The sequence below is a fragment of the Microbulbifer variabilis genome, from assembly GCF_052467165.1.
In genome coordinates this window covers 3298369-3529054 of sequence record NZ_CP174301.1, presented here as the reverse complement: position 1 = coordinate 3529054, position 230686 = coordinate 3298369, and the positions used below count along the sequence as shown (strand labels likewise).

The following is a 230686-nucleotide window of genomic DNA, read 5'->3' as shown; positions in this document are numbered from 1 at the left end:
TAGGTACCGCGGCGTGCCCGCTTGTATTTTTCCTGATACTCACGGCGCTGCTTAGTAATTTCATACAGTACAATTCCGGAAGTTGTGCCTAGATTCAGGCTTTCAATCATTCCAAACATTGGAATGGATACGCAGAAATCACTGTTTTCTACTGCCAAATCGCTTATACCTCGAGATTCGTTACCAAACCATACGGCTAATTTCGGCTGCGTATAATCAGCCTCATGTAGTATAAAGTTGTCTTTTCCTTTTACATGAGGAGAGGTGACGATGGAGGTGAATCTATTATTGGCCAAGTGGGCTAAGCACTCCTCTGTACTGTCAAATCGCTTTACAAAACTCCATTTTATTGCAGACACAGACGGTTTTGAAAGTGATTTTCTCTCTCTCATTTCCTGCCAATCATCAGGCAGTGAGTTACGCGGATCAACGATATATGTTTTCTCTACACCTAAAGCATTGACGTTTCTAATAACTGTGCCAATATTTTTCATATCTATTGGACATTCGAGAACAGCAATTAGATTCTTACAACGGTATGGCTTAATTTCATCAGCTCTCTTTCGAGCTTCACTTTTCTCTAGTTCCATATTCTCGAAAATCTCAGATAGTTTGCTTGACGCCTGACGCTTAAAGCACCAGCAGCAAAACCAAAGCGGCGGTGGGGTGCCTTTATTTGGTACGCCCAGCATGGGCGTGAATTAATGGGGTGAAAGTCCCGTGTAGGTGGATCACCATTTAATGGGCTCCATTAAATGCTAACTACTAGCGAATGGCAACTGTAACATCGTGAGGTCTTGTGGGGAGGAGGCCGTTAGCAAAACTACAAGCTGACGAACAGAAATATCCTAAAGGCTTAGCCTGGAGGCGAGGAGGCCAAGGACACCGAAGCCATGTGGTCTAGCGGGCAGAGTAAATGGTGCAGTTGGGTAGTGAAAGTTCACGTACTTATCTGGGGAGATCAGTTTAGCTTGCGGTTGTGAAGTTGTCGGCGTGGCCGATGATTCGGAAGTAGCGCACTGCCATGATACTCTACTCAAGTGAAGAGCTACTCGACACTATCGCTGGGTAGAGATTCATAACGGATAGGGAGCCGCCCATTGCGGACCCACACGATGGGTAATGTAGGGGCCGGTAGCTAGAACTACCGGCTACCCGATTTATGCATTTTTACCCATTTACTTGAGCATTATATTTTTTAAGCGTTGACATTATATCCTTGTCGGGGTTTTCCATCCCCTTGTAAATCAGCAACGCCTTTTCACAATGCTTCTTTGCCTTGGCAAGGTTATAGGTTGATTGCTCTTTGTCCGCATAAGCATGACATAAATGATACTCAGATTCATAATGGCCCAGAGACACAGCTTTTACCCAATACGAAACCGCTAGTTTTTGATTTTGTTTAATTCCGAAACCAAAGAACGTTAAGTACCCTAGATTATTTAGCACATCGACTTGTAAGCCCTGAAACTCTGGATCAACTTTTTTTAGATTAGATAGCTCCTCCCAAGACCTAGCTGATAGTTCATAGTCTTTATTTCGATAATGACATGTACCTGTGTAATACAGTTTTTCGGCAACATTTGAAGACTTCTCTAAGCCGATAGATTCTGGCCCACAATCTTCCTTTGATAACACGGGTGCCGAGAATAGAGCCAAAATTAATAATATTGAATTTCGCATGATTTTTCCGAAAATTACACAAAGTAAATTGTCTGGTGGAGGCCCGCTGGGCTGGAAAGAACTGCCTCGTCTTGGTACGTCAAGCATGAGCGCGGCCTAATGGGGTGAAAGTCCCCTGTAGGAAGATCACCGTTTAATGGGCGCCATTAAATGCTAACTACCAGCGAATGGCAACTGCAACACCGATGGGGAGGAAGCCGCTAGCAAATACGAACTGACGAATAGAAACATTCTATGCGGCTTAGCTGGGTGATTTATCGGGTAGGGTCAATAATGTAGTTGTGTAGTGAAAGTTCACGTTCTTATCTGGGGAGATCTGTTTAGCTTGCTGCTGTGAGGCTGTCAGCGTGGTCACTGGCTCGGAAGTAGCGCACTGCCATGATACCCAACTCAAATGAAGACCTGCTCGACACTATCGTTGGATGGAGATTCTTTACGGGTAGGGAACTGTCCATTGCTGGCTCGCACAATGGGTGGTGTGGGGATCGGTAGCTAGAAACTACTGACTACCCGATTTAGGGCTTTCACAAATCATCCTCTGTTAGTTTGGCCATAAAGTCATTAAAGGAATTTGCCACTGGGACAAATTCATTTCTCAACAGTTCGAACTTGCAATCTTCAGGCAAACTTTCAAAATTGTTTATGACTTGAATTGGTTCAAATTGAGCTAATTCATTTGTTTTCTTTACTTGGCCTCGATCAAAGCCATATTTTTCTAGAGTATTTAATAGTTTCTGGTCGTAGTAACAGTAGCCATACTTCTCTAGCATAAATTTACGTCCAACTATCGAATACATATAGTTGTCATAATAGTAATAGACCTGACCAAAATCTCTTTGGTCAGTGGATATTGCAAAGAGGCTACCAAATGATTCTTCCTCGCATGCAAAAGACATCATATTGTCAGGAAGAACATCAAAGTTTTCTTTAGAGTTTTCATTAGAGGCAAACAGTTCTGGCCAGTTTAAATTTGAAGGTTCATTACTGTCAAAGCGGTCATACCAAACGCCAAAAATGCCAGCCACATTTGCCTTTTGTATGAATGGCAAATCAGTTTTAATCTGGATTCCAATTTCCAAGTCTTCATCATTAGGCGAAAACAAACAGCCGTTTGTTTCTTGTAGAAAATCGCCATATTCCCTTGGAAATTTTTTGTATCCAAATCTTTCTTTAAGACGATTACTAACGTCCAAAATATCATCTGGAGTTAACGAAGGAAATTGAGGTATAACATCTATATTTTTAAACATATTTAGATTTCTTTAAAGTGTCCTAACAGGGCTAGCAGGGGTAGACAAAGCACGTAGCGGTTTGGCTGCCGCTCTGGCTGGCTTTGTTATGCTAACCACTAATTAAACTCCCTTGGGCAAGGCTCAGACGCACCTGGCAACATTGTAATAGTGGCGTTTCTATTAAAATCTTTCGAACTACTATTCTTGGTAAGATATGTGAAATACCCCTCTTTATATACACACTAATTCCAGAAATATACCTCTGCACCATGAATCATTCGTGCTTCAACTCTCCATTCCTTGATTTTGGGAAATACTGCCTCTCCTCTATAGTTAGTATCTATACTCATTCTTGTTTTTTACGAACCAGTAAGGATATGCATTTGAGACAAGCGTAACAGTCGCATCCTGTAGCGGCTCACCTGATTCGTTTTGAACTGTAATCATTGATGCTGGCTGTAATGTTTGTTAATGGGATAACAGCCCGACAACAAAAACATAGCTACCACGATAATTAAATTTTTGATACTAAGAGCCATAACGCCCCTCGAAAGCCCTGCTCCGTCGAACGGTATGGCGAAAAACGAGGTACGCGATAGCGTAGAACACTGCGATACACAAGCCAGTGTCGCTGGACACCATATCCCACAGCTTTGAGCGCGAACCCGGTTCCGTTAAAAGCAGTACAGGAGCCGCGAACTGGAAGAAGAAGTTGTGAGCAGCGTGGGCGATGGCGGCAACCCAGACTGATCCGGAGCGCATTCTGAGCTCGCTGAATACAAAACTCATGGCGATAACACCGAGGCTATAGATCAACGCCATGAGCAACGTATAATCTGTCTGGTAGAAACCTCCGTAAGCAATGAGTGGAAGATGCCAGGACGCCCATACAAGTCCGCTGACGAGATAGGGGTTCTTAACACCACCACCTACCAACTTTGGCAACAGGAATCCTCGCCAACCGAGCTCTTCCCCAAATGCGCCGATCAGGCCGAGCACTAGGACGGATATAAGAACAGGGCTGAGTTGGATCAGTTGTTCCAACGACACCAGCGAGAATTGCCGGATATCGAGGGCTGCAGATACCAGACTCGTTAGCAATACTAATAGGAATGGAATTGCGACGGCATAGACGTAGTAGCGTCCCTTTCCGATCCGAAAGCTGACATCTTCATATCCAGATTTCAGGATGAGTCTCAGCACTATGGAAAGAGCGCCAGGGATGCACATCAGGGCGACTATCCAGAGAGGGCCGAAGCTCCTGACACCCCCGCTGGCGATGATGAACGCCTCAAAGCTCCAGCTAATTACAAGCACTGAGACGATGAAGACTAATGCTTGGTTTCTGTCTCTCATCATACCTCCGTGTATTCGACGGCTAACGCTTTGCACGCAGGCGAGCGAAACGTAGTGTAGCGAGTTCAGCCTGCGCTTTTTGCGGGCGATTGTGTCGTAACTTGGTAGGCCCAGCATGGGCGTGAATTAATGGGCTGAAAGTCCCTTGTAGGAAGATTACAGTTTAATGGGTCCATTAAATGCTAACTACTAGCAAATGGCAACTGCAATACCGCGAGGTCTTGTGGAGAGAAAGCCGCAAGTAAAACTACGAGCCGACGAACAGGAAAATCCTATAAGGCTTAGCCTTCTGCTGTGAAGTTGTCAGCGTGGCCTCTGACTCATAAATAGGCTCAATCCGCTAGCGACCATCGCGTGGGTAGAAATCAAGTGGTGGAACACAGCAGCGCCTCAATCAGTAGTGATCAAGTTTATTAAGCAGAAGTCAGCCGACGGCATAGTGGCCAAATGCCAAGATTAATACCTTGGACATGGTGAAGGCCTGAACCTAAAATCCACAAGTTAAAAAGACTGGGCTAGCTTACCGATATGTTTCCAGTCGGATAAAATTGAGGTGGCGCACTGCCATGACACTCAACTCAAACGAAGAGATGTTCGACACTATCGTTGTGTAGAGATTCATTACGGACAGGGAGCCGCCCATTGCGGGCCCGCAAGAGGGGTGGTGTGGGGCCGGTAGCTAGAAACTGACGGCTACCTGATTTAAGTGATGAAACATGCAAAACTAAATAGTATTTATGTTAATCTTCTTAACATAAATTAATTCACAAGCTCCTTTTCCAGTATCTTCACGAGTTTGTGAACTTTCCCAATACCAATTATCGGTGGTAGATTTTACGTTTACCAAACTCCCTGATATTTCTATAATATCTCCCTTACGAATTTCATCAATGAGGCCTTCTATAGCATCGTTACCAGGAATGAGGTGCATATTCGCACTATGGGTTTCAATTTCTCTTCTAGGTATTGGAAATGAGTCTACCCGCCACCAATAAAATCGACGTGATTGTGATATCTTAATTTTTTCTAGGACACTCTCATCAGACATATTTCCCCAACCTAATACTAAATCAGTAGGTGAAAGCTCTGCTTCTCGACCAGTATGATAGTTTTTCTTTGATAGTACTTTTGCTTTAATTCTAAATTCTGCAATTTCCGTAATATTGTATTTACCAAAACTGAAACCAAAAATCGAGTCAATTTTCTCCTGCTGCGGTAGCTCAGGTGCCATTACACCAGGCCCAAACGACACCTCAGCTGAGTGGTTGTAAAATTTCCAAATTCCACCAACTATCAAAACTAAAAAAAGTGCTTTTTTCATATTTATCTAAGGTTCATACAACACTTAAAGCAAGCGCGCATTTATGCGTCGCCTTACCTTTTTTGGTGCGCCCAGCATGGGCGTGGACCAATGGGGTGAAAGTTCACAGTAGGAAGATCACCGTTTAATGGGTTCCATTAAATGCTAACTACCAGCGAATGGCAACTGTAACACCGCGAGGTCTTGTGGGGAGGATGCCGCTAGCAAAACTGCGAGCTGACGGACAGAAACATCATACAAGGTTTAGCCTGGATGCGAGGTGGCCAAGGAAACCGAAGTCGGGTGATCTAACGGGTAGAATCAATGATGCAGTTTTGTAGTGAAAGTTCACGTTCTTATTGTTTAACTTGCCGCTGTGAGGATGTCAGTGTGGCCGTTGACTCATAAACAGGCCCAGCCCGCTAGCGACCATCGCGGGGATAGATGAAAGTGATGAGATCCAGCTGCGGCTCAGTCAGTAATGACCGAGGTGATTAAACAGAAGTCAGCCGACGGTCGGTATAGTAGCCAAATACCAAGATTAATACTTTGGACATGGTAAAGACCTGAACCTAAATCCACGAGTTAAAAGACCGGGCTAGCCTACCGATATGATACCAGTCGGATATAAAATTGAAGTAGCGCGCTGACATGACACTCAGCTCAAATGAAGAGCTGCTTGACACTATCGTTGGGTGGCAATTCATTACGGATGGGGAATCGTTCATTGCGGACCCGTACGATGGGTGGTGTGGGGGCCGGTAGCTAGAAACTACCGGCTACCCGATTTATGTATTGGCTGCATTGTAGGCACAATTTTAATTTTTTATTGAAATCAATGTTTACCCTTAATCTTGGTAACTATCTCATTAATTAATTCAGCAGGTAATAACGATTTAGATAAGTACTGCTGCCCCCCAGATTTAGCTACCAAAATAAGCCCTAAACCGGTTTCAATAATACGCTCGATATCTGCCCACAACAGAGCTGTTATCGTATAAGGATTCTGTGTCTGGATTCCATTCTTATCTATGGTTAATTTAACTTCACTACCGGCACTTTTCCCAAGCATTTGCCGTGCTAACCACCAAGCTCGTCGAAATCGAATGTGAATCAGTTCCAGCAAGCCTAATGCAATTAACGTGCAACCTGCGATCTTAGGTTGCTCAGTAAATAACAGTAATCCCGCACCAGAAGATAATAATAATGTAGGAAGAAGATAATTTGGCTTGACGTTTTTCCCATAGGGGAGAGACTGATCATAACATTCGGCAAGGTAATCTCTAGATAAAGTAAATTGAGTATTAAAAGGCTGCATAAAAACAACTTATTGTGTCTGGTTAATTTGTCGTAGCACTACAGTGAGTGTCAGGATGATTCTTTAAGCTGATGTCAATTACGCCACATCTCTCATAAGGCCTTGACTTAGCCCCAGATAACGCCTTTAACAACGGCAAATTACGGAATCGAAGGCGTAGTAATTTGTCCGCTTGCCTAATTTTGGCACGCCCAGCATGGGCGCGGACTAATGGGGTGAAAGTCCCGTGTAGGAAGATCACCGTTTAATGGGCGCCATTAAATGCTAACTACCAGAGAATGGCAACTGCAATACGGTGAGGTCTTATGGGGGGAAGCAGCAAGACTACGAGCCGGCGAACGGAAACATCCTATAAGGCTTAGCCTGGAGGCGAGATGGCCAAGGATACCGAAGCTGGGTGATCTAACGGGTGGAGTCAATGATGCAGTTGTGTAGTGAAGGTTCACGTTCTTATCTGGGGAGATCGGTTTAACTTGCTGTTGTGAAGCTGTCAGCAGGGCCGCTGACTCATAAGTAGGCCCAGCCCGCTAGCGACTATCGCGAGGATAGACAAAAGTGGTAGGACACAACGGCGCCTCGGTCAGTAATGACCAAGGTGATTAAACAGAAGTCAGCCGATGGCATAGTAGCCTAATGCTAAGATTAATACCTTGGATACCGTGAAGGCCTGAACCTAAATCCATGAGTTAAAAGACAGGGCTAGCCTGCCGATATGTTTTCAGTCGGATAAACTTGAGGTAGCGCACCGCCATGACACTTAACTCAGATGAGGAGCTACTCGACACTATCGTTGGGTAGAGATTTATTACGGATAAGGAGCTGCCCATTGTGGACCTGCACGATGGGTGATGTGGGGGCCGGTAGCTAGAAACTATCGGCTACCCGATTTATGCATTATTTTGACATCAAAACCAAAAGAGTTGCTAAAACTGCAGCCCAAAAAGGTTTTGCCAGTTCTTTACCAGCAGCCAATTATTTGCGATCCACACCTGTCCCTTTAACCCATACGAAATAATACTCGATGAAAAACCAAATCAGAGGGGCGAAAATCCAAACTCCTAAAATAACGTGAATATATTTGTATTTTTTAAAACTTCCAAATAAATAGGACAGTCACCGATCTTATTTGTGAATGACTGTCCATGTTGTTTTGTGAACTTCCCTTAAAGACTTCAAACCATATAATCGTTACTGGGCAGTCCGTAATGAGCTGGTCGATCACAACAAGCCACCCACCGAAAACGGTCAGACCACCAACAGAATGACCAGGAGACGTACTCAAAATTGTGTCCGGCGGTTTCCCAATGGATCAAGACTTGAGGCTCACCAGCATCAGGTACCGAACACCACAGTCCTCCATCGCGTATAAGCTGAGTTTCATCAACGTCGCCACGTTTGATATTCCGGCTCTCAACAGCATTAACATTTCTAACTAGCTTGAATTTAATTATGTATCTTGTGTTCGCGGTAATAGGCGATTCAAACCCACTGGTAGAGAGGTAGAATTGTCCCGCTGGTTCGATACGACCTTCCGCAAAATAACGATCGTTAGTGCCGTGGTAGAACAATTGATCTGAGTGAAATTTTATGCTCATAAGTATTATACCTTTGAACAATAAATAGAAAGTTATGCTATATGGTAGCCAACCATAGATACAAGGTATAAGAACTTTAACCGCTATATTTCCCTACTTCAATGGGGGGCACCAGTTTGAAATTTACTGTAAAATACACACGTTATTTACTTTTGGATCTTTATCTTGACGGGTTTCAAACTCGCCAGATTGATAGTTCAGCGTCGTATATCCCACGCCTGCTTTTTGTATTTAACCATTCAATTCTCCTCTATTTATTTCGAGTACTTAGTGTAATGCATAAGAGTGTTGAAAAATATTATCATTACCACCATGAGGAAATTGGTTTATTTAATGTGTTTTTACATGACTCCTCAATAACCCGCAGCTGTAACATAGCGAAGCGGATTGTAAGCTGTCGGGCGCCGAAGGCACGTAATTCATTGACTGGTACACCCAGTACGGGCGTAGACTAATGGGGTAAATGGGGTAAAAGTCCCTTGTAGGAGTATCACCATTAATGGGTTCCATTAAATGCTAACTATTAGCGAATGGCAACAGCAACACCGTGATGTCTTGTGGGGAGGAGGCCGCTAGCAAAACTATGAGCTGACGGACAGAAACATCATACATGTCTTAGCCTGGAGGCGAGGTGGCTAGGGGCACTGAAGCCGGGTGATCTAAGGGGTAGAGTCAATGGTGCAGTTGTGTAGTGAAAGTTCACGTTCTTATCTGGGGAAAGCTGTTTAGCTTGCTGCTGTGAAGCTGTCAGCGTGGCCGTTGACTCATAAATAGGCCCGGCCCGCTAGCCAGCATCGTGGGGATAGACAAAAGTGGTGGGACACAGCAGCGCTTCGGACAGTAATGGCTGAGGTGATTCAACAGAAGTCAGCCGGCGGCATAGTAGCCTAATGCCAAGATTAATACCTTGAACATGGTGAAGGCCTGAACCTAAATCCTTGAGTTGAAAGACAGGACTAGCCTACCGATATATTTCTAGTCGGATAAAGTTGAGGTGGCGCACTGCGATGACACTCAACTCAAATGAAGAGCTGTTTGACACTGTCGTTGGTTAGAGATTCATTACGGATAGGGAGCCGCTCATTGAGGACCTGCATGATGGGTGGTGTGGGGGCCGGTAGCTAGAAACTACCGGCTACCGGATTTATGAGTTTCGGTATTCACCTATTACCTCGATTTTCCCAACAATATTTCTATTGAGATCTTCCAGATCTTCAGCGGGCACCCACCATTCAGTATGTGACTTAGCACCCACGCATTTTATGGGGTATTTTTCCATGAAGGACTTAACCACTTCAAATTTGGTTACGTAGCCTGCACCGAAATCGGTGATATTCCACTGTGTTAAGGCAATGGCATATTCTTCGTTTGTAACCGGATAAAAAATTGGTTGTTCTGGCAAACGAGGGGGCCATTTTTTATAGCCCGATTCCTTAACCAGTTCTAACTCTTTTTCGCCGGTGGGCCTATAGCAAGTAACAGTTTCCATGCTTTAAATCTCAGTACTCATAAGGTTTGCTAAACGGCAGCCGAAACACAGTGTAGGCTGTCCCGCGGAGGCTACGCTTTTTGCGGCCAGAGTGTACTTGTGCAACTTGTTATACGGCGTTACTCGAAGCACCTCTTTAATAAATAACCACATACCCAGGCCAAACCAAAAAAGATACCTATTATGGCAAGTAGGCCAAAACTGGCACCGACTAGCTCGAAGGTAAACTCTTTATCCGTAGATATAAGTTCAGTAACTAGCGCACCGAATATAGCTATACCGAAAATACTGAATGCAATGAGACCAATTAGCATAGAAAAGAACACCAAAGGCTTTTGTAGTCTCTTAAACTGGATACCTAAAAGTATTGCTTCTATTAATCCCATAGATAAATCTTGGTTGCCTTGTAACGCCTCAAATACCGGCGCAGATTTGACTTGGTACGCCCAGCATGGGCGTGGACTAATGGGGTGAAAGTCCCTTGTAGGAAGATCACCATTTAATGGGTGCCATTAAATGCTAACTACCAGAGAATGGCAACTGCAATACGGTGAGGTCTTATGGGGAGGAAGAAGCTAGCAAGACTACGAGCTGGCGAACGGAAACATCTTATAAGGCTTAGCTTGGAGGTGAGGTGGCTACGGACGCCGAAGCCATGTGATCTAACAGGTAGAGTCAATGATGCAGTTGTGTAGTGAAAGTTCACTCTCCTATCTGGGGAGATCTGTTTAGCTTGCTGCTGTAAAGCTGTCAGCGTGGCCGCTGCCCCAAAAGTAGGCCCAACCCGCTAGCCACCATCGTGGGGATAGAAAAATTGGTGGAACACACCAGCGCCTCGGTTAGTAATGGCCAAGGTGATTAAACAGAAGTCAGCAAATGGCATAGTAGCCCAATGTCAAGATTAATACCTTGGATATGGTGAAGGCCTGAACCTAAATCCACGAGTTTAAAGACAGGGCTAGCCTACCGATATGTTTCCAGTTGGATAAAGTTGAGGTAGCGCAATGCCATGACGCTTAACTTAAGTGAAGAGCTGCTCGAGACTATCGTTGGATAGATATTTATTACGGATAGGGAACCGGCCATTGCGGATCCGCACGATGAGTGGTATGGGGTCGGTAGTTAGATACTATCGGCTACCCGATTTAGGTGATAAGCCCTTGGCGCTTCGCTTCGATATGACTAGTATATGTAAATTGCTGAAATTCAATTTTAAATTTCTCATCATTTCTTTTGCCCTTATAAAATAAAACATCTGGATTTTGCCCTTGTATAATGAGGCATAATATTTCTAAGGACACATTGTCTATATCAGGTCCAAAGTATATTCCACGCAATGATTCCGATGGATAAGTAAAAGCGGTACCAGCGACATGATGCAATGCCCTCCACTCTTTCTCATATTCCCAGCTCTTCGATTTTGTACAATAAAGATCTAAAAACTGATCATAGTCGCTATTAATTAATATTGATGTGGGATCAATTTTTGGCATAGATTCTTTATATTTTACCTTACGAAGCTTGTTGAAAGGCTTACTTCCAGTAGAAAACTCTAGACAAAAGCCTTTATATTTTCCTCCATAGTGAGACCACATCAACAAGTCGTCATTTGTCTCTGAAAAACATGAAACCCCATTCTCATTGATAAATTTTTCCGCGTGCATGTTAGATGCAGATCTAGCACTGCGTTCAATAAGCGCCTTAAAACTTGTGCTATTCATTCTTGTTAGTTCAGTTTTTGCCTGCTCAGAAGTTTCTTTATGTTGTAAATAATAATTTTTCAATGTTGTAACTTGCTCTTCCGTAGGTTCCACTATTTCTGCACGGATTGCGCAATCATAAGGGTCATTAAAATTCTTGGGTGAACCAAAATAGATCGTATGAGATTTCAGATTTTTAATAGATTGAATATTAAAATCTTCAAATTTATATATCCGCTCTGGAATTTTTTCACTCATCTCGCTCACTCAACGCTTTGTTCATCTGTTGCCAAAATGGATCTTCTTTGTGCTAGCGTAGCGTACAGCACAAAGCATGCGGAGTGAAGGTGGTTGGATGCAGTAACTTGGTACACCCAGCATGGGTGTGGACTAATGGGGTGAAAGTCCTCTGTAGGAAGATCACCGTTTAATGAGTTCCATTAAATGCTAACTACTAGCGAATGGCAACTGCAACACCGTGAGGTCTTGTGGGGAGGAAGCGGCTAGTAAAGCTATGAGCTGACGGACCGAAACATCCTATAAGGTCAAGCCTGGAGGCAAGGTGGCCAAGGGCACCGAAGCTGGGTGATCTAGCGGGTAGAGTCGATGGTGCAGCTGTGTAGTGAAAGTTCACGTTCTTATCTGGGGAGACCTGTTTAGCTTGCTGCTGCTAAGCTGTTAGCGTGGCAACTGACTCATAAGTAGGCCCAACCCGCTGGCCACCACCACGGGGATAGATAAAAGTGGTGGAGCACAGCAGCGCCTTGGTCAGTAATGCCAAGGTGATTAAACAGAAGTCAGCCAACGGCATAGCAGCCTAATGCCAAGATTAATACTTTGGATAGGGTGAAGGCCTGAACCCTAAATCCATGAGTTAAAAAAACAGGGCTAGCCTACCGATATATGTCCAGTCGGCTATAGTTGAGGTAGCGCACTGCCATGATACTGAGCTCAAATGAAGAGCTGCTCGACACTATTATTGGATGGAGATTCATTGCGGATAGGGAACCGCCCATTGAGGTCCCGCACGATGGATGGTGTGGGGGCCGCTAGCTAGAAATTACAGGCTACCCAATTTAAGCTATCCACGGTTGTACAGTGGTTGTAATATACCAATAATTTTATGCTCGTATAACATACGAGCTCTATTATCTTTGATAAGCCAAATTGCTACCTTAGACTTCCCATCTAGAAATTGGCATCCTGTAAACTCATATAAATCACTGCTCATACCCTCAAAATCGTTTGATTCCTCATTAAATCTCTCTAAGTTGTTAGTATTGCTTGACCAGTGTGAATACAATCGCTTGCTCAAGTTTTCACTTTTTCCTGCATATATAGGGATGATCTCCTTCTTCTCATTATCTCCGAAACTGTCGAAGAATAAGTAGCAGCCCTTTCTTTTTCCAACAGGGATATTTTTAAATAGATACTCTAAATTCTCCCAATCTCTAGCTGCTGGGTCCAAGCTATTTGTTTCAATAACTAAATCTGGATTGGTAATTAAGCTTTGTTCTTTTATTTTTGGAGATCCGATCCAATCTATAAAGTTCATAGCAATCTCTTTAATGATACCTGTTAACCTGGCGGGCTACTAGCTTGTTCATGCTGCACCATTATTCAAATGGTATGCGGAGTAAAACACCATTCCGCACTGAACAATAAGTCTATCGGGCAAATATCGCAGAGTGAATCAGCAACTTAGAGCATTGCGGTTTTTGAGCAATGCTCTAAGTTTCCCGATTCGCATGATTTATTAGCCATGAATTTTACACCAAGGTGGCTTTACTTTATTTAATGACGGATTTAGTTCTTGATACCACTTGATCTCTGAGCATCGCTGACATTCACAATTTTCTGCCCAACCTAAGTATAGGTTCATTGGGTTAACTTGGTTTTCTATACACCAATAATGGAGAGAACGACCACCAGAGCTATGCCCAGTACTTTTACCGAAGAACCCAAAAGTATCAGCCAATAGATCTCCCACTCTGGTTCTGAATCGTTGTGATTTTCCGGTATTACTACCAACGTAAAGCGGTATACATTTGGAGTCGGGAAAATCATCCCAGTTTTTTCTGGAAACCACGTATACACCGCCAGCTTCCGGTGGCTTGGAATAGCCATCGTCAGTACTTTGATCAAGCAGTTTCTTTATCATGAAGGGCCCGATCCAATTTTCACTGAAATCTTTGCTCATTTTTATTTGCTAACGCCGCCAGCATGAGTGTGGACTAATGGAGTGAAAGTCCCCAGTAGGAGGATCACCATTTAATGGGTTCCATTAAATGCTAACTACTAGCGAATGGCAACTGCAACACTGGGGGGCTTGTGGGGAGGAAGCGGCTAGTAAAGCTATGAGCTGACGGACCGAAACATCCTATAAGGCTCAGTCTGGAGGCGAAGTGGCCAGGGGCACCGAAGCTGGGTGATCTAACGTGCAGAGTCAATGATGCAGCTGTGTAGTGAAAGTTCACGTTCTTATCTAGGGAGGTCCGTTTAGCTTGCTGCTGTGAAGCTGTCAGTGTGGCCTCTAACTCATAAGTAGGCCCAACCCGCTAGCCACCATAGCGAGGATAGACAAAGTGGTGGGGCACAGCAACGCCTCGGTCAGTAATGGCTGAGGTGATTCAACAGAAGTCAGCCGGTGGTGTAGTAGCCAAATGCCAAGATGAATATCTTGGACAGGGTGAAAGCCTGAACACAAAATCCATGATTTAAAAGACAGGGCTAGCCTACCGATATGTTTTTAGTCGGAATAAGTTGAGGTGGAGCACTGCCATGACAGCCAACTCAAATGAAGAACTACTCGACACTACCATTGGGTAGAGGTTCATTGCGGACCTGTACGAAGGGTGGTGTGGGGGCCGGTAGCTAGAAACTACCGGCAAGCCGATTTATAGGGCTTCTTCAGTTTCTTGTACAATATTTTCAGACAGCTCTAATTGTTTGATTTCAGTATATAAAGCAATCAAATGTTCAATAGTAAGATCCAGTATTGGCTCATACATAAATGAGTTTAGGTGAATGTTTGAGCTAACAGTGATACTAACTTTTTCTAAACTTCTGATCGCCTCACCTGTGGGTTGTTCAGCTGAATATTCTTTGATTAGCGCACCAAACTGGCTAAATGACTGACACCAATAGTTGCTGTCAGATTTGATAATTCTTAGTTCATTTGTTATAAATATTTCAGACTTCAAACGAATGGCTATAGATAAGAGAACTTTATCTTCTAGATTAAGACCATCATGTTCATCTCTGTCTGAAATTTCATCAGCTTTTTCAAATAGAAGATCAATAAGCGGCTTGTTGTTATTAGTGGAGTGCTGTGTTCCAAAAACATCATTGTAAATAGTTATATACTCACCGACTGTAATTTGTGCAGTATCACTTTTCCAATGCAAGAGACTTGTTAATTTTAAATAGTCAGCATCCGCTTCGCCTTTCGTATACTCAATAATATTCCTAGTAAAAGGCACTGTGGCGCACAATACAAATTCATTATTTTCTATCTGCCGTTTCCAAATATTCACGAAATAGTTCTTTATGCCTTCGGCCTTTGATAAATCTATAGAGTTACGACTCCTATTTGCCATCATGCAGCGATTTCTATGAACAAAGTTGTTTGCCAGTGTTCTGAAGAAATCGAAGTTGTGGGTAAGAATAATTTGTGAGAAATAGCTCGTATCAGAAATGTCCTCTAAATACTGGACTATTGCATGTTTATTTTTATAGTCAAACGAATCTGCAGCATCATCAATAACAAAGAGAGTTTCCCTTTGATCACGCTTTCTATCCTCTACTTCAAAGACAAAATTTAGAAGATATAGTGCACGTTTTTCACCTTGGCTAAGTGACGTTACTTGGCTTCTTGTGCAGTCTACCTGATCTTCTCCATCTTTAAATGTAAACTTTAGCTTTGCCCTCTCTTTTCCTAATGCGGCTTCAGCCTGATTAAATAGAGATAAAGTGAATGGCATGTCAACAAATCTATCATTAAAGAGCTCGATAGCTCTTGACCAGTTTGGAGCTTCTGTCGCCGCCGCCGATTCTATTTCGTCTATCTCTTCCTTATTTTCGTCGTAAGTAGAAATAAGGCTGTTAGTTTCTTCGCAACTTTGAACATAGGATGCCCAAAGCATAGTTTTAAACTCTTGCTGGTTTTCTTTCTTTAGTTTGGACAATAGATACTCAACATTTTCTGCAGACAGCTTCTCGAAAAGCTCTGCAAGTGATTGAGTTTGTGCGTTCTTTGCTAGGCTATCTCTAATTTTTTTTAATTCCTCATCACCATCAATAGACTCATGAACAACCCTTATTTTTTCCTGAAGTTGATCGTGATCAATTGATTGCTCGTCGCCTAGGAGATGAACTTTATGACCACCCTCGAAAAAGCCATTTTTTTTCAAAGTTGAAAATGAACTGTCTGCTTTTATTGGGTTGAAGACGCCTCTCTTATATATTGATCCAGCTTTATCAAATAGCTCTTGATATCTACTATTAAATTCATCTGCCTTCTGTGTGAATTCTTGGCTTTCTAGAATAGCTGCAGCTTTTGGTTCAAATATCTCACCATACGCAAAGTTGCTTAGATCTCCATCAACAACGAAGTTGCTAGCTAGTTTAATACACTGAATAAAGTCATTATTATCAAAATCTGTTATTAATTTTTTTTCTAGATCGGATTTCTTAACTTTTGATTTCTTTTGCAGAGAAGATATTAGCTTAGATTTAATCCTGGTTAGCTCTGCGACCAATGAATCGTACCTTGACTTACTTTCTTCATTGATCAGGATATTGGTGACTGCATCATTATCTGAAGCAATATCTATTTCAGATTTAAGAACATATATACGCTCCTTCTGCAACTCTGAGTCGTCAGCTTCGACGACACAATTAGATTCTCGATTAAAGCGCTCTTCCTTCGGTAGCTCACCTCTTGATAGAGCTTCAAAAGTCTTAGAGAAAGATGTTTTCATTAGCCCATTTGGCGCATATATAGCATACGCTTTGGCTTGATTACGATCGTTTGTAAAGTCGAAAACTTCGTCAAATGATGAAATGCCATAGCAATTTGACAGTTCTACTTTTAGTTTATCCATTACTGTCCCTTTCCGTTACTGATCTCGCAGACTAGTCAGCCCTATAACGCATCAAACAAGGGCGCAGTTTTGCTGCGTCCCTTGGCTTGACTTGTTAGCTTTTATTTCTATTGCAGTATTTACCAAGAGTAAATATCTTTCTAGTTTATGAACAAAGAATAGAATAGGTAGCATCACTAAATATAGTCCCAGAAGCCCGTAAACCAACCAGTCAATTTGTTCAAAAGCAATCGAACCATCCGTCACATATTTATACGATGCTAAAATCCAAGCAACAAGTACGGGGATGATTCCCACCTTATCTAATGCTCCTACTAAGAGGCTGATACGAGAGCGCATATGTTTTCCCTCTAGAGACAGCCTTTCTTTAGCGTAATAAAGCTGCGATTCTGTAAACCTCGAAAAAGAGTCCGCTAGCTCAAAATCTCTTACTGAAGACTCAGTAATCGGCTCTAAAAAATGCCTAGTGGGTAATTTAAAAATTTTAAACGCTTCAAATACAAATGATAATTGATACGAAAGCCCTGTTATTTGCGCCAACAAAACAAGAATTAGTGCAATTGGTTTTTGCCAATAAAATACTTCTACCTTTGTAGATAAAGCCACTAATATGGCAACGCCAAAGAAGCTAAACATTAACCAAAAAGTCCATTTTTGAAACGGATTAAGATAAGCCTTACCTTTTTCTTTAGGTTTTCCGTCATGCTCCCATATTTCTCTAAATATCGAATCTAATTTAGCTAACTGCACCGATCTCTCCTTGAAAGCTAACAGCGTATTCAAAAGCAGCCGCATTATATCACCAGTCAATATATCCCAAGAGGAGACCCCCCCTAGCCAGCAAAAACATATAAACCAGTATGTTAGCCTGCACCGATGCGGAATTAGTCTAGTAGATATATTACGGCTGCATTATATCCTGATGTTTTGCTGCCTTTGATCACAGACGTAAACCATTCAAAATCAACAAATTAATTTTATTTTTACTGTGAACATGTGCGGTTACTCTTGATCTTCGAAATAGAGAGTACAGAAAAACAACAGGCTGTATACAAAAGCAGCAAAATGAGACTACTAGGGGCAATCTATTGTTTCTGGGTTCCAAAGTGAAAGGCGAGGAAGAATACCAGCCTTAACGGCCATTTTTATACGTAACCGAAACTTTTCAAAGCGTGAACCACCAAAAATATAGGCACAAAAATAATCTTATTGGATTTTATTCAGTTTGTTTTAGTGTCAAAGCTGCGTAAAATCGGTGGATATTTATCGGTATTTGGGTCGTCATTGAACAGCCTACAAAAGGCTGATGACCAAAGAGATTCGAGAGAATCAATAATTTCCTAAAAACCATTCCCTCAAAGGAGAACGGTAGCGTGACGTAAGAGTAAGTAAAAGGCGCTGACCCAAGGTGGTGGAACACCTAGGGCCAGCTAACCAAATTGATAATCGACCTATCAAAATGGCTATATGGATCATACGCTAGAAACCCGCTCGTCTTCAATAAAGTGGAGTTCATTCAGCAGGTTGGGGCATGTACCTTGGCTCTGGAAGCGTTGCGTCTGCCTTTTTTACCTCTATGCCTACCGTTCTCGCGCCCCACCTTGCTTTCCTTAAAAGTTACTTTCAAATCCTTCCATTAAGGGAGGTCTACGTATGGTTTGAGTATTCATAGGAAGCAATTATGTTGATCTTAAAGCGCCGGACGGGTGAAAACTTACGGATTGGAGCTAACGTCTCAATTACGGTATTGGAAGTTAAGGGTAATCAAGTAAAGATAGGCATACGTGCTCCCAAATCTCTACCCGTTCACCGTGAGGAAATCTATAGACGTTTGCAAAAGGAGAGGGTGTTGGGGGATGGAGGTGGTTGAGATTTCGGAACGCGCGAAGCAAGGGCGTGCGTTGCGTGCACAGTCTGTCGGGCGATAGGGTTAAAGTCTTGCTGGAGGCGCGCTAGCGCGTTCTGAGGTGGCCACGCTATTTGTGGTCGGAGGGGACTTGAGCCACTTGTTATAAATACGGTGTGAGATGAGTTTCCTTACCTGTATATAGTTGTTTCCCATCTCGCGCAAAGCGCCTTAATTAGGCCATGTGTTTCAGCGGAAATTTGATCAGAGAAAATGATCGTGAGCACTGTACCCCTACCTTTTACACCCTTGTAACCTGGCATGTTATAGATGCATCGAAAAAAGAGGTCTTCATCCTCCTGACTATAAAATCGTGGGCCTTCCAGATGAATCGAGTTCATAAATTAATACTTATTACACCTTTAGTTTGGGTGCACGTCTAGCACATCCCAAACCTAAACTGATTATACGTTACGATGCCCATGGTAGAACTATTTCACCTTCTTTGTAGTCATTAAGGTACATTAGGTTCCTAGTCCTTGATACAATGCCTTGTAATGAGCTTTTGAACGCATCTGGATTACTTAGGAGGAATACAAACTCACCAGCCCTGCGCTGAACAGCATCTTCCCAAGTGCGATCATACTTGGAGTCGCATATGTTTTGAAAGTAACACTTAGCCTCATCTAGATTACCTGAAAGGGCTTTAAATAAACCGCAATAATAATCATCCCATATAGAGCGACGTTCATCTCTGGAATACCATGAAATAAACTCTTCTACAGATTTATATTTCTCTAAAAGGTGTGAGGCTAAGGTTGCTGCCTCTATAGTTATCTTATCGACTTTATGTTCAAAATCAGAATCATCTTCTGCGTTTGCAAAACCGGGAAGTCTATTAGGTATATGAAAAGCCCAGCCGGCCGACTCATAGAAAAAATGACTAACAGACACATTTACATAAGTGCCTCTTGTGTGAGAGCTGGGTTGAAATTCAACTACTACAGACCACCAACCGTTGTCTTTATACCAGATTCGAGATTTACCGGATTGTACAAATCCTAAAGGCTTAAGGTTTTCTCTAGCTTTTTGCGTAATTAGTTTATTGTGATTCATCTTCTTTTACATATAACATTGAGCACATACTCAGGTTCTGGAGTTGTTGGAAAATCGAAAGGCGCTAGGGCAAGAAGGGGTTGCTTGATTTATATCAAAAAAAGGGGGCAGAGCCCCCTTTTTTAAATCAGATCCGCTCTTCACCAGAGCGGATTATCAGAACCATTAAAGGTTGCTGATTTCCTCAAGCTGCTGCTGCAGACGCTCGTGAGCACCTTTCATTTCCGCGAGCTTGTCCTTCTCCTTGGCAACAACGGCTTCGGGGGCTTTGTCCACAAATTTGGGATTGTTGAGCTTGCCTTCGACTCGTGCGAGTTCTTTGGAAAGTTTATCAATCTCTTTTTGTAGACGGGCGCTCTCGGCTTTAACGTCGATCAGGCCGGCCATGGGTACCAGCAATTCCATATCGCCTACCAGGGCAGTGGCAGAGGCGGGTGCAGCTTCTCCACTTTCCAGCCAGGTAATTTCTTCGAGGCTGGCCAGTTTGATCAGCAGGCTGCGGGCTTGCTCCAGCAGTTCTTGGTCACGGCTGGAACCGCCGCGCAGGATCAGTGGGATTTTCTTCGCTGGGGAAATGTTCATTTCACCGCGAATATTACGCACGCCTTCAATAACCTGCTTCAACCAGGCAACAGCCGCTTCCGCTTCTTCATCAATCTTATTCTTGTTAGGTTCTGGATAACGCTGCAACATAATGGTATCGCCTTCAGCACCGGCGAGGGTTTTTACACGCTGCCAGATTTCTTCGGTGATAAACGGCATCAGCGGGTGGGCCAGACGCAAAATGGTTTCCAGTACGCGGATCAGGGTGCGGCGGGTGCCTTTCTTCACTGCGTCGGAGGCGTTGTCGTCCCACAGTACCGGTTTGGATAGCTCCAGGTACCAGCTGCAGTACTCGCTCCAGACAAAGTCGTACAGGGCCTGGGAGGCGAGGTCGAAGCGGTAGGTATCCATCGCTTCGCGTACAGTGATTTCGGTGCGCTGCAGTTGGGAAATAATCCAGCGGTCAGCGATGGTCAGTTCATAGTCGCTGCTGTTGTCCTGGCCACAGTCCTGTCCTTCGCAGTTTTGCAGCACGTAGCGGGAGGCATTCCAGATCTTGTTACAGAAGTTGCGGAAGCCTTCGATACGGCCTACATCAAACTTGATGTCACGGCCGGTGGATGCCAGTGAGTAGTAGGTGTAGCGCAGGGCATCGGTACCGTAGGCTTCGAGCCCTTCGGGGAAGTCCTTGCGGGTTTGCTTTTCGATCTTCTCGCGCAGGTGCGGCACCATCATGCCGGAGGTGCGCTTCTCTACCAGGCTCTCCAGGTCGATACCGTCGATCAGGTCGATAGGATCGATCACGTTGCCCTTGGATTTGGACATCTTCTGGCCGTGGTTGTCGCGCACCAGGCCGTGCACGTACACGGTGTTAAACGGTACTTCCTTCTTGAAGTAGAGGGTCAGCATCATCATGCGTGCAACCCAGAAGAAAATAATATCGAAGCCGGTGACCAGTACGGAGCTGGGGTGGAAGGCTTTCAGTTCTTCGGTATCTTCTGGCCAGCCCAGGGTACCGAAGGTCCAAAGGCCGGAGGAGAACCAAGTGTCGAGTACGTCGTCGTCCTGGCGCAGGCTGATATCGGTGCCCAGGTTGTGCTTCTCGCGCACTGCCTCTTCGCTACGGCCAACGTAGACATTGCCGTCGTTGTCGTACCAGGCGGGGATGCGGTGACCCCACCACAGCTGGCGGGAAATACACCAGTCCTGGATATCGCGCATCCAGGAGAAATACATGTTTTCGTAGTTTTTCGGTACGAACTCAACGCGGCCATCTTCAACGGCGGCGATGGCTTCATCGGCCAGGGGCTGGGTTTTTACGTACCATTGATCGGTGAGCCAGGGCTCGATCACGGCGCCGGAGCGGTCCCCGTGGGGTACCTTGAGGGTGTGGGGCTCTACTTTTTCCAGCAGGCCGAGGGCGTCCAGGTCGTCGACAATCTGGGTGCGCGCGGCAAAGCGCTCCATGCCCCGGTATTTTTCCGGCACTGCGTCGTTCAGGTGGGCGTCGGCATCGAGGATGTTGATCATCTCGAGGTTGTGGCGCTGGCCCATTTCGTAGTCGTTGAAGTCGTGGGCTGGGGTGATTTTTACACAGCCGGTGCCGAATTCACGGTCGACGTATTCGTCGGCAATAATTGGAATTTCGCGATCCGCGAGGGGCAACTTGATGGTCTTGCCAATCAGGTGCTGGTAGCGCTCGTCTTCCGGGTGTACGGCTACGGCGGTATCGCCGAGCATGGTTTCCGGGCGGGTAGTGGCAACTACCAAGTGGCCGGAGCCGTCGGAGAGCGGGTAGCGGAAGTGCCACAGGTGGCCCTGCTTCTCTTCGTTTAATACTTCCAGGTCTGAGATCGCAGTGTGGAATTTCGGGTCCCAGTTCACCAGGCGCTTGCCGCGATAAATCAGGCCGTCTTCATACAGTTTGATAAAGACTTCCTGCACTGCTTTGTAGAAGCCGTCGTCCATGGTGAAGCGTTCGCGGGACCAGTCGGGACTGGCGCCGAGGCGGCGCAGCTGGCGGGTAATGGTGCCGCCGGACTCTTCCTTCCACTCCCAGACCTTCTCAATAAACTTGTCGCGGCCCAGGTCGTGGCGGGATACGCCTTCGGCGCCCAGCAGGCGCTCTACCACCATCTGGGTGGCGATACCGGCATGGTCGGTGCCCACTTGCCACAGGGTGTTGTCTCCCTGCATGCGATGGTAGCGAATCAGGGCGTCCATGATGGACTCCTGGAAACCGTGGCCCATATGCAGGCTGCCGGTGACGTTCGGCGGCGGGATCATAATGCTGTAGGGCTTGGCCTCAGTATCCCCGGAAGGCTTGAAGTAGCCGTTCTCCTCCCAGGTTTTGTACCACTGCTGTTCGATGGCGTTGGGCTGGTATGTCTTGTCCATGCGGGCGGGAAACCTTGTGTTTAACTGACTGCGTGCACAGCGTTTTGGCTCAGGATAGTCTGGTGCTTGCTCGGGCTGCGCGGAAAAGGCGGGAATTATACCGCTGGGGGTCTGGTGGGCAAAAGGCAGGTTTCGCCTTTAATGATTATTAGTCCCAGACTCCCAGCTCGTCGACGACTTTTTCTATCTGTGCGCGCAACCGCCTCTCCAGTTGTGGCAATTGCTGTGCAACTAACTGTTCGATCAGGGCCTGGCGCTGCCGTTCCTTCTCGGTTGGCTCCAGCTGGTCGGCAGGCTCCCCTTCTTCAGTAATGGCTTGGGCCATTGCCAGGGCCTGAGTGCGTGTACCTGCGCTGGCGGGGTCTACCGGCTCTGGACTTTGGGCATCCTGGTCTACACCGGTGGGAACCTTGCCACCAGTGAGGCGCGCACGAATATGGGCAGGCAAGAAAGGGTTTTCCTGGGCGGGGCTGCTCTCTACCTGAGCTTGCTTCGCAGTTTCAGTTATCCCTCTGCCAGTCGCTTCAGGATCTGTCACCTCGGTTTCAGTCTCAGTTGGGGGCAATTCCTGTAGTGGACGCAGCAATGCCAGGTCGGACTCAGCTAGCTGCATTTCGCACTCTGAAGGGGCAACTTCTTCCACCGGCGAGAATAGAATAGGCAGATCCGCCGTATCCAGGGCATCCTCCTCTATAGTAGGGGCTGATTGCTGCTGAGACATAGAGTCTGTTGATGAAGGGAGATCCGATGGTGGCTCGGCAGTAAGGGTGGGGACCTCTACCTGGGATCGGGGCCCTGGTGTCTGTTGGGGAGTGCCTTGCCCGTGAGGGCCGGCTACCTGATTGAGCAGGGGAATTTCGTCCAGGTCGTCGCTATTCAGGAGGTCGTGCAACGAACTGAGCTCGCTGAGCAATTCGCTGGGCTGCTTGCGTTGTTGTCCGCGCTGCTTGTGTTTGTTCTTTCGACCGGACATAGCGGTAGTGAGTAATTACATGCCTTAGTTGATCTTATGGGATTGTAACGGATATCCACGATCACGGAAGTGACCAAATCGTAATCGTGAACGCTGCAGTGTATCTGGATGTTGTACAACTATCTCCGCAAGGCGCTCAAAGCGGCTGAACCACTTGGGCACTTTGCTACATAAATTAATCAGCAGTCCATGGTGAGTTCCCGGATCTTCCCCGCTATTAATTTCAATGGCTGAGTGCTGCTCTTCGCTTTGAGCAGCATGTGGGAGAAAGCTGTCTTCGCGAAAAGTCCACAATAGCTGGTCGATCTGGCTGGCGTGGTCCCGGTTATCGACGGCAACCAGCACGCGCAACCCACTGCGGTAAGCCTTTTCCGCAAGGCGACAGGCGAAAATATCCGCTTGTTGGGGCTGGTCGGATGAAAGGATATAAAAGTCGATTCGAGTCATCGAGGGCGCCGGTGAAATTCTTGTCCATGCAGAAACGACAGACGGCCCCCACCGGAGCCGTCCTATCAGCTACCCACCGTAAAGTGGGCGGCTATTGTGCGCGTTTAGCGCTTATTTGCCCAGGAGGTATTCAACTAGTAGTGGAACCGGGCGGCCTGTAGCGCCTTTGGCGGCGCCAGACTTCCAGGCACTACCTGCGATGTCCATATGTGCCCAGTTGTAATCCTTGGTGAATCGCGCCAGGAAGCATGCGGCAGTAACAGAGCCCGCCTCGCGGCCGCCAATGTTTTGCATATCGGCAAAGTTGGAGTCCAGCGAGGGTTGATATTCATCCCACAGAGGCATTTGCCAGGCGCGGTCTCCGGTAGTCTCGCCGGCCTTGATCAGCTCTTTAGCGAGCTTTTCGTTATTGGCATACAGGCCTGTTGCATGGTGACCAAGGGCAATAACACAGGCACCAGTCAGGGTAGCGATATCAATAACAGCACGGGGTTTGTACTTGCCGGCATAAGTAAGGGCATCGCAGAGTACCAGGCGGCCTTCGGCATCGGTATTCAGGATCTCGATGGTTTTACCTGACATTGAGGTCACAATGTCACCGGGCTTGCTGGCGCCGCCACTGGGCATATTCTCTGCGGCAGCAACCATACCCACAACATTGATCGATGGCTTCAGCTCTAATAGTGCATTCATCACGCCGAAGACACTGGCAGCACCACCCATGTCGTACTTCATTTCATCCATAGCCAGGCCGGGCTTGATGCTGATGCCGCCGCTATCAAAAGTGATGCCCTTGCCGACCAGTACAATCGGCTTGTCACTGGCTTTACCACCTTTATAGTTCATGGCAATCAAGGCCGGCGGCTGGTCGCTCCCCTTGGCAACACTCAGCAGGGCACCCATGCCCAGGGCTTTCATTTTCTTTTCATCAAGGACCGTGGTAGTGAGCTTTGTGTGTTTTTTGGCCAATGCACGAGCTTCACTTGCCAGGTAATTGGGGGTACAGATGTTGCCTGGCATATCGCCCAGTTCACGGGCTACATTACTACCGATTGCTTGGGCTGCCCCGATATCGATTCCAGATTGAATAGATTTGAGTTGCTTTCGCTCCAGGCCGTGTACCGTGAACTTGCTCAAGGGATAGGGCTTTGCGTCAGTCTGGCACTGGGTGAAGCGGTAGGTGGCAAGTCCGGCTGCCATTGCAATTTGCTGTGCTTGCCAGGACTTGTCTGCACCGTCTACATCCAGTTCACACAGATAAGAAGTGGCGTCCTTGAACTTTTTAGCCGCTGTAGCGCTGGTCGTGGCCAGCTTGCGGAATTCAGCCTGGGTGAGAGCACCCTTGCCGGCACGAACGACCAGTACGCGATCACTGGGACCTTCGATCAAGTCAATCAGTTGGGTGCTGCCTGGCTTGGTGCCGAGGTCACCGCGCTTGAGGATTTTGCCAATCACTCCCCCGGTGAGTTTATCTAGGCTTTTTCCACTGTGGGTAAGGCTGTTTTTGGCATCTGCCGAAATAATGGAGCAGGCTGTGCGCTGTTTGGTGATATCCAAAACCTTGGCGGAGAACTGCATTTTTAGCTTTCCTTAAAATCTGACAAAAGATTGCATGGCTCTGAGCCGAGACATAGCAAGAATTTTTAGTGATAATGCGTCGCACAAGTTTAACCTGCCCGTCTTTGGAATGCTGTAGTCGGTGGGAAACTTGTTCATTTTGAGTCCAGATTTCATCACACCGCTGTCACCAAGGAATACGTTCGCCCTGTGATTATTTTCCGCTACCTCTGCCGTGAGCTGCTGTTTGCCACGCTGGCAGTCAGCGCTGTTTTACTTTTAATGGTGATGAGTGGCCGATTTGTTAAATACCTGGCGGAGGCTGCCGCGGGTGATATCTCGGCTAATATTCTTTTCTCCCTGATGGGGTTCCGTCTGCCGGGGTTCCTTGAACTTGTGCTGCCCCTGGGGCTTTTCGTTGGGATACTGCTCGCCTACGGTCGCTTGTACATTGAGAGTGAAATGACAGTGTTGCATGCCTGTGGTTTCAGCGAGTGGCGGCTGCTGATGTATACCCTGGCTCCAGCATTGATGGTGGCTCTGGTCGTGGCTTCCATGAGCTTGTATTTCTCTCCTGCAGGTGTGGCACGCTCTACTAACTTGCTCAATATTGAGAAAGCCCGCAACGAGTTCGACCACCTGATACCAAAGAAATTTATCTCCACCAGTGGCGGTCGTGCAGTCTATTACGCTGAGTCCCTTAGTGAGGATAAGTCCACAATGCAGGATGTTTTCCTGGCTGAGTTGGGTGCGACTGAGGAGGAGACACAGGCAAACCACCAAGTGGTGACCCGTGCGCGCGAGGGTGTGCAGCAAGTCGACCCTGAGACAGGGTTGCGTTATTTGGTGTTGCGCGATGGTTATCGTTATGCAGGGGTGCCTGGGCAGCGTGAGTACAGGCAGATGGAGTTTGACACTTATGAGGTGCTGCTCGAGGTTCCTCAATTGCGCAATCGTTGGCGTGACCAGATGGAATCAGCACCCACCTTGCAGCTATTAAAGAGTGATGACCCCAAAGAGAAGGCATTCCTCTACTGGCGCTTCAGCCTTCCAGTTTTAGTGCTAGTGGTCGCCGTGTTGGCTGTCCCTTTATCCCGAACAAACCCCCGGCAGGGGCGCTTTGCCAAGATGATCCCTGCGATCCTCCTTTACCTGATATACCTGGTAACTCTGCAGGGCGTTCGTGGTGCCATTGAGGACGGCAAGTTTGCCAACCCCTCTGTGATTTGGCTGGTGCATCCGCCGTTCCTATTGATCGGTTTGTTGTTGCTGGCTATGAGGAACTGGCGGCGCAAACCCAAGTTGCGCCCAGAAGGAGTAGGGGAGGCGACAAATGCTAAGGCTTGATCTGTATATTGGTCGAACCATAGCCCTGGCAGTGGGTGCGGTACTTCTTGTTATCCTCGGGCTGGATATTGTATTTGCCATTGTCGATCAACTGGGAGAATTCAAGGAAGGCTACGGCTTTGCGGAGGCAGTGCAGTATGTTTTGTGGAAGCTTCCCGCACGGATTTATGAGCAGTTAGGTTTTTCCGCACTGGTTGGTTGTATGGTTGGCCTGGGGACTTTAGCCGGAACCAGCGAGTTGACGGTTATGCGCGCTGCTGGAGTATCGATCGGGCGTATTGCCTGGGCTGTGATGAAGCCGATTATCCTGCTGATCCTGATTGGTTTGGCACTGGCCGAATTTGTTATTCCCAAGACAAATGTCATTGCTGAGAACAACCGTGCCCGCGCGCTCGGAGAACTGGAGGCCACCGGCCTGGAGAGTGGTCTTTGGCTGAAAGACAGCGGGGAATTTGTGCATTTCAACGCGGCCCTGCCGGATGGCGAACTATACGGAATAACCCGCTATCACTTTGACAGTGACCAGGAGCTTAACCGCGTAGAGTTTTCTGAGCGTGGGCAGTTCGAAGGGGATAAATGGCAGTTGGAAAACAGTCGTATTACCAGCTTTTCAGCGGAGAATACCCAGAGTGAACTGGTACCGACCAGTAGCTGGAATGCCGAGATTTCCCCAGAGCTTTTTGCGCTCATTGTACCGCTACCCTCAGACCTATCCCCGAGAGATCTCTGGTCCTATGGTACCTTTCTCGATCGCAAGGACGAGGATTCCAGTCGCTACTGGCTGCAGTTCTGGAAAAAGCTTTTGCAACCACTCACCATTGCCAGCCTGGTGATGGTAGCGATCTCCTTTATCTTTGGGCCTTTGCGCGAGGTAACCACGGGGTTACGGGTTTTTACCGGCATTATTGTCGGTATTGTTTTCCAGACAGTGCAGGATATGCTTGGTCCATCTTCATTGGTTTTTGGCTTCCCACCACTACTGGCCGTGGTGGTGCCCATAATTCTGTGCTTCATAGTGGGGTGGTTACTACTTAAGCGCGCCCGCTGAAGCGAATCACTTTTTCTTTTTGGGCAGCAGGCGCACCTGGGACTCAGATATCAGGTCGTGCCAGCTGGCCTTATCAGACCTGGCCCAAGCGGAAAAATAGCCGAGGCCAAGGCATGCCAATGATATTGGTGCCACTACAGCACGCAGGATACATTGACGCCATGAAAGCTGGACGCCATCGGGATTGGCTACGATGAGACGCCAGGCGCGCATACCAACAGTTTGCCCAGCTACACGCCAGGACCAAAAAAAGTATCCTGCGATGACCGCAACTGCACCCAACTGGTAAATCGGGCCGCCCACACAAGGACTGTAATCCATGGCTTCCGGCTGGCAGTTGAGACCTCCAATTGCCGATGCGACAGGTAAGGCGACGAAGCCATAGACCATCATTAGCCCCATCAGGATCAGCAAATCGTACATCAGGGCCGCAAGGCGCCGTCCAACACCGGCTATAGGTAGTTCTGGGAAGGTAGTTGGGGTATTTGAGGTACTCACGGCAATCTCCGCCAAATTCAGATGGCGGAGATTCTAACAAACCTGAAGCTATGCAAGGAAAGGCCGCTTGCCAGTACTAGAATTCGTACTCGAAGGAGACTTTGAATTTGTCGTTTGAGAGGCTAAACCCATAATCGACAGAGTTGCCAATCTTACCGCGGTTGGTGGTATAGCGCAGTAGGCTGTTCCGGGCTGTGCGTTTATTACGTTGCTTATAGGTCTCAAAACCCATTTTCAGGATTTTGACCAGGGCCTTGCCTCCGGTAGTTGGTCGGTGTTCAGAAGGGTAGGTATGCATCTTCAGCCATTGGTAGTTAAGACGCCTCTGCGTACTGTTCATGGAGTTGCTGCGGAGGAAATCTGCTGCTTGGAGAAGGTCTGCATTGCCCATAGCGAAGGCGCTATCGGAGAAGTAAAGATTGCCGGATTGTAAATTGAGGGCCTGTTGGGAGTCGGGGATAAATAAGTCATCAGCGGAGCAGAAGCAGCAGGCGGGAAGCAGGAGCAATCCCACAGTTGTTGGTAAGGTCTTTCCCTGTCTGATTCTGAAGTTGCAGAGTACCATTCGATTTACCCCAGGGTGTTACTTCTCATCGGGACGCCGTAAGCGGTCGTTAAATTTATTATGGGACACCCAAATCAAAGCGTTATCCCTTATAAAATAGGCGGCTCTTACAACTTCACTTACTGGACAGTCGGGGATTGACGGTTAATTTTCTGCAGGCCGCATTAACTGGACACTTTTCCATTTTTGTCCAAGCAGTCGCAGATGTGAGCAGCAGGACGCCAATGTTTTTTTATTATTTTTTTGATATTGCCAGATTAATGCTAATGAAAAATTGATCTTGAGTTATGGGTCAATATCCATGGGTCTACCAAGACCCAGATCGGTTAAAACCGCAGCTTGGCGTAATAATTTTCTATACTGAACTTTTAATGCCACTTTTCCACAGAGAGTAATTGTTGGCTTGTTTGCTCAGGGCACTACAAAGTGGTTGTTCGCCGGCCGCACAAGATAAGTGAGGCTGGAAGTCCGGTTGTGGGATTGAGGGGCTCCTTCAGGGAGAGCAGTATCAGGTTATTTTGGGTAAACAGATCAACCCAGCTTGATATGGTGCGGAAGTACCAGGGTGCGGCCTCTTCGAAATTCCCTTCGATCCCTTCCCAGGTGCCGGGTCTCCAGCCATCTGTGTAATCCTGCTCTCCGCAAGAAATCAAAGGATGTAATGTCTGGACCAGCAAGTGGCCTCCAGGGTTGAGTAGGCTGCCAGCTTTCTGGAAAAAAACCTCCGTTGCCGATTCACCGATCAGCGAGAAGTTACACACCACCAGGTCAAACTTTTGCCCCAAGGCTTTCGTGTCCAGATCTTCATAGCTGGTTGTCAGGAATTGTTGATAATTCCCGCTGCGATGCTGTGCCTCTGTAATGAGTTCGGCTACGGCATCTATACCGTAGACATCAATGTTTTTAGCTGCCAAGTTGCGGGCCAACCAGCCTTCGCCGCAGCCGACATCCAGGACATTTGTAGGGTTGTGCGCCAAAATAGCTTCGATAATGGCGCGGTTGGTGATTAACTCCCGACTGGGAATAGCCGCTCGATCAATAACATTCACCCACTCCCCAGCATTTTTGTGCCAGCTTTGCAGGATTTTATTATCACTGAACTCGTAATCCTTCACCTTTGATCCTTTTCGTCTATGTAATTTCTTTCTGGTTGAGTGTACCGTCATGACAAATCCAGCTGCAAAGGTGCTGAGGTCCCATGTCCACTCAAATGGTGTTTGATTATGTGATCGTAGGTGCCGGCTCCGCCGGCTGTGTATTGGCTAACCGTTTGAGTGCTGATGAGCAACATCGGGTCTGCCTGCTGGAGGCGGGCCCTCCAGATCGCAGCCCACTGATCTCCATGCCCCTGGGGATAGGTATGCTGCTTTCCGGGACCGGTTACAACCTTCATCACTTTACAGAACCCCAGGAACACCTGCACGAACGTCGCCTGTTCTGGCCTCGTGGTCGCACCCTGGGTGGCAGTAGTTCTATTAATGCGATGGTTTATATTCGCGGTAATGGTGAAGATTATGATGCCTGGGAAGCTGCCGGCAACCCGGGCTGGGGTTGGCGTAGTATGCTGCCGTATTTCCTTCTGTCTGAAGGTAATGAGCGTGGTAGCGATGCCCATCACAGTGGCTATGGTCCGCTTTCAGTTAACGATCTGAAATGGAAGACTGAGTCGGGACAGGCATTCCTGCGGGCAGCACAATCTCTCGGACACAGGTTAAATGATGATTTTAACGGCAGCCAGCAGAGTGGAGTCGGCTTTTACCAGGTAACCCAACGTCATGGGCGCCGCTGTTCTGCCGCTGCGGCTTATTTGCATCCAGTCAAGAAACGTCCCAATTTAAGGGTATTGACCCGCAGCCCGGTAGCGCGCCTCATGTTGAAGGGCGATCGGGCAGTGGGGGTGGAGTTGCTCAACGGCAAAAAGATCCTGGCAAATAAGGAGGTTTTACTCTGTGCTGGGGCGATTCAGTCTCCGCACCTACTATTGCTCTCAGGTATTGGCCCCCAGGAGGAACTGCGGAAGTTTGATATTCTGCTGCAGAATCACCTGCCTGGGGTAGGGAAGAACCTCCAGGACCATTTGGATATTTCCCAGGTAGTGAAAACCTCGGCCCCAGTCACTTTTGCAAATGACTTGTGGGCGAAACTGAAGCACGCTACGCGCGCGCCTGAGTGGTTCTTCCTGAACCGCGGGCCATTAACCAGTAATGTTGCTGAAGCTGGGGGCTTCGCCAGTTCAACCTTGGCTAATGGCTGCCCGGATATACAGTTTCACTTCACTGCAGTGCCATCTTTTGATCACGGTCTTACTAAACAGTCTGGGTATGGTTACACGATGCATGCATGTGCATTGCGCCCTAAAAGCCGTGGGGAAATCACCCTCAATACTGAGAACCCCAAGGCGCTGCCGAGTATCCAGCCAAATTACCTAAGCGAACCAGATGATATGCAGGTGATGGTGGAATCCTTCGAGATGTCTCGGGACATCATTAACCAGGAAGATTTGCTGCGCTATCAGAAACGGTTGTTGTTGCCCGATCAAAAGCTCACCAACAAGGCTTCTATCAAGCACTATATTCGTCAGCATGCCGAGACAATTTATCACCCGGTGGGAACCTGTAAGATGGGCAATGATGATCTTGCGGTGGTCGATGCTGAGCTAAAAGTGCATGGTGTAGATGGACTGAGAGTTGTGGACGCCTCCATAATGCCCACCCTGATCAGCGGCAACACCAATGCGCCGGTGATCGCTATTGCAGAAAAGGCGGCGGATCTGATCTTGCAGCGTACGCCGCCATCAATGATGAAGAATACTCAAGTTCAGGAAGTTGAATGATTTGGCAATGTCCTCTCTGTGCAAAGCCGTTGACGCTGGGAAAAGAAACCTGGCACTGCAGTAACCGGCACAGTTTTGATCGAGCACGGGAAGGTTACGTTAATTTGTTACCGGTTTATCGCAAGCGTCGTAAGGAACCGGGAGATTCAGCTGAGATGTTGCGCGCGCGGCGCCGATTTCTCAAGGCGGGTTATTACCGCCCATTAGTAGATGCAATTGCAGCGCTGTTGCCACCGAAATCAGGTCGTAAACTCTTGGATATTGGCTGTGGAGAGGGATATTACTTACGCCAACTGGAATCCGCTGGGTGGCATGGTCATGCCCTGGCTGGTGTGGATATTTCAAAGTCCGGCGTGCGTATGGCAGCTAAATCTGATAGTGGCGCCCAGTTTATTGTGGCCAGTAATGTCAACCTGCCGGTATCCTCGAATAGCGTAGATGACTTGCTACGCATTTTTGCGCCGGCCCCGGATGAAGAAATGCTGCGGGTGTTAAAAGTGGGGGGGCAGCTGTTGGATGTTTCACCTGGACCGGACCACCTCTGGACCCTAAAAGGCCAGCTATATAAAGAGCCACGTAAACACCCTGCGCCAAAATTGGTTGAGGAACTTTACCCTGAGGTGGATATGCGCTGTTGCTTTCCTTTTAAGTTGCAGGGGCACGAAGCGATTACCGATTTTCTCGCCATGACCCCCTTTGCCTGGAAAGGCTGCCGAGAGGCCCGTGCAGAATTGGAGCAACAGGACAGCCTGGTTCTGGAAGCCGACTTTATTGTGCGCCGCTTTATCAAGCGTAAGTAGGTTTTACTTAGGGTAGCGAAATGATTTCTCCCATGGCTGCAGCTCGGGTTGATAGAAGTAACTAGAAGAGATTTATGGCAACACCAAAAGACTATGCATTTATGCGCAGGGCCCTGGAATTGGCGGAACTTGCCGCAGAGAGGGGTGAGGTGCCTGTTGGAGCAGTGCTGGTTCAGGATGGCAAGATTATTGGCGAAGGCAGCAATCGTCCCATCGGGAATTGTGACCCCAGTGCCCATGCGGAAATAGTGGCGCTGCGTCGAGCTGCTGAAGGTAAACAGAACTATCGCCTGCCCAATACAACACTTTATGTAACGATAGAGCCCTGTACCATGTGCTTCGGTGCCCTGGTTCACGCTCGCGTCAACCGGCTAGTGTACGGTGCCACCGAGCCCCGGGCGGGCGTGGTGGAGAGCCAGTTAAAGTTAGGGGAGGCAGGTTTTTTCAATCATAAGATCGCCGTAGAGTCTGGAGTGATGGCGGAGGAAGCTGGAAAACTGGTGCGCGAGTTTTTTCATGGTCGACGCTGAACTGGCTTTTGCATTCCTGGTGAACAGCATCATTGTGGCAATTGTCGTGCTGATTCACCATGAGGTCCTCAACGCTCTGGTCCACTTAGGGCGCTGGTTGCCTGTCCGGCATAATTTCGCCATAGTAATTGGAGTATTTGGAGCCCTCCTGGCTCATGTAGCAGAAATCTGGCTGTTTGCTTACGGTTACTACTTTATGGTGAATTCGCCTTATTTTGGGACTTTAGTGGGCAATTTTAATGGCAGCCTGCTCGACTGTGCTTACTTCTCTTTTACCACATATACCTCTTTAGGCTTTGGGGATATCGAACCCCTGGGGCACTTGCGCTTTACTGCAGGGCTGGAAGCGCTGACAGGGTTGGTTATGATCACATGGACGGCTTCATTTATGTTCCTGAAAATGCAAAGGGTCTGGGATATTTAAACTGATTACAACTTCATTCTCGCAGTGCGACCAGGCCTCTGTTTCGGTTTTTGTGCAGGATAGAAGGCCTGGTAATGCCGCAGTAAATAAATATGTCTCTCGACACTGCGCCACAATTTGCCAAATGGATGTACCCAGTAGAGCCAGCGCGCAACTTTTGCTCGTTCCACATTCGACTTTACGATGCTTGAGGCGTGCGCTGTTTCCCAAAGCAAATGAGGCTCTACACCATACAGTTTCAGATCAAACTGCCAGAAGTGATCAAAGACTTTATCAATCGGCTCGAAAATACGATTGGCATGGCCCAGGATCTTTTCCATACCCTTACGGTTAAGCAAATACCCTTGGGCACCGCACCAGCCGCGTTCAGGGCGAACCAGCTTGTGAATGCCGTCATTCAGTGTCTTGATAATCTTGCGTTTGCGTACTTTAAGCCCCATCAGCCGGATCATTTCAATTTCTTCCGGTAGGCGCTCAAGCTCGGCCAGTATTTTGCCAAAATCCGGCTCCAACTGTACATCATCTTCCAGGATGCAAACCCGGTTGAGACCGGCTTGGTAGGCGAGACGGATAGCGCGCAAGTGGGCTAAGTAGCAGCCAACTTCAGAGTTTTTAAGTGCGCATAGGTGGCGCCAACGGGTTGTACGATTGCAAAGGACTTCATCACCTTCAAACCTGGGAAGGGCAGAGCGTCCATCGACACCGCTGACTAAAGCGGTTCGCAGTCTTTGGGACTTGAGGGTTTCCAGAAGGTTATAGACGGTTCCTCCCTCTGGGTGGAGGCTGATAATCCAGCAGGGAGTTTGGGCTATAAAAAGAGGGATCTTCTGCGGTTTGCGCTGCAGCCTGGGGCGAAGACTAAGCGGAAGGCGCCGTTTTAGGCGGTGTTGGGGGAATAGAGGTTGCCGTAAGCGGACGGGCTTGGTCACAACTACAGTAGGGCTCCCAATTTCGGCGTACACATAGACTCCCAACCCCCAGAGGGAGAAAAGTGACCGTAACTAGAAAGCTTCTGCATAACGTTAACCTCAGTCACTGCAAGCAAACTGGTAGTGTTGGCAAAGCCTTACTTCCATTTAGGCGATCAAGTGGAGAATGGTTTTCTCAATGGATATTAGTGATCGACTAAAAAGTCAGAGTATTACATGCACCGTTACAGCTGGATGGTGCTAGGCCTAAAATAAGTTGCCTTCTAGTCTGAGTGGGTGATTGATTTTCCTCAAAGTGCAAGGGAGGCTTTGGAATGAAAAAAGAGCAACAAAAGTGCTAAAGGGAATATGCAAACCCATTTGATATTGGCCAAAAACTATTGGCAATAATTGTTTGATACCACATAAGAATTTTATAGGTACTACGGAAATTTATATGAAGTCAGATTTAATTAAGATGGCGCTGATCCTTGGGCTATTGAGCTGCGTTGGCCCAGTCGCTATCGATATGTATTTGCCGGCATTGCCGGATATTGCAGCAAGTTTTGGTGCCCCTATTGAGGCAGCACAGTACACCCTGATGTCTTATTTCATTGCTTTTGGAGTTTGCCAGCTTATTTATGGGCCGGCTTCGGATATGTTTGGGCGCAAGCCCCCCCTGTACTTCGGGCTACTTCTTTTTACCCTTGCATCAGTTGGCTGCGCTGTGGCCCCGACCATTGAATCGCTAATAGCTTTGCGCTTTTTGCAGGGAGTAGGTGCTGCTTCAGTAATGTCTATTCCGCGAGCGGTTATACGTGATCATTATACCGGTGCTCGTGCGACCCGCTTGATGACTACAGTAATGCTGGTAATTTCTATCTCCCCGATGCTGGCGCCGCTGATTGGCAGTATCTTAATAGTACCCTTTGGCTGGCGCAGTGTTTTTATCCTGATTGCCCTGTTAACCCTCGCCAGTCTACTTTTGGCTGTAAGCAGTTTACCGGAGACGCTTGAGCGAAAGCATCGTGTTCCATTCCAGTTCAGTGCCATGTTGGGGGCTTTTTCTACACTTTTACGCGATCCGGTTTACATGGGATTGACTTGCATAGGTGGCTTGGGCATTGCCAGTTTCTTTTCCTTTCTTGCCACGGCTTCTTTTTTGTATACAGGGTTTTACGGTCTTACTCCGACAGAGTTCAGCCTGGCGTTTGCTTTAAATGCCCTTGGTTTTTTTGTTTCAAGTCAATTTGCTGCAAATCTTGGAATGCGTTTTGGTTCAGTAGCAGTGGTGAAGTGGGCCACTGCCGGTTTTGCCATAAGTTCTCTTGTGATGTGCGCTGTGACTTTTGCCGGTTTTGATGAGTTTGTTTTATTAGTGGCAATGCTACTGGCGACCAACGTGTTTCTCGGCCTGGTAATCCCCACTTCAATGGTGCTTTCCCTTGAGGAGCATGGGCCTATTGCAGGCACCGCTGCAGCGTTGGGCGGAGCCCTGCAAATGTTACTGGGTGCATTGTCGATTGTGTTAACCAGTCTGGTATTTGATGGAACTCCCCAGCCTCTGACTGCCGCCATCGCAACTTGTGGTGTGGCCGCATTGGTAATATCTCGGTTGACCCTACGCGGTATTGCGCATCTGGCGGTACCCTCAAGCTGAGGAGCTCATTAATCCGATAGGTTTTTTAGTGGCTCAATGGAGTTATGTAACAATGGAAAATGTATTGGTTTACTCTGACAGTGTTTCCTGGGGCGTCATCCCTGATACCAGGAAGCGTATGGCTTTTCACTTGCGTTGGCCTGGAGTACTTGAGCGAAGCTTGAATGAAAAAGGCTGTGACGTGCGGGTGATAGAAAACTGCCTGAATGGTCGTAAAACAGTGTGGGATGATCCGTTCCGGGAGGGGCGGAAGGGGGTTGGTGGCCTGGCGCAAGTGATAGAAATGCACTCACCACTTAAGTGTGTTCTGTTGATGTTGGGAACCAATGATTTCCAGGATACTCATGATAATAAAGCCTGGATGGCCGCTCAGGGGGTGGCAAAGTTGGTGTCAGTAATCAGACAAGCACCCATTGAGCCCGGCATGTCGATTCCTAAAATATTGATTATTGCTCCATTGGCTATCAATAACCCCAAAGGTATTATCGGCCATAAATTTGCGGGGGCTGAGCAGCGCTGTAAGGACTTTCCAGCAGAACTGGAAAAAGTATCCCGGGAGCTAGGCACCCACTACCTGGATGCCAACACTTTAGTCAAGGTTAGTGATATTGATGGTATTCATCTCGATGAAGACCAGCACTCCATTCTTGGCCAGGAAGTTGCTGATTACCTGCGGAAAATAAAAGTCTTAAGTTGGCCCTAGAGGTATACTTCCCAAATAGAAAAGGGCACCGGGAAATCTCTGGTGCCCTTTTCTAACCCAAGCTTTTAAGATGTACAGTATCAGGTGTAGGCACCGCTACTATAGATCAGCTCGTAGCTATGGCTGTAGAGTTCCAGGATGTTTCCGAAGGGGTCTTCCATATAAATCATGCGATAGGGTTTCTCTCCCGGGTAGTAATACCTGGGCTTGGGCATGCGCTTTTTACCACCGGCGGCGACTATCCTTTCAGCCAGCTCTTCAAGGTTTGGGTCCTGCACGCAAAAATGGAATATACCAGTCTTCCAGTATTCAAAATTATCTTTTGGGTTTTCCTGGTTAGGAAACTGGAATAGTTCTACTCCGATACGGTCACCGGTTGACAGGTGGGCAATGCGAAAGCTACCCCATTTGGCCCCAAAGACATCGGTGCACATCTCTCCAATAGCGCTATGATCTTCATTGATTTCCGTTGGCGGCATAATCAGATACCACCCCATGACCTCTGTGTAAAACTTAACAGCCGCCTCGAGGTCTGGCACCGATATGCCGATGTGAGAAAAATTTCTCGGATAAACATTCTTCATTGGTGGTTCTCCAAAAGTTACGTCCGTTTCTAAGTTACTGTGGATAATCCATTACGTATAATTATGATTTGTGATTATTTTGAGTAATTTTTGTAATGATAAATCCTGTGTGGCTGCGCAGTTTCTGTGCATTGGTAGAATTGGGCAGCTTTACCAGAACGGCGCAGCACCTGCACATGACCCAGTCTGGCGTCAGTCAGCACTTGCGTCGGTTAGAGGACTTTCTAGGGCTATCTCTGATCCAGAGGAATGGAAAGCAATTCACCCTTACACAGGCGGGTGAAAAGTTATATATCGAAGCCCAAGATATCGTCGATTCTCTCTCTACACTGGGTCAACGTCTCAGTGAAGATCCGGCTTATGAAGGGCAAGTGAGAATCCAGTCTCCCGGTAGTGTCGGGCTAAAGCTATACCCCAAATTACTGAATTTGCAGAAGACATACCCGAAACTCACCATAGACTATCGCTTCGCCCCTAATAGTGGCGTAGAAGAATCCATACTTGGATACAAGGCGGATATCGGGTTTATGACCACCCCCTCGACGCTGACGGAAATAGCAAGCCAGCCCGTGGGGAGGGAGGAGCTACTTTTGGTGACCCCTGCGTCAGTTAAGAGGTTGAGTTGGCACTCATTGGTACAGCTCGGATACATCGGCCACCCAGATGGCGCCCATCAGGCGGGCTTGTTGCTGGGCGCCAATTATCCCGACTTTCAACATGTGGATATGTTTGCTCTTAAGGGATTTTCGAACCAAATTAGCTTGATTCTAGAACCTGTCAGTATGGGCTTGGGTTTTACTGTACTGCCTGCCCATGCAGTAAATGCCTTTAAGAATTTCGGGCAGATTAAACCCCATCGCTTGGAGCACTCTATTAGTGAGACTTTGTTTCTGGTTACCCGCCGCCACAAAGTGATGCCGGCGCGGATAGAAACTGTGATCGCGCTAACCAAGGAATGGCTTTAATCAATTGGAACGCCTCGGGTATTGTATGTTGCGTTTTATCTCATATTTGTTTTTCGGAATGCTTGCCTTGAGTGCGAAAGCTGAGTTAATACCCAATTCACCTATCCAGCAGGAAAAAGACGAGATATTGATGTTGCTCACCTACTCGGTTGCTTACTTGGATTGGGTGGATCCAAAAGAAAAGCAAAAGCGAGGGTACAATATTGCAGCGGTCCTGTATGACAACAAGCAGGACAAAATTTTAGGAGTGCAGCGCAATGCGGTTGGCTTGTGTCGAGATAAAACCCAACATGCTGAAGTGCGAGTAATGCAGCAGTGTATTGGTAGTAAGTGCAGGGGTAAAGAGACTGATTACCTGGCTGATACTACGATTTATAGCACTCTGGAGCCCTGTATGATGTGTGGAGGTATGATGATTTTTCTTGAAGTTTCCAGAGTTGTTTATGGTCAGTCAGATCCGAATTTTGGGAAAAATATAGAAAGACTAAAGCAGGATTTTAAATCCAACTGTAAATATAAAATTGAGTCGAAGCAGCATGTGGAAAATATTTGTAAGATAGATATTCCCGCAACCTATAGAGCCAGGAATATTTCTTCTGGGCCATCTACTTTGCTACAGAGAGCACAGCTTGAAGGGGCATTTTTCAGTTATCGTTTGTTATTTGGTAGTGTAATGACAGATTTTCTGATGAGTGCAGAAGCGAAGAATATTTATCGCACTGCCCACCAGCGTTTGGTGGAGTTCAAACCTAAATATCAAGCAAATAATATTGTGCTGTCTGAGAGTCAAAAACAGTTGAAGCAATTAAAAAATACTCAGGGAGATATTGATCGATGTATAGTGGGGGAGCTGCGCTAACACTATATAATTTCATCTGAAAAATATTGGAGTGTTTACTCCAGAACAATCAGCTAAACTGTTAAGGGAGCGAGTGATATAAGCCATAGCTATATACTCGCTAATAGTATTTGAACTCACTGTAATATTAACGGCCAGATCTTTAGAGTTTAAATAAGCTCACCTTGGTGGAAAACATATTGATTTACTTATTGCCTGGCTTGTTTGAGCATTGACTTATTTGATCAAGTATTTCTCCAGCGTTTATAGGATTCTTCATATGCAACAACCGTTGAGAATCCCAATGCTTTTGCAATTTGCATTTTATCCATGGATTGGATATCCAGTGAATTCAACTTCTCCCTCCGAGCTAAATCCAGTATACGCCTGAAAGAAGTATTTTGTGCATTTAGACGAATCTGCAAGGAGCGCTTATTAACTTGTAGTATATCTGCCAAAAAATCCAGACTGGCCGCACCCTCAGGTAAGTAATCTTTGATAATATCTTTGCATCGATTAGGTAGAGACTCATCTGATTTCATCTTCTGGAGCTGTTTTTTGGCAGCCAGTTTATTGAAGTCAAGGGAGGGTTTCCCTGGACTGCATAATTGTTTATCAAGTATAGAGTTGTCAAAACTGATGCAGTTTTTGTGATGTCCAAATTCAATGGGAACATTAATCAATGATGCTGCATTGTTCATCAATTCGGAATTATGATGAGTGAAGTGGATGACCGGGTGGCAGCTTTCATAATCGACAACAATATCTGAAATTAGTTTGAAGATGATTCCAATATTCAATTCGACTTGTTGTGTGGTGAATGGTGAAAAGCTGGGAATTAAAATATCAAAGCTGGAGCGCTCAGCCCCCTCACTGAATAATCCCTGATAGCCTTGCGTGCCAAGTTGCTGGAATTGCGTGCCAAGGCTAACAAGATGGCGAACGGTAGGGCAAGCCATTAAGACATGCGCAAATGCCTGAATGCTGGAAATTGATACATCTAGACCGGTACGAAACGCTATGGTGTTATCACTGAAGTAGTTGGATACTTCTTGAAGTGCTTGCCCGGTCAACCTTACTGGTACGCGATGTTGTAGATTCTGTAACTTAGAGTAATGATCATCATATATATTCTTTAACTTATCTCTTGGAAACCCCAAGTTTTGCCAGTATTGCACGTGACGATAAGTGGATGTTGCCAACCCTGTTGGCTCAGAAGCATAAAGTTCCTGGATGTTGGTAGTCATACTGAATTTTTGTACTGCTAATAATCTATTGAACCAGTCATTAAATGATAAATAGATTGTTTTGTGAGTTTCTTAAGCCAATGTATAAAGTAATGCTATTGTAGTATGAATTTAACACTCAAAGTGTGAAATTGAACCATTTTTTTGACCAGCAATTTGGATTTAACAAGACAAGGTTCTTTCTCGGCTTACGAGTGATAACCTTTTGCTGTACTGGTGGGAATGTTCCCAGTTTCAGTGATTATTAGGGAACAATTGATATCTCAATTTGTCTCATCAGCGGAGATGTAACTAACAGAGTGTATTCTTATATTTCCGAAGCATGGGAATAGCTTCTCTATTAGAATATCACTCAAAAGCTTTTAATGATATCCGAAACTCTGAATTATCGATAATATAAGTCTATAGCTAAGTTGTATCTGTTTGAGTTAGTCCTGATGTAAGTGATATCTCAATAACAAAATTAAATTTTCTTATATTAATCTGGTAAGTAAGTATATTCTGAATATCTAAGTGGAAGATTATAGCTTTCGAATATTTATCTGGGGTGCTTTCTGTGTAATAGAGATAACCTAACGGCCTAATAATATTTTTTATCTTTTTTTACTATTTTGGCTTATCGAAACTAGTGGAGTCGTTAGTTCTATTCAGGGTTTTTTGTCGAATTTTTAATCTCTTTAGGGTTTCAGTAAGGGTAATCCGAATATTATTAAAATAGAGGCAGTTCAAAATTTCCTTATCAGAAAACACGAAAAAAATTACTCTTTTTCGTCAATCTATAAGCTGTGGAACTAGTCCTGACTGCATGTGACTGAATTCACGGTCGGTATGTATCTGCGCGATTTAGTATCTGGCCAGTGCTGCATGTTGTAGCCGATTTCTATATGGCCATTTAATTCTGTAATTAGCAAATAATTGTTTGCTTTTAAAGTAGAGAATAGTAGAAATGAATAACAGTAGCTTGCCTCTGGCACTTCTGATTACCGCTGCATTAGCTGGTTGTGGTGGCGGTTCGTCATCTGGTGAATCCGACGATGAGACCACGCCCCCTTCGGCAAATTCTGATATACCGAACCCAGGAAACGGATTAGTAATATCGTCTTTCACCTTGGTCAATTCACAGGGCAACTCGGATATTGTTTCACTAACCGATGGTACAGACATATATCTAAGTCAGGTTGGAAGTCAATTAAATATTAGAGCAAATAGTGATCAGGCAGAGAGTGTGGTATTTGAGTTAACAGGGGCTCAGACACACAATATGATTGAAAACGCCTCACCATATGCTCTATTTGGTGATGATCAGGGTGATTTTAATCATTGGACCCCCGTAGTCGGAACTTACACCCTTACCGCTACACCTTACTCCCAGGATGATGGGGTAGGTTCTGCCGGAACCAGTGCCTCAATTACATTTACTGTAAAACAGAACGATGGAACCGACCCGACAGATCCGGACCCAGATCCGACGGATCCTCCGGGGCCTGTCGACCCGGATGATATCGGCCATAGTGAACATTGTACTGTTTCCGGTACGCTGGAAAAGTGGCACCGAATAACGATTACTTGTGATGATTTGTATGCATCAGAAAATAATGATGCTACGTTTACCGATTATCGATATAACGTGACATTCACACAAGGTGACTTGTCCTACACAGTGCCTGGTCATTTCGCTGCTGATGGTAATTCGGCCAATACGGGTGCTACTGAAGGAACAAAATGGCGTGCCTACTTTTCACCGCCAACTTCAGGTAAATGGTTCTTCGATGTATCTATGAGACAAGGGAGCCAAGTTGCAGTTGATCTAGATACAAATGCAGGCAATGCTGTTTCATTTGATGGTGAAAATGGTTATTTCCCTGTATTGCAATCCACAGCACCTGAGCTTGATATGAGGAGTAAGGGGTTACTTATACATAAAAAAGGAACCCGCTACTTACAGCATTTGGGGGATAAGTCAGTATATATAGAAGGTGGGATGGATAGCCCAGAAAACATTTTTGGTTATTCAGACTTTGATAATACAGAAAAACACTACAACGTAAATTCCTGCAAAGGTATATTACACAATTTTGAGCCCCACCTTGATGATTGGAATAATGGAGATCCCACCTGGAAAGACAGTAAAGGAAAAAGCCTTATTGGTTTAGTTAACTATATAGCTGAAAAAAATGTCAATGCAATTTACATTATGGCAAACACCGAAAGTGGTGATGGTTGTGATGCCCACCCTTGGGCAGTATATGATGGTAACCATCGGGCGTTTGATGTCAGTAAATTAGACCAGTGGGAGGTCGTAATGGATCACATGACCAGTAAAGGTATGTTGATTCACTTTATGACACAGGAAACAGAGAATAATAAAATTCTGAATAACGGTGACTTAGGGCTTGAACGCAAACTATATTATCGGGAGATGATTTCCCGTTTTGGTCATCACCCTGCACTGCAATGGAATATGGGTGAGGAGACTACTCTTAGTCAAGAGCAACACAAGGCAATCGCTCAATACTTAAAAGACGTGGATCCCTACGATCATCCCACTTTACTCCATACTTATGGTGGTCAATGGGATCAGCACTATCGACCATTGTTGGGAAATAGTAATTTTGATGGACCGAGCATTCAGATTGGTAATATTCCTAGTGATGCAAACCATCGTAACGCGCCATATCAGATGAGCAGAAAATGGCTGGCTGAGTCCCAAACTAATAACCATCTTTGGTATGTTACCTTCACTGAAGCTTCCGGCGGGCAAGCGCCTGTACCTTATTCTGAGGTTACCCAAGTTCAGAGGGTCAATTGGATGTGGGGCAGTGTGATGGGAGGCGGAGCAGGATTTGAATGGTACTTAAAGAACCCTGGGGCTGGCCACGCGTATGACCTAGCAGTAGAGAACCTGAGAGAGTTTGATAACCATTGGGAGCAAACTGGCCACTTTGTTAAATTTTTCAACGATATTCTGCAAAACCAACTTGAAGTTAATTTACACAGTTTAAATGTGGATAATGAAGTAACTTCAACCAATAACGATTGGGTACTTTCAGATAGCGGTAATGCCTATTTAATTTACTTGCGCGAAGGTGGTACGACCAATATTGAGATTTCAAATGAGGATACCTATAAGGTTTACTGGTTCAATCCAAGAAGCGGCCAGTTGACTCTGGGTAATCAACTTGACGGAATGGGTACTCATAGTATTGGCACTGCCCCAACAGAAGCTAATCAGGACTGGGCAGTAGTAATCAAAGCGGAAGGTATAAACAGTAATGTTCACCCGGATATTGTAAAAGTTATACCAATTAACCCTGATGATGTTTTACTCGAACCTCAAACTAGTTGGATGGATAGCTACTCTATTGGTGATCAATGTTTTTGTGAGTCAAATTTTGACCACAATGTTGCCGATATTATGGTCTCGACAGACCATGGAACAATGACGGTTAAAGAAGCTTGTGACCTAATTGGCCCGGGTCCAGGATCGGCTGGCCGTCCCAAGTACAATGATATTCAGTGTGGTAACGGCCCGGCAAATGATGCTGGTGATGAAAACTACTGTCCTGGCCGTGTGGATATAGGTAAAGAAGGATGTGGTCATATCGGTCCGATTTGGAATTTTGACAAGTTAAATCCAGATCAACCTAAAGGTGACTACACAGAACAAAATGGTCTGGTAATTATGGAGGCTGAAAATACTGATTCAAATCTAGATGAGTGGGTAAAGAAAAATAATATTGGCGGTCATACAGGCAATGGATATCTTGAATTTAATGGCAATACACCACTAAATGGCCCACCTAAATCACCCCTAGAATATACTTTCAATATTACAAGGAGTGGCCTGTATTATTTGCATCTGCACGCTGCAAAAGAAAACTTAGTGTATGAGGGTGAATTTCGTACAGATCTGGCAAATGATGCTTACTTTCGACTTGAAGGAAATTATGAGGCGGGACCTAATGCCGGTAATAGTCATGGTAAAGATGCCCCTCTGGAACTATTGAAAAAAGATACAAAGTTCTTTGGTGGAGAACACAATAAATTTGTCTGGGAATCTGGCAATCATTTAGATCCTGGTGGTCATAACAATAAACGTGTTGCCGTTTATAAGCTAAACGCAGGCGAAACGTATAAACTGGTGATGTCAGGCCGCTCGCAGAAATTTAAGGTAGATAGAATAGTTTTTCGGCATATTGATGTACCTGAATCTGATGCAGAGAATATAAATAATCCAGAAACCGTTGAGTAGTAACTGTTGCAGTGAGAGCCATGGATGGCTCTTTCGGCTGGATCATTATAGTTGTTCAATTGGGGACTACTTCATTGCTAAAGGTAGTAACTAAGGCTGTATGAGGCTTGGGTCGCCATGGATCATTAGATTATAAAAGTACACTATTGGTGAATAATGAAACTTCAAATAATAAAAAATTTATTTTGGTTGTCGATTGCTTTTAATTCTTTCCAGTCTCAAGCTTTCGAGCCAAAGTCGGATTTTTCGGTGAATTTAGAGCGGGTTCGGTATTGCCAGAATTTTTGGTGCCTCAAACAAGACACTTTATCTGAGTATAGAGCCTGGGAGGTAGAGGGCGTCAGTAATAGCCGTCAGCTTCATACTCAGATTGCTAGAGTACGAAACCCAGCACGCGATAATGTAAGAAACTTGGTATTTATTGCTTCGGGACAACAGCCACCAGGAAATGGTGTCGAAAGCTCTGTGACAGGCCAGAGAGCTGGATTTAAAAAAGACTGTGGTATATTAAAAAAATCTTGCTCTCGCAGCATCGATGGCCGTTCACTTGCTCGGCAGTTGCTAGATTCAGAGCATTTCCCAACAGATGCGACCTTTTTGGCGATTGCTTTTGATACGCAATTTAATCAGATGATTGGTAGTAATGAGAAGTCTCGTATAGAAAGGGCATACCTCAGTTGGCTAAAGTCAAAGGCTTATGCCTCCAATCTTGAGACTATTTACTTGGCGGGTTCTTCTCGTGGTGGTTGTCTCGTTATGAGACTGGCGAAAGCTATGCGAGCTGATCCAGATTTTCGTAATATTCGAACTGTTGTCCACAGTTTTGATGGTGTTTGTAAATGGACTCAAAATGAGTTGGGATTAACTTCTTCATATCATCGTAATCCCATGAATTCTAGCTACTTAAGCTATTATACTGACCTCCATACACAATTTCCTTATAAAGATAATTTATACCTTCGGCAGTTGACTGGTGGGGCTGAGGTCATTGAATTATCTGGGGTTCACTCTTTTGCTTATACAGCTCAAGATACTGACTTAGGGTGGTATTCACAGAGATGGGTAAATTTGGATCATACTACCATCGGTCGGGACATGAGTCAGGACGTGAGGAATCAAACAATAGTACCCTTTTTACAGCACTTAGATGATGTGCTTTAGTTTTAGAATATTTTTTATCCACTTACCTTTAGGCGTTGGTAGCTACTAAGCCACGGCCATGATAACTACATTGAGTAGTTATCATGGTGGCTACACTCTTTTTCTAATCTCCAGCAGTGAATTTTCTTATTTGAAAGTATATTTTGTATGCTTTTCATTCCTATTGCTAAAAAATTTGTACTCACGTATGGAGTGATCTAAGCAGAAAATTAAAGCATTGTTAGCATGAAGATATTGGAAGTAATTGAGTCACTTCTAAATAATGTTTATGTCAATCAGGCCCTTTTTGCTTAGGGCTTGGTAGTTTTCTATTGAGAAAGTGCGCTTATAAATCGGGTTTTCATGCCCTTTAGGGGATGGCGATTGCATCTACTTATGGGTGTACTCTTAGTAGTTCAGTTTCTAAATGAAAATGGATGACACTACTCGATACATACCAAACAATAGGCACAATAGAGATACATTAAATTGAGGTTGAATTAAGTGACTTTTTTCTAATATACATATTACACAATATTGTATGATTGGGTTTTCTCTGTAATATTACACAAAAAGGAAAATAGGGACTATTGTCGTAATATTCACTATGTATCAGTTTACTTATGAGCCCACTCCAAAAAATGTTCTGTTGGATCTAATGGGTGTTAATAAACGACATGAGCTGACGACTAGCCAGCTGGGTTATATATCTGATGCATTTGATATTTCTATCAATAATCTGCGGGTAACATTAAATAGATTGGTCGGTGCCGGTCTGATTACTCAGAATGGGCGAGGCATGTACCGTTTAACGGAAAAGGCTCTGGCCAAACGAGCTTTTATTAACCGTTGGCAGCAAAATGCCTTCCACTATGATAATTGGGATTATCGCTGGCTCGCCTGTCATTTGCCCAAAGGTGTATCGCGTGCGGTCCGCGCAAAATCAATACTGGTACTTGAATGGTATGGCTTTGCTGCTGGTCTAGATCACCTATGGGTGCGCCCGAACAATTTAATCATCAATCATGCGGAATTGACCCTAACCCTGATAAGGCTTGGTCTCGAAGAGAGTGCTCATTGCTTTGTGTTGCAGGACGTACCGGACATATTAGTTAGTCACTGGGCGCACCACTTATGGGATATCGAACGGCTCGATAGTGAATATGATGCTCTTATACATTCGCTTGAAAGCAGCCTTACATCCCTGGCAGCAAAGTCTGTTAGTGCTTCGTTGCATGAAACATGTCGCTTGGGTGGTGAGGCGATCCACCGTTTAGCGGTCGATCCTTTACTACCAAAAGTTATTAGGCCACAAAAGAAGTATCAGCAACTAAAGAAAATTGTACGTAAATATGATCGTGTAGGCCGCAATATTTGGCTGGAGCAACTGCAGAAATTAGGTGTTGACACATAATCAAAAAAGGTACCCCGCGATGAATATTCCTGTGAGTAAAGAAGAGGTAAAGCCATTTCTGGAGCGCAGTGATGCCAAAGCCTGGTGGGTAGTAGTCAGCACTTGGCTCGGAATAATAGGTATTTTCGTCGTGGCAGCACTACTGCCACACTGGTCAACTTACATTATTGCAGTATTCTTACTAGCGGGGCGGCAGCAAGCTTTGGCGGCTATTATGCATGAAGCGGGTCACAAAACACTTTTCGCAACTCGCTCCTATAATAAATTTGTTGCCAAATGGTTGTCTTCACCATTTTTATTGATGGATGGTGAAACTTATATAAAAAGCCACATGCTTCATCACCGGAGAGCAGGGACAGATCAAGATCCAGATCTACAGAACTATAAAGATTACCCCGTGACCAAATTGAGCTTGGTGAGAAAGTTTACCAGGGATTTTTTGGGGATTACTGGTTTAAAGGCTAATTTATACTTATTTCTAAGTGGACGAGATCTATTAAGCAGAAAAAAGCGGATTAATTTTCAGTTAACACGTGGTTTATTTGTTAACGGTGTCATGTTTTCGATGTTATGGGCTTTTGGCTTTCCACAGCTTTATATATTATGGGTTATAGCCTACCTCACCGTATATATGGCTATTATACGGATGCGCCAGATCGCCGAACATGCAGGTGTTAAAGACCTCTACCATCTGGAACCTAAATATAATACACGTTCGGTTCCAAGGGGTATCTTGGGATTACTGTTTGTTAGCCCCACTGATGGTCTGAGTTACCACTGTGAACATCATGCATTTATGGCGGTCCCCACATATAACCTCAAAGCGCTGCATAAATTGCTGAAGGAGCGCGGTTATTACGATGATGTTGAGTTGGCCGATAATTACCTAGGTGTTTTGAAGCAGGTGGTAAGGTAAGGATTAGCGACAGCTAAATTTTCACTTGTACGTTGTTTCTCACCAATTGTATTCCCCCTAGAGCTGACTAAAGGCCATAGTATTGATGATAGTTACCTCGATAAAGCCCGGCACCGGTCTCTCACTGGTGCAGGGCCTTGTGAGCAAACTTTGCAAGGGTATTGGTAATTTGCTTGATCAGAGAGGATTTTAGATTCCATACATGCCAGTACAGCGGAATTTTCAGATGTTGATCTGGGGTGAGCTTTATCAGGGTGCCCCTTTTCAGTAAATCGGCAACTTGAATATCCGGTGCCATTCCCCATCCAAGTCCTAAAGTCAGGAAGTTGAGAAAGCCCTTTGAGGATGGGATTTCGTGTGAGGGATACTGTCCTGCCTCAATTCCCCAAAACTGCTTAAGATAACGGCTCTGTAACTGGTCTTTGTAATTGAACTCGACGGCAGGAGCATAGCGAAATTCATCCACATCTACCGGATCGGAGAAGTACTGCTCCTTGAAGGCCTGAGTGCATACCGGGTAGTAGGCCATATGTCCCAGTAGCAGGGACTGGCATCCCTGCAGATTACTGGTTACAGAACTAACACAGCCGATAACTTCACCGTTCTTCAGTAATTCATGGGTGGCATCCTGGTCATCTACCTTCAGGTCTACGAGCAGGTGCTGTGAGCGGATCAAGGGTGTGATGGCTTTTAAAAACCAGGTATCCAGACTGTCCGAATTGAGGGCAATGCGCACCTTGTTTTGGTTGCTATAGCGGGTCTTGCTACCCTCTGGATCGATATCCTCCAGCAGCTCATGTTGCAGCAGGTTCATCTGTTGGTAGTAGCCCATTACTTTCAGGCCGGCTTCCGTTGGACGTAGGGGGGTAGACCTGATCAGCAGGGCCTGACCAACCTGTCCCTCCAGGGCTTTGATACGCTGGGACACCGCAGATTGGCTTACATGAAGCAGTGATGCGGCCTTGTCAAAGCTCTGCTCCTCCACCACAAAGGCGAACGCCTGTAGTTGCTTTAGATCTAGCATAAGATTTTCTTATGATGGCTCAAAATAATTAAATTTACTTATTCTAGCGCCCCTCTTAATCTCTCGCCACTTCCCAGGTCCGCAGGCCCGCGGACAAGACTCAATAGCTACAGGAGGCACCGTGGTTTCGGGTTTGTTACTGGCCCCTATGACAAAGGGCTTTATCACCACTATCAGTTTGATCATGGCGATTGGCGCGCAGAATGCGTATCTACTAACGCAGAGTATTCGTCGCCAGTATCACTACAGTATCGCCGCGCTGTGCGTCTTGATGGACATTGTTCTGATCACCTGTGGTGTTTACCTCGTATCACACCTGGCCCAAGCGGAAGGCAACTGGATGGTCTGGTTGACCTGGTTGGGAGTGGCCTTCCTGGTTGGCTACGGCGCTATGGCATTTCGCTCCGCTTTAACCAATAAAGGGCTTGAGGATAAGAAGGAATGGGTTAAATCGAGACGCTCGGCTCTGATCACCGCGGTAGCGCTGACCCTGCTAAACCCCCATGCCTATGTGGATACCGTAGTGCTGATCGGGTCGGTTGGTGCCCAGTATGCCGGGGAAGGTACTCTGTTCTTCGTGATTGGTGCCTGCAGTGCCTCGGTACTCTGGTTCGCGCTGTTATCAGTAGGTGGCAGTATGATGCAACCGCTGTTTAAGAATCCGAAGACCTGGCGTGTGCTGGATGTTCTGGTGGGTATTATGATGTGGTCGATTGCGGCAAGCCTGCTTTGGGCTAGCTAATTTTACAAAAAGTTATCAATCGATGTGAAATTGGGGTCTACCGATTTATCTCGTAGGCCCCTATATAGGCCCTTATAGAAGCTAGACCAGTTTCAACTCCAGTGAAGGGGCACAGTTGTATGGGCCTTCACTAAATATACGGTTTTTCAGAGTATTGGTGAATGGGTTACGTTCTTATGGCAACCTTCTCACTTTCTTGTTGTTGAGCACTCTCCGCATCTTGAGCACTGGTACTTAAAGTGCGCCCCAACTTGACAAATGGCCTTTCAATAAGCCAGTAAATCAAGGTTGCCAGCGCTATACTGGCCAATGTTGTTACAGACAGATAAACGGATAAAGGGAAGCCTGAAAAAACTTGGCCCCAAGGCTGGGATATAGACCATTTCATCACGTATATCATGCATAAGTGAAATAAATAAATGGAATAGCTGATTGTTCCCAGGGTGGCGAAATGTCGTATGGAATTTAAAGGTAATGATATTACTGAGAGGAAAATACTCAGAGCAATCAGGTGCGACAGTCCAAAGCGAACAGGCTCACTACTAATGGAATTACCGAAAAGGTGCAAGCTTAGCACCAGTATAGGGATAGAGAACGTTGAAGCTATAGCCAATACAGCATAGCGATGAAACCTCTTGGTCTCAAAACAGTAACGGAGTAAGGCTCCACAGCACATTACGGCTATACCATAAGGGATATAAGTGATTGTTACTGGTAGTTGTAGCTGTAAAGCTGGTGAGTGTTCGAAAAGCTGTAGACAGATAAATAAAGACAGCGTCGCCCAACAAAGCAATAAAAGGTTCTTTGGATTCCCTAGTAGTTTAAGGGCAAACATCATTGCACATAGTAAGTAGAAAATAAGCTCTGCAGTAAGGGTCCAGTATAACTTCTGCAAATTTTCAAAGCCCAGGAGTCCTTGCAGCATAGTGGTATTTGCCAAGATAGCTACTGGCGAGAAAATGTGACCAGCAAATAACCATGTAAAGCCAACTGCGATAATGAGAGAAACCCAGTACGTGGGGTAAAGTCGAAAGAAGCGTCGTATAGCAAAGCACTTTAGAGGACGATTCGCTTCAAGCAGACTATGAGGAATTACATAGCCAGATAACAAAAAGAAGCAGAGAACACCTATTCTGCCAAAATCCAACTGGCTAATAAAATTAGCGAGGTCTGTCCCATGCAGGGCAATATTAGGTACTTGAATGAATACTTCGCTACTATGCTGCCAAACAACCAAAAGAGCTGCCAGTCCACGTAGGGTATCAAGATTAAGTAAGCGCTTACTCATGGTTGACAACCTCTATCCCTGGCCAATCGTAAGAAGTTGAACACTTCTTGTTACTACTCTATTACTATTGCCATAAAATGAATTGACTAAAAGCCAATCAAAAGGCTTATTTTGGTAACTACTTTCCTTTGATACTACCATAAATCAACAAGATGTAGCTCTGTCCAATTTTTTCTTATTGAATGATTATGAGGTTCTCCGATGACTCTTTTTTGCGAAAGAGTTAGTGATAAGAATCAAACTTCTAATCTGATGAATATATTGATAAGTATGTTTCTGACGAATCATAATTTTCCTTTCGAAATTAAAAAATAGAAAGTGATGTATGGAAAGAGATCATTTCTTATAACAATATCTTTTCAGCCAAATTTTTAAAAAATGTGGGTCTTTGTTAATCAAAATCGTAGGGGTACAAACTGATTCGTTATTAGAATTGTAAATAGAAGAAAAATAAGGGTGCAGGCTACCCAAGTGATTGCAATTGAAAGAGGCAGGGTGCGCATTTTCATACCATGTTCTTTATGGTTCTTATCGGTGGGATGGCTTTCAAGCGAGCAGTGTCCTAAATGAGGTGCAGGCCCATCCCGCCCTGGTAAAGTCATACACCCATGTTTCAAGTGGTTTTTAACCAGGTAATAGTTAATAGGGTAAGCGATTATTCCACCGACGATAGTTGCAAGGCTCATTCGGAACCAAAATGTGGCATTTGTGGGTTCTTCTGATCCGGGCCATAGCGAAGCCAGTATTACCATAGTTGGAATCATTCCTCCCATCACCATATTCATAGAAACAGTCTCGGCGAAGAATGTTTTACGTACAGCTTTTAGATAGCTTCCCTGATACATACCACGCATCATCAGTGCTTGGAAAATAAAGAGCCCGCAGATAAAACCGGCAATGTATTCAATAGTGGCATCCCAGCCATTAGTGAGTCCGAAAATAGGAACTATTGATGCTGCAATCACGATTCCAGTTGCATCGCCAGCCAGGCAATGCATCTCACTGTTTACGCTTTGCTTCCATGTTGCCCGAGTAAAAGTATCGTGGGCGCCAGGGAAAGGCCGATGACAAGTAAGAAGATAGAGTATTAATCCGACAACACCGGTATATACCACCACCAATATCCATGCCATACGTTGTACCCAGCTGGTCGGCGCGTTAGTGATGGAATCCCAAACGACAAAGACCACACTTATAGCCGTGAAAATAAACCAGACAAGCATAGCGCCATTTAGCATGCCAGATTCTCTTTAAGGATTAGGCTGATATCTAGTAGTTTAATGGATAGTTACCGGTTTTTGAGAATTTGGATGGGTATTGGCTGTATCCATTCGAAGTTACATATTTATATATCGCACTTACTTTTTCAGGACTATAGTGCAGCAAGATAATCTTGGAAGATATTAGGGTAATACTTGAAGTACTTCATTTGATATAGAGTTATATTTACCTAATTGATCCACCAAATGATTTGGCTTAAGCTTGATCTATTGAAGTTACGTAAGATTAGCTGCTTTTACACTTTGATTTGACCTGGGCTCGTATATTGTTGCTTGGATTATGTTTAGAGAAATTTGATGGTGAGTTATGTGAACAACGCAATAACAGGTCAAAAAAATTGTTTGGACGCTAAGCGGCGATGTAAAAAGCAATCGAAAAACTGCTGTTAATTTCTAAATTAATTGCAGTTTGTAAGTACATAAGTGCTATTTATGTGCTCTACAATTGGTACTAAATGGAGAATAAATGTCTAAAGATCCTAAACTGGTCGCGGAACAGCTAAGGAAGCCATCTGGTGCTTTAGCTTCAGATACTGCACTGCAGATGAACAAGGCTAATAAAGCAACGAACCTGGCTGCACTAGAATTGCTTAATGTGGTAGATCATGACCATATTCTTGAGATTGGGCCCGGCAATGGCAAGTTTGCAGTAGATGTGCTTCGTAAAGGCTCCAGTATTCGCTATACGGGAATCGATTGGTCCAGTGAAATGGTTGCGAGCGCGAAAACTCTCAATTCTAAACACATTGAATCGGGACAGATGGACTTTAAAGTTGGAACCTCGGAGAGGTTGCCGTTTGCCGACAGCCAATTCGAGAAGGCGATTACTGTCCACACCGTCTACTTTTGGGAATCTCTCAAAAAACATTTATCTGAAATACGCAGAGTACTGGTACCTGAAGGAAAATTTTGTTTAGCTTTTGGTGATAAGTCTTTTATGCAGAGTTTGTCATTCACACCGTTTGGGTTTCAGCTTTTTGATGAAAGCGACATTCGAACTCAATTAATTGAAGCTGGCTTTAGGGTTATATGTAGTGAAAAGCATATTGAATATGGAGAGAGCAATACTGGTGATCGAGTAGAAAAATTAATAAATATTATTTTATGTGAGGCTTGAGCCGAAAATTATATAGGGTTACCAAAAAACTTGGTGTTGCTGCTGATTGTTTCTGGTATGATTTCAATGAAAATTTGGCAATGAAGCCTCAAGCACAGAGTTGGTATGTTTTGAGCAGTGGTAAAGTCCATGAAAAGGTTGTTAACGCTTGGTCTCTATTTGATAGAGTACTTGAATGATTACTTATTGGCTTAGCTAATTTTGTGTTGATAGGTATCAGTATCCTTGCTTATATTGATGAATATCTTGTGTGTTCAGCAATGTCCGAGTAATGTCATCCAGTAATTTATCATAGTGCTTTGCATTTCTTTCACCAGACCTCTTCAATTCTTTCAAGTTTTTGGGGGATGCATCATCCAATGCGGGATTAGCATCATATAGATCTGGCTGAATTCGGAAGTACTTTGTATTTTCTACAGTAGATGAAATTTGTTTCAGATAATAATGCGTCATTTGGGCTCCGCCACTCAGTGCGATATCTATCGCTGGTCTCGCCCAGTTAAAAATGCCCCAATTTTTGACTTCTTTGTATTTGTAGCTTATTAGCTGTTTACCAGTGCCAAGAGATACAATAATCATATCCTTAATACCACCCACACCGCTAAACTTAATGGCCTCTGAGTAGGCGCATAATGCAGGGTCACTGGCTACCATACCGCCGTCTACCAGGATATATTTTTTGTTAAGTGGCGGCAGCGAATAAATACGTGCAGGTTCAAAGTAGGTTGGTGCGGCAGTACTGCCTCTTAGTAAATCTCTTACCAAAAAATCTTCATCTCTTATTATGGCGCAGTGTTGCCTAAAGATAACTTGCTCGCGCTTTTTAATATCATAAGAAATGAAACAGGTGGGTTTTAATAGTTTGCTTAGCTTTGTTTTACCAAAATACTTCTTTAATATCTTTTCCAGTTCATGTGTAGAGTATTTTTCTTCCTTAAGTAGTCTCAGCTTGTTCAGGTAAGGCCAGATTCCAGTATCAAACACCTTACCTCCTTCTTTAAGGTAAATATTTACCGCTTCCCGGGCTGAAAATTTGGGCCTTCCCTCCTTGTTTGGACAAATATAGGCCGCGCCTAATATAGCGCCAGTGCTTGTTCCTGCAACCAGATCAAAAAAATCTCCTATTCTGGCGTCGGGATTGCCTGATTTCACTCTCAGCTTATGTTCAAGAGAAACCAATATCTCACCAGGCAGTATGCCTCTTATCCCCCCTCCATCAATAGATAGGATTCTGATCGCCACTGTTCACTCTCCTCGTCTTTACTAATTGTGTGCGATTCTAGAAAGATAGCACTAGGATCAACAGTTAATGCTTTAAATATCAGAGGTGACTACTGCATACCGAAAGAGTTTGTCGGTACAAAAAATCCCCTTTTTAGCAGTATTTCTGTATGAATAAAAGGAATGTATAAATTTTAAAGAAGGTTGGTGCATGCACATTAACGGGTTGGTGGGCAACTATCAGCTTTTTTAAAAGCAAAAAATTTACGCTGACTTTTATAGTTACAGTAAAAATCTTAATAGTTCCTTATTATCCTCATGGAAAGTACAGCCACAGATTTATATACAGAACGTGAGGCTGTTGGATATGATCATTTGTTTATTAAAAGGCAAAACAAAAGACCATTATTCATGGCAGGTTTGGAATAGCGCGTTTTCCTATTTTTTGAGGCTTAAGGTTATCGGTCCGTCGCTTAATTAACCATGCAAGTACAGAAGGGCATTTAGACACACATAGTAACTATCTTGGGTCGGACTACAATGATCAGGGCTAAGAAGCGCCGCAGGTGGAGCTTCCCAGATTAAGGAAGGGTACCCATTATGGCTATGAACCTCGCACAGAAACTGATCAAGAGCCATCTCGTGAGCGGTTCATTGGAACCCGGTAGTCCAATAGAGATAAAGATTGACCAGACGTTGGCTCAAGATGGCACCGGCACTCTGGTAATGTTAGAGCTAGAGGCGCTTGGTTTATCGCAAATCAAGACTGAGCTTTCCGCACAGTATGTAGACCATAACCTCCTACAGACGGACTTCAAAAACGCTGATGATCACCTGTTCCTGCAAAGCGCCTGTCGCAAGTTTGGACTTTGGTTCTCACGTCCCGGTAACGGTGTAAGCCACCCGGTACATATGGCTTGCTTTGATATCCCCGGAAAGACGTTACTTGGCGCCGATAGCCATACATGTGCAGCCGGCTCTATGGGCATGCTGGCCATTGGTGCTGGTGGCCTACAGGTGGCCATGGCTATAGCTGGCGTTCCCTTCGCGCTGAAAATGCCGAAAGTGCTCGGCGTAAAGCTTGAGGGTGAATTACCGCCATGGGTCAGTGCCAAAGACATAATCCTGGAAATGTTACGCCGGCAAACAGTGAAGGGCTGTGTGAATAAGATTGTCGAGTATCACGGCCCAGGCCTCGCCAATCTGACCGCGATGGACCGCCATGTGATCGCCAATATGGGGCAGGAGATGGGTACCACTGCCAGTGTCTTTCCTGCCGATGAAGCTGTGAAAGCCTTTCTCAAACAGCAGCACCGAGAAAGCGATTATGTAGAAATGAAAGCCGATGAGGGTGCGAGCTATGACGAAGAGGATACTATCAATTTATCTGATCTTGAGCCGCTAATCGCCTGCCCATCCAGTCCAGATAAAGTGGTAACCGTACGTGAGGTGGCGGGGCGCCCTATTTACCAGAGCTATATTGGCTCTTCCGCTAACCCGGGGCTGCGGGATTTCGCCATACCAGCGCGTATTGTCGCAGGTCGTCGTTTAGCCGACGATGTCTCTTTTGATATCAACCCAACCTCGCGCCAATTGCTCGAAGAGCTTAGCCGGAGTGGCGATCTCACAAAACTACTTGAAGTTGGTGCGCGCTTGCACCAAACAGGCTGTGGCGGCTGTATTGGTATGGGGCAAGCTCCCGCCACTGGCCGTATCAGCCTACGAACTGTGCCACGTAATTTCCCCGGTCGATCCGGCACAGCAGATGACCAAGTCTATTTATGCAGCCCTGAAACTGCCACTGCCAGTGCACTGAAGGGCGTGATCACCGATCCTCGTGACCTGGACATGGACTATCCCAGCTTTAGTGAGCCGGAATATCTGCCAGATATAAGACCATTACTTCAACCACCCCAAGAAATCCCTGTAGCAGTTGAGCTGATTAAAGGTCCGAATATCAAACCGTTACCAAACTTTGAAAAGCTTCCGAACATCTTAACGGGCCCGCTATTACTGAAAGCGGGTGACAACGTCTCTACGGATGAAATACTGCCTGCCGGAGCGGAGATTTTACCTTTGCGCTCAAACATACCCGCCATTAGTCGCTATACATTTTCCCGTATCGATGAAAACTTTTACCAGCGGGCAATGAAATTGAATGGTGACTGTTTTGTTGTTGGTGGTGAAAATTATGGGCAAGGCTCCAGCCGTGAACATGCAGCGGTATCTTCACGGTTTCTTGGCGTAAGGTGCATAATCGCAAAAAGCATGGCTCGTATCCATCGCCGTAATCTCATTAACTTTGGTGTGCTGCCACTGCTTTTTGAGAACTTTGATGATTACGACCGACTTGAGCAAGATTCAATTCTTGAGATTGACAAGCCAATAGCACAATTGAAGTCAAACAATTCTGTAAAGCTTTTGATTAAGTCATCTGGCGAGACTATTAATCTGCGCAGTGACCTGTCAGCGGATGAAATCGAGGTGCTAGAGGCTGGTGGCATGATTAATCAAGTACGAGAAAAGTATCTGAGTAACGGGAAATAGTAGATTTTACTACATCCATAAATTACTCAGATAATTTCGGAGATATACTTTATATCAAATGGGCTTTTGCGCTAAGTGGCATCCTGTTGTTCTAGCCACTTTAAAATTATCTGATTTGTTTCTTCAGGTTTCTCCTGTTGAATCCAATGACCGCAGTCGAGGCTGATGATATCAACATTGGGAACGAACTCTTTTAGGTTTTGGGCTTTGGGGATCAGGTCTCGATCGCCGTAAATCATGAGTGCTGGCTTTTGAATGATTGGGTCTACATCTGCCAAGATCTGCCAATTGCGGTCAAGATTTCTGTACCAATTTATACTGCTCATGAACCCTGTTTTCTCAAATGCGGAAATAAAAACAGCCAGTTCTTTATCACTCATTAAGGGCTCGCCAAGTGGCGTTTCTGCTCTGGCGAGATCGATCATCATCATTCCAGGCTCTGGTGGTGCTGGAGGTACGTTCTTGCGGAATATATTGCGAAGGAACTGTGAAGTATTTGCGTCTAACACAGTGTCCGCGATGCCTGGCTGTCGGTTAAAGTGAACGATGTAATAGTCGCTTCCTAGAAATTCCTCCATAAACTCGACCCAAGGCTTTTCTGTGCGAGCCTGGTAGGGTAAGGCCATATTTATAACTTTATTTACCCGGGTTGGATGTAATAGCGCAAGCCCCCAAACCACCATTGCCCCCCAATCATGGCCGATAAAGGTAGCATCTTTGTATCCATAGTGGTCAAGCAGTGCGACGAGGTCATCCGACAAGTTTTTAATGTCATAGTCAGTTACGTCGGCAGGACGGGATGAATTGCCATAACCACGCTGGTTTGGAACGATAACGTGGTAGCCGGCTGCGGCAAGTACTGGCACCTGATGGCGCCAAGAATAGGCATGCTCTGGCCAGCCGTGACAAAGCACAATTGGGTTTTCCGTACTCTGCTGGCCTGCTTCAAAGACTTCTAACTCAACGCCGTTGATTGAAATAAGAGTGGGCTTAGGGAAATCGGTTAGATTAAACAATTTATTTCTCCTTTCTTGGATGGCTCAAGTAACGACGCATATACCGGATGGACCCTTTCTTTCCCTTGGGATTACGGGTGTGCGTTGCAATTTCAGAACTCCTTTGCTGAAATGAACGGCCATAGATTAAAATCCAATGGTGCCAAATAATGTCACCATTTAATCATATTCTTACAAAATGAGTGTTCGCCTTCGACAAGACGCCATCGTGCGCAGCCTTCGCCGAAATGGTACTTCTACGATTGCTGACCTAGCAGAAGAGGTTGGTGTATCCAGGCGTACAGTGTTGCGTGATATTAGCGCACTGCGCGATGAGGGCTTTGTTATTCATTCTGAACCCGGTCCTGGGGGCGGCCTGCAACTAGACCCGCAATCGGTTCAAACCACAGCGCGTCTCTCGGTTGCCGAAGTCTTTGCTCTTCTTATCAGTGTTGCATCAATGCGCGCGGCCGGGAATTTACCTTTTTCAGGTCTTGCAGATGCCGGCCTTGCCAAAATAGAGAAAGCTTTGCCGCCGGACAAGGTACGTGACTTACGCCGGTTTTTGGACTGCTTATATATCGGTAAGCTTTCACCGCAGGTAGACATCTCAAATATCCAAGAGATGGAGCCCGCCCTGCTACCCACTTTTGAGGCAGCTTTCCTCCAACGGCTACAACTAAGTTTCCAGTACTGTGATGCAAAGAGGGCTGTAACCAGCAGGGTTGTTGAGCCACAAGCTATGCTCATTTTACCACCAGTATGGTATTTGGTAGCTTGGGATCCCGCACGCAAAGACTTCCGTCATTTTCGAATGGACAGAATCAGTAAGCCGGAATATCTTGAAGGCAAAACATTTCGGCGCCGACATGTTTTATTCGAAGATAGTGTCTCCCCAATTCGCCATTTACCTCGCTAATCTTATTCGTTATGAAAGACAAAATGGTGTCTTAAGCCAGACTCATTTTGCCAGAGCTAAGTGAGATATCGATATAAAATGGGTGTATTAATACTCACCACTTAAAATATATTTCAATATATTTTGTCGATTGAGGTCGCTAGAAAATAATTAGTAGCTGTGATTATACCAGCTCATGATTAAGTTAATCGAGTATCAGTAACGAATTTGCAAGGGCATTTATATTGAGTTATTTACATACACCAATATCTTTATTGGTTGCTTTTTCCTGCTATCTAATTTTGATGATCGGGAAATAATACGAGATTTTTAATAGATGTAACCTGATTAAAGTAGGGGGTTTGTTCAGGGTTCTCTGTATCTATGCTTAATCGGTCAACGACTGCCCAATCACGCGGCTATGGAGCTTGTGCCGGAATCTTATAGATCACATATTGGCGCCCACGGTACTCTATACCTTTTGATAGATAAAGCCATCTAGATACGGCGACTTCCATGGGTTTGTCCCACGCTTTGTTTGAGGAACCTTCGATCTTTATTTTTCTGGGAATGAGTCCTCTACCTTCTGATTTCGGAATCTCTGCTAATTCAAACGAAACCACTATACATGCTGGTAAGTACTTGCCATTACCTTTAGGAAGCACAGGTATGGTCTTTATTGTTGGCTTGGCCTTAGATTCTGGTATATCAAGATCTAAGTTTGGGCAAACATCTACATTCTCAGTTGCTTGAGTAACCATGGAGAAGAGGATTAAACCTGTAATCAGTAAATTCTTCACTTTGTTAGGTCCTTGACTAGAGCGTACTAATCGGTAGTCTGTATGAAGCCAGCTGGAAGTACTTTTTCTTTGTCCTCCAGGATAGAGTTTTATCCTTAAATTACAAAATTGGAAAGGAGGTTGCTTTGAGCGCAATTGTTTCAAATGAGTTGCTAATCATATGTATATTTCACATTGAGCAGTTATCGCTTGATGTAGCGTATTAGCCCTCATTAAGAAGAAAAGAACGCAGTAGATGACCACAGGTGCATATGAGAGCCATCTACTGTTTTAGATAGTAATTAGAGTAACAGCTTATTTTCAATTGGGGTGAATTTACTCGCTGCATTAACCAATGAGGCAGCTGTCAACTCTGGTACGCCATATACTTCAACTTTCTTGCCTCGGTCTAATCTAAGTTTATGAGCAAGAATGTCAAAGTCACCATCTCCCGAGACTAAAACTATAGTATCTACCAGGTTTGAATATTCTATGGCGTCAATAGTTATCCCTACATCCCAATCACCCTTGGCAGAGCCATCGGACCTTTGCGTAAAGGGTTTTAATTTCACTTCAAAACCAATAGATCTCAAGATATTTTGAAATTCATACTGTTTTCTATCGCCACGGTCGATGGCATAAGCCGCCGCCTTAACCACTTCTCTTCCACCCGTCACTTCCGACCAAAACTTATTGTAATCAAAGTTTCGTTTATAGATTTGCCTGCATGTGTAATAAACATTTTGCACATCAACAAGTATGGCAATTTTTTCCATTTGAGAATCCAGTAATATTGAGAGGCCTAATACACAAACAGCGATATGACCTGCGGCCTCTTTTGTACACACTTTATGCTGCTAGCTTTTCATATTCAAGTGACAATTTTTTGCCAAGGCCTGGGTATAGCTACTCTCGGCTACTTGGAATAGGGTGCCTGTCCTGATATTTATGCTGATACCCTTATAAGGTATCCAATCTAAGCGTATGAAATTGCTACTGCCATTAGAGAGTGCAGTATCGAGAAGTGAGATGTCACTTACCCGCTGGTCAGCAACTCTTAGGTAATACACTGGCTAAATTCAATCACCCTATTTGAGTATCCGCGTGAGATTCTATATAGGGAGTGTGAAAGTGCCTCTCAGCGATTTTACTCGTAAAACTGCCGAGTTACCTAAGGTGATTCTGTTGGGTGACTTAACGGGGAGGTGGGTGCATCTGATAATGTAGATAGCCTCAAATGACCGATGCTATTCCGAAGCTAGAGGCCGCGAGTACATCGATTTATGATCTAGTTTGTCAAGCTACTGTCTGGTTAGCACTATTCAACGATTAAGAGCAGCCTCTCATAATCATTTGCAGTTGTATGAACAATCAAAACTCGAGCTTTGCTACATGCATATTGATTCTAATTGTAGCTCCTCTATTTCCAAGGTTATTACCGGATTTATACTTTAGATTTCTAGAATCAGTAACAACTGAAGAGGCCCCACCATCTTTTAACGCTTGGTGTAGATCTTGTTGAGAAATCTTTGGATTAATATTGGCGCTATACACATGGAGATTGATTTCATTATTTATACCGAAGTGTCTGCATGCTTCCATGATAGCTTCAGTTGTTGCTCTATATAAATCTTTATTTAGCTTCACCAAGAGGCTGAGTTCCAGGCTTGCTTCCCCCTCAGCATTCAGATTTTTGACATAGACATTGCTAAGAATATCCCTTGGCTCAATCATATAGAACTGAGAGGCTACGGTTACTGCATCAATAATATGATGCGGGTTAGTACCATCTATACCAAATACCCATATTTCATTATCAATTAAAGCCGCCTCTTTTATGCTCGTTTTAAGGCGCGGATAAAATGGTGAAACATTGACGGCGTACTTAGTTTTCCAGACTGATAATGAATCAAAAGCAGTACGAAGAACATAATGTCACTCTTGTATTCCATTTAAGATTAGTGTTGCATCAGTTTATATTTGCTAGCCTGACTTCCCTCGGCTATTGTCATTGCTCTCTTTGACACAATTAATCCTCCAATGAAAGCTCTGATGCAAAACAGCCGAATACGATCTCCCCAGTCTGCTTGGCTTCCTCATAGGACTCCTTGGTCTCGTAATCTTCATCAGCTTCTGTATCCCACTGCTGGCTATCATATGTAGCTACCCTGGAAACCTCCTCCACTAACATGAAGTCTTTTTCAAGTGCGGCGGTCAATCGAGCTACAGCATTTTCTCTAGATTCGCCCGGAACAATAGAGCGACCAAAATAGAAAGTGCTACCATCTTGGGGTAACGAGCTTTGTGGCAAAACTTTTACTTTAGTATCAATTACCCAGAAAATAGACATATAGATCCCTCTTGATATTGCAGGTGTGGAATTAAAACACCAAATAGTACACAAATTATCTAGTGATATTTCAACCATATCAATAACATCCTCTTGCAGCTTGGGATTTATATAAAGCAAATTTATTCAATTATCCTGGTGGTTCAACTATCCTTGCCGCTAGGCAGTCTCATCGTTTGTAGCATTGGGGTTGAATACCTTAAAAAAGTGTTTAATCAATAGGCCCTGCCTGTAGATAAAAAGCGGAGTATATTTGCCATTGGTTGCCAGAGTGGTAGCAATCCGTGGCCCAATGAAAGTGGCAGAATCAGCAAAAGAGTTCCGTCACCGTTATGAACCGGATATATTTAATTGATCACTGAATATAAACCTGATGATCGCTCGCATGGTAAACTACCCCCTGTGGGTGCCCGCGTTGCGGGCTCCTGAGGGGCGTAGTCTCAAGGCCAATGTTTCCCTTCCTGGGTGTATACTGGTAAGGAATATCCATTGGAATCTAATACAGAGCTATAAAACCGTAGAGCTATTCGCTATGGAGTTTAGGCTCATGGAGTAGCCCAATACAGGGAGAATCTGCCTCTCAACCATCTCCATTACCTGCCTCTCGCTCTTTCTGGATGCGCATATAAATTTCCTCACGGTGAACGGGTAGGGATTTGGGAGCCTCTATCCCCACTCTTACGTGATTACCTTTAATATCCAAAACTATGATTGAGACGTTTGCTCCAATCCTGAGGTTTTGGCCAATCCGACGAGTTAAAATTAACATATCTATTTCCTATTGATACTTAAACCATGGGGAGACCTTCCGCTGTGGGAAAGCTTAGAGAGCGACGTTTTGAGGCAATACGAGGTGGGGCGCGGGAACGATAGGCGTAAAAGTAGAAAAGGCGGATACAACGCTTCCAGAACCTGAAAAAGCCTTTCAAGTTACTGAATGTGCTCCACTTTATTGAAGACGAGCGGGTTTCTAGCGTATCATCCATATAGCCACTTTGATAACTACTCTATCAATTTGGTTAGCTGGCCCCTGGTGTTGGTAGCACCTTGGGTCAGCGCCTTTTACTTACTTTTATGTCACGCTACCGTTCTCCTTTGCGAGATTGGGCCATTTAGAAAGTTTTGAGCCTTTTGATTCCGAGTTGTTCGCTAATTAAAGCTTGCTCAGCTATGGCCAAAAATACCGATAAATATCTATTTACCTTACGCATTTTTGACACTGAAAACAATCTTAATAAATTCCAATAAGATCATTTTGGTGCCTATCTTCCTATACGCATTTGCTATTGCACGGTTTTTAGATTGTTGGTCTGATCCAGGCTTGATTACTACTGTTAGATTTACATTCGGAAGAGATTGGGTGGACCAAGATAACTGGAATCAGTAATCTAAATTTTAAATGCACTCCATGATTTATTGAGTGGATAAGAATTTATAGAATCTATTGCATAGCTTCTTTTCTTCTGGGTCAATTTATGGCCGCTTGCTATGCAACTAGATTGTGGTCTGCATTTAATGAGGTGTTTAGTGGTTAGCTAATTAAAGTATTCTTATTTCAATTCTAAGTTACCGAAGCTAAAAGATCGGAGAAGGCTTATTCAGCTGCTCAGTTTAAAGTGATGATCCAGCCGATGCTTTCACTTATGAACATTTTAAATATGGAAGAGTTGAGTAGTAGAGAGATAGAAAACTGTTTGTTGAAAGTCAAACAACCAATCAGAAAATTGAGTACTTTGGGTAAAGACTGCTCCCTGTTTGGTGCAAAATGTTGGAAATATGATTTCCGTCTTTTTCAGAGTAAGAAATTAATGGTATCGAACAACAGTACAATATTTTTCTACCGCAGTAATTTCGAGACTTTTTACTAGAGATTGGCATTGGGGAAGTCGGCTGCGGTATTGAATTTATGTTGGTAATTCATGGCCCCATCGTAGGGAAGTGTGGAGAACCCGGAGCTACCGTGAACCACAGTCATTCTCTATCAGCTATCTGGGTTAGTATGAAGCTGGCTGGCTAATAGTCTTCAGATGTTAGAGGCACAGCATCCACTTTTAAAGACTGACCGCCAAAGCACCTCCAGATGATTAAAGTCAATCCTTTGAGCCTGATAGTCAACTAGACCCACATCTACGAGTATATCTACTCCACCACACGCCAGGGCGGATTGGACGATCTGATCCATGCACTACTTACCGCTGATTCTTTGGTTAACGCCTATCTGATTATTATTTGAGCAAAAGAGATCGCTGATTAATTTTTGTACTGCGCATAGTGGATAACCTGATAAAGGTAACCAGCGCTATTACCGCTACTGCGGCGGAGTATGCGCACCGAGCTACAGACAGCGACAACCCATTAATGACCAAAATGCCTGGCTAGGCCGGGGCTTCACTGGGTAGAGGGGCACGCTGGCTATCTTGACAGGTCCTGAGCCCTGTATCATATACTGTATAGGTATACAGTATTGTGCTTGGAGGTAGTTATGGGAACCAGAAACATCATTTTCGACGGAGAGCCGATCCGGATATGCCGCTATCGGTCGGACTATGACAACCGACCAATGTACGCCATCTGCATCCTTAACTATACAAAGTACGTACGCAGCTTTTCGGTTTCTGTGGGTGTGAATTTGCGTGAAGAACTGGAGCTGACACTAAGGCAGATGCGGGAAGTTGAGCGCAGTATGGCTTGGTTGGAATCAGAATTTAAGGAGTTGAGTGCTTAATCTGGGTTGCTCTAAGCACTATTGAATGGCTAGCGGATGGCCAGGGAAACTTAACCGGAGAAAGGACATGGGAAGAACGATCAATAGGTTTGCAATCTTTGCCGAGCGTATTCATTTAATGAATGGCGGTGCAAAAAGTTTTAGAGGCTCCGCTCCAACTGATGAGGCGGCAATGGAGCTAGCAGCGGAAATTGCTAAATCCGAGAAAGCGGAGTTTTATTCCTGGCTGCAAATCCTTGATATTGTAACCGGGAACTATACCGAGTACTCAATCAAGAGAGGTGGTGTATTGGAGGAAAGGGAGTGCCAAGAATAACAAGAGCCTGCTAACTAGGGGGTGCTGCCCTCGTGACAGTCTTAGACTCGATGAATAAGGAGAAGGGGTGCGAGCGTATCGGAAAAGGTGATTGGTGGATTATAAGAATGGTGAGAGTCTTTTATAGTTTAAGCTAAGGCAGATCCTGGTTTGAAATAATTCTGGATGAACAGCATTGGTTACCAATGGTTAAGTTAACTGGTTTTGCAGCGATGCGGTTAGATAAATTCAGAGTAGTAATTGATTAAAATCAATTCGATATTGGAAAAGCGCTTTATACATAATGAGAAACATAGTGGTGGTAGGATGTAGACCCTATAGTGTTAGGGTATTTGTGGATATCTACAATTAACACACCTGATCGGGTTTTATGAGCAGGTTGCTGGCTATCAATAACCAATCGACTGCGTGTTTACAGAAAAATAATTTCACTTTCGGCTTGCTCTACTCAGGAAGTTGCCATCTAATAGTTTGCATATCCAGAAGGGGCATAACGCGATAAAGCTATGCTGTTGCCGGTATTTATAGGGAGTATCAAAAATGGCAAACCGTTCTTATCTTTACAGTCTTAGCAACCAACCAAAATCCTACTCAGACCGCCCCGACACTATCTCGGGCTTATCTGAATGGCCATACAATATCCCCTTCACTTATCGTGTGCTCATGTCTGGGAACCCAAAACTGTGTGCATCACTGGTATCAGATGGCTTTGATGATGATTCGCCCGATAATAAAACTCAGCTTTATGCTATCAGTAGTGACTTTGAGACAGGATTCGCGCGGTTAAAAAAATTTATTGAGGTTCTGCGAGTGATCGGGAAAGAGATTGATGGCCTGCAGGAATCAATGCTTAATGAAACATTAGAGTTTCTTGAAGAACATAAGGATAGTTATCTACTACTTGAGACTATCGAGCTGGACTGCATGGATGAAAGTGAAGAAGCAGCCCTGCGTGGCTACGTTGAAGGCGAAATCAGCGCTTGCCGTGAAGCTGGAGCTGCGATTGATGCGCTGCCAGAAGACCCAGAGGTATCTGCCGGTATTGTAATAAATGCAGCGAAAAACAAGTCAGAGGCTGCCCCAAGTGCATTTTACGGCCTCCAGTTCAATGATAAGTTTGACGATATTGAGAGTGAGCCACCTTTAGGTCTGTACTGGAGTGATATTCTTTATTATGAATTAGAAAATAAAGAGGAATTTGAGGAGGCTCTTTGATAAGTGAGTGGGGGGCTTTAACTCCTTGAGTAGAAAACTTTAGAAGGGACCTTCTGCCACTTGTGTAGCTATCAGACCTAGGAGATCTTTAGATTGATGTCCAAATTTCTGTAGAACAATAGCGTCACTTTCGGGGCGATCATAGAGGGGGCGGTTATCTTTCAAGGTACTTACTCAACAAAGGAAATATAGAACCTTCTAAATTTCCTTTACTTTTCCTTGATCATGCACCCAATGATACAAAGGGAAGGTGGCTGTATTTTTGAGTGATTCCATTTTATTGGAGGCGTGGAGGCCTGATAGTGATGTCGAAATGCGCTAAGTGAAGGAAAGAAGGCACTGGCAATCGCACAAACCATATACCCAGCATTTTTTTAGCAGAGAAATACCATACTGCCCCAGCTAAACCTCTAAAGTAGTATTCATAGTTTTGATTTAGATAGGGCCGGTGCTTTGGTAAAATATCCAGCGGCTAAAGGGTAGGAGGAGTATTTCGGGAAACAGTAACTTGCTTCCTAGTATCTAGATATCAACTGCTCCAACCTATTAGCAATAAATAGTGCTCTATATGAAAGGGTAGAATCTTCAGTCCAGTTAGGTGCTCTCCGCCTACAAGCAGTCATAGTTTTTACAGTTTAATGCGTACTTCTCATACCTAACTCTTCAGGGAATGGATTACCTACATCAATAGAGAAGTTAATGCCTGTAAGATTGTTACTTTCAATAATATTTTTCAGTTCGTCATTACAAAAGTAACCATTAAAGTCAATTTCAGCCTTAAAGATTGAAATTTCTTCTATATTATTTTCGTTAAATTCAATTGAAAATCTGTCATTCAGGGGGTCATGAATACTAAGCTTCTCATCTGTTTTTACTGTTGTTAAGCCGTTAAAAATATACCCTTTTTTACCTTCAAATGTTATGGGTAAAAACTCCCCAAATTTTGAAAGCTTATCTTTTAATAGGTTGTATGCTTTTTCGCTAAGAAAAAGTTTGCCCACATTTAAGGAAATATCAGGAATTTCTTTTTTCTTTCCACCAAAAGCATCATCAAAACCAACTTCCATTGGTTGCCATTCATTTTGGTATGGGAATGGCCTTTCATCCATGTAGAAGTCGGTATCTTCCCCAAGGGCTTCGCGGGCTTTGTCACCGTCAAAGGTAACCATTAAATAGTCTTTAATGTTTGGGTGAATACGATAAATCAAGGCTGATACTCCTTTGAGGCTGGAAGCATCACGTAAGGAGGGAAGGAACTTGTTTTTAATGAATTTTCAATCATTGAAAGTTGAAACCTTAAATGGCTTTGATCTTTTGTTATTGACATTTTGATATAGCTGGAAAGCCAGAAGTAATAGTTATTTCTGTGTATTCGGCTGTGCGGAACTGCATCTTTTAAACTCCTTGGCATTAACATCTTAGCAGCGGTGTTTTCCGGTAGCCAACAACCATTATCGGGATCATCAATTCTAAGTTTAAATTTTGCCAATACAGCTCTTAATGTGACCGCTTTGGGGTGTGCCCCAGAAACAATGGCATGAGCATGGCATTTGGGGTGGGGCTTGGAATCATTAGATAAGGCCATCCTTTCGCCAAGGTTTTGCGAGATGTGAGCTTCCTTCTCTAATTCAGAACGGCTCATACCTAAGCCATCCAATATATAGCCAAGCATTTTCGCTATTCCATCCTCAACTTGCCCGACTACCAAAACGGCATTCAAATCTGCCTCTGTAGGGTTTTCCTTATTGGAAAATTTTTCAATGGCTAATTCTGTGCGACTCTTAAAAGCATGAGGCTTTTCAAGAAGGAGTCCGTGTGGAGGTAGCATAATCAATTATTCCGTTAATGATTAAGGTATTGTCAGATTATATCTTACTATTTTGTAGTGCAGTTGATAATTTGAGGCAGATTTGAAATGTCAATCAATTGGGACGATTGTTATATATTCCGGCTGGAAGAACTTCTATTGTCGAGATAATTTTAACGATAATGAGACCACGATTGAGAGCAGTATCACAAAATCAAGGAGCGGTAAGGTCCGCTTTTGTTGGTGGCTGGAGTGGAATTTAAACGCGCACGATGATGCATATCATTGTATTTAGAAGCCATCAGAGTTACCCAAACACTAAACAACTTCTATATAAATCAATATTTTGCCTGAAACTTGAACTCCTCTGTGATCCACCAAGGTTTTTCCGTTGACAATGCTCGGCCCAATTAGGACTTTCCGCTAGTCGCCACCCTGGTAATGGGCAGAAGCCAACCCAAGAGGCGGCAATTAATGGGTACAAGAGCAGTGCGGATGGGTTGTGTGTTAGCCTTGGGATGGTATTGGGATGAAATAGTATCCTTGAAATGGGCACACGCTGGAATGTGCCTATTTTCTATGGTTTTATTAGTATGTATAGATACCATCGATTTTAGGGTAGGTTTTTCCATTATATTCAATACAGTCTCTTACCCATACATCTATTTCTTTGTTAGACATTTTGGAAGCTAGTAATGCACTATATAATTCTGAACGAGAAGGATTCTCCTTTTCTAGAATCAAATAATTAGAAGCAGAACAGTTATCTGGATTGTCCCAGGAACCATTTTCCCTAGCAACTAAAAGTAAGCCATTTGAACTGCCATTAAATAAAAAAGATATTTTTGCTTTACCACTATGGCCTGACGAATAAGCATCTAAGCTAATACTGATAAAATAATTAAACGAATGAACATTAAATAATCCCAATTATGTTTATTGCTAATAATGGGGGCGAAGAGTAGCGAGATCAGGTTTTATCGGTAAGCCTAAATATGTTTACTTGACTAGAGTTTGATAGCATTAGATTTGATCAAATTATTATTTGGTGACGGTTGGGTAGTAATTCAAAGATATTGAGTGATTGTTTCCTGTCCAATAAGGAAACGCGAACGTACCCAATATACAAGTCATTGTCATAGAGGTGGCAAAGGAGTTGGCAGAAAAAATTGCTAAATCCAAAAAAGTGCAGTTTTATTCCTGGCTGCAAATTCTTAACACAACTGCTTTGTTAAGTTGGGAGATTTGAAGTCCAATAGGTAAGAGGGCAGCAGTTATTTCAAGCCTTATGGGGATTGCACTACTTAGCCTATACCTCCCAGTATTTCAGAGGCGTCTACTTTGGCATAAGTTGCAGTGATGTTAATACTGCTGTGTTGCCATGAATAGAGCAGCTGTTATCGGTTGCCCATGCGTTTACAGGGGATTGGGTGCTGTAAGAAACTAGAATCATGGACTTAACAAAATCCATGCCCGCGGCATTTTCTCCAAACCCCAATCTATTGGTTTGGCTACAACCGCAGTCTGTAGCCTTGTCAAAGGTTACTATGATATTCCCGTCTTGATATCGCAGAACAGAGGTTACTTTTGCATCGGTAACCAAACATCCATCTGCATAAACAAGGTTAGAAAGTAGTGCAATGGTGCCAAGTAAGTACTTCATTTTTGGATCTCCTCTTATTAGGACGGTCAACTTAGAAAAAGAGAGTGTCTCTGCTTAGGGGCTCCTTACGTCACCAGAGTATCAATGTGATTTCACGTTGATACTTTGGCGCTAAAACCAACAAAAATATCTTTTACAAAGTTGTCAGCTCAGAAATAAAAAACCCGCGAAAGCTAGGGCTGACGCGGGTTTGAGAGATGGTACCAGAGGCCGGACTCGAACCGGCACGCTTTTAAGGGCGGGGGATTTTGAATCCCCTGTGTCTACCAATTTCACCACTCTGGCACTTTCGCTGCTCGACCTTGGGGTCGGTGCGAAGAGGGCGTGATTATAGCAATGCTTTGGCCGGGGTCAACCAGTGATTTCAATGACTTACGGCATTTTCTGTCGCGCCAGTTAACAGCTCCTAAAATTTCCTATAACCTTCGCGACCTCTCCATAGTTTCTAGATTTCCAGGATTCCATGCAGCGTCAGGACTTTGACTTTCATCTGCCCGATGAGCTGATCGCCCGCGCGCCTACTGAAGAGCGCCGCGGCAGCCGTCTTTTGTGTCTGGATGGGCCCAGCGGGGCCATTACACATCGGCAGTTTCCAGATATTCTCGACCAGGTACAGGCAGGTGACCTGATAGTCTTTAACGATACCCGGGTGATTCCGGCACGTTTGTTCGCGCAGAAGGAAACCGGCGGTAAGCTGGAAATCCTTGTGGAGCGGGTGCTCAATGAGACGGATATCTGGGCCCATGTGCGCTCCAGTAAGTCTCCCAAACCCGGTTCCAGCATCGTTCTTGAAGACGGTACCCGTATAGAGGTTACTGGCAGGAAGGATGCGCTGTTTGAGCTGTCCTTCCCAAAAGAAGAGGGCGTGCTGGCGATTTTGGATCGCCTCGGCCATATGCCGCTGCCTCCTTATATTGATCGCGAAGACGATGCCAGCGATCGCGAGCGCTACCAGACGGTATACGGCCGCAATGCAGGTGCTGTGGCGGCGCCGACGGCGGGGCTGCACTTTGACGATGAAATGATCGGCGCGCTGCGGGATAAAGGTGTCGAGGTTGTGTTCGTTACCCTGCATGTGGGTGCCGGGACTTTCCAGCCGGTGCGCGTGGATAATATTTTTGAGCACCAGATGCACAGCGAAGTGCTGGATGTTTCCCAGGAAGTGGTGGATGCCGTAGCCGCTTGCCGTGCCCGAAATGGCAGTGTGATTGCGGTGGGTACCACCAGTGTGCGGGCACTGGAAAGTGCGGCGCGCGGTGGCGAATTGCAGGCCACGGTGGGGGAGACGGATATCTTTATTTATCCCGGCTATGAATTTCAGGTTGTGGATAAGTTGGTCACCAACTTCCATCTGCCGGAATCCACCCTGTTGATGCTGGTGAGTGCCTTCGCGGGGTACCAGCATACGATGGCCGCATATAAAGCTGCTGTTGAGGAGCGTTACCGTTTCTTTAGTTACGGCGACGCCATGTTTATTACCCGCGATCCCAATGCCAAAAAAGAAGAAGTAGTATCAGCGAAAGGAGATACCCAGTGAGCCGCGAATGTTTTATGCAGTTTGAAGTGGATAACACTGATGGCAAGGCCCGTCGTGGCCGTTTGCGTTTTCCTCGCGGTGTGGTGGAAACCCCGGCGTTTATGCCGGTGGGTACTTACGGCACTGTTAAAGGTATGTTGCCGAGAGATATCGAGGGCATTGGTGCACAAATTATTCTGGGCAATACCTTCCATCTGATGCTGCGCCCGGGTACCGAAGTGGTTAAAGCCCATGGCGACCTGCACGACTTCACGCAATGGTCTGGCCCTATCCTCACCGACTCCGGCGGCTTCCAGGTATTTAGCCTGGGTGAGCTGCGCAAGATTACGGAAGAGGGGGTTTCTTTCCGTTCACCCATTGATGGCAGCCCGGTATTCCTGGACCCGGAAGAATCCATGCGTGTTCAGCGGGACCTGGGTTCGGATATCGTGATGATCTTCGATGAGTGCACGCCTTATCCGGCCACTACCGATGAAGCGCGCAAGTCTATGGAGCTGTCCCTGCGTTGGGCGGAGCGCTCCAAGAAAGCCCATGGCGATAGCCCGTCTGCGCTGTTCGGCATTGTGCAGGGCGGTATGTACCCGGAATTGCGCGATGTGTCCCTGCGCGGCCTGACTGAGATTGGTTTCGATGGCTATGCCATTGGCGGCCTGTCGGTGGGTGAGCCGAAAGAGGAGATGATCAAGGTATTGGATCACCTGGCGCACAAGATGCCGGAAGACAAGCCGCGCTATCTGATGGGCGTGGGCAAGCCGGAAGATATTGTTGAAGCGGTGCGTCGCGGTGTGGATATGTTCGACTGTGTCATGCCCACGCGCAATGCGCGCAACGGCCACCTGTTTACCTTTGAAGGTGTGGTGAAGATCCGCAATGCCAAGCACCGACACGATACGGGCCCCTTGGAAGAAGAGTGCGATTGCTACACCTGTGAAAATTTCTCCCGCGCTTACCTGCATCACCTGGATCGCTGTGGTGAAATTCTCGGTGCGCAGCTGAATACAATTCATAATCTGCGCCACTATCAGCGCCTGATGCAAAAGCTGCGCGATGCGATCGCCGCCAATGAGCTGGAGGCGTATGTCACGGAGTTCTACCGCGGTCTGGGCCGTGAGGTTCCAGCGCTAGAGGCCTGATAGCGCCGTACTTTTATCCTATCTGGGGCACAGTCGATCGCACGATTGTGCCCCTGTCATTTGTCCGTTCATCCGATCCCCGTATAATCAGCCCCCACTTTTATTGGGGGCGGTGTACCTTGCATTCTGCGTATACTGCCCGCATATCCAGGCAAATTGCCAAGATTTACCGGCCCTCGGGGTCACACTAGAACAATGAGAACAGCATGAATCGCTACCCGATCTGGAAGTACTTTCTGATTCTCGCGGTTGTGGCCTTTGGCCTTATCTACGCCGCGCCCAATCTCTATAAGCCGGACCCTGCGGTGCAGATTTCCGGGCAATCCAGTGCCATGGTGATGGATGAGAATGTCCTCACCAAAGCACAAAAGGCCCTGGATGAATCGGGGATTGCGCACTTCGGCGGAGAGGTGGGCGATAAGGCGATATTGATTCGCCTTGAGTCCCAGGATGAGCAGTTGCCGGCCAAGCGCGCGATTCAGGAGGCCCTGGGCCACAGCGATTACGTGGTTGCCCTGAACCTGGCTTCCACCACGCCTCAGTGGTTGAGCGATATTGGCGCAAGCCCGATGAAGCTGGGCCTCGACCTGGCTGGCGGTGTGCACTTCCTGATGGAAGTGGATACCAACACCATCGTAAAAACCAATATGGAAGGCTATGCGCAGGATGTGAAAACCAAACTGCGTGAAGCCAAGGCCCGTTACCGCAGTGTTGACCTGATCGACGACCGCGAAATCGTCGCCCGTTTCCGCAGTGATGAACTGCGCAACCTGGCGCTCTCTACCATGCGTAAGGAATTCCCGCAGCTGCAGCTGCGCGAATCCGGCAGTGGTGAGAACCTGGAGATCCGTGCCACCCTGTCTGAGCAGGAGATCAAGCAGCTTGAGGACTACGCGGTTAGCCAGAACCTGACCACCCTGCGCAACCGGGTGAATGAGCTGGGCGTGGCAGAGCCGATCGTTCAGCGCCAGGGGCGCAACCGTATCGTTGTAGAGCTGCCCGGTGTGCAAGACACCGCCGAGGCCAAGCGTATTATCGGTAAGACCGCCAACCTCGAGTACCGTATGGAAGCCCGCCCCGATGAGCTGGTTACCAACAAAGAGTACTTCGAGTACCGCAGCGAGCAGACGCAGCAGATGTACGGCGGTGCCTGGCTCGAGCGCAAGATTATTATCAAGGGTGACAGCGTTACCAACGCTCGTGTCGGCTATGACGAGAGCGGCTTCCCCCAGGTAAATATCACCCTCGACTCCCGCGGCGGTGAGCTCATGCACCGTGCCACCTGGAAAAATGTGGGCCGCCGTATGGGCACCTTGTTTATCGAGACCCGCTTTACCCCGCAAACCAAGATCGATGCGGAGGGCAATGAGATCACCGAGCAGATCAGGACTGAAGACAAGAAGATTATCAGCCTGGCTACCGTGCAGAGTGCCCTCGGCAAGCAGTTCCGTGTTACCGGCCTGGACAGCCCCGCAGAGGCCCAGGAACTGGCCCTGCTGCTGCGCGCCGGTGCCCTGGCAGCTCCCATGTATTTTGTGGAAGAGCGCGTGATTGGCCCATCTTTGGGTGCCGATAACATCAAGGTGGGTATTCAGTCGGTAGAGTACGGCTTGTTGGCGGTACTTATCTGTATGCTGATTTCCTATCGCGTATTTGGTCTGGCTGCGAACCTGGCCCTGGCAGTCAACCTGATCCTGCTGGTGGCGGTGATGTCGATTCTCGGCGCTACCCTGACGCTCCCGGGTATTGCCGGTATCGTTCTGACCGTGGGTATGGCGGTGGATGCCAACGTGCTGATTTTCTCGCGAATACGGGAGGAACTCAGGAATGGGATGCCTCCGCAATCGGCGATTACCGCCGGCTTCGATAATGCTTACAGCACCATTGTGGATGCGAATATCACCACCCTGATTGTGGCGGTTATTCTGTACGCTATTGGTTCCGGTCCGGTTCAGGGCTTCGCGGTAACCCTGTCCATCGGTATTCTCACCTCCATGTTCAGTGCCATTATGGGTACCCGTGCAATCATTAACTTGTTCTACGGCGGTCGCCGTGTACAGAAACTCTGGATTTAAGGAGACTGGCCATGAGTGAGACCAAAGTGGAAAACGGTAAGATCACCGAGTACATGGGCAAGCGCGTTTATGACTTTATGCGCTGGCGCAAGATTGCCGCGGTTGTTTCTGTCATCCTGGTACTGGCATCGATTGGCATACTGGCGGCCAAGGGCCTGAAGTTTGGCCTGGACTTCACCGGCGGTACCCAGGTTGAAGTGGGTTACGAAGTTGCGCCGTTTATTAACGATGTGCGCACCCAGCTGGAAAATGCTGGCTATGATGGCGCTACGGTAGTGAACTACGGCTCCGAAACCGAGCTGATGATCAAGCTGCCGCCGGAGGTAACTGAAGAGGAAACCCAGATCAGTGCTACTGATCAGGAAGCTGTTACACCGATTGGCGACAAGGTGGTAGAAGTGCTGCGTGCAGGCAGCGATGGTACTGTCACCCTGCGTCGTGTGGAAATGGTGGGCCCTCAGGTAGGTGCCGAGCTGCGCGATGATGGCGGCTTGGGCATGCTGGTGGCTCTGGCCCTGGTGATGATCTACGTGGCCCTGCGCTTCCAGTACAAGTTCTCCGTTGGTGCCGTAGCGGCATTGGGGCACGATGTGATTATCGTGCTGGGCTTCTTTGCCCTGCTGGGGCTGGACTTCGACCTCACTGTACTGGCGGCGGTGCTGGCGGTGATCGGTTACTCCCTGAACGATACCATCGTGGTATCTGACCGTATTCGTGAGAACTTCCGCAAGGTGCGCAAGGCTGAGACTGAGGAGATTATTAATATCTCCATTAGCCAGACTCTGGGCCGTACCTTTATGACCTCGTTCACGACCTTGCTGGTGTTGTGGGCGCTGCAGTTCTTCGGCGGGGAGCTAATCCACAACTTCTCCCTGGCGTTGATCGTCGGTGTGGTTGTAGGTACCTACTCTTCTGTGTATGTAGCAGCAAACGTGCTGATGGGACTGAAGATCTCCAAAGAAGATCTGATGCCGCCAGTGAAAGAGGGTGCTGAGCTGGAAGAAATGCCCTGATCCAGGCTAACCCTTAAATTAAAAAGGCCGCTTTAAAGCGGCCTTTTTTGTGCTCCCGGTTTCTCAGTCACCATTAATCAAGTGTAATTAAGTGCCGAAGTCGGGGCCTTTTGTTGGGCTAAATTGGGCTAATTAGTGAAGCCAGTTACGAGCGGTTTAGCTGCGAGGCTTCTTACCCAGGGTGATGTGCTTGGGGCCGGAGGTGTTGGTCTGGCCGCTCACACCCTTGGGCACCTGCTCAATCTCGCCACCCTTGGCCAGGAAAGCCTGCACCTGCGCTTCAATGCTCTCGCTGGTCTCTAACGGAGCGCTCTGCTTGCGACTGGAAGACGAGGATGCTTTTTTGGCCACGATAACTATCCGGTTTATGGGTTGGCCGGACATCATACATTGTTTTGAACAAAAAATCACCCAAACGCCTAAGCGCTGCACATAGCGGTCAGTTTGCCGCCGGGTGCAGCGGCACGGTGTGTCACACAGAGGTAATTTCTGGGGCTATTCCACTTCCTGCTCTGCAGGTGCCTCGGTAGCCAGTGGCCAGCCGCCCATTTCCCGCCACTTGTTTACGATTCCACAGAACAGGGTTGCGGTTTTCTCCGCATCGTACTCTGCGGAGTGGGCGCAGCTATTGTCGAACTCGATACCTGCGGCCTGGCAGGCTTTGGCCAGAACCGTTTGGCCATAGGCGAGCCCGGCGAGACTGGCGGTATCGAAACAGGAGAAGGGATGGAATGGGTTGCGCTTGATTCCGGTCCGCTCAACGACGGCGTTAACAAATCCCAGATCGAAATGGGCATTGTGAGCAACCACGATGGCGCGGGTGCAACTGTGTTTTTTCACCGCGCTGCGGATTTTGCGGAACAGCTCTGGCAGAGCAATTTCTTCAGGCCAGGCATCGCGATCGGGGGACTCCAGGTCGATACCGATAAAGTCCAGGGCCGACTGCTCTACGTTGGCGCCCTCAAATGGTTCCAGGTGGAAACTGTGGGTCTCATGGGGGACGAGGTTGCCCTCCGCATCCATATCCAGAATAACCGCCGAAATCTCCAGCAGGGCATCGGTACGCGCGTTAAAGCCGCCGGTTTCCAGGTCGATAACAACCGGCAGGAAGCCGCGAAATCGCTGGGCGAGGGGGCTCTTGGGTCCTGTTGGTTCTTCCGCGGGGGTCACTTTGGGTCCTTGTAAATCTCAATTGTGCCGGGGTTGCTTGGACCCGGGCATGAGCGGGCTTGCTATTGGCCCGCAACAGTTCAAACCGGAATTATACGAGTTTCCAGTTCAGGGTTTCACCGGCATTCAGGGGTATCAGGTTCTCACCGCCCATATCCAGGCTTTCCGGCAGGGTCCACGGTTGTTTGACCAGGGTGATGGTGTCCTGGTTGCGTGGCAGACCGTAAAAGTCGGGCCCGAAATTACTCGCGAAACCTTCCAGCTTATCCAGCTTGCCGGCGCGCTCAAAAGCTTCGGCGTACAGCTCTATGGCGGAGTAGGCAGTGTAACAACCGGCGCAGCCGCATTCGTGTTCTTTTTTATGGTGAGCGTGGGGGGCCGAGTCGGTGCCGAGGAAAAATTTCGGGCTGCCGCTGGTGGCCGCTTCGATCAGAGCTGACTGGTGATCGCCGCGCTTGAGGATTGGCAGGCAGTAGTAGTGCGGGCGAATACCACCAACCAGCATATGGTTGCGGTTGTACAGCAGGTGGTGGGCGGTAATGGTCGCGGCCACACCATCGCGGGCATGCTGTACAAACTCAGCGGCATTGGCAGTGGTAATGTGCTCGAAAACCACTTTCAACGTGGGAAAATCTTCCACCAGGCGCGACAGGGTTTTCTCAATAAATACCTGCTCGCGATCGAAAATATCGATATCGTTGGTGGTTACCTCCCCGTGCAGCAGCAGTTTCATACCGCAGGACTGCATTTCCTCCAGGGCGGGGTAAATATTGGCGATGTCGGTTACCCCGGAATCGGAATTCGTGGTTGCTCCGGCAGGGTATAGTTTTGCTGCGATCACACCGGCAGCGTGCGCCTGGCGGATTACTTCGGCATCGGTCTTATCGGTCAGGTAAATAACCATCAGCGGCTCAAAAGCGCGGCCGGCCGGAATATGCGCGCGGATACGCTCGCGATAGGCCAGGGCCATATCGGCGTTGGTAACTGGTGGTACCAGGTTGGGCATCACTATTGCGCGGTGAAATTGTTGGGCGGCATCGCCTACTGTGCGTTCTAGGGCGGCGCCATCGCGTAGGTGAATATGCCAGTCGTCAGGGGCGCGAAGAGTGATTTGCTCCGTCATGGTACTCCGTGGTCTTGGACGCTGTAGTGAGTCGTTGTGCGGCGCGCATGCTACCCGATGCGGGGTGAAATTGCGATGCACAAAAGGGTTAAAAATTAATCAATTGTGTCTACAAGTGTCTTGGCGCTAGTCGATTGCGAGCTGAGGCGCTACAATCGCGCCCCGATAAACAGTGTGGGTATTATTGTGCCCATAATACCGACCCTGGGTATACCTCCAAGAATAACTCCCCCAGACCGACATTAATTCGCGCAGAGGCGATCCATATCGCCGTGCCTAATGTTGTGACGGCGTGTTCCCGGCAGCAGAGGATAGCAATGAGCAAAATCGAGAAGGTAGTACTGGCATATTCCGGCGGACTGGATACGTCGGTAATTGTGCGCTGGCTGCAGGAAACTTACGGTTGTGAGGTGGTAACTTTTACCGCTGATATCGGCCAGGGCGAGGAAGTGGAACCCGCCCGAGCCAAGGCTGAGGCCCTGGGTGTAAAAGAAATTTATATCGACGACCTGCGCGAAGAGTACGTGCGCGATTTCGTCTTCCCGATGTTCCGTGCCAACGCGATTTACGAAGGCGAGTATTTGCTGGGCACCTCCATCGCGCGCCCGCTGATCGCCAAGCGCCTGATCGAGATTGCCAACGAGACCGGTGCCGATGCTATCTCCCATGGCGCCACTGGCAAGGGCAACGACCAGGTGCGTTTCGAACTGGGTGCCTATGCGTTGAAGCCAGGTATCCAGGTAATTGCTCCCTGGCGCGAGTGGGACCTAAACTCCCGAGAAAAGCTGATGCAGTATTGCGAACAGCATAAAATTCCGGTGGATTTCTCCTCCAGCAAAAAGAAATCCCCTTACTCAATGGATGCCAACCTGCTGCATATCTCTTACGAGGGCGGCAACCTTGAGGACCCATGGGCGGAAGCCGAGGAAGATATGTGGCGTTGGAGTGTCAGCCCCGAAGCTGCACCAGAAGAGCCGACCTATATTACTTTGGGCTTTGAGAAGGGGGATCCCGTTTCTATCGACGGTGAGCGCTTAAGCCCTGCTACTTTGCTTGAGAAACTGAATAAGTTGGGCGGAGCCAACGGCATTGGTCGCTTGGATATTGTGGAAAACCGCTACGTGGGAATGAAGTCCCGCGGCTGCTACGAAACACCTGGCGGCACCATTTTGATGAAGGCGCACCGCGCCATTGAGTCCATCACGCTGGATCGCGAAGTGGCTCATATGAAAGATTCCCTGATGCCGCGCTACGCTGAGCTGGTTTATAACGGCTACTGGTGGTCACCGGAGCGCAGCATGCTGCAGGCTGCGATCGATGAATCCCAGCTGGTGGTTAACGGTGAAGTACGCCTGAAACTCTATAAGGGTAGTGTGAGCGCAGTGGGCCGCCGTTCTGCCGACAGCCTCTTCGACGAGCGTATCGCTACCTTCGAAGACGATGCCGGGGCCTACGACCAGAAAGATGCAGAGGGCTTTATTAAGCTCAACGCCCTGCGTCTGCGGATCGCCGCCGGTAAGGGAAGAAAATTGATTTAGTTGATTTAGATCATCCTTGGCTAGTGCGGGGTGCGCTTAAATCCTTATCTGGCCAATAAAGTGACAGCTGTGTTTGCGCATAGCTGCCGCAGACCATGCGGTGGGCCAGTCCCGCTCAGTGGAACCGATTTTAAAAAAGCAACGGAAGTTTAAACATGACGACAACGGTGGCAAAGACCGGCCCTGTGCCGGACTATGACTACAATATCGTGCGCCAGTTCACCATCATGTCCGTGGTCTGGGGCATTTTTGGTATGGGCATGGGCGTATTGATCGCGGCCCAGCTAGCCTGGCCAGAACTCAATGATTTCTGGCAGCCCTTCTCGCACTTTGGGCGCTTGAGGCCATTACACACCAATGCGGTAATTTTCGCCTTTGGTGGTAGTGTTCTGTTTGCCACCTCTTACTATGTAGTGCAGCGCACCTGTCAGGTTCGCCTGTGGGGCGGCTGGCTGATTCCCTTTACTTTCTGGGGATGGCAGGCCGTTATCGTGGCAGCGGCTATCACCCTGCCGATGGGCTTCACTTCCACTAAAGAATACGCCGAACTCGAGTGGCCGATTGATATCCTGATCGCCCTGGTTTGGGTGGCCTACGCGCTGGTGTTCTTCGGTACCATCATGAAGCGCAGAACCTCCCACATCTACGTGGCGAACTGGTTCTTCGGTGCTTATATCGTCACTATTGCTGTACTCCATATTATTAATAATTTGGAGATCCCGGTTGCTCCTTTCAAGTCTTACTCTATCTACTCAGGCACCAAGGACGCAATGATCCAGTGGTGGTATGGCCATAACGCAGTAGGGTTCTTCCTGACTGCAGCCTTCCTGGGGATCATGTACTACTTCGTACCTAAGCAGGCGGGCCGTCCGGTTTATTCCTACCAGCTTTCCATCGTGCATTTCTGGGCCCTGATTTCCCTGTACGTATGGGCTGGTGGCCACCACCTGCACTACTCAGCGCTGCCTGACTGGGCCCAGAGCCTGGCGATGGTAATGTCCCTGATCCTGCTGGCTCCATCCTGGGGTGGTATGATCAACGGCATCATGACCCTGTCCGGTGCTTGGCACAAACTGCGCACCGACCCGACCCTGCGCTTCCTGGTGGTATCCCTGTCCTTCTACGGTATGTCCACCTTCGAAGGCCCGATGATGTCCATCAAGACTGTAAACGCCCTGTCCCACAACACCGACTGGACTGTTGGCCACGTACACTCCGGTGCATTGGGCTGGGTTGCCATGATTTCTATCGGTGCTCTCTATCACCTGGTTCCAGTGCTCTGGAAGCGTCGCGAAATGTACAGCACCAAGCTGATTAACGCGCACTTCTGGCTGGCTACTGTAGGCACGGTACTGTACATCGCTGCTATGTGGGTGAACGGTATTACCCAGGGCCTGATGTGGCGTGCATTTAACGCTGACGGCACCTTGACCTATAGCTTTGTGGAAAGTGTGGTTGCGAGCCACCCAGGTTATGTAGTGCGCTGGTTGGGCGGAGCCATGTTCCTGCTGGGCATGCTGCTGATGGCTTACAACGTTTACCGTACGATCACTGAGAAGGTAAACGATGCCGAAGCCGATAACACCGTTCGAGCTGTACCGGCGGCATAGGAGAGCAGACCGTGAAGAATCATGACATCGTAGAAAAAAATATTGGCTGGATGATCTTTTTCATCATTATCGCCATTAGCTTCGGCGCTCTGGTGGAGATCGTTCCGCAGTTCTTTACCAAGGCGAACTACACGCCCCTGCCGGGCCAGAAGCCGCTGACCGCACTGGAGCTGGAAGGCCGCGATATCTATATCCGCGAAGGCTGTCACGTGTGTCACACCCAGATGGTGCGCCCGCTGCGCGCTGAGGTGGAGCGCTATGGACACTACTCCATGGCCGAGGAATCCGTGTACGAGCACCCCTTCCTGTGGGGCTCCAAGCGTACCGGTCCCGACCTGGCTCGTGTAGGCGGCCGTTACTCCGATGAGTGGCAGCGCGCTCACTTGTACAACCCGCGCAGCGTTGTACCCGAGTCCATCATGCCGGCCTACCCTTGGTTGTTCGACAATGTAGTTACTGGCAATTACACCGCGCGCAAGATGGAAGCACTGCGTCTCGTCGGTGTGCCCTACACCGATGAGGACATCGCCAACGCCTCCAAGCCTTTCGAAGGCGGCAAGGTTAAGGAAATCGATGCCCTGGTCGCTTACTTGCAACAGCTGGGTACCCTGGTTACCCAAAAACGCTAATAGCGAGGAAGGAAACTCGTGACTATCGAAACATTGCGGGAAATCGGACTGGTTTTGGGATCAATCGCCTTTCTGGCTATCTGCTGGTGGGCCTTCTCTCCGAAGCGCAAGAAGCGCTTCGAGGAAGATGCCAATTTGCCATTTGCCGATGAAGAGCAACAGGCCGATAAGGATGAGTCGGCCGCTCAGAAGGATGAATCCAAATCCGGGCAAGAGTCCGGGACTGAACGAAAACAGGGGCAGGACAAGTAATGAGTACATTCTGGAGTGTGTGGGTAATTGTACTCACCCTCGCCAATCTGGCGTTGATTACCTGGGTGTTGTTCGCCAACCGAAAAGTGGCAGTTGACGACCAGGCAGAACCGGAAAACAAAACCACAGGCCACGTGTACGACGGCATTGAGGAGTACGACAACCCTCTGCCCAAGTGGTGGTTCATGCTGTTTATCGCCACGCTGGTGTTTTCAGCGGTATACCTGGTGATCTACCCGGGCATGGGTAACTTCAAAGGCCTTGGTGGTTGGTCATCTGTCGGCGCGCTGGAAGCTTCCCAGGCTAAGGCCCAGGAGAAGTTCGACGAGCAGTTTGGCATTTATCTCGATATGCCCATCGAGGAAATCGCCCAGAGCCCGCAGGCACTGAAAATGGGTTCCCGTATCTTCGCCAACAACTGTGCTGTATGTCACGGTGCGGATGCCGGCGGTAACTTCGGCTTCCCTAACCTGACCGACAACGCCTGGCTTTACGGCGGTACCCCGGAGAAAATCCTGGAAACCCTGTACAACGGCCGTCAGGGCATGATGCCTCCGCAAGGGCCGGTGATTGGTGAGGAGGGTGTTAAGAACGCCACTGAGTATGTTCTCTCCCTGAATGGCCTCGAGCATGACAAGGCTATGGCTGCGGAAGGACAGAAGGTCTTCAATACCGTGTGTATGGCCTGTCACGGTATGGACGCCAAGGGTAACCAGCTCCTCGGTGCGCCAAACCTGACCGATGACCTGTGGCTGTATGGCAGCGATCGTGCGCAAATCCAGCACACGATCCGCAGCGGCCGTAGCAATATGATGCCCGCGCAGAAAGATAAGCTGCGCGAAGACAAGATCCGCTTAGTAGCGGCCTATGTCTACAACTTGTCCAAACAGGACGAGGAACAGCAGTAATCGAATAAGGCCCGGCTATGCTGGGCCTTATTTTTTTGGAAGGAACTCCGGGTGCTGCAGGGACGGAGATAAAAGCCTCATACATAAGTGGCTGACTGTGCCCGCGTGCAGATAATGCCCGTGCGAGAGTGAGGTTTTTGTGAGTGACTTGATTCCCACCCGCGAAGAGCAGGAAGGTAACGGTGAAGTTCGCTACCGCATGCTCTACGAATCGGATGACAAAATTTATATTCGCCATATCCGTGGTATTTACACCCGGATTCGCAAATATACCGGCCTACCGTTACTGTTGGCTTTCTTCTTTATCCCCTGGATTAATATCGACGGGCGCCAGTCTGTCTTCTTCGATCTTCCCACCCGCCAGTTTCATATCCTCGGTACCACCTTCGGCCCACAGGATGGCTTCCTGCTAGCCTGGTTGCTGATTATTGCCGCCTTTGCCCTGTTTGCCGTTACCACCTGGATGGGGCGGGTCTGGTGCGGTTTTACCTGTCCACAGACTGTCTGGACCATGATGTTTATGTGGGCCGAGCGAGTTTGTGAGGGCGATCGCAACAAGCGGATGAAGCTCGATAAGGCCCCCTGGAACGCGGAGAAAATACTGCGTAAAGGTGGCACCCACGCTATCTGGCTGCTGATTTCTCTCGCCACAGCTCTGGCTTTCGTTGGTTACTTCTATGGTATCCGCGACCTGGTGGTAGACCTCGCGACCTTTGATGCCCATCCGCAGGGGGTCTTTTGGGTCGCCTTCTTTACTTTTGCCACCTACATGAATGCGGGCTTCCTGCGTGAGCAGGTGTGCAAGTACATGTGCCCCTATGCGCGCTTTCAGTCGGTGATGTACGACCAGGACACTCTTGCGGTCTATTACGATGCACAGCGCGGCGAGACCCGTGGTCCACGCAAGAAGAACGTGGACTACAAGGCCGAGGGTATGGGTGACTGTATCGATTGCTACTGGTGTGTGCAGGTATGTCCTGTGGATATCGATATTCGCGATGGCATGCAGTATGAATGCATTAACTGTGGTCTATGTGTTGACGCCTGTAACAGCGTCATGGACAAAATGGGTTATGACCGCGGCCTGATTCGTTTTACCTCAGAAGACGAGTTGGAGACCGGAAAGACCAATTACCTGCGTCCGCGCCTGTTTGGTTATGCCATTGTCCTGTTGGCAATGGTTGGCTTGTTCTCCCATCAGGTGGCTACACGCAACCCGATTGAGACTGAAATTACCCGCGATCGCGGTGCGCGAATGTACCGAGTATCCCAGGGACTGGTGCAGAATGTGTATACCGTGAAGATCAGCAATATGGATCAAGCGGCACATGAGTTCACTATCCGTGTGGAGGGCAACCCGAATTACGATTATTCGGTTCGTAAGCCGCGTACGATCTACCTGGAGGCGGGGGAGATTTTCCCGGTACCGATCCGGGTGAGTGTGCCCAAGACACAGTTGAAAGAGAGCAAGCACGATATCGATATCGTAGTGGAGGCTGTCGATAACCCTGAGCTGGTCGACAAGCACCGAACGGTATTTATTGGTCCCAAGCAGTAGACGGGACGCCGTTCCCGTTGCAAAGTACGGGCCCGCCCAAGTGGGCTCGACTTTTCTGCATAAAACGGTAATTTTTGGTAACGCGATGAATGAACCAACCTCGAAACCCTGGTATCGGGAATTCTGGGCCTGGATGGTCCTGGCACCGCTGATTACAGTGCTGGTAGTGTCCTCTATCACGGTTTCTATAGCTGTGCGCCACGCTGACGATGAGGTCAGGGACACTTATCACAAAGACAGCCGTATGTACCATTTTTCTGCTGAGCAGGACCAGCGGGCCAAAGCCCTGGGATTGGCGGCGATGGTCCAGTTCCAGCGGGGCGATCGCGGGGTGGTTGTCGAACTGAACGGTAATACCGAGTATCCCGAGAAGCTGTTGCTTACCCTCAGCCACCCGCTAGAGGAAGATCTGGATCAGCATATTGTGTTATCCCAGCTCTCCGTTGGGCGCTATTCAGGCTCTGTGCCCGTGGATTTGAACAATCGCTGGTATCTGCGCCTGATGCCTGAACTCGATCCTGAGCTCCACAAAAACGCAGAGTGGCGTCTTAAGGGAGAGATTAATTTCGATCTGGGTGAGGCGGCGCCCCTGAACGCTGCCAGTCGATGACATCCTCTTGTTATCACTGCGGACTTCCGGTCCCTGCCGGTAGCAACCATTCGGTTGTTATTGAGGGGGCTGCACGTGATATGTGTTGCCCCGGCTGTGAGGCCGTGGCGACGGCCATTGTTTCCGGTGGCCTGGATGGCTTCTATCGCTACCGGGAAAAGCAAAGTGACCGCCCGGAACAGGCCCAGCCGCGGGACCGCTGGACCGCCTACGATCTCCCCGAAGTACAGCAGCAGTTTGTTCACGACTGGGATGGCGGCAGCAAGATGGCGGCGCTGCTGATCGGTGGTATTACCTGTGCCGCCTGTGTGTGGTTGATTGAAAAGCACCTGGGACATTTGGCGGGGGTTGGAAAGGTCTCAGTCAATGCCAGTACCCAGCGTGCCCAGATTGTGTTTGATCCTGAGCAGATTAAACCGAGCCAGCTTTTTGAGGCGTTGGAGCGCATTGGCTATCGCCCGGCTCCGGCCACCGCTGCCAACCGGGAAAATGTAATCCAGGCCGAACATCGGGCAGCCCTGCGCCGCCTTGGGGTTGCGGGCCTGGGTACCATGCAGGTGATGATGTTCGCTATCGCCCTGTACTTTGGCGCTGGTAGCGATGGTGTCGGTGAGTTTGAGCGCTATTTCCGTTGGGTGTCGCTATTGGTAGCGACACCAGTGGTGTTCTATGCGGCGCGCCCCTTCTTTAGCGCAGCACTGCGCAGCCTGCGCGCCCGTCACCTGAGTATGGATGTACCTGTCTCCATCGCTATTGGCCTGGCCTACGGTGCCAGTTTCTACGCTACGGTGTTTGGCACCGGCGAGGTGTACTTCGAATCCATCTCCATGTTCACCTTCTTCTTGCTGCTTGGGCGCACGGTTGAGATGCGTGCGCGTCATCGTGCTGGGCTCGCCAGTGGCGGCCTGGCCCAGCTGCTGCCGATGACTGCAGCCAGGTATCAAGGCGATGAAGTGGTTCATGTACCGGTGGCCGCATTGGTGGCTGGCGACCGGATTTTGTTGCGGCCCGGCGACACGATTCCCGCTGACGGCGAAGTGCTGGAAGGGGAGAGTGGTGTGGATGAGTCGCTGCTCAGTGGCGAATCCGCCCTGCAGCAAAAGCTCGTGGGCAGTCCTGTGTATGCAGGCAGTGTCAACGGTGACTCCAGCCTGACTGTGCGTGTGACCGCAGCCGGCCAGTCTACAAGGCTGTCTGCCATCGAGCGTCTGGTGGAGCGCGCCCAACTGGATAAGCCGGCCCAGGTGGCCCTGGCAGACCGGGTCGCCGGTGTTTTTGTCGGAGTTGTATTGCTGGCGGCTGTGGGGGCCTTTGCAGTTTGGTGGCAGCTGGATCCGAGCAGGGCTTTCTGGGTAGCTCTGTCTGTATTGGTGGTGACATGCCCCTGTGCTTTGTCCCTGGCGACACCGGCGGCGCTGGCCTCAGCGACTTTGCGATTGCAGGAACTGGGGCTCCTGGTGGCCGGTGGCAGCCTTCTGGAAACACTGCCGCGTATCAGTCGCGTTGTGTTCGATAAAACCGGCACCCTAACTCGCGGCGAGCCGCGCATCCTGGAAATTCAATTGATGCGCGATGGCTGGGCCAAACAGCGGGTTAAGGATGTAGCTGCAGCCCTGGAATCACAGACCCACCACCCCTTGGCCCGTGCATTTCGCGCTTGGCGCGGCAACCTTACAGCGAGCAAGCTGAAGGCGCATACCGGTCGCGGCCTGGAGGGGCAGATCGAAGGGGTTGATTATCGCCTGGGCCGTGCCGATTTCGCTGCACCTGAAATACTGGCGCAGCCGCAGGGTGAGGGGCAGTGGTTGCTGCTTGCTGATGGAGACGGCCCTATCGCCTGGATCGCCTTGGGGGATAAACTGCGTGAGACAGCTCGGGATGCGGTACATCAGCTGGAAAAACTGGGCTTGTCGGTAGAGTTACTGAGTGGTGATCAGTCCAACGAGGTTCAGCGCCTGGCCTCGCAGGCTTCCATTGCCCACTTCCGTGCTGGTGCTTCACCGGAAGACAAGCTCTCCCATATGCAGCAGTTACAGGCCGGTGAAGAGAAGGTCCTGATGGTTGGCGATGGGCTCAATGATGTCCCGGTACTGTCGGGAGCGGATGCCTCGGTGGCGATGATGTCCGCTGCGGACTTGGCTCAATCCCGTGCCGATGCCATCTTGCTGAATGGTGACCTGCAGGTGCTTCCCCAGGCAATTTCCCTGGCGCGCAAATGCCGCCAGATAGTTCGGCAAAATCTGGCCTGGGCCCTGGGTTACAACGCCATTGCACTACCGTTGGCGGTTTGCGGCCTGGTACCGCCCTGGGCTGCGGCCATTGGTATGTCGGCCAGTTCGCTGGTGGTGGTTCTTAACGCCTTGCGCCTGTCCCGTGCCAACGCGTCGACGGAAAGTGCGGACAGCTCGGTGCCTGGTATGCAGGCACACCATGCAAATTAAAGAGAGGAGTGAACTGTGGACAGTCTCTATTTCCTGATCCCTATTGCAGTGGCCTTGGTTGCCTTCGCTGTAAAACTCTTTTTCTGGGCGGTAAATAACGGCCAGTACGATGACCTCGAGACTGAGGGCCGGAGAATACTGTTTGAGGATGACGTGCAGAATCAGCCCGCAGCGGATTCGGACAAGGAGAAGTAACCAGTGGGAGATTGGGGGTTTTTGGCGGCTGCGCTCGCCATCGGGTTTCTGGGCAGCAGCCACTGTATTGGTATGTGTGGGGGTATCTCGGGTGCGCTCGGAATGGCGGTGCCCGGCAAGCAAACAGCTTGGGTACAGCTCGGCTCATACCAATTGGGACGTCTCGGTAGTTATACGTTAATGGGGGCGCTCGCTGGCGCTTTGGGTGCTGCGATTATTCCTGCCCTGACGCCGCTGCGCTTCGCTGCGGGCATTATGCTGATCGTTATGGCGCTCTATGTGGCCGGTATCTGGCGTGGTCTGGTATGGCTGGAGAAGGGTGGCAGCTATTTATGGCGCTATGTGCAGCCTCTCTCTGCGAAATTGTTGCCAGTTCGCTCTGCGGGGCAGGCGGTTGCCCTCGGTTCCCTGTGGGGCTGGTTGCCCTGCGGCCTGGTTTACAGTGCACTGACCTTTGCATTGGCTCAGGGCAGTGCTGAGCGATCGGCCTTGGCGATGTTTGCTTTTGGTCTCGGAACCTTACCGGCCATGTTGGCCACCGGTGCTGCCGCTGTGCAAGTGCGCAATATTGTGCAAAAACCGGGAGTGCGTCTGGGTTTTGCAGCGGCTATTTTATTGTTTGGTATCTGGACTATTTGGGGAGCTCTTGGCCATGGGGGCCACGGTGGCCACGGCAATCATGGGGAAATGGGGGCGATGGAATCTCCGCAGGCAGAAGAGCAGGAGCACCACCACCATAATCACTGAGTTTTGAGCTGGCGCCGTTTTGACGCGGCGCCATTAGCCGACACCCGATAAAAACTAAAAATCAATTCTCAGGGAGAGGTCGATCGCGCGCAGGTGCTTGGTCAGGCTGCCGGAGGAGATGTAGTCGACATCCAGAGCTGCCAGCTTCTGAATCCGATCCCGGTCTACACTGCCGGAAATCTCTATTTTGGCTTTACCTTTTGCCAGGGATAGGGCGGAGCGAGTGTCTTCGTCATTGAACTCATCAAGCATGATTACATCGGCACCGCTATCCAGTGCCTGCTGTAACTCTTCAATGGTCTCTACCTCCACCTCGACCAGTGCGCCGGGTTTGATAGCCCTGGCCTGGGAGACAGCTGCATCAATACCGCCGGCGGCTGCGATATGGTTTTCCTTAATTAAAAATGCGTCGTAGAGGCCGATGCGATGATTGTGGCAGCCGCCACACAGCACGGCATATTTCTGGGCACTGCGCAGGCCTGGAATGGTTTTGCGGGTATCGAGAATCTTAACTTCAGTCCCTGCAGCACGGTTTGCGAATTCCGCTGCAGTAGTTGCCGTGCCGGATAGTGTCTGTAGAAAGTTAAGGGCGGCGCGCTCTCCAGTCAGGATTGCGCGGGCATTACCCTCCAATTCAAACAGCACTGAATCTGCAGCAACCCTGTCTCCATCTTCAAAGTGCCAGGTCAGTTGCAGGTCTTGATCGAGCTGGCGAAAAACCTCTTCTACCCAGGCGCGTCCGCTCAGGGTGCAATCTTCCCGGGTGATTACTCGCGCACGGGCACTGCGCTCCGCTGGGATCAGCTGGGCGGTGATGTCTCCACTACCGACATCTTCATCGAGCGCGGTGTGCACGGCCCTTTTCAGGTCGGTCATGATGTTTGGGATCGCGGAGTCTTGTGGGTGCATTGGAGGACCTCGATAAAAAAGCGCGGGCAGTTTACCAAAACAGACTGGATTTGGGTTGCCTGGGGCATTTACTCGATTTTTACCAGGTTAAATCCTCAGGTAGCAGCTGGCCCTACATTTCGCTGTGACAAGCGTCTCAAATATGTCGCTAAAGTGTGTAAACAGGGAGGGGAACGCGAGTAGAATCGACGGGGTGAGAGAAAAGCTCACTGCGGGAGCCGTCGCCAAATTCGCTAGTCAAATTGACTGCATTAATGCGTTTAAAACCTGAGCAAAATCAAGTGGTTGTTGGATTTTCGGGTGCATTATCTCGAGAGAATTTTACCAGACCTATCCCCGCATGTTTTTAAGCCTTGAGGCCGCCTATTGAGGTGAGCAGCGAGGTGAACAAATGGGACTGGTGATTTAAGACGGCCTATCCGGCCGACAAGATTTCAGCCAGCAAGTGCGCAAAACGCCGGATGGCATGCGAAGGACTTCTTGGAAATGAGTGAATCCAGCAAGGTAGTTTCCCTTTCAGAGAAAAGTGCGGGTCGACATGGTACTTCTATGGGTAAGCCCGCAGTCCTGCCCTCGGCGGTTGTGCTGTTAAAGGAAAAAGCCAGCACCCAGTTGTTTGAGCGTGTCAAAGCGCTGTTTGGGGCGGTGGATGATTCACTGTTTGCGATGGCGGAGCGTGCTCACGGCCAGGAAGAGCAGGATGGTCTGTTCCAGGCATTGCGCCTGCTGAGAGTAGAGCGCCGCAATGTCGCTGAGCGTTTCGTCAAAAACGTGCAGCGCGCTTTCCAGATCCGCCAGGAGGAGCCGTCGGAACCCGCTTTTGCCCAGGACAATCTGTCACTGGTTCACAATGATGACCTGGAGCAGCTGGTGGCCGCGGATACCATGGTGGCCAATGCCAAGCGAGATTTTGCCGAGCCGCTGACCGAATTGTGCCTGCGCCTGGATACCCTCTACGCCGTTAAGGTGTATGACAAGAACAACCCTCTCGGCCCCGATGTGATCTGCGATGCATTTGTAGATGCAATTCAGGAGCTGGATCTCTATATCCGCGCGCGCCTTACGTTGCTCAAGAAATTTGAGCAAACAGTTATGCAGCAGCTGCGGGGTTTTTACGAATTCTGTAATCAGCTACTTGTAGAGCAGGGCGTGTTGCCCTCACTGCGGGAGCAGCAGCGCGCAGCGCGACAGCGCTCGGCTTATCCGGCAGGGCGTGGTCCCGGCAATCCGGGTGCAGCTCAGGCCGCTGGAGTTGGCAGCGCTGGGGATGGTGCTACCCAGGCCGCACAGGGAGTACCTGTCAGTGGTCACTTTGCCCCAGGGCTCGTACCCGCTACGGCGGGTATGACACCCATGCCCGCTGGGGATCTGCTCACACATCTGGGAGCTTTGCAAAGTGGGGCTCATTACCAGGATGCCGGTGCAGCCCAATTGTTGAATGTTGGCGATCTGCTGCAGCAGCGCCTGGTTGACTCCAATCAGGCAGCTTCGCTGGCAAAAGTGGATAGCGATGTAATCAAACTGGTGGAAATGCTGTTTTCCTTTATTTTGGAAGATCGCAGTCTCGCCACACCGATTAAATCCCAGCTCGGCCGTTTGCAGCTGCCACTGCTCAAGGTTGCGATTGCCGATAAGTCGTTTTTTAGTAAAGGTGGCCATCCCGCACGCAAACTGTTAAATGAGCTTGCCGATGCTGCCACTGGTTGGCAGGCTCCAGACAATTTCGAGTCCGACCCTCTATACAGTGAAGTCTCGCTGATCGTAGAGCGGGTTCTCAGCGAGTTCGATCAGGACATCAATATTTTTGCCACGCTTCTGGAGTCTTTGCGCGAGTTTATTATTCGCGAACGTAAGCGCGCGGAAATGCTGGAGCGCAGGGTTATAGATGAGGCGGATGGCCGGGCAAAAACCCAAGCCGCGCGCGCTCGTGTAGCAGCGGTAATGGATGCCCTGGTAGCCGAGAGAGACCTGCCGCCTGTGGTACAGGATTGGCTGCAAAAGGTTTGGAACAATGTTTTATTCCTCACTTGTGTGAAAGAGGGCACTGAAAGCGAGGCCTGGAGTCGCGATGTGCGCACAGCCCGCGACCTGGTGTGGAGTGTGCAGGCACCAATGCCGGATTCCCGTAAGCAGCTCCTGAGCTTGTTGCCGGTTTTGCAGGAGCGTTTGCGCGAGGGTATTGAAGCTCTCTCCTACAACGCCTTTGAGGCGCGCGCCATGTTTGCCGGTTTGAAGGAAGTTTATCGCGAGCGTTTTGCCCTCGCGCAGCGCCTCATCGAGGAACGCGAACTTCAGGTTAAAGAGCAGGTGGCCCGCGAGGTTAAGGCGGCTACTTCGGTGGATCATTTGGCGGAAGTGGCCGAGGTTCAATCCAGTGAAACTCTGCCGGTAGAGGCCATAGCTCCCGAAGCTGGCGAGCCGCAACCGGCCGCTGATGATAAAGACGAACCGGTAACCGAAGAGACCGCTCTGTTGCAGGAAGTGGCCGTGCCGCAAATGGAAGAGCTTGAGCAGGCGGTTGCCCAGGCGGAGTTAGCAGCATCTTCTGCGGAGCAGGAGGGCCTTGCTCCTCTCGATGAGGCGGACCCCCACTGGCAGATGACTTTCCGCCTCGCCCAGGGGAGTTGGTTTGAGTTGAAGCGCTCTGATGAGGAGCAGTTCCGCTGCCGTTTGGCAGCGGTTATCCGCGATATTGACCAGTTTATTTTTGTGAACCGCAACGGTGCCAAGGTAGCGGAGTTCGGCCGATTGGAGCTGGCTCATGCGCTGCGCTCAGCGCAGCTGTTGCCCCTTGATGACGGTATGTTATTTGAGCGTGCGCTGCAGTCGGTTATTGGCAATGTGCGCAAAAAACGCAGCGAACAGCGCTGATCTGCCTGTTTTAGCTCCCCTGTCCCGGCAACTATTGCCGGGGGCCCACTTCTGTCGCGATACGTCTCTAAACCGATTGGCATATCGATCAACGCTTCCATAGAATGGTAACTGCCAAGGCCCTGAGTTCATTTGGGGTGGTAGTTTGCTGGAACGGAGATCGCAGATTGAAATACCAAGTGGAATCTGGCTGGCTATCCGGTGCGCGCCGGGTGCCCAGTCCTCACTGCAACAGCCGGCCCGACGACTGCCCCGTGGACCTTTTGGTCGTTCACAGCATCAGCCTGCCACCCGGGCAGTATGGCGGGCCTTATATCGATGCGTTTTTCCTTGGGCAGCTGGATATTGATGCCCATCCCTATTTTGCCGAGATTGCGGCTCTGCAGGTTTCTGCACATATCCTTATTGATCGGGATGGTATCGTCACCCAGTATGTGCCCCTTGACCGGCGCGCCTGGCATGCGGGTAAGTCGGAATTCAAAGGGCGCACCAACTGTAATGACTTTTCTATCGGGATCGAGCTTGAAGGCTTGGATACGGATATTTATACCGATGCCCAATACCATGCCCTGGCAGAGGTGAGTGCGGCCATTATGCTGGCTTATCCAGCCATCGGCGTGGACAGGATAGCCAGTCACTCTGATATAGCGCCTGGACGCAAGCTGGACCCCGGCCCCGGCTTTGACTGGGAGCGCTACTTGAATGAGCTCGATAAGCTCGTTGAGTGAAACTTCCACTTCGCGGTGCTGGTGTATCAATCCACATCGCCTTTAAAATTGAACTGCCATTGTGTGAGGTTCGCCTACTTGTATAGCAGACCCAGGGTGGCGCATCATGATTCAACTATGGGCTGACGCGGTATCACTATGACTCTGCTAATCGTTTTATTCACTTTGGCTCTGGTGCAAATCTGGGGGTCTGGTGCGCCTTTGCACCGCGATGGCTGGTTTGATAAATGGTGTGAGCGACTCTCTAAAGTGCCGCAACTGCAATCGAATGGCGGCTTGTTGCTGGGGGCCAGTATTCTGCCACCGGTGCTGCTGATTGCGGTGGTGATGGTAATTGCAGAATCCAACTTTGGAGGCTTGGGAGCGCTTTTACTTGGGGTGCCACTGTTACTTTATTGCCTGGGACGAGGCAATTTTAACGAGATTGTAAGCGTTTACCTGCGCAGCTGGTATCGGGGCGACTTCAAGGGGGCTGAGGAAGCTGCGGCCCCTTTTCTACAGGATATCCACGAGACTCCGGCAGATGGCAAGTGCCTGCATGAACAGGTCTTCCGCGGTGCCGCTTACAGTGCCTTCGAGCGCCTCTTTGCCGTTCTTTTCTGGTTTATTTTGCTCGGGATACCGGGTGCGCTGCTATTTCGTTTGAGTGCTCTCTATGCAGAGCGCGCTCGCGGGACACAGTGGCAGGCAACTGCAACCCGCTGGCTTTGGTTACTGGAGTGGTTGCCGGTAAGGATCATGGGGCTCAGCTTTGCGATTGTGGGTAATTTTGCCGGTTGCTACCGAGCCTGGCGTCAGTGTCTGATGTGTCGTGAGAGAGATACGGCACAGGTGCTCGAAGCCTACCTGGAAGGGGCGTTAGGAGGAATTGACGCCAGTGAATGCAGTGCCAGTGCAGATCTTTCACAAGTCCAGCGTCAAAGTGGCGCGGAAATAGAGGGGCTGCAGTCCTTGCTTTCCAGAACCCTACTGTTGTGGGTTACCGTGTTGGCCCTGACGGTTTTGTTCGCCTGATTTTTTGAAGTTATTCAGAGCTGAAATGAGTAAATTATTTTTTAACTGAATTACATTTTGGAAAAATTTCCCAGTAATTGCTTGACTTTTAACCATCCTCCCAGATGATTGCGCCCGCTATCGCACTCCGGAGATTACCGGGTAGCGGGATGCTTATACTCAGTGGAGGAAGTAGGGTTTGAATGTTTCATTACTGGAACCGCAAATGCTGTCAGATCTCAGTGCTGCAAATGGTAGGGACTCCGCGGCGTTAGTCGCTGGACTAAGGGCATATTTTCGCAGTGGAAGTACCCTTGAGCTGGCCTGGAGGCGTCGCCAATTAATTCAGCTGCGCAAAATGCTCTCGGAGAATGAGGCGCGCTTTATTGGGGCCTTGAATGAGGACCTGCATAAGGCTCCCCAGGAAGCTTACCTGACTGAGATTTCGTTTCTCTATAGTGATATCGATCATACCCTCAAGCACCTCAAAAAGTGGGTACGCCAGCGCAAGGTTTCCTCGCCACTTCTCACCCAACCTGCGAAAAGCTATATACAGCCAGAACCCCTTGGGGTGATATTGATTATTGGCGCCTGGAATTATCCCCTTCAACTATTGCTGTCGCCTCTTGTGCCTGCCATAGCGGCGGGTAACTGTGCAGTGGTCAAACCGTCGGAATTATCCCCTGCGGTTTCTCATTTGATCGCTGAGTTGTTGCCCAGATACCTGGATAATGATGCCTTCGCCTGTGTTGAGGGAGCTGTGGCAGAGACCACGAGCCTTTTGGAGCAGCGCTGGGATCACATCATGTACACCGGCGGTGGTCGGGTAGCCAGGATTATTATGGGGGCAGCAAGTAAGCACTTAACTCCGGTTACCCTGGAGCTTGGCGGCAAAAGCCCCTGTATTGTGGCCGATGATGCAGATATCGATATTGCCGCGCGGCGTATAGCTTGGGGGAAATTTACCAATGCGGGGCAAACCTGTATTGCACCGGATTATGTACTCTGTACCAAGCACACCGCGGACCGTCTTGTCCCTGCTATCCAGCTGGCGGTAAGGGAGATGTTTGGGGACAGCCCCCGTCAAAGCAGCGATTATGGACGGATAATCAATACCCAGCACACATTGCGTTTGGCGGACCTCCTCGGTGATGGTGAGGTAATTTTTGGTGGGGATGTCGATGTGGATAGTTGCTACATGGCGCCAACCCTGATGCGCTGTGTCAATCTGGAGTCCCCGGTAATGCAGGAAGAGATTTTTGGTCCCTTGCTGCCGGTAGTTGAGTTGGATGACTTCGGAAAAGTGGAAGCGTTTGTTAATGAGAGGGAAAAGCCGTTAGCGCTGTATATTTTTACCCGGAGTGATGCCATCGCTGACCGGGTGCTTTCCCGCTGCAGCTCCGGTAATGCCTGCGTGAACGATTGCATGATGTTTATGCTGGCCCAGGATCTGCCATTTGGAGGAGTGGGAGCCAGCGGTATGGGCTGTTACCACGGTGAGCATGGTTTCAGAACTTTTAGCCACTACAAAGCCGTGATGAAACGCAAAAATATTCTGGATGTTGACCTGCGTTATGCGCCGTACACCAATCGAAAATTTAAGTGGTTGAAAATACTGCAGCGATAGAGTGGCCAAAAATATTTAGCGAGATATGGGCGAAAAGGGAATTTTGCTGGTTTTTTAGTGGCTTGAGTTGGTACATTCAGTCGTAAATTAAAAAGACCAACAGAGCTATGCCCTCGGACCCCAATGACCTGCCTACCAGTGCTGATGTTTTTTGCGCGGCACAAACAGTCTCCGGAACTGTCCATCGAACTCCCTTGATTCGCTCCCAGCTTCTCAATGAGCTGGGTGGCGCCAATCTTTGGTTTAAATGTGAGCACTTGCAAAAAGTGGGTGCGTTTAAAGCACGTGGAGCTGCAAATGCACTTTCCCTCTTGCCTGAAGGAGCTGAGTTGGTGGCGACCCACTCCTCAGGCAATCATGGCGCGGCGTTGGCATGGGCTGCTGCGGAGCGATGTTTGCCCTGTATTGTTGTAATGCCAGAGACGGCGCCCGATATGAAGCGCATGGCTGTGGAAAGTTATGGCGCAACAATTGTTACTTGCGGTCCTACCCTGGCAGACCGTGAAGAGGCTCTGCAAAAAGTGGTGCAAGAGACAGGGGCCCATGTCGTGCCGCCCTATGACGACAGCAGGATTATTGCGGGGCAGGGCACGGTAGCTCTAGAGGTTGTTCAGCAATGTCGGGAGCAGGGTTTTACTCCGGATGTGATTGTGGCCCCTGTGGGTGGCGGTGGTCTGCTCGCAGGCACTGGGCTGGCAATAGCGGCGTTGGCTCCAGATGTATTGGTAATAGGCGCAGAGCCCGCTGGCGCGGATGATGCACAGCGATCTTTGCGTGGCGGTGTTCATATCACTACCCAGCAGCCCCATACTATTGCCGATGGCTTGCGAACAACGCTTGGGCACCGGAACTACAGGGTGATTCGCCGCACTGTGAGAGATATTGTGACGGTTTCTGAAAGTGGTATTGTGCGGGCAATGCAACTATTGTGGACTCGCACCAAGCAAATGGTTGAGCCCTCAGCTGCCGTGGGGCTCGCAGCTGTGCTCGAGCACGGAGCGCGTTTTCGCAACAAGAATGTCGCAGTTGTATTGACCGGTGGCAACATGGATCTGGGCAAGGTTTCAAGCCTGTTGGCCAGTGTGGAAGAGTAACAATGAGAGTGTTGGATATGAACCTAGGATTTCGCCGCATAAAGTACAGCAAAATTGCCAGTTTCTTTGCAGCGACAATATTTTCTTTGATGGCTGTTGCCTCCCAGGCCGGGCAGTTGACACTGTCTTCTACGTCTTTGAAACCCGGCAAAAAAATGCCATTAGCTCATGTATATGCCGGCTGTGGCGGGGAAAATGTCTCTCCGCAACTGAGCTGGGAGGGGGCCCCCGAAGGCACTAAAAGTTTTGCGGTGACGGTTTATGATCCCGATGCACCGACAGGCAGTGGCTGGTGGCACTGGGTGATTTTTAATATCCCTGCTGACGTAACCAGTCTGCCAGAGGGTGCTGGAGACCTGAAGAACGGCCTGATTCCCGAAGCTATTCAGGGGCGCAATGACTATGGAAATCCTGGATATGGTGGCGCCTGCCCACCCAAAGGGCACGGCGACCATCGCTATCGCTTCCGTGTATATGCCCTGAAAGTGGATTCCCTGCCGTTAGATGAAAATTCATCTCCCGCCAAGGTGGGCTTCAATGTGAATGCCAACAAGTTGGCCGAGGCAGAGCTCGAGGTTCTGTGGGGCCATTGAGTTAGGTAGCTTTTTGGGTGCAGACATATTGCCTGCGCTCTTTCTTTATGGCCGGCAATAGGGCTCAAAGGGGAAGATTGAATATGTCGCGGCAGCAACTGACATGGGGGCAAGCACTTGGAGCTTATTTGAAGCCCCGTGTAATCACCATGTTTTTCCTCGGCTTTTCTGCCGGCCTTCCGCTTTTACTGGTCTTCTCAACCCTGACTGCCTGGCTGCGCGACTACGGTGTTAGCCGCACCGCTATAGGCTTCTTTGCCTGGGTCGGAATTACCTTTTCAATAAAGGTGCTCTGGGCTCCCATCATTGACTATTTACGGTTGCCTTTACTGACCAAAAGCCTGGGAAAACGGCGGAGCTGGATGCTGGTGTCCCAAGTGGGCGTTGCCATTGGCTTGGTGGGTATGGCCAGTGTGGATCCCCAGCTGTCCTTGTTGCAAGTAGCTCTGCTCGCTCTGTGGGTTGCATTCTGCTCGGCTTCACAAGATGTGGCTATTGATGCCTACAGAATTGAAGCCATGGATGAAGACTACCAGGGAGCTATGGCGGCTAACTATGTGTTTGGTTATCGGGTTGCGATGCTGATTGCTGGGGCTGGGGCACTATTTATTGCAGATTTGTTCAGTTGGTCTGGCGCCTACCTGGCAATGGCCGTTTTGATGGGGGTGGGTGTGATCACCACTTTGTTGATCACAGAGCCCGATCACTCGAAAGTTAGTAAAGAGGCTGACGTACTGCAGAGTGAATGGGAGCAGCGCCTGTTGGGGAAGGGCGAACACAGTCGCTTGAAGCAGTGGTTTGTTCGTGCTGTCGCCTGTCCCTTTATTGAATTCTTCCAACGCAATGGGCGCTTTGCTTTTGTTTTATTGCTGTTTATCGGTATTTTCCGCCTAAGCGATATTGCGATGGGGATTATGGCCAATCCCTTCTACTTGGATTTAGGCTTCTCCAAAACAGAAATTGCAGAAATCAGTAAGCTGTTCGGATTCTTCTGCACTATTCTCGGCTCCTTTCTAGGTGGAGTCCTAGTGGTGCGCTATGGCATTTTGCGCCCGCTGATACTCGGGGCGGTAATGGTTGCCTGCACCAACTTACTGTTTGCCCAGCTTGCACTGATTGGTCCGGATAAGGCATGGCTGGCCCTGGTGATCAGTGCCGACAACATCAGCGGCGGTATTGCTAATGCGGTCCTGGTCGCGTACCTGTCGAGCCTGGCCAATAAGGCTTATACCGCAACCCAGTATGCCTTGTTCAGCTCTCTGATGACGCTACCGGGTAAATTTATCAGTGGTTTTTCCGGTATGGTGGTTGATGCTCAGGGTTACGCCCATTTCTTTATTTATGCTGCCTTAATGGGAGTTCCGGCAATTTTACTCTCTATCTATTTCTGGCGGCGTGAACAGCGTGAATGGCATCTGGAAGAACCGCAGCCAGACTCACGCGCGACCTGAAGAGAGCCATTCCAGGCTGTAATTTTATTGCTGGCATACAGATCTGCTTTATGACAGAAGCTTTCCTGTATGCCGGTCACTCATCTCGTTTCTGCGCCCCCGGATAATTCCTCATCAACGGGCATTTTCTCCGACTTGTGTCTATGGTGGTTGTATTACTCCTCCACTCGAAACCTGTAATGGTTATTGGTTTTTTATAGAGATAAGGGGGGGGTGGTGTCACTTATGGCTGTTAGCTGGGATGTCTAAGAGCTGTAGTTTTCAAGAATGATAATCAGCAATTAAAAGCGACAAACTATGGCCCACGAAACGGTTCGGGAGGCGGTATTCAATCGGCGTATGCTGATCTGTATCGGTACCGGATTTTCCTCAGGAATGCCACTTTTTGTCCTGATTCAACTGGTGCCTGCCTGGTTACGTTCTGAGGGAGTAGACCTGGCTACCATCGGGATTTTTGCCTTACTTGGTCTGCCCTACACATGGAAGTTTCTGTGGGCTCCATTAATGGAGCGCTTTGCTTTCCCGATTTTAGGGCGTCGTCGTGGTTGGATGCTCGTAATGCAATTGCTGCTGATAGTCTTTATTGGCGGCTTAGGTATGTTCAATCCGCAGTTCAATATATGGACAATTGCCACTTTATGTTTTGGTGTGGCTTTTTTTAGTGCCAGCCAGGATATTGTCCTGGACGCCTTCCGTCGGGAAATATTGCCGGATCATGAGTTAGGTCTCGGTAATTCCTTTCATGCGAATGCCTATCGAGTAGCGGGCCTGATACCGGGTTCGCTCAGTTTAATCCTGTCGGATCATTTGGCCTGGGACCAGGTTTTTTGGATAACTGCAGCTTTTATGTTGATCGCTGTATTTATGACCTTGATGGTTTCAGAGCCCCAGCACCCGGCTGCGCCACCAAGGACTTTGCGCGAGGCTATCGTGCTGCCATTTGTCGAATTTTTTAACCGCAACGGCGTAAAGCACGCAGTATTGGTGCTTGCTTTCATGTTCCTGTACAAGCTCGGCGATAATATGGCCACTGCATTGGCGACACCCTATTACCTGGATATGGGGTACACCAATACGGATATTGGTATTGTGGCTAAAAATGCCGGCCTCTGGCCCGCCGTGATTGGGGGATTTCTCGGCGGCCTATTGATGGTGCGTATTGGGATTAATAAGTGTCTGTGGATCTTTGGAGTTATCCAGCTCGTATCCATTTTTGGCTTTATGATTTTATCTGAGGCTAATGGGGATCTGGTGGGCACACCGGGTTTTAAGCCGAGCCTGTGGCTACTGGCGATAGTGATTGCTTTTGAGTATCTGGGGGTTGGTCTTGGTACTGCAGTTTTCATCGCTTTTATTGCCCGCACAACCAGCAAATTACACACGGCTACCCAATTCGCCCTGTTTACTGCGTTAACCTCGTTACCCAGGACTTTTGCCAATGCTTCAACAGGGTATTTGGTTGAGTCTGTGGGGTGGACGAACTTCTTTCTTCTGTGCGCCGCGTTGGCAGTTCCGGGGATGTTACTGCTCTTTTATGTCGCGCCGTGGAATGGTGATGCAGCGGAGGAAGCCTGATTACTACCGCCTAAACTTGTACAGCTCCTTTCGGGGTTATGGTCTCCAGCGATACTTGGCCATGTCCACCCGCCCCTTTAACAAGGTAATCCCTTCTTCTTCCAGCCGCTTGCGTTGGCGGGAAGCCCCGGGTTCGGGTAATGAGATTCTTCCCTGGGCGTTGATTACCCGGTGCCAGGGTAATTTGGTGTCTTTGGGTAGTTTCCGTAATGTCTGACCAGCTAGTCTGGCGGCTCTTGGATAGCCGGCCATTTCGGCGAGATCTCCATAAGTGACGACCCGGCCTGTTGGTATTGAGGCCAAAACCCGGCATATTCTGGCGAGAGCGCTGCCTGGTGTTTCTGGGCCGGTGGTATTGATCTCTACAGGCACAAAAGCCTCATTTCTTAGTGGTTTATTAGATTTAGCCGCCAGTTTGCCGTATTTGTCTGCAAATAAGCTATAAAAAAGCACGGATTAAAGCCGGGGTATCATACTGAGCCGTTACAAAATAGGTAGCATTGGCGTGCCACATTTATGGCAGTTGTGGCATTATTGCCGATTGAATAGGGCTTTCATCACAGTTTTCATCGCAAGCTCATCCAGAAACTTCAAGGTTCTCCTGTGGTTCTATCGACACAAATTCCCCGGATTTTTGCCAAAACTCTCCTTTGCCTTGCACCCTTACAGGTTTTTGCGGGTGTGCTCACCCTTGAGAATGGTGATCGCATTCAGGGGGAGCTGATGCTTGTAGATACTGAACAAGTGGTATGGAAATCTGAGACCTTCGGTGAAGTTAAGGTCGATAAATCCAAGGTTGTATCCATGGATGTGGATACCGATCTCAAAGTTGCCGGGCGGGATGAGCCATGCACGCTGGCAGGGCACCGCCAGGAGCAGTGGGAACTCTACTGCGCAGAGGGTGGAGGTTGGTTGATCGACTTTCCTGGAGTGGAGCGTGCTGAGCCCTATCCACACTTTGTCAGTAATCCAATGACATTCAAGGGTAATGTGAGTGCGGGCGGCGTTTTTGAATCCGGGAACCGTGAGCGTGAGGACCTGGATGCAAATGTTAACCTGGATGTGCGCCATGGGGATTTCCATCACCTGGTCGGCGCCCTTTACCAGAATCAAGACAGTGAGGATGATGGCGCGCTGGAAAAATACCGGCTGACTTATGACCTGCGCTGGATTTTTGCAGAAAAGTGGTTTGCTGCAGCAAATACCGCCTGGGAGCATGAAGAGGCGCGGAACTTGGACCTCGGCACAACCATGGGTCTGGGTCTTGGTTACCTGTTTTATGACACAGACAAAACAGCATTTTCACTGGAAGGCGGTGTTAGTAGCCTGCAGGAAGATTTTATTGATACGGAGCTGAGTGAGGATCAGGACGACCAATATGTGGCAGGGCGTGTCGCGCTGAATTACCGTTATAAATTTTCCCTGGGCCCGGAAATTTACTTTGACCAGGAAACCCTGCAGTCTTTCGATCACAGTGATGACTACCAGGCAAATGCCAAGGTGGGGGTGAGAACACCACTGGTTGAGGGAGTGCTGATGGAAATTGGCTACCAATGGCAGTACGACAACACACCATCGCTGGAAAGTGAAAAAGAAGATACCAAAGTAACCGTTGGTGTTGGTTACCAGTGGTAATAGCCTGGCGGCATTCTCCCAACTTTGCCGGAATAACAGGCCTTAGAGAAATAAAATCTAAAAAATACTAATGAGGAGTGCAACATGCAGATTGCCGGCAGTATTGTGGCGATTACCGGTGCTGGCCAAGGGCTGGGAAGAGCAATGGCTGTTTACCTGGCGGAGCGCGGGGCCCGTTTGGCATTGATTGATGTCAACGAAGAGGGGCTAAAGGAAAGTGTTTCTGCCTGTGAACAGCTCGGTGCCGAGGCGCGAAGCTATGTGATCAATGTCGCTAATGAGGAAGAGGTAGATAAAGGCTTCCTCCAGGTCGCAGAGGATTTCGGTGGTCTGCAGGTGTTGATTAATAACGCCGGTATTATGCGCGATGGCATGTTGCTCAAGTGTAAAGAGGGCAAGGTTACTGACCGTATGTCACTGTCCCAGTGGCAGTCTGTTATTGACGTAAACCTGACTGGGGTATTCCTTTGTGGCCGTGCCGCAGCCGGAATTATGGCGGAAAGTGGCAAGGGTGGAGTGATGGTGAATATCTCCAGCCTGTCTCGTGCCGGCAATATGGGACAGACAAACTATTCCGCCAGTAAGGCTGGTGTTGCTGCCATGACGGTAACCTGGGCCCGCGAGCTGGCTCGTTACGGCGTGCGCGTAGCTGCAATTGCTCCCGGTTTTATCGGCACTGATATGGTTGCGCAAATGCGCCCGGAAATCCTGGATAGTCTGGTTAAGCAAGTGCCATTGAGACGCCTGGGTGAGCAAGAGGAAATTGCCTCAACCGTGGCGTTTATTCTGGAGAATGACTATGTAACCGGTCGAGTTCTGGATATCGACGGTGGTGCACGTATTTAACGATTCAGTAGCGTGTTATCAGATGAGGGTGAACTTTGTTCGCCCTTTTTTATTTCCCTTTCAGTAATGATTTTAAGATTTATCTATCCCTTCCTCGCATATCTTGTGTTGAGAGTCTTTCGATAAAACAGGTATACAAACAAGGAAATAATGAGCCAGGCCAGGATGGATGCCACTTCGTGAAATACTGTTTGTTCTAAAGATAAGTGAAAATCCCGCAACGCAAAGCCTTTGATTAGTGCCGACCAGGCATACAGCATCTTGCACATATGCAGTGCCCACCATGGTCGGCCTGTTACTTGTGGTCGGAAAAAAAACGTATAGACATCGAGCCCCATAAAAACCAGCATTAATGCGGATGGAGCCAGGTAAATATTGGCATAACTTGGGTGTTTACCAATATCGTAAAGAAAAACCTGGAAATAGAATACTGCGACCCAGGCAGCTATGGCAGCCAGTATCCAATCGATAATATTGGAAGTGATTCTGCCATCATTGGAGTGCTTGATTCTCGGCCATATTCGATAGGCAGAAAATATGGAGTAGCTGAATATGCTGATTAATCCCAGTAATAAAAGGTTTGGGTGAGTATTGTAGACATAGGCAATATCGATCTGGTACTCGGGAATGTCGGCCTTGAGATGAGGAATGATGTAAGGGTTGAATAGCATCAGCAGGGCACTGATGGAAAAGATAATGGCAATCAAGAGTGAGCTGAGGCCACCGATCCGATGGTAACGGCTGCCCTTTTTCATCAGAAGAGTTAATGGAATAGTAATAAACGTTAGAATTATAGACGCAACCGTATGAACCTCTATAAGTAACTTTAGCTCTTGAGGGGTTGTGAATAGATAATGCATAGAGTAACGACCTGGCGGCAGCAAGTATTATTCGGGCTTGCTGATAAGTAGCGATAGCTAATGGATTTGATTGTCAGGAGAAAGGTCTGGGTGAAGCATTGATAGTAGTAGAGCTAAATCACCGCCACTAATTGCTCCCCCAGACTTTTGAAACTCTCAATGTTGGAAGAATTTGAAGTCTTCAATCAAGAATTTCTTACCCTAGCAAATACGTTCCACACCATCGGTTCTATTTTTCGATAACATCCACTGCCATAACTGCATTCTGCGAACTCTAAAGGATGCCGCGCATAACAGAAGGTAATAACGCCACATACGATAAAAGCGTCGACCATAGCGATCGGCGAAGCGAGGCCAATTACGTTCAAAATTATCATGCCAGGCCATCAGGGTTTTATCGTAATCGGGGCCAAAGTTATGTAGATCCTCACAGGTCAGTAGTTCCTGAGCTGCCAGAGTGATTTGACTGGCGGCAGGTATTTCTCCATTGGGGAAAATATACTTCTCAACCCAGGGGTCGGTAGGTGCGGGTTTGGATTTACCAATAGTGTGAAGTAGTAAAATGCCGTCTTTTTTCAAACAGCGTTTTGACACCTCCATAAATGCGCGGTGGTTTTTTCGTCCTACATGCTCAAACATTCCCACGCTGGCAATTCTGTCAAAGGGTTCATTGAGTTCGCGGTAATCCTGAAGGTGCACGGTGATCGGCAGGTTGGCATAGCGCTCGGCGACGTAGGCTCTCTGCTCACGAGATACTGTAACCCCGACACACTCTACCTGGTATTTCTGTGCCGCATAACCGATGAGGCTTCCCCACCCGCAACCGATGTCTAATAACTTCATTCCTGGTTCAAGCTGCAGTTTGCGGCAGATAAGGTCCAGTTTTGCTTCCTGGGCCTCATCTAGGGTCTGGGCCTCCTTCCAATAACCACAGCTATATGTAAGGCGGCTATCAAGCATGGCGGCGTAAAACTCATTACCTAAGTCGTAGTGGTGCTCGCCGACCTCGAACGCCCGGCGACGGCTTTGCAGGTTGAGCAAGCAGCTGCGTATATAAGGGAAGATATGGCGCCAGTTCTTGAAGTGACGGCTCAAGTCGGAATCTAGAATACGGTAGATGAACTGATCTATGGCCTGTACGTCCCAGTCCCCGCGCATATAGGTTTCCCCCAACCCCATACTTTGGCGGGCGACGATCTCATCAAGTGCCTCTTCGCGATGGAGATGGATATCCCAGGGGCGGTCACCGTTAATACGGATATCGGCCTCGGCTAAAATATCATCAACAAAGTGGCGGCTTCGGCCTATGGCTGGTGCCTCTATGGCATCTTGCTGCTCGCTTGCCATTCAAGTCTCCCTCTCTCCTGGTTAGCGTGGGGTCGATTATGGCGCCCTTGAATAATTTGCCTCCCCACTCCATTTAATACAGCATGTCGAAAATATCCCCAGCCCCGGATTAGCCGTGGGCTGTTAGATCAGGAATCCTCTCTATGCGTCCCTTGCTGCTGCTTCTATTTATAGCTCTACCTGTACTCGAATTGTGGGTATTGATTGCCGTAGGGAGTGAAATCGGCGCCTTGCCCACCATCGGTCTGGTGTTTCTTACGGCTATCATCGGCGTGACGCTGTTGCGTCGCCAAGGGCTCTCTACCCTGGCAAGGGCTCAGGAGAAGATGCGCACTGGTGATATTCCCGCCCAGGAGATGGTAGAAGGTATCTTTCTCGCCGTCGGCGGTGTTCTGCTGCTGACCCCCGGCTTCATTACCGATATTCTCGGTTTCGCCTGCCTGATACCGGGACTGCGCCAGTTATTACTGGGGCGGTTACTTCGCCATGTCACTATCGTTCGACCAGGTGGCCCCTTCCAACCGAATGCCTCCAGACGTGGCCCCGATATTATCGAGGGAGAGTACTCACGGGATGAGCGGAACTCCGTTGAGCACAAGCGCCACAAAGACTGATTTGGTTGAATAGTGCACACTTTTACACTTCAAACGGCACTTTTATAGTTTTTTCACTTTAGGGTGTTGAAATCTATTCTCCCGCCCATAGATAGGGATCAACTGAGAATTAAGCCCCGCCTCTGAGGACCAGAGAGGGGTGAGGTTACCGGCCCGATGGGCCTGTACCGCCAATGTTGGAAAACCTTAAAACGACTCAATGGAGAACTTATCCATGAAAATTCGTCCTTTACACGACCGCGTCGTAGTACGCCGTAAGGAAGAAGAAGCGATGTCAGCTGGCGGTATCGTGCTGCCAGGTGCTGCCAAAGAAAAGCCAAACCAGGGTGAAGTGGTAGCCGTGGGTGAGGGCAAGCAGCTGGACAATGGCGATGTGCGCGCACTGTCTGTGAAGGTAGGTGACACGGTTGTTTTCGGTCGCTATGCCGACAGCAATACCCTCAAGGTGGAAGGCGAAGAGCTGATCATCATGAGCGAAGGTGATATCTACGGCGTGTTGGAAGGCTAAGGCCAGCCTTTAACTTTACTCGCAAAAAGAATTTGAGGAATAAGAATCATGGCAGCTAAAGACGTAATTTTTGGTGACGACGCTCGTCAGAAAATGCTGAAAGGCGTAAACATCCTGGCAGACGCTGTAAAAACTACTCTGGGTCCTAAAGGCCGCAACGTAGTTCTGGACAAGTCCTTCGGCGCTCCTACCGTAACCAAAGACGGTGTTTCCGTAGCGAAAGAAATCGAGCTGAGCGACAAGTTCGAAAATATGGGCGCACAGATGGTTAAAGAAGTTGCTTCCAAAGCTTCTGACACCGCTGGTGACGGCACCACCACCGCTACTGTTCTGGCTCAGGCTATCGTAACCGAAGGTCTGAAATCCGTAGCCGCTGGCTTCAACCCAATGGACCTGAAGCGCGGTATCGACAAAGCGGTAACCGCAGCGGTTGACCACATTGCTGGCCTGTCCACTCCTTGTGCCGACACCAAGTCTATTGCTCAGGTAGGTACCATCTCCGCGAACAGCGACGAGAGCGTTGGTACCATCATCGCTGAAGCCATGGAAAAAGTTGGCAAAGAAGGTGTTATCACCGTTGAAGAAGGTTCCGGCCTGGAAAATGAGCTGGACGTAGTAGAAGGTATGCAGTTCGACCGAGGCTACCTGTCTCCTTACTTCATCACCAACCAAGAGAACATGACTGCCGAGCTGGACAATCCGTTCATCCTGCTGGTAGACAAGAAAATCTCCAATATCCGCGACCTGCTGCCCCTGCTGGAGCAAGTAGCTAAAGCCTCCAAGCCGCTGCTGATCATCGCTGAAGACGTAGAAGGCGAAGCGCTGGCAACTCTGGTTGTAAACAGCATGCGCGGCATCGTTAAAGTTGCTGCTGTTAAAGCACCTGGTTTCGGCGACCGCCGTAAAGCCATGCTGCAGGACATCGCTATCCTGACTGGCGGCACCGTGATTTCTGAAGAAGTTGGCCTGGAGCTGGAAGGTACCACTCTGGAGCACCTGGGTACTGCTAAGCGTGTCACCCTGTCCAAAGAAAACACTGTAATCGTTGACGGCGCTGGCAATGTTAAAGACATCGAAGCTCGCGTTAGCCAGATCCGCGCACAGATCGAAGAGTCCTCTTCCGACTACGATAAAGAGAAACTGCAAGAGCGCGTAGCCAAGCTGGCTGGCGGTGTTGCGGTAATCAAAGTAGGCGCCGCTACTGAAGTGGAAATGAAAGAGAAGAAAGCCCGCGTTGAAGACGCCCTGCACGCTACCCGCGCCGCAGTAGAGGAAGGCGTAGTACCTGGCGGTGGTACCGCTCTGGTTCGCGCTACCCAGGCTATCTCCGTAACTGGCGACAACGAAGACCAGAACCACGGCATCGCTGCAGCTCTGCGCGCTATGGAAATGCCTCTGCGTCAAATCGTTTCCAACGCTGGTGATGAAGCTTCTGTAGTTGTTGACAAGATCAAGCAAGGCGAAGGCAACTTCGGTTACAACGCTGCTACTGGCGAGTATGGCGACATGCTGGACATGGGTATTCTGGACCCAGCAAAAGTAACCCGCTCTGCTCTGCAAGCGGCAGCCTCTATTGCTGGCCTGATGATCACCACCGAAGCCATGGTTGCAGAAATCCCGGAAGAGAAGCCGGCTGCTCCTGACATGGGCGGTATGGGTGGAATGGGCGGCATGGGCGGCATGATGTAAGCCGGCCTTTAAGCCAACCCCAAAAAGCCCCGCAATTGCGGGGCTTTTTTATTTTAGGTACATGGAATGATAGGTTAATACTGGTTAGTTGCTGCGACGCAGCAAACAGTCTGATTAATGGGGATACAACAGACCCAGATCCAGGAACAGCCTATGGATCTAAATTAAGTTTCTTAGTTTGTTGTGCTAGTAATTCGGCTGTTTCCTTAGATATGCCATTAATTGGTGGAGCATTTAGTTGGGGTTGTTTCAGTAGATAGGAAACAAAGACCGCGGCAGATAGATATACACCATTCTGATTGGGGTGGCTTCCATCATGAGCGTATAGATCAATGACTTTATCTGAGGAGCTAATTGTTTCCCAAGCGAGGCCGACTGGTATTACTTTTGAAGATGTTGTCTGGGCTATATTCTGATAACCCTCAAACAAGCGGGATTGCATTTTACTGCGAGTATCATTGGAATAATTTTGAGTGTCTCCATGCTTACGGCCCCAGGTTAGAAAGAGGAGAGGAGTGGCACCGGCCAATCTAATTTCATTGGTGAGTTTTTTTGCGTAGGGGTAAATCTCTTTATGCCTCTGTTCTTCGGAGAATGAGGGAAGCTGGCTTTGCTCCTGAAGCACCACATAATCCCATGCCCTCTCATGAATAGCCTCTAGTGTATCCGCAGACTCAGAGTGTTTTTGTAAGGTCCACCCTCCCGGAGTTATGGATCTATATATAATTTGTGCTCCATTGCTTTTAGCAATTGCCTGGATTATCGGAGGAAGAGGGCGTGTGTAGCTATTGCCGATAAAAAGCACAGATAGAATTTCCTGAGTTTTCTGCTCAGTCTGCTTCTTTGGCTCTACTAGTAAGTAAGCTCCTACCAATAATAGAAAGATAAGAAAAAATATTTGGATTATTAGGGGGCTTTTAAATTCTTTCATTGTGTTAGATTTCCAAGTGGGGCTATTACCACTTAGGATAGGTCTATTTTGTAATTTGTTCTGTGCAGCGTGTTTAAGGATCTACATTCTTATGTGGTTGAATAGATTATTGAGGGAATAACTTGTTATCTTGAAATTAGTCATCTGATTATTTTTCGTTACTTTATGAGCTGTGAGAATAATTATGAATATGAACGATCAAGATTCGCTAAATATAAGTCTTATTTTAATTTGGGGGGAGAAACATTACATATATTTAATGTTCAGTCCAGCAGAGGGTTAGTATGTCCTTTTAGACTTCCCTTTCAGTAAATGGGAGGAAAGAGCAGATATGTTGCTATCAAAAGGTAATCTTGTACTAGCTGCCTGTCTTGCAGCACTAGGCTGCAAGGATTCGGGGGACTCTGGAGGGAGGCAGGTGTTAGAATCCAGGGGTTCGCATGTAGACTTAAGCCAAACCTCGGCTGGTTTTTTTGCGCACTATACCCGTGTCAACTCAGTAGATATTCCGGAAAAGATCACAGGACCTTATGCTGACATCATTGTGAACCTTGAAGGGAAAGGTAAGCTTGTTTTTGCTCGTGATCATAGTTATCGGCCTGTTTGGCACTTTGGAAACAATTCTAATCCTGTAGCGCATTTGGCTGATATTTCGAGTGATGCCAATACTCGCTTTGATAAATCAAATGACTTTTCTTATGTTCGTATCTTAGAGCAGTCAGATGAAAAGGTTGTTATTCATTGGCGTTACTTCCCGAAAGCTAATGCGAAAATGGGGCGAGATCCCGAAGGGGTAGTCCACGAGATATATACGATTACTCGAGATGGCAATGTAACCAGGTTATACCGGCCAGGCACTGATACCATCACAGGCTGGGATGTGCGTCGAGGGGCTATTATTCAGACTATGCGTCTCACGGAAAATGGCATAGCCGATGTACAAAATAAGTCTGGAGAGCTACAGGCAGGTGTGTTTCAGGGTAATGGGAATACGATAGTTGATTATACTCCCCCTGCCTTACCAGTGGCGCATTGGAAGTTTGATGAGGGGGAGGGCACGAGTACTGTTGAGAGCTTGAAATCAGCGACTGGATATATTGACAGCCACGGGGGTGATTGGGTCGCTGGTGTGTCTGGTTCGGCCCTTTTTTTTGACGGTTATAGATCAGCAGTGGTGGTCGCGCAGGATGAGGCACCCATATTTAAGGAGGCTCTTTCTATTGAAGCCTGGATTAATCTAGCCGCTTATCCATGGAATAATGCTCCTATTATTCACCAGTCAGATAATATGGGAAATGAGGGGTATTATTTTGGAGTAAGTTCTGACGGTAAGCTGCTTTTTACGGTAAATGGGAAAACTTTAACTTCTGATAGTGTAATCCCAGTTAATCAGTGGATTCATGTTGGTGTTTCTGCAGAAAAGAGTTTGTCGCTCTATATCAATGGTGTTTTAGATAAAAGCCAATCTTATGATGTCAATCTTTCAATTCCAGATATGCCAATGATTGTTGGAATGAATAATTCACCTTTACCAGCAACAGATGGGGTTCGGGAGAGTGAATTAAATGAATTCAATCATTTCTCCAGTATATTCGGTATTGAGGGGGCAATAGACGAGATTGCCATTTATAAGCACTCTCTGACTTCTAAGGATTTTGATGATAGCTACAACGGTTTTTTATTGGCACAAAAGAAAGCTCCAGATCCTGGTTTTACGAAGCGGCAATTGCCAGACCTTGAAAAATACCCCCAGAAGTTTGGTGGGATTTATACAAAGTTAGACTTTCATGATGCTTGGGATAACCTATGGAGGGTTACGGACAACGAAGATATTGTAGTCCGATTCGATAATAAGCCGATCAGTTATGTATATTGGCGAGGAACATCACACGGCATGAACTTGGTGACAGATAATCGGTGGATGTCTGATCAAAGTGTGGAACTGGTGATTCCCGATCCGGATGATCCTGAAACCCCAGCTTCAGTCAACCCAATTGTTTCTTTGGCTGAACACATGTCTGATAAGGCCGCTCTACGCACCCATGTTCGTATGATTGAAAATACTCCTGCACGGGTTAAAGTTCACTGGCGTTATGCAGCCGCAGATGTATTTGATTTACTCGTTTTGGATACTGCTTATATTGATGAGGTGCATACAATTTATCCCGATGGGGTGGCAATCCGGGATGTTTTTTACCATCCTGCAGCTGATGAAGGTGGAGTAGAATTTTATCAGGACTTCCAATGGTTACTAGGACCGGGTCAAAAAGCTGAGGACTTCCTGAATTATAATGCAGTTTCGATTGCGGGGCTTACGGGTGACTCCTCTGATATCATTTATCCTATATCCTTAGACAGGCCTAGTGATGGAGTGGACCCCAGTCCTTTGCCCGGTAATATTGCGGTGCTCAATAGCCAAACTAACTGGAAGGTCTTTGGAGTAAGTCAGGCAGGTGGTTTTTTCCCCTCTGCTAATGAGGAGAGTTCAAAGCATATAGATTTCCTGGGAGGTATTTTTCCGTTTGCAGGCCCTTGGAATCATTGGCCAATAGCTCAAATTCCTTCCGATGGTCGATTCTCCGTTGCCAATGATAGAGTTTCTCACTTTGCGGTTGGTAATCTAGAGGCCTTTGAATATGGTTCTGGATCTATGATGTATGGCTTTACCCAGGGAACACCGGTTGATTTACAGGGCTTGGCAAGTTCATGGATATCTCCACCTGTAATAGATGCGGTTCAAGGTGTTAAGGGCAATGTAATTAATTTTATCACTGATGAAAGAGCCTATAGCCTGACGGCAGATGGGGTATCAGGAGATATTTCTTTACTGGTGAAGGCTAATGATAGTAGTCCTTTGGTAAATCCATCACTAATTATTCGTGAATGGGGAACAAGCAAAACTCCGAGAGTAAAATTCAATGGCAAAGTACTATCCGATGTAAAATTGGGTATTATCAGAGATACAGATGGATCCCAGACTTTGATTGTGTGGTTACCTGTGACGGCAATCACGGATTCATCCATTGAAATTGTTCGTAATTCTGTTGGTGAGAGTTAATCTTCTTATTGGTTGTTGCATTTTAAGAATAAGCAGAATAGCCGTACCATAGTATGGCTATTCTGCTTTGTAAGTGGAAATTATCTGTATAGAATTTTTAACTTCCTTGTACGGATAAATATTCAATATAATTCACTGAATTTACTTTCCTGAGAATTTAATGAATGGGCGGGATGTGGATCTGTGATTGAAGGGATATCTATCTGTATCTTTAATCCATTGCAGTTAGCTAGGTGAATCTTAGCTTTGTGCAAATTACAAACAGCCAAAACAAGACTTAATCCAAGTCCATTACCTTTTGTATGCCTATGCGATTCCAACCGGTAAAATCGCTCAAAGACCTTTTTATGATCATCTTCTGGAATTCCCGGACCGCTATCGTGTAGCTGCAATTGAAGATACTCCCTACCCTGTTGAGGATGAGCTGAAAGCCTAATATCCAGTTTGCCACTTCCTGGTGCGTACTTAATTATATTGTCAAATAGGTTTGCAATAGACTGAGACCATTGGTTTTTATCTCCAAAGATCATATGTTGGTCATCAATCAAAGTAACGGATGGAAGTATTCCCTGATCATGAAAAATCGGTTCATAGACTTCTACCAGGGTTTTAAGAAGGTTATGAAGCGAAAAGTGCCGAAATGCTGACCTTTGTGCTCCTTGCTCAATTTGCGAGATTCTGAGTAACGCATTAAAGCACTCGATGATCCTGTCGTTTTCATTAATAATGGCTTCGATAGTATCTTTATCTGGTTTTTCTATATGCAATAATAGTTCTAGCTGGCCTCGTAGCCGAGAAAGTGGGGACTTCAAGTCATGGGCAATATTGTCGGAAACTTGTTTTATTCCCATCATCAATTGTTGGATTTTGTCCAGCATTGTATTGATATGTATAGATAACTGATCATAGTCTCCGCCATTACTATTATATGGGATCCGTTTGTCCAGATCTCCAGACATAATTTGGCGGCATACTTTGTTAATCTCGCTTATTCTTCTGACTGCTTGCCTAGATACAAGATATCCACAAATTAGGCTAATAATTGCAGTGATCAGAAGTCCGTAAAAAATAACAGAGTTAAGACTTTTCAATAGGTGATATTCTTGGGTGAAATCCTTCCCCAGTATTAGTTCTCCCCCGTCACTTAGTAGAGAAGTTTTTGCTAGGCATATGTGCTGTTCATCTTCTTGACCAAATGTAGAGTCTGGATTGTAGGTTGCCGTGTAGGTAGACTTATAGTTCGTGCTTTGCGGGGAAATTTCTTCGATATTACTAAGTATAATATTTCCCTTTGCGTCTTGAAGTTTTACACAGAGATCCTCTGTATCTAGAAAATACTCTGTCTCAATGTAATATTTTGCGAGTAGTGTTGCATCTATGTGGCGTTTCTTATGATATTGGGGCCAATGGCTAAATCGCTCATCAGTAATGTTGTCTACATAATCGTGAAAATCTTCAGGGAATTCACTATTAAGTAGGTGCCAGATTAGGTTGGCGGGAATTTTTTCTAGTGGGGGATTGATATTTTCTCCCAGTGCGAATAATCGCCCTTGAATAGCAAGTTCCTCCTGATTGCTTAAGCTGCTTTTATTTAAAAGATTTTTGAAGTAGTGTGTGTAGTCGCTAGTAAATTTTGATGGTGAAGTGTGGTTGTTAATAAAATTTCTAGGTTTTACATTTTTGAAGTTTGGAAATATATCAGGGTGAAAAAACTCTAGATCATTGATTTCCGCAATAGATTCTTTTGTTATATTTTTAATTTTATGAAATGTTGGATTTGCCAACGATTGTTTTGTGATTAAATAGATGCTTGCCAATGAAATACTGGAGCTAAGGCAGACGCAGCTGAATGTGATAATTGCCAGTTTGAAACTGGAGCTTTTATGTAGTTTAATTTTTTTCGCGAAGGACATAGCCGGCCCCCCTTACTGTGTGAATAAGAGGACTGTCCTGAGATTGGTCAACTTTCTTTCTCAATCTGCTTACGTGCACTTCTACTACATTAGTTTTCGGGTCAAAATGAAGATCCCAGACTTGCTCCAAAAGCATTGTTTTTGTAACAATTTGACCTTCATGTCTCATAAGATATTCCAGGAGTTTGAATTCCTGGGTTAATAGTTCAATACTACGGCCTCTGCGTTGTGCCTTCCTTGTTAAGAGATTGAGCTCAAGGTCTGAAACAATAAGGGATTCGCAGGTGTTGGATTGAGGTTGGCGCCTACCAATGACTTCGACTCTGGCTAAAAGTTCTGCAAAAGAAAAAGGTTTGGAAAGGTAGTCATCACATCCACTACGTAAACCCTCTACGCGATGGTCGACGTCTCCGAGGTTACTTAGCATTAAAACTGGTGTACTGATTTCCATTCCCCGCAGGGATTTTAATAGTTTTAACCCATCCATACCAGGAAGCATTCGGTCAAGGATTATTACATCAAAATTTTCGATGCTGGCTTGAATTAACCCTGTTTTTCCATTATGGCATAGCTCTACACCATGCCCTTCCTGACTAAGGCCCTTGTGAAGGTAATGACTTAATTTGATGTCGTCTTCTATTATAAAGATTCGCATATATCTTTAGCTGGTAAATAGTTTTGGTTGCCGGTTATTTGTTGATCGAGTTTTTTTTAAGGTTTTCTGATTTGCCTCAGACTAAGCCATGTACATATGGTGAATATAAAAACGTAACTAAATATTGCTAGGCACTTTCAGCCTTTTAGATATGAAAAGACTTAATTAAAAGTGACAAATGCTATTTTTACACCATTCTGAAGAACTGGAAGTAGTGAAGTCTTTCTAGTTTTTTGTTTGTGGAGAACACTAACAAAAAAAGAGTTGTTAGGCTAAAACTGCGTCTTAAGTTGTGTGTTAAGTGTGCTTCATACCCCTTGTAATATCAATGCTATGTGGATCAGTTATTGATAGAATACCCTTTTGGTTAAGCTCACCTTGGTGTAAACAGTGCATTAAAAATGACCTGTAATCTATCGGGAAATTTAGAGGCTGTTAAAAAGCTTTGGTTCACGGAGTTACAGCAAATGACTCAATTGAGGTAGTAGTTCTTGCTCTCCAGAGTAGACAGACGTGAGACCAGGAAGTCAAAGCATCGAAAACTCATGAATAACGATAGCTTGACTGCACTGAATTTTAATATGAATGAAGTGTACGAGGGTAATGATCACAGCTATTGATAGGTACTTGAGAAAATTATCCCGTTTATACCGAGAGTAGCGCCTTCTGAATTCCTGGGGTTGCAGTTTCAAGGTCCGCAGAACGGGAAACGAGATCTTGAGCTGGTTTCGACGTTTCTGCGAAACTCTTAGAGTAGGGTGAAGGTATGCCTTTGGACGATGGCATGTTTGGATAGTCAACCGGCACAATCGGATTCTTAGTTGGCGTCTTTAGCTTATATACTGATTCCAAGATTAACGCTTGGGAGACAGTTAAATGGAAACGGCACTTATTACAGGAGCCTCAGGTGGTATTGGCCTTGAGTTGGCCAGGATACATGCGGCTAAGGGCGGCAACCTGGTTCTGGTCGCTCGGTCTGAGGGGAAGCTTTCAGCACTCAAACAGCAGCTGGAGAAGGATTTTGGTATCCAGGCAATGGTTATTACTGAAGATCTTTCCGACCCTTTGTCCGCACAGAGAATTTTTGAGCGAACCCAAAGCGAGGGTGTGGAGGTTGGTACCCTTATCAATAATGCGGGATTTGGTGGTCACGGTCTCTTCTATCAGCGAGATCTGGAAGCTGAGCAGGGTATGATGCAGGTGAATATGGTTTCCCTAACCAATCTCACCCACCTGTATGTCAAAGGCATGGTTGCCCGCAATAGTGGGCATATCCTTAATGTTTCATCCACGGCATCTTTTATACCCGGTCCTTTACAGGCGGTTTACTACGCAACTAAAGCCTATGTGACTTCCTTTAGCCAAGCCTTGGCGGAAGAATTGAAGGGCACAGGTGTAACAGTAACCGCTTTGTGTCCGGGCGCTGTTGCGACTGGGTTTGTAGCGGCTGGTGATCTTCAGGGAGTAGATATCTGGAAGAACGCCCGTTCAGCAGAATCCGTTGCAAAATGTGGTTACGGGGCTATGGAACGTGGGGATTTGGTTGCTTTTAATGAGAAGCGGCTTAAAGTATTTCTGAATTGGATAATGCCATTACTGCCCCGTAAAATGGTGTTGAAATTTTCCCGCCAGACGATGGAAAAATCTTGATTGCGAGTAGACCCGGTAATGACCAAGCGCGCAGCTAAATTTCTGGTATCCCCCAGCTGGAAGCTGATGTTACACGATATGAATATCGACTCAGCCATGGCTCTGGCTTATGCCGGGTTACCTGCAGATCTATTGCAGCGAGAGTCTGTGACACTTACTCCAATAGAGTACTTCCGCTTTTGGTGTGGTATAGATCAGGCCTCAAAGGATAGGCCGCTACCGCTCTTGTTGGCGGAGCATCTTACAGCTGAATCGTTTGATCCCCCTGTGTTTGCGAGTTTGTGTAGTGCAAACCTAAATCAAGCCCTATTGCGGATACAGCAGTATAAACCCTTGATTGGTCCCATGGATTTGCACCTGGATATTACCGAAGAATACACAAAGCTCAATTTAGAGTGCTATGGAAGTGACGGTAATATTCCTACTGCTTTGGGGCTAAGCGAATTAATTTTCTATATCCGCCTGGCCCGGTTGGGAACCCGGGAGAAAATTCGGCCATTGGAATTGGCGTTACCACAGTTACCAGAAGATCAAACGCCTTATAGAGAGTTTTTCGGTTGCTCAATTAAGCAATCAGATCGGGTAAGAATTTGTTTCTCGGCGCAAGATGCGCAAAAGCCATTCCTGACCGCCAATATGCCTATGTGGGATTTTTTTGAGGGCAAATTAAGTCAGCAGTTAAAAGACTTGGATCGCGAAGCAACAATGGGAGACCGGGTAGGCTCTGTATTGATAGAACTCTTACCAGCGGGTGAGAGTTCTATCGAATCTGTCTCTGAGCGTTTATCTATCAGTAAAAGAACTTTACAGCGAAAACTTGGGGAGGAGAACCAAACCTTTCAGACAGTGTTACAGGAAGTCAGGTCAAATTTGGCCGATCACTATCTTGCCAGGTCCAGCCTACATTTGGGAGAGATCTCCTTTATGCTTGGGTTTAAGGAGCCCAATTCATTTATTCGAGCCTACCGAGGTTGGAAAGGAATAACACCATTACAATATCGGGATTCGATTGATTAGGCGACTAAAGTTATTTCTGGTAATAAAATTTAGTCGATTTTCTTTCGATTGTAGGTCTTACCGATGCACAATTCGAGAATATCAAAAATAAAAGATCTACTGGATTTGTTATCTGGCTGGACGATCAGCAAAAATTATTCCGTTATCTGGATTTACTTCCAGAGCTCTTAGTTCTCCTTGATACACGGCTTGTATTTTCCAGCGACCACCAACAAACCGCATACTGGTTATAGGTTTGAATCCTAGACTGTAGAGTTTTGCCCTAATAGTTGATGGATCAAGTGCGATTACCGAAGGGGTCGCCCCGTAAAGGTCGGGGCTATCATAGATAGGTGCTGGTTTATTAGGGTCTATCCCCGGGGGGATTGGATTGGTCAAGTTGCTCACGAGCACAACGGTTGTAATAAAACTCACATGAGGCTCCACACTACATAAAAGCCATATACTTAGTGTGGACAGGGGATGATCGTAGCGCCAGTGCTTAGGGGAGTATTTTTGGGTTTCCTTGCCAAAAAAATACCCCGGCAATGAGTTTTGCCGGGGCAATAAAATCAATTAGCGGTTAAAAATTTTACAAATGTATCTTGCGGTTAACGGGTCATCTTCAACATTACGTTCAAGATTTTGTTTGTGACATTCCCGTAGGGAGGGCGCATAAGTTTTAGTAGGTCAACAGGGCCCTGCTGAAATATTGGGCGTAACTTTGAAAAAGTGAGAAACCCTTCATAGCCGTGATAGTGCCCCATTCCACTCTCACCTATACCACCAAATGGAATATCGTGTTGTCCAACATGTAATACACAGTTATTAATCGATACACCGCCGGACATAATCCGCTCAATATAGCGGTTTTGCAGATTTTTATCGTAGGTATATGGGTATATTGCCAATGGTCTTGGGCGGGCATTGATATAGTCGATGACTTCCTCGGGCCTTGAGTAGGTCATAATTGGCAGGAGCGGGCCAAAAATTTCCCTTTGCATCGCCAGCATATCACCGTTCATATTAACCAGAATATGTGGTGGGAACTTGCGTAAGCTGTCATCCCGCTTGAGTTGCCCACCACTGAGGTCATATACCTTAGCTCCTTTGTCGACTGCATCGTCCAGGGTTTTCCACAGGCGCTGGTAGGCGTTGCTATCAATAATGGAGGTGTAGTCAGAGCTGTGCCAATCTGGAAAGCGCTTCTTAATTAGCTGTGTCGCATGCGCAATAAAATTGTCCAGCTGGTTTTCTGGAAGGAAGAGGTAATCTACATTTACGCAGATCTGTCCGGCATTTACTAATTTCCAGTGGATCAGGCGTTCTGCCGCTTTTTCAATCGGGAAATCAGGGGCGATGATAGCCGGCGATTTTCCTCCCAACTCTAATGTGACTGGAGTTAGGTTTTCTGCAGCGGAGCGCATTACAGCGCGGCCTGTAGTACTTGAGCCAGTAAAAATTAAGTGATCAAATTTCAGGCTGGAGAATAGTGGGCCTATTTCGCCATAGTCGGCGATAAAAGAAAGCTTCTCCTGGGGAAAATACTTGGGGCTGATCTCTATTAACAGCTCGGCCAGCCGGCATGAGTTTGTGGACATCTTGACCATTGCCTGATTGCCTGCGGCAAAGACATTGGTCAATGGGGAAATGCTCAGGTTAATGGGAAAGTTCCAGGGCACTATCACTCCAACTACACCAATAGGCTGGGGCACCACAGTATTTTTTGAGAGCGGGTAGGCCTTGAGGTCAATATGGCGCCGTCGAGGTTTCATCCACCTTTTGAGATTTTTTATCGCATCCTTGATACCTGCAAGTGCCGGGTAAATCTCCAGGAGCAGGGTTTCTTCCCTCGAGCGGTTCCCATAGTCTGAACATATGGCTTCTATGATCGCCTCCTGTTGTTCCCTCAACATTCGCGCCAGGGTTTTCAGGTCCTGTACTCGCTGCTGATAACTGGGGACTGGGTTGGCGTGATAGGCTCGACGCTGGCTATCCAGCTGACTCTGGAGTAGCGCCTTGTCTGCATCCTGCCGGGTAAGGGTCTGGATGGTCATTTTATTATCCTATGGCGTTTATCTTCGACCAGATTAACCGAATAATCGTTTGGGAGATTGACCAATCGCGTCAGCAGATTGACTAAATAGTAATTAAAGCGCACGTTCCAACTTTGAGGGCGGAAGTGCTAGGGGGCTGGCCCCGTCACAATAAATGTGTGCGGGGCGTTAAGTAGGATCCTCGTAATTCGAGGGTCAGCACTTCTTTGTAAAGGCGACCGCTTAATTGTTGTCAGGTTTGTCAGACAAAACTTCTGCAGAATTAGGATCTACTTCCAAGTCGTGTTTCTGGTCTCCTTTATAGGCCTCAATTTTCCAGCGCCCATTGTCCAAGTCTACTTCGACAATGGGAGTAAAGCCTTGTTGTTCGAGTTTTGTCAGAACAGTGGATAGAGCCATAGCACCAGGAGGGGGTTTCTCATCGGCAAGAGCGGGATGGAGAGCGACCGCAGCGATACTCGCTAGTAATAGCTGGTAGGTGGTCTTCATGGTTGTACTACCTCGCTTGTAGTTGATTGACCGCTATTAGCGGAATAAATTGACCCCGCTCCTCTCCCCAGAGGAACGGCGGTAGAAGCGGTTTTCTGGCTCTTTATGGGCCCTGGCTACCTCCTTGAGTAAGGCGCTTTTGGATCTGCTCACACCACTCGGGACTTCCTGGTTCTATTCCGGGAAAGCTGCCACCTGTCAATATGGTTACTGCAGTAAACCATTCTTTACTGCCAACTGGAGGCAGGCCGGATGGGTATAGTTTTGCTATATCGGCACTTTGTCTGGAGATGATTTGTTGCTGCGCCCAAGCGAACCACTCTGGGGTGCAATCCCTTGCGTTCATACTGTGTTCTGTTGGTGGTGCTGGAGTGTTCCCTATAGGCGTGGGCGGTGCGACTGGCTCTTTCATGGCTTCTCTGGCAGTCCCGTCAGGGGCAGGGGTGTCGGGCTCGGGAGATCTGTGGCTATCGGACTGACGCTCACAGCCGTGAATGACAAGCATCAAGACGAGTAGGGGAGCAAAGCGGACCATGAAAACTCAAAAGGGTGACTGATTTGCTCCTAAGCATAGGAGGGATTTTGCGACTTTGCCGGTTACAGAGGTTCCAGGTTGACATTAACATTCATCCAAATGAGAATGCTTCTCAAGTTATCCCGAGGGTGATAGGACTCCCATGTTTACCAGATCTCTATTTCAAAAAGCGATTGCAACTATTGGTTTGATTGGTGCCATTGGTGCCAATGCCGCTGAGCAAGTCAATATTTACTCTTACCGCCAGCCCTTTCTGATTGAGCCGATACTGGAAGAATTCACCGAGAAAACCGGTATTGAGACCAAAGTGGTCTACGCGAGCAAAGGCTTGAACGAGCGACTGCAAAGGGAAGGGCGCAACAGCCCCGCCGATCTGGTGCTCACCTCCAATACCAGTAGCCTGATGGACCTGCTTAACAAGCAGTTGACCCAACCAGTAAACAGTGAAGTCCTGAAAGACAATATCCCGGCACAATTCCGCGATGAGGCCGGCAACTGGTTCGGTCTGACCACCCGGGCGCGTTTGATTTACGCTTCCAAAGACCGTGTTAAGCCCGGTGAAATTACTCGCTATGAAGAGCTGGTAGACCCTAAATGGAAGGGGCGAATCTGTACTCGCAGCGGCAAGCACCCCTATACCCTGTCCCTGATCGCCTCCATGATCGCCCATCACGGTGAAGCAGAAACCAAGCAGTGGCTGCAAGGCGTGAAAGCGAACCTGGCACGTAAGCCCCAAGGCAATGACCGGGCTCAGGTAAAAGCGATCAGCGAGGGTGTCTGCGACCTTTCCCTGGGTAATAGCTACTACTTCGGCAAAATGATTACCAATAAGGAGCAGCCGGAGCAGGTGGATTGGGCCAAGTCAGTCAACCTGGTCTTCCCTAACCAGAAGGATCGCGGCACCCATATGTTTATTTCCGGTGCGGCGCTGACCAAGCATGCCCCCAACCGTGAAAATGCCGTTAAGCTGCTGGAATTCCTCAGTGGCGCCGATGCTCAATACACTTACGCTGAGAAAAACTTTGAGTTCCCGGTGCGCCCCGGCACTGCCCGGTCTGGGTTGATTAAGGAATATATGGGTGAATTCAAGGAAGACGATCTGAGCCTCACGGAAATCGGTTCCTACGTTCCGGCGGCTTCCCGTATGGTTGATGAAGTGCGCTTTGACTTTTAGAATGGTCAACTAATGGGAATTGCTGCCTGGCATATTGGCAGCACTATCTCAGCCTTATTCGAACGGCCCTGTCGAGAGACCAGGGCCGTTCTTTTATAATGAGCTTTTGATTCCTTAATCCATGCTAAACCGAGCGAATTTATCAGCTTCCCGCTGGCTGCTACTGATAGCTACTATTTCCCTACTAGTGGCCCTGCCAGTGTTATCCATCTTTTGGTTGGCATTTTTCCCTGAAGAGAATATCTGGCCGCACCTGTTAGACACGGTGCTGCTCCACTATGTGTCCTCCACATTGATTCTGGCTGGTGGTGTCGGTTTGGTAACGCTGATGGCAGGCGTGGGCAGTGCCTGGCTGGTGAGCATGTGCCAGTTCCCCGGACGCCGTTTGTTCGAATGGGGGCTGTTACTGCCGTTTGCTGTTCCCGCCTATGTGATTGCCTACGTCTATACGGATTTGCTGGAGTATGCGGGCCCTGTGCAAAAGTCCTTGCGCGTCTGGTTTGGCTGGCAGACGGCCAGGGATTACTGGTTCCCCGAAATCCGCAGTATGGGTGGGGCGATTGCCATGCTGTCACTGGTGCTCTTCCCCTATGTGTATATGCTCGCACGCGCGGCATTTATTGAGCAGTGCGGCAGTATACGTGCGGCGAGCCGGTCATTGGGCTGTACGCCCTGGCAGAGCTTTCTGAGAGTATCCCTGCCAATGGCACGCCCGGCAATTGCAGTGGGTTTATCACTGGTGTTGATGGAAACCCTGAATGACTTCGGCACTGTCGACTTCTTTGCCGTGCGCACCTTGAGTGTCGGGATTTACGATACCTGGCTGAGCCACGGAAATTTAGGGGGCGCAGCACAAATTGCCTGTAGCACTCTGATTTTTGTTGTTCTGTTAATTACGCTGGAGCGAATGGGGCGGGCGAGACAGAAGCACTTTGTACAGTCACCAAATTCCCAACGTGAACGCTATGTATTGCGCGGTTGGCGAGCCGGCGTAGCCCTGTTGTTCTGCGGGTTACTGCTGGTGGCGGGTTTTATTATTCCCCTGCTGGTTTTGGGAGGGTACGCACTTAGTAACTTCTCCAGCTATTGGAGCGAAGATTTTATACAGATCGCCAGCAATAGCTTGTTACTGTCTATCGCAGCCGCATTGGTCTCTGTATTGCTGGGCTTGCTGTTGGCTTACGGTAAGCGGTTGCAACCCAAAGGGCCCGTGAAGCTTTTAGTCGGCTTTTCCAAGCTGGGTTATGCAATGCCAGGGGCGGTATTGGCGATTGGTGTCCTGATTCCACTGGCTGCATTTGATAATGCCGTCGACGCTTTTTTACGTGAGCACTTCGATATCTCCATAGGGCTACTGTTAAGCGGTAGTATTTTTGCCATTATTTTTGCCTACACGGTGCGCTTCCTGGCCGTATCCACGGGGGCCATAGAATCCAGTCTGGAGAAGGTAACCCCATCAATGGATAGGGCTGCCCGCTCTTTGGGGCGTAATAGCTGGCAAACCCTGTGGGCCGTGCATTTACCTTTGGTGCGTACAGGCCTTCTCACAGGCGGCTTGGTGGTCTTTGTGGATTGTATGAAAGAACTGCCGGCGACTTTGCTACTGCGCCCCTTCGGCTTTGACACCCTGGCGACCTATGTTTATCAATTTGCTTCCGATGAGATGTTGGAACGCTCGGCCATGGGGGCTTTATTGATTGTCCTGGTGGGATTAATTCCGGTGATTATGCTGAGTCGTTCCATTGGTTGGCGTAGAGGTGAGGAGCGCACAGCCCTGGCGAGCTCTGAAACGCCCGCCTTGTCCTGATAGCTTCTATTGGGCTTGGTCAAACACCAGTGCAGAGGAGAGGTGCAGGGGAAGTTTATCGCCCGGTGCCGCTTGAATATCTGCCTTCAAAGCGGCCTCGATAGTATCCCCTGCGGCCAGCTGGAAGCGATAGCTTACCTGGTTACCGAGAAAATTCTTTTCCAAAACCTGAGCCATCACAGCACCGGGATGTTCGCCTGCGGCAATATCCTCACTGCGCACAAACAGCTCGAGCTGATCTCCACTTTCGTACGCAGCTGTCGGCACCTTTACTTCCCCCAGAGGGGTGCTGATCAGGTCATTGCCCACAACAGTACCGGAAATGATATTTCCTTCACTGACGATTCTCGCAACCGCCAAATTCCTCGGCTTCTGATAAGTATCCTGTGGGCTGTCCCACTGCTGTAATTGACCTTGGCTGAGTACTCCCAGCTTGTCTCCAGCAATAAAGGCCTCGTGGCGGTCGTGGGTAACAATAATCGCGGGGATTTTTTCCTCACGTAGTATATGGCGGACTTCGGCGGCGAGACTTCGGCGCAACTCGGTATCCAGATTGGAGAAGGGTTCATCCAGAAGCAACAACTTGGGGCGTGGTGCCAGCGCTCGAGCCAGAGCGACACGCTGCTGCTGTCCGCCGGATAGTTGGTGCGGGTACTGTTGCCCGAAGCCTTCGAGGCGCACTAACCGTAGTAACGACTGAGTACGGGATTGTCGCTTGTTTTTTGGCATCGACTGGATACCGAAGGCAATATTCTGCTCAACGGTAAGATGTGGGAAGAGGGCGTAGTCCTGAAATACCACCCCTATTTTCCGCTGCTCTGCTGGAACCTGCATCTCAGGGGAGGAAATCACCTCCTTTGAGAGCTGGATTCTCCCTTCAGTAACCGGCTGAAAACCTGCAATGGCGTGCAGCAGCGTCGTTTTGCCACAGCCGCTGGGGCCCAATAAACAGGCAATTTCCCCTGCCTGCAAAGCAAACGAGACTGATTCGATAACCACCTGCTCGCCGTAGCAGCACTGCAGGTTTTCTATAGAGAGTATGGGGTGCACAGGTTTTCCGGTAGTTTGGCTTTTAAACACTTCGGGCAGCTTTCGAGTGTAGTTGCTGATCATACTTACCACTAAACCAACCAGTCTAGTGTGAAGCATGCTTTTAGCTGTACAGCGGACGCTTCTTTTGATCGGAGTAGAGTTGGGTGTTTTTTAAGCAGGCAGGTTGTTTAAACACTCAACATAAACCTCATACGCTAATATATCCATTCTCAAGGATATTGAGATTTCGCCTACTCCATAATCATAGTGATCAGCTGAATAGTATCGACATCTAATTGTAAAATAAGCTGGTCCAATTCAGATTATACCATCAGCCTAGGTATTTAGTCGTGTATTGGGCTACAAGTGATTTCGAGCGGAGATAATAATACATCACTTACATTGAATTTTTCAGGGAGGGATATCTTCACTGGACGCTCATCAATACTGAGGTCGATGTGATGATTGGAATTCGCTTTTGAAGTGAGGAAAACTGGAGTAAAACTTTTTGAAGAGGCTAATCAAAGCTCCGTATACACCTGAGTTTTCCTCTGGTCTATGCCACACTTCCGTTTTAGGCCGAAACCTAACTATACAAGGTATCTACTAAACGTGGGTAAGTTCTACCTTTAGCGCTGTGGCCAAATTAACTTTGCCACTATAGTCATGAAGCTTGTTTTTTAATCTTTGCTTTATGATCATTTATTAATAGAAAGTAAATCCATAAGGTCGATATTGCAGCAAAGAAACACCAGGTTGATACCCATGTTTCACGCTGAGTAAAGTAGACGATAACACCGAGTAGCATGACAAGTGCCCAAAACTTTCTAAAAATTCGATTGCTCGATAATAGAAATAAGAAACCAAGTGAAGAATAAATAATATGTCCTGCTGTAATGGAGAATAAGCTGTCATCGGACATGATATAACATAGGCTATGCCCACATACACTCGTTTTTATTAAGTGTCTTGGCCCTGTTTCTAATAAGACAGGTATCCAAAGGTATAAGCCAAAAATAAAACCTATCATAATTAATATAATAAAAAAAATCCTTTTCCATCTTTTTGTTTCAAGGCTAAAGGCTACGATTGGTATCCAGGCAAGCCAAAAAAGTAGAGCAAAAAATAAAAAGAAAATAGAAGATGCTGTTGTCAGTGAGGTTAAGTTTCCGTTGTGTCCAATCCATACCACGCCTTCACTCACTTGTTGTAGCGCAAAAAGAATAGGGGTAATCGCGAGCAACAAATAGGTTTTATCATTTTTTATAGCGTGTCTTATACACAAAGTCCCGCCGACAAGAAGCAGCGCTGCTGATCCGAATGATGCTGTGGCTGAAAAACACATAAGGATATTCTCTATATGTAGAATAATGTATTTTAAGCCAGGGTCTTATGACTTAATGTACAACATAACAATAGCCTTAACCTGGAAAATCAGTATAACTTCGCTAATTTGTACTAAACTTTGGAGTTGATCTGTGAAGACTATATCAAGTTCAGTGCTTTCAATTCTTCCAGTGAGTGAATCTGAAAACATCAACAAAGATGCATCAAAATTGCCCACGGAAATCGATACTTATACAGACAAAGTCTATGTCGCATGAGGGCAACAAGCCAATGCGATGCCGCTCGGTCAGTAGTCGTTCTTTATTCAGTTATAAACGCTGGCCACCGTTTTGACCCTTGAATTGAGGATCGCCCGTTGCATATTAAGGTAATAATGCTCCCACTAAATTAAATGTATTTGGGGTATGTCGGTACTATCTGGTCAAACACGTTACGCGCGTTTAGCTTGGATCGCCACTGATCCCGCGACAACGGAGCTATTGAGTATGACTAATGTGGTTAGCGATGGCTCAGTCCGTCGCGTCTTGCTCAAACTGGCAGAAAAGCTCGATAAAGATTTGTTGTAGCAACATTTACTTGAGGGTTATCGTCTCCTATCAACGACAACTTGGATTTTAGACGTGGATACCACGGTTAAACCTACCCGCGGTAAACAAGAACCGGCAGTCAAAGTTGATAACCCCATAAACCTGGGCGTCCTTGTCACACTTATAGGATCGTGAATTTACGGCTCATTTTGGATGTTGTGGTAAAGGCGGACACTCACTGCCATTCGAGTCACAGTTTTCCCGGATTACTGGTCATACTCGAACGACTAGAGCGTTCAAAATGGCCTCGTTTTGTACTTTGGTAACCCCAAGTAACTTAGTTGCATGCCACGGAAATAGCCGACAACAATAAAATTAGAAAAGTCATCTTGATATTTAGGTTATTTATAGATGACTTTCAACACTCTAATAAGGTGAAAAAAGAGGCGTAGCGTATAGAGATCGGATTAATTGGTTTTTTAGGCTGGTTTAGGTAATGCGTAGATATCTCTACTCAAACCGTCATTAAACTGTACCCGCCTAGTTTTTTTTCCACCTAGCCTTTCTACTAGGGCACGTGCAGCAATATTCTCATCATCCATATAGGTTTCTACTATATTCCATTTGAACTCATTATAAGCGTGCAACAAAGCTGCATTAGATGCTTCTGTAGCTATACCTTTTCCTCGCCCTTCAGGTGTTACCCACCAAGTAAGTTCTCTAGGCCAGTCTTTACCCTGCCAAAAACCACACGTTCCAATATAGCTATTATCTGATTTTAATTGGATGGCCCAAACACCAAAGCCAAGTAAATGCCATGATCCTAGATCGGCTTTCAATCTAGACCAAACTTGTTCTTTTTTAATAGGCCCGCCATACATTTTTGATGCTTCTTTATCTGTATAAAATTCCTCATATACTTCAAAGCACTCTTCGCTTGGCGGAACTAATCTGAGCCTTTCGGTCTCTATTATTGGTATCATACTTTTCCCTTCAGTTTAACGCCTTTAGCAGCGGGCCGAAAAGGCGCCAGGATTTTTGATCCGTTGCCTAAACTTGTTAGAGTAAATATCGCACATTAGTTTTCGCGCACAAAGTTAATCAGACAGAGCGCTAAAAGCAAGGTTGCAATAACGCCCGATCCTCCAGCAATAGCAGAGGGCAAAAAGGCATCTCGTCCAAACGCAATCAAAATTGCATTAGCGAATATGGCAACAGCGCCAACTAATGCAGTCACACCTCCCAATGCCTTGCTATTCCCATGCATTTTGGCTATTCCAAAAATGAGTGCAGCAAAGCCTAACAAGAGCTTTGCTGCGTAATAGATCATGAAGGACAAGGCTACAACTGCTCCCGCCGTAGTTCCAAGCACGTCAAGTTGACTAGCGGCTTCGCGAAATGGTCCGAACATGGTAAGACCAATGCTAACCTGGACTACATTCAGTACTGCGCTGAACGCAATGGCGGACCATCCAACTTGATAGTTACTAGCTTGCACCATTGCGGCTCCGGCAAATGCTGAGAGAATAGTGAAGAGTAAGGCTTCGAGCCCCCAGAGAATTTGCCGCGGGGCGTTAATCTCAGCAATGTAGAGAGCAGTATAAACTGTCTGCGTAAGCGCCAGTACCAACAGCAGATATGATGTGATTTGGACAGTTTGTTTATTAGTAAAATTCATAATTACATGCCTCGTATTTTCTATGCCCGACTTTTGCTTTTAGGTGTAACTATCGTTCCAATACAATCCGTCTAAAGTTATTAGCTGGTGGCCGATTAGTCCAATTCATCAGGTTCCGTCTCACGCCGCCATCACCCACCGGAAGTAACTGGCGCTTTTTGTGCTCAGCAAAAAAGGTGACAGTTACCTGAGGTCCGTTGTCTGCCCTTGTTTGGTTGTTCTTGCCCGATTCTGATGTTGAAAATCCTTTTCTCTAATGGGTAAATTGAGATCCACCTTCGGCAGCTACCGAAGGCTTTGTTTACCACAGTTCGTTGCAGAGCCGGTTCATAAAGACCGATAGCAAGTAGGAACGTGACAGGCACTCACTAGGCATAATTCGAACTTTGAGCCCGAATAGCATTGACGATGATGCTTCTCACCATCTAGATTTCTGCTAGAGACGGTACTCTGAAACCCGTCTATCTATATGAGAATAGAGAGGCATGTAAATAAACATAAAAGTGCCATACAAAAAAGTAAAATTCCTTGTGAATTTTCCTCTTCCAATCCTTCTAGTTCTTTCCAAGCCCTTTTACTGCTTTTCTCGCCATTTAAACACTTATAGCTACCATGCTCTTATCAATAACGCCCACAGCAGGAGCGGCAGAAATGTAGTGTAGGCCGCCCCGCGCAGGCCCGAAGGCGAAGGGCCGGAGCAACCTGCCTGTATTTTTTAAGCATTTTTTCGCTCTGCAAGTTTTAACATACTGCATATCACCAAGGCCATTAACTCTGCAGCTAGAGTGAAAAGCAAGAGCACTATTGGTGCGACGATAACATGTATTTGTGTCGCTGATGTGTCTGAGTTTTCAGCGCGACCGTTCAAGGTGTAGTAGGTATAAGCAACCATGCTTAAGGCTACAGAAAAGATAGCTACAAGCTTGAAAGGTAGCTGGGGAAAACTGGAAAATTTAGAAACACCTTGTAAGATCAGATTGGCCAATATTGGCGCAGCTACAGCACCAAGGTTAGCTACGCAAAAGCCCCAAAAGCTGAAATAGCCTTCTTCGTACCAATTGTAAATCGATAGTAAGAAAATAAACGCTATCAGAACCCAAAGATATTTGTTCATACTTATGCTTAACGTTGCTGACACGCGCTTGTCGTGTGCTCAGCATTATTAAATTTTTTAACGTCCATAAGGCCACTCCGAGCCAATCGGCTCTGAAACATGCCAATAAAGAAGCTCGATGTACCGCAGGGGGCCATATACCCATACTGCAACTTGTCCTACCCCGGCAGCGAATGGCTGAAGTGAACCAACAAAGTCCCCTCTGCGCACACTATGCTGATATATCTTCTTACCAGTCCCTACCTCTGATTTGTAACCAGTCGCATGTACGAGAATGTCACTATGCCTGATCTCAACATATCCCAGGAGGTAAATTGCTAAAGCAACTAGGAGAGCTATTTTTTTCATGAAATTTAACGCCTCAATGTGCGGCGAGCGTTAGTGAGTCCAGCCCAAGCTTGCTTGGGCGATGCACCATTGACTTGTTATGAGTGATTCCTAGCACCAACTCGAATTGCTCATAGTTTTGTATTTGATAAAGACCTACTGATGCAGATTTAGCTAATGGCATTGACCATCCGCCACGATACAGCCAATGCCCAGAATCATTGCCACCAGATATATCTATTTTAAAGCCCTTTGACCAATCCATTCGTATCTTTTTGTCAGACGCAACCTTGGTTTGCCACAATGAGTAAAAGGCCTCAATGTCTTTTGGCTGAGTTAGCTCATTTATTTTTTTGAACTCACCATCAAAAACTGTAACGGACTTATTCTCTGCAAATGCCGCGCTACAAAATAAAGTCAGTGACAGAAATAGTATGTTCTTCATTAAATTACTCATAACGCCCGAAGGGCCGTAGCACCCTGCTTGCGTTTGTTAGGTGATTGATGCTTGCGCAGAGCTTTGCGTACCACTTTCACTTGCCGATAAATAGTGATTCCATACACCCGCTGCACCTGCAATTGCTACGCACACTAGAAAGCAGCCGATACATCTAAGGGCATTTACTCTATTTTTGTTACCTAGATCAGTAAACAAAGAAGGCATGAAGACCGCAAATGGGAGTGCCGCTCCCCATTTTCGATTTTCCCTCATGTTCTTGTTCGCTGCAAAGATATAGAAAAAACCAGCGATTCCAAATCCTAACCCAGCGACACTGGATAGCAAGAATAATACGTAGCTGACTAAGGCTATTCCTTCTGTACTCATAATCACCTAACGCCTTGCGGAGGGGCGAAGGGCGCAGCACCTTGTCCCGCTTGCGCAATTGTTATGTTTATGGCTGGCACGGTACTAGGTACTTAGCGTCAGGTTTTGGGACATTTTCTTCTTTTCCATTTATCCAGTAAGGGCTAGGGTGGACTAGGGAGAAAGATGGTAGTTCGATTTCCATTTCCGTACCACCTGAGGTTATGCTCCCCCGAACAGCCCAATATCTCCCAATTGTTCCCCACCCATGGTGAACTACTCTTGAGATGGTAATCTGAGTGCCTGACGGAACCTCAAATAGCATAGTCCTCTGTTTTTCAAATAGGAGCTTATCGAATTGTTTTTTATCAAATGCTTCACGATTTTCAAGATAAACAGTCCAGCTAGACGGAAATCCACCTTGTCCTACCGCCTGCACACTATTACATAGTTCGCTATTTTCATTAAATCCAGTTAAGTCAGCACATCGCCCTTCGTAAATGAATGCATTCTTCTTGAATTCGAAGCACTGCCCGATTAAATGCATTGCTTCAGGGGCCTCGCCCATATCCATGGAGGTGATGCAACCTGCCAGCAACGCAGGCAATAGTAAAACTAATTTTTGATGCATAAAAAATAGTTCTTAGTAAACATAACGCCCGCGTCATTTGCCGCAGCGCATCGGAGGTCAAATGCACGCGTTTATTATATTTTCGCCGCATTCTTTAGGTTGCTACCCTTTAGCGACACAATTTGATCTGCCAAAGTGAAAAGCTCTTCATCAATGGTACTGCCGTAGTATGGTTTAACTTCAATCACATTATTGTATTCAGACTTCACCAGATGTGGCTTATCATCAATGACTATAAAATTTTCGTAGCTCCAACCTAGCTCAACGATTTTTCTTGTATCTTTGACAAACGCATCATAACCGTCATTTTCAGTTATTTGAGCGCAATCTTCCCTAGTCAAAAGAAACTCTAGGTTATCTACACCACCAAAAAGTCTTTTAACGATATCCTGAGTATACAGGCCATAAGACGCTGTCCAAACCGCTAAAACGAAATGCTCGGACAATTCTGCAAGGAGTCTCTCGGCTCCGGGCCTTATATGCACCATCGCATTTGATATAGAAAAACTTGGTTTCTTACCAATCCATTCATGGCATGAGTGAATTAGTGTTTCATCCAAGTCAAGAACAACTAGTTGCCTGCTCATAGTTCCCTAATAAATATAACGCCTACGATAATGGGCCGCAGTGCCGGCGCGAAGCGCCGGAACTGAGGTCCGAGGCCACTTGCGGCCGGGCGTTGATTGTATTGTTAGGCATTTAAGAAAACCATTCCTTTGACTCTTTTGCATTTAGCAGTAGAAACACGAAAAGAAAACACACTGCCTCCCCTATACCCGTGTATATAGAATACTCCTCTAAAGGGGTATAAATACTCATACCTGCAACCAATAATGCGAGAATTAGAAATGTATTCTTCGGATTGTCACTTCTAGTTCGGATTGAGCTTGAAACCCAATATAGAATTCCGGCCCAAACCGGGATAAATAGATAGTTATATATATCGTAGGGCCCTTCTTCCGAGGCATAGGTCAGCTCTTCAATTAGAAAGATCATAAAGCTAAGCACAATAAACCCAAATGCAAAATATATTGTTTTTGGCATCACTTTCATATCTGTACTTAAATCTGATTCTGGAATTTTGTATGGGTCCATGATTTATGCCTAACGCCAAGCCTCGCTGCCTGTGATTGTTAACTTTGATCTACGCTCTTGAGCTTAACTCGCGCACCTAGCTTCCTAGCAATACCAGTGAGCACAGAGTCAAAGGGATTTTCATACTGAGTAAAACGAACCCCATGCTCAGTAAAATGAAAGCAAACTTTCCCATCGTAAGGAAATCGCTCTAAGTTCACAGAGCTTGGAACCCAGTAACCAGACCCCGGAATCTCAATTTCTAGAAACTCTTTTGTAAATGGGTTTTGCTGAATCAGTTTATCGGTGACTAGAAAGTTCGGCTCTCCACTCACAACTTCACGCCATTCATCAACCGATATCCTTCCCCCATCCCTTTCTATGATGCAATGCTTCATTGGCTACTCGTAAAGCTAACGCCTTGCTTAGGGGTGCGCACTTTTTGCGCGTCCCGTGGAGGCCCGTCTTTTGGGCCGCAACATACTACAGCAACTTGTTAAGTGTTGTAGTAGTAATTTGCCAGGACTATGCCGACAATAACTAAACAACTAAAAGCTACTTGTTTAATGCTAAAGCCCTTCTTATCACTGGCTCTGGCTGAATATTTAGCTATGGCATAAATAGATATGCCATATAAAAATAGTCCGGCTATGAGTACCAGCCAAGACTTATATATTACAGCCAAAACCGGTATTGCTATCGGCAAAAATACATAACCAATTGCCGTAGCTAGTTTTTGAAGAGCATCTCTCAGTTCTGGGTGCATAGACACTTTAGCCTGTCCGATTTCCTGCGCTTGTTAAGTTCGTTATTTTTCGCCTTCATAGCCCATATGATAAACAAACTTTTCTAACGATCTCATTAGCCAGCTATCGTCGTCACAGTGTATGTGCGCTTGATAGTGCTTTCCTTTTTCTTGCAATGAATACCAGTGTTCCATGTCCTCTGCGAATATGACATCACCCGGTAATGGTTCAGGAGTCATAAAATAGGGATCTACTGTCTCTAGTTTTTTCCACCATGCTTCCAATTCAAATGGTGTCATTTGAGGAAACCAGAACCAATGCTTATAGCCATACTCTTCTTCGAGTAAGACCATGAATTCTTTTTCTCTATACTCGATATCTTTCTGCATGACTCAAGAATTTAACGTCCACAGCTGGGGCGGCTTACCTTATGCGCGTCTTGCGCGAAAATGGGAGCGAAGCGGCCAGCACAAAGGTGCATAGCATTGACCGTCCGGTGCAGCGCCTGGTTAAGTTTGATTGGCACGGTGCCCATTATAAGCAGCTCTATACTTAGTGAGATTTACGCTTAAAAAGTCGCATCCAAAATATGCCTTCAAAAATTATACCTAGAACCAGGAAAATTGCGCCGCCTGCCGGAATACCAAATACATAGCATGCAATTGCAACAAAGAAACATAGCAGTGTCAGCCCCCACCTTTTTATCAACTTCAATGCGTTCTCCTTTTTGATTTTTCGTAATCACTCGACCGCAAATTTAACGACCACAGCACGGGCGGCCAGAACGCAACGTAGGCCGTCCCGCGAAGGACCGAAGGGCCGTAGCAACATGCCTGTAATTGTTAGCTGCCTTTGCGTAATTGCTCATTATATATTTCCTGTATCTCAGCATGGCCAACTACTCTTGAGCCTTCTCGAACCTCCAGATGAGCACCAGTCTCTAGGCATTTTGGGTATGCCTCTGGCGCGATGAATTTAACAAACGCTAGAGTGCGCCTGTTAGGTTCCGCAATCCCCGCATCAATAAACCAATGAATTGTAGTCGTGAGGTAGTCGGCTTTAACCCTGTAATGAGGTCGGTATCCATTCTTTACGATGATATCTTTACCGGAAAGACATATCTGCACAAGAACATCAGGCTCCCAGTCTGGATTTTCAATTCTATTGAATTTATCAGATATCACATTTGTCTCTTACAACAGTTAACAGTGTATTCAAAAGCAGCTGCATTATATCACCAGTCAATATACCCCAAGAGTAGAAGGCTTCTCTAGCCAGAAAAAAGTATATAAATCAGTATGTTAGCCAGCACTGGTGGAAAATTAATCTAGTGGATATATCGCGACTGAATTATATCCTGATATTTTGCTGCATTTGATCACAGGCGTAAATCATTCAAAATCAATAAGTTAGCGATTTTTTTACTGTGGATATGTGCGGCTGCTCTTGATCTTTGATATGGATAGCATGAAAAGTCAATAAGGTGTATACAAAAATAACAAATTCAAGTCACTACGGTTGATATTTGCCCAAAGCTAACTGTTAAACCAGAGTCTCTGGTCGACAGTCTGGTGCAGCCTATTTCTAATAGTGTTTACCGTACCAGAAGGCTTCTAACTTAGATAATGGGTGAAAATAACACTATTGCTACGAATAGAATGCCGACCAAGATCCCACAGCAATATTTTAAAAGTCTGTAAGATAATTAGGTTATTGAGAGATCTTTTCTATTGATGCGTGGGAAATATTTCAAGTAGCAATACTACTATTGTTTTTTGTGTTCTAACGTGAAAAACGCTGAAGGGTTCTAATTTAAGTGACCATTTTTATGTGTGACTGAAATTTTTCAAAGCGTAAATAGCCAAAAATATAGGTGCAGAAATAATTTTATTAGATTTGTTTAAGTGTTAAAGCTGCGTAATATCTATACATATTTATTAGTATAACGTGTAGCAATATGGTTTTGTCGCGCCTGCTGGGGCTCAATAAGCAGGTAATTTCCCCTGGGAGCAGGGGGAACAGGTTCGATCACGTGTTCTGCCTCTGCGTTGGAGAGATTGCCATAGCGGGACAGTAGCTTGACCTCCTTTTGGGAGCCGAATGTGACGGGCGTCCATCTTAGGAGGGAATAACACTTTCCTGCAGTTAAGGTGTTCCAATTGACCTTTGGGGGGCGGCGGTATGCAGACAGGAAATTTTTAAAAATTGCTGACAACGCTGTCATCAATCTTGTAGTATGGCTACAAATAGTTAGCGCAGGAGCGTTTATTGCTCTTCTGGCGTTACTTCCGGGGGACTGGGAAGCCCGGATGTAGTACATAACAATACAAATTCTTAGAGGCCGTTTCTGATGGCTGCGTTGGGAGACAGGGAAATTCTTTATATCGGTATCGATGGAGGCGGCAGTAAGTGCCGTGCTTCAATCCTCAACAGTGACAATCGGGTGTTGGGCACAGGGATATCAGGCCCTGCGAATCCACTCCACGGTTATGCGCAAACAATAGATTCGATTGTGCGCTCCGCCAAGCTTGCGCTTTCTGATGCAGGCCTTCCGCCCCAAGCGCTCGGTGAACTCGTCGCCGGAGTTGGTCTTGCGGGCGTTAATATGCCTAGCCTCTACAATGAAATGGATGCCTGGGCGCACCCCTTCAAACAGATGTTCCTCACCACTGATCAGCACTCGGCCTGCCTTGGTGCGCATCGTGGTGGTGATGGGGCGGTCATTATTGCCGGTACCGGTTCTTGCGGTTACGCCTGGGTCAATGGTGAGGCTCGCCTTTTGGGCGGCCATGGGTTTCCCCATGGCGATAAGGGCAGCGGTGCCTGGATGGGGATGGAAGCGGTCAAGTACTTGTTTCTGGCCCTCGATGGTCTCGCTGAAGATTCCCGACTGAAAGATGAATTGCTGTCAGCGCTGGAAAGTGCCGATGCCCAGCAAGTGTTTGAGCGCATTGGTGGAAAATCCTCCAGTCATTATGCGCGCCTTGCAGTGCCGGTGGTGGAATATGCGGAAGCTGGTGATCCGGTTGCGCTGGCGATCGTGCGTGATGGTGCAAGTTACATCAGTGACCTTGCGGATAAATTATTTGAAATGAATGCTCCACGGCTTTCCCTGATCGGCGGCGTTGCACCGCGTCTGAAGCAGTGGATGGCACCGCATGTTGTGGAGCGTGCGGCGGAAGCCCTGGATCCACCAGAGTTTGGCTGTGTTTATTTTGCTCGCCAATGTGTTGCCGAGGCGGCGAGTGGCAGTGCCGGTGCTATCGAAGCTGATGGAAAAGCAGTATTCGGATGATTAAAAAGATTGGTACGGAATTGAATTTTCCCGCTGAGGTCGTTAAGGGAGACAGATCATGGCGATGACGATTATGGAAACCGAGGCCCGTGAAGCCCCGGATTGTATTGCAGAACAGCTGCAGAGTAATGCTGCGGTAATGGCCCTGCTGGGTGAACGCCTGCGCAACAAGCCGCCGCGGTTTGTCATGATCGTGGGGCGTGGATCCTCTGATCATGCAGGCGTGTTTACCAAATATCTGATTGAAATCGAGACAGGTACGCCGACTTTTGCTGCAGCGCCCTCGGTATCCAGTGTCTATGGGCGCACGCTCAAACTGGAAGATTCCTTAGTCATCGTTATTTCCCAGTCGGGCCGTAGTCCTGACATCCTGGCTCAGGCGAAGATGGCCAAAGAGGCCGGCGCCTATACCGTCGCTTTTGTGAATGACGAATCGGCCCCGATCAAAGATATTGTCGATTTGATGGTGCCGTTGAAAGCCGGGCCGGAAAAAGCGGTCGCAGCGACCAAAAGCTATCTGGCGACGTTGTCCGCGGTGCTGCAGTTGGTAGCCAACTGGAAGCAAGACGAAGAGATGCTGAAGGCTGTTGATGAACTGCCGCAGGCGCTGCGTGATGTGGTTTCCGCGGAGACCCAACTGCGCCCGGAAGATCTTGCTGCGGTGAAAAATCTGGTTGTGTTGGGTCGTGGACCGGGTTATGGCATTACCTGCGAGCTGGCGCTGAAGCTGAAGGAAGTCTGCAATATCCATGCAGAGTCTTTTTCCAGTGCGGAGTTCTTACATGGGCCGGTAACCCTGGTTGAGCAGCAGCTGACCGTGATCAATGTGCCGATTGAAGATGAATCCTATCAGACCCATAGCGAACAAATCGCAGATATTATCCGTCGCGGTGGCACCCTGATTAATCTGCATGTGCCTTCAAAAGGCATACACCCACGGGTTGCTCCGCTACTTCTGTTACAGCGTTTCTATATTGATGTAGCGCATGTCGCTGTTAGCCGTGGGATTAATCCGGACGAGCCGGCAGGTCTGAAAAAAGTCACCCGGACGGTCTGAGTTCGACCGCTAGAGCAGGGGGGTTGCGCATGGTTCAGGTGTTGCTGGCAGAGCGTTTGTTCGATGGTGAGCGGGTTCTCAATGATATCCCGGTCTCAATCAATGCCGATGGCAGAGTCGCTGCGATAGGTGGTGACGTGCCGGCTTCTGGCGCGGAGCGCTTGCCCGGTACCCTGGCGCCGGGCCTGATTGATGTTCAGGTCAATGGTGGTGGGGGTGCATTGTTCAACAATGAGCCGACGGTGGCATCGTTGCAGAAGATGGCCGGTGCGCATGCCGGCTTTGGTACCACGGGTATGTTGCCGACACTCATCACTGATGAGGTTGAAATCATGCAGCGCGCGGCGGATGCAATTAGTACAGCCTTGCGTAAAAAAATACCCGGCATTATCGGTGTGCACTTTGAGGGGCCGCATCTCAGTACCCCGAAAAAGGGTACCCATGAGGCACGTTTTATTCGAGGCCTCAGCCAGGCAGAGCTGGATATTTATGCACGTGATGACCTGGGTGTAAAAGTCGTAACGCTGGCGCCTGAAAATGTTGCGCCGGAGGATATCCGCAAACTGGTGTCGCTGGGGGTGCATATATGTCTTGGGCACTCAAATGCCGATGGGGCGACAACCACTGCAGCATTGGAAGCGGGGGCGAGCGGATTTACCCATCTGTATAACGCGATGTCGCCGTTCCAGTCTCGGGAACCGGGTGTGGTCGGAACGGCGTTGATCCGTGACGATGCGTGGTGCGGTCTGATTGTTGATGGCCATCATGTCTGTGCGGATGCAATTCGCCTGGCTCTGAAGGCCAAGCCCCGGGGAAAATTGATGCTGGTGACAGATGCCATGTCGCTAGTCGGTAGTGAAGAGACCAGTTTCCCTTTGTTTGAGCGCGTGGTGACCCGCGAGGGTGACAAGCTGACTTCGACTACCGGAGAGCTGGCAGGCTCTCACCTCGATATGATCGGTGCCGTACGAAATATTCGAGACTGGTGTGATGTGCCATTAGAGGAAGCGCTGAGAATGGCCTCCCTTTATCCGGCGACGTTCCTCAACGTGGAAGGTGGCCGACTGGCAGTGGGTGCGCCGGCAGACATGATTTTACTGGATAGCGAATTGCAAGTACGCAGGACCTGGATTTCGGGCAGGGAGGTTCACAGCATTTGAAGTTTTTTTCGTAATACGTTCAAACAACAATAAATATAAAAGGTGCTTCTTATGGAATCCGCCGTTAGTGTTCAAAGAGAGACGCGCAGCAGCCTGTTGCCTATGGCAATTATCGGCATGCTGTTTTTCATTTTTGGTTTTGTGACCTGGCTGAATGGCTCGCTGATGCCGTTCCTGAAAGTGCTCTGTGATCTCACAGAATTCCAGGCGTTGTTCGTTACCTTTGCGTTTTATATTGCCTACACCGTCATGGCGTTGCCCATGTCGTTTATCCTGCGTAAAACGGGCTACCGCGATGGCATGGCCATTGGCCTCGCAATCATGGCAGTCGCTGCGCTGATTTTTATTCCGGCTGTGCAAACCGGTAGCTACTTGGTTTTCCTGGTGGCTCTGTTTGGCCTGGGGGCTGGCCTGACCATTCTGCAAACGGCTTCAAACCCCTACGTGGTGAAGGTGGGGCCTGCTGAAAGCGCGGCCATGCGTATCGCCATCATGGGCATTATCAGTAAAAGCGCGGGTGTGCTCGCACCTTTGGCCTTTACAGCGCTTGTGCTGTCTGGCCTAACCGATTTCAATAGTGAATCACTGGCCGAACTGTCTGCGGCTGAACGGGAAACCCAGCTGGCGGAAGTTTCCAGCCGCCTGATCATGCCTTACATCTACATGGCGATTGTCCTGTTCGCGTTGGTTGGACTGGTGAAGTTTTCCGGTCTGCCGGAAATCGACGAAGATGACGCTGCCGATGCTGGCCAATCTGAGGGAAGCTTCCTCGATATTCTGCGTTACCCCCAGGTTGTACTCGGCTCTCTGGCGCTGTTCGCCTACGTTGGTGTCGAGGTTATTGCGGGTGACACCATCGGCCTCTATGGCGAAGGTCTTGGTTTGTCCAATTACGCCGCCCTCACGTCCTACACCATGGTGTTTATGGTGATCGGTTACACCATTGGTGTTGTAGGGATTCCACGCTTTATCAACCAGCAGCAAGCCCTGTTCGGGTCGGCGGTGGCTGGCAGCCTGTGTGTGGTCGGTGTGCTGTTTGGTTCTCAGGAAAGTACTTTGCTGGCCGATATCCTGTGGGGGTGGAGTGGTATCGCTCCAGTAGTTCCTGACCCCATCACTTTCGTTGCCCTGATGGGGCTGTCGCACGCACTGGTGTGGCCTGCCGTCTGGCCTCTCGCCCTGGAAGGTCTTGGGCGCCTGACCGCGCAGGGGTCTGCGCTGTTGATTATGGGTATCGCCGGTGGGGCCATTATCCCAACCTTTGGTTTCGGTCCTCTGTCTGAAATTGCCGGTGAAGTGCGCACGGGCTACTGGGTAGCGCTACCGTGCTACCTGTTCATCCTTTTCTATGCCCTGAAAGGGCACAAGATACGCAGCTGGAAATAATTCCGCTGCATGGTGCATCAGTCACATTGATTCTCGTCGTTGTATCTCCTTGGCTCTCGTGAACCTGCCCTCCTTTAAGGAGGGCTTTTTTTGGGGAGGAGGTAAATGTTGGAAGGATCAGCTACCCGGTGCGCTTCCGCTCGAATCACGTACGACGAGCTCGGGGGTGAATTCTCGTTGAACCCCCGCTTCCTTGCTGGCGCTGGCGTTCTCGCCGGATGTTTTACCGCGCGCTTTGCTCAGCACGAGTGCGGCAGCACACTTGGCGATTTCGTTGTTGGGCTGGTGCGCGGTTGTCAGTTTCGGCCAGGTCTGCCTGGAGAAAGGGCTATCTTCGAATCCTACGATGGAGAGCTGGGACGGGATGTCGACGTTCATTAATCGAGCGGCAAAGAGTGCACCGGCCGCCATTTCATCGTTGCTGGCGAAGATGGCACTGGGTGGGTTGTCAGTACCAAGCAATGCTTTGGCACCCTGAACGCCGGAATCAAACGAGTACTCTCCTTTGAGAATCAGGGATTCGTCCACAGGGAGGCCGGCTTCCTTCATGGCATGCCGATACCCGTCAAGACGACTGTGGGTAGAAATGTGTTCTTCTCCACCGCAGAGGAAGCCGATGCGCTTGTGGCCGAGCCCGATGAGGTGGCGGGTGATATCAAACGCGGCGGCAGAGTCGTCTACCTGAATGCAGTTGTCCTGGTCCTTTACATCCGCGGTTTTGGAAACGATGCGTACGTAGTCTGCGTTGAGATCCTGGAGTGTCTCGATCACGGCCGGTGTTTCCGAAAAAGGCGGAGTCAAAACGAGCCCGGCCACCTTTGAGTGTTCGACCAGATTTTTCAGTTCATCGTGGACCGATGCCGATTTGGAGTTACTGGGATGGATCAGCAACTCATAGCCCCTGGCCTTACAGGCATTGAGGATGCCGTTTTGCATGTCGATCACATAGTAGGCGTTCGGGTTGTCGTAAATAAACGCGATGGTATATGTCCGGGAGCTGGCCAAATTGCGGGCGGCCAGGTTGGGCTGGTAATTCAGGGCCTTGACCGCATCCTCGACCTTCTTTTTGGTTGCGGGGCGCACCGAGGGCTCGTTGTTGATGACCCTGGATACGGTTTTTATGGATACTCCCGCATGCGCGGCGACGTCGTTAATGGTGGCTTTCATGGGGCCGTCTGGTCCTTGAACTGTTTCGTCGGCGCTTGTCGCTGCACCGTTGGTCTGTCCGCCATCCTAGCAGAAATGACCGGAAATTCGCCGTGAGTAGCGTAAGTAAGTGCTGGATTTGATGTGGATGAAGCTTGCGGAACGGCCCCCCGGATTTTCCGCCCTTGAGCTAACGGCTTTAAATTAAAGGGTTTTGGTATCTACGAGGTGCGGAATGTCATTACATCAATCGCTCGGACCGAAGGTTTTTTTACTCCAAAGACGGTAGCAATTCCGGGTAATCCTGTGTATCTTCGATTATTTAGAATGACAGCGCTATCATAACCTTAAATGACAGCGCTATCATTTTGCGGTACGAGGTGAAATAAAAAAAATTACTCACAACCTTCATATAAATAAAAAGCAAGGAAGGGGAAATCGATGCTAAAGCGCAATCAACTCGCTCTGTCTATCAGTGCAGCTGTACTTAGTGGTGGCCTGATGGCTCCGCTGGCTATTGCCCAGTCGGATGAAGCTATTGAGGAAGTCTCTGTAACCGGTATTCGTGGCTCTCTCCAGGATGCCTTGAGCACCAAGCGAAATGCTGGTGCAATTGTCGACGCAATTTCTGCGGAAGACGTCGGTAAGTTCCCGGACAAGAACATCGCTGAATCTCTATCCCGTATCACGGGTGTGGCGGTAAGCCGCGAGTTCGGTGAAGGGGAACGTGTCTCTATTCGTGGTGCGGGTCCAGATTACAACCGTACAACCCTGAACGGTCAATCTGTCGGTACTGCTGACTGGTTCATTCTGGATAATCCGTCTCGCAGCTTCAACTTTACCCTGTTGCCTTCCACCCTGATTTCCTCCCTCGAGGTAACCAAGAGCCCGCAGGCTTCTCAGGACGAAGGTTCCCTGGGCGGTACCGTTAACGTGCGTACTCACCGCCCTCTTGATCTCGACGCGGGTCAGGCTGCGATTGCAGTAGAGAGCATCTACTCCGAAACTTCGGAAGAGTATGACCCGAGCATCTCTGGCCAGTACTCATGGAAGAACGATAGCGAAACCTTTGGTGTGCTGGTATCTGCGGCCAAGCAGGACCGCACTGTTCAGCGTTCCGGTTTTGAAGTGCTGTCCTGGACCGACGAAGCCACTCCTGGCGTAATGGTTCCCGGTACCATGGGTACCCCGACTTTCTTTCAGGAGCGCGAGCGCGAAACTGTATTCCTGTCTGCTCAGCTGCGTCCGACCGACGAGCTGCAGCTGACTCTGGACGTGCTGGACACCAGCATGGACGCGGATAACATGAATGCCAACTGGCTGGTATTCGCAGGAGACAATGCGGTCGATCATGCGACTAATGGTCAGCTGAGTGGCAACAGTGTTGTGGCTTCCCAGATTTCTGGTGGCGGCCGTGGTGTTGTGAACTGGATCAACCGCGTATCTTCCTCTGAATCTCAGTCCTATACCCTGACTGCCGAATATGTAACTGATGCATTCAGCGTTGATATTGTTGCCGGTAATACTTCTGCCAAGGGCGGTACCTATCGCGAGACTTCTTGGGAGTATGGTTGGTCCGGTGGCGACTATGAGTTTGACCTGAACGCGCCATCTCTCGACTCCAATCCTGCGCCTAGTGATGCAGATGCCTATGCCGCTGGCTGGATCTGGGGCGGTGAGCGCCCGACCACTGATGAAGAAACCTACTTCCAGGTAGATCTCGAGCTGCCGATAGAGGCGGGTGCATTTACCTCTATCGAGACAGGTGTCAAGGTTCGCAACGCCGAGCGTACCCAGCAGCGTATCGTATACAGCTGGCATGGTCCTGAGACTATGACTGGCAATGAGGATCTCGCTGGCTCATACCTTGATTATATCTTCGCAAATTGCCCGACTTTATCTTCTTGTGGTTTGAACTCTGGCGGCGTTGTGAGTTTTGATACGCCCGCCGGTGGTAACTCCACCACCGCACTGGCACAAATGCGTGACGTGATGGAGCAAATCGCGTTTGCTGGCTTGAACGGTGTCAGCGCCGATTACGCACGCTCTCTTGAGCTGGCCAATAACTGGGCAGTGGAGGAAGATATTTTTGCGGTATATGTTCAGGCGAATTTCGAGGGTGACAACTACCGCGGTAACTTCGGTCTGCGCTATGTGTCTACTGAGCAAGCCTCTTCCGGCTACGAGTTCAGCAGCGATTCCTGGGGCTTCCAAACGGTTGATCGCGATTGGTTGAATCCGTCTTACCTGGCCTGGGTCACGGAAGATAACGACTACAGCGAAATCCTGCCGAGCTTTAACATTGCTTATGACCTGAATGACGATATGGTGATTCGTACTGCGGTTGCCCGTGTTATGGCTCGTCAGAATTGGAACCAGATTTCTCCGTTCGAGACCTTTGGTGCTCTGAATGCACCGGACCCCCAGGGGCAGGCCGGTAACCCTCAGCTGGAGCCGTTCCTGGCGGACCAGTTAGACGTTTCCTACGAGTGGTACTACGGTGATGTGTCTGCGTTCTCCGCAACGACCTTTATTAAAAAGAACCACAGTTACCTGGCTCAGGAGACCTTTACCGAAGCGCGTTACGATGAACAGACTGCTACCTGGGTTGACGTTGACTTTAGTCGCCAGGTGAATGGTGATGGTGGCCTGGTCGCTGGTGTTGAGCTGGCTGTGCTGCACGACTTCGACAACGGCTTTGGTGTTCAGGCGAACTACACCTACACCGATACTGGTTCCGATAGTGTTGTTGGTATCTCCGATACCATGGCTAACCTGATGGGTTACTACGAAAACGATACCTTCGGTGCGCGGATGATGTACAACTATCGCTCTGAGTGGAGCAAGGGCTTCCATTGGAACGGTAACCCGCTGTCCAATGACGCGTTTGGTCAGCTGGATGCGAGCTTCTCGTACAACGTCACTGACAACGCACAGATCACTCTGGAGGCAGTGAACCTCACCAATGAGCAGGTCGTAGAGTACAGCGAATATGAAGATCGTCTCATGTCCCTGTATGAAAATGGCCGTCGCTTCGTTGTGGGAGCACGATACAATTTCTAATCGAAGTTGAATGGAAAAAGCCGGGCATTGCCCGGCTTTTTTTGTCGCTGAATTATTGTAATTATGGGTGTTGATAAATATGAGTAGCAGTATTTTTATCCCGTATGACCGGTACTTTGATTGTGGAAGTCGCAAGCAGGGAGTGGAGCAAAGCCTGATGGAGGCTCCCTAGGGGCTGACAAACAGTTTTCGACGGTAAAGCCAGTGGAGAATAATCCACTGTACCGCCAGCACACCGATAACAATCACCAGGTTCCCGGCATCCGCAGAAGAAAATACAGAGGCAATGCCGCCAAACAGGCTCTTGCTTGTGTAGGTCCAGTTCACCAGGCTGCTGGCCATATACACCAGAATGGCATTGCAACCGATCACGGCAAACAGAGTGGTAAACCAGCGCCACTTCCATATATCCGAAATCAGATAGAAGCAACCGAGGAATAGCAGGCTGCAACCAATGGTGACGAGAGAGAAGGATCCCGTCCATAAGTCTTTATTCACCGGGTAAACCAGGTTCCAGGTCCAGCCGAGTGCGCATAGGGTGATACCCGCGAGGAACAATCCCCTGAGCAGTTTGCCTGGCTGGTCTCGGTGCAGATGCAGCCAGCGGCCGGCAAAAACGCCGGCGAGCGCATTGGCGACGGCGGGCAGGGTAGACAGCAGCCCTTCAGGGTCGTACGGCTTGCCTTGATAAGTGATGCCCGGCAGGCAGCATTGGTCTACCGCAGCGTTAATTGATCCCGAGATACTGAAATCTCCCAGTCCGAGTTGCAGGAGCCAGTAGCCAAGCAGGATACCCGCAAAAATCAGGTACTGGGCGATGGGGCGACAGTGCCAGACAATCAGTGCGGCAAAGAACCAGGCAAAGCCAATGCGGGCGAGAACACTGGCATAGCGTATTTCGGACAGGTCGGGGGGAACACTTGCGCCCCAGCCGTGGTTATACAGCACTCCGAGACCCACAAGAATCAGCAGTCTTTTGACCGCTTTTTTGTATGCGCTCTGGCGTTGTTGTGGTGGCTGGCCCCGCAAGGTTTTATTGGCCAGACCGAGGGTAACTCCGGAAAGAAAGATAAACAGTGGGAAGATCAGATCATACAGGGTAAATCCATGCCATGTACTGTGCTGCATCTGTGCTTGTCCCCACGCAAAAGCACCGAGCCCGGTCAGGGACAGCAGCGGGGCGAACAGGGATTCGCCCCCAATAATCCAGAACATATCAAAGCCACGCAAGGCATCGACGGATGCCAGGCGCCTGTGGCTAGTGGGAGAGTAGTTGGTCTGTTGTTGCATGCTACCGCTTGATTCCGTATCAGGATTCATGAGTGCGAGGCGGTCATTGTTGTGCGTGCAGTTCGGGAAGTTGCGCTTACGAGCATGAGAAAAATTCCTTGGTCAAAAAAAAAGGCCCCGGAGACCGGGGCAAGTACAGGAGTAATAACCTGTAACGTCTTCAGAGAGAAATTGGCAACATCCTGTTGTAACAGCGGAGGGCTTCCTGCCCCCGCTAAAACTCAGTTCACGTTGCAGACAAATTCCCAGCTGCCATCGGGGCTTCCTGGAACCGAATTTGTCCACCACTTGGCTCGGTATACGCTGCCATCATGAATGATTTGCTGACCGCCGCTGGCGTGATCGCCAGAGGGCCACTGTGGATAGGTCACCAGTCCGCTGGTATCGATACCGGCGTCGGCGCAGCTGGTCCCTCCGCTGCCTCCGCCAGTGCCGCCGTCGCCACTACCCGCAGGCGTCGCCAGAGGCAGTTCCGGATGCTCGAATGCCAGTGCGTACGTTGTACCGTTCACGGTGGCTGTGTAGGCCTGAGGGCCTGAAACGGGCAGGTAGTAATTCATGGTCATATCCCAGGTCTCGCCATCGGCAAGATCCTGCCAGCCCGGCAGGGCGAAGCGCACGCGGTGGAATTCGTTCTCGAGTCCGCCGACATTGCCGCCACCGGAATTGGCCCCGTCCTCAATGACTTCGAGACCGGCACCGCTCTGATCGGTAATGATGTTGGATGTCGACGTCGGCATATCGAACTCAAATACAGTACCGCCGGGCAATACACCACCGGTGTTATTGGTGATGTACAGCTTGGGGTTTAGCGGGTAGTTCTGGTCGCCGAGTTTGAATCCGGAAATTTCGATACCCACATCGATCGCTTCAGAAGGGATTACGCGATCACTGCGCTGCTCGCGATAGGGCGCTGCGCTGGCAAACTTGTCGTAGGCGAGGGTCGTCAGGGTGGAGCCCATATAGTACTCACCCTTGGCGGCATCCCAGTCGTAGTCACCGGCGAGTTCCCAGAACATGATGCCACCGACACCCTGGTCGATGACGTACTGTACCTTCGCGTCCATTGACTCTTCGTCTTCTGTGGAAATATATACATTCTTGGTGCTGTTCCAGAGCCACGGCGCTTCAGACACGGCATCGTAGTTACGTACGTAAGTGCCGACAAACGCATCGTCCGGGTCGCCTGCTGGATCGAGCCCGTAGTCCGTGACATAGGAGCCGAGGATGCCACTTTCCAGATTCTTGGCATGCCACATAGGGTTCGAGCCCGCGCCCATTTCCACGCTGTTTTCGTCCAGGTCGTGCCACATGTTGTCGATGCCAATGGCACCGTAACCGCACTTGGCAGAGCCGCCGGTACCGGTCGGACAATCGGACTGGTTTGGCAGTGCGGCAGAGCCGCCCAGGCCGTTGTTGCCACCGCTCACGCCCTGCCAGCCTCGGGTGTAGTAGGGAATACCGATATTAATGCGGCCCGGGGACATGGATCCGCGGAAGTACTTCACTGCCCAGTCGATATTCAGGTAGCCAATACCACCATACTGGGAAGTGGAGTAAACACTCGCGGCGGCCAGCTCCGGATCTTCGCCGTTGTCGTAAAGTGCGGAGTTGTGGCCCACATATTCATTCCACGCGCCGTGCAGGTCGTAGGTCATGATGTTGACGTAGTCCAGATACTGGGTGATCTGCATGGTTTCCATGCCGCGCAGCAGGTATCCAGAGGACGGCGAGGCGATGGTCAGCATGTAGTGGGTGCCATCTTGCTCACCCGCGATGTCCAGCTTTTCACGCAATACACGCATCAGCTCCACATAAGATTTCATGAGAGAACCGCGCAGCGGATTGGCGATGCCAAAGTCCAGCGGGTTGCCGGCATCGTTCATTGAGGTGGGATATTCGTAATCGATATCGACGCCGTCAAAGCCATACTGGCGGATAAAGTCCACGGCGGAGTTGGCGAACGTTTCAATGCCGGCATGGTTGATGCTGCCATCGGCATTGGTGGTCATGGTATAGAAACCACCATTGGCAACACGGTCACCAGATTCGTTGAAGTAACCACCGGTTTCTGCCCAGCCACCGACGGAAATGAGGGTGCGCACTTTAGGATGCTGCTTCTTGAATTTGCTCAGCAGGTTGAAGTGGCCCTGATAGCTGAAGTCCGCATCCATCTCTGCGCCACTGACGCCGGGCCAAGTCATGCCGGTGGCAGGGTTGGCGGGATCGGCGGTGTTGCCAACGGATACTTCGTTGCTGTCATTGATATGGGCGAAAGCGTAATTAATGTGGGTGATCTTGTCCCAGGGGATATCGTTCACCAGGTAGGTGGGCTGTCCATTGGCACCGTTTCTCCAACTGGTGAAGTAACCAATGATCCGGCGCGGATGATCGGCCCCCATGATCTCCCGGCCTTCTGCGGTATAAATATCGCAGTAGTCCGGTGCCGCCCCGGGGCTGGTAAACAAGCCATCGGGACGACAGGGGAAGTCACCCGCTACGGGTTCACCGTTTACGGTGATTGAAACCGGCGCGGAGTCAGTGGACTGGTTAGCGGTATCGAATGCTCTCGCGAAAACGGAGGCGCTGCCGGGAGTGGCGACCCAATCGATACTAAACGGCGCACTGGAATGTTCGCCCACTTTCTGCCCGGCGACAAAGAACTCCACTTTGGAAATCGCACCTTCTGTATCGCTGGCTGTGGCCGCGATGCTGACACTGGTGCCTTCATCAAACACGCTACCGTCGACAGGATTATTCAGGGTTACGGTTGGCGGGATATCGGGTGTGGTGACGTTGATATTGGCTGAGGCCGATTGAGTGTTCTGGCCATCGTTGTCGGTGGCCGTTGCGTACAGGACATGGTTGCCTTTGGTCGCTGTCCACTCGATCGCGTAGGGTGCACTGGTGTCACTCCCCAGGCTGTTACCGTCGACGAAAAACTCTACCGAAGTGATGCTGCCATCTGGGTCACTGGCGCTGGCTGTGAGGGATACAGTCGCACCGGTATCCAATTGCGTACCGTCTATCGGGTTGTCGAGCGAGATGACCGGGGCCTGTGGGCCGCTCACGGTGATGGTGACATTCGTGGTGAACGCGTCCTGTCCCGTGTCGTCCACTATGCGTGCGCGCAACACCGGGTTGCCGGCAACGGCGGTCCAGCTGGCCTGCCAGGGTGCGCTGGTATCTGTACTGATAGCGCTACCATCGACGAAAAATTCTACGCTGACGACCTGGCTATCGTCGCTCGCGTTCACGGTAATGATAACGTTGTCATTTTCGCTAAATGTCATACCGTTGGTGGGGGCGGTGATGGAGCCGGCTGGAGGCTGGTCAACAGCACCCTCACAGGCGCCTTGCAGCGTCCATTCCTGATACTGGCCGGAGAACTGCTCCGGGTTCTGGTTCTGTGTCCACCAGTTGGCCCGATAAGCGTTGCTGTTGTACTGGACTTCTGCACCGCCGTTGTAGGCGGTTGCGGCATCCCAGTCCGGGAGGCCTGTGCAGTCCACGGCATGCGCCTGGCCTGCGGCAAAGATCGCCACGGCAAGACTGCCGAGCGCGAGAAAGTGTTTCATTGGGTTCACCTTGAGTAAGTTATTTTTGTTGTTGGTCATCGGCAGTTAGGTGACGCGATTGCCAAAATGACATCGCTGTCAAAATATCATCGCTTATAGGGAATCGCAATGCAGAAAGGGACGAATTACTACGGGGTAAAGACAATTAAAATGAAAGTTCCGCCACTGGAGTTGATATGAGACCCGTATCACGATCAAAGCGGAACATTAAGAGAATATGACTGAGGCAAGACATTGCGTCTTGTCCCCGGGGAGATACGGTGTGATCAACCTGAATCAAGGGGAGAAAACGAGTGGTACTGGTAGGTTGCTTTTCTGCCTTAAGCAGGGGCTTTACCGGTGGTGATCATTACGGTTCACCGACCAGCTCGCCAGCCGGTAAGGGAGGCGCACGAATAACAAAGTTAAATGGAAGTGTTGTTGACAGCGTTGTCTTTTTCGTTATTGTGGACCTTGCAATCACTGGTGCCATAACAAATAGAAAAGGACTCCCATGCTTTGCGCCATCCCCTCCCTGAATAAGACCAAGCTAAGAATTTCAGTCTTTTCCCTGGCCTTGGGACTGACGGTCGTCCTGACGGGTTGCGGTGGGCACGACAATCCGGAACGGGGTTCGGCCCGGCAGATTGCCGAAGATTTCTCGGTGCAGTTGGAAGTGCTCACCAACTACCAGGCGACCGGCGACGAACTTGCAGAGCGTTGCAAGCGCGAAGGCGGCAGCGGGGCAATTTGCTCGACCTACCGGATATCGCTGACCAACGCCGGCGAGGCCGCTTTGGCACCGGGTGCTTCGGAATGGAGTCTCTACTTCCACAGTGTGCGCCGTACCCTGGCGCTGATGAACCGTGACGATTTGCGCCTGGAGCATGTCAAGGGAGATCTGCACCGTTTGGTACCTCTGGCCCATTTCCCGGGGCTGGCACAAGGGGAGACGCTGCAGCTGGATTTTCTCGCCGAGTACTGGTTCCAGTTCGAATCTGACTTTATGCCGCGTCTGTTTACCGTCGATGCGAACGGACAGGCACAGGTTATCCGATCCACCGACTCCAATAGCATTGCCGAACTGGTTCTGCCGATTGAGAAAAACCACTCCGATAATTGGAAGCGGGCATCCACGGATGCCAATGTCCTGGCAACCGCAGCCAGTCGGTTTGAGGAATTCTCCCGGCGTGGTGTTCAGGAAGGTGATCAGTGGCAGTCCCGTATTATCCCCAAGCCCCTGAAGCTCGAAAGTCGTGGTATTGCCGTTGATATCAGTGCGGGTCTTTCTGTGGATGGGGGGGCGTTATCGACCGCGACCCTCAACGTTATAAAACAGCGTCTGGATGCCTTTGGCCTCGTTGGTGAAGGCGCCGGAGCCTATCCCGTATCAGTGGTGATCGATACAAAGCTGTCTGCGAATACTGCAGAATCTTACCAACTTGAGGTGGGAGAGACAGGCGCTTTGGTAACCGCCGCGGACCAGTCGGGCGCCTTCTATGGACTTCAGTCATTACTTGGCCTGATCAATGTACGCGCCGGCACGCTGATGACAGCCCGGGTTGAGGATGCGCCGCGTTTCCCCCATCGCGGGCTCTTTCTCGATGTAGGCCGTAACTTCCATACCAAACCGCTGGTGCTCAAGCTGCTCGACCAGATGGCGGCTTATAAACTCAACCGTTTCCACGTCCACCTGTCTGAGGACGAAGGCTGGCGCCTGGAAGTGCCCGGTCTGCCAGAACTCACTGAGATTGGTTCTCGCCGCTGTTTCGACCTGGAGGAGAACCAGTGTCTGTTACCTCAGTTGGGCTCTGGCCCTAATACGGATAACAATGGCAGCGGCCATTTCAGTGTCGAGGACTACATCGAGATTGTTCGCTATGCCGGTGAGCGCCATATCGAGGTGATCCCCGAGTTCGATATGCCCGCCCATGCCCGGGCTGCGGTTGTGTCGATGGAGGCGCGTTATCGCCGTCTGGTGGAATCAGATCCGGAAGCGGCTGCGCGCTACCGACTGATTGATGCAGAAGACAACAGCCGTTTCCTATCGGTCCAGTTCTACGACGACAGCTACGTTAACCCCTGCACCGACTCCACTTACCAGTTTGTGGGCAAGGTGATGTCTGAGGTGCAGGCGATGCACGAGCGCGCAGGCTATCCGCTGCAAAGCTGGCATTTCGGTGGCGATGAGGCCGTCAATATTTTCGCCGGTGACAGCTTTGAAGATGCGCCAGGGCAGGACCCCGCCAAAGGAGATGTTGGCGCTGGTGCTCGCAAGCAGCCGTGGTCGGGCTCCCCTCAGTGCCAGAAGCTGGTTGCCAGTGGCGCGGTTGCGGACATCTCGGAGCTGGGTAGCTACTACGCGCGCCGTGTTGCCTCTCTGGTCCATGATACCGGGATTCCCACGCTCGGCGCATGGAATGACGGTGTTAAAGCTGTAAAAGATGCCGGCGAGGAACTCGCGACAGAAAACAACTATGTCAACTCCTGGGCCCCGCTGTTCTGGGGTGGTGGTGATGAAAGCTCGCATTTCGCCGCCGTCGGATTTGACGTGGTGCAGTCTCACTCCGACTTTCTGTACTTCGATATGCCTTACGAGGTCGATCCGAAGGAGCTTGGTTACTATTGGGCGTCACGCCATACCGACACACGTAAGACCTTCAGTTACGCCCCCCTGGTCACGGCCCAACTGGCAGAAGTATCTACTGATCGCGATGGCAATGCCTGGTCGGCGAAAGCGGCAGATGAAAGCTTTGCCAACAGCGTACGCGGTATACAAGGTAATCTGTGGAGCGAAGTGGTGCGCACCGATGCGCAGGTGGAATATATGATATTCCCGCGGCTGCTGGCCCTGGCCGAGCGGGCGTGGCACCAGGCGTCCTGGGAGTTGGATGCGGTCCCAGGGCAGGAGTTTTCTGCTGAGAGTGGTCTCGTTGATGTTGCCGCTTTGGAGGCGGACTGGAGAGGATTTGCTGCCGCGGTGGGGCACAAAGAGCTATTCAAGCTGGATCTTACCGGGGTAGGGTATCGCATCCCGGTGCCAGGGGCGTTGAATGACGAAGGGCACCTAAAAGTTGCCCAGGCCTTCCCGGGGTTGGCCACCGAGTATTATGACGGTGAATCCTGGCGCCCCGTCACAGACGAGACACCAGCAAAGAAAGTAGATGCTATCCGAGCACGTAGTGCCGATGGCCGCCGCGCCAGTCGCGCTGTATCTTTCAGTGTTGTGGAAGAGACACTGTAATCTTCCAACTCTTGGGCCTCGGCACGGGGCCCTTCCTTCTTACGCTGTTTGAGTTGCTTTTCCAATTTCCGAATTTTTGCAAGTGCATTCCTTGGCTCAAGACTGTTCTGATGCAGATTATTTTTGTAGGTCCGACCGGTTTACTCTTTTTCACTTTCGACTTTTCATCCTACTTACCGTCATTAAACTCCTTGCGCCAGCGATAGATCAGGACCGGATGTATATCTAATGCCTCGGAAATATAGGTGACTTGGATATAATTATGATTTGCCAACCTAACGAGTACCTATTTGAACTCAGATGTGTATTGGAAATAGTTTCTTCTTTAAGTTTGTCCCATAAGGACCCCCTTTAGTGGATACTAAATTTACTGTCCACTAAAGCGTTATAAGTTCAAAGCATGGCGGGATTGCGGGCCGGGTCGTGTTGCAGCCTTTTGATAGGTAACGGTACATGAGTGAGCCGCTTTAACCTGAAGGCTATTATCCTGATTGGCCCATATACGCGTAAACCTGAAATCTCCGTTAGTTGGATTGCCATCATATGTTCCACATATTTGTACTCGAGCGGTAACTACAGCAGTATTGCCCAGTACTTTTATACTATTTTCTGAAATATTGATTGACTCTATATCAAGCCTTCCTGATTCATGTGCCGATAAATCGTCTCTTTTGGTAAGCAATTGGCCGAGGTGGTTTGTAAAAACTAAATCATCAGCAAGAAGCGCGGATAATGCATTTAAATCAGAATCCAACATCGCATTCCGTAGCTTTGTTTCTGCTTCTTGTACTGCTTTACCAAGCTCCGTATTCATGTGTAAAACTCCAGTTTTTGCCTATCGCCGTGCTCTGCGGTAATTTGGGAGCGCCAGCGAGTAAATTTTCTGCAGCAGCACCTTGTTATAACTCACTTACTAAGTATTGCTTAATCGATGACGCCATGACAACTAACTCAACAGAGACCCCGCTAGAAAACTCAAACTTTAGAGCATCAGAATAGTCTTGATTATTCCTCATTTCCCAAGCCCAAGTTAGCTTATTCCCTATGCATTTGTGAAACACTGTAGGGGAAGTCCTTTCAGCCAATAAAGAGCCTTCCTCGAAACTCTTTAGATAGATTTCATCCGTGTCATCGATTACACAGAATACACAACTCGAGTGCTCAAACCTCAGCAATATCTGCGTTATTTCGCCAGGCAGTTCTTGGGGCCCATATGATGAAACCTCTTCAAGTATTCCGGCCGACTCGACTAACTCTGAAAGTTTCACATCCACCCTCGAGAGTTATAACGCCACCAACATGAGTCGAAATGGAACAGAGAAGCTGCGGAGTGTAGGTCCAGCCAGCTTTGCTGGCGAGCGCGCTTGGCTTTGTTAAGTTTTTGGTTAGCTCTATATAACATCAGGGTTGTTACCTATTTGCATACACACTGTAGGGAATTTTTTAGCTTTGAACTCAAATACTGCGAGACCGCCCTCTGCCAACCAAGGCTCAACTACCTGATTTTCTGGAACCTTACTAACTGTATACTCCAGGCCGTACTTACCAAGGGCTCTGATTGCCGGTTGCCACAACCCCTCACAATTTTCTGAATCAATGGGGAATTCGCTATTGTACTCTGAGTTAAAAAGTCGCTCGCGCCATGTAGGATCTTGACTAAGATCAATAATCGCTAACTCCAACCAACGCCTATGGATTTTCTTCAGTACTCTAGGCTTTCTCTTCATGTGAAACTTAATGCCTTTTGCATGTGGCCGAATATGAAGTCCGGGTTTTGTGCGAGTATGTAGTCGCATAAAGTTCAAGCGGAGTTTTTGGGTCCATGCTACTAAACTTGTTAAATCCTGTTCATAATATACGATGATTTATGGATATCAATACGCTTCACTACAGCAGTCAATCCGACAGCACTAAGACAATCCGAGTCACTTGTAGAAACACTAACTTTTTTCCAGCCATATAAGCTGCAAGAGCAATTGAAAGCAATGATTTTCCGCCTTCAGTTTTTGAATCAAAAGCTAAAACTCCAGTGCCCGTTGAACATGAATTGATTGCAGAATCCCCCCGACCAGTAGAGGACCATAATATTGTTGTCCCAGTATCTGTAGTGGCGATACGATCTAAGCTAGCATTTTGATAATTACTCGCTAAAGATTGTTGTGGAATTGTTAACAACAATGTAAAGAGCGAAATATGTTTCATAAGTATTTCATAATTATTACGACTAAAGATTTAACGTCTCAATAACCCGCAGCTGGAGCGCAGTGAAGCGGAATGTAAGTTGTCGGGTGCCGAAGGCGCGTAGTTAATTGATTTTTTAAATATAACCACACTGCACTAATGATAAGTGGAGCCATTATTACCGCTTGGATTTACCTTGCTCAGCTTTAGCTTCAGGTGTATCAGTCACTCCTTTATTCATTGTTTCTCCCTTCGCATAACGCCGTAATCGACTGCGCAAAAAGTGCGTAAAGTTGGCTGCCTGCTGCATTTCCTTGATATACTGGTTTTCTTGCGTCAAGTTAATCACTGACAATACCAATTGAAAAGACGAAAAATAATATTGCTAGAGAGCCAACAAGAATCCATTGCCCATACACAGTAAACAGAATCATACCAAGAAACAAGAAAATAGTTATTAAAGTTGATCCGAGATCATTAAGAATCTTCTTTCGTTTCAGTCTTTTGATCTTGGATTTTAATTCCTTTTCCTGCAACAGCTCTACGTTATTTTTCAAATATTACTCTCTCTAAATGTATAACGCCGCGCTCAGCCGCCGCAAACTTTGGGCGCTTTATACGCAAAAATAGGGGTGAGGCGACCGCGTATAGAGTGCATAAAGTTAGACGTCAGTCTGCAGCGATTTGTCACGCTTTACTTTACCAAGCTAGCCTTCCCTGCTTCTACGCTCCATAGGCCGGTAGAAGTACTTACATAAATTGGCTTTCCATGATGAAGGCTCAAAAACACATGAAATTCAGTTGGCACGTTCGAAATAAAGTGTGTAGAGAAGGGGATGCTATCCCCCTCAGCATGAACCAATAAGCATGTTTTTGTGGATGGGGACACATCCACAATATCATTTGTACCTAGTTTGAATCTGAATTTCAAGTGACGACCAAATTGAACACCGGAATCATTCTCTGGGCTTAACACAAAATATATATTTTCAGTTTCAAACCTATCATCTATTACAGATACAGCCTTGTACTTTCCGTCACACACAAGATCTATAGACATATCTAAAAGATCTTGCTCTCTACTCGTGTAGGGCAAGCTTCCATCTTCCGAACGGATAGCATCATATAGCTTTTTGCCTAAGTATTCTGAGTGCGCAATCTGAAACGCTGCATCTATGTCATTTTTTACGGACGTAGTTTTGCATCCAGAAATAGTCAGAATAGCGAAAATTATCGATATTATTTTTTTCATTGTTATTTTCCCTGATTGAAGTAAAACGCTATGGGTATTGGGCGGACCGCGCGAAGCGTGGATCGTCTGGTGGAAGCCATGTTGTGGCTGGAACGAACATCATCCACTTGTTGCTTAGCGACACTTTAAACCAATCCTAACCACTCTGTTTGTCCCTCTGTATCGGGTACTTGAACACCTCTGGCCTGAGATATGAGTGATAGCGCTTCTTGTGAAGTGAGGCCCGATCTTACCAGTACCGCACCGGCAATAATGCCAGTGCGACCGATGCCTGCTCGACAATGAATTACGACATGTTTACCTAATGAAATCTCATGTAGAAGTTGATCAGCTAGTTCTATCGCATCTTTTGTAACTGGAAGACCTCGATCGGGTATAGGAAAAGAAACATACTCTATCGAATTCTTTTGGCAAAGTTCTTCTTCTGATTCCAATCCAACTTCGCGCTGCTCGAATAATTCTAGAAGGCTCACAATTTTATCAATGCCTAGAAGAGCAAGTCCTTGGAATTCGTCTTCGATCCATTCGCCAGAAATAGGCTTTGCCATGACTGACAAAGCACCATTTCCAATATCTTTTACTTTATATGTGGTGGGTAGCATAATTTCCTTGAGGTACGTAACGCCCGCGGCAGTGGCGGATTACCTTATATGTTTATTGCGCGAAAATGGGAGTGGAGGGACCAGCATAAAGCGTGCATAAGGTAAGCTGTCCCGCGGAGGCCCGAAGGGCTGTAGATTTATTGCCTGTACCTATTATATTTCTCAGGGACATACTGGTAGTGTCCGGTTATTTTGAACTCAAATAGCATATCCTCAAGCTCAGGGCCGCGCCCAATATTGTGGACAATCATAGGATTTCCAGATTCAGAATGAATAGTATCGGTGACTATACCTATATGAGGTAAGTTACCTGGCAACATCCAAGTTACTATATTTCCTGGTTTGTAGTCATTTGCCGAGTTTGAAACTGTAAGCTCTTTGCCATTTCTTTTAAAGAATGCCTGTAAATTAGGAACCCTGCGATGATCGATATTCTTATCTGGCTTGTTTAGGCCCCAAATTCTATTCGACGGATAAGAGCTAAAATGAGAGCGCATATCTTCATGGACCAAAACCTGAAGGTCCACTCCTAATCTTCTGTAGGATCGAATAACTACATCAGTGCATACGCCTATATTCTCTGGAACGTCCCCTCCAGGGTATGGGATTGAAATATAGCGACCATCATATGTGACCGTTTTCTTTATTCTTTCATGGGCGGCTTCAACAAAATCTGTTTCAAATGTGGCGCCGCTTGCGGAGCAAGAGACGAAAAACAAAGTTATCAGAATTTTTCTTTGCATCTTAGCTTCCTAGAAATATAACGTTGCCAACAGGGGCAGCCAGAGCGTTTGCGTGCGAAGCGCGCCGCGTAGGCTGTCCAGCCCAGCCCTGAAGGGGATGGGCAAGCCAGTTTGGTTTTGTTAAATAGCTGGCCTACAAACATGTCCCCACTTGTTCTATTGTAGATTTAGTAACTACCCCTTTAGAGTCCGCCTTGAATGTGATGATATAGTGCCATTTACTACAGACAATACTATCAGTCTTACCAGAGTCAACAATCGTTAATGTATTTTCAGAAGAGTTAAAAATAGGCTCAAACACTTTGTATTTTACCATTAGATAACCAATTTCCAGCCTACGTGACTTGATAGATTCTATTTCTGCCTTCCAGTACTCAACTCTTCTTGGTCTTTCATTACCTAACTCACAAGAGCTAAGAAAAACAACCATTATCAGGGCGCATAAATATTTCATAGGCTATTTAGTGTCTGCCGAACAAGCGAGCAACTTGTTGCGAGTCCAAAGCGCGAAGCGCGTATTTGCACCGGCGCTTGTTAGTTGTTTTTTTTAAGCCGAAATATATCATCCAGAACAGACTCCCCATGGACAGTAGGTGCTAATTCATACTGCCAATTGCGATCTCTTGAATATGAGTTTGACCAATTCCAAGGATCATTAATGAATTCTACCAAGTCAGGCCCATCCAAAGTCCTCGTATTTTCTGGTGAATACGGAACCTTCGAGTCCGGCTTTAGCTGTTACAGGGCCAGCAAGCCTTTCGAATTTAGAGAAATTAAAAGTTCAATAGCCAGCTCAAATTTAGCTACTAGGCTCATTTCAAGATTATCAGAATGAATCTCAGAGATAAACTCAGGAAGCGACTTTCCAAAATCGGTTAACTCTACTAACAACCATTTTTCTTGATCTGACAAATTGATAGCTTTTTCTCCTTGGGCAACTAACGCTTTTAGCACCTGCACCTGCACCTGCACCTGCACCTGCACCTGCACCTGCACCGTAGGCGCTTAAACTTGTTAAGTTATTGTGCATGCTAAGTCCTTTGCCACTGCTAACCTCACTTGATTACTTTTACTTAGCCTGTGCATGTAGGATTTTAATTCGCTTTTCTCCACTATTGGCGGTTTGGAGTTGTCGTACTTGGCGATCTCTACATCAACTAGGTAAGAGCCACTTATTAACACTGTGTATAAATCTTCGAGCTGCTCTGGTATCCAGTGAAGAACATACGCTGTTTTAGTGTTATGGCCTTTGGCAGTCAATACCTTCCGAAGTTTTGAGTCAGGCTCTTGGATTGTGTCGTTGGATCGTATCAACTCTTTGCGAAAGTCACTTTCCATTTTACTTCCAATTAGCGTCATCTACTCGATGCCTCGTGAAACATAACGCCCGCAGCATACTGCCTGCGTTTGTTAAAGGGACTTGGCACACCATTGTGTTACAGCCACTTTAGCGTCAACCTCAGGTTCATTAACCTTTTCTCCAGAGCTAGCAGCGCACTCATTGCTACCACACGTATAGCCAACAGCACGATCTACTTCCCCATATTCTTGAATTAGGCCAACAACTGAGTTGTTACGAAGATAAAAACGATTCTTATACGTTCCAGTTGGTACCGCGATAGGAACTGGCACTACCCCTATAAATGCTCTAGCACCCGCCCATGAGGTTCCATCTTTATAAATGAGTACTTTGCATTGCTCAAATTGATCTACAGAATCAGGACTACCCCAATGCTCAACAATTTCAACCTCTGAATAAGGCGAAGCTCTCTTTTCGAAAGCGAATTGATTTCTCTCTTTCCCTAAGCTGAATTCTGTTCTCGCCCATTCGTTTTTCCCATAAGTACCAACAGCCAAACCAACACAGCCAGATACTATGCTTAGAGAAACTATTACGAAAATAGATTTGATCATTGATTTACCTTTAACGCCTTTGGCTGCAGTGTAAGAAGTGTATCTGGGCCGCAAAGCGGCCGCACAGCCCAATTTTGTTAAGCTTTGGACCATATTGGATTCTTGATTCGTCCATAACTAAAGAGAGCAAAATATCCTGGAAGTGACATAATATAACCAATAGCCATAGAGATGTGAAATTCACTTTCAGACATACCCATTCTTAAATCAACCTCGGATATAAACATGTAAATAATCCCATAAAGAAAATATAGAACTAAAAACACCATCCAGAACTTTGGAAAGAGTATTTGTTTAAGAAAGCAGTAACCGAACAATCCGACAGTTGCAATAACTAAGCTAAAAAGACTTAGGTATTCAGGAATACCTGAATTCTCCGCTACAATATAAGAATAAGAACCAAGAAACGACAAAACCGTAATTAAGAAGAAGTATATCTTCCACCAAATCGACCTTTGCAATTCGCTGCTCTCATCTAAATCTACGCTCGGCGGAGTATACGGGTTTTCTAACATTAGTTTTTCCTTTAGATAAATTAGCTTAACGCTTTTTAATAGGCGCGCCGCTTTTTGGCGTTACCTGCTTGAACTTGTTAGAGCTACTTGGCACATACTCATGCCAAAGCAACTCGAATTGTTTTTTTGATATTGTTTTTCCCCGAAACCCATCTTGGGAGTTTATTTCTTCTAAAGGCAGTACGACTTCAGTGCCTAACCTCGTATGGAGGCTTTCTGTTGATCCGAAAGCAAAGCCAACCGAACCATCATGAAAGAACTCCAACTTCCTTGTTTTGTAGTCATTTATGTCAATTTCAGACACAATCCTTGTAAGTCCATCATTGAAATAATGCTTCCATTCTAAGTCTATATATCTCATAGGATCTTAACGCCTGCAGCACAGGCGGATCGTCAGCGACATCCAGCCACCTTGCTGGCGATTGTGCCTGCGTTTGTTATGCATTTTTCTGAAGACGAACATGGACAGAGACTTTATCTTCCAAAATACGGACAAGCACTGGGTCCATCCGGTCATAGTTATCAGGTATTACTAGGCAAACTAGCTTCTTACCCTCTAGTAAATCCTTAAACTTTTTCATTACCTTATTGCGGTGAGACTTCTCCATAACGAAGATTATGTCAGCCCACTCAATAAGATCGCCGCTAATAGTTGTTTCTGCATCTTTATTTGTGCCGCAACCAATAGCATTGATGCCATCATACTGAGAAAAGACTTCTTCTCCAGTTGGGCTTCTCAATCTATTCTCGCTGCAAACGAATAGCAAATTCATTGAACCTTACCCATTGGTGAATAACGCCGCCGGTAGGGGCAGCTTACCTTGTGCACATTTTGCGCAGGTCGCTGTGCTCCCATTTTTGCGCAAAATGTGCACAAGGTAAGCTGTCCCGCGGAGGGCCGCAGGCCCAGAGCAAATTGCCCGGCTTTGTTAAGGGCGCTCACTGGCTAATAGCTCCAGTAGCTTCGCATTGTATGCCTGAGCAAAGTATTTATTGTATTCATGGCTGCCTATGTCTAGCGCAAAATTTTTATAGTGGAGCCCGGTGCCACAAATAAGGAAAGTATTGGGCGCAAAATCCTGTAGGCTACCCTTGAGAGCCGACTCCGAAATCCCTGGGACTTTGTACCCTTCGCCGGGAATGTAAACTTCAACAAATTGCTTGTGATCCTGACGATAGTCACTAAGGGCCTCTTCAAAACCACGGTTAGCAGACGCTATAGGATCATTCGCTATTGCGATCAATTCGTTACTTTTCGATATTTCGACCCAAACCCACGAAACTAGTCCAGCTAATAGAGTCACACCTAAGAAAAATACGTTTTTTATGGTGTTGTTCATTCTGCCCCTTAACGCTTTGCTCAGCCGCCGCCGGAATGGAGTCGCTTTTTGCTAGCGTAGCGTACAACACAAAGCGAGCGGAGTGTAGATGGTCGGATGTAGTAACTTGTTAAAAGCTTATCGGGACCAGTAACCCAAAATATGGTATTTTCCTGACTCTTCAGGTTTTAAGCGAATGCCGAGAGTTCTAAAGCCAGGGCAGATAATCAGAGCACGATTGCTAGCGCTACCATCGCCTATTGGTTGTTTGGCATCACCTTCTAGAATGTTGAGGGCGCATGATGAGGCAATACTTCGCCGCTCATTGAATTCTGCCTGTGTGCTGTTGCCGACGTGAACGAAGCTATCTGTGCTCCCAAACTCTAATAGAGATCTGACGGTTGTTGAAAGTGCCTGATCTGATGAGGCACTAGAAGATAGAGTAAACAAAATAAATGCTGCGATAGTTTTCATAACTTTTGACGCCTCAATAACCCGCAGCTGGAATGCAGCGAAGTGGAATGTAAGCTGTCGGGCGCCGAAGGCGCGTAGTTAATTGGTTTGTTAAATGTAAGGCCACACTGCACCTATGATAAGTAGAACTATTGTTGCCACTTGGATTTTATTGGCTTTACTGTGCTCAGCATTGGCTTCAGGTGTATCAGTCACTCCTTCTTGATGATCGAACCCTCCTTCATCAAGATCTTCGTTGAAGATGATGAGGCCATTAATCAAAACAGCGATCATTACCAGTAACATTGCTGTTAGCCAGTAAAATCCCGTGAAGTACTGGATGCCCAAACCAATTAGAAGACAAAAAGTAATCATTACTGTTGCGGACTTTAGGTCAATACCATTCATCTTCGAGTACATCTAACGCCCGCGTAATCGGCTGGACACGCGAAGCGTGACCAGTCCGGTGGAAGCCCGCGGAGCTGGAATGAAGTTCACGCGCTTATTATGCGCTTTACGTGTCATACTCACCACTATCCCATGGCTCAAAAAATGCCATGTAGTTACCAGGCAGTAACTCTACTGACCAAATATCATCTTCGTCCTCAGGCTCTATAGCAATTAACCCGAATTTAGTTCCATTCAACTCTACAGAAAAAGGCTTAACTTCAATTCTCTCTAAACTTATATTTCCGAGGCTTTCTAATTTAGATGAATACTTTGCCTTTGCTTCATCTACTGAGAACGAACTTCTGGGGCCTAAAGGCTCAATATCTGAATCTACTAAATTACCCAAAGCATCAAATTTGAATAACGCAATATATTCAGCGATACCAGGCTCAAAAGGAGTTGTGAGGAAGAACTGTAACCCGTCTTTGGTAGTTCCGATATGCTGAGCATGATAATTATCATGATCTATTGCGATTAGCTCTGGTTTTCCATTCATGTCTTTGTAACTCTTCTGACACATAACACCGCAAGCAAAGTCGCGCGGTAGCGCGTCCAGTGGAGCGCAGCGGAACGATTTCACCTTGCCTTTTTATACGTTTACAGATCTTCTTCACTTATTTTCAATAACCTACGGCTATCTCCTAACCAGACCTCTGTGCCAGGATGCATTCTGATCTCACCGTTATTTTCATTGTTGAACGAGAAATTTAATTCCCCGCTAAATGTAACACCACTAATTTGGATATTGTTAAGTTCATCTCGCAGATAGACATCTGCGGTGCACACACGGCAATCGACGACCGGTGCATCTTTAACAATCCAAACTTTACCGTCAGGAACGACATAGCCTTGCTCTTTACTCAAGGTTAATTCTGCACCGAATGCAGAACTAGAAAGTAGGATTAGAGGGATAATAGTTCTCATATCTCAATTACGTATAACGCCCGCATTTGGGGCAGCCGAAACGCAGTGTAGACTGTCCTAGCCGCGATAACGGCGAACAACACACGCTTGTTATGTGCATGTACGTACCACCTGATTATTAAAGGTAAGTTCATTGGCATTTAAAGTACAGTTAGTAATCCATCTTGGTCTTGGGTGATATGGAACACATGCAGGCACATCCGCGACAACCCCTTTATTGTCGCCAGAGGTGGCCTCGACAACCACACGTAGAAACGGGCCATATGACCCATTGCTGTTACGAAAGATACCTTGCACTTTAAATTGTGTGCCAGCAACAAAGGATACTCCCGTTTTTTCCATTGGCCCTATTTGAACTCTATCCGATGAAGTAATCAATCTAGAGCTTGCGTATATGCTTTCTCTGCCTTCCCAAAGTTTATGAGGTTCAACCAACTCTAAACATTGCCCAATCAGAGAACTCTCCTGTGGTACAGCTACACATGAAGAAAGTAGAAAAAATATGGGAATAATTAATAGGTACTTCATAGTATCTTTAGCACATAACGTTGTCAGCAAGGGCAGCCGAAGCGGAGCGTAGACTGTCCAGCCCAGCAACCGGCTGGGCGTTGATTGTATTGTTAGGCATTTAAGAAAACCATTCTTTTGACTCTTTTGCATTTAACAGTAGAAACACGAAAAGAAAACACACTGCCCCCCCTATACCCGTGTATATAGAATATACCCTCTAAAGGGGTATAAATACTCATACCTGCAACCAATAATGCCAGAATTAGAAATGTATTCTTCGGATTGTCACTTCTAGTTCGGATTGAGCTTGAAACCCAATATAGAATTCCGGCCCAAACCGGGATAAATAGATAGTTATATATATCGTAGGGCCCTTCCTCCGAGGCATAGGTCAGCTCTTCAATTAGAAAGATCATAAAGCTAAGCACAATAAACCCAAATGCAAAATATATTGTTTTTGGCATCACTTTCGTATCTGTACTTAAATCTGATTCTGGAATTTTGTATGGATCCATGATTTATGCCTAACGCCCACAGCAGGGGCGGCTTACCTTATGCACGTTTTGCGCAAAAATGGGAGCGAAGTCACCGCGCAAAACGTGCATAAGGTAAGACGTCCCGCGGAGGCCCGAAGGGCCGGAGCCTCGCTGCCTGTGATTGTTAGCTTTGATCTACACTCTTTAGCTTAACTCGTGCACCTAGCTTCCTAGCAATACCAGTGAACACAGAGTCAAAGGGATTTTCATACTGAATAAAACGAACCCCATGCTCAGTAAAATGAAAGCGAACTTTCCCGTCGTAAGGAAATCGCTCTAAGTTCATAGAGCTTGGAACCCAGTAACCAGATCCCGGAATCTCAATTTCTAGAAACTCTTTTGTAAATGGGTTTTGCTGAATCAGTTTATCGGTAACTAGAAAGTTCGGCTCTCCACTCGCAACTTCACGCCATTCATCAACCGATATCCTCTCCCCATCCCTTTCTATGATGCAATGCTTCATTGCCTACTCTTAAAGCTAACGCCCAGTTATACGGCTGCTATCAATTCAATTTATCACCACAAAATGGACAGTAATAAACTACCACCATACTAAAATATGTGAACTCTCTAATGTACTCAGATTCGCCAATCTCAACCTCTTTAGCATCGGCAAAATTGAACTTCTGAAATTGCCAAGTATCCTGCGCTTCGTCCTCGCACGCTACACAATGAACAAACCTGTATTCGTTGGGGAAGGGGTTTTCATCACATGTATGTTCGCGATCGTACTCGCTATCGGTTTCCTTACCTAACTCTTTTAGATCCATTTATGTCCACTATTCGCGTATAACGCCCCGCCTGTGTTTTATACACATCATTTAAGTCCATTTAAAGCCTCCGCTGCCTCCATATAATGGAGAAGTTTAGTGTACCCCTGCCAAACGGTTTTAACTCCAGGCTCACCATCGCCGCTCCGCCCCAGAAAGCCTCCAAGTCCTGCCAACATACGAGTTATATCTCTCATACTTGGAGCTTCATTTGGTGGGGAGGTTTTAGCTTGCATTATCCATATCATACGCCACTCTTTTTCAGAGTAGACTTTCGTACACGATGTATCAGGAAGCGTTCGTGCTCGTGTTGTCATGGAGTGTAGACGCCACCCAATAATCATATAGATTGCAATACAGTTCAGCATTCGCTGCTCGGTTCTAAAGCGATTACTTTCTATCTGGCATCCGCCTTTCACCACTCTAAAATAGGTTTCAATTTCCCATCGACTTCGATACCACTCAATGATAATCCTCGCTTGCTTAAAGTCCTCAACTGCAAGATCGGTCAGCAGCATCCATTCAATACCTTTTTTGCCTTCTGGTGGGCTTAATTCCTTAGCAAAAACTGCGTAGATAGAAAGAGGTCGTTTTGATTTTCCTTTCCCCTGTAATCTTACTTCTGCAATGGATACACTGACCTTAGCTTCCCTTTCTGGCTCCCCATTCCTTTTGGGGATACCTACTGAGTATTTTCCGATGGACTTCTGTTTGGTCAAATAGTCCCAAAGTAAAGTCGTATCTTCTCCTTCGATCTCTAAACTACGATTAGCCTTGGCTCGAACAATATAGCTTGCACGCCGCTGTTCATTTTGATCTTCAGCTAATTGAAACCACTCATGAATATCCCCCTCTCTATCCGCGATACTCACAATCGTGGTTTCAGGGCAGCGCTCTTGTATCTCACAAGCTGACTCATAATGGTCTAACCAGCGTCGACTCTCTTTATCTTGTATCGACTTGGTATAGCGAGAATTAGCACTAGATTCTTTATCTCGCTGCCACATGCTACCCTCAATAATTCCCAGGTTATCTCTGGATGGTGTTATAGCGATAGACGTATGTAGGAGCTGCTGATTAGTCTCTTTGCGTCGGAGTGTTCCCATTTCTTTGCTTTCTAAATCGGTAGCAAAATTTAGGAAAGTGGTATCCTGAGGGATAAGAACAACTGGCTGAACCTTGATTCTTTCAAGAGTGGCTGATTTATGTCCACTCATAATGGAGTCAAAGCTGACTTTATCATTTTCGATAAATCGATAGGCTGCAAAGGTTTCTGTCCAAGACTTGTTTGCACAGGGAATACTACTCTTTGGGTCGGTACTTAAATTACTGAGAATATTGGATAAGCGCTTATTCAATCGTGTATCACCCATAACCTGATTTTTCACTTCGTCCCTGACCCAGTCCTGCATAATTATCCAGCCAAATCTGTAGCTCCTATACCGTACAAACTGTAACTCATTGATTTTTATAATAAAACTGAAAAAACTTGTGTATAAAACTTAGCGCCCCGCACAGGGGCAGACAAATAAGCGCAGCGCTTTGGCTGTCCCAGCGACCAGCGACCAGCGGGAGCGATTGCTGCGGCTTGTTACACACGCCTTAGCTCTCTTAGTGAAAATCCCAAACCAAATATTGCTAGTGTATAAATAGCTAAAAGTGAAAGCCCTAACTTTAGATTGGTTTCTTCCACAGATTCTGTCCATTCACCTTCATATGACCTGCGAATTGTAACAATTTTACTGGCGCTAGAAACACTTATAAATTGTTTCTGATCATAGGTATTACTGTAATCACATTCTCCATTGATACAGGAGTAGCTGCCAGAACCAAATCCGATCTGAAGCAGTTTAGAGTTTGGAAGGTAATTTCTTGCTCTCTCTACGTGCTCTAAACTTGGATTCAAGTACCCACTCACAACAGAATATATCGGCAAAAAAACAAGCACTAGGCATGGCATTAATACAAAAAATACTACAACTAACTTTCGATTAAGCACTAATTCTCCTTGCCGTGTAACGCCTGCCGTAGAAGCTGACAAAATGGGTGCTTGTTTTGCAGCTTTTTGCAAAACAAGTGACCGTTTTGGCAGTCGGTTGCCGGCACTTGTTAGCACTTTGCATTAAAATTCCTTACTAAAGTCAGGAATACCCAACTCAGCCTTTATTTTTAGAAACTGCACCTCGGAAAATGGCCCCTGTGTAATCTCATCAAGGTTTAGATAGGTGCTATCTTTACTTTTCTCTATGTAAAAGTAGGATATATCTTCAGAACCAATAACTCCTTGCTTTGCTACGACAAATTTGTCATTGCTACCAACCGCTATCACTTCTGAGTCTGCTCTTCCGATTGTATCAGGACCACCATTGATCCTACGGGCCAATGTGACATTGTTTTCCGTATCGATCCAATGAATCTCATATGGGTGGTCACTCCAGAGAACACCAGAATCACATGAACACAAAGTGACCAAGAAAAATACAATTAGTGCTCGATTCATATTGAGTGCTAACGCCCCGCACAGGGGCCGACAAATAAGCGCAGCGTTTTGGCGGTCCCAGCGACCGATGGGAGTAGTTGCTGCGGCTTGTTATGTGAACGCGCAATATGCATTTACCGCTCACTCTCAATCTCTTTCATTTGCTTTTTGTAGCTGCGCCTTTCCCGCTCAGAGTTTTTATATGAGTACTTTTTCCCAAGCTCTTGAGTGTCGGGATCATTCTCGTTCAGCATACGATGCATCTCACGGGCCGACTTTCCGCCATAAACTCCTTTTACGGTTTGATGGATACTTCTACTCATATTCGATGGTTCCTAGTACACATAACGCCCGCAATAGGGGCGACCTATGCTATACACATTTTGTGCGAAACAGGGAGCGCAGCGAATGCAAAAAATGTGCATAGCGTTGGGCGTCCCGCGGAGGCCCGCAGCTTACTGCTTGCGCTTGTTAGCCATTTCTTGGAGCTGCGCCAGCCCTTGTTTACCGATATCACCGAGCGAGCGAGTGTTTGAACAAGAACTAATTTCTGGAATCGAACCAGTTTTCCCAAAAACTACATACTTGTACCCTACCACCATGTGAGACGCACACATATCTTCTGAAAACAATGTATTTTTGACATTTTTTGTATCTGCTACGCCCTTAATTTTCTCTAGTATAACTAATTCGTTTGTGACTACGCCATTGTCACCAAGCGTTGATGACTGAACCTGACCGAGATAAACATAGTCAGACTCCAAATATCTCTTCCCAAGAGGAGTATCTACGCAGTAGCAGCCGAACGCTAACTGAGATATAAACAGCGTTAAAAGTAATATAAAGATCTTCATTCTAAGACGACCTTATGGTTAACGCCCGCCGCACAGGCGAGTAACTTGTTGCAAGTCCACAGCGCGAAGCGCGCATTTGTGCCGGCGCCTGTTATAAGTAATTTCAATCATTCAGACCGGTACCCATATTATCTTCTAGCGCCTCTCCGACTTGGTGGAGTCCAACCACAGTAGTATTCTCGGCCGCCCAATGGAGATTGCCAATTATTTCCCGAATCGCTTTTCTGTCCATATTCAGGCTTAACTGCGCTTCGAGAGACTGCAAATCTCTGGAAAGCTGCATGCAAGAAGTCACGACTACGTCGAGCTTCCTTTTTAGTTTTTCAGGTTCCATTTTTATATTACTTATAATGCCGCTATATGTTGTGCTCAAAGCGTAGCTTTATTTTAGCGTATAATGCGCGAAGTGCATGCCAAAATGAAGCGAAATTTTTAGCATCACGCTTGATAGCTTTGTTATGTTTATTGCCAATTAAAACTACGGAATATTTTTAACACGCCAATAATTATTAAACTAAAAACCACTGGAAATAATAGAAAATACGCTGTTCTATCTACTCCAACATTCCAAAACCATAGTAAGATACACCCTGCGCAATATAAGCATGCAACCAAATCCCATACGCTTATTTCTGATGGATCACGAAATCCATTTGTAAAAACACCAAAAGACAAGCGGACACCTGCAACTAGGTAAGCTGTAGCTAGCGTATAGAATATTGCGGCTTCATAACCTTTCTCGTACCACGTAATGAGATACAGAAGAGGGAGAGAAATTACATGGAACAGGTTAATATTTTTCATATACTCGTTTAAACATAACGTTGCCAGCAAAGGAGGCCGAAGCGGAGCGCAGGCTGTCCAGCCCAGCCCTGAAGGGGGTGGGCGAGCTTGACTGGCCTAGTTATAGCTGGCGCGCTTGGAGCCGACTATTAGCACTTTGTCAGCCACGGCTTGGCTGGCCGCTGCCCAATATTTACGAGGAATGAGTACCGCACTTTCCTCAACCAATTCATATCTTACTGGCACTCCACGAAATTGCAGCGGAATGCCCGTTTCTGCCGCACCTAAGCAAACTCTCCAGGAGAGAAACTGCTTAAATATAATTCAGTAAAAATAGCTCAATACTGGGTGCTACTTAGTGGAACTAAAGCTTCAGTTGCCAAAAAAAATCAATAAAATCGACCGTCACAATAACGCCCAAAGCAGCGGGCGCTTTAGCGGTCCGACTGCCTTTGCTTGTTAACCCTTTCATCCTTCAATGCACTTTCATAAGCTGAAATCCAGATCTGCTTTTCTAAATTCGCCATATAATGTTTTTGAAACTCATCTATCCCGCTAATCCAGGCGTGAATTCTTAGAGGTGCTTTGGCTGTAGTCTTAATAGTAAACCACATCGATACCGGCGAATACGTTATCTCTTCTATTTCGCTCCACTCATATTCTCTGAGCCCTCTCCATCCTGACGTTCCTGCAATGCCACCGGATTTCAGGGTGATCTTTACTGTAAAAAATTCAATATAAAAATAAGCTGTAAAGAGAAAAGCTGCCGAGAATAGCCAAATAACTGCTCGCGCATCTGACTCTGTCTTTATTGGAACGAAGATAAGGGCAAGAAATAAACCACCTATAGATATAATGGAAAGGACGAGACCGGCACCTCTAATTGAATTCGCATACGTAAGAAGAACATCCCCATTCTCCATAGAAACGGGCTTGGCATTCTTTGAGGCTCCAAGCATCAGCGCTAGTACAAAACCCGCAATTGCTGAAATCAACACATAATTCACTCAATACACCTCTGGGTTAACGCCAATGTAAACGGCGAGCGACGCAGGAGCGAGTCCGGCGGAATGCCGTAGGCATGTAGCGATGTTTGACATTTTTGTTAGGCATTTCTAGCACAGCCCCTATTTTACACTGGATATTTTACAAATTGCCGAAGCAGTTTTGGCTGTAGAAACTTGTGATAACATGCACTTGGTGAGCCTTTGGGTTGTATTGAAGGGTAAATCATAGCGTAATCAACAAAGTAAGCTGCATCCTTCAACAAATCCAGAGTATTAGAAGAACCAAGTTTCTCTATTAGCTCCATATGACTCGACTCGGTTTCCTCAACCCATAAACTGACTTTTTCTGTATCAGTTTCGTAGTCAAAGGTAAAAGCGGCCCCCTCAACATACCAGTTATATCTGGATAATTTTTCCCACTCAGTTTCTCCCCTTATATATTGCTCTGCTAGCTCAACGCCCCTTTTACTCTCATTCTGAGGAAGAAGAGGCCAAATTTCGCGACAACAAGCTATATAAAATTTGTATAGAGGCATTTCAATATCCAAATAATCTTTCCAATCATTAGCAGCAGGATATTCTTTAAACCTTTCTGAAACTGTACGAAACGGCTCTTGTCTCCAAACAAACTCAATCATATCTGGAGCGTCGCAACAGTTATTCCATTCGTTTTTAGTCATTTCTGATGATTTATGTCTAGCGCCGCCAGCAGGGGCAGCTTACCTTATGCGAATTTTGCGTAAAAATGGGAGCGTAGCGACCTGCGTAAAAGGTAAGCTGTCCCGCGGAGGGCCGCAGGCCCGGAGCTTCATTACCTGGCTTTGTTAGGAGCCTGCTCAATCTTGGCAAAATGCCTCGCTAACAACACCGTTTTCGACGGTGCTGATACAACCAAAGGAATCATGCTCACTCGACTGACACAACCCCAGAATTGCAGTTCCGATTTCATGGGTGTTGGGTGTGAAACATAGCCCTTGGCATTGAGAATTATCCGTGCAGCTTTTACCACCATCGATGTAATAAGCGACACAAGAAGGTATACCAAAAATTCCTATACCTTCAACTTTTCCACCAGAGGATACGCAAGCTTCGCTATCTATTTTCGTCCTGGCCTCGCTCCTCATTTTTTCTATAGAGCGCTCCATGAGCCAATCATTCCAAGCACTACATGCACTCAATTGAAAAATGATAATTAAATAAAGTGTTATTCGGATGATCAAGCTCCTAACACTCAGGTCATGTGCAGACGACGCAAAGCGGCGGCTGTCACATGCACCTGCTTGTTAGCATCTTACCGAAACCCCACTATGTCAGAATTAAGAAAATTGATCCTGATTTTTTCGTCATCTTCATAACTCTGTCCAAAACAGTTATCAGCAAGGTATTTGTCATTCAATTTTCTTGGAACTAAATATGTACTAGAGAATACTTCAATATTAGCCGGCACTGAATCATAAGGCTCAAAAGCGACAGAATCACCAGTGAAATACCACGCCACATTTTGGCCAAAGGGATTAACAAAAACCTCACGAGCATATTCCTCGGCCTCTCGTTCTGCTCTTTCAATTGCCTCATCAAATGATCGAGCCTTAAAAGTAACGACTCGTTCTTCAACCATATCGTATTGATCAGAGTATCCCTCACTAGTTGAAAGAGGTACTCCAGTTGTTTTAGTCCGATATAGTGTTTTTACAGCGAATGTTTTCCACATACTCATATTATGCTAACAGTGTATTCAGAAGCAGCTGCATTATATCACCAGCCGATATATCCCAAGAGGAGGAAACTCCTCTAGCCAGAAAAAATCAAATAAATCAGTATGTTAGCCAGCACTGGTGGAAAATTACTCTAGTGGATATAGTGCGGCTGCATTATATCCTGATATTTTGCTGCTTTTGATCACAGGCGTAAATCATTCAAAATCAATGAGTTAGCGCTTTTTCTACTGTGGATATGTGCGGTTGCTCTTGATCTTTGATGTTGGCAGTACGGAAAAGCAACAAAATATATACAAAATAAGCATTTTCAAGCAGTTAAGGATGATATTTCCCCAAAACCATCTGTCAAACCAGAGCGTTTGGTGGATGTTCTGGTGCGGCCTTTTTAAACAGGGGTTACCGTACCAGAAGGCTTCGATCCTAAATGATGAGTGAAAATAGCACTATCACTACGAATAGAGTGCCGACCTAAATACCACAGCAATATATTAAAAGTCTGTAAGATATTTTGGCTCTCGAGAGATCTTTTCTATTGATGCGTGGAAGGTATTTCAAGTAGCAGTATTACCATTGTTTTTTGCATTCTAACGCGAGAAACGGTGAGGAGTGTTAATTTAAATGGCCATTTTTACGTGTGACTAAAATCTTTCAAAGCGTGAATAAATAAAAATATAGGCACAAAAATAATCTTATTAGATTTTATTAGGATTGTTTTAGTGTCAAAGCCACGTAAAATCGATAGATATTTATTGATATTTTGGCGGCGATTAAGAAGCCATCTAAAGGCAACAATCAAAGCCGCTCGGTTCAAGTGTATCTAGAGATTCAAGAACCCAAGAATTTTCTAAAAACCACCCCTTAAAGGAGAACGGTCGCGTGAAGTAAGAAATAGTAAAAGGCGCTGACCCAAGGTGCTGGAACACCTGGGGCCAGCTAACCAAATTGATAAATCACCTATCAAGATGGCTATATGAATAGTACGCTAGAAACCCGCTCGTCTTCAATAAAGTGGAGCACAATCAGCGGTTTGGAGAGATTCCCCAAGCCCTGGGGGCGTTGCGTCTGCCTTTTCTTTTTCTACGCCTACCGTTCTCGCGCACCACCCCGTATTTCCTCAAAACGTTACTATTCAAGCTTTCCCGTCGTGGAAGGTCTACTTATGGCTTGAGTATCAGTAGGACATAAATATGTTGGTCTTAAAGCGCCGGACAGGCGAAAACTTACGGATTGGAGCAAATGTCTCAGTCACGGTATTGGAAGTTAAGGGTAATCAGGTGAAGATAGGAATACTTGCTCCAAAATCCTTACCCGTACACCGCGAGGAGATTTATAGGCGGATCAAAAAGGAAGGAAGTATGGGCAATGGGTATCGTAAAGAATCTGATCGAGGTTGTGGCACCTAGCCATGAACGAGTGGTGTTATTATTGAAGGGCTAACTACTGATAGCTAGCCCTTCAGTTTTCTATCGTACTAGACGAGCCTTTCGCTGCGAAAAGAAACGCTGTTTAAGCTCGGGATTGAGCTTATTAGTGATGCTTAAACCCAGCGGCAAATTTGTCTGCTAATTTAAAGTATTCCTTCAGATCCTTGCGGGTCTTTTCTGCACGGTTGTTTTCGGAGTTAAGATGGATATTCTCCACCACAACGGCAATTTCTTTTGCCAGCTCTTGCTTCTCACCCTTTAAGTTCTCTGCGAAAAACTCAACGCTTTTTTCAAGCGTGTAGGTGATGACATGAATCTGGTGAAGCTCAGCAGCATCAAGCTTTTGCTTGCCCTTAATTTCTGCTGTTTTCTCAATGAAAATCTTCTTGGCATCCTTCATCGAAGTAACATCCGCTACCTTGAGGTGCTGAATGGGTTTTTCTCCTGATGCATCGCTAGCTTGCGCCGTGGTAGCAAAAGTAACCGCAAAAAGTAATGCAATTAAAATTCTCATTTTTCCTCTCTAACGCCCAAGCAGTAAAGATTGAAAAGGCATTGATCGGGCGAGGTGAATGCCTAACATTTAACTGTGATCACTTTGATTGCTATCACAAATGAGGATAACTATCATTAACATTTATGATACAGGAATTTTTAGGGGCTCAAAACATTTCTGGCAGAAATTGCGATCAAGCTGATCGAAGCTTGTAAAGACGAAGAAAATTGAATCTGCGAACGACGAATGCGGGAGGGGTCAACGGAGGTCTTTAGCCTGGAAGCGGCGCCCCCGTGTTAAGGAAAGTCATCAGATAGCCATCTGCTCGCAGCAGCAACTGTGAAGGTTATTGACAGAAAGAGCCGGTTAATCCGGCATTATTGAGACCGGCTTCACAAATTAATTGGTACGAAGGCTAGGAAATCTCCCCCAGTACATCAACCATTGCCGAAGTTAGTTGGCTTAGGTCTTCTTTAGAAATCACATAGGGCGGCATGGCGTAGACCAGCTTGCCGAAGGGACGCAGCCAAACGCCGCGTTCGATTAAAGCTTCCTGCACCTTGGCCATATTCACTGGCTCACACATTTCCACTACCCCAATAGCGCCAAGGGCCCGAACATCGGCCACACCCGGTGCGGATTTTAATGGGGCCAGCTGCTCGGTCAGCTGCTGCTCGATCACTGTGACTCGTTTCTGCCAGGGGCTGCTGAGAAGCAGCTGGATGCTGGCATTGGCAACGGAGCAGGCCAGGGGATTCCCCATAAAAGTGGGGCCGTGCATAAAGACTCCGGCCTCGCCATTGCAAATGCCTTCGGCAATACGATCGCTACACAGTGCGGCCGCTAAAGTCATGGTACCGCCGGTGAGTGCCTTGCCGAGGGTGAGAATATCCGGGCTGATCGCGGCGTGGTCGCAGGCGAACATTTTGCCACTGCGGCCAAAACCGGTGGCGATTTCATCGGCAATCAGCAGCAGGTCGTATTCGTCACAGAGTGCTCGTACCCGGCGCAGGTAATCTGCGGAATAAAAGCGCATACCGCCGGCGCCCTGTACTATGGGTTCGAGGATCACCGCAGCCAGTTGATCGCTGTTTTGCGCAATCAGTTGTTCCAGTTCACGGATATCTTCTTCCGGGCATGTTTCGCCGAAAGGGGTTTGCGGGGCAGGGGCAAACAGGTGTTGGCTCAATTGCCCGGCAAACAGGTGGTGCATGCCGGTAACGGGATCACAGGTGGCCATGGCCCCAAAGGTATCGCCATGGTAGCCATTGCGCAGGGCCAGCAATTTACTTTTACCCGGTTTGCCCTGAGAGTGCCAGTATTGAATGGCCATTTTAATGGCCACTTCCACAGACACTGAACCGGAATCAGCCAGGAATACCCGATTCAGCCCCGGTGGGGTGATCTCTACCAGCTTTTTGCACAGCTCAATGGCCGGTTCATGGGTGAGGCCGCCAAACATCACATGGGACATCTTGTCCATCTGATCGCGCATGGCCTGGTTTAGCTCGGGCACATTGTATCCGTGCAGGGCACTCCACCAGGAGGACATGCCATCGATAAGGCCGCGGCCATCTTCCAGGAAAATTCGAACCCCTTCAGCCCTGGCCACCGGATAAACCGGCGGCGGGTTGATCAGCGAGGAGTAGGGGTGCCAGATATGTTTGCGGTCGAATTCCAGGTCCATAAAAACTACATCTTTATTCTCAAGAGCCGACATTCATCAGTTAGGCCAGTTCGCGCAGTACTCTGAGCGGGGGCTGGCTGATCGAGCTGTAACAGGCCAGGGTACCGGCGGTGCCAACCAGTACTGCACCGGTGAGTGGTCCGGTTAGCCAAAGGACTGGGTGCAATATCACCGGCAGTTCAAAGACCCAATAAGACAGCACGGCCAAAGTGGCTTCAGCACCGATAGCCGCGAGCAAGCCGGCGGCAAAACCCAGTAGGCCAAATTCCAGTATCAGGCTTCTCAGTAATAAGCGCCTGCGGCCTCCCAGTGTGCGGATAATTGCCGCTTCCTGCAATCGCTCGGCGATACTGGCGCGTACTCCGGCAATTAATACCAGCACCCCGGCAACAAGCATCAGGGCCATGACTGATTCGATAGCAAAGGACACCTGGTTAATGGTGTCGCGGATACGTTGGATGATCTTATCCAGCTCTATCACGCTGACGCTGGGGAAGGCGCGAACCAGATCGTTGACCAGTAGCTTGTCCTCCGGTGGGAGGTAAAAACTGGTGATATAGGTAGCCGGGAAATCATCGATAGTGCCCGGTGCAAATATCATATAGAAGTTGGGGCGCATGCTGTTCCAGTCCAGCGAGCGGAAGCTGGCTACTGGGGCTTCTACTTCGAGGCCACCGATGGAAAAGCGCAATTGATCTCCCAGTGACAGTTCCAGCTGGGCTGCCAGCTCCACTTCTACGGAAACACCTTCGCTGGCCTTGTCCCACCATTCGCCTTCCAAGATGCGATTGTCCGGCGCCAGGGTATCGGTGTAGCTCAGGTTCAATTCCCGGCGAACGCCACCGGGACGATCTTTTTTCTCTTTAATCGAAACGCCGTTAATCGCTACCAAACGGCCGCGCACCATGGGGTAAAACTCGGTGCTGCTTACCTCGCCCTCTGCCAGCATGTTTTCCATGGTTGGAACGTCGTGGGGGGCGATATTCAGAAGGAAGTGGTTGGGGGCTTTTTCTGGTAATTGCATCCGCCATTCATCCACCAGGGCTGTGCGGGCAAAGACCATGGCCAGCATGGCCAATAATCCGGTGCCAAAAGCGGCAATAAGGAGGGTGTTGAACGCGGCGCGGCGTTGCAAGCTGCCCAGGGCAATACGCCATGCGCCGCCGAGGGAAGCCAATTTGCCGCGCACCAGGAGTCGGTTAACCAGGGCGCTGCCCGCTACCAACAGGAGCATGCCGACAAACAAGGCGAGCGTCATGAGCAGACTGCCGGACAGCCACCAGATTAGGAGCAGCATGGCGCTGGGGCCGAGAATCAACCCGAGCCATTCGCGTCTGTCCGGATTGCTCCAGTCGTGCCTCAGGGTTTGCATCGGGTCTGTACGAGCCAAACGGAAAAGCGGCGGCAGGGCAAAGCCCAGGGCGCAGGCGAGGCCGGTGGCGAGTCCAATTAGCAGAGGGCTCCAGCTGGTGGCCGGGGGTTGAACCGGGAAGAACCCTTCCATCAGGTTGACCGCCTGGCTCTGGATAAAGGTGCCCAGTGCCAGCCCGATAGCAGTGGCAATCAGGGTGAGGGCGGCCAGCTGTCCCAGGTAGATGCCGAGGATTTTGTTGCGCCCGGCGCCGAGGCTTTTCATTACGGCTACGTAGGCGCCGTGGCGCAGTCCGTAGCGTCTGGCTGCCAGGCCAACGGCGACGCTGGCGAGAAGTACAGCCAGGCTGGCGGCGAGAAACAGGAATGACTCGGCTCTATCCAGGGCTGAGGCAACGCGGGGCTGGCCTTCGCGCAGGTCCAAGATTCGCTGGTGCTCAGTCAATTGAGGTTTGAGCCAGTCAAAGTAATCCTTCAGGACTTGGTCATCACCGGCAAATAGGTAGCGGTAGCGCACTCGGCTGCCGGGCTGGATCACACCTGCGGCGGGCAGGTCGGCGGTATTGGCTAGCAGTCGCGCGCCCATATCAAACAGGCTGGTGCCCCGGTCGGGTTCCCGCTCCAGTGTGGCTGTCACTTTCAGTTGGGTGTCGCCGAGGGCGATAGGATCGCCGAGCTGGATTCCCATCAATGGTAGAAGGCGGGACTCCACCCAGGCTTCTCCCGGGGGAGGTCCTTGCGGTGCCACTTCCCCTGGGCCTTTCGGGGACTTGCTGATTTCCAGTTGTCCCACCAATGGATAGCCTTTGTCGACAGCTTTGACTGAGACAAACTGGAACTCGTCGTTGGCGGAGATCATGGATGAAAACTGGACTATCTGGGCCTGTTCCAATCCCTTTTTATTGGCTTCCTCCAGCCATGCGCTATCCACGGGTTTGCTGCTGCGCAGCACCCGCTCTGCGGCCAGGAAAGTGAGGGATTGCTGCTCCATGGCGCGGGTAAGGCGGTCAGTGAAATGGGCAATGGCGGTTACACAGGTCACGGCCAGTACCAGGGCACTGGCGATCAGGGCCAGCTCGCCACCGCGCCAGTCCCTGAACAGCAGTCTGAGTGGCAGCATCAGGCGGACACCTCCGACAAGTTGTCATCACCTGAGAAGGGCATGTAAGACTCCACGGCTCCAGCAGACATACGAAGGTGAGTGGCGCAGCGTTCGGCGAGGCGTTGCTCATGGGTTACCAATACCAGAGTGGTACTGGACTCGGCGTTGAGCTTGAAGAGTAAATCGATAATTTTGGCGCCATTGCCGGCATCCAGGCTGCCGGTGGGTTCGTCGGCAAAAAGGATAGCGTCCTCGCCGCTGAAGCTGGCGAATGCCCTGGCAATGGCGACCCTTTGCTGCTCCCCGCCGGAGAGTTGGCGCGGGTAATGGCCCAGGCGGTGCTCGAGTCCGACCTTGGCCAGGAACTCCTCCGCGCGTTTGGCGGCGCCGCGTTCACCGCGCAGCTCACTGGGCAGCATGACATTCTCGCGAGCGGTGAGACCGGGTAGTAGCTGGAAGGTTTGAAAGACAAACCCCACACAGCGGGCGCGTACCGCCGCACGTTGTTCTTCATCCATGGCGGTAATTTCTTCGCCGGCCAGCCAGATTTTTCCCTCACTGGGCTTGTCCAATCCCGCTAATAGACCGAGCAGGGTGGACTTGCCGGAACCTGAGGCACCGGTCACAGCCAGGCTTTCCCCGCGCGCCAGTTGCAGAGAGATATTGTTTAATAGGGTCAATGGCCCTTCGCTGGTGGAGACTCTGTGATACAGGTTTTCTGCCGTAAGAATGGCGGACATACTGTGTTCCCTATACGGATACGCGAATTTTTTGGAGAGTATGACATGACGACAGCCTTTTTTCGGCAGTTGGCGGCTCAATTCAGCTTGGTACTGTTGCTGTTTATCCCTGTCGGGGCTGCTCAGGCGAATACTGCGGATACCTTATTGGTGCTGGGTGACAGTATCAGCGCTGCTTACGGTATCAATGAAGAGCAGGGCTGGGTGCAATTATTGCGAGAGCGCCTGCAGGAGAAAGGCAAAAAAATTCGAGTGGTCAATGCCAGTATCAGTGGCGAAACGACTTCCGGTGGGTTGACGCGTTTGCCTCGCCTGATGGAGGAGTACAATCCGCGTTGGCTGATTGTGGAGCTGGGTGGTAACGATGGCCTGCGGGGCTACCCGCCGCAGTCCTTGCAGCGCAATCTGATGGAAATGGTGAAACTGGCCAAGAACTCTGGTGCTGAGGTATTGCTATTGGGCATGCGTATTCCTCCTAACTACGGTCGTGCCTACACCAATGCCTTTGCCGCTGTATATCCCAAGGTGGCGAAATCTGAGCAGGTCGGGTTGGTGCCCTTCTTCCTGGAGACAGTGGCGCTGGCAGATGGGGCAATGCAATCGGATGGTATCCACCCAACCGCCAAGGCCCAGCCCGCATTGCTGGACCATGTATGGCCCTGTGTTGAGTCACTGCTGGCAGAAGAGGTGGATAGCCAGTCGTGTACTCCGTGATCGAAATGCGTACAATCGCGCCCCCAGGATTGGGAAAGCCAGCAACTGGCCATCAGCCACAAGAAGTAGTACTGCGGCTGTGCCCCCAGGTTTGTAACCGGCCAGCGGTACTGAACTAGTTAGAGAGACACCATGCCCGAAGTGGAAAATCGCCGCGAGCGACTCGAATTTAACAAGCTGCAGAAGCGCCTGCGTCGTCATGTGGGTCGTGCGATTGCGGACTTCAACATGATTGAAGAAGGCGACAAAATTATGGTCTGCCTGTCCGGTGGCAAGGATTCCTATGCCATGCTGGATATCCTGCTGAACCTGCAAAAAACTGCACCGGTCAATTTCGAGCTGGTGGCGGTGAATATGGACCAGAAACAGCCGGGGTTCCCGGAGCATATCCTGCCGGAGTATTTGCGCTCCCTCGGCGTACCGCACCACATCGTGGAAAAAGACACCTATTCAGTTGTGCAGGAAGTGGTGCCTGAAGGCAAGACCACCTGTAGCCTCTGTTCGCGCCTGCGCCGCGGTACCCTTTACGGCTTTGCCGAGGAAATCGGTGCCACCAAAGTAGCCCTTGGCCACCATAAAGACGACATTGTCGAGACTTTATTCCTTAACATGTTTTACGGTGGACGCTTGAAAGCGATGCCGCCCAAGCTGCGTGCTGATGACGGCCGTAATATCGTGATTCGCCCGCTGGCCTATTGCCGTGAAGAGGATATTGCCCGCTATGCGGAGTTTAAGGAATTCCCGATCATTCCCTGCAACCTGTGCGGTAGCCAGGAAAATCTGCAGAGGCAGGCGATTAAGCAGATGTTACGGGAGTGGGATAAAAAATTCCCAGGACGTAGTGAAAATATCTTTGCCGCATTAACGCGTGTATCCCCATCGCAACTGGCAGACAGGGATCTCTACAACTTTGAAAGCCTGGAATTGGATCGCTCTAAGCCGTCGGCTGCCGAGCGCCCTGACCATTTAATTCAGCGTCAGGTGAATTCCTGGGAGCCTGAGGATGCTCAGGAGGCTGCGCCCCAGTATATCTCGGCGCTGAATTTGTAGGGTCTGCACCACTTACCAGTTGGGCATAGCTGCATTCAAAATCCCTCGTAGTGGCGCTGGGCCCGTGGTGAAAATGCTGGTGCCACAGCCGCGCCATTTTCGTCACATCATTGGTCTCCGGCTCGGGAATCTTGTGAACATTCGCTGAGCGGTAAACCAGCCAGGCGATAGCGGTGGCATAGCGCAAGTTGGTGGTCAGCTCGCTGTGGGGGTGATCGAGAAAGTCTCGCTGGCTGGCCAGGCCGCGTACCTTTGAGGCCAGGGCTGGATGATCGATCAGATAGTGATCCCAGATCTCCTGGTGCGTGTGTGGTTGGATTTGATAGATGCCCAATCCATGGCGCCGTCCCTGCTTGAGATGAAACCCGAGCTGTGATTCTTGTGCGGCTGTGCCGAGCAGGAGGTTTTCCATGCCCTGACTCCAGGCTCTCAGGTGTTTGAGGGTCGGACGGATAACCTGGAGGCGCAATTCGTCCAGACAAATGCCCATAGTGTTGTCTTTTTTTCTGTGGCTGTTCTGAATATTTAGTTTGCGGATTGAGTCGACGCCACCTGTTGGGTAGATTTAGGCGCAATAAACATAACAATTTTTGAAGTGGTACCGATCCCGTAGCTCATTTTGCCCAAAAAGCGAGCAGCGAGTCGCAGAAAGTGCCCTCTCTAGGTGCCACTCAGTTTGAGTAGAAGGAATCCCCCATGCCTGCACAGTGGCTCGTAGCCCTAACCTTTATCGCCTACCTGGCCCTAATCCTGGTGATTGGCATTTACGCTTATATGCGTACCAAAAATGCCAGTGATTATTTCCTTGGTGGCCGTTCATTGCCCCCTGCCGTTGCGGCGCTCTCTGCTGGGGCCTCTGACATGAGCGGCTGGTTACTGCTGGGATTACCCGGTGCTGCCTATGCTGCGGGGATGTCTGCGGGCTGGATTGCTATAGGCCTCTTTTCCGGTATCGTGCTGAGCTGGGTCAGTATGGGGCGCCGCCTGCGCATATATACCTATGAACTGGATGATTCCCTGACGGTGCCAGCCTACCTGGATCGCCGTTTCAAGATGGGCCACCCTTATCTGCGCACGGTATGCGCTATTTTCATCTTGCTGTTTTTCCTCTTTTACGTGGCTTCGGGGCTGATTGCCGGCGGTAAGTTATTTGAGACTGTTTTTGGTTGGGACTACCACTTTGCAGTGGTTATCGGTGCAGTTGCAGTGATTTCTTACACGCTATTTGGCGGTTTCCTGGCGGTATCCTGGACAGATGTATTCCAGGGTCTGCTAATGAGTGTTGCTCTGATTGCCGTTCCTTTAGTGGTGATTTCCGATCAGGGTGGCTTTTCCGCCAGCTGGGCTCAGTTGCAAGCACAACAGCCCCAGTTAACGCATTGGTTGACTGATGGCAGTGGACAGGCGTTGGGCATGGTTGCCATTTTGAGCTCTCTCGCCTGGGGGCTGGGCTACTTTGGCCAGCCCCATATCCTGGCGCGTTTTATGGCGGTACGCAGCCCGGATGATGTACCTGCGGCTGCAACCGTTGCCGCAGTTTGGTCCCTGGTTGGCTTTTTGGGTGCTATGGCAGTTGGCCTGTTTGCCCACCTACAGATGCAGCAGGGGCTGCCGGATGGCGAGACGGTCTTTATGGAACTGGTTCAGGTTCTGTTCCATCCGGTTGTCGCGGGTGTGCTGCTAGCGGCGATCCTCTCCGCCATTATGAGCACCGCAGATTCCCAGCTGTTGGTGTCCTCTGCAGCATTGGCAGAGGATATTTATCATGTCTGGTTTGGGCGTAAGACCAGTCCTGAAGCCATGGTGAAAGTGGGGCGCTGGGCCGTTGTTGGGCTCTCTCTAATCGCTGTTTGGATTGCTATGGATCCTGATTCCAAGGTCTTGGATGTGGTGAGTTACGCCTGGGCCGGACTCGGCGCCGCCTTTGGACCGGCACTTCTGATCAGCCTCTACTGGTCAAGAATGACTGGCAGCGGTGCCATTGCAGGGGTGATTGTCGGTGGTGGCACAGTGGTGATCTGGGAGCAGCTCTCCGGTGGTCTCTTCGATACCTATGAATTGCTGCCGGGCTTTATTTTCTCAGCAGCTGCTATCGTCATAGTTAGCGTACTGACGAAATGCCCGGAAGCCGTGGCCTCCCAGCATAAAAAATTGCTGGGCTAACCCCGGAGGGCTTGTACTTGCGGCCCCCAGTGATGGGGCTGAGTGCAGTGTGACAGCTACGCAAAGGGCGCGCCTGTGATATGGGTGCGACTGTTGTGAAGCGAAAAGGATTTCCATCCGCAGCGATTATTCAAATAGCGGTTGGAGATACTGAGTGATCAAAGTTCATCTCGGTGATATCACGCGATTAAACGTCGATGTCATCGTCAATGCCGCCAACGCTCGTCTACTCGGCGGTGGTGGAGTGGATGGCGCCATTCACCGTGCGGCGGGTCCAGATTTGTTGGATGCCTGCCGCAGTATCGGGGGTTGCCCGGTTGGTGAGGTCCGTGCCACTAGCGCTTTTTCAATTCCTGTCAAACGTATTTACCACACGGTTGGGCCAGTCTGGCGCGGTGGCCGTTTGGGTGAGCCAGAGCTTTTATCGAGCTGTTACCGCCAATGCCTGACTTTGGCGCGGCGAGAGAACATGCGTTCCATCGCATTCCCCGCAATTAGTTGCGGTGTTTATGATTATCCTCCCAGGCTTGCGGTAGAAATTGCCGTTGAACAGGTGCAGCAGCACTTGGAGAGAGAGGGGGAGCCACAGAGTATTGTTTTCTGCTGTTTCGATAGGGAGATGGCTGAACTCTATCACGCTCAGCTGGATGCATACGTGCGGCGTTGACAAAATATTTTACCTGGCACTTTCGGCCATTGATTACCGTTTGTGCCCGGAGGATCATAGCTCTCCTGACAATGACACAATAAGAAAAGGAGATTGTCATGCGCACCGCCCAGCAGTGGTTTGCCGAATACGGCGAGAGCCACCAGAACCCGATCAATAAATCCATTCACTGGGTTGCAGTACCGGTAATTTATGCAACTGTTGTTGGCCTGCTATGGGATATTCCGCAGCCGCAGTTTATGGCGGCGATCCCTTGGTTGAACTGGGCAGTAGTGATCACAGTGCCAGTGATGCTTTTCTATTTTGCCCTTTCCTTTGCAATTGCAATTGGCATGACGGCCTTAACGGTAGTTTGCCTCTGGGCCTGGTCGATAGCGGAGCGCCTGGGGGTGCCCGTTTGGCAGACGGCACTGGGACTATTTGTAGTGATGTGGATTTTTCAGTTTATAGGCCACCATATCGAAGGGAAAAAGCCCTCTTTCTTTAAAGATATTCAGTTTCTACTGATTGGCCCGGCTTGGGTTATAGGTTTTGTTTATCGCAAGCTGGGAGTCCACTACTGATCACTCTTGCCAACTTGCAGTAGGGGGGCTGACTAGTCGCCCCTACTGATGGGCTTATCGATTGTAGTGAACTGGTACTTCCAGGGTTTCTTTTACTTCCTCCATCACCACGTAACTGGTGCACTCCTGTACTTCTGGCAGAGTCAGAAGAGTCTCACCGTAAAACTTGCGGTAGGCGCTCATATCCGCAACCCGTGCTTTGATCAGGTAGTCAAAATTGCCAGAGACCAGATAACACTCTTGTACTTCCGGTAGTGCGGCCACAGCGTTGCGGAACTCTTCAAATGCGTCCTGGGCGGACCGGTTCAGGCGAATCTGTACAAAAACCACCAGGGCGGCATCCAGGAATTCTGGATTGATCAGGGCAGTGTATCCTTGGATAACGCCATCATTCTCCAGTCGTTTTACCCGTTCAACACAGGGGGTAGCAGTTAAACCCACTTGTCGGGCGAGTTCAGCATAGCTGGTACGGCCATTTTTTTGCAGGACTCGCAGGATATTGCGGTCCACGGTATTGAGTTCTTCCGCGCGCTTGCGCATACCTCTGTCTCCTGGATAGATGATCAGCTCAAAAATCGGACTATCGACTAGGTTTAATAGTGGATTCCACTAGTTTGATAAAAAATCTTATAGAAATCCACTTTAGGGGTGGCCTTATACTGGGGAAAACACAGAAATTAGGTGTGGCTTTGTCTATGCGCAAAGATTGCGCCAGATACAGAGATTGAGGAGCAGAAAATGTTGATTGGCGTCCCTAAAGAGATCAAAAACCACGAGTATCGTATTGGCCTGACGCCGTCGAGTGTTCGCGAACTGGTTGGCCACGGTCATCAGGTAATCGTACAGAAAGATGGCGGTGCAGCTATTGGCTTTACCGATGAAATGTACGAGCAGGCCGGTGCCAAGATTATTGATACTCCGGAAGAGATTTTTGCCACTGCCGATATGATCGTCAAGGTCAAAGAGCCGCAGCCGAATGAGTGCGAAATGCTGCGCCCTGGGCAGGTTCTTTACACTTACCTCCACCTGGCTCCAGACCCCAAGCAAACCGAGCTGTTGGTGAAATCCGGTGCAACCTGCATCGCTTATGAAACTGTTACCGACCGCTTTGGTGGTCTGCCGCTGTTGGCGCCGATGTCTGAAGTGGCTGGTCGTATGTCTGTACAATGTGGCGCCCACCACCTGGAAAAAGCCCAAGGCGGCCTTGGAGTATTGCTCGGTGGTGTACCCGGTGTAGCCCCCGCGAAAGTCCTGATTATCGGTGGTGGTGTTGTTGGTACCAATGCAGCCAAGATGGCCCTGGGTATGGGTGCTGATGTAACCATCCTGGATCGCTCACTGCCACGTCTGCGTCAGCTGGATGACATCTTCGGTGGCGCTGTGCGCACTGAATACTCCACAAACGACGCTATTGAAAAGCACGCGCTGGAAGCGGACCTGGTTGTGGGTGCAGTATTGATTCCGGGCGCTGCGGCTCCCAAGCTGCTGACTCGCGACATCATCAGCCGCATGAAGAAGGGTGCTGTGGTTGTAGACGTGGCTATCGACCAAGGTGGTTGTTTTGAAACATCCAAAGCCACTACCCACCAAGAGCCTACTTATGTGGTAGATGGGGTAGTACATTACTGTGTAGCCAATATGCCCGGCGGTGTAGCCCGCACCTCCACCATGGCTCTGAACAACGCTACCCTGCCTTACGCCGTGGCCCTGGCAAACAAAGGTGCTAAGCAGGCGTTGCTGGATGATGCGAATCTTCTGGAAGGGCTGAATGTTCACGCTGGTATGGTGACCTACAAAGCTGTTGCCGATGTATTGGGCTATGAATTTGTGGATCCCAAGCTGGCTCTGCAAAAAGTAGCTGAGTCTGAAGAAGCTGTAGCCTGATTGTTGGCGGCTGCTCAGCAGCCGCCTATTTAAAACGAGCTGCAACGCGCTTGTTATTTGGGAGTTTTTCCCGGAGCGCTCCTGGCGTTCCTCTCTGTGAGACCTGACAGTGAAAGCTGTCATTGATAGCCGCGTATCAACGCGGCTTTTTTATTGCGAGTTTTATTTTCTGGGTTGGCTTACTGCTGCACTGATTTCCCTTAAAGTCAGTTGTTGGCGATAACTCAGTATCAGAAGACAGGAAGGACTTTACAGAACACTCCATCGGATTTAATCCCGCCTCAATCATTTTTTCTTCCCTGTGAAACGGCAGGATCTTCAATTTACAGAAGCCAAACTTCAACCCGGCGATTTTTGACTTTGCCACTGGAGTTGTTCGATGCAATAGGTAGGTAAGCGCCGAAGCCTTGTACGGGAGCAGTGTTTATCTGGTGGTCGCGAAGTGCGGATCGCACAGTTACTGCACGCAGCTTGGATAGAATTACTGAACGTTCCGGGCTGGCTTTTTCATCGCCAAATCCAATCAGTAGCAATCGGCGATCACGATTTTGGGGTTTTTGCATATAGTTTGCGAGTCTTTGAATATCCTGCTGGGCTTTGTTGTCCAGAGACGCACTACCTTCAGAGAAGCGGAAATTAATACTTAGTCGTTCTGCTTTTTCAGTCAGGGTCAAATACTCCACTGGGCCTTCCCTTAAGCTGCCAGGCTTTACACCAATTGGGGTCTGTGCAACAAACCCTGTGGCTTTTACCTGCTCTTGTCCCAGCTCACTTTGCACAAAACGTAGAAAATCATCGGCAGCTGGTTTGGCTGAATACACCGGTGTATATAAAAACAGGCGGCGTGATAGGGGATAATCTTCGGTCGCAACAGTTAAGTGTTCAGGTGCTTGAGGCAAAGTATCTTCATCGGAAACAGAGATTGCCTTGGATTGCCTTATTGATGCCAGCCCAACAAAGCCAATGCCGTTGGGGTCTGCGGCAACCAGGTCCGAGAGTTGATCATTGGATTCAAAGCGTTTTGCGCTGCCGGCGAGTGTGTGGCTTTTGCCAAGTACCAGATTCTTGAATGTATCCCAGGTGCCAGATTGATTATCACGGGCATAGACTTTGATTCGACCTTTGTTACCGCCGAGTTGGGACCAGTTGGAAATTCTGCCGGAGAAAATAGAGGCGATTTGTTGCAAGGTCAGTTTTTCGATGCGATTACCGGGATGCACAATAATTGCCAGGCCATCGATAGCAATTACATGCTCTGCCCGGCTACTGCGCATGTCTCCAAGGCGGCTCAGAGATGATAATTCCGTATCCTTGATCGGTCTGGAAGCCATGGCAATATCTGCTTGAGACTGCTCAAGCCCTTTAAACCCAGTACTTGAACCATGCGCCGCTATATCAATGAAAACGGTGTTACTGCCAGTGTCTGCCTGTACGCGAAGTTCATTGGGAGTGTCCAAGGGGATTACGCGAATATTTCTGGCGCTTTTTGCGGAGAGGTAATCGCGAATCAAGTTGGGTGCCAGCTGTGCACCGATGGTGTTGGATCCGTGTAAGGTAAACAACAGGCCCGAAGTGCTCGAGTCGAAAGGAGGCAGCTCAGCTGAAGCCGCCGGGGTGAGTATAGGCCCCAGTAAAAATGATAAGGTGAAACATAGCCGGTGAAGGAACAGGTACATAAAAACTCGCCCATAGGGAAGAAAAACGAGGCCGCAAAATATGTCTTATTTATTACAAAATGATGAAATCTTGATGAATAAAGCGTGCAAATGTCTCACTATCCGCTGTAGGAGTGATTCGTATTAAATTATCGAGTGGAAATTTGAAGCTGTGAGGTAGGAGAGATTAAGGCTTTGTAATAGAGGTGGCTCGGGTGTAAGAGGCTGCTTAATTTTTTTTACAACCCCTTTTCCGTTCGGTTGTGTATGCTCAGCGGGCGGGGAAAAGGCGACTTACCAATACTGGCAGCGCGGTTTCCACGCGCAGAATACGCGCTCCCAAATGTACCGAGTGGAAACCGGCCTCCTTTAGCTTTTCAACTTCGTAGGGGATAAAGCCTCCCTCAGGGCCAATCGCAAGCGTTGTTGTCTTATCGATATCAACGGGACAGGCATCGCCACCTACCGGGTGAGCTACCAATTTTAATGTATTGGCGGATAGCTCGGGTAGCTCATCCTCCACAAACGGTTTGAAGCGCTTGCGCAAGATGATTTCCGGCATCTGAGTATCAACAGCCTGCTCAAGGCCTAACAGGCACTGTTCGAATAGTTTATCCGGTTCCAGCCAGGGTGTTTGCCAATAGGACTTTTCTACACGATAGCTATTCAGGAGAACCAGCTTTTTTACGCCTAGGGCAGTGATATGCTGAATAATCCGCTTCAACATTTTAGGGCGCGGCAATGCCAGAACCAGCGTAAGTGGTAGTGGTGGTGGAGGGCTGTTTTGTAACTCCACCCTTAACTCTACTTGTTGATCAGTAAGAAAAGTGATTTCACCAAAACCAATCTTGCCATTGAGTAACCCAACACGCAGTTGCTGCCCCGGTGCAGCTCGATGGACTTGGATAATATGCTCCAACCTGCGGCCTGAGAGGCGTACATGTGTTGAGTCGAAGAAATCAGTTTCCCGTAAAACAATCAGGTTCAAAATCCGCTAACCTTTGCTGGGCCCAGGGAATAATTTATGCGCAAAAGCTTATTGCTTGGCGGAGGCGATAGCCCCTTTACCCAAGCCTTCATAAGCGCGAACGGTGATTTCTTTTCCAGGCAAATCTTTGGCCAGGGTATTGGCAATATATTGAGCCAGTTGCTCCACGGTAGTATCGCAGTTGATCACCTCGCAACAGCGTACAGGAATCTCCAGAGTGAAATTGCCCTGCTGAGCCCGATAAGCGAAGCTCAGGGTTTTCTCGCCCTCCTCAATTAAATCTTCGCGGGTTCCTATATAGATGTCTTCCCAGCGTTTTGCCCATTGTTGCTCCAGCTGCTTGTCGCGCTCTCCAGCAGAATAAATCTGGATGCGGGATCGATGGCCATGGGCAATTCGCTGGCAATTGCCATCGTGTTTTTTTAGCCCGTGGCTGTAGTGGTAGAAGGCATCTTCTATTTTTTCATCTTCAAAAGAGAGCTTGAGTTGCTCGACACTGGTCGGAAAGGAGCTGGCCAGCTGCTTTACACTCCAGTTTGCAACGGTGTCTCTATTAATAGTGTCAGCTTCGACTAGAGCGAAAGCCTGCTCGGGCCCGGATACGGCAATTTGCTCGCCATTTGCCAGCTGCCAACTGAGTGAAATTAGCTCGCCTTCATTAGTAAGTGTCAGGCCTGGGGCCTTGGTGGGCACTAAAAGGCGGTGGTCAAGTTGATCATCCAGCCAATGGCGTAGAGTCTTTTTAACGATACCAAAGTCACAAACCATACCCTGGTGATCCAGGGTGCCCTCAAGGGCAGCATTGGCCAGCCATGTCTCTCCTACCAACCCGCGTTCATGGTCCAGGTAGCTGAAGTCAACATTGGTCAAATTATCGACAAAAAGGTGCATGAGTAACTCTATTGAAGGGGTAAAATACTAGACGTCTATTATAACCTGTTAATAGGGCTGGAACTTGCGCCTTTATGCCTCTATAATCGCGCCCTCTTCGGATGCACCGAAGATCGTTGTGGCGGCCCTTCCGGTCCCCTCGCAATGAGCAGCTGTGAACCCCGCCAGGCCCGGAAGGGAGCAACGGTAGCAGTGGTATCATGTGCCGAGGGTGTTGCTGGTTGGGCTGCCTCCATCTTCTCAGTCTTTCCCTTCTATTTTCTTTTAGATCTTCTTTCCCCGTTGCGAAGTAAGCTTCTTGAGACCTCGCGAACTGACTGGTTTTGAGCCGTATTTTCCCCCGGAAAATCTGCAAAAAAAGGTATTTTGTGTCGAACTGGGCTTTCAAATTGCGCCTGACGTCGATGACAATATGAAGCTTATGCTATAAACGGCGTCAGTTATAACCAGGCCCAATAATGATTATCTGAGGGGAAGATGAAGAAAATTGCTTTCGCCATCGCCACTACGGTGGCGCTGTCTGCTTGCGACGATGGCCAACAGGCTCCGAAAAATATTGATGTGGCTCAGGCTACTGCAGAAAGTCCGGCGGCAGAACAAGGCCAGCTGACAGCCAAAGATGCCCAGGCGTTCCTGGATGGCGCCCAGGCGCGCCTGGAAAAAATGGCCCAGGAGATGAGCCATGCAGCCTGGTTGGCCTCGACTTACATCAATATGGACTCCCAGTACGTTGAAGCGCTCGCCAGTGAGCGTTACACGACCCTGGCCGTGGAACTGGCCTCCGAAGCAGCTAAGTTCAATAATCTGGAACTGGATGCAGATACCCGCCGCAAGCTGACTATGTTGAAGCAGGGCTTGGTATTCCCAGCTCCGAAGGATCCGGCATTAACTTCCGAATTGGCTCAAATCGGCTCGAAGATGCAGGGTATGTATGGCGCTGGCAAATACTGCCGTGAGGAGTCGGGGGATGAGAAGTGCTATACCCTGACCGAAATGGGTCAGATGATGGCCACCAATCGCGACCCTGAACTACTCAAGGATCTTTGGGTCGGTTGGCGCAAAGTCTCTCCTCCAATGAAGCCACTTTATGAGCGCCAGGTTGAGATCGGCAACGCCGGTACCAAAGAGCTGGGCTATGACAACTTGAGTGTTTTCTGGCGCTCCAAGTACGATATGAAACCGGATGCTTTCGCAGCTGATATGGATACGCAGTGGAATAAGGTGAAGCCTTTGTATGAGGCTCTGCATTGCCATGTGCGTGCCAAGCTGAATGAGCATTATGGCGATGAGGTTGCACCTGCCCAGGGCAAAATTCCGGCACATTTGCTCGGTAACATGTGGGCTCAGGAATGGGGCAATATCTATGAATTGGTTAAAGACGAGGACATGCAAGCGCCTTATGACCTGACTCAGCTCGTTGTTGACTCTGGCATGAGCGAGAAGGATATGGTGAAGGTGGGTGAGAAGTTCTTCACCTCTCTTGGCTTTGAGCCGCTACCTGATACTTTCTGGGAGCGCTCACAGTTCACCCAGCCCCAGGATCGGGATGTGGTATGTCATGCCAGTGCCTGGAATATGGATGGTCAGGACGACATTCGTATCAAGATGTGTATCAACAAGACTGGTGAAGACCTGGTTACAATCCATCATGAATTGGGCCATAACTTCTACCAGCGCATCTATAAGGACCAGCCTTTCCTCTACAAAGAGGGTGCCAATGATGGTTTCCATGAAGCTGTTGGCGACACTATCGCGCTATCTATTACCCCGAAGTACCTTAAAGAAATCGGCTTGATGAATGAGGTGCCGGACGAGAGTAAGGATATTGGCTACCTGATGCAGCAGGCGCTGGATAAGATTGCCTTCCTGCCTTTTGGTTTGTTGGTAGATAAATGGCGTTGGCAGGTATTTAATGGCGAAGTGCAGCCTTCCGATTACAACAAGGCATGGTGGAAATTGCGTGAGGAATACCAGGGTATTGAAGCTCCAGTAGAGCGCACCGAAGCGAATTTTGACCCGGGTGCCAAGTACCACATTCCAGGTAATACGCCTTATGCCCGCTACTTCCTTGCGCGTATTCAGCAGTTCCAGTTCCATCGTGCACTCTGTGAGGCCGCTGGTGAAACCGGGCCGCTGCATCGTTGCTCTATTTACAAAAATGATGAAGCGGGCGAGAAGTTGCGCACCATGTTGGCTATGGGTGCAAGCAAGCCCTGGCCCGATGCAATGGAAGCTCTGACTGGCCAGCGCGATCTGGATGCCTCGGCAATTATCGATTACTTCCAGCCTTTGATGGCCTATCTGGAAGAGCAAAACCAGGGGCGTCAGTGCGGCTGGTAATCTGCTGGTTATCCAATAGCGTATTAGCGCACTAATTAAGAAAGGGGGGCTCCCCCCTTTCTTATTGTTCCGATGGTTTCTTCAAAGCTTTTCTGGAGTATTCTTCCAATTGCATCCTCTGTTCTTATAAAGTTGTGCTTGAATCCAATAATTTGGCATACAGCTGAGTAATAACATTCATATTGCGCAGCATTAGATCGGTAGTGCCTGTAATTACTTGAATCTGGCGCTTCTCAGATATTTTCATCTCTCCTTCGAACCCGCGACTGGCGTAATTTAGGTGATCCTGAGCTTTGCGCAGATTGTGGGTGATTTCGGGTGTGTTGAGTGGGCTTTCCAGAAGCTGGTTAAGGCGGTTGGAGTACTCGGAAAGATCCTGTTGCAGACCGCTACTGGCATTATCTTGGGAAATTTCCCAGAGTTTAGCAGCATAGTTTTTGGCTATGCGCTGGGAGAGCATGCGTTGCCGACCTGCGATGTTAATTAACTCAGCGCTATTATGCGGTGCAAGTTGCTGGAGCTTCACAACATAAGCATGGGTTTCAGACAGGAGTTCATCACTCCGTTCAAACAGCTTAGTAGCGCTTTCCTTGCTGGTGGGTTGGAGGGCGATTTTTTCAAATTTTTCCCACTCCTTTTGCACTTTTATTAATTGGGTTTCGATTTTTTCCGCGCCCTGAAAGTTACTTAGTTTTTCGTGGTTTCGCTTGAACTCCTGGAGGGACCTTGAAAAGACTTTTTTGTGGCGCTCCGCACTGGGCTGTATTCCGCGGAGGATATACGTCTGGGTGATACGCTGAGACAGCATCCGCTGTCGGCCAGCTATATTGATGGCATCTCCCATGGTGAAGGCCGAGATATCGAAGCTTAAGAATAACAAGAAAAATACTGCTATTAACTTCATGATTTTACTCTTGTTGCTTGGTTGTTTTCGGTTTTGATTTTTGTTTGATCGGGCTGGTGCCGGGGTATAGATCCGGTACTGCTGCCAGTGGTGCTCGGTTCGCCTAAACTTCTAGTGCCCTCAGTAGGTTGTTCATTGCAATCGGGTTCAAGGTGGAGTTTCAGTTGTTACTATTTTGCTTGCTCCCTGTTCCAGGTCATGGTCACAACAAAGAAAGAGGGGTGGTTCTAGTGGCCGCTTTTTGTTGAGAGTCATTGGTAGAATTTAATCGACAAGCAAAATTGTTGGCGTTGGATTTTTGGGTTAGACAGAGATTTGAATTTAATTAACTTGAGGGGTGTTTATAGCAAATTTGCCTGGATGGTTATCTACCCCCTTTTTTTAAGGTCGGGGCTGTGGTGGTATAGGCAAGGCTTTGGGGGCTTGAAGCGGGTGTCTTTTGTTGGTCTGTAAACAAAAAAGGCCCTACCGGAGGTAGAGCCTTTTTTTCGTGGGGACTTGCTAATCAGAAGCGGTAGTTAATAGCTGCACTGAACAGCCAGGCCTCTGTTTTGGTCGTGCCGCCATCGTAGTAGGTCGGAACGGGGATTGGTGTATATTCCTGAATTCTCTCGTCGTCACCCCAGATGTAAGCTATGCCGGCATCTACGCTCAGCTTTTCATTATATTGATAGGTTCCACCAAGCGTGAGCCACTGACGATCGGTGTCTGGAATGGATAATGTGCGCCAGGTGATGGGGAGGTCCAGGCCAGTAGTGGCAAGAATTTCTTCTTGCTCGTGACGATTGAAACCATCGCGCGCTGCACCTTGGTCATAGGCATAGCCGAAGCGCACGGTAATATCATCATTGTAGAAATACTCGCCAGCGAGGCTGAAGCGTGAACCGCTTTTAAAGTTTTCTTCTTTGATGAGTAGAGGATTGAACCCCTCACCAGCGCTTGGGATAAAGGCTTCGAGACGCTCAAACTCTTCCCAGTTGGTCCACATATAGCCAACTGCAACTGCCCATTGGTTGTCGAAGCGGTGGTAGAAACCCAGCTCCAAAGTATCCGGCAGGTCTAACGTGAGGTTGCCGCTGGTATCATCAAATGGCGCGGCAGGGGGGGGAGGTATTAAGTCGGAACTCACATCCCCTTTGAGTTTGGGATCGTACTTGGCATGGTAAGAAATGCCGGCGCGGGTATTATCACTGATGCGCCACAATGCACCTAAGGTCCAGCTAACATCCCAGCCATCGCCCTCAATCTTAAGAACGGAAGCGCCAGAGAGGCCTCTGCCTAAGACCGCAGGATTACTGAAGATTGGGTCAAGAACAAAGTCTGTCGGTATATTGGTCTTCAGGGTTGCATCGGCGTACAGGAAATTGATAGAAGCGCCAATGCTAAAGGTGTTATTAATATCGTAAGCAATAGAGGGCTGGATATTGACTGTCAGCAGCTCAGTTTGGTTTGCAATGGCAGCCGCTGGAAAGCTATCGGGGAAGTCAGTCTCAAGGCCAAAATCTGTATACATGGCCAGGCCCCAAGACCACTCATCGTTGATCGGTGCGGCTAAATAACCGTTGGGAATCCATGCGCTGGTAGCGTAATCGTCGGCATCAGCCCGAACAGTGGTGCGGGTGCCCGGGATTGGCCCGAAATAAGTAACATCGCCAGATACGTCGATATTGGGGTCTACGTAAGTAAGGCCACCTGAAATAGTGTAGGTGTCAAACAGCGCAGAGCCCGCGGGGTTGCGTGCGAGGATAGAGGCATTGTCACCGATGGTGTTTTCGGCGGCGAAAGCGCGGCCTAGGCCAGATGCGCTGGTTTCCTGCAGGTAGAAACCTGCTGCCATTGCGCCTTGGGAAACGGAGCCGATTGCTGCGGCCAGAACTGCGTGTCGCAGGTATTTCTTATTCATGAGAGCCCATCTCTAAGTCTGCTGATTACTGAAAACCATATGCAGCATTTGAATAAATGCCGTTACATGGAAGGAAGGCCGTTAGACTTATATAGATACCTTCCGATTTCATAGCAAATCCCTTACTGGAAAAGTTAGGCAATAGAAAACTGCCTGAGCAAGGGAAAGGAGTCACTTTATAATGAGAAAGGAGGCAAAAATCCATCAAATGAATAGATTTTTTTTTGCCTCGCGGGGAACTGGTTTTTTATTGGCCTGAGCTGACGTTTTTTCCATTAATGGATAGATTTGTCATGGTGATTTGGTATTTTTTACCATTTTCCTCTCTTTGAACAAGCTTCACTAACGCATAGTTCCACTGGGGGGCAATCCAGACTGTTGTCTCTCTTGCAGAGTCGGCATCCCGAACCCTGCGCACTTTAATTGTCTCGATTTCCCCCATCGGGGTATCCAGGGTTTCAGTGCCTTCTCGGGCAAAAGTGTATTTGCGAATCTTCTTGCCATCGGCAATTTCGTACTGGAGGTCTTCTTTGCCTGCGGCGACATCCATTGTCAGTTGCAACTGGTAGCTGACCTTATCGAGAATATGTGGAGATACATCTTTCAAATCCCTTTCGGGATTGGAAACATTGAGTACCATGCCCTTGTCTGGCTCAAAATTGAGCACAGTGCCGCGATTACGGCCCAGTCCTTTGCGGCGATATTCGTAATGGTAGGGAGTTATGTGGCCGTTCTCACTGGTAAAGCGGGAGTACTCTTTGATGCTGGCAAATAGGGTGTTGGTGCTGAAATCCAGTCGCCAATTGCCCTGCTGGCCTGTGAGCTCGCGGGTGGCGGTGACGCTGATACCATTGAAGCGCGCAGTATAGGTCGCTTTAAAGGGTTCTAATTGGTTGGCCAGGGTTTGGCTGGTGAGTAGAAAAAGAAATAGAGCGGAAACTAAAAAACGCACGGCTGAGCCCCACTAATACTGAATCTCCTTGAATATTAGCCGGCGGGACTGGCAAAGTACATTGAAGGACTTTTACCCCGCCAGCTAATAACAGGTCTCAGCTGTTTAGTTTAGCTCCGCTACGGGGTAGGAGTTCGCCATCCAACTGGGAGCGATCACCGTGCATATGCAACCTTTTCTCTGCGAACCAGGTAACTGCCATTGGGTATATTGCATGTTCCTGCACTTGAACCCGCTTGGCCAATGACTCTGTTGTATCCCCATCTTTTATAGGGACTACAGCCTGGATGATGGCTGGGCCCCCATCCAGTTCTTCGGTAACAAAGTGCACGGTAGCGCCGTGTTCGCAATCACCGGCATCCAGGGCGCGCTGGTGGGTGTGTAAGCCCTGGTACTTTGGCAGCAGGGAAGGATGAATATTGAGTAGGCGCCCGCTGTAGTGCTGTACAAACTCCGGTGTCAGGATGCGCATGAAACCGGCCAGGACTACCAGATCTGGTTGTTGGCTGTCGATCTCGGAAATCAGAGCACGGTCAAAATCCTCTCGGCTGGAGAACTCCCGATGATCAATCACTGAGCATGAGACGCCAGCTTCGGCGGCTCGAGTCAGGCCGTAGGCCCCAGATTTATTACTGATAACTGAGCAGATAGAAAAGGGCGCGTCGGTTTTTGCCGAGGCATCCAATAGCGCTTGCAGGTTACTGCCACTGCCGGAGATCAAAACGGTAACTTTGCATACACCCTGAGTCATTATAAGCCTGCCAGTTCAACAGCTTCCGAGCCCTCAACGGCATTTTCAATACTGCCCACTACAAAGGCTTCCTCACCCAGTTGTTTGAGGGTTTCCAGAGCTTTATCAGCTTGATTAGCAGGTACACAAATTACCATGCCGACACCGCAGTTGAATGTGCGGTACATTTCGCGTGGGTCGATATTGCCTGCGCCCTGCAGCCAGCGAAATACCGCCGGCATTTCCCAGCTGCTAACGTCAACGCGCGCAAGGCACCCTTCAGGAAGAACACGGGGCAGGTTTTCCAGCAGGCCGCCGCCGGTGATATGGCTGAGGGCATTAACCTGGACACTCTTCATCAGCTGCAGCAGGTTCTTGACATAGATACGAGTGGGCGCCATTAAGGCTTTGGCCAGGGTTTCTCCGCCAACAGCCTCTTCCAGGTCGGCACTGCTGACTTCCAGTACTTTTCGGATCAGTGAGTAGCCATTGGAGTGAGGGCCACTGGAAGAGAGAGCGATCAAAATATCGCCGCTTTTGACTTTGCTGCCGTCGATGATTTCTGATTTTTCCACCACTCCCGTACAGAATCCGGCCAAGTCGTAGTCGTCGCCCTCATACATGCCTGGCATCTCGGCGGTCTCGCCACCTACCAGTGCACAGCCGGCCAGCTCACAACCTTTACCAATTCCAGAGACTACCTCAGTGGCGATATCTACATTGAGTTTGCCGGTAGCGTAGTAATCGAGGAAGAACAGGGGCTCAGCGCCTGCGACGACAAGGTCGTTGACGCACATGGCAACCAGGTCAATGCCGATGCTGTCGTGGATACCCAAGTCCATTGCCAAGCGTAGTTTGGTTCCCACACCATCGGTGCCAGAAACTAATACAGGCTCTTTATAGCCAGAGGGCAATTCGCAAAGGGCGCCAAAACCGCCCAGGCCGCCCATTACTTCTGGCCGGGAGGTGCGTTTGGCTACATGTTTGATACGCTCTACCAGGGCGTTACCCGCGTCGATATCGACTCCGGCATCTTTATAGGAGAGGGATGATTGAGTGGATTGCGGCTTGGAATCGCTCATGATTCTTCCTGCGGTGGGTATTCGAAGGGCGCGTATTCTAGCCGGGTCTTGCCTCAGTAGCCACGCCCTGGCGGCATCTCATTAGGCGATTATGGAATTTATCTCCATGTTGGCCTGTTGAAATACACGAATAGTGAGAACTCGGGGCTGAGAGAAGTCGCCGACGCTGATACAATAGCCCCAATTTTTATCCTAACCGTGGATTTTGGCGTCTTGCGCATCAATAACAATTTCGTGCAAGCTCACGGGGTGGAATGAGGTTTGGAGAGAAATCCTATGCACAAGCTGCTCCGGCAGGGATTGGTGTTGCAGTTACTGGCACTGCTTTTCGGTGCGCTAAGCCTGCCAGTCCAGGCTCGAGTTATCTCGGATCTATACGAAGTGGTTGAAGCCGTGCCCAGTCGTGGCGCTACAGACCGCGCGGCTGCGGGTAGCCGGGGACTCGAGCGGGTATTTGTGCGGGTTACAGGGGATGCCGCTATTGGCAGTAACCCCAATCTGCAATCGCTCCTGCCAAAGGCTCAACAGTTAGTACAGGGCTATCGCTACACTAGCGAGAACAATCAGCTTTATCTTCATCTCTCTTTTGACCCCCAGGCTGTCTCCAGGCAAGTTCACCAGCTGGGTTTACCTATGTGGCCAAATAACCGCCCAGGCACTTTAGTCTGGCTGGCCGTAGATACACTGCAAGATGGCCGCAGTGTCCTGCGTGAAGAAGATGCTCCAGAATTATTCTCTGTGCTTGACGCTATGGCCATAGAGCGGGGCGTTCCACTGGATTTCCCGGTGATGGATCTCAACGATCAGCGCAATATGCCTTTAGGGTCCCTCTGGGCTCAAGACGAGGCAGCTGCCGAACGTGCGGGTTTTCGCTACCGACCCGATGCTACTCTGATGGGGCGCCTATTGCAGGCTTCCGGCCGCCGCTGGCAGGCAGATTGGCTGCTGTTACACGGTGGGCGCAGCTATGCGTTCGACAGTAATGGTGGTTCTTTGGAAGAGGTGGCCTTACGAGGGGTTAACCAGATGGCTAACTTGTTAGCCCAGCGCTATGCGGTGCGCCCAGAAGGACAGGATGCTGAATCTGGAGCTGTGATTGTTGAACTGTCTGGTGTTGGTAGTTTTGCCGACTATACCGAAGCTTTGGCTTACCTGCAGGGGTTGGCTCAGGTGAGCAGTGCTCAGCTGCTCTCAGTGGAGAGCGATCGAGCGCGCTTGGCCTTGGTCACCTCTGTGGGGATGCGCAATTTACGTGATGCCCTGGCACTAAACCATAAATTGAGGGCACAGGGCCACGGGGACCCCATCGACCTGAGTGGAAACCGTGCCCCACTGGGCAGTGCTGACAATCCGTTGCGTTATCGCTGGGACTGAGATGAGTATTCCGCAGCAGTTGCCACTGGGCGTCTCCCTCCGGGACGATGCCACTTTCGATAACTTCTATCTGTCTGAGATGGACCCCAACCGTCAGGTTGCAGCCATGCTTCAGTCGTTTGCAAGTGGGCAGAACCCCGAGTCGGCAGTGTATATCTGGGGGGAGGCCGGTAGTGGTGTCAGCCATTTGTTACAGTCGGCCTGCCAAAGTGCCGAGGCCAATGGTCGTACGTTCCAATACCTGCCTATGGCTGAGCTGATGGCGATGGACCCTCTGGTGCTTTTGGATGGCCTTGAGCAGCTGGATCTGGTTTGTATTGATGACCTGCACCTTTTGGAGGGGCAGTCACAGTGGCAGACGGCGATGTTCCACCTATACAATCGGGTTAGGGATAGTGGCAGGCAGCTGTTGCTTGGGGCGCGTAAGTCCCCCCGGGGGATGGACATTGCCCTCGCGGACTTGCAGTCACGTCTTCAGTGGGCTCTGGTATTCCAGCTACAACCCATGAACGATAAGGATAAGGTAGCTGCACTGCGCAGGCGCAGCCGCTTGCGTGGTTTTGATTTGCCTGAGGATGTGGCCCAATACATATTACACCGCGCCCCTAGGGATACCCGGGCCTTATTTCTGTGCTTGGAGCAGTTGGATAGAGCTTCCCTGATGGCACAGCGCAAAATCACCATCCCCTTTGTGAAGCAAGTGCTGGATATCTAATTGGTTAGAGGATTGACCGGCGCTACACTGCGCCGGTAGTTTATCTACAAAAATATTCTACTCCCGGATCTTTTCTCAGATCCATCAGATGCCCTTATTGGTCCTTTTTTTTTGATTTTCCCTCGCCCCACAATATCAAGTGGTGACGGCCTTGGGGCTCGTGCGTAAATTGCTGTCCCTGCTTACTTCCGAGGCTCACAGCCAGAGGAGATTGATATGCCAAATGTTCATAGAATCCTCTATGTGAGTCACGCTGCGGAAGATGAAAGTAGCGGCTTATTGCAGGCATTTGCAGTTGCTCGCAATAACCATGCGGATATTAAGGTTTTGTTAGTGTGCCCTGCAGTACCTGAAGGTTTTGAGGATTTTGGTGAGTTGTGTGAAAAGGCCATGCTGGAGCGGGTAAGGGGGGAGATTGCTTCAGCCCAGGAGAGGATGAACCTGCCCAAGGATCAGATAAAACTGGAAATAGAATCTGACTGCGGTCCACGCCCCGCCGAACGGGTGATTCGTCGGGTTCTTACCGGGGGCTATGACTTGGTCATTAAGAATGTAGAAGGGCGCACCCAGCGTAAGGGTTTTAAAGCTATTGATATGGAATTATTACGTAAATGCCCTTGTCCGGTTTGGTTATGTCGGCCGATAGAGCGTACTCACACTGATATTCGGGTTGCAGTGGCAATAGACCCAGAGACCGATGCGGCTAGTACTTATGATCTGGCAATTCGCCTGTTGCGCTGGGCTAGGGTATTGGCGGATAGCTGCAGTGGCACCCTACATGTAATTTCCTGCTGGGACTATGACGTGGATGAGTATCTGCGCCGCCATTTTCCGCTCAGTGCTTCTGAAGAGGAATTGGATCAGGCTACCGAGGCTGCGCGATCCCAACATCGCTCGAAGCTGGATGTGCTGATCCGTGCATCGGGCATTGGTGGAGACATACAGGTCCATCACGTGATTGCCCATCCTGATAACTATATCCCGCTGCTAATCGATGAGGAAAAGCTTGATTTGTTGGTGATGGGAACGGTGGGGCGCGCGGGAATACCTGGATTTATTATGGGTAATACCGCAGAGAATATCTTACAAAAAGTTAGCTGCTCTCTCCTAGCGTTAAAGCCCAGTGATTTTGAATCCCCTATTAAAATTTAATTTTTGGATTCTTGGTTAAGGTGCAATTGATATATTAATTTCTTTTGTTTCAAGTTATTAGATTTTTTTCAGGGTCTTTTTTTCATCTTTCTTATATGTTGGGTGGCTTGGGGTTTTAGTTTCTTTTGATTGTTTTTTCTGAGTGAAAAATTCAAGAAGGTTATTGTCTAGAGACAGTATGGCCTGGTATTTCTGAATATTGCTTTTATTTAGCTGTTTAACTCTTATTGATGTTATCAATATTTACATATTGATTGCCAAATTACTTGTTCCTTGGTGCCAGTTGGGTTTTATTTAAGTCGGGGCGTTTCAAGTGGCTACTTACCTAAATTGATTTTCAGTTGGTGTTTTGTCGCTCAATTCTACTTATTCGTCGCACTAAAAAGCCAGAGCGGTTGTGCCAGACCTCATTATAGAGTGAGAATGGAGTCACAAGTTAGGAGGAGAAGATAATGATAAAAAGGATATCCAAATGGTTAGGCGGGATACTATTACTCGGGGTTGTAGCAGTATCGGTCTTTGCTGTCAATGCGATCTATTTTAAACCCTGGTCTATCAATGTGTATTTCGAGCGTGCTTTTATTAAGCTCGGCAGCACCAGTCCAGAGATTCTCTCCCAACTGCGGGTGTTGGAGCAATTTGGTATCGATGGGCACAATGCTCACCTGGATGATGTTTCTGAAGAAGAACAGCAACGCCAGATGCAAATGATTAAAGATGAGCTGGCAGTGCTGCAGGGGTATAACCGCGAGGAGCTAAACGGGCAGAAGGCAATTTCATACGATGTGTTTGCTCACTTTCTTGGCAATATGGTGGAGGGAGAGCGGTGGAAACATCATAATTATCCGCTTAACCAGATGTTTGGGGTACAAAATAGCTTGCCCGAATTTCTTGCCGAAGTACACCAGATCAATAATGTCAAAGAGGCAGAGTATTATCTCTCCCGGCTAAGCGAGGTTGATAGAAAGTTCTCCCAGGTGCTTGACGGGTTAAGAATCCGTGAACAGAAAAAAATTCTACCACCTCGCTTTGTTATCGATAGTGTATTGGAGGAGATGCAAGGTTTTATTGCTGTTCCTGCTCATGAAAATATCCTCTTTACCTCTTTGCAAGAGCGCTTAGGGAAAATTGAAGGATTACCGGAGCAGGAGCGCACACGTATTCTGGGTAGGGGTGAGGCTTTGATTGATGCGGAAGTTTATCCTGCATATAAAAGCCTGATCGCTTATTACCGTGAGTTGCAACCACAGGTCTATGAAAATAATGGGGTTTGGGCATTACCGGATGGTGATGAATTTTACGCTTACCAAGTGCGCAGTCATACATCCACTGATTTGAAACCGGAGGATTTGCATCGTATTGGTCTTGAGGAGGTTGCTCGTATTGAAGGGGAGATGAGCCGAATTTTCGCCTCGGTAGGCCAGGATAGCGGCAGTATCAGTGAGCGTTTCGCGGGGATTAATAATGACCCCCAGTTCCTTTATGAGGATTCTGATCAGGGGCGTGAGCAGATCATAGCCGATTATCAAGCGATGATTGATGAGGTAAATACGGGCTTGGGAGATTACTTTGATATAAAGCCGGCGATGGGTGTTGAAGTTCGTCGTGTGCCTGAATTTAAGGAGCAGGGGGCTCCCGGCGCCTATTATAATCCCCCGGCTATGGATGGTTCTCGCCCCGGTGTATTTTATGCAAACTTGCGAGATGTTCATGAAACCAAGAAGTTTGGCATGCGCACCTTGGCCTATCATGAAGCTGTTCCCGGCCATCATTTTCAATTGGCGATAGCCCAGGAATTACAGGGGGTTCCCACTTTCCGAAAAATGGGTTTATTTACTGCCTATGCCGAAGGCTGGGCCCTCTATGCTGAGCAGGTAGCGAAGGAGGCTGGTTTCCAGGAAAACCCCTATGATGACCTGGGTCGACTGCAGGCGGAAATGTTTCGTGCTGTGCGATTGGTTGTGGATACCGGCTTGCATCACAAACGCTGGAGTCGTGAAGAAGCAATCGAGTATATGGTGGAAAAAACTGGTATGACAGAAACTGAGGTTACCACTGAAATTGAACGTTATCTTGTGATGCCGGGCCAAGCCCTGGCTTATAAAGCAGGGATGTTGAAAATCCTGGAGCTGCGTGAAAGGGCCCGTGAAAAATTGGGTGGCGACTTTGATATTCGACAGTTCCACAACGTGGTCTTAACTAATGGAGCCTTGCCATTGGCAGTGCTTGAGCAGCAGGTGGACAGCTGGATCACAATGAAAAAGGGGTAATGCTTTTTCGTACCCATAAAATAAAAAAGCCGCTCAATGAGCGGCCTTTTTATTGGAGTTACTTTTGTTATATGAAGCTAGCTATTCGCTTTCACTTGTGCGACCCATTCATTCACGAGCTCTTCCAGTACATCAAGTGGCACTGCACCATTGGCTAGAATAGTGTCGTGGAAGCCGCGAACATCAAACTTGTCACCAAGCTCTGCCTTGGATTTCTCGCGCAGCTCGACAATCTTGAGCATGCCGATTTTATAAGCGGTCGCCTGGCCGGGCATGACGATATAGCGTTCGATAGCCTTAACTACATCGCCTTTTGGGTTGGGGGTATTTTCCACCAAGTAGTCGATGGCTTGTTCGCGAGTCCATTTCTTGGCGTGGAGGCCAGTATCCACAACCAGACGGCCTGCGCGCCACAACTCCATAGCTAGGCGACCAAAGTCAGAGTAGGGGTCTTCATAGAAACCCAGTTCCTTGGGAACCAGCTCTGAGTAGAGCCCCCAGCCCTCGGTATAGGCCGTGTAGCCACCGTATTTGCGGAATTTTGGAATATCCTGAAGCTCCTGGGCGATAGAGAGCTGCATATGATGGCCGGGGATACCCTCATGGTAAGCCAGTGCTTCCATTTGATAGGTGGGCATATCTGACATGTTGTAGAGGTTGGCGTAGTAAATGCCGGGACGGGACCCATCTGGAGCAGGGCGCTGATAGAAGGCTTTGCCGGCAGATTTTTCACGGAATGGCTCAACAGCTCTTACATCAAGTTCAGCTTTGGGCTTGGTAATAAACAGCTCATCCAAACGCCCTTTCATGGTGTCGATAATAGCGGTGGCTTTCTCCAGGTATTCCGCCTTACCTTCCTCTGTAGTGGGGTAGTAGAACTGCTTGTCGGTTCGCATGAATTCGAAGAATTCCTGCAAGTTACCCTCGAACTTTACTTTGCGCATGATCTCACGCATTTCGTCGTGGATACGTGCAACTTCTTTGAGGCCTGTCTGATGGATTTCATCAGCAGTCATGTCGGTAGTGGTGTATACACCCAGTCGGAATTTGTAGAAATCCTCACCATCAGCCAGTTTCCAGGCGCCGTCGTCGGTGGTGGCTTTTTTCTCAAGCTCCTGCAAATAGCCGATCAGTTTTTCATAGGCGGGCCCCGTGCTCTCTTTCAGCGCGGTACTGGCTTTGTCGATGAGTGCTTGTTTCTGCTCTTTGCCAATATCCAGTTTTTCTACTTTGCCTTTAAAGTCAGCAAACAGAGGGCTGTCTTTATCACCGTTAAAAGGTGCACCATTGATCAGGTTTTGCGAATCACTGATCACGTAGGGGAATACGAATTTTGGTACAATAGTGCCGGCTTCAGCATTGGCTTTCAGTTTCTCTTCCAACTGGGAGAAGTACTTGGGCATTGCATTCAGGCGCGCGATATAAGCCTCAGCATCACTTACATCGTCAATGCGGTGCTGGCTAATAAGTAGGGAGGCCGCACTGGTGTGTGTGGCGTACATCTGGTTGACGGGATAGCTGTGGTTGCGCCACTTATAGCCCTCGATATCCTGTTCCAGGTTACGCTTGGCCAAGCGCAAGCTCAGTCGGGTGGCTTCGTCCAGGCTACTGGGGTCAATTTTGTTTAGTTCAGCCAGCTGACGCTTGTCAATTTCCAGGGTTTCTTTGGCGAATTCCGGGGAGAGATCGTCCCACTTATCGTAGTCCTCTTTTTTGCCCAGGAATGTTTTGAATTCTGGGCTGCGGGAAAGATGCTCCTGGAAGAAGTCCTCGAACATCTGGTTAACCTGTTTGATGGCTTCCTGGCTTACCTCGGTAGTGGTGTCTTGTGAGGCTTTGCTTTCTGCTGCAGGAGCGGTCATATTCTGCTCCGCTGTGTTCGGTTTGCCGCGGTCACAGCCGCTGATAACAAGAGCACTTATGGCAGCTGCGATCAGGGTCGGTTTCAACTTCATGAGCATATTCCCAGTGTTCGGAGGTTCGTTGCTACTTTGTGCCACTCAAGTGGCATTCTCTAGGTTTTCGTTGCTATGGAATTTGCAGTTCCAAAGCGCACAGTAGAAGGTATTGTGCGCACTTGTGGTGCTTTTGGCCAGAGGCAGTTTCCCTCCACTTCGGTGTCACAGTTGCGCCCTGACCAAAAATAAAAAAGCGGGCACAGGGCCCGCTTTTTAGGTGAACTCGCGATTAAGCGAAATTCTGGTTTACAAATTCCCAGTTCACCAGATTCCAGAAGGCTTCCATGTACTTCGGACGCAGGTTGCGGTAGTCGATGTAGTAAGCGTGTTCCCACACATCGCAGGTCATCAGGGGAGTTACACCCTCTTCGGTCAGTGGAGTAGCTGCATTGGAGGTGTTCACGATTGCAACTGAGCCATCAGCCTTTTTCACCAGCCAAGTCCAGCCGGAGCCAAAATTGTTAACGGCACTGGTGGTAAACTCTTCTTTGAATTTTTCAAAGCTGCCGAAAGCGGCAGTGATAGCTTCAGCGATTGCGCCAGTGGCTTCGCCGCCGCCGTTGGGGCTCAGGCAGTTCCAGTAGAAAGTGTGGTTCCACACCTGGGCCGCGTTATTGAATACACCACCAGAGGAGGACTTGATGACTTCTTCCAGGGATTTGTCAGCATCAGCGGTGCCTTCCAGCAGGCCGTTCAGTTTATCTACGTAAGTTTTGTGGTGTTTGCCGTAGTGGTACTCCAAAGTCTCTTCGGAGATATGTGGGGCCAGGGCATTCATCGCGTAGGGGAGTTCGGGCAATTCGAAAGCCATGGTGTCTTCCTTCCTTTGTTTTCGGGTTATTGGTGAGAGCATTCTACACGCGCCGTTTGCCAGAATTAAGCCGGCGCGATTGAATAGGGGAATTTGGGACGATTTCCTCGAACTCAAGGGGGGGGTATATTGATGACAGTGTGCGACTGTCGTCTATTCTTACCAGTGGCCGCTTACTTTTTCGTCAATTTTTGGTATAACTGCCGCAGAATTCGACGAATCTGTCTCGGCTTTGATTGCCACATAGTATTCGATTTACCGGTACCTGGCTGGGCTGTTTTGAACCAGCCGGTACCGAATTCAGCAGATTTAGCTACCGGGTGTATTAATACATGCAACGCAGAGAGCCCACACTGGACGGCAGCGCCGCTATTGAACCAGCACTGGACCCACGGTCACAAAGAGAGAGTGAGACGGCGACTGAACCGCAGGTTATTGTTGAAGAGCGCCGCGGAGGTTTTTCCTTCCTCGGTATGTGTGCACTTGTCCTCGCAATGGGCGGGCTTGCCGCTTCAGGTTTTCTCTACCAGCAGTGGCAAGAGAGCCGTACTCAATTGGTTAATGCCGAAAACCGTATTGCCGATGCGGAGAGCCGGATTGCCGAGCTGGAGAAGCGTTTTAATCTCTCTGACGAGGAATCCACGGCATCTGTTGAGGTGCTAAATGCTAAAGCCAAAGAGAACTCCTCTGAGATTCGTAAACTCTGGGGTGTTGCTTACGATACTAACCGCAAGAGTATCACTGCGAATAAAGCAGCTGTTGCAGCCAATAAGAAGCAGGTTGCTGCACTCAATACCAAGCTGGGCAGCCTCGATGCCAGTGTGAAGAAGATTGCCGCTGTTGAAACTGCATTGTCGGAGCTGCGCAAGAGTAACACCGACAGCAAGCGCGAGATGACGGATAAAATTTCGCGTTTGGAACGACAACTAGCTTCTGTGCGCAGTGACCTGACTATGCGTGTTGGCGCTAATGAGGAAGCTGTGGAGTCTATCGACGCTTATCGACGCTCTGTTAATAAAGATCTGGTGCAATTGCGCGATGCAATTCGCTCCCTGCAGGCCAGCGAGCCAACTGCCTCATCTATGTAGGCATTGCGAGAAATAAAAAAGGGCGAACCCTATGTTCGCCCTTTTTTATTGCCCTGATAAATCAACAAGTCCCTTGCCAAATCAATAACCGGTCTATAACCCTACATTTCGTGTAGAATCGCCGGCCTTGAGACGTTAATCGGAGTTGGGTATGACCACTATCCGCCAGGATGATCTGATCGATAGCGTGGCTGACGCGCTGCAATTTATTTCTTACTACCACCCACAGGACTTCATTCGGGCCCTGAACAAGGCTTATGAGAAAGAGGTCAACCCGGCGGCCAAGGACGCCATGGCACAGATACTGATCAACTCACGTATGTGCGCCGAAGGCCATCGTCCCATTTGCCAGGACACGGGTATTGTGACCGTGAAGCTGAAAGTGGGCATGAATGTGCGCTGGGACGCTGAAATGGGTGTCACCGATATGGTGAACGAAGGTGTGCGTCGTGCCTATAAGAATGCCAGCAATGTGCTGCGAGCTTCTATTCTTGATGACCCTGACGGCGCGCGTAAAAACACTGGTGACAATACTCCAGCGGTCATCCACTACGAGATTGTACCCGGTGATACTGTCGAAGTTTACGTAGCGGCCAAGGGGGGTGGCAGTGAAGCCAAGACCAAGTTTGCCATGCTGAATCCGTCTGACTCCGTAGTGGACTGGGTTTTGAAGATGGTGCCGCAGATGGGCGCTGGTTGGTGCCCGCCGGGCATGCTGGGTATCGGCATCGGTGGTACTGCTGAGAAAGCCATGTTACTGGCTAAGGAGTCACTCCTAGATCCTATCGATATTCAGGAGCTGCAAGAGCGCGGCGCCTCCAGCCGTGCTGAAGAGCTTCGTTTGGAGTTATATGATTCCGTAAACAAACTGGGTATTGGTGCTCAGGGGCTTGGCGGACTGACCACTGTCCTGGATGTAAAGATTAAGGATTATCCTACTCACGCAGCTAACAAGGCAGTGGCGATTATTCCCAATTGTGCCGCTACTCGTCATACGCACTTCACTCTGGATGGCTCTGGCCCCGCGTGCCAGACTCCGCCGAAGCTGGAAGACTGGCCGGAAATTACTCGTGAAGCTGGCAGCAACACTCGCCGTGTCAACCTGGATACCGTCACTGCAGAGGATGTGCAGAGCTGGCAGCCCGGTGAAACCTTGCTACTGAATGGCAAGATGCTTACTGGTCGCGACGCCGCTCACAAAAAAATGGTGGATATCCTAGCGAAAGGGGAGAAGCTGCCAGTGGACCTGACTGGCCGCTTTATCTATTACGTAGGGCCGGTAGATCCTGTGCGGGATGAAGTGGTTGGCCCCGCAGGCCCAACTACCGCGACCCGTATGGATAAGTTTACGCGCACTATGCTCGAAGAGACTGGCCTGCAAGGGATGATCGGTAAGGCAGAGCGTGGCCCAGTGGCAATTGAAGCGATTCGTGACAATAAAGCGGTATACCTGATGGCTGTGGGCGGCGCAGCGTACCTGGTAGCTCAAGCGATTAAAGCCTCCAAGGTAATTGCTTTTCCGGAGCTGGGTATGGAAGCCATCTACGAGTTTGAGGTGGAGGACATGCCAGTAACCGTAGCTGTCGATAGCCAGGGTGAGTCTGTGCATACCACTGGACCGTTGATCTGGAAGGCAAAAATTGAGGAGGGCGTCGTCTAAGGGCTGCCTCAATTTATACAAGCCGGGTCCGCGAGGTTCCCGGCTTTTTTTGTCTTCAAGCTTTTAGGGATTAAGTTTGGCGGGACTAGGTTGTCATCTCAGCTAGTCACTGTAAACAGGCATAGTAAAAGCCTAACCTAATGCCTCAATTAGATTCATCCTGGTGCAGCACACTCCAAAAGCCTCTACATACCCAGCTCTGGGTAAAGCTGCAAAATGGTTTCTCTTAACCAGCGATGGGCGGGGTTATTGGTTTGTGACTTATGCCAAATCAGCTGCAGGCTGACCTTGGGGAAGTCCATAGGCAGCTCAATTGTACGAACAGGTAGTGCTCGGTAATGAGAGAACTTCATCATCCTTGCGGGTACAACGGCAATTAAATCGGTGGTGGCGACTATATGAGGAAAGGAGGATAGGTGTGGGACACGCAGACAAATATTGCGCTGCAATTTATTCGGTCTGGCCAGCCTCTCCATCGGTGAGCCTACGGGGCTTCCCCTCAGCAATGATATTTGTGGTATTGATTGAAAATCCGCTTCAGAGATGGATTTTCCTACCTTCTCATTATGCTCTCCTGCGATCACCACCAATTCCTCTTCGGCAATAATCAGGCTGCTGTAATTGGGAGATTCTAATGGTAAATAATCGATAATTAAGTCGACTTCACCATTGCTTACCATTCTGGAAGTCATCTCTGATTCGTCAGGCAATATTGTGAGCCTTATCCCAGGTGCATACTCTCGTAGCCAGGCACTGAGTCCTGGAATCATAAGGGTTTCCACCACATCGGGTAGAACAATCGAGAAATCCCTTTCTGCCTCATGATGTTCAAAGTCGAGTTGCTGAAAGCTGGATCTCACTGCTCCAAGAGCGGTGTGAATGGAAGGGTGTAGTGACAGGGCACGCTCGGTAGGGCGTAGCCCTTTTGCGGTGCGGATAAAAAGGGCATCGTTATAGGTGGATCTCAAGCGCTTTAAAGCGGCACTTACTGCAGGTTGGCTCATGTGTAGCTTTACTGCAGCCCTAGTCAGGTTACGTTCGACCATCAGGGCATCAAATACAGGCAGTAAATTCAAGTCCATTGATCTGAGATGACTCGACATTATCAATCTCACAAATAATGCTGTTAATTATTATTTATTAGAATTCAATCATCCGCCTGATTATATTTCTGGTCAATCAAATTCTTAAATTTGCTAATGCAATTGATGAGGGGCACCCTTTACATCACTTCTAGAGAGATGTGATCAAACAGCCTGATTCTGATTGTTTATATAGCTTTACGGAATACCAACTCTAATAAAAAGGAGCAGATATGTCGATCAATCACGATGCGGCTACTTTCAGAGCCGGGTACCGGGCACGAGTGAAGAGCCGTTACAGCGGGTGGTTTCATCTATCGGGTATTCTGGCTATTGGCGTCGGAGTTTGTATTTACTGCATATTTCAGTTGGATATGTTAAAACCTTGGGAGTTATTAGTGATCCCCGTAGGGGTTGTTCTATATAACTTTTCTGAATACGCAAGTCATCGTTGGGCTGGTCATAAAAAAATTAGAATTGCAGGAGTTTTTTATCGCAGACATACTGGGGATCATCACAGTTTTTTCTCTCCGCCCCTGTTTTCAATTGATACTACCAGAGACTGGAGGATAGTACTTTTCCCTACTTACTTAACGGCAACTCTTGCTTTAGTGATAGCCCCGAGTTTAGGGTATTTTTTTTCTATTTTCTTGTCGATGAATGCTGCTTACCTCTTGATTGTGACTATTGTAGTAAATCATTTGGGTTATGAATTGTTGCACTTGGGATACCACCAGCCTCTGGATCATTGGTTTCATCGAGTTCCCGTTCTGCGTGAGTTGGCTCAACTACATCGTATACATCATCAACGTAACTTGATGAATCAATGTAACTTTAATTTGACTATCCCCCTGTTTGATTTTTTGCTGGGTACTTTTCATTGGGATTCTATTGGGTATTGCCAGAAGAGCGAGAGTTAGAGCTCTAAAACGTATTTGGTTCAAATAGATCCCGTCTCCTCCAGCTGGGTCAACATTAGCTCTCGAATTATCGGTACAGGTGCATTACCAAAGCTGAGAAATTCTTCGTGAAATTCTTTTAAATTAAATTTTTTCCCGAGTTTCTGCTTTATTTCATCACGCAGAGAAAGTATGTCAGTGTAACCCGCGAAATAACTGGTTAACTGTACTTGGCTCAAGGTGGCTCTCCGCCATTTGCCCTCAGCTTCAGCCTGCTGTTGGAATGCGCCCTGAATCATCAGCTTAAGTGCATCGGCTTCATTAAGGCCTTTTACTTGAACTTCATAATCCAGGATTGTATTGGTGATAGTGCGCAGGTTCCACTTGTAATACATCAGCCACAATTCTGGAGAAAAGTTACCATATCCAGCTTCTAACATCATACGCTCAGCATAGACAGCCCACCCCTCGATCATGGCTCCATTACCTAGAATACTTTTTATAAGGCTGGGGGATTGGTTGGCATAAACCAACTGAGTATAGTGTCCCGGGATGGCCTCGTGGATATTGAGGATCTGCAGGGTGTAGTTATTGTATTCTCGTAGCAGGCTGTCAGCTTGATTGTCGCTGAGCTGTGCCATAGGCATTACATTGTAATAGGTAATGGCATTCTTATTGTAAGGTCCAGGAGCATTGATGGAGGCAACAGCAAAACCTTGAAGGTAAGGTGGAGTGGTGCGTACAATCAGAGGTTTGTTTTTATCCAGTGTTAGCAAGTTATTCTTAGTTACAAAAGTGGCTAATTCTGGAATTTGTTGTTCAACCTTCTCCTTAAAAGTATATTTTGTGGCATGGTGTTCGGATAGTTTATCTAGTACCTTTTGGATCTTGAGTTGCTTATCTGAAGGTGGGGCTTCTTTAGGATAATATCTGGGCCAGAGTTTTTCTGATAGCTCTAGCATTTTATCTCGAACTAATATCTTTTCTTCCATTGCAAGCTCGTAAAGTTCGGCTGCACTTATACCAATCTGGATATCAAAATTGAATTTTTCCTCGTAGAGTTTTTCGCCAATACGAAAATCGCGGAATTTTCCAGTTTTTTCCAGTTTTTTTTGTAGTTTCTTCAGGAATGTAATATAGCCTTGGATAGCCTGGCGAGTTACTTCCAGGCGCTGTTGGAAAACTGCTTTTTCATCGTCGAACAATTGGCTGTTTACTGCTTTCTTTTCTGTCTCTTCACCGAATACTTCCATGGCCCCTTCATTTTGCTGGATAGCCAGTGCCAGTTGAGGGGCGGCGGGCCTGCGGATGTTATGCATAGCAGCTTGATAATATTCCGGTACCTTGCGCATACGAGTACTAAAAGTTCGTAAGCGTTGCTCTAAAGGTGCATACTCCGTATTCAATATAAGGGCAAAAGGATGAGAAACATTGTAATTGGAGGGGTCCCATTCAAAAGATTTGAAGGTGGTATATTCCCACTGTAAACGCAGAAGGAAGTTTAAGATCAATGCCAAGTCAGTACGTGCGTTGATGCTCAGCTGATCTATGTTCAGTGCATTAAACTTTTCTTCATAAGTCTCTGCAAAATCCAGCAAGTATTTCCGGTAGGCCTTATTGGGTACCTGTATCTGGGTGGCGACATCATAGTAGCCCTCACGAACAGCCCAGGACGGAAAAAGACGCCAGAGCCCATTAACGAACTGTTCACTCAATTGCTGGAAAGTCAGCTCTGTCTCAGCCCGCATTTCTGCGATAGTTTCGGACTCCGGGGGGGTAATACGGTTCTTATCCAGACTCTGTGGACCGCAGGCACTAGTTGAGAGGAATGACAGTAATATCAACATACACAAAAGGGCTTTCATAAGAGTCCTTGCTTCGCTGAGCTTCTAATACCTGGGGGCTGTTCAAAAATTAACACACTTGATGGCGTTGCTGCGGCTGGTCGGCACCAAATGTCTCCAACAGTGGCTTACCCCGCTGCTTTTAGCAGGCTGTTTCATATTGGCGTGTTAAAACCGTATAAAATGCCTTTTTTGAGTGTGTGCTTGTTTCGTTGGGGAGCCCCGGTTAGAGTGGAGCCCACGCTAAATAGCCGATAATAAACAAGGTGTTGAGGACTCATTTATGACCGAACTCGCCCAACAACAATGTGAAGCCTGCCGAGCAGATGCGCCCCTGGTCAGTGATAACGAACTTCCTGGATTGCTGCGTCAGATCCCAGATTGGACCCCAATGACCCGAGAGGGCATCATGCAACTGGAGCGCGTGTTTAAGTTCCGTAACTTCAAGCAGGCTCTGGCGTTTACTAACCGTGTTGGTGCTATTGCGGAAGAGGTGGGGCACCACCCCGCGTTGCTTACCGAATGGGGTAAGGTTACTGTGACTTGGTGGAGTCATGAGGCTAAGGGCCTGCACAAGAATGACTTTATTATGGCTGCACGTACTGACCAGCAATTGGATGCTGAGTGATAGCACCTCTGGGGCCGCTCTGCGGCCTCTGTCCCTAAGTGCCCGGCCCTGACCCCAGGTTGGAAATGATCATCGAAGATACCTGCCAACTGGCTGCCCTCTCTGGAAGTCCCCGAGTAAGCCCGTAGATTTCAGACAATCAGTCAAAATAGCAGAGAAAGACTCTATCTGTAAGAACAGAAATTGTGTGCCCTGGATAAAAGGAGAGAGATTTTGTCTGAGTACACTTCCACAGTAGTCTGGCAGCGCGACGACCAGATTTTTACCGATAATCAATACAGTCGCGCTCATATCTGGCAATTTGATGGTGGCCTGTCCGTCCCGGCTTCCTCCTCCCCTCATGTGGTTCCCATTCCATATTCGGTTGCAGAGAATGTTGACCCGGAAGAAGCTTTTGTCGCTGCACTTTCCAGTTGCCATATGCTGTTCTTCCTGGCCATTGCTGCCAAGCGAGGTTTTGTGGTGGATGAGTATCGTGATGAAGCAGTTGGTCTAATGGATACGAATAAGGAGGGCAAATTGGCAATGACCAAGGTTACTCTGCGCCCCCTGGTGCGTTTTTTTGGAAATAAGAAGCCCAGTAGGGAGCAGCTGGAAAAAATCCATCATCTTTCACATAAACAGTGTTTTATTGCCAATTCTGTTAACTCGGAAATAGTTACAGAAATTCGCGAGGATTAGCTGACCTATTAAGTGTTGTGATTTATTAAGGGGTATTTAATATATTATGTATACAGTGGTAGAGAACGTGGCTCCCGTTGAAGGCTTTCTTCGTTTGAGGGAAGTTGCTGGACTTACCCCGAGAACCAGAGCGGCTGCGGAAAAGGGCTTACCCAACAGCTTGTATGGCATCCACATCAAAATAGGCTCACAGACTATTGCTATGGGACGGGTAGTAGGGGATGGAGCCCTGAATTTTGAAATTGTTGATGTTGCTGTCGATCCAAAATACCAGGGGCAAGGTTTAGGGCGCTTGGTGATGAGGTATATGATGTCTTATTTGGATCGGGAGGCCATGCCTTCAGCTTATATTACTCTTATGGCGGATGTACCGGAGCTATACGAGAAGTTTGGATTTAAGCTAAGCAGCCCTGAAATTGAGGGGATGTACATGTTGAAGTAGATTTACATCAAAGTATGTAAAATCTTGGCTGTAATTAAGACCATATGGAATGTCGGACCGAGTGTTTGATATTAAATGGTGTTTTCGGGTTAACTTGTACATCTTGTATTTCTTTCTGTTTATTTTTTTAGTGGCTGAAATACTTTCGTGATATCTCCAACCAATTGGGGGTTCTTTGGGTCGGCAACCCGCTTTCCTGTGCCTTTTGAAAAATCAATTCCATGTAAATCTACCCAAACAATATTTGGATTTTTAACCCAGTTGAAATAGTAAATTCGGCGTTTTAAATCAATCACCGAAAGCCACCAAGTGGGGTAAGTAGCTGGTTCTTCAGGCCCTTCTTCCTGATTGGGGCGACTGTAAGGTGCGCCAAAAGGAACGGCCACAGTGCGAATAGCACTTAGGAGGTAAGCGACTGCCTGAATATCATTGGCAGGTTTTGGTAGATTGTGTTGATAGTAAGATAATCTAACAAAACGGTCAGCGCCATCAATCCCTCCTGGAACAGATTTAAGTCCTCCAAAGCCTTGGTAAAAAGGCAGGTTTTGAAGCTGCCATCCATAAGGTGGGTCATTTGTCATAACCGAAAATTTCTTACCGTGATGTACAACTAATTTACCATCGATTATTTCGAAGATAGCTGAATCACCGCTTGGGTCCTCTATTGCCATATGTGCACCAAGTACTTCGCCACCAATTTTCACTGGCGATATGCGTATATTTTTCATCCCGATGACAGCATCTGCGACTGTAGCATGGTTATCGAGAATAAAACGCAGCCAGCGCATATAGGATACCCCTGGCGTATTATTTGGTTTGGCGTAGCCGGTTGCTCCAAGATATAGAATATGTGCCGTTAGACCTTTTTCGTTAATTCCGTCGGTAGCACCGTCATTATTTGAGAAGCCATATTGGCGGGCATAGGGAATAATACTTTGTACAACACTTCCATATTTTGAAGTCCATTTGGCGGGGTTATGGCCATCCTCACCAATCATCTTCATGCCTCGAGGATTTATATAAAGAATATCCTCAAAAGAATGTCCCCAATCCATTGATCTGGCGGCAAAAACACCTTGCTCGGTATTCCAGGCAACCCGGGAGCATGCATAGAGTTTGAATGGCCAAAAAAGTAGAAGCAGTGAGATAATCAGTAGCACTCTTCTTATAGTTACCTTGATCATTGCACGACTCGCCTTTTTGGCGTGGATGAAAGATAAGTAGTTTAGCTTCTTTCTTATGAGCTCTAATATGCACTGACTAACCTTGGCGGATATCTACTCCTAGTCTTTGTTTAGTTAGGCGAAGTACCGGGAGCGAGTGAGATTTTTATTTAATGAGGTTGGCTGGAAAAGTCTTGGCTGAATTGTCATTTAGTATAAATTAGTCGAAGTCAATGTTTTAAATGATAAGGGTATAGGTATTAGCATTAAAGAAATTTATCTTGCTAGTTTAAGATAGTAGTCTTTATGTTTTTTGTAGCTTTATTTATATTGGCGGGGGCTATGGAACCTTATTTGATGTAGCCCCGAATAAACAAATACTCGATAATTTGGCTGGAATCTATGACAACATTAAAATGTCTAATGGGCAGTTTTTGGTGCAGGGGAAAAGGTTGCAGGCTTTCCTGACTCTACTGAGAGAGTGAAGACCTGGGCAAAATAGGACACATTATTGCCTTTTATGGTTGAGTCGCAGATCAGGGAAAATAGGGCCCTAATAGTTAACAAAAGTAATATTATCGATAAGTACGATGTAGTAATGGATAAGCGAATCGATTCCACCATGTTTATACTTTCGGCAGCAATGGCTGCCATGAAATTGGTTGTCCTTTCTGGGCTAGGTGAATCCTACTATCCTGATTGGAGTAGTCAGATGCTTCATGGCAATTAAGGCGTTTTTTTAGAGTGAGGGATGAATGGGTGAGGGCCAATTATTTAATTGACCTACTTGCATTTTTTAGTGTAGGCGTTGATTCTAACGAAATTACGCTAAATAAACACAAAGTAATTACCTTGGAAGTTTTGAATGAGGAGCGGGAGTGCTGGGTACCTCCACTCACTTCCTATCGGAAAGGTGAATTGAAAAAATATCCAGTTCTTTAGTTTCTTGATGTAGATTTAAATAGCTTCTTTCCTGTTTTACTGGCACGGTTAAACAAATGGTCTCTGATACTACTCCAATTATTCCTGGAATGATTCTTGTTGGAATTATAAGCCAGGAATGAGTAAGAGATAGCTCACCAAACAGGCTGCAGATTAACTATGCTGGATATCGAAATGGAGCATTAGGTATTACTGAGATTAATGAAGATTGTCCGACTTCAGGATGGCAAGTCCTAGCAGGTTGTTTATTTGCAAGGTTTTAAGCTATCTATCATTTTTATTCATTCCCCAAGACTTTTAATGTTTACTCTGCGATTGCTCCCGGTATATAGTAGGGCGATCAGGTTTTACTGAAGAAATGTACCGATTTTGTATGAAGTGAGCCACTTGATAAATACAAGTTATGTATAGCTACATCTCAATGAATCAGCATGTATTTCTCAAGGGAAATCATGTCTCAGAATTTATTGGTCTGTATGTTGATTCTGTGATATATGGTTTATAAGAAAAGTATTACACGATGTCCGTTATTGGTTTCTATAGCGAATTAAGACCTGTTTAAAGGTTATATGATTGATAGTCAGGCCAGGTTTTTTTGGTGAGCAATATTGAGGGATGTTATCAATTTTTATTGTTATAGTCGGTTATGCAATAAGTGGTTCTGGGTTGATGTTGATCGGGCAATATAGTTCCTTAAGTTGAATGCTGAATACTCAGAAACTTACAAAGTGTTGAGTAGCTTGGCTGAAGCCTATATAGTCAAAGGAGATATGAAGTAGGCTTTAGGGTACTATGGAAAGCCCCGTCATTTAATTTTGAGAATTAGCCCGCAAGAATTGGAATAGCTGAAGCAAAAGTTGAGCAATTCTTGTTCTAAAAATTTCAAATGTAGAGTTATAAAAAATTTATAGTTTTAGCGGCCTGGTAGAGAATCTATTAAATTCTTCAGGCCGCTTTATTAAGTGTTGTGAAATTTAGTTAGCGTTGATGATTTTATAGTGAGTCAATCATCTGGAATTAAATTATTTTCCGGATTGTAATAGCAAAAAGCGTGATCCAGGCTCTTGCGAAAGCAGTAGGGGTCTTTTGCTTCTGCTTCTCCCCACAATCCTAGATTGGAGTAGTATGCAAACTCTTGCTCAATCTCGAATTTATCCCCGCAATAGTAGGCATAATTCCAAGCGGCTCCTCTTGCGACCATTTCTTGATTGATGTTGTACCCATTTACAAACAGATAGCCAGTTTCTCTGCCGTACTGATCCCTCCCTGTAGATTGGAAATCCACAGAGCCAAATGACAATAAATAATTCAGGGTTTGAGTAGCCTCTGGGCCATACGTTTGCGTACTGGGATAGGTTTCCGGTGCATCAATACATTGAAGGCGTATCTCAACATATTCACCAGAAATATATCCGTGAACTGTGTCACCATCTATTATCCTGTAGTTAGTCAGTGGAGCTGCTTGCAATGAACTGGAGAATGCACACAACAAGATTAATCGTTTCATCGGAGTTATCCGGGTTGTTGTTTTATGTGCGCAGGATAGGGAGCATTTATTACGTGTTCATTTATAAATTGTGATAGTAATAAATAGTTTTTATTAAAGGGGGGGAGTGTTTTTAGAGAAATATAGAGATATTCCTTAACTCTAAAAGGTAAGTGTCTAAGATCTCTCCGGAAATTTTAATTTTTAAACGAAATTGTCAAGGCCCTCAAAATATGATGGCCCTGGCGTAAAGTAATATTAAACTTTTTTCAGTTCTCTTCGCTCATACTTCCCTATGTGCTGCCCAAAGTAAGAATTCCCGGTTGCCATCGCCACCTTTAATTGGACTGTCAATGTATTCTTTGATCTCAAGTCCTAGTTCATCACATAAATGTGTGATTCTCTGGCGCACCTGTGGGTAGAGATTTGTATCGCGCACCAAGCCCCCTTTACCAATACCTTCGGGACCAACTTCAAATTGTGGTTTTACCAGGGTCAACAATTGGCCTTTTGGTTTTAAAAGAGGGGGTAGCTGCGGCAGTATTAATGTTTGGGAAATAAAGGATACGTCCATAACGATGGTATCAAACCCGTCGTCTCCATAGGGAGCTATCTGAGAGGCTTCCAGGTGGCGAGCATTAATACCCTCAAACAGGTGCATACGTGGGTCCACCAGGAGTTTCTGTGCCAACTGGCCCTGACCAACATCTACTCCTACGACAGATTTTGCGCCTTTCTGCAACAGACAGTCGCTGAATCCGCCGGTGGAACAACCGATATCCAAGGCGTGCCACCCCTTTGGGTTTAAGCCTGTGTGATCGAGAATGGCTGCCAGCTTTAATCCGGCACGGGAGACATACTGATCTTCCGGTAACGGTGTGACATTAAGGGAACAATCGTCACTGACTAATTGCCCGGCTTTGCGTGCTAGTTCCAGGGGGCCGCCTTCAGATAGCATGACCCTGCCGGTATCAACCAGCTTTTTGGCGTGAGTGCGGGAATTGGCGAGTTTTCTCTTTACGAGCAATTGGTCCAATCGGGTCATCTTCTGCAATGCAATCCTGTCAATATGGTTAAGAATACAGTGGCCATGCTAACCTCTGGCTCCCGTAGGTAGAAGTGCGGCCCTCGTTTTTGTAGGGCTAGTCTTTAGGTAGGAGGACGTCAGTCGATGGCAAAAAGCGTTTTGGATAAGTTCAAGATTCGTAAAGGAAAGGTATTTGAAGCGCCTTTAGAAGGGGCCTTTGGACGCCTGGTGACACCTTTCGAAGAATTTATCCATCGACAAAGCAGCAGCGGCATTTTACTGATGCTTTCTGCGCTGGCTGCACTGATTATTGCCAACTCCCCCCTGGAAGACGCGTACAAACACCTGCTGCATATGCCTATCAGTCTTAGTGCAGGGGAGTGGGAATTTTCTCTTTCCCTTCATCACTGGATTAATGATGGCCTGATGGCAATCTTCTTTTTTCTGGTAGGCCTGGAATTGAAGCGCGAATTTATGGTGGGCGAGCTTTCCGACTTGCGCCAAGCGGTATTGCCGGTAATGGCAGCCATTGGTGGCATGGTGGTTCCGGCCCTGATCTACGGCGCCTTTAATTCTGGCGGTGAGGCAGAGCGTGGCTGGGGTATCCCTATGGCTACAGATATTGCCTTTGCAGTGGGGTGTATTGCGTTACTGGGTAACAGGGTGCCCCGGGCGGTAGTAACCTTCCTGGTGGCCCTGGCCATTGTGGATGACCTGGGTGCCATCCTGGTAATAGCAATCTGGTATACCGAACAGGTAAACCTGACTGCGCTGATTGCTTCGGGTTGCCTGGTGGTGATTATGTGGCTGTTAAAGGCTGCCGGTGTGCGCCGCTCCCCAGCTTATGTTTTTGTTGGGGTCTTGTTGTGGTATGAACTCTACCTGGCCGGTGTTCACGCAACCATTGCCGGCGTTATTACCGCTATGGCATTGCCTGCCAAACCTAAATATGACCCGGTGGCGTTCAGTACTTTTGTAAAAGATATTATTCGCAGCTTTGATCGCTGCTTCCGCCCGGGAGACAAGATTATTGCCAATGATGCTTTGCGTGCTCGAGTCATGGCTCTGGGTAATGGTGTGAACCTGGCACAGTCTCCCCTGCAGCGCATGGAAACCCGGTTGCATACCCCGGTGGGCTTCCTGGTAATCCCCATCTTTGCCCTGGCCAATGCGGGTATTCCGTTCGACAGCTTTACCAGCACTACTGCGGTGATTAACCCTGTTACTTTGGGGGTTATTGCCGGCTTGGTGATCGGTAAGTTGGTGGGTATCGTGGGTGCTACGTGGATTGGCTGGAAGTTGGGGTGGGGCAAGCTGCCTAATTCGGCGAACTTCCAACATATTGTTGGGGTGGCATTACTAGGCGGTATCGGCTTCACCATGTCGATATTTATTGCCGAGCTGGCGTTTAGCACCCAGGCGGATCTGTTGATTCAGGCCAAGGCGGGCATTCTGTTAGCCTCTGTGATCGCCGGTATCGCTGGTTTTCTGGTGTTGCGTAGTGCACCTGTGTCAGAAGAATTTGAAGGTGTGCACCTGGAGGTAGAAGACGAGGAGGGCCTCGGGGAGAGTGCAGCGGACGAGCACCCTGGAAAACATAGCTAAGTTCCTGTCGTCATTTTGATTGTGGGCCCCTGCCTTGTGGGGCTGCGGTTCCCACCAGAGACAATTCATCACACAATCAATATCGGTATTAAATGGGTCGAGCGAGAAATAATAATGATGCAAGCGATTAAAGCGGTGGGTCTGTTGCCGATGCTAGCTGTACCACTGTTTTTGGGTGCATGTGAAGGAAAAAAAGCCAGTGAGACCCATACGGCAATACCACCGAAGGTTATTGAGGCAAAACAGGCTATGGAAGAAGCGAAGGGCGATTTATCTATTGACGATGTGGCAAGGGCGTATGTTTCCCTGGTACTGGAGCTGGGTAATCATGACAAGATCTATGTGGATGCTTTTTACGGCCCAGCCGAGTGGCGTGAGCAGGCACAGCAAAGTAGCGCGACCACGGCAGAAATTGCCCAGCGTGGGGAGGCGCTACTTGAACGGTTACCGGTCGGTAGAGAAGCAGATGGTTCTATGGGTGGCCTTCGTCTTCACTACCTGAAAACCCAATTGGGGGCTTTGGTGGCCCACGCTAAGCGCCTTTCCGGTGAAAGCGAACGCAACTTCGCCCAGGAGGCCCGCGAGCTGTATGACACCCAGCCACCTAAGCAGGACTTTGCCAGGTTTGAGCCCCTGCTTACGGAGTTGGAAGAGTTGCTACCGGGTGACCAGCCACTGAGTGAACGGGTACAGGCATTTCGCAGTAATTTTGAGATTCCCGCAGACAAGCTTGAGGCGGTATTCGATGCGTCAATTAGAGAGTGTCGTCTGCGTACCAAGCAGTACATTCCGTTGCCGGACAATGAGAACTTTGTACTGGAGTATGTCAGCGACAAGCCCTGGAGCGGTTACAACTGGTACCAGGGGGGCTCCCACAGTTTAATCCAGGTGAATGGTGGTCTGCCGATCACTATTGATCGCGCTATAGATCTGGGGTGCCATGAGGGTTATCCCGGTCATCACACCTACAATGCGCTGCTGGAGCAATCCCTGGTGAAAGAGCGCGGCTGGGTGGAATACAGTGTTTACCCTCTGTTCAGCCCTCAGTCTCTTATTGCCGAGGGCAGTGCTAACTATGGTATTGAGCTGGCCTTTCCTGGTGAGGAAAAGACCCGCTTTGAGATGGAAGTACTCTACCCCCTGGCCGGGCTGAATCCGCAGAATGCTATAAAGTACGATCGCGTTATGGCGCTAGTGGATAAGTTGAGCTTTGCCGGTAATGAGATCGCGCGCCAATATATTGATGGGGAAATCGAAGGTGATGATGTGCCGGCGCTATTCGAGAAGTACACCCTGATGAGCCCGGCCAAAGCCAAGCAAAGAAAGGACTTTGTGGATGCCTATGGCGCCTATGTCATTAATTATAACTGGGGGAAAAAGCTGGTGGCGGATTATGTAGAGCGCGGTACAGATAATACCGATGAGCGCTGGCACCGTTTTGCCAAACTGCTGTCCTCACCGCGCCTGCCATCTTCATTGGATTGGTAGGGTTTTATTATGTTGAGAGTGGCGATGAGGAATTATCTGCTATCTCGCCCTGAGGCTATTGAGGATTTTCCCTTTGGTCCAGATGTGGCGGTATACAAGATCAAGGGGCGAATGTTTGCTACCCTCAGCCGTTACCGTGGAGTGGATGCCTCCAATCTGAAGTGTGATCCGGATGAGGCTCAGGCCTTGAGGGATATCTTCCCCGGTGTGCTGCCGGGGTACCACATGAACAAGAAGCACTGGAATACGGTGTTGCTGGATGGCACAGTGCCAGATTATGAGATTGAGCGGATGGCAGATCGATCCTATGGATTGGTAGTAAAAGGCCTGCGCAAGATAGAGCGGCAGTCCCTTGAATTGGCCTATGGCGCCGATATCCTATACCGCTAACAGTACAACAAACCAATACGCAGACGTGACTCAGGAGAGTTTGTGAACGAATTTATTGTCGATGTAACGGCAGAAAACGCCCAGCAAGTATTGATTGAAGAATCCATGAAGCGCCCGGTACTGGTGGATTTCTGGGCGGACTGGTGTGAACCCTGCAAGCAGTTAATGCCAGTATTGGAAAAACTGGCTAACGAGTACGCTGGTCAGTTCCTGCTGGCCAAAGTGAACGCGGATACCGAGCAGATGATTGCCGGCCAGCTGGGAGTACGCAGCCTGCCGACGGTGATGTTATTGAAAGATGGTCAACCGGTGGATGGCTTTGCGGGCGTGCAGCCGGAAGCCCAGATCCGCGAAATACTGGACAAATATCTGCCCAAGCCCTGGGATATAAAGTTGCAGCAGGCCCAAGCACTTATTGGTGAGGGTAAGGTGGATGAGGCTTTACCTCTGTTGCGCCAAGCTTACACTGAGTCCTCAGAGCGGGCAGATATTGCCAAGCAGCTGGCAGCAGTATTACTAGACCAGAATCGCGCCCAAGAAGCGGAAACTGTGCTGGGCAAAATCCAGCTTGCAGATCAAGATGCAGAGTACCAGCAATTGATGGCCCAGCTGGAATTGAAGCTGCAGGCCGCGGATACTCCGGAAATCCAGGCATTGCAGAAGGCGCTGGAACAGAATCCCCAGGACTATGACTCCGCCTACCAGTTGGCGGTACAGTACAGCCAGGCGAACCGTCACCAGGAAGCCCTGGAGCTATTACTGGATATACTTCGCAAGGATATGAACTTTGCCGATGGCGCAGCCAAGCAGGCATTCCTGGATATTGTAAAAAGCCTCGGTACTGGAGACCCTGTTGCCATCCAATACCAGCGCAAACTGATGACAATGATGTTTTAAATCATTATGAATTGATGCTGGGCTTTGCCGTACGAAAGAGGCCTTAAGGGCCTCTTTTTTATTCCCCACTATGAGCTGCTGCTATGTATAAGTTTTGTATTTATATTCCCGAATCCCATCTCGAAGAGGTGAAGCAGGCCCTTTTTGCTGCTGGTGCGGGGCGCATTGGTGATTACGATCATTGTTGCTGGCAAGTGCTGGGTACTGGCCAGTTCCGTCCATTACCAGGTAGCCAGCCATTTATTGGTGAATCCGGGGAGGTGGAGCAGGTATCAGAGTATCGCGTGGAAATGGTATGTGCGGATGAACATGTCGATGCCACACTGCAGGCACTTTATGGTGCCCACCCCTATGAAGAGCCCGCTTTTGACCTGTGGCGCCTGGATGATCGTTGCAATATAGCTATTAAGCAAAGGCAGGAGACAAGAGAGTTTCCCACCGCTTAGATTCTAGAGGTTGTCTAAGGCTTGTTGGCGCTGCAGGCTTTTCTCTTGCAACGCTTGCACTTCTTTAAGAAGTTGGGAAATCCGGCTATCGGCTCCAGCGCTCTCCTGCGGGGGAGTCGCTTGGGCATGCGGAGGCTCCTCATTGGCAGAGACCTGAGTGCCTGGTACTGTGTTGATGGGCTTTACCCGGTGGATACGTATTGAGGTATCCAGCCCTTCAGGCACTGAGTCAGAGAAGTGCCAGTTTCCCTCTCTATCCTGCCAAGTGAAGACTTCAGTGGCGGGTGTTTCACTTTGAACTGGGGATATCAATCCACTGGACTTCACAAAGCTTTCCAGTTGCTTTGCAGATTGCTGTGAAGTGGAAGTGACTGTGTGCAGTGCACGTTGCCCTTGGTGGCGCACATTGTCTATTGTCTTCTGGTCCGGCAACCAGTCACTGGGAGACATTATTGGTTTGCCCTCTGGGTCAGGCAGAATCATTGATAAACCTACGCCTACCAGGAGCAGGACCGCAAGCATATAGGCATATTTCATCGGAACATCCTTTTACAATCTGGTGAGGCTGTGTTTCTCCGAGGTCTTGGGGTAACAGCTAGCCTTCATTCGCCATATAAGTTTGATGTGGGTTTGCCGATTACAGTTTGAGTTTTCGTGAAATTACGCCGCGGTGCAGTTGGTATTGCCCCAGTTTGCTGTCCTCAAAGTAGTGCTCGAGAGTTTTGTGCATAATGGGAAAGGCAATTTCACGCCAGGGGATGTCCACTTCGCGAAATAATTCCACTTCCAGGGATTCCGGTCCAGGCCCAAAATTGGTATCTGTCAGCTCACCGCGGTACATCAGGTAGACCTGATTGATATGGGGGATGTCATAGACCGAGTAGAGGCCATCCACACGGATGTTGGCGCGAGCTTCTTCCCATGACTCCCGTAGGGCACCTTCTTCGCTACTCTCCCCGTTTTCCATAAAGCCTGCAGGTAAGGTCCAGAGACCCAGGCGCGGCTCAATAGCGCGTTTGCACAGCATCACCCGGTCTTCCAGGTATGGCAGTACACCGACGATAACGCGCGGGTTTATGTAGTGAATGGCGCCGCAGTTGCCGCAGAGGTGGCGGGGGCGATCATCACCCTTTGGAATGGAAAACGTGACGGCACTACTGCCGCATTGGCTGCAAAATTTCATGTCGTCAGTATACCTATGCAAGATTCCAGCGTCAGCTCCCAGAATTTTGACGCCTATAGTTGTTAATAGACGTTGATGTATTTAAGGCGGTGTCTTCTCTGCCATGGCGCGTTTTTTATTTTTTTGGCTGATCCTATTTGTCTTATACGCCTGTGGTGGCAAGGGCGATGAAGAAAAAACGCCGCCACCGCCTCCAGTCGAGGTGCTCGTGGTGCGAGAGCAGCCTGTTATTCCGCGCTTTGAATTTGTCGGTAGGGTAGAAGCCACTGACGAGTACAAAGTGCGCCCCCGGGTAGAGGGGTATATTCAAAGCCGCAACTTTAAAGAAGGCGATACCGTTCAGAAAGGCCAATTGCTTTTTGAAATCGACCCACGTCCTTTTATTGCAGAGTTGGATAATCAGAGCGCTAATTTGGAGCGCACTGAGGCCTCGTTACGGGTTGCCGAGCGTAATTTCCGCCGAGGTCGCACCCTCGTAGCAACCGGTGCTATCAGCCAAGTGCAGATGGATGAACTGATGGGCACGTACGAGGAGACAAAATCCCAGGTGGATGCGGATCGCGCCAAAGTCGAAAGCGCCAGACTGGATCTATCCTACACCAAAATTTATGCGCCACTCACAGGTCGTATCGGTCGCACGGATTTTACCGAAGGCTCCCTGGTGGGCCCTAATTCTGACCCCCTAACGACCATCGTTAAGATGGACCCAATTTATGTACTTTTCGAGGTGCCTGAAGATCAACTTTATGCTGTTCAGGTGGATGCGGAGCGACGCCGGCGAGAAGGACTGCCCCCCACCAGTTTGGATGTGCGTATAGAACTGCCGGATGGCAATTTTTACCCCTACAAAGGCAACATAGTTTTTATCGACAACCAAATAGACCCAAATACCGGATCAGTGGCAGTACGCGCCCTGTTTCCCAATCCAGGGCAGTTGCTGGTACAGGGTCAATTTGCCCGAGTTTCCATTTTGGTATTTACCGGCAGTGAGGCATTGAAGCCATTAGTGCCACAGTCATCTGTGCTGGAGGATATGCAGGGTCGCTATGTGTTTGTACTGGGTCGAAACAATATCGCGGAAAAACGCTATTTAACCCTGGGTCAACGCGAGGGGGAACTTTGGGCGGTGAATGATGGGCTGGTTGCCGGTGAGTCGATAATCGTCAATGGCCTGCAGCGGGTTCAGGCCGGAAAACCGGTAACACCGCAAAATACACCACGCAATCCCTATGATGCCGCAGCGAAGCCGGCGGAACCCACAGGAGAAGGTGGCTCACCAGCGCAGATGCAGTCAAAGGGTGCGAAGAAAGGAGAGCCTGGTAAAGGAGAGGATGAAAGTACGCTCCCGGGTTATGAGGGAGAGGCAGATGACTATAAGTAGTCCCGAAAGGGCGGGGGGCATCTAGCGGCTTTATGATCAGTGCCTTTTGTATCCGGCGGCCCCGTTTCGCTTTTGTAATATCCATACTGATCTCCCTTGCGGGGATTTTATCCCTGCCCTTATTACCAGTAGCCCAGTTCCCTGAAATTACTCCTGCGACTATTAATGTCACTACCAACTATGCAGGCGCCAGCGCGGAGGTGATGCGCGATAGTGTCGCTGTGCCAATTGAGTCACAGGTCAATGGGGTGGAAGGCATGGATTATATGTCTTCAACCAGTGGCAATGATGGCTCCTATAGCCTGACGGTCACTTTTAAATCCGGTTACGACGACGATATTGCTCAGGTAAATGTTCAGAATCGGGTAGAGCAGGCAATGCCTCAACTACCAGAGGATGTAAAACGGGATGGTGTAGTGGTTTCCAAGAAGAGTACTACGCTACTGCTTGTCGTTAATTTATTTTCGCCAGACCAGAAATTCGACGAGCTATTCCTGGCCAACTATGCGGAAATTTACCTAAAAGATGAGCTGGCCCGTGTTTCGGGAGTGAGCAGTGTTGTTATTTTTGGTTCGCGTAATTATGCCATGCGGTTGTGGTTGGACCCCAATCGTATGGCAGCACTGGATGTTACTGCCCAGGATGTAATCAGTGCGGTGCAGGCCCAGAACGTTCAGGTGGCGGCAGGGCAGATTGGCTCGCCACCTATCCGCAAGGATCAGCAATTTCAGTACAATATTCTGGTGCAGGGACGTCTGGTTAGCCCTCAGGAATTTGAAGATATTACTATCCGCGCCAAGCCCGATGGCGCCATGGTTAAGGTTAAGGATATAGCCAGGGTCGAACTTGGGAGTCAATCCTACTCGTCCTATGGTCAGTTGGATAACGAGCCTTCGGCAGTGATGGGGGTCTATCAATTACCTGATGCAAATGCCTTGGATGTGGCTGAGGGCATTAAAGAGAAGGTGGCGCAGCTCTCTCAACGTTTCCCTGAAGGGCTCACTGCAGAAGTTCTTTATGACACCACTCTCTTTGTGGAGGCCTCGATTAAGGAAGTGGTGCAGACACTGTTTATTGCCTTGATTTTGGTAATACTGGTGGTGTTCCTGTTTTTACAGGACTGGCGCTCCACTCTGATTCCCGCTATCGCCATCCCGGTATCTCTGGTCGGTACCTTCGCTCTGATGCTGGCATTTGGTATGACCATCAATACCATCACCCTGTTTGCGCTGATCCTGGCCATTGGTATTGTGGTGGACGATGCAATTATTGTGGTGGAAAACACCCAACGCCTGATGGGGGAGGGGTTGCCTCCCAAAGAAGCGGCACTGGAATCTATGCGAGAAGTTACCGGGCCGGTGATCGCTACCACCTTGGTGTTGTTTGCCGTATTTGTGCCGGTAATGTTGATGCCGGGTATTACCGGAAAAATGTATCAACAATTTGCCATTACTATTTCTATGGCGGTGGCTATTTCCTCATTAAATGCGCTTACGCTGAGCCCGGCACTGTGTGCCAGTATTCTTAAACCCGGTAAAGATGGAGAAGTTGCCGGAATTAAAGAGACCGGAGCATTTGGTTTCTTTAATAAACTGCTCCATCGCTCCACCAATTTCTATGTGGGCATGGTTAAGGCCTGTGTGAAAATTCCACTGATTGGTATCCTTTCTGTTATCGGGCTTTTTCTTTTTACCGCCTGGTTATTTACCAGTATTCCCACCGGATTTATTCCCGATGAGGACCAGGGCACTTTTATGTTGCATGTGCAGCTGCCGGATGGTTCATCCCTGGAGAGGACTGGACCAGTGGTTGATCAGGTCACGGATATTCTGTTGGAAGAGCCGGCCATGGCCCATGTGGTAGGGGTGCCGGGTTACAACCTGCTCACCAACAGTGCCTCCTCCAATACGGCCATGATGTTTGCGGTGCTGAAACCCTGGGACGAACGAACAAACGAAGAAGATCATCAGTTTGCCCTGATGGATCGCCTGCAGAAAAAACTGGCAGCGATACCCAATGCGCAGATTATGCCTTTCGCAATTCCGCCGTTACCGGGTATAGGTACCGTGGGTGGATTCGAATTTGTACTTGAGGATTTACAGGGGCGCAGTATTCTGGAACTCACCCAGGTTTTATTTGACCTGCTGGGTAACGCTAACCAGCGTCCAGAAATTGCTCAGGCCTTTACCAGCTTCCAGGCCAGCACTCCCCAACTGGAATTAAAACTGGACAAAGAAAAAGCCCATGTGCTCGGAGTGCCCCTGCCGGAAGTCTATTCCACTTTGCAGACATTTCTTGGTGGCTATTACATCAATGATTTCAATCTGTACGGCAAAGTATTCCGGGTGATTGCCCAAGCTGATGCGCAATTTCGCGATGAGGAAGAAAACCTGGCGGGCTTCTATGTGCGTGCCAATAGCGGTGGCCTGGTGCCGGTGACTTCAGTTGCCACTATCACCCCGATCGTCGCTCCGCAAACAATCACCCGCTATAACTTGTACAACAGTATCACTATCAACGGTGCCCCTTCGACCGGTTACTCCAGTGGACAGGCTATGGATGCAATGGAGGAGTTGGCCGAAAACCTGCCGGAGGGGTATGGCTATGAGTGGACAGGGATCAGTTTGCAGGAAATAACTTCGGGTAATCTGGCTCCAATCCTGTTCAGTCTGGCCATTGTGTTTGTATACCTGTTCTTGGTCGCCCAGTATGAAAGCTGGAGTATTCCGATCGCAGTGCTCTTGTGCGTGCCAATCGCTATATGCGGCGCCATGCTGGTGGTTTGGTTGGCTGGCTCTATCAACAACCTCTATACCCAGATTGGTTTGGTCTTACTTATTGGCATGGCGGCTAAAAGTGCCATCCTGATTGTGGAGTTCGCCTGTGTAGAACGGGATAAAGGGAAGTCGATTGCTGATGCGGCTCTCTCTGCCACGCGTCTGCGTTTTCGAGCGGTTCTGATGACGGCTATGTCATTTATCCTCGGAGTGATACCGTTACTGGTGGCCACTGGGGCCGGCGCGGTCAGCCGGGTTTCCCTGGGGTTGGTGGTGTTTGGTGGCATGTTGGCCGCCAGCTTGTTCGCCACCCTGCTGGTTCCGGTCTATTACGCCTTGGTGCAGACAGTGCGGGAGAAGCTAAAAGGCGGTTATACCCCGCAGACTGAACGAAGTGTTGCGGCGGAAAAGTAGGGATGTAGAGGTGTTCGAGCTATATGCGACAAATGGATTATGTGGCAGATAGCTCGGTGTTAACGCCAGAAATGAGTATGATGAAAGTTAGGGAGTACCCAGGTCTTCTGGGGCAGGACAGTGATTTATGCTATCAACGATTGAAAAAAATATATTTCAGCAGATTGAGGAGCTTGAGGCTGGAGTTCCAATAGGGCCAGACCTGTCCGGTCACGCTGCGGTTCTGGTTGCCCTGACCGATGAGCCTGACCCACAGGTAATTCTTACCAAGCGCTCCGCCAATTTGTCCACCCATTCCGGAGAGGTCTCGCTGCCTGGGGGACGTTGGGATGCCACCGACCCGTCGTTGCAATATACCGCTTTGCGCGAGGCAGAGGAGGAAGTTGCCCTGCCGATGAATGCGGTGCGTATGCTCGGTCCCCTGTGGCCGCGTAGAACCAGGTGGCAGGTAAATGTAACCCCATGGGTGGGAGTAATCTCCCCTGATATCGAACTTTCCCCTAATCCGGGTGAGCTGGATGCCGTGTTCCGTGTTCCCCTTTCTTTTTTTATGGCTGATCCCCGTATCCGTACCGATAGAGTGACCATTGATGATCAAGCTATTTATTTGCCGGCTTATCAATACGAGAGTTATGAAATCTGGGGTTTTACTGCTGGGGTGCTTACGGAATTTCTGGTAAGAATACTGGGGGTATCAATTGGGCGTCGCGATGATGTGCCATTGCGTGCATTAAATTAGTCCTGGTTGGTGGGAATAATTTTATAATTTATTTTGGCCTGTTTTATTACTGTGTTGGGAGTTTAACCCGGTATCAGCTCACCCTGGTTGTTCCATGCATCCAACAACAAACTTATCTGATCGCAGGGTATCCGGATCAGTAATGATAATTGGAAAAACAGGATCTTCCGGCAGGACAACTTCCCTCCCTCGCCGACATTGAAAAAGCCAGTGACCTGCTACCTTGACTAATTGATTCCGGTATTCGGCGGCTACGGCAACAGGATAACCGGATCGAGTCGCTACGATAAACATGGTAGTTGCTTTGCCCGAGGCAGATTGCCCATGTTCTGAACTTTGATGTCAGGGAGAGTATGTAATATGCCGCCCCCCACCTTGTTGTGTATCACTGTGTAGCATTTCAGTTGGGGGCATAGGATTGCCGTGTTTGAAGCGACCTTCAGGCGTAAACACTGATGCTTAGCCATGTGTATCATAGCTACCTATCGTTAATGTGTGGCGAGCAAGTAGATCACTCATTGCGAACTTATCTTTGAATAATTGAAGATCATTCATTTTTATAATCGGATGCCTAAAAAATGGACACCAATGAAAATAACCTGTGTGTCTAATTTTACTGGGATTAACTTTTATAAAGGACATAGTACAAATCAAGGAATAGTGTCGGCCTCCAAGCCAAATTGATAGAGTTCATTTCCGAAGGAATTTTTCCGTTCACCTTTTCTTCATTTTTTTTGCACCTGATGCTCTAACCAGCTAAATGACTATCAATAACAAAGCTGTTATCTACCCGCCTGAAAGCCTGAGAATTACAGGGTTTTCTGATCAGGACGCCAACAGAATTACTGGCCGGGTACTGTTAGCCATAGTCAACAGTAGAATGCTGTGCCAATGAGGGGCAAGGATTGGCCGAGTAATACCCGGGACTCGAAAAACGCGTCTTTATGAGCTCTGAGCTGGAATATGCTGTCTCAATATTCTCTATATTGGTGAGCAGTTGTTCCAAATTGGTTTATTCTTGCCTATTGCCAGCAATGAGACAGCTTAAGGATAAGCGAATCATGCGTAAGGATTTTCTAAAAGAAAAGAAAAAAAACCCGTTTATACAAAAAAGTATCAATACTGGAATTTGGCCGATAGAGGAGCGTTGGTCGCGCTGGAAGCAACATCTGGAGGAAATATTACCTTACAACTGCGAGCTAATTCTCAAGCCCCATCACTGCCAGGAGTATGAGGGGGAATTCTCTGGCACCATAAACCCCCTTACTGGAGACTCTTTTGCCCGCGCAATCTTCTCTGGAAACTCTTTTCATCGCAACAATCATCATCTTAGTGATGGCTACGCAGATTACACCGTGGTGTATATACTGTCTGGTCGTGGTGCCATACAGCGTGGTAATCACTTTATTCCAATGAATTCTGGTGGGATTTATCTGGTGGACTTGGGGCAGACTATTATCCATGACTTGATACAGCAAAGTCATGTACTGCTATGTCGTATCCCTAGAAAAAAAATCGAAAAATTTCGAAAGGGCCCTGGTGATAATCAGCCTCTAGTGATTGATAGCAATAGTGGCCCAGGCCTATTACTCAGAAATTATCTTTTGCTCTTGCCAAGAGCCAGACAGCAAAGTTCTTTTGTCTCTCCTGAGACACTATTTAACCCGGTAGCGGAGTTGGCTATTGCCTGTATAGAGGAGAGCCGCGGAAAGGCGGCGGCTGAAGTGGAAACACCGCAACGCTTGAATGTGGTATTTCGCCAGACTTGTCAGCTTATCCAGAAGTACTGTTGTGATGTAGATCTTTCAGCCCAGCAGCTGGCCATATCCTTGAATATTTCCCCTTCCTATCTACACCGTGCCTTGCGTTATCACAATACATCCTACAATAGCTTATTGCGTCGTGCCAG

211 protein-coding genes, 1 tRNA gene and 1 other RNA gene (2 of these 213 running past the window's edge) are annotated in these 230686 nt (G+C 48.1%); 90 read left to right on the top strand and 123 right to left on the bottom strand.

Annotation, left to right across the window (positions count from 1 at the left end; genetic code table 11):
* From ACJJIP_RS15730 to ACJJIP_RS15675, 12 genes are all read right to left on the bottom strand, one after another.
* Window positions 1-590 carry the 5' portion of a TrmH family RNA methyltransferase gene (locus ACJJIP_RS15730; RefSeq protein ID WP_353376861.1) on the bottom strand. 1 nt of this gene lie to the left of the window's left edge, so only the first 590 of its 591 coding nucleotides appear in the window; its start codon is at window positions 588-590; only part of the stop codon is in view: it crosses the left edge, with 2 bases visible at window positions 1-2.
* Window positions 591-1170: 580 nt separating this feature from the next.
* A complete protein-coding gene (locus tag ACJJIP_RS15725) occupies window positions 1171-1683 on the bottom strand; it encodes an SEL1-like repeat protein (protein WP_353376860.1) in 513 nt (170 codons plus the stop codon).
* 524 nt (window positions 1684-2207) lie between these two features.
* A complete protein-coding gene (locus ACJJIP_RS15720; RefSeq protein ID WP_444945546.1) occupies window positions 2208-2933 on the bottom strand; it encodes a hypothetical protein in 726 nt (241 codons plus the stop codon).
* Window positions 2934-3443: 510 nt separating this feature from the next.
* Entirely contained in the window at window positions 3444-4274 is an 831-nt protein-coding gene (locus ACJJIP_RS15715) for a CPBP family intramembrane glutamic endopeptidase (protein ID WP_444945545.1), read from the bottom strand.
* A 721-nt stretch (window positions 4275-4995) separates the two neighbouring features.
* A complete protein-coding gene (locus tag ACJJIP_RS15710) occupies window positions 4996-5592 on the bottom strand; it encodes a hypothetical protein (protein WP_444945544.1) in 597 nt (198 codons plus the stop codon).
* A gap of 814 nt (window positions 5593-6406) precedes the next feature.
* Entirely contained in the window at window positions 6407-6889 is a 483-nt protein-coding gene (locus ACJJIP_RS15705; RefSeq protein WP_444945543.1) for a YcxB family protein, read from the bottom strand.
* 2739 nt (window positions 6890-9628) lie between these two features.
* Window positions 9629-9973 carry a hypothetical protein gene (locus tag ACJJIP_RS15700; protein WP_444902083.1) on the bottom strand — a complete coding sequence of 115 codons (345 nt, stop codon included), beginning with the start codon at window positions 9971-9973 and terminating at the stop codon, window positions 9629-9631.
* 1145 nt (window positions 9974-11118) lie between these two features.
* Window positions 11119-11931: a DUF2971 domain-containing protein gene (locus ACJJIP_RS15695; RefSeq protein WP_444902081.1), complete on the bottom strand. Its 813-nt coding sequence runs from the start codon at window positions 11929-11931 to the stop codon at window positions 11119-11121.
* An 823-nt stretch (window positions 11932-12754) separates the two neighbouring features.
* The gene (locus ACJJIP_RS15690) at window positions 12755-13228 is read right to left on the bottom strand and encodes a GIY-YIG nuclease family protein (protein ID WP_444945542.1); all 474 of its coding nucleotides are present in this window, start codon (window positions 13226-13228) and stop codon (window positions 12755-12757) included.
* Between the two features lie 201 nt (window positions 13229-13429).
* Entirely contained in the window at window positions 13430-13873 is a 444-nt protein-coding gene (locus ACJJIP_RS15685; RefSeq protein ID WP_444945541.1) for a hypothetical protein, read from the bottom strand.
* 697 nt (window positions 13874-14570) lie between these two features.
* Window positions 14571-16778, bottom strand: a complete 2208-nt coding sequence (locus ACJJIP_RS15680) for an AAA family ATPase (RefSeq protein WP_444945540.1) — start codon at window positions 16776-16778, stop codon at window positions 14571-14573.
* Window positions 16779-16829: 51 nt separating this feature from the next.
* Window positions 16830-17528 carry a hypothetical protein gene (locus ACJJIP_RS15675; protein WP_444945539.1) on the bottom strand — a complete coding sequence of 233 codons (699 nt, stop codon included), beginning with the start codon at window positions 17526-17528 and terminating at the stop codon, window positions 16830-16832.
* Between the two features lie 931 nt (window positions 17529-18459).
* On the opposite strand from ACJJIP_RS15675, the gene csrA (ACJJIP_RS15670) reads away from it, so the two are divergent.
* The gene (gene csrA / locus ACJJIP_RS15670; RefSeq protein WP_020412229.1) at window positions 18460-18648 is read left to right on the top strand and encodes a carbon storage regulator CsrA; all 189 of its coding nucleotides are present in this window, start codon (window positions 18460-18462) and stop codon (window positions 18646-18648) included.
* 447 nt (window positions 18649-19095) lie between these two features.
* On the opposite strand, the gene ACJJIP_RS15665 is transcribed toward csrA (ACJJIP_RS15670), so the two are convergent.
* The 5 genes from ACJJIP_RS15665 to ACJJIP_RS15645 all read right to left on the bottom strand — a co-directional run bounded on the left by ACJJIP_RS15665 (window position 19096) and on the right by ACJJIP_RS15645 (window position 25678).
* Window positions 19096-19740 (bottom strand): DUF4304 domain-containing protein, encoded by a 645-nt coding sequence (locus tag ACJJIP_RS15665; protein WP_444945538.1) that lies wholly within the window; start codon window positions 19738-19740, stop codon window positions 19096-19098.
* A gap of 165 nt (window positions 19741-19905) precedes the next feature.
* Entirely contained in the window at window positions 19906-22680 is a 2775-nt protein-coding gene (locus ACJJIP_RS15660; protein WP_444945537.1) for a valine--tRNA ligase, read from the bottom strand.
* 148 nt (window positions 22681-22828) lie between these two features.
* Complete coding sequence (locus ACJJIP_RS15655) at window positions 22829-23653, bottom strand: hypothetical protein (protein WP_444945536.1); 825 nt, start codon at window positions 23651-23653, stop codon at window positions 22829-22831.
* 24 nt (window positions 23654-23677) lie between these two features.
* Window positions 23678-24100 (bottom strand): DNA polymerase III subunit chi, encoded by a 423-nt coding sequence (locus ACJJIP_RS15650; RefSeq protein ID WP_020412233.1) that lies wholly within the window; start codon window positions 24098-24100, stop codon window positions 23678-23680.
* 111 nt (window positions 24101-24211) lie between these two features.
* Window positions 24212-25678 carry a leucyl aminopeptidase gene (locus ACJJIP_RS15645; protein WP_020412234.1) on the bottom strand — a complete coding sequence of 489 codons (1467 nt, stop codon included), beginning with the start codon at window positions 25676-25678 and terminating at the stop codon, window positions 24212-24214.
* A 189-nt stretch (window positions 25679-25867) separates the two neighbouring features.
* Between ACJJIP_RS15645 and lptF the strand changes: the two genes are divergently transcribed.
* Together lptF and lptG are read left to right on the top strand one after the other, a co-directional pair.
* Complete coding sequence (gene lptF / locus ACJJIP_RS15640) at window positions 25868-27004, top strand: LPS export ABC transporter permease LptF (protein ID WP_020412235.1); 1137 nt, start codon at window positions 25868-25870, stop codon at window positions 27002-27004.
* On the top strand, window positions 26991-28052 hold the full coding sequence (gene lptG, locus ACJJIP_RS15635; RefSeq protein WP_444945535.1) for an LPS export ABC transporter permease LptG: 1062 nt from the start codon (window positions 26991-26993) through the stop codon (window positions 28050-28052). Before lptF ends, lptG begins: the two co-directional genes overlap by 14 nt.
* A 6-nt stretch (window positions 28053-28058) precedes the next feature.
* On the opposite strand, the gene ACJJIP_RS15630 is transcribed toward lptG, so the two are convergent.
* The 3 genes from ACJJIP_RS15630 to ACJJIP_RS15620 all read right to left on the bottom strand — a co-directional run bounded on the left by ACJJIP_RS15630 (window position 28059) and on the right by ACJJIP_RS15620 (window position 30230).
* Complete coding sequence (locus ACJJIP_RS15630; RefSeq protein ID WP_020412237.1) at window positions 28059-28550, bottom strand: RDD family protein; 492 nt, start codon at window positions 28548-28550, stop codon at window positions 28059-28061.
* A gap of 76 nt (window positions 28551-28626) precedes the next feature.
* Window positions 28627-29115, bottom strand: a complete 489-nt coding sequence (locus ACJJIP_RS15625; protein ID WP_444945534.1) for a hypothetical protein — start codon at window positions 29113-29115, stop codon at window positions 28627-28629.
* A 419-nt stretch (window positions 29116-29534) separates the two neighbouring features.
* The gene (locus ACJJIP_RS15620) at window positions 29535-30230 is read right to left on the bottom strand and encodes a class I SAM-dependent methyltransferase (protein ID WP_444945533.1); all 696 of its coding nucleotides are present in this window, start codon (window positions 30228-30230) and stop codon (window positions 29535-29537) included.
* Between the two features lie 83 nt (window positions 30231-30313).
* On the opposite strand from ACJJIP_RS15620, the gene ACJJIP_RS15615 reads away from it, so the two are divergent.
* The 4 genes from ACJJIP_RS15615 to ACJJIP_RS15600 all read left to right on the top strand — a co-directional run bounded on the left by ACJJIP_RS15615 (window position 30314) and on the right by ACJJIP_RS15600 (window position 33702).
* Window positions 30314-31948 carry a GMC family oxidoreductase gene (locus tag ACJJIP_RS15615; RefSeq protein ID WP_444902072.1) on the top strand — a complete coding sequence of 545 codons (1635 nt, stop codon included), beginning with the start codon at window positions 30314-30316 and terminating at the stop codon, window positions 31946-31948.
* On the top strand, window positions 31945-32748 hold the full coding sequence (locus ACJJIP_RS15610; protein WP_020412241.1) for a putative RNA methyltransferase: 804 nt from the start codon (window positions 31945-31947) through the stop codon (window positions 32746-32748). The genes ACJJIP_RS15615 and ACJJIP_RS15610 overlap by 4 nt, the downstream gene beginning before the upstream one ends.
* Before the next feature lie 74 nt (window positions 32749-32822).
* On the top strand, window positions 32823-33278 hold the full coding sequence (gene tadA, locus ACJJIP_RS15605; RefSeq protein ID WP_020412242.1) for a tRNA adenosine(34) deaminase TadA: 456 nt from the start codon (window positions 32823-32825) through the stop codon (window positions 33276-33278).
* Window positions 33265-33702 (top strand): ion channel, encoded by a 438-nt coding sequence (locus ACJJIP_RS15600; protein WP_020412243.1) that lies wholly within the window; start codon window positions 33265-33267, stop codon window positions 33700-33702. The genes tadA and ACJJIP_RS15600 overlap by 14 nt, the downstream gene beginning before the upstream one ends.
* 5 nt (window positions 33703-33707) lie before the next feature.
* On the opposite strand, the gene ACJJIP_RS15595 is transcribed toward ACJJIP_RS15600, so the two are convergent.
* Window positions 33708-34664, bottom strand: a complete 957-nt coding sequence (locus tag ACJJIP_RS15595; protein ID WP_444945532.1) for a glycosyltransferase family 25 protein — start codon at window positions 34662-34664, stop codon at window positions 33708-33710.
* 403 nt (window positions 34665-35067) lie between these two features.
* Between ACJJIP_RS15595 and ACJJIP_RS15590 the strand changes: the two genes are divergently transcribed.
* Both ACJJIP_RS15590 and ACJJIP_RS15585 read left to right on the top strand, forming a co-directional pair.
* Window positions 35068-36270: a multidrug effflux MFS transporter gene (locus tag ACJJIP_RS15590; protein WP_444945531.1), complete on the top strand. Its 1203-nt coding sequence runs from the start codon at window positions 35068-35070 to the stop codon at window positions 36268-36270.
* A gap of 52 nt (window positions 36271-36322) precedes the next feature.
* Window positions 36323-36973: an SGNH/GDSL hydrolase family protein gene (locus tag ACJJIP_RS15585; RefSeq protein WP_444945530.1), complete on the top strand. Its 651-nt coding sequence runs from the start codon at window positions 36323-36325 to the stop codon at window positions 36971-36973.
* Between the two features lie 80 nt (window positions 36974-37053).
* Here the strand turns inward: ACJJIP_RS15585 and ACJJIP_RS15580 are convergent, their stop codons facing one another.
* On the bottom strand, window positions 37054-37557 hold the full coding sequence (locus tag ACJJIP_RS15580) for a lactoylglutathione lyase family protein (RefSeq protein WP_020412247.1): 504 nt from the start codon (window positions 37555-37557) through the stop codon (window positions 37054-37056).
* A gap of 95 nt (window positions 37558-37652) precedes the next feature.
* On the opposite strand from ACJJIP_RS15580, the gene ACJJIP_RS15575 reads away from it, so the two are divergent.
* Window positions 37653-38522, top strand: coding sequence for a LysR family transcriptional regulator (locus ACJJIP_RS15575; RefSeq protein WP_020412248.1), 870 nt, complete (start codon window positions 37653-37655; stop codon window positions 38520-38522).
* Between the two features lie 67 nt (window positions 38523-38589).
* Complete coding sequence (locus tag ACJJIP_RS15570) at window positions 38590-39381, top strand: nucleoside deaminase (RefSeq protein ID WP_444945529.1); 792 nt, start codon at window positions 38590-38592, stop codon at window positions 39379-39381.
* A 224-nt stretch (window positions 39382-39605) separates the two neighbouring features.
* Here the strand turns inward: ACJJIP_RS15570 and ACJJIP_RS15565 are convergent, their stop codons facing one another.
* Window positions 39606-40607: an AraC family transcriptional regulator ligand-binding domain-containing protein gene (locus ACJJIP_RS15565; RefSeq protein WP_020412250.1), complete on the bottom strand. Its 1002-nt coding sequence runs from the start codon at window positions 40605-40607 to the stop codon at window positions 39606-39608.
* A gap of 946 nt (window positions 40608-41553) precedes the next feature.
* On the opposite strand from ACJJIP_RS15565, the gene ACJJIP_RS15560 reads away from it, so the two are divergent.
* The 4 genes from ACJJIP_RS15560 to ACJJIP_RS15545 all read left to right on the top strand — a co-directional run bounded on the left by ACJJIP_RS15560 (window position 41554) and on the right by ACJJIP_RS15545 (window position 48329).
* Window positions 41554-44859 carry a DUF5060 domain-containing protein gene (locus ACJJIP_RS15560; protein ID WP_444945528.1) on the top strand — a complete coding sequence of 1102 codons (3306 nt, stop codon included), beginning with the start codon at window positions 41554-41556 and terminating at the stop codon, window positions 44857-44859.
* 156 nt (window positions 44860-45015) lie between these two features.
* The gene (locus ACJJIP_RS15555; RefSeq protein ID WP_444945527.1) at window positions 45016-46020 is read left to right on the top strand and encodes an alpha/beta hydrolase family protein; all 1005 of its coding nucleotides are present in this window, start codon (window positions 45016-45018) and stop codon (window positions 46018-46020) included.
* A gap of 586 nt (window positions 46021-46606) precedes the next feature.
* Complete coding sequence (locus tag ACJJIP_RS15550) at window positions 46607-47413, top strand: hypothetical protein (RefSeq protein ID WP_444945526.1); 807 nt, start codon at window positions 46607-46609, stop codon at window positions 47411-47413.
* Window positions 47414-47432: 19 nt separating this feature from the next.
* Window positions 47433-48329, top strand: coding sequence for a fatty acid desaturase family protein (locus ACJJIP_RS15545; RefSeq protein ID WP_444945525.1), 897 nt, complete (start codon window positions 47433-47435; stop codon window positions 48327-48329).
* 121 nt (window positions 48330-48450) lie between these two features.
* Here ACJJIP_RS15545 and ACJJIP_RS15540 read toward each other — a convergent pair whose 3' ends face one another.
* Window positions 48451-49353 (bottom strand): LysR family transcriptional regulator ArgP, encoded by a 903-nt coding sequence (locus tag ACJJIP_RS15540; RefSeq protein WP_020412256.1) that lies wholly within the window; start codon window positions 49351-49353, stop codon window positions 48451-48453.
* Between the two features lie 121 nt (window positions 49354-49474).
* On the opposite strand from ACJJIP_RS15540, the gene ACJJIP_RS15535 reads away from it, so the two are divergent.
* On the top strand, window positions 49475-50095 hold the full coding sequence (locus tag ACJJIP_RS15535) for a LysE/ArgO family amino acid transporter (protein WP_020412257.1): 621 nt from the start codon (window positions 49475-49477) through the stop codon (window positions 50093-50095).
* 166 nt (window positions 50096-50261) lie between these two features.
* On the opposite strand, the gene ACJJIP_RS15530 is transcribed toward ACJJIP_RS15535, so the two are convergent.
* Both ACJJIP_RS15530 and ACJJIP_RS15525 read right to left on the bottom strand, forming a co-directional pair.
* On the bottom strand, window positions 50262-51383 hold the full coding sequence (locus ACJJIP_RS15530) for an acyltransferase family protein (RefSeq protein WP_444945524.1): 1122 nt from the start codon (window positions 51381-51383) through the stop codon (window positions 50262-50264).
* A 395-nt stretch (window positions 51384-51778) separates the two neighbouring features.
* Window positions 51779-52621, bottom strand: a complete 843-nt coding sequence (locus ACJJIP_RS15525) for a DUF4396 domain-containing protein (protein ID WP_444945523.1) — start codon at window positions 52619-52621, stop codon at window positions 51779-51781.
* Window positions 52622-53129: 508 nt separating this feature from the next.
* Between ACJJIP_RS15525 and ACJJIP_RS15520 the strand changes: the two genes are divergently transcribed.
* A complete protein-coding gene (locus ACJJIP_RS15520) occupies window positions 53130-53780 on the top strand; it encodes a class I SAM-dependent methyltransferase (RefSeq protein ID WP_020412260.1) in 651 nt (216 codons plus the stop codon).
* A gap of 216 nt (window positions 53781-53996) precedes the next feature.
* Here ACJJIP_RS15520 and ACJJIP_RS15515 read toward each other — a convergent pair whose 3' ends face one another.
* Window positions 53997-55022, bottom strand: coding sequence for a patatin-like phospholipase family protein (locus ACJJIP_RS15515; RefSeq protein ID WP_353376829.1), 1026 nt, complete (start codon window positions 55020-55022; stop codon window positions 53997-53999).
* Window positions 55023-55601: 579 nt separating this feature from the next.
* Here ACJJIP_RS15515 and ACJJIP_RS15510 point away from each other — a divergent pair.
* Entirely contained in the window at window positions 55602-57548 is a 1947-nt protein-coding gene (locus ACJJIP_RS15510) for an aconitate hydratase (RefSeq protein WP_444945522.1), read from the top strand.
* 71 nt (window positions 57549-57619) lie between these two features.
* On the opposite strand, the gene ACJJIP_RS15505 is transcribed toward ACJJIP_RS15510, so the two are convergent.
* Window positions 57620-58564 (bottom strand): alpha/beta fold hydrolase, encoded by a 945-nt coding sequence (locus ACJJIP_RS15505; protein ID WP_444945521.1) that lies wholly within the window; start codon window positions 58562-58564, stop codon window positions 57620-57622.
* A gap of 178 nt (window positions 58565-58742) precedes the next feature.
* On the opposite strand from ACJJIP_RS15505, the gene ACJJIP_RS15500 reads away from it, so the two are divergent.
* Complete coding sequence (locus ACJJIP_RS15500) at window positions 58743-59462, top strand: helix-turn-helix transcriptional regulator (RefSeq protein ID WP_444945520.1); 720 nt, start codon at window positions 58743-58745, stop codon at window positions 59460-59462.
* Between the two features lie 398 nt (window positions 59463-59860).
* Here ACJJIP_RS15500 and ACJJIP_RS15495 read toward each other — a convergent pair whose 3' ends face one another.
* The 5 genes from ACJJIP_RS15495 to csrA (ACJJIP_RS15475) all read right to left on the bottom strand — a co-directional run bounded on the left by ACJJIP_RS15495 (window position 59861) and on the right by csrA (ACJJIP_RS15475) (window position 63339).
* Complete coding sequence (locus ACJJIP_RS15495; protein WP_444945519.1) at window positions 59861-60241, bottom strand: hypothetical protein; 381 nt, start codon at window positions 60239-60241, stop codon at window positions 59861-59863.
* A gap of 281 nt (window positions 60242-60522) precedes the next feature.
* The gene (locus tag ACJJIP_RS15490) at window positions 60523-60996 is read right to left on the bottom strand and encodes a LabA-like NYN domain-containing protein (RefSeq protein ID WP_143728921.1); all 474 of its coding nucleotides are present in this window, start codon (window positions 60994-60996) and stop codon (window positions 60523-60525) included.
* A gap of 595 nt (window positions 60997-61591) precedes the next feature.
* Complete coding sequence (locus tag ACJJIP_RS15485) at window positions 61592-61954, bottom strand: hypothetical protein (RefSeq protein ID WP_444945518.1); 363 nt, start codon at window positions 61952-61954, stop codon at window positions 61592-61594.
* A gap of 295 nt (window positions 61955-62249) precedes the next feature.
* Window positions 62250-62570 carry a hypothetical protein gene (locus ACJJIP_RS15480; protein WP_444945517.1) on the bottom strand — a complete coding sequence of 107 codons (321 nt, stop codon included), beginning with the start codon at window positions 62568-62570 and terminating at the stop codon, window positions 62250-62252.
* A gap of 580 nt (window positions 62571-63150) precedes the next feature.
* Window positions 63151-63339, bottom strand: a complete 189-nt coding sequence (gene csrA / locus ACJJIP_RS15475; protein WP_444945516.1) for a carbon storage regulator CsrA — start codon at window positions 63337-63339, stop codon at window positions 63151-63153.
* A gap of 1713 nt (window positions 63340-65052) precedes the next feature.
* Between csrA (ACJJIP_RS15475) and ACJJIP_RS15470 the strand changes: the two genes are divergently transcribed.
* From ACJJIP_RS15470 to ACJJIP_RS15460, 3 genes are all read left to right on the top strand, one after another.
* The gene (locus ACJJIP_RS15470) at window positions 65053-65295 is read left to right on the top strand and encodes a hypothetical protein (RefSeq protein WP_143728917.1); all 243 of its coding nucleotides are present in this window, start codon (window positions 65053-65055) and stop codon (window positions 65293-65295) included.
* Between the two features lie 67 nt (window positions 65296-65362).
* Window positions 65363-65611: a hypothetical protein gene (locus tag ACJJIP_RS15465; RefSeq protein ID WP_020412273.1), complete on the top strand. Its 249-nt coding sequence runs from the start codon at window positions 65363-65365 to the stop codon at window positions 65609-65611.
* A 540-nt stretch (window positions 65612-66151) separates the two neighbouring features.
* On the top strand, window positions 66152-66826 hold the full coding sequence (locus ACJJIP_RS15460; protein WP_444945515.1) for a DUF7822 domain-containing protein: 675 nt from the start codon (window positions 66152-66154) through the stop codon (window positions 66824-66826).
* 635 nt (window positions 66827-67461) lie between these two features.
* Here the strand turns inward: ACJJIP_RS15460 and ACJJIP_RS15455 are convergent.
* The 5 genes from ACJJIP_RS15455 to ACJJIP_RS15435 form a co-directional block, all read right to left on the bottom strand.
* Window positions 67462-68034 carry a hypothetical protein gene (locus ACJJIP_RS15455; RefSeq protein WP_444945514.1) on the bottom strand — a complete coding sequence of 191 codons (573 nt, stop codon included), beginning with the start codon at window positions 68032-68034 and terminating at the stop codon, window positions 67462-67464.
* Window positions 68031-68654, bottom strand: coding sequence for an AHH domain-containing protein (locus tag ACJJIP_RS15450; protein ID WP_444945513.1), 624 nt, complete (start codon window positions 68652-68654; stop codon window positions 68031-68033). Before ACJJIP_RS15450 ends, ACJJIP_RS15455 begins: the two co-directional genes overlap by 4 nt.
* Window positions 68655-69221: 567 nt before the next feature.
* Window positions 69222-69563 carry a hypothetical protein gene (locus ACJJIP_RS15445; protein WP_444902054.1) on the bottom strand — a complete coding sequence of 114 codons (342 nt, stop codon included), beginning with the start codon at window positions 69561-69563 and terminating at the stop codon, window positions 69222-69224.
* A gap of 406 nt (window positions 69564-69969) precedes the next feature.
* A complete protein-coding gene (locus ACJJIP_RS15440; RefSeq protein ID WP_282951380.1) occupies window positions 69970-70296 on the bottom strand; it encodes a hypothetical protein in 327 nt (108 codons plus the stop codon).
* Window positions 70297-70494: 198 nt separating this feature from the next.
* A tRNA-Leu gene (locus ACJJIP_RS15435) sits at window positions 70495-70581 on the bottom strand.
* A gap of 178 nt (window positions 70582-70759) precedes the next feature.
* Between ACJJIP_RS15435 and queA the strand changes: the two genes are divergently transcribed.
* The 4 genes from queA (at window position 70760) to secF (ending at window position 76054) form a co-directional block, all read left to right on the top strand.
* A complete protein-coding gene (gene queA / locus ACJJIP_RS15430) occupies window positions 70760-71833 on the top strand; it encodes a tRNA preQ1(34) S-adenosylmethionine ribosyltransferase-isomerase QueA (protein ID WP_444945512.1) in 1074 nt (357 codons plus the stop codon).
* Window positions 71834-71847: 14 nt separating this feature from the next.
* Window positions 71848-72966 (top strand): tRNA guanosine(34) transglycosylase Tgt, encoded by a 1119-nt coding sequence (gene tgt / locus ACJJIP_RS15425; RefSeq protein ID WP_444946931.1) that lies wholly within the window; start codon window positions 71848-71850, stop codon window positions 72964-72966.
* 206 nt (window positions 72967-73172) lie between these two features.
* On the top strand, window positions 73173-75041 hold the full coding sequence (gene secD, locus ACJJIP_RS15420; protein ID WP_020412283.1) for a protein translocase subunit SecD: 1869 nt from the start codon (window positions 73173-73175) through the stop codon (window positions 75039-75041).
* A gap of 11 nt (window positions 75042-75052) precedes the next feature.
* On the top strand, window positions 75053-76054 hold the full coding sequence (gene secF / locus ACJJIP_RS15415; protein WP_020412284.1) for a protein translocase subunit SecF: 1002 nt from the start codon (window positions 75053-75055) through the stop codon (window positions 76052-76054).
* 156 nt (window positions 76055-76210) lie between these two features.
* Here the strand turns inward: secF and ACJJIP_RS15410 are convergent, their stop codons facing one another.
* The 3 genes from ACJJIP_RS15410 to pyrC all read right to left on the bottom strand — a co-directional run bounded on the left by ACJJIP_RS15410 (window position 76211) and on the right by pyrC (window position 78347).
* Window positions 76211-76465: a PFL_1563 family small protein gene (locus tag ACJJIP_RS15410; protein WP_425411204.1), complete on the bottom strand. Its 255-nt coding sequence runs from the start codon at window positions 76463-76465 to the stop codon at window positions 76211-76213.
* An 84-nt stretch (window positions 76466-76549) separates the two neighbouring features.
* Window positions 76550-77224, bottom strand: coding sequence for a ribonuclease T (gene rnt, locus ACJJIP_RS15405; RefSeq protein ID WP_020412286.1), 675 nt, complete (start codon window positions 77222-77224; stop codon window positions 76550-76552).
* Between the two features lie 91 nt (window positions 77225-77315).
* Complete coding sequence (pyrC, locus tag ACJJIP_RS15400) at window positions 77316-78347, bottom strand: dihydroorotase (RefSeq protein WP_444902053.1); 1032 nt, start codon at window positions 78345-78347, stop codon at window positions 77316-77318.
* Between the two features lie 317 nt (window positions 78348-78664).
* Between pyrC and ACJJIP_RS15395 the strand changes: the two genes are divergently transcribed.
* From ACJJIP_RS15395 to ACJJIP_RS15350, 10 genes are all read left to right on the top strand, one after another.
* The gene (locus ACJJIP_RS15395; RefSeq protein ID WP_444945511.1) at window positions 78665-79885 is read left to right on the top strand and encodes an argininosuccinate synthase; all 1221 of its coding nucleotides are present in this window, start codon (window positions 78665-78667) and stop codon (window positions 79883-79885) included.
* A 155-nt stretch (window positions 79886-80040) separates the two neighbouring features.
* On the top strand, window positions 80041-81495 hold the full coding sequence (ccoN, locus tag ACJJIP_RS15390) for a cytochrome-c oxidase, cbb3-type subunit I (protein WP_020412289.1): 1455 nt from the start codon (window positions 80041-80043) through the stop codon (window positions 81493-81495).
* Window positions 81496-81506: 11 nt separating this feature from the next.
* Window positions 81507-82124, top strand: a complete 618-nt coding sequence (gene ccoO / locus ACJJIP_RS15385; RefSeq protein ID WP_282951378.1) for a cytochrome-c oxidase, cbb3-type subunit II — start codon at window positions 81507-81509, stop codon at window positions 82122-82124.
* 18 nt (window positions 82125-82142) lie between these two features.
* A complete protein-coding gene (locus ACJJIP_RS15380) occupies window positions 82143-82376 on the top strand; it encodes a CcoQ/FixQ family Cbb3-type cytochrome c oxidase assembly chaperone (protein ID WP_020412291.1) in 234 nt (77 codons plus the stop codon).
* A complete protein-coding gene (gene ccoP, locus ACJJIP_RS15375) occupies window positions 82376-83284 on the top strand; it encodes a cytochrome-c oxidase, cbb3-type subunit III (RefSeq protein WP_020412292.1) in 909 nt (302 codons plus the stop codon). Before ACJJIP_RS15380 ends, ccoP begins: the two co-directional genes overlap by 1 nt.
* A 139-nt stretch (window positions 83285-83423) precedes the next feature.
* The gene (gene ccoG / locus ACJJIP_RS15370) at window positions 83424-84842 is read left to right on the top strand and encodes a cytochrome c oxidase accessory protein CcoG (RefSeq protein WP_282951377.1); all 1419 of its coding nucleotides are present in this window, start codon (window positions 83424-83426) and stop codon (window positions 84840-84842) included.
* 85 nt (window positions 84843-84927) lie between these two features.
* Window positions 84928-85452 carry a FixH family protein gene (locus ACJJIP_RS15365; protein WP_020412294.1) on the top strand — a complete coding sequence of 175 codons (525 nt, stop codon included), beginning with the start codon at window positions 84928-84930 and terminating at the stop codon, window positions 85450-85452.
* Window positions 85449-87893 carry a heavy metal translocating P-type ATPase gene (locus ACJJIP_RS15360; RefSeq protein WP_444945510.1) on the top strand — a complete coding sequence of 815 codons (2445 nt, stop codon included), beginning with the start codon at window positions 85449-85451 and terminating at the stop codon, window positions 87891-87893. Before ACJJIP_RS15365 ends, ACJJIP_RS15360 begins: the two co-directional genes overlap by 4 nt.
* A gap of 15 nt (window positions 87894-87908) precedes the next feature.
* Entirely contained in the window at window positions 87909-88088 is a 180-nt protein-coding gene (gene ccoS / locus ACJJIP_RS15355) for a cbb3-type cytochrome oxidase assembly protein CcoS (RefSeq protein ID WP_020412296.1), read from the top strand.
* Between the two features lie 3 nt (window positions 88089-88091).
* Window positions 88092-88835, top strand: coding sequence for a sulfite exporter TauE/SafE family protein (locus ACJJIP_RS15350; protein WP_444902050.1), 744 nt, complete (start codon window positions 88092-88094; stop codon window positions 88833-88835).
* 54 nt (window positions 88836-88889) lie between these two features.
* Here the strand turns inward: ACJJIP_RS15350 and nadC are convergent, their stop codons facing one another.
* The gene (nadC, locus tag ACJJIP_RS15345) at window positions 88890-89744 is read right to left on the bottom strand and encodes a carboxylating nicotinate-nucleotide diphosphorylase (RefSeq protein WP_157533379.1); all 855 of its coding nucleotides are present in this window, start codon (window positions 89742-89744) and stop codon (window positions 88890-88892) included.
* 486 nt (window positions 89745-90230) lie between these two features.
* Here nadC and ACJJIP_RS15340 point away from each other — a divergent pair, with 486 nt between their 5' ends.
* The 8 genes from ACJJIP_RS15340 to ACJJIP_RS15305 all read left to right on the top strand — a co-directional run bounded on the left by ACJJIP_RS15340 (window position 90231) and on the right by ACJJIP_RS15305 (window position 100676).
* Entirely contained in the window at window positions 90231-92615 is a 2385-nt protein-coding gene (locus ACJJIP_RS15340; RefSeq protein ID WP_444945509.1) for a DUF1631 domain-containing protein, read from the top strand.
* Between the two features lie 167 nt (window positions 92616-92782).
* The gene (gene ampD, locus ACJJIP_RS15335; protein ID WP_026304965.1) at window positions 92783-93343 is read left to right on the top strand and encodes a 1,6-anhydro-N-acetylmuramyl-L-alanine amidase AmpD; all 561 of its coding nucleotides are present in this window, start codon (window positions 92783-92785) and stop codon (window positions 93341-93343) included.
* 138 nt (window positions 93344-93481) lie between these two features.
* Window positions 93482-94357 (top strand): regulatory signaling modulator protein AmpE, encoded by an 876-nt coding sequence (ampE, locus tag ACJJIP_RS15330; RefSeq protein WP_444945508.1) that lies wholly within the window; start codon window positions 93482-93484, stop codon window positions 94355-94357.
* 178 nt (window positions 94358-94535) lie between these two features.
* Window positions 94536-95963, top strand: a complete 1428-nt coding sequence (locus tag ACJJIP_RS15325; protein ID WP_282951371.1) for an aldehyde dehydrogenase family protein — start codon at window positions 94536-94538, stop codon at window positions 95961-95963.
* Between the two features lie 107 nt (window positions 95964-96070).
* Window positions 96071-97057: a threonine ammonia-lyase gene (locus ACJJIP_RS15320; RefSeq protein WP_020412304.1), complete on the top strand. Its 987-nt coding sequence runs from the start codon at window positions 96071-96073 to the stop codon at window positions 97055-97057.
* 2 nt (window positions 97058-97059) lie between these two features.
* Window positions 97060-97650 carry a YbhB/YbcL family Raf kinase inhibitor-like protein gene (locus ACJJIP_RS15315; RefSeq protein ID WP_020412305.1) on the top strand — a complete coding sequence of 197 codons (591 nt, stop codon included), beginning with the start codon at window positions 97060-97062 and terminating at the stop codon, window positions 97648-97650.
* A gap of 83 nt (window positions 97651-97733) precedes the next feature.
* Entirely contained in the window at window positions 97734-99101 is a 1368-nt protein-coding gene (locus ACJJIP_RS15310; RefSeq protein WP_282951369.1) for an AmpG family muropeptide MFS transporter, read from the top strand.
* Between the two features lie 297 nt (window positions 99102-99398).
* A complete protein-coding gene (locus ACJJIP_RS15305; RefSeq protein WP_020412307.1) occupies window positions 99399-100676 on the top strand; it encodes an AmpG family muropeptide MFS transporter in 1278 nt (425 codons plus the stop codon).
* A gap of 36 nt (window positions 100677-100712) precedes the next feature.
* On the opposite strand, the gene ACJJIP_RS15300 is transcribed toward ACJJIP_RS15305, so the two are convergent.
* Window positions 100713-101129 (bottom strand): MGMT family protein, encoded by a 417-nt coding sequence (locus tag ACJJIP_RS15300; RefSeq protein ID WP_444945507.1) that lies wholly within the window; start codon window positions 101127-101129, stop codon window positions 100713-100715.
* A gap of 228 nt (window positions 101130-101357) precedes the next feature.
* On the opposite strand from ACJJIP_RS15300, the gene ACJJIP_RS15295 reads away from it, so the two are divergent.
* Both ACJJIP_RS15295 and ACJJIP_RS15290 read left to right on the top strand, forming a co-directional pair.
* Window positions 101358-102311: a DUF481 domain-containing protein gene (locus ACJJIP_RS15295; protein WP_444945506.1), complete on the top strand. Its 954-nt coding sequence runs from the start codon at window positions 101358-101360 to the stop codon at window positions 102309-102311.
* Between the two features lie 84 nt (window positions 102312-102395).
* Window positions 102396-103157 (top strand): SDR family oxidoreductase, encoded by a 762-nt coding sequence (locus ACJJIP_RS15290; protein ID WP_020412310.1) that lies wholly within the window; start codon window positions 102396-102398, stop codon window positions 103155-103157.
* An 83-nt stretch (window positions 103158-103240) separates the two neighbouring features.
* Here the strand turns inward: ACJJIP_RS15290 and ACJJIP_RS15285 are convergent, their stop codons facing one another.
* Together ACJJIP_RS15285 and cfa are read right to left on the bottom strand one after the other, a co-directional pair.
* Window positions 103241-103912, bottom strand: coding sequence for a hypothetical protein (locus tag ACJJIP_RS15285; protein ID WP_444945505.1), 672 nt, complete (start codon window positions 103910-103912; stop codon window positions 103241-103243).
* 306 nt (window positions 103913-104218) lie between these two features.
* Window positions 104219-105364, bottom strand: a complete 1146-nt coding sequence (gene cfa / locus ACJJIP_RS15280; protein WP_444945504.1) for a cyclopropane fatty acyl phospholipid synthase — start codon at window positions 105362-105364, stop codon at window positions 104219-104221.
* 143 nt (window positions 105365-105507) lie between these two features.
* On the opposite strand from cfa, the gene ACJJIP_RS15275 reads away from it, so the two are divergent.
* The 3 genes from ACJJIP_RS15275 to groL all read left to right on the top strand — a co-directional run bounded on the left by ACJJIP_RS15275 (window position 105508) and on the right by groL (window position 108175).
* A complete protein-coding gene (locus ACJJIP_RS15275; protein ID WP_020412314.1) occupies window positions 105508-105978 on the top strand; it encodes an FxsA family protein in 471 nt (156 codons plus the stop codon).
* A gap of 214 nt (window positions 105979-106192) precedes the next feature.
* Window positions 106193-106486 carry a co-chaperone GroES gene (locus tag ACJJIP_RS15270; protein ID WP_020412315.1) on the top strand — a complete coding sequence of 98 codons (294 nt, stop codon included), beginning with the start codon at window positions 106193-106195 and terminating at the stop codon, window positions 106484-106486.
* A gap of 48 nt (window positions 106487-106534) precedes the next feature.
* The gene (groL, locus tag ACJJIP_RS15265; protein WP_020412316.1) at window positions 106535-108175 is read left to right on the top strand and encodes a chaperonin GroEL; all 1641 of its coding nucleotides are present in this window, start codon (window positions 106535-106537) and stop codon (window positions 108173-108175) included.
* A gap of 151 nt (window positions 108176-108326) precedes the next feature.
* Here groL and ACJJIP_RS15260 read toward each other — a convergent pair whose 3' ends face one another.
* Window positions 108327-109106, bottom strand: coding sequence for a DUF4886 domain-containing protein (locus tag ACJJIP_RS15260; RefSeq protein ID WP_444945503.1), 780 nt, complete (start codon window positions 109104-109106; stop codon window positions 108327-108329).
* Window positions 109107-109524: 418 nt separating this feature from the next.
* Between ACJJIP_RS15260 and ACJJIP_RS15255 the strand changes: the two genes are divergently transcribed.
* Window positions 109525-112164 carry a LamG domain-containing protein gene (locus ACJJIP_RS15255; RefSeq protein ID WP_444945502.1) on the top strand — a complete coding sequence of 880 codons (2640 nt, stop codon included), beginning with the start codon at window positions 109525-109527 and terminating at the stop codon, window positions 112162-112164.
* Between the two features lie 122 nt (window positions 112165-112286).
* Here the strand turns inward: ACJJIP_RS15255 and ACJJIP_RS15250 are convergent, their stop codons facing one another.
* Window positions 112287-114077, bottom strand: a complete 1791-nt coding sequence (locus ACJJIP_RS15250; protein WP_444945501.1) for a sensor histidine kinase — start codon at window positions 114075-114077, stop codon at window positions 112287-112289.
* The gene (locus ACJJIP_RS15245) at window positions 114055-114732 is read right to left on the bottom strand and encodes a winged helix-turn-helix domain-containing protein (protein WP_444945500.1); all 678 of its coding nucleotides are present in this window, start codon (window positions 114730-114732) and stop codon (window positions 114055-114057) included. The genes ACJJIP_RS15250 and ACJJIP_RS15245 overlap by 23 nt, the downstream gene beginning before the upstream one ends.
* 876 nt (window positions 114733-115608) lie before the next feature.
* Between ACJJIP_RS15245 and ACJJIP_RS15240 the strand changes: the two genes are divergently transcribed.
* Window positions 115609-116382, top strand: coding sequence for an SDR family NAD(P)-dependent oxidoreductase (locus tag ACJJIP_RS15240; RefSeq protein WP_444945499.1), 774 nt, complete (start codon window positions 115609-115611; stop codon window positions 116380-116382).
* Window positions 116383-116400: 18 nt separating this feature from the next.
* On the top strand, window positions 116401-117399 hold the full coding sequence (locus ACJJIP_RS15235; protein ID WP_020412322.1) for an AraC family transcriptional regulator: 999 nt from the start codon (window positions 116401-116403) through the stop codon (window positions 117397-117399).
* 590 nt (window positions 117400-117989) lie between these two features.
* On the opposite strand, the gene ACJJIP_RS15230 is transcribed toward ACJJIP_RS15235, so the two are convergent.
* The 3 genes from ACJJIP_RS15230 to ACJJIP_RS15220 all read right to left on the bottom strand — a co-directional run bounded on the left by ACJJIP_RS15230 (window position 117990) and on the right by ACJJIP_RS15220 (window position 120459).
* Entirely contained in the window at window positions 117990-119435 is a 1446-nt protein-coding gene (locus ACJJIP_RS15230; RefSeq protein WP_020412324.1) for a coniferyl aldehyde dehydrogenase, read from the bottom strand.
* Between the two features lie 222 nt (window positions 119436-119657).
* Window positions 119658-119924 carry a PepSY domain-containing protein gene (locus tag ACJJIP_RS15225; protein WP_444902039.1) on the bottom strand — a complete coding sequence of 89 codons (267 nt, stop codon included), beginning with the start codon at window positions 119922-119924 and terminating at the stop codon, window positions 119658-119660.
* Between the two features lie 103 nt (window positions 119925-120027).
* Entirely contained in the window at window positions 120028-120459 is a 432-nt protein-coding gene (locus ACJJIP_RS15220) for a hypothetical protein (protein WP_444945498.1), read from the bottom strand.
* A 142-nt stretch (window positions 120460-120601) separates the two neighbouring features.
* Here ACJJIP_RS15220 and ACJJIP_RS15215 point away from each other — a divergent pair, with 142 nt between their 5' ends.
* Window positions 120602-121633, top strand: coding sequence for a Fe(3+) ABC transporter substrate-binding protein (locus tag ACJJIP_RS15215; protein WP_353376781.1), 1032 nt, complete (start codon window positions 120602-120604; stop codon window positions 121631-121633).
* Between the two features lie 121 nt (window positions 121634-121754).
* Entirely contained in the window at window positions 121755-123440 is a 1686-nt protein-coding gene (locus ACJJIP_RS15210) for an ABC transporter permease (protein WP_444945497.1), read from the top strand.
* A gap of 6 nt (window positions 123441-123446) precedes the next feature.
* Here ACJJIP_RS15210 and ACJJIP_RS15205 read toward each other — a convergent pair whose 3' ends face one another.
* Window positions 123447-124553, bottom strand: coding sequence for an ABC transporter ATP-binding protein (locus ACJJIP_RS15205; RefSeq protein WP_444945496.1), 1107 nt, complete (start codon window positions 124551-124553; stop codon window positions 123447-123449).
* Window positions 124554-125136: 583 nt separating this feature from the next.
* Window positions 125137-125817 carry a DUF6629 family protein gene (locus ACJJIP_RS15200; protein WP_444945495.1) on the bottom strand — a complete coding sequence of 227 codons (681 nt, stop codon included), beginning with the start codon at window positions 125815-125817 and terminating at the stop codon, window positions 125137-125139.
* A gap of 406 nt (window positions 125818-126223) precedes the next feature.
* Between ACJJIP_RS15200 and ACJJIP_RS15195 the strand changes: the two genes are divergently transcribed.
* Window positions 126224-126385 carry a hypothetical protein gene (locus ACJJIP_RS15195; protein WP_444945494.1) on the top strand — a complete coding sequence of 54 codons (162 nt, stop codon included), beginning with the start codon at window positions 126224-126226 and terminating at the stop codon, window positions 126383-126385.
* Between the two features lie 440 nt (window positions 126386-126825).
* Here the strand turns inward: ACJJIP_RS15195 and ACJJIP_RS15190 are convergent, their stop codons facing one another.
* From ACJJIP_RS15190 to ACJJIP_RS15140, 11 genes are all read right to left on the bottom strand, one after another.
* A complete protein-coding gene (locus ACJJIP_RS15190; protein WP_353376776.1) occupies window positions 126826-127329 on the bottom strand; it encodes a GNAT family N-acetyltransferase in 504 nt (167 codons plus the stop codon).
* Window positions 127330-127424: 95 nt separating this feature from the next.
* Entirely contained in the window at window positions 127425-128024 is a 600-nt protein-coding gene (locus ACJJIP_RS15185; RefSeq protein ID WP_020412332.1) for a hypothetical protein, read from the bottom strand.
* A 715-nt stretch (window positions 128025-128739) separates the two neighbouring features.
* Window positions 128740-129138, bottom strand: a complete 399-nt coding sequence (locus tag ACJJIP_RS15180; RefSeq protein WP_444945493.1) for a hypothetical protein — start codon at window positions 129136-129138, stop codon at window positions 128740-128742.
* Between the two features lie 361 nt (window positions 129139-129499).
* Window positions 129500-129910, bottom strand: coding sequence for a hypothetical protein (locus tag ACJJIP_RS15175; RefSeq protein ID WP_444945492.1), 411 nt, complete (start codon window positions 129908-129910; stop codon window positions 129500-129502).
* Window positions 129911-129958: 48 nt separating this feature from the next.
* Window positions 129959-130291 carry a hypothetical protein gene (locus ACJJIP_RS15170; RefSeq protein ID WP_157533385.1) on the bottom strand — a complete coding sequence of 111 codons (333 nt, stop codon included), beginning with the start codon at window positions 130289-130291 and terminating at the stop codon, window positions 129959-129961.
* A gap of 67 nt (window positions 130292-130358) precedes the next feature.
* Window positions 130359-130901 carry a hypothetical protein gene (locus ACJJIP_RS15165; RefSeq protein ID WP_353376771.1) on the bottom strand — a complete coding sequence of 181 codons (543 nt, stop codon included), beginning with the start codon at window positions 130899-130901 and terminating at the stop codon, window positions 130359-130361.
* Window positions 130902-130975: 74 nt separating this feature from the next.
* A complete protein-coding gene (locus ACJJIP_RS15160; protein ID WP_444945491.1) occupies window positions 130976-131488 on the bottom strand; it encodes an HAD family hydrolase in 513 nt (170 codons plus the stop codon).
* A 112-nt stretch (window positions 131489-131600) separates the two neighbouring features.
* A complete protein-coding gene (locus ACJJIP_RS15155) occupies window positions 131601-131996 on the bottom strand; it encodes a hypothetical protein (RefSeq protein WP_444945490.1) in 396 nt (131 codons plus the stop codon).
* Between the two features lie 38 nt (window positions 131997-132034).
* On the bottom strand, window positions 132035-132373 hold the full coding sequence (locus ACJJIP_RS15150) for a hypothetical protein (protein ID WP_444945489.1): 339 nt from the start codon (window positions 132371-132373) through the stop codon (window positions 132035-132037).
* Window positions 132374-132471: 98 nt separating this feature from the next.
* Window positions 132472-132741 (bottom strand): hypothetical protein, encoded by a 270-nt coding sequence (locus tag ACJJIP_RS15145; RefSeq protein WP_353376767.1) that lies wholly within the window; start codon window positions 132739-132741, stop codon window positions 132472-132474.
* Between the two features lie 42 nt (window positions 132742-132783).
* Window positions 132784-133110 (bottom strand): hypothetical protein, encoded by a 327-nt coding sequence (locus tag ACJJIP_RS15140; protein WP_444945488.1) that lies wholly within the window; start codon window positions 133108-133110, stop codon window positions 132784-132786.
* A gap of 41 nt (window positions 133111-133151) precedes the next feature.
* Between ACJJIP_RS15140 and ACJJIP_RS15135 the strand changes: the two genes are divergently transcribed.
* The gene (locus tag ACJJIP_RS15135; RefSeq protein WP_353376765.1) at window positions 133152-133277 is read left to right on the top strand and encodes a hypothetical protein; all 126 of its coding nucleotides are present in this window, start codon (window positions 133152-133154) and stop codon (window positions 133275-133277) included.
* 286 nt (window positions 133278-133563) lie between these two features.
* On the opposite strand, the gene ACJJIP_RS15130 is transcribed toward ACJJIP_RS15135, so the two are convergent.
* Window positions 133564-133905 carry a hypothetical protein gene (locus ACJJIP_RS15130; protein ID WP_444945487.1) on the bottom strand — a complete coding sequence of 114 codons (342 nt, stop codon included), beginning with the start codon at window positions 133903-133905 and terminating at the stop codon, window positions 133564-133566.
* A gap of 1166 nt (window positions 133906-135071) precedes the next feature.
* On the opposite strand from ACJJIP_RS15130, the gene nagK reads away from it, so the two are divergent.
* From nagK to ACJJIP_RS15110, 4 genes are read left to right on the top strand one after another with little or no spacing between them, the layout of a single operon-like run.
* A complete protein-coding gene (nagK, locus tag ACJJIP_RS15125) occupies window positions 135072-136016 on the top strand; it encodes an N-acetylglucosamine kinase (protein WP_444945486.1) in 945 nt (314 codons plus the stop codon).
* 58 nt (window positions 136017-136074) lie between these two features.
* Window positions 136075-137073: a glucosamine-6-phosphate deaminase NagB-II gene (gene nagB-II, locus ACJJIP_RS15120; RefSeq protein WP_444945485.1), complete on the top strand. Its 999-nt coding sequence runs from the start codon at window positions 136075-136077 to the stop codon at window positions 137071-137073.
* 29 nt (window positions 137074-137102) lie between these two features.
* Window positions 137103-138233 carry an N-acetylglucosamine-6-phosphate deacetylase gene (gene nagA / locus ACJJIP_RS15115; protein ID WP_444945484.1) on the top strand — a complete coding sequence of 377 codons (1131 nt, stop codon included), beginning with the start codon at window positions 137103-137105 and terminating at the stop codon, window positions 138231-138233.
* Between the two features lie 51 nt (window positions 138234-138284).
* Window positions 138285-139619, top strand: a complete 1335-nt coding sequence (locus tag ACJJIP_RS15110) for a sugar MFS transporter (protein ID WP_444945483.1) — start codon at window positions 138285-138287, stop codon at window positions 139617-139619.
* Between the two features lie 117 nt (window positions 139620-139736).
* Here the strand turns inward: ACJJIP_RS15110 and ACJJIP_RS15105 are convergent, their stop codons facing one another.
* Window positions 139737-140786: a LacI family DNA-binding transcriptional regulator gene (locus ACJJIP_RS15105; protein ID WP_444945482.1), complete on the bottom strand. Its 1050-nt coding sequence runs from the start codon at window positions 140784-140786 to the stop codon at window positions 139737-139739.
* A 420-nt stretch (window positions 140787-141206) separates the two neighbouring features.
* Between ACJJIP_RS15105 and ACJJIP_RS15100 the strand changes: the two genes are divergently transcribed.
* Window positions 141207-143828 (top strand): TonB-dependent receptor, encoded by a 2622-nt coding sequence (locus tag ACJJIP_RS15100; protein WP_444945481.1) that lies wholly within the window; start codon window positions 141207-141209, stop codon window positions 143826-143828.
* Between the two features lie 168 nt (window positions 143829-143996).
* Here the strand turns inward: ACJJIP_RS15100 and nagX are convergent, their stop codons facing one another.
* Entirely contained in the window at window positions 143997-145118 is a 1122-nt protein-coding gene (gene nagX / locus ACJJIP_RS15095; protein ID WP_444945480.1) for a transmembrane glucosamine N-acetyltransferase NagX, read from the bottom strand.
* Window positions 145119-145339: 221 nt separating this feature from the next.
* The gene (locus tag ACJJIP_RS15090; RefSeq protein WP_444945479.1) at window positions 145340-148696 is read right to left on the bottom strand and encodes a chitinase C-terminal domain-containing protein; all 3357 of its coding nucleotides are present in this window, start codon (window positions 148694-148696) and stop codon (window positions 145340-145342) included.
* Between the two features lie 493 nt (window positions 148697-149189).
* Between ACJJIP_RS15090 and ACJJIP_RS15085 the strand changes: the two genes are divergently transcribed.
* A complete protein-coding gene (locus tag ACJJIP_RS15085) occupies window positions 149190-151919 on the top strand; it encodes a family 20 glycosylhydrolase (protein ID WP_444945478.1) in 2730 nt (909 codons plus the stop codon).
* Between the two features lie 385 nt (window positions 151920-152304).
* Here ACJJIP_RS15085 and ACJJIP_RS15080 read toward each other — a convergent pair whose 3' ends face one another.
* The 32 genes from ACJJIP_RS15080 to ACJJIP_RS14925 form a co-directional block, all read right to left on the bottom strand.
* Complete coding sequence (locus tag ACJJIP_RS15080; RefSeq protein WP_444945477.1) at window positions 152305-152733, bottom strand: nuclear transport factor 2 family protein; 429 nt, start codon at window positions 152731-152733, stop codon at window positions 152305-152307.
* 85 nt (window positions 152734-152818) lie between these two features.
* The gene (locus ACJJIP_RS15075; RefSeq protein ID WP_444945476.1) at window positions 152819-153187 is read right to left on the bottom strand and encodes a DUF6334 family protein; all 369 of its coding nucleotides are present in this window, start codon (window positions 153185-153187) and stop codon (window positions 152819-152821) included.
* 123 nt (window positions 153188-153310) lie between these two features.
* Window positions 153311-153646 (bottom strand): hypothetical protein, encoded by a 336-nt coding sequence (locus ACJJIP_RS15070; protein ID WP_444945475.1) that lies wholly within the window; start codon window positions 153644-153646, stop codon window positions 153311-153313.
* Between the two features lie 169 nt (window positions 153647-153815).
* Entirely contained in the window at window positions 153816-154121 is a 306-nt protein-coding gene (locus ACJJIP_RS15065) for a hypothetical protein (protein ID WP_444902018.1), read from the bottom strand.
* A gap of 157 nt (window positions 154122-154278) precedes the next feature.
* On the bottom strand, window positions 154279-154449 hold the full coding sequence (locus tag ACJJIP_RS15060) for a hypothetical protein (protein WP_444902017.1): 171 nt from the start codon (window positions 154447-154449) through the stop codon (window positions 154279-154281).
* A gap of 345 nt (window positions 154450-154794) precedes the next feature.
* Window positions 154795-155352, bottom strand: coding sequence for a hypothetical protein (locus ACJJIP_RS15055; RefSeq protein ID WP_444945474.1), 558 nt, complete (start codon window positions 155350-155352; stop codon window positions 154795-154797).
* Window positions 155353-155477: 125 nt separating this feature from the next.
* Window positions 155478-155954: a protein-tyrosine phosphatase family protein gene (locus ACJJIP_RS15050; RefSeq protein WP_444945473.1), complete on the bottom strand. Its 477-nt coding sequence runs from the start codon at window positions 155952-155954 to the stop codon at window positions 155478-155480.
* Window positions 155955-156091: 137 nt separating this feature from the next.
* Complete coding sequence (locus ACJJIP_RS15045; RefSeq protein ID WP_444945472.1) at window positions 156092-156697, bottom strand: DUF1287 domain-containing protein; 606 nt, start codon at window positions 156695-156697, stop codon at window positions 156092-156094.
* Between the two features lie 738 nt (window positions 156698-157435).
* Window positions 157436-157693: a hypothetical protein gene (locus tag ACJJIP_RS15040; RefSeq protein WP_444945471.1), complete on the bottom strand. Its 258-nt coding sequence runs from the start codon at window positions 157691-157693 to the stop codon at window positions 157436-157438.
* Between the two features lie 414 nt (window positions 157694-158107).
* Window positions 158108-158611, bottom strand: coding sequence for a hypothetical protein (locus ACJJIP_RS15035; protein WP_444945470.1), 504 nt, complete (start codon window positions 158609-158611; stop codon window positions 158108-158110).
* Window positions 158612-158688: 77 nt separating this feature from the next.
* Window positions 158689-159126, bottom strand: a complete 438-nt coding sequence (locus ACJJIP_RS15030) for a hypothetical protein (protein ID WP_444945469.1) — start codon at window positions 159124-159126, stop codon at window positions 158689-158691.
* Window positions 159127-159151: 25 nt separating this feature from the next.
* Window positions 159152-159487 (bottom strand): DUF6881 domain-containing protein, encoded by a 336-nt coding sequence (locus ACJJIP_RS15025; protein WP_444945468.1) that lies wholly within the window; start codon window positions 159485-159487, stop codon window positions 159152-159154.
* Between the two features lie 76 nt (window positions 159488-159563).
* The gene (locus ACJJIP_RS15020; protein WP_444945467.1) at window positions 159564-159899 is read right to left on the bottom strand and encodes a low molecular weight protein tyrosine phosphatase family protein; all 336 of its coding nucleotides are present in this window, start codon (window positions 159897-159899) and stop codon (window positions 159564-159566) included.
* 156 nt (window positions 159900-160055) lie between these two features.
* Entirely contained in the window at window positions 160056-160466 is a 411-nt protein-coding gene (locus ACJJIP_RS15015) for a hypothetical protein (RefSeq protein WP_020412369.1), read from the bottom strand.
* Window positions 160467-160583: 117 nt separating this feature from the next.
* Window positions 160584-160919, bottom strand: coding sequence for a hypothetical protein (locus ACJJIP_RS15010; RefSeq protein ID WP_444945466.1), 336 nt, complete (start codon window positions 160917-160919; stop codon window positions 160584-160586).
* A 90-nt stretch (window positions 160920-161009) separates the two neighbouring features.
* Window positions 161010-161306, bottom strand: a complete 297-nt coding sequence (locus ACJJIP_RS15005; protein ID WP_444945465.1) for a hypothetical protein — start codon at window positions 161304-161306, stop codon at window positions 161010-161012.
* 106 nt (window positions 161307-161412) lie between these two features.
* Complete coding sequence (locus ACJJIP_RS15000; RefSeq protein WP_020412371.1) at window positions 161413-161844, bottom strand: hypothetical protein; 432 nt, start codon at window positions 161842-161844, stop codon at window positions 161413-161415.
* Between the two features lie 101 nt (window positions 161845-161945).
* Entirely contained in the window at window positions 161946-162272 is a 327-nt protein-coding gene (locus ACJJIP_RS14995) for a hypothetical protein (protein WP_444945464.1), read from the bottom strand.
* A 620-nt stretch (window positions 162273-162892) separates the two neighbouring features.
* Complete coding sequence (locus tag ACJJIP_RS14990) at window positions 162893-163297, bottom strand: hypothetical protein (RefSeq protein ID WP_353374904.1); 405 nt, start codon at window positions 163295-163297, stop codon at window positions 162893-162895.
* Window positions 163298-163442: 145 nt separating this feature from the next.
* Window positions 163443-163781: a hypothetical protein gene (locus ACJJIP_RS14985; RefSeq protein ID WP_353374905.1), complete on the bottom strand. Its 339-nt coding sequence runs from the start codon at window positions 163779-163781 to the stop codon at window positions 163443-163445.
* Between the two features lie 40 nt (window positions 163782-163821).
* Window positions 163822-164088, bottom strand: a complete 267-nt coding sequence (locus ACJJIP_RS14980) for a hypothetical protein (RefSeq protein ID WP_353374906.1) — start codon at window positions 164086-164088, stop codon at window positions 163822-163824.
* A gap of 47 nt (window positions 164089-164135) precedes the next feature.
* Complete coding sequence (locus tag ACJJIP_RS14975) at window positions 164136-165500, bottom strand: IS4 family transposase (RefSeq protein ID WP_444945463.1); 1365 nt, start codon at window positions 165498-165500, stop codon at window positions 164136-164138.
* 179 nt (window positions 165501-165679) lie between these two features.
* Complete coding sequence (locus ACJJIP_RS14970; RefSeq protein ID WP_353374907.1) at window positions 165680-166204, bottom strand: hypothetical protein; 525 nt, start codon at window positions 166202-166204, stop codon at window positions 165680-165682.
* A 6-nt stretch (window positions 166205-166210) separates the two neighbouring features.
* Complete coding sequence (locus tag ACJJIP_RS14965) at window positions 166211-166588, bottom strand: hypothetical protein (RefSeq protein WP_353374908.1); 378 nt, start codon at window positions 166586-166588, stop codon at window positions 166211-166213.
* Between the two features lie 113 nt (window positions 166589-166701).
* On the bottom strand, window positions 166702-166890 hold the full coding sequence (locus ACJJIP_RS14960) for a hypothetical protein (RefSeq protein ID WP_353374909.1): 189 nt from the start codon (window positions 166888-166890) through the stop codon (window positions 166702-166704).
* Between the two features lie 132 nt (window positions 166891-167022).
* Window positions 167023-167421, bottom strand: a complete 399-nt coding sequence (locus ACJJIP_RS14955) for a hypothetical protein (RefSeq protein ID WP_353374910.1) — start codon at window positions 167419-167421, stop codon at window positions 167023-167025.
* 103 nt (window positions 167422-167524) lie between these two features.
* Entirely contained in the window at window positions 167525-167755 is a 231-nt protein-coding gene (locus ACJJIP_RS14950) for a hypothetical protein (protein WP_444945462.1), read from the bottom strand.
* A gap of 128 nt (window positions 167756-167883) precedes the next feature.
* Window positions 167884-168225, bottom strand: a complete 342-nt coding sequence (locus tag ACJJIP_RS14945; protein WP_444945461.1) for a hypothetical protein — start codon at window positions 168223-168225, stop codon at window positions 167884-167886.
* Between the two features lie 413 nt (window positions 168226-168638).
* The gene (locus tag ACJJIP_RS14940; RefSeq protein ID WP_353374912.1) at window positions 168639-169211 is read right to left on the bottom strand and encodes a hypothetical protein; all 573 of its coding nucleotides are present in this window, start codon (window positions 169209-169211) and stop codon (window positions 168639-168641) included.
* A gap of 125 nt (window positions 169212-169336) precedes the next feature.
* Window positions 169337-169891, bottom strand: coding sequence for a hypothetical protein (locus ACJJIP_RS14935; RefSeq protein ID WP_353374913.1), 555 nt, complete (start codon window positions 169889-169891; stop codon window positions 169337-169339).
* A 156-nt stretch (window positions 169892-170047) separates the two neighbouring features.
* The gene (locus ACJJIP_RS14930; protein ID WP_444945460.1) at window positions 170048-170356 is read right to left on the bottom strand and encodes a hypothetical protein; all 309 of its coding nucleotides are present in this window, start codon (window positions 170354-170356) and stop codon (window positions 170048-170050) included.
* A 146-nt stretch (window positions 170357-170502) separates the two neighbouring features.
* Window positions 170503-170922 (bottom strand): DUF4288 domain-containing protein, encoded by a 420-nt coding sequence (locus ACJJIP_RS14925; protein ID WP_444945459.1) that lies wholly within the window; start codon window positions 170920-170922, stop codon window positions 170503-170505.
* A gap of 1194 nt (window positions 170923-172116) precedes the next feature.
* On the opposite strand from ACJJIP_RS14925, the gene csrA (ACJJIP_RS14920) reads away from it, so the two are divergent.
* Complete coding sequence (csrA, locus tag ACJJIP_RS14920; RefSeq protein ID WP_282951306.1) at window positions 172117-172332, top strand: carbon storage regulator CsrA; 216 nt, start codon at window positions 172117-172119, stop codon at window positions 172330-172332.
* 124 nt (window positions 172333-172456) lie between these two features.
* Here the strand turns inward: csrA (ACJJIP_RS14920) and ACJJIP_RS14915 are convergent, their stop codons facing one another.
* The 4 genes from ACJJIP_RS14915 to ACJJIP_RS14900 all read right to left on the bottom strand — a co-directional run bounded on the left by ACJJIP_RS14915 (window position 172457) and on the right by ACJJIP_RS14900 (window position 177749).
* The gene (locus tag ACJJIP_RS14915; protein WP_444945458.1) at window positions 172457-172867 is read right to left on the bottom strand and encodes a DUF6746 family protein; all 411 of its coding nucleotides are present in this window, start codon (window positions 172865-172867) and stop codon (window positions 172457-172459) included.
* Window positions 172868-173264: 397 nt separating this feature from the next.
* Entirely contained in the window at window positions 173265-174569 is a 1305-nt protein-coding gene (bioA, locus tag ACJJIP_RS14910; protein WP_444945457.1) for an adenosylmethionine--8-amino-7-oxononanoate transaminase, read from the bottom strand.
* A gap of 7 nt (window positions 174570-174576) precedes the next feature.
* The gene (locus tag ACJJIP_RS14905; protein WP_444945456.1) at window positions 174577-177027 is read right to left on the bottom strand and encodes an ABC transporter permease; all 2451 of its coding nucleotides are present in this window, start codon (window positions 177025-177027) and stop codon (window positions 174577-174579) included.
* On the bottom strand, window positions 177027-177749 hold the full coding sequence (locus ACJJIP_RS14900; RefSeq protein WP_444945455.1) for an ABC transporter ATP-binding protein: 723 nt from the start codon (window positions 177747-177749) through the stop codon (window positions 177027-177029). The genes ACJJIP_RS14905 and ACJJIP_RS14900 overlap by 1 nt, the downstream gene beginning before the upstream one ends.
* Before the next feature lie 45 nt (window positions 177750-177794).
* On the opposite strand from ACJJIP_RS14900, the gene ACJJIP_RS14895 reads away from it, so the two are divergent.
* Together ACJJIP_RS14895 and ttcA are read left to right on the top strand one after the other, a co-directional pair.
* Complete coding sequence (locus tag ACJJIP_RS14895; protein WP_020411651.1) at window positions 177795-178463, top strand: arylesterase; 669 nt, start codon at window positions 177795-177797, stop codon at window positions 178461-178463.
* Window positions 178464-178595: 132 nt separating this feature from the next.
* Window positions 178596-179513: a tRNA 2-thiocytidine(32) synthetase TtcA gene (gene ttcA, locus ACJJIP_RS14890; protein WP_020411652.1), complete on the top strand. Its 918-nt coding sequence runs from the start codon at window positions 178596-178598 to the stop codon at window positions 179511-179513.
* On the opposite strand, the gene ACJJIP_RS14885 is transcribed toward ttcA, so the two are convergent.
* Window positions 179398-180003, bottom strand: a complete 606-nt coding sequence (locus ACJJIP_RS14885) for a hypothetical protein (RefSeq protein ID WP_444945454.1) — start codon at window positions 180001-180003, stop codon at window positions 179398-179400. The genes ttcA and ACJJIP_RS14885 overlap by 116 nt on opposite strands.
* A gap of 206 nt (window positions 180004-180209) precedes the next feature.
* On the opposite strand from ACJJIP_RS14885, the gene putP reads away from it, so the two are divergent.
* The 3 genes from putP (at window position 180210) to ACJJIP_RS14870 (ending at window position 182906) form a co-directional block, all read left to right on the top strand.
* Window positions 180210-181676 (top strand): sodium/proline symporter PutP, encoded by a 1467-nt coding sequence (gene putP, locus ACJJIP_RS14880; protein ID WP_444945453.1) that lies wholly within the window; start codon window positions 180210-180212, stop codon window positions 181674-181676.
* A gap of 154 nt (window positions 181677-181830) precedes the next feature.
* On the top strand, window positions 181831-182343 hold the full coding sequence (locus ACJJIP_RS14875) for an O-acetyl-ADP-ribose deacetylase (RefSeq protein WP_020411654.1): 513 nt from the start codon (window positions 181831-181833) through the stop codon (window positions 182341-182343).
* A 98-nt stretch (window positions 182344-182441) separates the two neighbouring features.
* Window positions 182442-182906 (top strand): Mpo1 family 2-hydroxy fatty acid dioxygenase, encoded by a 465-nt coding sequence (locus tag ACJJIP_RS14870; RefSeq protein ID WP_444945452.1) that lies wholly within the window; start codon window positions 182442-182444, stop codon window positions 182904-182906.
* Between the two features lie 54 nt (window positions 182907-182960).
* Here the strand turns inward: ACJJIP_RS14870 and ACJJIP_RS14865 are convergent, their stop codons facing one another.
* Entirely contained in the window at window positions 182961-183446 is a 486-nt protein-coding gene (locus tag ACJJIP_RS14865) for an Lrp/AsnC ligand binding domain-containing protein (RefSeq protein ID WP_020411656.1), read from the bottom strand.
* Between the two features lie 198 nt (window positions 183447-183644).
* Between ACJJIP_RS14865 and ald the strand changes: the two genes are divergently transcribed.
* A complete protein-coding gene (ald, locus tag ACJJIP_RS14860) occupies window positions 183645-184790 on the top strand; it encodes an alanine dehydrogenase (protein WP_020411657.1) in 1146 nt (381 codons plus the stop codon).
* Between the two features lie 323 nt (window positions 184791-185113).
* On the opposite strand, the gene ACJJIP_RS14855 is transcribed toward ald, so the two are convergent.
* From ACJJIP_RS14855 to ACJJIP_RS14845, 3 genes are all read right to left on the bottom strand, one after another.
* Window positions 185114-186466 (bottom strand): substrate-binding domain-containing protein, encoded by a 1353-nt coding sequence (locus ACJJIP_RS14855; RefSeq protein ID WP_353374932.1) that lies wholly within the window; start codon window positions 186464-186466, stop codon window positions 185114-185116.
* A gap of 250 nt (window positions 186467-186716) precedes the next feature.
* Entirely contained in the window at window positions 186717-187433 is a 717-nt protein-coding gene (locus tag ACJJIP_RS14850) for a 16S rRNA (uracil(1498)-N(3))-methyltransferase (protein ID WP_020411659.1), read from the bottom strand.
* A gap of 48 nt (window positions 187434-187481) precedes the next feature.
* On the bottom strand, window positions 187482-188324 hold the full coding sequence (locus ACJJIP_RS14845) for a 6-carboxytetrahydropterin synthase (RefSeq protein ID WP_353374933.1): 843 nt from the start codon (window positions 188322-188324) through the stop codon (window positions 187482-187484).
* Window positions 188325-188452: 128 nt separating this feature from the next.
* Between ACJJIP_RS14845 and ffs the strand changes: the two genes are divergently transcribed.
* Together ffs and ACJJIP_RS14835 are read left to right on the top strand one after the other, a co-directional pair.
* Window positions 188453-188550: signal recognition particle sRNA small type (gene ffs, locus ACJJIP_RS14840), an RNA gene on the top strand.
* A gap of 251 nt (window positions 188551-188801) precedes the next feature.
* Window positions 188802-190664, top strand: coding sequence for a M2 family metallopeptidase (locus tag ACJJIP_RS14835; RefSeq protein ID WP_020411661.1), 1863 nt, complete (start codon window positions 188802-188804; stop codon window positions 190662-190664).
* 124 nt (window positions 190665-190788) lie between these two features.
* On the opposite strand, the gene ACJJIP_RS14830 is transcribed toward ACJJIP_RS14835, so the two are convergent.
* From ACJJIP_RS14830 to purM, 5 genes are all read right to left on the bottom strand, one after another.
* Complete coding sequence (locus ACJJIP_RS14830) at window positions 190789-191568, bottom strand: type IV pili methyl-accepting chemotaxis transducer N-terminal domain-containing protein (protein ID WP_020411662.1); 780 nt, start codon at window positions 191566-191568, stop codon at window positions 190789-190791.
* Between the two features lie 505 nt (window positions 191569-192073).
* Window positions 192074-193471, bottom strand: coding sequence for an outer membrane protein transport protein (locus ACJJIP_RS14825; RefSeq protein WP_020411663.1), 1398 nt, complete (start codon window positions 193469-193471; stop codon window positions 192074-192076).
* Between the two features lie 247 nt (window positions 193472-193718).
* Entirely contained in the window at window positions 193719-194423 is a 705-nt protein-coding gene (locus tag ACJJIP_RS14820; protein WP_020411664.1) for a DUF3108 domain-containing protein, read from the bottom strand.
* A 97-nt stretch (window positions 194424-194520) separates the two neighbouring features.
* Complete coding sequence (gene purN / locus ACJJIP_RS14815; protein WP_020411665.1) at window positions 194521-195174, bottom strand: phosphoribosylglycinamide formyltransferase; 654 nt, start codon at window positions 195172-195174, stop codon at window positions 194521-194523.
* Complete coding sequence (purM, locus tag ACJJIP_RS14810; protein ID WP_444945451.1) at window positions 195174-196235, bottom strand: phosphoribosylformylglycinamidine cyclo-ligase; 1062 nt, start codon at window positions 196233-196235, stop codon at window positions 195174-195176. Before purM ends, purN begins: the two co-directional genes overlap by 1 nt.
* Before the next feature lie 276 nt (window positions 196236-196511).
* On the opposite strand from purM, the gene ACJJIP_RS14805 reads away from it, so the two are divergent.
* From ACJJIP_RS14805 to ACJJIP_RS14790, 4 genes are all read left to right on the top strand, one after another.
* Window positions 196512-197609, top strand: a complete 1098-nt coding sequence (locus tag ACJJIP_RS14805; protein ID WP_020411667.1) for a DUF2066 domain-containing protein — start codon at window positions 196512-196514, stop codon at window positions 197607-197609.
* 1 nt (window position 197610) lies between these two features.
* A complete protein-coding gene (gene hda, locus ACJJIP_RS14800) occupies window positions 197611-198324 on the top strand; it encodes a DnaA regulatory inactivator Hda (protein ID WP_444945450.1) in 714 nt (237 codons plus the stop codon).
* A gap of 216 nt (window positions 198325-198540) precedes the next feature.
* Complete coding sequence (locus ACJJIP_RS14795) at window positions 198541-199476, top strand: universal stress protein (RefSeq protein ID WP_020411669.1); 936 nt, start codon at window positions 198541-198543, stop codon at window positions 199474-199476.
* 452 nt (window positions 199477-199928) lie between these two features.
* Entirely contained in the window at window positions 199929-201746 is a 1818-nt protein-coding gene (locus ACJJIP_RS14790) for a DUF885 domain-containing protein (RefSeq protein WP_444945449.1), read from the top strand.
* A 77-nt stretch (window positions 201747-201823) separates the two neighbouring features.
* Here the strand turns inward: ACJJIP_RS14790 and ACJJIP_RS14785 are convergent, their stop codons facing one another.
* Together ACJJIP_RS14785 and ACJJIP_RS14780 are read right to left on the bottom strand one after the other, a co-directional pair.
* The gene (locus ACJJIP_RS14785) at window positions 201824-203701 is read right to left on the bottom strand and encodes a DUF885 domain-containing protein (protein ID WP_444945448.1); all 1878 of its coding nucleotides are present in this window, start codon (window positions 203699-203701) and stop codon (window positions 201824-201826) included.
* 232 nt (window positions 203702-203933) lie between these two features.
* Window positions 203934-204515 (bottom strand): superoxide dismutase, encoded by a 582-nt coding sequence (locus ACJJIP_RS14780; protein WP_020411673.1) that lies wholly within the window; start codon window positions 204513-204515, stop codon window positions 203934-203936.
* Window positions 204516-204847: 332 nt separating this feature from the next.
* On the opposite strand from ACJJIP_RS14780, the gene ACJJIP_RS14775 reads away from it, so the two are divergent.
* Entirely contained in the window at window positions 204848-205603 is a 756-nt protein-coding gene (locus ACJJIP_RS14775; protein WP_282951285.1) for a hypothetical protein, read from the top strand.
* 151 nt (window positions 205604-205754) lie between these two features.
* A complete protein-coding gene (locus ACJJIP_RS14770) occupies window positions 205755-207263 on the top strand; it encodes a fumarate hydratase (RefSeq protein WP_444901983.1) in 1509 nt (502 codons plus the stop codon).
* 185 nt (window positions 207264-207448) lie between these two features.
* On the opposite strand, the gene ACJJIP_RS14765 is transcribed toward ACJJIP_RS14770, so the two are convergent.
* Complete coding sequence (locus tag ACJJIP_RS14765; RefSeq protein WP_026304906.1) at window positions 207449-208366, bottom strand: LysR substrate-binding domain-containing protein; 918 nt, start codon at window positions 208364-208366, stop codon at window positions 207449-207451.
* Window positions 208367-208578: 212 nt separating this feature from the next.
* On the opposite strand from ACJJIP_RS14765, the gene ACJJIP_RS14760 reads away from it, so the two are divergent.
* Window positions 208579-209265 (top strand): sterol desaturase family protein, encoded by a 687-nt coding sequence (locus ACJJIP_RS14760; protein ID WP_444945447.1) that lies wholly within the window; start codon window positions 208579-208581, stop codon window positions 209263-209265.
* A 20-nt stretch (window positions 209266-209285) separates the two neighbouring features.
* Here the strand turns inward: ACJJIP_RS14760 and ACJJIP_RS14755 are convergent, their stop codons facing one another.
* Window positions 209286-211109 (bottom strand): DUF885 domain-containing protein, encoded by a 1824-nt coding sequence (locus tag ACJJIP_RS14755; protein ID WP_444901981.1) that lies wholly within the window; start codon window positions 211107-211109, stop codon window positions 209286-209288.
* Between the two features lie 262 nt (window positions 211110-211371).
* Here ACJJIP_RS14755 and ACJJIP_RS14750 point away from each other — a divergent pair, with 262 nt between their 5' ends.
* The 3 genes from ACJJIP_RS14750 (at window position 211372) to ACJJIP_RS14740 (ending at window position 212839) form a co-directional block, all read left to right on the top strand.
* Entirely contained in the window at window positions 211372-211716 is a 345-nt protein-coding gene (locus ACJJIP_RS14750) for a 4a-hydroxytetrahydrobiopterin dehydratase (RefSeq protein ID WP_020411679.1), read from the top strand.
* A 213-nt stretch (window positions 211717-211929) separates the two neighbouring features.
* Complete coding sequence (locus ACJJIP_RS14745) at window positions 211930-212397, top strand: OsmC family protein (RefSeq protein ID WP_444945446.1); 468 nt, start codon at window positions 211930-211932, stop codon at window positions 212395-212397.
* Between the two features lie 46 nt (window positions 212398-212443).
* Window positions 212444-212839 (top strand): GNAT family N-acetyltransferase, encoded by a 396-nt coding sequence (locus ACJJIP_RS14740; protein ID WP_444945445.1) that lies wholly within the window; start codon window positions 212444-212446, stop codon window positions 212837-212839.
* 119 nt (window positions 212840-212958) lie between these two features.
* On the opposite strand, the gene ACJJIP_RS14735 is transcribed toward ACJJIP_RS14740, so the two are convergent.
* The 3 genes from ACJJIP_RS14735 to ACJJIP_RS14725 form a co-directional block, all read right to left on the bottom strand.
* On the bottom strand, window positions 212959-214023 hold the full coding sequence (locus ACJJIP_RS14735; protein WP_444945444.1) for a bile salt hydrolase: 1065 nt from the start codon (window positions 214021-214023) through the stop codon (window positions 212959-212961).
* A 1924-nt stretch (window positions 214024-215947) separates the two neighbouring features.
* Complete coding sequence (locus tag ACJJIP_RS14730; RefSeq protein ID WP_444945443.1) at window positions 215948-216451, bottom strand: thermonuclease family protein; 504 nt, start codon at window positions 216449-216451, stop codon at window positions 215948-215950.
* Window positions 216452-216713: 262 nt separating this feature from the next.
* Entirely contained in the window at window positions 216714-217475 is a 762-nt protein-coding gene (locus tag ACJJIP_RS14725; RefSeq protein WP_444945442.1) for a TlyA family RNA methyltransferase, read from the bottom strand.
* A gap of 126 nt (window positions 217476-217601) precedes the next feature.
* On the opposite strand from ACJJIP_RS14725, the gene nhaA reads away from it, so the two are divergent.
* The 5 genes from nhaA to ACJJIP_RS14700 all read left to right on the top strand — a co-directional run bounded on the left by nhaA (window position 217602) and on the right by ACJJIP_RS14700 (window position 222283).
* Window positions 217602-219062: a Na+/H+ antiporter NhaA gene (nhaA, locus tag ACJJIP_RS14720; RefSeq protein WP_444945441.1), complete on the top strand. Its 1461-nt coding sequence runs from the start codon at window positions 217602-217604 to the stop codon at window positions 219060-219062.
* 114 nt (window positions 219063-219176) lie between these two features.
* Window positions 219177-220550, top strand: a complete 1374-nt coding sequence (locus tag ACJJIP_RS14715) for a hypothetical protein (protein WP_444945440.1) — start codon at window positions 219177-219179, stop codon at window positions 220548-220550.
* A 24-nt stretch (window positions 220551-220574) separates the two neighbouring features.
* On the top strand, window positions 220575-220940 hold the full coding sequence (locus ACJJIP_RS14710) for an MmcQ/YjbR family DNA-binding protein (RefSeq protein WP_020411688.1): 366 nt from the start codon (window positions 220575-220577) through the stop codon (window positions 220938-220940).
* A gap of 42 nt (window positions 220941-220982) precedes the next feature.
* Window positions 220983-221837: a thioredoxin gene (gene trxA, locus ACJJIP_RS14705; RefSeq protein ID WP_444945439.1), complete on the top strand. Its 855-nt coding sequence runs from the start codon at window positions 220983-220985 to the stop codon at window positions 221835-221837.
* 83 nt (window positions 221838-221920) lie between these two features.
* Entirely contained in the window at window positions 221921-222283 is a 363-nt protein-coding gene (locus ACJJIP_RS14700) for a YqfO family protein (RefSeq protein ID WP_282951277.1), read from the top strand.
* Window positions 222284-222286: 3 nt separating this feature from the next.
* Here ACJJIP_RS14700 and ACJJIP_RS14695 read toward each other — a convergent pair whose 3' ends face one another.
* Together ACJJIP_RS14695 and ACJJIP_RS14690 are read right to left on the bottom strand one after the other, a co-directional pair.
* The gene (locus ACJJIP_RS14695) at window positions 222287-222820 is read right to left on the bottom strand and encodes a DUF4124 domain-containing protein (protein ID WP_444945438.1); all 534 of its coding nucleotides are present in this window, start codon (window positions 222818-222820) and stop codon (window positions 222287-222289) included.
* A 100-nt stretch (window positions 222821-222920) separates the two neighbouring features.
* Complete coding sequence (locus ACJJIP_RS14690) at window positions 222921-223466, bottom strand: NUDIX hydrolase (protein WP_020411692.1); 546 nt, start codon at window positions 223464-223466, stop codon at window positions 222921-222923.
* Window positions 223467-223569: 103 nt separating this feature from the next.
* On the opposite strand from ACJJIP_RS14690, the gene ACJJIP_RS14685 reads away from it, so the two are divergent.
* The 4 genes from ACJJIP_RS14685 to ACJJIP_RS14670 form a co-directional block, all read left to right on the top strand.
* Window positions 223570-224847, top strand: coding sequence for an efflux RND transporter periplasmic adaptor subunit (locus ACJJIP_RS14685; protein ID WP_444901978.1), 1278 nt, complete (start codon window positions 223570-223572; stop codon window positions 224845-224847).
* 32 nt (window positions 224848-224879) lie between these two features.
* Entirely contained in the window at window positions 224880-228038 is a 3159-nt protein-coding gene (locus ACJJIP_RS14680; RefSeq protein ID WP_020411694.1) for an efflux RND transporter permease subunit, read from the top strand.
* Window positions 228039-228165: 127 nt separating this feature from the next.
* Window positions 228166-228777 carry an NUDIX hydrolase gene (locus ACJJIP_RS14675; protein WP_020411695.1) on the top strand — a complete coding sequence of 204 codons (612 nt, stop codon included), beginning with the start codon at window positions 228166-228168 and terminating at the stop codon, window positions 228775-228777.
* 1061 nt (window positions 228778-229838) lie between these two features.
* Window positions 229839-230686 carry the 5' portion of a helix-turn-helix transcriptional regulator gene (locus ACJJIP_RS14670; RefSeq protein ID WP_444945437.1) on the top strand. 193 nt of this gene lie beyond the right edge of the window, so 848 of the gene's 1041 nt are visible here — the first part of the coding sequence; the start codon lies at window positions 229839-229841; the stop codon falls past the right edge of the window.

What these genes read in the sequence shown, in the direction of transcription:
- ACJJIP_RS15725 (WP_353376860.1), bottom strand. Translation starts at nt 1,683, where the DNA reads ATGCGAAATTCAATATTATTAATTTTGGCTCTATTCTCGGCACCCGTG.
- ACJJIP_RS15720 (WP_444945546.1), bottom strand. Translation starts at nt 2,933, where the DNA reads ATGTTTAAAAATATAGATGTTATACCTCAATTTCCTTCGTTAACTCCA.
- ACJJIP_RS15715 (WP_444945545.1), bottom strand. Translation starts at nt 4,274, where the DNA reads ATGATGAGAGACAGAAACCAAGCATTAGTCTTCATCGTCTCAGTGCTT.
- ACJJIP_RS15710 (WP_444945544.1), bottom strand. Translation starts at nt 5,592, where the DNA reads ATGAAAAAAGCACTTTTTTTAGTTTTGATAGTTGGTGGAATTTGGAAA.
- ACJJIP_RS15705 (WP_444945543.1), bottom strand. Translation starts at nt 6,889, where the DNA reads ATGCAGCCTTTTAATACTCAATTTACTTTATCTAGAGATTACCTTGCC.
- ACJJIP_RS15700 (WP_444902083.1), bottom strand. Translation starts at nt 9,973, where the DNA reads ATGGAAACTGTTACTTGCTATAGGCCCACCGGCGAAAAAGAGTTAGAA.
- ACJJIP_RS15695 (WP_444902081.1), bottom strand. Translation starts at nt 11,931, where the DNA reads ATGAGTGAAAAAATTCCAGAGCGGATATATAAATTTGAAGATTTTAAT.
- ACJJIP_RS15690 (WP_444945542.1), bottom strand. Translation starts at nt 13,228, where the DNA reads ATGAACTTTATAGATTGGATCGGATCTCCAAAAATAAAAGAACAAAGC.
- ACJJIP_RS15685 (WP_444945541.1), bottom strand. Translation starts at nt 13,873, where the DNA reads ATGAGCAAAGATTTCAGTGAAAATTGGATCGGGCCCTTCATGATAAAG.
- ACJJIP_RS15680 (WP_444945540.1), bottom strand. Translation starts at nt 16,778, where the DNA reads ATGGATAAACTAAAAGTAGAACTGTCAAATTGCTATGGCATTTCATCA.
- csrA (WP_020412229.1), top strand. Translation starts at nt 18,460, where the DNA reads ATGTTGATCTTAAAGCGCCGGACGGGTGAAAACTTACGGATTGGAGCT.
- ACJJIP_RS15665 (WP_444945538.1), bottom strand. Translation starts at nt 19,740, where the DNA reads ATGAATCACAATAAACTAATTACGCAAAAAGCTAGAGAAAACCTTAAG.
- ACJJIP_RS15660 (WP_444945537.1), bottom strand. Translation starts at nt 22,680, where the DNA reads ATGGACAAGACATACCAGCCCAACGCCATCGAACAGCAGTGGTACAAA.
- ACJJIP_RS15655 (WP_444945536.1), bottom strand. Translation starts at nt 23,653, where the DNA reads ATGTCCGGTCGAAAGAACAAACACAAGCAGCGCGGACAACAACGCAAG.
- ACJJIP_RS15650 (WP_020412233.1), bottom strand. Translation starts at nt 24,100, where the DNA reads ATGACTCGAATCGACTTTTATATCCTTTCATCCGACCAGCCCCAACAA.
- ACJJIP_RS15645 (WP_020412234.1), bottom strand. Translation starts at nt 25,678, where the DNA reads ATGCAGTTCTCCGCCAAGGTTTTGGATATCACCAAACAGCGCACAGCC.
- lptG (WP_444945535.1), top strand. Translation starts at nt 26,991, where the DNA reads ATGCTAAGGCTTGATCTGTATATTGGTCGAACCATAGCCCTGGCAGTG.
- ACJJIP_RS15625 (WP_444945534.1), bottom strand. Translation starts at nt 29,115, where the DNA reads ATGGTACTCTGCAACTTCAGAATCAGACAGGGAAAGACCTTACCAACA.
- ACJJIP_RS15615 (WP_444902072.1), top strand. Translation starts at nt 30,314, where the DNA reads ATGTCCACTCAAATGGTGTTTGATTATGTGATCGTAGGTGCCGGCTCC.
- ACJJIP_RS15610 (WP_020412241.1), top strand. Translation starts at nt 31,945, where the DNA reads ATGATTTGGCAATGTCCTCTCTGTGCAAAGCCGTTGACGCTGGGAAAA.
- tadA (WP_020412242.1), top strand. Translation starts at nt 32,823, where the DNA reads ATGGCAACACCAAAAGACTATGCATTTATGCGCAGGGCCCTGGAATTG.
- ACJJIP_RS15600 (WP_020412243.1), top strand. Translation starts at nt 33,265, where the DNA reads ATGGTCGACGCTGAACTGGCTTTTGCATTCCTGGTGAACAGCATCATT.
- ACJJIP_RS15590 (WP_444945531.1), top strand. Translation starts at nt 35,068, where the DNA reads ATGAAGTCAGATTTAATTAAGATGGCGCTGATCCTTGGGCTATTGAGC.
- ACJJIP_RS15585 (WP_444945530.1), top strand. Translation starts at nt 36,323, where the DNA reads ATGGAAAATGTATTGGTTTACTCTGACAGTGTTTCCTGGGGCGTCATC.
- ACJJIP_RS15580 (WP_020412247.1), bottom strand. Translation starts at nt 37,557, where the DNA reads ATGAAGAATGTTTATCCGAGAAATTTTTCTCACATCGGCATATCGGTG.
- ACJJIP_RS15575 (WP_020412248.1), top strand. Translation starts at nt 37,653, where the DNA reads ATGATAAATCCTGTGTGGCTGCGCAGTTTCTGTGCATTGGTAGAATTG.
- ACJJIP_RS15565 (WP_020412250.1), bottom strand. Translation starts at nt 40,607, where the DNA reads ATGACTACCAACATCCAGGAACTTTATGCTTCTGAGCCAACAGGGTTG.
- ACJJIP_RS15560 (WP_444945528.1), top strand. Translation starts at nt 41,554, where the DNA reads ATGAATAACAGTAGCTTGCCTCTGGCACTTCTGATTACCGCTGCATTA.
- ACJJIP_RS15555 (WP_444945527.1), top strand. Translation starts at nt 45,016, where the DNA reads ATGAAACTTCAAATAATAAAAAATTTATTTTGGTTGTCGATTGCTTTT.
- ACJJIP_RS15550 (WP_444945526.1), top strand. Translation starts at nt 46,607, where the DNA reads ATGTATCAGTTTACTTATGAGCCCACTCCAAAAAATGTTCTGTTGGAT.
- ACJJIP_RS15545 (WP_444945525.1), top strand. Translation starts at nt 47,433, where the DNA reads ATGAATATTCCTGTGAGTAAAGAAGAGGTAAAGCCATTTCTGGAGCGC.
- ACJJIP_RS15540 (WP_020412256.1), bottom strand. Translation starts at nt 49,353, where the DNA reads ATGCTAGATCTAAAGCAACTACAGGCGTTCGCCTTTGTGGTGGAGGAG.
- ACJJIP_RS15530 (WP_444945524.1), bottom strand. Translation starts at nt 51,383, where the DNA reads ATGAGTAAGCGCTTACTTAATCTTGATACCCTACGTGGACTGGCAGCT.
- ACJJIP_RS15525 (WP_444945523.1), bottom strand. Translation starts at nt 52,621, where the DNA reads ATGCTAAATGGCGCTATGCTTGTCTGGTTTATTTTCACGGCTATAAGT.
- ACJJIP_RS15520 (WP_020412260.1), top strand. Translation starts at nt 53,130, where the DNA reads ATGTCTAAAGATCCTAAACTGGTCGCGGAACAGCTAAGGAAGCCATCT.
- ACJJIP_RS15510 (WP_444945522.1), top strand. Translation starts at nt 55,602, where the DNA reads ATGGCTATGAACCTCGCACAGAAACTGATCAAGAGCCATCTCGTGAGC.
- ACJJIP_RS15500 (WP_444945520.1), top strand. Translation starts at nt 58,743, where the DNA reads ATGAGTGTTCGCCTTCGACAAGACGCCATCGTGCGCAGCCTTCGCCGA.
- ACJJIP_RS15490 (WP_143728921.1), bottom strand. Translation starts at nt 60,996, where the DNA reads ATGGAAAAAATTGCCATACTTGTTGATGTGCAAAATGTTTATTACACA.
- ACJJIP_RS15485 (WP_444945518.1), bottom strand. Translation starts at nt 61,954, where the DNA reads ATGATTGAGCCAAGGGATATTCTTAGCAATGTCTATGTCAAAAATCTG.
- ACJJIP_RS15480 (WP_444945517.1), bottom strand. Translation starts at nt 62,570, where the DNA reads ATGTCTATTTTCTGGGTAATTGATACTAAAGTAAAAGTTTTGCCACAA.
- csrA (WP_444945516.1), bottom strand. Translation starts at nt 63,339, where the DNA reads ATGTTAATTTTAACTCGTCGGATTGGCCAAAACCTCAGGATTGGAGCA.
- ACJJIP_RS15470 (WP_143728917.1), top strand. Translation starts at nt 65,053, where the DNA reads ATGGGAACCAGAAACATCATTTTCGACGGAGAGCCGATCCGGATATGC.
- ACJJIP_RS15465 (WP_020412273.1), top strand. Translation starts at nt 65,363, where the DNA reads ATGGGAAGAACGATCAATAGGTTTGCAATCTTTGCCGAGCGTATTCAT.
- ACJJIP_RS15460 (WP_444945515.1), top strand. Translation starts at nt 66,152, where the DNA reads ATGGCAAACCGTTCTTATCTTTACAGTCTTAGCAACCAACCAAAATCC.
- ACJJIP_RS15450 (WP_444945513.1), bottom strand. Translation starts at nt 68,654, where the DNA reads ATGCTACCTCCACACGGACTCCTTCTTGAAAAGCCTCATGCTTTTAAG.
- ACJJIP_RS15440 (WP_282951380.1), bottom strand. Translation starts at nt 70,296, where the DNA reads ATGAAGTACTTACTTGGCACCATTGCACTACTTTCTAACCTTGTTTAT.
- queA (WP_444945512.1), top strand. Translation starts at nt 70,760, where the DNA reads ATGCAGCGTCAGGACTTTGACTTTCATCTGCCCGATGAGCTGATCGCC.
- tgt (WP_444946931.1), top strand. Translation starts at nt 71,848, where the DNA reads ATGCAGTTTGAAGTGGATAACACTGATGGCAAGGCCCGTCGTGGCCGT.
- secD (WP_020412283.1), top strand. Translation starts at nt 73,173, where the DNA reads ATGAATCGCTACCCGATCTGGAAGTACTTTCTGATTCTCGCGGTTGTG.
- secF (WP_020412284.1), top strand. Translation starts at nt 75,053, where the DNA reads ATGAGTGAGACCAAAGTGGAAAACGGTAAGATCACCGAGTACATGGGC.
- pyrC (WP_444902053.1), bottom strand. Translation starts at nt 78,347, where the DNA reads ATGACGGAGCAAATCACTCTTCGCGCCCCTGACGACTGGCATATTCAC.
- ACJJIP_RS15395 (WP_444945511.1), top strand. Translation starts at nt 78,665, where the DNA reads ATGAGCAAAATCGAGAAGGTAGTACTGGCATATTCCGGCGGACTGGAT.
- ccoN (WP_020412289.1), top strand. Translation starts at nt 80,041, where the DNA reads ATGACGACAACGGTGGCAAAGACCGGCCCTGTGCCGGACTATGACTAC.
- ccoP (WP_020412292.1), top strand. Translation starts at nt 82,376, where the DNA reads ATGAGTACATTCTGGAGTGTGTGGGTAATTGTACTCACCCTCGCCAAT.
- ACJJIP_RS15365 (WP_020412294.1), top strand. Translation starts at nt 84,928, where the DNA reads ATGAATGAACCAACCTCGAAACCCTGGTATCGGGAATTCTGGGCCTGG.
- ACJJIP_RS15360 (WP_444945510.1), top strand. Translation starts at nt 85,449, where the DNA reads ATGACATCCTCTTGTTATCACTGCGGACTTCCGGTCCCTGCCGGTAGC.
- nadC (WP_157533379.1), bottom strand. Translation starts at nt 89,744, where the DNA reads ATGCACCCACAAGACTCCGCGATCCCAAACATCATGACCGACCTGAAA.
- ACJJIP_RS15340 (WP_444945509.1), top strand. Translation starts at nt 90,231, where the DNA reads ATGAGTGAATCCAGCAAGGTAGTTTCCCTTTCAGAGAAAAGTGCGGGT.
- ampE (WP_444945508.1), top strand. Translation starts at nt 93,482, where the DNA reads ATGACTCTGCTAATCGTTTTATTCACTTTGGCTCTGGTGCAAATCTGG.
- ACJJIP_RS15320 (WP_020412304.1), top strand. Translation starts at nt 96,071, where the DNA reads ATGCCCTCGGACCCCAATGACCTGCCTACCAGTGCTGATGTTTTTTGC.
- ACJJIP_RS15315 (WP_020412305.1), top strand. Translation starts at nt 97,060, where the DNA reads ATGAGAGTGTTGGATATGAACCTAGGATTTCGCCGCATAAAGTACAGC.
- ACJJIP_RS15310 (WP_282951369.1), top strand. Translation starts at nt 97,734, where the DNA reads ATGTCGCGGCAGCAACTGACATGGGGGCAAGCACTTGGAGCTTATTTG.
- ACJJIP_RS15305 (WP_020412307.1), top strand. Translation starts at nt 99,399, where the DNA reads ATGGCCCACGAAACGGTTCGGGAGGCGGTATTCAATCGGCGTATGCTG.
- ACJJIP_RS15290 (WP_020412310.1), top strand. Translation starts at nt 102,396, where the DNA reads ATGCAGATTGCCGGCAGTATTGTGGCGATTACCGGTGCTGGCCAAGGG.
- ACJJIP_RS15285 (WP_444945505.1), bottom strand. Translation starts at nt 103,912, where the DNA reads ATGAAAAAGGGCAGCCGTTACCATCGGATCGGTGGCCTCAGCTCACTC.
- cfa (WP_444945504.1), bottom strand. Translation starts at nt 105,364, where the DNA reads ATGGCAAGCGAGCAGCAAGATGCCATAGAGGCACCAGCCATAGGCCGA.
- ACJJIP_RS15275 (WP_020412314.1), top strand. Translation starts at nt 105,508, where the DNA reads ATGCGTCCCTTGCTGCTGCTTCTATTTATAGCTCTACCTGTACTCGAA.
- ACJJIP_RS15270 (WP_020412315.1), top strand. Translation starts at nt 106,193, where the DNA reads ATGAAAATTCGTCCTTTACACGACCGCGTCGTAGTACGCCGTAAGGAA.
- groL (WP_020412316.1), top strand. Translation starts at nt 106,535, where the DNA reads ATGGCAGCTAAAGACGTAATTTTTGGTGACGACGCTCGTCAGAAAATG.
- ACJJIP_RS15260 (WP_444945503.1), bottom strand. Translation starts at nt 109,106, where the DNA reads ATGAAAGAATTTAAAAGCCCCCTAATAATCCAAATATTTTTTCTTATC.
- ACJJIP_RS15250 (WP_444945501.1), bottom strand. Translation starts at nt 114,077, where the DNA reads ATGTCCTTCGCGAAAAAAATTAAACTACATAAAAGCTCCAGTTTCAAA.
- ACJJIP_RS15245 (WP_444945500.1), bottom strand. Translation starts at nt 114,732, where the DNA reads ATGCGAATCTTTATAATAGAAGACGACATCAAATTAAGTCATTACCTT.
- ACJJIP_RS15240 (WP_444945499.1), top strand. Translation starts at nt 115,609, where the DNA reads ATGGAAACGGCACTTATTACAGGAGCCTCAGGTGGTATTGGCCTTGAG.
- ACJJIP_RS15235 (WP_020412322.1), top strand. Translation starts at nt 116,401, where the DNA reads ATGACCAAGCGCGCAGCTAAATTTCTGGTATCCCCCAGCTGGAAGCTG.
- ACJJIP_RS15230 (WP_020412324.1), bottom strand. Translation starts at nt 119,435, where the DNA reads ATGACCATCCAGACCCTTACCCGGCAGGATGCAGACAAGGCGCTACTC.
- ACJJIP_RS15225 (WP_444902039.1), bottom strand. Translation starts at nt 119,924, where the DNA reads ATGAAGACCACCTACCAGCTATTACTAGCGAGTATCGCTGCGGTCGCT.
- ACJJIP_RS15220 (WP_444945498.1), bottom strand. Translation starts at nt 120,459, where the DNA reads ATGGTCCGCTTTGCTCCCCTACTCGTCTTGATGCTTGTCATTCACGGC.
- ACJJIP_RS15215 (WP_353376781.1), top strand. Translation starts at nt 120,602, where the DNA reads ATGTTTACCAGATCTCTATTTCAAAAAGCGATTGCAACTATTGGTTTG.
- ACJJIP_RS15210 (WP_444945497.1), top strand. Translation starts at nt 121,755, where the DNA reads ATGCTAAACCGAGCGAATTTATCAGCTTCCCGCTGGCTGCTACTGATA.
- ACJJIP_RS15205 (WP_444945496.1), bottom strand. Translation starts at nt 124,553, where the DNA reads ATGATCAGCAACTACACTCGAAAGCTGCCCGAAGTGTTTAAAAGCCAA.
- ACJJIP_RS15200 (WP_444945495.1), bottom strand. Translation starts at nt 125,817, where the DNA reads ATGTGTTTTTCAGCCACAGCATCATTCGGATCAGCAGCGCTGCTTCTT.
- ACJJIP_RS15195 (WP_444945494.1), top strand. Translation starts at nt 126,224, where the DNA reads ATGTCGGTACTATCTGGTCAAACACGTTACGCGCGTTTAGCTTGGATC.
- ACJJIP_RS15190 (WP_353376776.1), bottom strand. Translation starts at nt 127,329, where the DNA reads ATGATACCAATAATAGAGACCGAAAGGCTCAGATTAGTTCCGCCAAGC.
- ACJJIP_RS15185 (WP_020412332.1), bottom strand. Translation starts at nt 128,024, where the DNA reads ATGAATTTTACTAATAAACAAACTGTCCAAATCACATCATATCTGCTG.
- ACJJIP_RS15180 (WP_444945493.1), bottom strand. Translation starts at nt 129,138, where the DNA reads ATGAACAAATATCTTTGGGTTCTGATAGCGTTTATTTTCTTACTATCG.
- ACJJIP_RS15175 (WP_444945492.1), bottom strand. Translation starts at nt 129,910, where the DNA reads ATGAAGAACATACTATTTCTGTCACTGACTTTATTTTGTAGCGCGGCA.
- ACJJIP_RS15170 (WP_157533385.1), bottom strand. Translation starts at nt 130,291, where the DNA reads ATGAGTACAGAAGGAATAGCCTTAGTCAGCTACGTATTATTCTTGCTA.
- ACJJIP_RS15165 (WP_353376771.1), bottom strand. Translation starts at nt 130,901, where the DNA reads ATGCATCAAAAATTAGTTTTACTATTGCCTGCGTTGCTGGCAGGTTGC.
- ACJJIP_RS15160 (WP_444945491.1), bottom strand. Translation starts at nt 131,488, where the DNA reads ATGAGCAGGCAACTAGTTGTTCTTGACTTGGATGAAACACTAATTCAC.
- ACJJIP_RS15155 (WP_444945490.1), bottom strand. Translation starts at nt 131,996, where the DNA reads ATGGACCCATACAAAATTCCAGAATCAGATTTAAGTACAGATATGAAA.
- ACJJIP_RS15150 (WP_444945489.1), bottom strand. Translation starts at nt 132,373, where the DNA reads ATGAAGCATTGCATCATAGAAAGGGATGGGGGAAGGATATCGGTTGAT.
- ACJJIP_RS15145 (WP_353376767.1), bottom strand. Translation starts at nt 132,741, where the DNA reads ATGCACCCAGAACTGAGAGATGCTCTTCAAAAACTAGCTACGGCAATT.
- ACJJIP_RS15140 (WP_444945488.1), bottom strand. Translation starts at nt 133,110, where the DNA reads ATGCAGAAAGATATCGAGTATAGAGAAAAAGAATTCATGGTCTTACTC.
- ACJJIP_RS15135 (WP_353376765.1), top strand. Translation starts at nt 133,152, where the DNA reads ATGCGCGTCTTGCGCGAAAATGGGAGCGAAGCGGCCAGCACAAAGGTG.
- nagK (WP_444945486.1), top strand. Translation starts at nt 135,072, where the DNA reads ATGGCTGCGTTGGGAGACAGGGAAATTCTTTATATCGGTATCGATGGA.
- nagB-II (WP_444945485.1), top strand. Translation starts at nt 136,075, where the DNA reads ATGGCGATGACGATTATGGAAACCGAGGCCCGTGAAGCCCCGGATTGT.
- nagA (WP_444945484.1), top strand. Translation starts at nt 137,103, where the DNA reads ATGGTTCAGGTGTTGCTGGCAGAGCGTTTGTTCGATGGTGAGCGGGTT.
- ACJJIP_RS15110 (WP_444945483.1), top strand. Translation starts at nt 138,285, where the DNA reads ATGGAATCCGCCGTTAGTGTTCAAAGAGAGACGCGCAGCAGCCTGTTG.
- ACJJIP_RS15105 (WP_444945482.1), bottom strand. Translation starts at nt 140,786, where the DNA reads ATGAAAGCCACCATTAACGACGTCGCCGCGCATGCGGGAGTATCCATA.
- ACJJIP_RS15100 (WP_444945481.1), top strand. Translation starts at nt 141,207, where the DNA reads ATGCTAAAGCGCAATCAACTCGCTCTGTCTATCAGTGCAGCTGTACTT.
- nagX (WP_444945480.1), bottom strand. Translation starts at nt 145,118, where the DNA reads ATGCAACAACAGACCAACTACTCTCCCACTAGCCACAGGCGCCTGGCA.
- ACJJIP_RS15090 (WP_444945479.1), bottom strand. Translation starts at nt 148,696, where the DNA reads ATGAAACACTTTCTCGCGCTCGGCAGTCTTGCCGTGGCGATCTTTGCC.
- ACJJIP_RS15085 (WP_444945478.1), top strand. Translation starts at nt 149,190, where the DNA reads ATGCTTTGCGCCATCCCCTCCCTGAATAAGACCAAGCTAAGAATTTCA.
- ACJJIP_RS15080 (WP_444945477.1), bottom strand. Translation starts at nt 152,733, where the DNA reads ATGAATACGGAGCTTGGTAAAGCAGTACAAGAAGCAGAAACAAAGCTA.
- ACJJIP_RS15070 (WP_444945475.1), bottom strand. Translation starts at nt 153,646, where the DNA reads ATGAAGAGAAAGCCTAGAGTACTGAAGAAAATCCATAGGCGTTGGTTG.
- ACJJIP_RS15065 (WP_444902018.1), bottom strand. Translation starts at nt 154,121, where the DNA reads ATGAAACATATTTCGCTCTTTACATTGTTGTTAACAATTCCACAACAA.
- ACJJIP_RS15055 (WP_444945474.1), bottom strand. Translation starts at nt 155,352, where the DNA reads ATGAAAAAAATAATATCGATAATTTTCGCTATTCTGACTATTTCTGGA.
- ACJJIP_RS15050 (WP_444945473.1), bottom strand. Translation starts at nt 155,954, where the DNA reads ATGCTACCCACCACATATAAAGTAAAAGATATTGGAAATGGTGCTTTG.
- ACJJIP_RS15045 (WP_444945472.1), bottom strand. Translation starts at nt 156,697, where the DNA reads ATGCAAAGAAAAATTCTGATAACTTTGTTTTTCGTCTCTTGCTCCGCA.
- ACJJIP_RS15035 (WP_444945470.1), bottom strand. Translation starts at nt 158,611, where the DNA reads ATGATCAAATCTATTTTCGTAATAGTTTCTCTAAGCATAGTATCTGGC.
- ACJJIP_RS15030 (WP_444945469.1), bottom strand. Translation starts at nt 159,126, where the DNA reads ATGTTAGAAAACCCGTATACTCCGCCGAGCGTAGATTTAGATGAGAGC.
- ACJJIP_RS15025 (WP_444945468.1), bottom strand. Translation starts at nt 159,487, where the DNA reads ATGAGATATATAGACTTAGAATGGAAGCATTATTTCAATGATGGACTT.
- ACJJIP_RS15020 (WP_444945467.1), bottom strand. Translation starts at nt 159,899, where the DNA reads ATGAATTTGCTATTCGTTTGCAGCGAGAATAGATTGAGAAGCCCAACT.
- ACJJIP_RS15015 (WP_020412369.1), bottom strand. Translation starts at nt 160,466, where the DNA reads ATGAACAACACCATAAAAAACGTATTTTTCTTAGGTGTGACTCTATTA.
- ACJJIP_RS15010 (WP_444945466.1), bottom strand. Translation starts at nt 160,919, where the DNA reads ATGAAAACTATCGCAGCATTTATTTTGTTTACTCTATCTTCTAGTGCC.
- ACJJIP_RS15005 (WP_444945465.1), bottom strand. Translation starts at nt 161,306, where the DNA reads ATGAATGGTATTGACCTAAAGTCCGCAACAGTAATGATTACTTTTTGT.
- ACJJIP_RS15000 (WP_020412371.1), bottom strand. Translation starts at nt 161,844, where the DNA reads ATGAATGGAAAACCAGAGCTAATCGCAATAGATCATGATAATTATCAT.
- ACJJIP_RS14995 (WP_444945464.1), bottom strand. Translation starts at nt 162,272, where the DNA reads ATGAGAACTATTATCCCTCTAATCCTACTTTCTAGTTCTGCATTCGGT.
- ACJJIP_RS14990 (WP_353374904.1), bottom strand. Translation starts at nt 163,297, where the DNA reads ATGGATCCATACAAAATTCCAGAATCAGATTTAAGTACAGATACGAAA.
- ACJJIP_RS14985 (WP_353374905.1), bottom strand. Translation starts at nt 163,781, where the DNA reads ATGAAGCATTGCATCATAGAAAGGGATGGGGAGAGGATATCGGTTGAT.
- ACJJIP_RS14980 (WP_353374906.1), bottom strand. Translation starts at nt 164,088, where the DNA reads ATGGATCTAAAAGAGTTAGGTAAGGAAACCGATAGCGAGTACGATCGC.
- ACJJIP_RS14975 (WP_444945463.1), bottom strand. Translation starts at nt 165,500, where the DNA reads ATGCAGGACTGGGTCAGGGACGAAGTGAAAAATCAGGTTATGGGTGAT.
- ACJJIP_RS14965 (WP_353374908.1), bottom strand. Translation starts at nt 166,588, where the DNA reads ATGAATCGAGCACTAATTGTATTTTTCTTGGTCACTTTGTGTTCATGT.
- ACJJIP_RS14960 (WP_353374909.1), bottom strand. Translation starts at nt 166,890, where the DNA reads ATGAGTAGAAGTATCCATCAAACCGTAAAAGGAGTTTATGGCGGAAAG.
- ACJJIP_RS14955 (WP_353374910.1), bottom strand. Translation starts at nt 167,421, where the DNA reads ATGAAGATCTTTATATTACTTTTAACGCTGTTTATATCTCAGTTAGCG.
- ACJJIP_RS14950 (WP_444945462.1), bottom strand. Translation starts at nt 167,755, where the DNA reads ATGGAACCTGAAAAACTAAAAAGGAAGCTCGACGTAGTCGTGACTTCT.
- ACJJIP_RS14945 (WP_444945461.1), bottom strand. Translation starts at nt 168,225, where the DNA reads ATGAAAAATATTAACCTGTTCCATGTAATTTCTCTCCCTCTTCTGTAT.
- ACJJIP_RS14935 (WP_353374913.1), bottom strand. Translation starts at nt 169,891, where the DNA reads ATGACTAAAAACGAATGGAATAACTGTTGCGACGCTCCAGATATGATT.
- ACJJIP_RS14930 (WP_444945460.1), bottom strand. Translation starts at nt 170,356, where the DNA reads ATGGAGCGCTCTATAGAAAAAATGAGGAGCGAGGCCAGGACGAAAATA.
- ACJJIP_RS14925 (WP_444945459.1), bottom strand. Translation starts at nt 170,922, where the DNA reads ATGTGGAAAACATTCGCTGTAAAAACACTATATCGGACTAAAACAACT.
- csrA (WP_282951306.1), top strand. Translation starts at nt 172,117, where the DNA reads ATGTTGGTCTTAAAGCGCCGGACAGGCGAAAACTTACGGATTGGAGCA.
- ACJJIP_RS14915 (WP_444945458.1), bottom strand. Translation starts at nt 172,867, where the DNA reads ATGAGAATTTTAATTGCATTACTTTTTGCGGTTACTTTTGCTACCACG.
- bioA (WP_444945457.1), bottom strand. Translation starts at nt 174,569, where the DNA reads ATGTCGGCTCTTGAGAATAAAGATGTAGTTTTTATGGACCTGGAATTC.
- ACJJIP_RS14905 (WP_444945456.1), bottom strand. Translation starts at nt 177,027, where the DNA reads ATGCTGCCACTCAGACTGCTGTTCAGGGACTGGCGCGGTGGCGAGCTG.
- ACJJIP_RS14900 (WP_444945455.1), bottom strand. Translation starts at nt 177,749, where the DNA reads ATGTCCGCCATTCTTACGGCAGAAAACCTGTATCACAGAGTCTCCACC.
- ACJJIP_RS14895 (WP_020411651.1), top strand. Translation starts at nt 177,795, where the DNA reads ATGACGACAGCCTTTTTTCGGCAGTTGGCGGCTCAATTCAGCTTGGTA.
- ttcA (WP_020411652.1), top strand. Translation starts at nt 178,596, where the DNA reads ATGCCCGAAGTGGAAAATCGCCGCGAGCGACTCGAATTTAACAAGCTG.
- ACJJIP_RS14885 (WP_444945454.1), bottom strand. Translation starts at nt 180,003, where the DNA reads ATGGGCATTTGTCTGGACGAATTGCGCCTCCAGGTTATCCGTCCGACC.
- putP (WP_444945453.1), top strand. Translation starts at nt 180,210, where the DNA reads ATGCCTGCACAGTGGCTCGTAGCCCTAACCTTTATCGCCTACCTGGCC.
- ACJJIP_RS14870 (WP_444945452.1), top strand. Translation starts at nt 182,442, where the DNA reads ATGCGCACCGCCCAGCAGTGGTTTGCCGAATACGGCGAGAGCCACCAG.
- ACJJIP_RS14865 (WP_020411656.1), bottom strand. Translation starts at nt 183,446, where the DNA reads ATGCGCAAGCGCGCGGAAGAACTCAATACCGTGGACCGCAATATCCTG.
- ald (WP_020411657.1), top strand. Translation starts at nt 183,645, where the DNA reads ATGTTGATTGGCGTCCCTAAAGAGATCAAAAACCACGAGTATCGTATT.
- ACJJIP_RS14855 (WP_353374932.1), bottom strand. Translation starts at nt 186,466, where the DNA reads ATGTACCTGTTCCTTCACCGGCTATGTTTCACCTTATCATTTTTACTG.
- ACJJIP_RS14845 (WP_353374933.1), bottom strand. Translation starts at nt 188,324, where the DNA reads ATGCACCTTTTTGTCGATAATTTGACCAATGTTGACTTCAGCTACCTG.
- ACJJIP_RS14835 (WP_020411661.1), top strand. Translation starts at nt 188,802, where the DNA reads ATGAAGAAAATTGCTTTCGCCATCGCCACTACGGTGGCGCTGTCTGCT.
- ACJJIP_RS14830 (WP_020411662.1), bottom strand. Translation starts at nt 191,568, where the DNA reads ATGAAGTTAATAGCAGTATTTTTCTTGTTATTCTTAAGCTTCGATATC.
- ACJJIP_RS14825 (WP_020411663.1), bottom strand. Translation starts at nt 193,471, where the DNA reads ATGAATAAGAAATACCTGCGACACGCAGTTCTGGCCGCAGCAATCGGC.
- purN (WP_020411665.1), bottom strand. Translation starts at nt 195,174, where the DNA reads ATGACTCAGGGTGTATGCAAAGTTACCGTTTTGATCTCCGGCAGTGGC.
- purM (WP_444945451.1), bottom strand. Translation starts at nt 196,235, where the DNA reads ATGAGCGATTCCAAGCCGCAATCCACTCAATCATCCCTCTCCTATAAA.
- ACJJIP_RS14805 (WP_020411667.1), top strand. Translation starts at nt 196,512, where the DNA reads ATGCACAAGCTGCTCCGGCAGGGATTGGTGTTGCAGTTACTGGCACTG.
- hda (WP_444945450.1), top strand. Translation starts at nt 197,611, where the DNA reads ATGAGTATTCCGCAGCAGTTGCCACTGGGCGTCTCCCTCCGGGACGAT.
- ACJJIP_RS14795 (WP_020411669.1), top strand. Translation starts at nt 198,541, where the DNA reads ATGCCAAATGTTCATAGAATCCTCTATGTGAGTCACGCTGCGGAAGAT.
- ACJJIP_RS14790 (WP_444945449.1), top strand. Translation starts at nt 199,929, where the DNA reads ATGATAAAAAGGATATCCAAATGGTTAGGCGGGATACTATTACTCGGG.
- ACJJIP_RS14785 (WP_444945448.1), bottom strand. Translation starts at nt 203,701, where the DNA reads ATGAAGTTGAAACCGACCCTGATCGCAGCTGCCATAAGTGCTCTTGTT.
- ACJJIP_RS14780 (WP_020411673.1), bottom strand. Translation starts at nt 204,515, where the DNA reads ATGGCTTTCGAATTGCCCGAACTCCCCTACGCGATGAATGCCCTGGCC.
- ACJJIP_RS14775 (WP_282951285.1), top strand. Translation starts at nt 204,848, where the DNA reads ATGCAACGCAGAGAGCCCACACTGGACGGCAGCGCCGCTATTGAACCA.
- ACJJIP_RS14770 (WP_444901983.1), top strand. Translation starts at nt 205,755, where the DNA reads ATGACCACTATCCGCCAGGATGATCTGATCGATAGCGTGGCTGACGCG.
- ACJJIP_RS14765 (WP_026304906.1), bottom strand. Translation starts at nt 208,366, where the DNA reads ATGTCGAGTCATCTCAGATCAATGGACTTGAATTTACTGCCTGTATTT.
- ACJJIP_RS14760 (WP_444945447.1), top strand. Translation starts at nt 208,579, where the DNA reads ATGTCGATCAATCACGATGCGGCTACTTTCAGAGCCGGGTACCGGGCA.
- ACJJIP_RS14755 (WP_444901981.1), bottom strand. Translation starts at nt 211,109, where the DNA reads ATGAAAGCCCTTTTGTGTATGTTGATATTACTGTCATTCCTCTCAACT.
- ACJJIP_RS14750 (WP_020411679.1), top strand. Translation starts at nt 211,372, where the DNA reads ATGACCGAACTCGCCCAACAACAATGTGAAGCCTGCCGAGCAGATGCG.
- ACJJIP_RS14740 (WP_444945445.1), top strand. Translation starts at nt 212,444, where the DNA reads ATGTATACAGTGGTAGAGAACGTGGCTCCCGTTGAAGGCTTTCTTCGT.
- ACJJIP_RS14735 (WP_444945444.1), bottom strand. Translation starts at nt 214,023, where the DNA reads ATGATCAAGGTAACTATAAGAAGAGTGCTACTGATTATCTCACTGCTT.
- ACJJIP_RS14730 (WP_444945443.1), bottom strand. Translation starts at nt 216,451, where the DNA reads ATGAAACGATTAATCTTGTTGTGTGCATTCTCCAGTTCATTGCAAGCA.
- ACJJIP_RS14725 (WP_444945442.1), bottom strand. Translation starts at nt 217,475, where the DNA reads ATGACCCGATTGGACCAATTGCTCGTAAAGAGAAAACTCGCCAATTCC.
- nhaA (WP_444945441.1), top strand. Translation starts at nt 217,602, where the DNA reads ATGGCAAAAAGCGTTTTGGATAAGTTCAAGATTCGTAAAGGAAAGGTA.
- ACJJIP_RS14715 (WP_444945440.1), top strand. Translation starts at nt 219,177, where the DNA reads ATGATGCAAGCGATTAAAGCGGTGGGTCTGTTGCCGATGCTAGCTGTA.
- ACJJIP_RS14710 (WP_020411688.1), top strand. Translation starts at nt 220,575, where the DNA reads ATGAGGAATTATCTGCTATCTCGCCCTGAGGCTATTGAGGATTTTCCC.
- ACJJIP_RS14700 (WP_282951277.1), top strand. Translation starts at nt 221,921, where the DNA reads ATGTATAAGTTTTGTATTTATATTCCCGAATCCCATCTCGAAGAGGTG.
- ACJJIP_RS14695 (WP_444945438.1), bottom strand. Translation starts at nt 222,820, where the DNA reads ATGAAATATGCCTATATGCTTGCGGTCCTGCTCCTGGTAGGCGTAGGT.
- ACJJIP_RS14690 (WP_020411692.1), bottom strand. Translation starts at nt 223,466, where the DNA reads ATGAAATTTTGCAGCCAATGCGGCAGTAGTGCCGTCACGTTTTCCATT.
- ACJJIP_RS14685 (WP_444901978.1), top strand. Translation starts at nt 223,570, where the DNA reads ATGGCGCGTTTTTTATTTTTTTGGCTGATCCTATTTGTCTTATACGCC.
- ACJJIP_RS14680 (WP_020411694.1), top strand. Translation starts at nt 224,880, where the DNA reads ATGATCAGTGCCTTTTGTATCCGGCGGCCCCGTTTCGCTTTTGTAATA.
- ACJJIP_RS14675 (WP_020411695.1), top strand. Translation starts at nt 228,166, where the DNA reads ATGCTATCAACGATTGAAAAAAATATATTTCAGCAGATTGAGGAGCTT.